General features: G+C 39.0%; 176 protein-coding genes, 3 tRNA genes, 1 other RNA gene and 2 pseudogenes (2 of these 182 cut by a window edge). 74 read left to right on the top strand and 108 right to left on the bottom strand.

Annotation, left to right across the window (positions count from 1 at the left end):
* Positions 1–739, top strand: partial view of an aldehyde dehydrogenase family protein gene (locus AC0L7T_RS09820; protein WP_473342386.1) — the 3' portion only. Its footprint begins 278 nt before the window's first position; the window shows 739 of its 1,017 coding nt (coding positions 279–1,017); its start codon lies off the left edge, out of view; the stop codon is at positions 737–739.
* Positions 740–901: 162 nt separating this feature from the next.
* Entirely contained in the window at positions 902–3,166 is a 2,265-nt protein-coding gene (locus AC0L7T_RS09815; RefSeq protein WP_473342384.1) for an aconitate hydratase, read from the top strand.
* Positions 3,167–3,409: 243 nt separating this feature from the next.
* Here the strand turns inward: AC0L7T_RS09815 and AC0L7T_RS09810 are convergent, their stop codons facing one another.
* Positions 3,410–4,360 carry a tetratricopeptide repeat protein gene (locus AC0L7T_RS09810; protein WP_473342383.1) on the bottom strand — a complete coding sequence of 317 codons (951 nt, stop codon included), beginning with the start codon at positions 4,358–4,360 and terminating at the stop codon, positions 3,410–3,412.
* A 513-nt stretch (positions 4,361–4,873) separates the two neighbouring features.
* Between AC0L7T_RS09810 and AC0L7T_RS09805 the strand changes: the two genes are divergently transcribed.
* The 10 genes from AC0L7T_RS09805 (at position 4,874) to AC0L7T_RS09760 (ending at position 17,649) form a co-directional block, all read left to right on the top strand.
* A complete protein-coding gene (locus AC0L7T_RS09805; RefSeq protein WP_473342381.1) occupies positions 4,874–5,062 on the top strand; it encodes a CsbD family protein in 189 nt (62 codons plus the stop codon).
* Between the two features lie 611 nt (positions 5,063–5,673).
* Complete coding sequence (locus tag AC0L7T_RS09800) at positions 5,674–6,639, top strand: 3-hydroxyacyl-CoA dehydrogenase family protein (RefSeq protein ID WP_473342380.1); 966 nt, start codon at positions 5,674–5,676, stop codon at positions 6,637–6,639.
* A 4-nt stretch (positions 6,640–6,643) separates the two neighbouring features.
* On the top strand, positions 6,644–7,957 hold the full coding sequence (locus tag AC0L7T_RS09795) for an aspartate aminotransferase family protein (RefSeq protein WP_473342379.1): 1,314 nt from the start codon (positions 6,644–6,646) through the stop codon (positions 7,955–7,957).
* Between the two features lies 1 nt (position 7,958).
* Complete coding sequence (locus tag AC0L7T_RS09790; RefSeq protein WP_473342378.1) at positions 7,959–8,864, top strand: 3-hydroxyacyl-CoA dehydrogenase family protein; 906 nt, start codon at positions 7,959–7,961, stop codon at positions 8,862–8,864.
* A gap of 28 nt (positions 8,865–8,892) precedes the next feature.
* On the top strand, positions 8,893–9,624 hold the full coding sequence (locus tag AC0L7T_RS09785) for a phytanoyl-CoA dioxygenase family protein (protein ID WP_473342377.1): 732 nt from the start codon (positions 8,893–8,895) through the stop codon (positions 9,622–9,624).
* Positions 9,625–9,629: 5 nt separating this feature from the next.
* Positions 9,630–12,128, top strand: coding sequence for a sodium:solute symporter (locus AC0L7T_RS09780; protein ID WP_473342376.1), 2,499 nt, complete (start codon positions 9,630–9,632; stop codon positions 12,126–12,128).
* Positions 12,125–13,240, top strand: coding sequence for a sialidase family protein (locus AC0L7T_RS09775; protein ID WP_473342375.1), 1,116 nt, complete (start codon positions 12,125–12,127; stop codon positions 13,238–13,240). The genes AC0L7T_RS09780 and AC0L7T_RS09775 overlap by 4 nt, the downstream gene beginning before the upstream one ends.
* Positions 13,237–15,552 carry an aminotransferase class III-fold pyridoxal phosphate-dependent enzyme gene (locus AC0L7T_RS09770; protein WP_473342374.1) on the top strand — a complete coding sequence of 772 codons (2,316 nt, stop codon included), beginning with the start codon at positions 13,237–13,239 and terminating at the stop codon, positions 15,550–15,552. The genes AC0L7T_RS09775 and AC0L7T_RS09770 overlap by 4 nt, the downstream gene beginning before the upstream one ends.
* Before the next feature lie 435 nt (positions 15,553–15,987).
* The gene (locus AC0L7T_RS09765; RefSeq protein ID WP_473342373.1) at positions 15,988–16,506 is read left to right on the top strand and encodes a DinB family protein; all 519 of its coding nucleotides are present in this window, start codon (positions 15,988–15,990) and stop codon (positions 16,504–16,506) included.
* A gap of 624 nt (positions 16,507–17,130) precedes the next feature.
* The gene (locus AC0L7T_RS09760) at positions 17,131–17,649 is read left to right on the top strand and encodes a DinB family protein (protein WP_473342372.1); all 519 of its coding nucleotides are present in this window, start codon (positions 17,131–17,133) and stop codon (positions 17,647–17,649) included.
* A 996-nt stretch (positions 17,650–18,645) separates the two neighbouring features.
* On the opposite strand, the gene AC0L7T_RS09755 is transcribed toward AC0L7T_RS09760, so the two are convergent.
* From AC0L7T_RS09755 to AC0L7T_RS09745, 3 genes are read right to left on the bottom strand one after another with little or no spacing between them, the layout of a single operon-like run.
* A complete protein-coding gene (locus AC0L7T_RS09755; RefSeq protein WP_473342371.1) occupies positions 18,646–21,015 on the bottom strand; it encodes a prolyl oligopeptidase family serine peptidase in 2,370 nt (789 codons plus the stop codon).
* Between the two features lie 31 nt (positions 21,016–21,046).
* Positions 21,047–22,456 (bottom strand): right-handed parallel beta-helix repeat-containing protein, encoded by a 1,410-nt coding sequence (locus AC0L7T_RS09750; protein WP_473342370.1) that lies wholly within the window; start codon positions 22,454–22,456, stop codon positions 21,047–21,049.
* A 24-nt stretch (positions 22,457–22,480) separates the two neighbouring features.
* Positions 22,481–25,552 carry a DUF7133 domain-containing protein gene (locus AC0L7T_RS09745; protein WP_473342369.1) on the bottom strand — a complete coding sequence of 1,024 codons (3,072 nt, stop codon included), beginning with the start codon at positions 25,550–25,552 and terminating at the stop codon, positions 22,481–22,483.
* Positions 25,553–26,272: 720 nt separating this feature from the next.
* Here AC0L7T_RS09745 and AC0L7T_RS09740 point away from each other — a divergent pair.
* Positions 26,273–26,896 (top strand): Lcl C-terminal domain-containing protein, encoded by a 624-nt coding sequence (locus AC0L7T_RS09740; protein WP_473342368.1) that lies wholly within the window; start codon positions 26,273–26,275, stop codon positions 26,894–26,896.
* 824 nt (positions 26,897–27,720) lie between these two features.
* On the opposite strand, the gene AC0L7T_RS09735 is transcribed toward AC0L7T_RS09740, so the two are convergent.
* The 15 genes from AC0L7T_RS09735 to AC0L7T_RS09665 all read right to left on the bottom strand — a co-directional run bounded on the left by AC0L7T_RS09735 (position 27,721) and on the right by AC0L7T_RS09665 (position 47,867).
* A complete protein-coding gene (locus tag AC0L7T_RS09735; RefSeq protein ID WP_014018225.1) occupies positions 27,721–28,164 on the bottom strand; it encodes a hypothetical protein in 444 nt (147 codons plus the stop codon).
* 5 nt (positions 28,165–28,169) lie between these two features.
* A complete protein-coding gene (locus AC0L7T_RS09730) occupies positions 28,170–30,566 on the bottom strand; it encodes a TonB-dependent receptor (RefSeq protein WP_473342367.1) in 2,397 nt (798 codons plus the stop codon).
* A complete protein-coding gene (locus AC0L7T_RS09725; RefSeq protein ID WP_473342366.1) occupies positions 30,553–31,488 on the bottom strand; it encodes a DUF4249 domain-containing protein in 936 nt (311 codons plus the stop codon). The genes AC0L7T_RS09730 and AC0L7T_RS09725 overlap by 14 nt, the downstream gene beginning before the upstream one ends.
* A 359-nt stretch (positions 31,489–31,847) precedes the next feature.
* Complete coding sequence (locus AC0L7T_RS09720; RefSeq protein WP_048640127.1) at positions 31,848–32,177, bottom strand: type II toxin-antitoxin system RelE/ParE family toxin; 330 nt, start codon at positions 32,175–32,177, stop codon at positions 31,848–31,850.
* Positions 32,167–32,367 carry a hypothetical protein gene (locus AC0L7T_RS09715; RefSeq protein WP_014018228.1) on the bottom strand — a complete coding sequence of 67 codons (201 nt, stop codon included), beginning with the start codon at positions 32,365–32,367 and terminating at the stop codon, positions 32,167–32,169. The genes AC0L7T_RS09720 and AC0L7T_RS09715 overlap by 11 nt, the downstream gene beginning before the upstream one ends.
* Positions 32,368–33,777: 1,410 nt before the next feature.
* Positions 33,778–35,295 carry a PQQ-dependent sugar dehydrogenase gene (locus tag AC0L7T_RS09710; protein WP_473342365.1) on the bottom strand — a complete coding sequence of 506 codons (1,518 nt, stop codon included), beginning with the start codon at positions 35,293–35,295 and terminating at the stop codon, positions 33,778–33,780.
* Complete coding sequence (locus AC0L7T_RS09705; protein ID WP_473342364.1) at positions 35,295–36,434, bottom strand: plastocyanin/azurin family copper-binding protein; 1,140 nt, start codon at positions 36,432–36,434, stop codon at positions 35,295–35,297. Before AC0L7T_RS09705 ends, AC0L7T_RS09710 begins: the two co-directional genes overlap by 1 nt.
* Positions 36,435–37,823, bottom strand: coding sequence for a sulfatase family protein (locus AC0L7T_RS09700; RefSeq protein WP_473342363.1), 1,389 nt, complete (start codon positions 37,821–37,823; stop codon positions 36,435–36,437). It abuts the gene before it with no gap.
* Between the two features lie 31 nt (positions 37,824–37,854).
* The gene (locus AC0L7T_RS09695; RefSeq protein WP_473342362.1) at positions 37,855–38,736 is read right to left on the bottom strand and encodes an amidohydrolase family protein; all 882 of its coding nucleotides are present in this window, start codon (positions 38,734–38,736) and stop codon (positions 37,855–37,857) included.
* Positions 38,737–38,772: 36 nt separating this feature from the next.
* The gene (locus AC0L7T_RS09690) at positions 38,773–39,714 is read right to left on the bottom strand and encodes an amidohydrolase family protein (protein ID WP_473342361.1); all 942 of its coding nucleotides are present in this window, start codon (positions 39,712–39,714) and stop codon (positions 38,773–38,775) included.
* A gap of 39 nt (positions 39,715–39,753) precedes the next feature.
* Positions 39,754–41,124, bottom strand: coding sequence for a DegT/DnrJ/EryC1/StrS family aminotransferase (locus tag AC0L7T_RS09685; RefSeq protein WP_473342360.1), 1,371 nt, complete (start codon positions 41,122–41,124; stop codon positions 39,754–39,756).
* 82 nt (positions 41,125–41,206) lie between these two features.
* Positions 41,207–42,010 (bottom strand): amidohydrolase family protein, encoded by an 804-nt coding sequence (locus AC0L7T_RS09680; RefSeq protein WP_473342359.1) that lies wholly within the window; start codon positions 42,008–42,010, stop codon positions 41,207–41,209.
* A complete protein-coding gene (locus tag AC0L7T_RS09675; RefSeq protein WP_473342358.1) occupies positions 42,000–42,914 on the bottom strand; it encodes an amidohydrolase family protein in 915 nt (304 codons plus the stop codon). Before AC0L7T_RS09675 ends, AC0L7T_RS09680 begins: the two co-directional genes overlap by 11 nt.
* A 318-nt stretch (positions 42,915–43,232) precedes the next feature.
* A complete protein-coding gene (locus tag AC0L7T_RS09670; RefSeq protein WP_473342357.1) occupies positions 43,233–44,708 on the bottom strand; it encodes a RagB/SusD family nutrient uptake outer membrane protein in 1,476 nt (491 codons plus the stop codon).
* Between the two features lie 27 nt (positions 44,709–44,735).
* On the bottom strand, positions 44,736–47,867 hold the full coding sequence (locus AC0L7T_RS09665) for a SusC/RagA family TonB-linked outer membrane protein (RefSeq protein WP_473342356.1): 3,132 nt from the start codon (positions 47,865–47,867) through the stop codon (positions 44,736–44,738).
* Between the two features lie 536 nt (positions 47,868–48,403).
* On the opposite strand from AC0L7T_RS09665, the gene AC0L7T_RS09660 reads away from it, so the two are divergent.
* From AC0L7T_RS09660 to AC0L7T_RS09620, 9 genes are all read left to right on the top strand, one after another.
* Positions 48,404–48,934 carry an RNA polymerase sigma factor gene (locus tag AC0L7T_RS09660; RefSeq protein ID WP_473342355.1) on the top strand — a complete coding sequence of 177 codons (531 nt, stop codon included), beginning with the start codon at positions 48,404–48,406 and terminating at the stop codon, positions 48,932–48,934.
* A complete protein-coding gene (locus AC0L7T_RS09655) occupies positions 48,931–49,599 on the top strand; it encodes a hypothetical protein (protein WP_473342354.1) in 669 nt (222 codons plus the stop codon). The genes AC0L7T_RS09660 and AC0L7T_RS09655 overlap by 4 nt, the downstream gene beginning before the upstream one ends.
* A 19-nt stretch (positions 49,600–49,618) precedes the next feature.
* Positions 49,619–50,383 (top strand): hypothetical protein, encoded by a 765-nt coding sequence (locus tag AC0L7T_RS09650; RefSeq protein ID WP_473342353.1) that lies wholly within the window; start codon positions 49,619–49,621, stop codon positions 50,381–50,383.
* Positions 50,384–51,180: 797 nt separating this feature from the next.
* Positions 51,181–54,441 (top strand): SusC/RagA family TonB-linked outer membrane protein, encoded by a 3,261-nt coding sequence (locus AC0L7T_RS09645; RefSeq protein ID WP_473342352.1) that lies wholly within the window; start codon positions 51,181–51,183, stop codon positions 54,439–54,441.
* A gap of 49 nt (positions 54,442–54,490) precedes the next feature.
* Positions 54,491–56,524, top strand: a complete 2,034-nt coding sequence (locus tag AC0L7T_RS09640; RefSeq protein WP_473342351.1) for a RagB/SusD family nutrient uptake outer membrane protein — start codon at positions 54,491–54,493, stop codon at positions 56,522–56,524.
* Between the two features lie 120 nt (positions 56,525–56,644).
* Positions 56,645–57,988 (top strand): Gfo/Idh/MocA family protein, encoded by a 1,344-nt coding sequence (locus AC0L7T_RS09635; protein ID WP_473342350.1) that lies wholly within the window; start codon positions 56,645–56,647, stop codon positions 57,986–57,988.
* A gap of 122 nt (positions 57,989–58,110) precedes the next feature.
* On the top strand, positions 58,111–59,151 hold the full coding sequence (locus AC0L7T_RS09630; protein WP_473342349.1) for a DUF6807 domain-containing protein: 1,041 nt from the start codon (positions 58,111–58,113) through the stop codon (positions 59,149–59,151).
* Positions 59,152–59,183: 32 nt separating this feature from the next.
* On the top strand, positions 59,184–60,068 hold the full coding sequence (locus tag AC0L7T_RS09625; protein WP_473342348.1) for a sugar phosphate isomerase/epimerase family protein: 885 nt from the start codon (positions 59,184–59,186) through the stop codon (positions 60,066–60,068).
* A 108-nt stretch (positions 60,069–60,176) separates the two neighbouring features.
* Positions 60,177–61,496, top strand: a complete 1,320-nt coding sequence (locus AC0L7T_RS09620) for a hypothetical protein (protein ID WP_473342347.1) — start codon at positions 60,177–60,179, stop codon at positions 61,494–61,496.
* A gap of 1,195 nt (positions 61,497–62,691) precedes the next feature.
* Here AC0L7T_RS09620 and AC0L7T_RS09615 read toward each other — a convergent pair.
* From AC0L7T_RS09615 to AC0L7T_RS09575, 9 genes are all read right to left on the bottom strand, one after another.
* Positions 62,692–64,152, bottom strand: a complete 1,461-nt coding sequence (locus AC0L7T_RS09615; protein WP_473342346.1) for a neutral/alkaline non-lysosomal ceramidase N-terminal domain-containing protein — start codon at positions 64,150–64,152, stop codon at positions 62,692–62,694.
* Positions 64,153–64,191: 39 nt separating this feature from the next.
* Positions 64,192–65,679 carry a neutral/alkaline non-lysosomal ceramidase N-terminal domain-containing protein gene (locus AC0L7T_RS09610; protein WP_473342345.1) on the bottom strand — a complete coding sequence of 496 codons (1,488 nt, stop codon included), beginning with the start codon at positions 65,677–65,679 and terminating at the stop codon, positions 64,192–64,194.
* Between the two features lie 66 nt (positions 65,680–65,745).
* A complete protein-coding gene (locus tag AC0L7T_RS09605) occupies positions 65,746–67,281 on the bottom strand; it encodes a N,N-dimethylformamidase beta subunit family domain-containing protein (RefSeq protein ID WP_473342344.1) in 1,536 nt (511 codons plus the stop codon).
* A gap of 76 nt (positions 67,282–67,357) precedes the next feature.
* On the bottom strand, positions 67,358–68,860 hold the full coding sequence (locus AC0L7T_RS09600) for a hypothetical protein (protein WP_473342343.1): 1,503 nt from the start codon (positions 68,858–68,860) through the stop codon (positions 67,358–67,360).
* 340 nt (positions 68,861–69,200) lie between these two features.
* Positions 69,201–70,577, bottom strand: a complete 1,377-nt coding sequence (locus AC0L7T_RS09595; protein WP_473342342.1) for a hypothetical protein — start codon at positions 70,575–70,577, stop codon at positions 69,201–69,203.
* 212 nt (positions 70,578–70,789) lie between these two features.
* Positions 70,790–72,289 (bottom strand): hypothetical protein, encoded by a 1,500-nt coding sequence (locus AC0L7T_RS09590; RefSeq protein WP_473342341.1) that lies wholly within the window; start codon positions 72,287–72,289, stop codon positions 70,790–70,792.
* Positions 72,290–72,983: 694 nt separating this feature from the next.
* Positions 72,984–76,151 (bottom strand): CheR family methyltransferase, encoded by a 3,168-nt coding sequence (locus tag AC0L7T_RS09585; protein WP_473342340.1) that lies wholly within the window; start codon positions 76,149–76,151, stop codon positions 72,984–72,986.
* A gap of 284 nt (positions 76,152–76,435) precedes the next feature.
* Complete coding sequence (locus tag AC0L7T_RS09580) at positions 76,436–76,834, bottom strand: response regulator (protein WP_473342339.1); 399 nt, start codon at positions 76,832–76,834, stop codon at positions 76,436–76,438.
* Positions 76,831–81,348 (bottom strand): PAS domain S-box protein, encoded by a 4,518-nt coding sequence (locus AC0L7T_RS09575; RefSeq protein ID WP_473342338.1) that lies wholly within the window; start codon positions 81,346–81,348, stop codon positions 76,831–76,833. The genes AC0L7T_RS09580 and AC0L7T_RS09575 overlap by 4 nt, the downstream gene beginning before the upstream one ends.
* 308 nt (positions 81,349–81,656) lie before the next feature.
* On the opposite strand from AC0L7T_RS09575, the gene AC0L7T_RS09570 reads away from it, so the two are divergent.
* Positions 81,657–81,851, top strand: coding sequence for a hypothetical protein (locus tag AC0L7T_RS09570; protein ID WP_473342337.1), 195 nt, complete (start codon positions 81,657–81,659; stop codon positions 81,849–81,851).
* 306 nt (positions 81,852–82,157) lie between these two features.
* Here the strand turns inward: AC0L7T_RS09570 and AC0L7T_RS09565 are convergent, their stop codons facing one another.
* A complete protein-coding gene (locus AC0L7T_RS09565; protein ID WP_473342336.1) occupies positions 82,158–83,477 on the bottom strand; it encodes an amidohydrolase in 1,320 nt (439 codons plus the stop codon).
* A 99-nt stretch (positions 83,478–83,576) separates the two neighbouring features.
* Here AC0L7T_RS09565 and AC0L7T_RS09560 point away from each other — a divergent pair, with 99 nt between their 5' ends.
* Entirely contained in the window at positions 83,577–84,017 is a 441-nt protein-coding gene (locus AC0L7T_RS09560; protein WP_473342335.1) for a c-type cytochrome, read from the top strand.
* Between the two features lie 90 nt (positions 84,018–84,107).
* Positions 84,108–84,983 carry an AraC family transcriptional regulator gene (locus tag AC0L7T_RS09555; protein ID WP_473342334.1) on the top strand — a complete coding sequence of 292 codons (876 nt, stop codon included), beginning with the start codon at positions 84,108–84,110 and terminating at the stop codon, positions 84,981–84,983.
* 72 nt (positions 84,984–85,055) lie between these two features.
* Here AC0L7T_RS09555 and AC0L7T_RS09550 read toward each other — a convergent pair whose 3' ends face one another.
* The 11 genes from AC0L7T_RS09550 to AC0L7T_RS09500 all read right to left on the bottom strand — a co-directional run bounded on the left by AC0L7T_RS09550 (position 85,056) and on the right by AC0L7T_RS09500 (position 102,984).
* On the bottom strand, positions 85,056–86,243 hold the full coding sequence (locus tag AC0L7T_RS09550; RefSeq protein WP_473342333.1) for a sialidase family protein: 1,188 nt from the start codon (positions 86,241–86,243) through the stop codon (positions 85,056–85,058).
* A 45-nt stretch (positions 86,244–86,288) separates the two neighbouring features.
* Positions 86,289–87,299 (bottom strand): hypothetical protein, encoded by a 1,011-nt coding sequence (locus AC0L7T_RS09545; RefSeq protein ID WP_473342332.1) that lies wholly within the window; start codon positions 87,297–87,299, stop codon positions 86,289–86,291.
* Between the two features lie 25 nt (positions 87,300–87,324).
* A complete protein-coding gene (locus tag AC0L7T_RS09540; protein WP_473342331.1) occupies positions 87,325–88,263 on the bottom strand; it encodes a dihydrodipicolinate synthase family protein in 939 nt (312 codons plus the stop codon).
* The gene (locus tag AC0L7T_RS09535) at positions 88,260–89,399 is read right to left on the bottom strand and encodes a sialidase family protein (protein ID WP_473342330.1); all 1,140 of its coding nucleotides are present in this window, start codon (positions 89,397–89,399) and stop codon (positions 88,260–88,262) included. Before AC0L7T_RS09535 ends, AC0L7T_RS09540 begins: the two co-directional genes overlap by 4 nt.
* Before the next feature lie 12 nt (positions 89,400–89,411).
* On the bottom strand, positions 89,412–90,914 hold the full coding sequence (locus tag AC0L7T_RS09530; RefSeq protein WP_473342329.1) for a sulfatase family protein: 1,503 nt from the start codon (positions 90,912–90,914) through the stop codon (positions 89,412–89,414).
* 32 nt (positions 90,915–90,946) lie between these two features.
* Positions 90,947–92,425 carry a RagB/SusD family nutrient uptake outer membrane protein gene (locus AC0L7T_RS09525; protein ID WP_473342328.1) on the bottom strand — a complete coding sequence of 493 codons (1,479 nt, stop codon included), beginning with the start codon at positions 92,423–92,425 and terminating at the stop codon, positions 90,947–90,949.
* 17 nt (positions 92,426–92,442) lie between these two features.
* Positions 92,443–95,637 carry a SusC/RagA family TonB-linked outer membrane protein gene (locus AC0L7T_RS09520; RefSeq protein WP_473342327.1) on the bottom strand — a complete coding sequence of 1,065 codons (3,195 nt, stop codon included), beginning with the start codon at positions 95,635–95,637 and terminating at the stop codon, positions 92,443–92,445.
* A 279-nt stretch (positions 95,638–95,916) separates the two neighbouring features.
* Positions 95,917–97,359, bottom strand: coding sequence for a hypothetical protein (locus AC0L7T_RS09515; protein WP_473342326.1), 1,443 nt, complete (start codon positions 97,357–97,359; stop codon positions 95,917–95,919).
* 1 nt (position 97,360) lies between these two features.
* Entirely contained in the window at positions 97,361–98,800 is a 1,440-nt protein-coding gene (locus tag AC0L7T_RS09510) for a hypothetical protein (RefSeq protein WP_473342325.1), read from the bottom strand.
* A gap of 588 nt (positions 98,801–99,388) precedes the next feature.
* Complete coding sequence (locus tag AC0L7T_RS09505) at positions 99,389–99,916, bottom strand: RNA polymerase sigma factor (RefSeq protein ID WP_473342324.1); 528 nt, start codon at positions 99,914–99,916, stop codon at positions 99,389–99,391.
* 455 nt (positions 99,917–100,371) lie between these two features.
* Complete coding sequence (locus AC0L7T_RS09500) at positions 100,372–102,984, bottom strand: family 20 glycosylhydrolase (RefSeq protein ID WP_473342323.1); 2,613 nt, start codon at positions 102,982–102,984, stop codon at positions 100,372–100,374.
* A gap of 75 nt (positions 102,985–103,059) precedes the next feature.
* Here AC0L7T_RS09500 and AC0L7T_RS09495 point away from each other — a divergent pair, with 75 nt between their 5' ends.
* On the top strand, positions 103,060–104,157 hold the full coding sequence (locus AC0L7T_RS09495; RefSeq protein WP_473342322.1) for an acyltransferase family protein: 1,098 nt from the start codon (positions 103,060–103,062) through the stop codon (positions 104,155–104,157).
* Positions 104,158–104,161: 4 nt separating this feature from the next.
* Positions 104,162–106,027 carry a hypothetical protein gene (locus AC0L7T_RS09490; RefSeq protein WP_473342321.1) on the top strand — a complete coding sequence of 622 codons (1,866 nt, stop codon included), beginning with the start codon at positions 104,162–104,164 and terminating at the stop codon, positions 106,025–106,027.
* A 24-nt stretch (positions 106,028–106,051) separates the two neighbouring features.
* Here the strand turns inward: AC0L7T_RS09490 and AC0L7T_RS09485 are convergent, their stop codons facing one another.
* A complete protein-coding gene (locus AC0L7T_RS09485) occupies positions 106,052–106,741 on the bottom strand; it encodes a 2'-5' RNA ligase family protein (protein WP_473342320.1) in 690 nt (229 codons plus the stop codon).
* Positions 106,741–107,838: a hypothetical protein gene (locus AC0L7T_RS09480; protein WP_473342319.1), complete on the bottom strand. Its 1,098-nt coding sequence runs from the start codon at positions 107,836–107,838 to the stop codon at positions 106,741–106,743. The genes AC0L7T_RS09485 and AC0L7T_RS09480 overlap by 1 nt, the downstream gene beginning before the upstream one ends.
* A 575-nt stretch (positions 107,839–108,413) precedes the next feature.
* Between AC0L7T_RS09480 and AC0L7T_RS09475 the strand changes: the two genes are divergently transcribed.
* On the top strand, positions 108,414–108,992 hold the full coding sequence (locus AC0L7T_RS09475) for a thymidine kinase (RefSeq protein ID WP_473342318.1): 579 nt from the start codon (positions 108,414–108,416) through the stop codon (positions 108,990–108,992).
* Positions 108,993–109,003: 11 nt separating this feature from the next.
* Positions 109,004–109,690 (top strand): DNA repair protein RecO, encoded by a 687-nt coding sequence (gene recO, locus AC0L7T_RS09470; protein ID WP_473342317.1) that lies wholly within the window; start codon positions 109,004–109,006, stop codon positions 109,688–109,690.
* Between the two features lie 16 nt (positions 109,691–109,706).
* Here the strand turns inward: recO and AC0L7T_RS09465 are convergent, their stop codons facing one another.
* The gene (locus AC0L7T_RS09465; protein ID WP_473342316.1) at positions 109,707–110,474 is read right to left on the bottom strand and encodes a hypothetical protein; all 768 of its coding nucleotides are present in this window, start codon (positions 110,472–110,474) and stop codon (positions 109,707–109,709) included.
* A 237-nt stretch (positions 110,475–110,711) separates the two neighbouring features.
* Here AC0L7T_RS09465 and AC0L7T_RS09460 point away from each other — a divergent pair, with 237 nt between their 5' ends.
* Together AC0L7T_RS09460 and chrA are read left to right on the top strand one after the other, a co-directional pair.
* Positions 110,712–111,692, top strand: coding sequence for an isopenicillin N synthase family dioxygenase (locus AC0L7T_RS09460; protein WP_473342315.1), 981 nt, complete (start codon positions 110,712–110,714; stop codon positions 111,690–111,692).
* A gap of 9 nt (positions 111,693–111,701) precedes the next feature.
* Positions 111,702–112,916 carry a chromate efflux transporter gene (chrA, locus tag AC0L7T_RS09455; RefSeq protein WP_473342314.1) on the top strand — a complete coding sequence of 405 codons (1,215 nt, stop codon included), beginning with the start codon at positions 111,702–111,704 and terminating at the stop codon, positions 112,914–112,916.
* A gap of 86 nt (positions 112,917–113,002) precedes the next feature.
* On the opposite strand, the gene AC0L7T_RS09450 is transcribed toward chrA, so the two are convergent.
* Complete coding sequence (locus tag AC0L7T_RS09450) at positions 113,003–114,229, bottom strand: hypothetical protein (RefSeq protein WP_473342313.1); 1,227 nt, start codon at positions 114,227–114,229, stop codon at positions 113,003–113,005.
* A 305-nt stretch (positions 114,230–114,534) separates the two neighbouring features.
* Here AC0L7T_RS09450 and AC0L7T_RS09445 point away from each other — a divergent pair, with 305 nt between their 5' ends.
* From AC0L7T_RS09445 to AC0L7T_RS09425, 5 genes are all read left to right on the top strand, one after another.
* The gene (locus AC0L7T_RS09445) at positions 114,535–114,906 is read left to right on the top strand and encodes a BlaI/MecI/CopY family transcriptional regulator (RefSeq protein WP_473342312.1); all 372 of its coding nucleotides are present in this window, start codon (positions 114,535–114,537) and stop codon (positions 114,904–114,906) included.
* The gene (locus AC0L7T_RS09440; protein ID WP_473342311.1) at positions 114,903–116,294 is read left to right on the top strand and encodes a M56 family metallopeptidase; all 1,392 of its coding nucleotides are present in this window, start codon (positions 114,903–114,905) and stop codon (positions 116,292–116,294) included. The genes AC0L7T_RS09445 and AC0L7T_RS09440 overlap by 4 nt, the downstream gene beginning before the upstream one ends.
* 472 nt (positions 116,295–116,766) lie before the next feature.
* Positions 116,767–118,242 (top strand): copper-containing nitrite reductase, encoded by a 1,476-nt coding sequence (nirK, locus tag AC0L7T_RS09435; protein ID WP_473342310.1) that lies wholly within the window; start codon positions 116,767–116,769, stop codon positions 118,240–118,242.
* The gene (locus tag AC0L7T_RS09430) at positions 118,239–119,000 is read left to right on the top strand and encodes a formylglycine-generating enzyme family protein (RefSeq protein WP_473342309.1); all 762 of its coding nucleotides are present in this window, start codon (positions 118,239–118,241) and stop codon (positions 118,998–119,000) included. Before nirK ends, AC0L7T_RS09430 begins: the two co-directional genes overlap by 4 nt.
* Before the next feature lie 41 nt (positions 119,001–119,041).
* The gene (locus AC0L7T_RS09425; RefSeq protein WP_473342308.1) at positions 119,042–119,641 is read left to right on the top strand and encodes an SCO family protein; all 600 of its coding nucleotides are present in this window, start codon (positions 119,042–119,044) and stop codon (positions 119,639–119,641) included.
* 143 nt (positions 119,642–119,784) lie between these two features.
* On the opposite strand, the gene AC0L7T_RS09420 is transcribed toward AC0L7T_RS09425, so the two are convergent.
* The 12 genes from AC0L7T_RS09420 to AC0L7T_RS09365 form a co-directional block, all read right to left on the bottom strand.
* Positions 119,785–120,183, bottom strand: coding sequence for a group III truncated hemoglobin (locus AC0L7T_RS09420; protein ID WP_473342307.1), 399 nt, complete (start codon positions 120,181–120,183; stop codon positions 119,785–119,787).
* Between the two features lie 19 nt (positions 120,184–120,202).
* The gene (locus tag AC0L7T_RS09415) at positions 120,203–120,643 is read right to left on the bottom strand and encodes an RrF2 family transcriptional regulator (protein ID WP_473342306.1); all 441 of its coding nucleotides are present in this window, start codon (positions 120,641–120,643) and stop codon (positions 120,203–120,205) included.
* Between the two features lie 10 nt (positions 120,644–120,653).
* Complete coding sequence (locus AC0L7T_RS09410) at positions 120,654–121,136, bottom strand: hemerythrin domain-containing protein (RefSeq protein ID WP_473342305.1); 483 nt, start codon at positions 121,134–121,136, stop codon at positions 120,654–120,656.
* Positions 121,137–121,736: 600 nt separating this feature from the next.
* Positions 121,737–122,738 carry an alpha/beta fold hydrolase gene (locus AC0L7T_RS09405; RefSeq protein ID WP_473342304.1) on the bottom strand — a complete coding sequence of 334 codons (1,002 nt, stop codon included), beginning with the start codon at positions 122,736–122,738 and terminating at the stop codon, positions 121,737–121,739.
* 440 nt (positions 122,739–123,178) lie between these two features.
* Positions 123,179–123,820 (bottom strand): hexitol phosphatase HxpB, encoded by a 642-nt coding sequence (hxpB, locus tag AC0L7T_RS09400; protein WP_473342303.1) that lies wholly within the window; start codon positions 123,818–123,820, stop codon positions 123,179–123,181.
* Between the two features lie 113 nt (positions 123,821–123,933).
* Positions 123,934–124,113 (bottom strand): hypothetical protein, encoded by a 180-nt coding sequence (locus tag AC0L7T_RS09395; protein WP_473342302.1) that lies wholly within the window; start codon positions 124,111–124,113, stop codon positions 123,934–123,936.
* Positions 124,114–124,326: 213 nt separating this feature from the next.
* The gene (locus tag AC0L7T_RS09390; RefSeq protein WP_473342301.1) at positions 124,327–124,725 is read right to left on the bottom strand and encodes an outer membrane beta-barrel protein; all 399 of its coding nucleotides are present in this window, start codon (positions 124,723–124,725) and stop codon (positions 124,327–124,329) included.
* Between the two features lie 257 nt (positions 124,726–124,982).
* Positions 124,983–126,746, bottom strand: a complete 1,764-nt coding sequence (locus tag AC0L7T_RS09385; RefSeq protein WP_473342300.1) for a hypothetical protein — start codon at positions 126,744–126,746, stop codon at positions 124,983–124,985.
* 154 nt (positions 126,747–126,900) lie between these two features.
* A complete protein-coding gene (locus AC0L7T_RS09380) occupies positions 126,901–128,268 on the bottom strand; it encodes a Gfo/Idh/MocA family protein (RefSeq protein ID WP_473342299.1) in 1,368 nt (455 codons plus the stop codon).
* Between the two features lie 136 nt (positions 128,269–128,404).
* Complete coding sequence (locus tag AC0L7T_RS09375) at positions 128,405–128,974, bottom strand: uracil-DNA glycosylase family protein (RefSeq protein WP_473342298.1); 570 nt, start codon at positions 128,972–128,974, stop codon at positions 128,405–128,407.
* Between the two features lie 165 nt (positions 128,975–129,139).
* Positions 129,140–129,607 (bottom strand): cytochrome c oxidase subunit 3, encoded by a 468-nt coding sequence (locus tag AC0L7T_RS09370; RefSeq protein ID WP_473342297.1) that lies wholly within the window; start codon positions 129,605–129,607, stop codon positions 129,140–129,142.
* 35 nt (positions 129,608–129,642) lie between these two features.
* Positions 129,643–129,963 carry a hypothetical protein gene (locus tag AC0L7T_RS09365; RefSeq protein WP_473342296.1) on the bottom strand — a complete coding sequence of 107 codons (321 nt, stop codon included), beginning with the start codon at positions 129,961–129,963 and terminating at the stop codon, positions 129,643–129,645.
* Positions 129,964–130,144: 181 nt separating this feature from the next.
* Here AC0L7T_RS09365 and AC0L7T_RS09360 point away from each other — a divergent pair, with 181 nt between their 5' ends.
* Positions 130,145–131,320: a hypothetical protein gene (locus AC0L7T_RS09360; RefSeq protein ID WP_473342295.1), complete on the top strand. Its 1,176-nt coding sequence runs from the start codon at positions 130,145–130,147 to the stop codon at positions 131,318–131,320.
* A 61-nt stretch (positions 131,321–131,381) separates the two neighbouring features.
* On the opposite strand, the gene AC0L7T_RS09355 is transcribed toward AC0L7T_RS09360, so the two are convergent.
* The gene (locus AC0L7T_RS09355) at positions 131,382–134,132 is read right to left on the bottom strand and encodes a TonB-dependent receptor (protein WP_473342294.1); all 2,751 of its coding nucleotides are present in this window, start codon (positions 134,130–134,132) and stop codon (positions 131,382–131,384) included.
* 365 nt (positions 134,133–134,497) lie between these two features.
* Here AC0L7T_RS09355 and AC0L7T_RS09350 point away from each other — a divergent pair.
* Positions 134,498–134,570: transfer RNA gene (locus AC0L7T_RS09350), tRNA-Gln, on the top strand.
* Positions 134,571–135,052: 482 nt separating this feature from the next.
* Entirely contained in the window at positions 135,053–136,651 is a 1,599-nt protein-coding gene (locus AC0L7T_RS09345) for a calcineurin-like phosphoesterase C-terminal domain-containing protein (RefSeq protein ID WP_473342293.1), read from the top strand.
* A 776-nt stretch (positions 136,652–137,427) separates the two neighbouring features.
* Here the strand turns inward: AC0L7T_RS09345 and AC0L7T_RS09340 are convergent.
* The gene (locus AC0L7T_RS09340; protein WP_473342292.1) at positions 137,428–139,596 is read right to left on the bottom strand and encodes a TonB-dependent receptor; all 2,169 of its coding nucleotides are present in this window, start codon (positions 139,594–139,596) and stop codon (positions 137,428–137,430) included.
* Between the two features lie 123 nt (positions 139,597–139,719).
* Between AC0L7T_RS09340 and AC0L7T_RS09335 the strand changes: the two genes are divergently transcribed.
* The gene (locus tag AC0L7T_RS09335) at positions 139,720–139,890 is read left to right on the top strand and encodes a hypothetical protein (protein ID WP_473342291.1); all 171 of its coding nucleotides are present in this window, start codon (positions 139,720–139,722) and stop codon (positions 139,888–139,890) included.
* 5 nt (positions 139,891–139,895) lie between these two features.
* Here AC0L7T_RS09335 and AC0L7T_RS09330 read toward each other — a convergent pair whose 3' ends face one another.
* The 4 genes from AC0L7T_RS09330 to AC0L7T_RS09315 all read right to left on the bottom strand — a co-directional run bounded on the left by AC0L7T_RS09330 (position 139,896) and on the right by AC0L7T_RS09315 (position 143,360).
* The gene (locus tag AC0L7T_RS09330; protein ID WP_473342290.1) at positions 139,896–140,207 is read right to left on the bottom strand and encodes a hypothetical protein; all 312 of its coding nucleotides are present in this window, start codon (positions 140,205–140,207) and stop codon (positions 139,896–139,898) included.
* A 318-nt stretch (positions 140,208–140,525) separates the two neighbouring features.
* Complete coding sequence (locus AC0L7T_RS09325) at positions 140,526–141,530, bottom strand: ABC transporter permease (protein ID WP_473342289.1); 1,005 nt, start codon at positions 141,528–141,530, stop codon at positions 140,526–140,528.
* Between the two features lie 11 nt (positions 141,531–141,541).
* The gene (locus AC0L7T_RS09320) at positions 141,542–142,495 is read right to left on the bottom strand and encodes an ABC transporter ATP-binding protein (protein ID WP_473342288.1); all 954 of its coding nucleotides are present in this window, start codon (positions 142,493–142,495) and stop codon (positions 141,542–141,544) included.
* A 7-nt stretch (positions 142,496–142,502) separates the two neighbouring features.
* Positions 142,503–143,360 (bottom strand): COG1470 family protein, encoded by an 858-nt coding sequence (locus AC0L7T_RS09315; RefSeq protein WP_473342287.1) that lies wholly within the window; start codon positions 143,358–143,360, stop codon positions 142,503–142,505.
* A 702-nt stretch (positions 143,361–144,062) separates the two neighbouring features.
* Here AC0L7T_RS09315 and AC0L7T_RS09310 point away from each other — a divergent pair.
* The 6 genes from AC0L7T_RS09310 (at position 144,063) to AC0L7T_RS09285 (ending at position 149,221) form a co-directional block, all read left to right on the top strand.
* Positions 144,063–144,665 carry a Uma2 family endonuclease gene (locus tag AC0L7T_RS09310; RefSeq protein WP_473342286.1) on the top strand — a complete coding sequence of 201 codons (603 nt, stop codon included), beginning with the start codon at positions 144,063–144,065 and terminating at the stop codon, positions 144,663–144,665.
* Between the two features lie 158 nt (positions 144,666–144,823).
* Positions 144,824–145,426 (top strand): Uma2 family endonuclease, encoded by a 603-nt coding sequence (locus tag AC0L7T_RS09305; protein ID WP_473342285.1) that lies wholly within the window; start codon positions 144,824–144,826, stop codon positions 145,424–145,426.
* A gap of 158 nt (positions 145,427–145,584) precedes the next feature.
* Positions 145,585–146,187, top strand: coding sequence for a Uma2 family endonuclease (locus AC0L7T_RS09300; protein WP_473342284.1), 603 nt, complete (start codon positions 145,585–145,587; stop codon positions 146,185–146,187).
* A gap of 158 nt (positions 146,188–146,345) precedes the next feature.
* Positions 146,346–146,945, top strand: coding sequence for a Uma2 family endonuclease (locus AC0L7T_RS09295; protein WP_473342283.1), 600 nt, complete (start codon positions 146,346–146,348; stop codon positions 146,943–146,945).
* Positions 146,946–147,483: 538 nt separating this feature from the next.
* Positions 147,484–147,819 carry a hypothetical protein gene (locus tag AC0L7T_RS09290; protein WP_473342282.1) on the top strand — a complete coding sequence of 112 codons (336 nt, stop codon included), beginning with the start codon at positions 147,484–147,486 and terminating at the stop codon, positions 147,817–147,819.
* A 163-nt stretch (positions 147,820–147,982) separates the two neighbouring features.
* Positions 147,983–149,221, top strand: coding sequence for a DUF6786 family protein (locus AC0L7T_RS09285; RefSeq protein ID WP_473342281.1), 1,239 nt, complete (start codon positions 147,983–147,985; stop codon positions 149,219–149,221).
* A gap of 514 nt (positions 149,222–149,735) precedes the next feature.
* Here AC0L7T_RS09285 and AC0L7T_RS09280 read toward each other — a convergent pair.
* The 11 genes and pseudogenes from AC0L7T_RS09280 to AC0L7T_RS09230 all read right to left on the bottom strand — a co-directional run bounded on the left by AC0L7T_RS09280 (position 149,736) and on the right by AC0L7T_RS09230 (position 159,318).
* Positions 149,736–149,918: a PIN domain-containing protein gene (locus tag AC0L7T_RS09280; protein WP_473342280.1), complete on the bottom strand. Its 183-nt coding sequence runs from the start codon at positions 149,916–149,918 to the stop codon at positions 149,736–149,738.
* Positions 149,881–150,111, bottom strand: coding sequence for a PIN domain-containing protein (locus AC0L7T_RS09275; protein ID WP_473342279.1), 231 nt, complete (start codon positions 150,109–150,111; stop codon positions 149,881–149,883). Before AC0L7T_RS09275 ends, AC0L7T_RS09280 begins: the two co-directional genes overlap by 38 nt.
* 359 nt (positions 150,112–150,470) lie before the next feature.
* A complete protein-coding gene (locus AC0L7T_RS09270) occupies positions 150,471–150,812 on the bottom strand; it encodes a T9SS type A sorting domain-containing protein (RefSeq protein ID WP_473342278.1) in 342 nt (113 codons plus the stop codon).
* A gap of 500 nt (positions 150,813–151,312) precedes the next feature.
* Entirely contained in the window at positions 151,313–152,719 is a 1,407-nt protein-coding gene (locus tag AC0L7T_RS09265) for a T9SS type A sorting domain-containing protein (RefSeq protein ID WP_473342277.1), read from the bottom strand.
* 2 nt (positions 152,720–152,721) lie between these two features.
* Positions 152,722–153,072: a hypothetical protein gene (locus tag AC0L7T_RS09260; protein ID WP_473342276.1), complete on the bottom strand. Its 351-nt coding sequence runs from the start codon at positions 153,070–153,072 to the stop codon at positions 152,722–152,724.
* Between the two features lie 8 nt (positions 153,073–153,080).
* On the bottom strand, positions 153,081–153,821 hold the full coding sequence (locus AC0L7T_RS09255) for a hypothetical protein (RefSeq protein WP_473342275.1): 741 nt from the start codon (positions 153,819–153,821) through the stop codon (positions 153,081–153,083).
* Positions 153,809–154,117, bottom strand: a complete 309-nt coding sequence (locus AC0L7T_RS09250) for a hypothetical protein (protein WP_473342274.1) — start codon at positions 154,115–154,117, stop codon at positions 153,809–153,811. Before AC0L7T_RS09250 ends, AC0L7T_RS09255 begins: the two co-directional genes overlap by 13 nt.
* 325 nt (positions 154,118–154,442) lie before the next feature.
* Positions 154,443–154,784: a helix-turn-helix domain-containing protein gene (locus tag AC0L7T_RS09245; RefSeq protein WP_473342272.1), complete on the bottom strand. Its 342-nt coding sequence runs from the start codon at positions 154,782–154,784 to the stop codon at positions 154,443–154,445.
* A 63-nt stretch (positions 154,785–154,847) separates the two neighbouring features.
* Positions 154,848–155,288 (bottom strand): annotated as a pseudogene (locus tag AC0L7T_RS09240) (PIN domain-containing protein).
* A gap of 391 nt (positions 155,289–155,679) precedes the next feature.
* Complete coding sequence (locus tag AC0L7T_RS09235; protein WP_473342270.1) at positions 155,680–156,294, bottom strand: S8 family serine peptidase; 615 nt, start codon at positions 156,292–156,294, stop codon at positions 155,680–155,682.
* A 177-nt stretch (positions 156,295–156,471) separates the two neighbouring features.
* A complete protein-coding gene (locus AC0L7T_RS09230) occupies positions 156,472–159,318 on the bottom strand; it encodes a hypothetical protein (RefSeq protein WP_473342269.1) in 2,847 nt (948 codons plus the stop codon).
* Positions 159,319–159,493: 175 nt separating this feature from the next.
* Here AC0L7T_RS09230 and AC0L7T_RS09225 point away from each other — a divergent pair, with 175 nt between their 5' ends.
* From AC0L7T_RS09225 to AC0L7T_RS09205, 5 genes are all read left to right on the top strand, one after another.
* Positions 159,494–159,754, top strand: a complete 261-nt coding sequence (locus tag AC0L7T_RS09225; protein ID WP_473342268.1) for a hypothetical protein — start codon at positions 159,494–159,496, stop codon at positions 159,752–159,754.
* 2,007 nt (positions 159,755–161,761) lie between these two features.
* A complete protein-coding gene (locus AC0L7T_RS09220; protein WP_473342267.1) occupies positions 161,762–162,682 on the top strand; it encodes an alkaline phosphatase family protein in 921 nt (306 codons plus the stop codon).
* 234 nt (positions 162,683–162,916) lie between these two features.
* Positions 162,917–164,068, top strand: a complete 1,152-nt coding sequence (locus AC0L7T_RS09215; RefSeq protein ID WP_473342266.1) for a TIGR03364 family FAD-dependent oxidoreductase — start codon at positions 162,917–162,919, stop codon at positions 164,066–164,068.
* 2 nt (positions 164,069–164,070) lie between these two features.
* Positions 164,071–164,760, top strand: a complete 690-nt coding sequence (locus tag AC0L7T_RS09210) for a phosphonatase-like hydrolase (RefSeq protein ID WP_473342265.1) — start codon at positions 164,071–164,073, stop codon at positions 164,758–164,760.
* Between the two features lie 486 nt (positions 164,761–165,246).
* Positions 165,247–165,990 (top strand): hypothetical protein, encoded by a 744-nt coding sequence (locus AC0L7T_RS09205; protein WP_473342264.1) that lies wholly within the window; start codon positions 165,247–165,249, stop codon positions 165,988–165,990.
* Between the two features lie 133 nt (positions 165,991–166,123).
* On the opposite strand, the gene AC0L7T_RS09200 is transcribed toward AC0L7T_RS09205, so the two are convergent.
* The 4 genes from AC0L7T_RS09200 to AC0L7T_RS09185 all read right to left on the bottom strand — a co-directional run bounded on the left by AC0L7T_RS09200 (position 166,124) and on the right by AC0L7T_RS09185 (position 169,999).
* A complete protein-coding gene (locus AC0L7T_RS09200) occupies positions 166,124–167,263 on the bottom strand; it encodes a 1-acyl-sn-glycerol-3-phosphate acyltransferase (protein WP_473342263.1) in 1,140 nt (379 codons plus the stop codon).
* A 158-nt stretch (positions 167,264–167,421) separates the two neighbouring features.
* Positions 167,422–168,024, bottom strand: a complete 603-nt coding sequence (locus tag AC0L7T_RS09195) for a 3-keto-disaccharide hydrolase (RefSeq protein WP_473343361.1) — start codon at positions 168,022–168,024, stop codon at positions 167,422–167,424.
* 25 nt (positions 168,025–168,049) lie between these two features.
* A complete protein-coding gene (locus AC0L7T_RS09190; RefSeq protein WP_473342262.1) occupies positions 168,050–169,396 on the bottom strand; it encodes a Gfo/Idh/MocA family protein in 1,347 nt (448 codons plus the stop codon).
* A gap of 240 nt (positions 169,397–169,636) precedes the next feature.
* Complete coding sequence (locus AC0L7T_RS09185) at positions 169,637–169,999, bottom strand: hypothetical protein (protein ID WP_473342261.1); 363 nt, start codon at positions 169,997–169,999, stop codon at positions 169,637–169,639.
* Positions 170,000–170,159: 160 nt separating this feature from the next.
* On the opposite strand from AC0L7T_RS09185, the gene ffs reads away from it, so the two are divergent.
* The 6 genes from ffs to AC0L7T_RS09155 all read left to right on the top strand — a co-directional run bounded on the left by ffs (position 170,160) and on the right by AC0L7T_RS09155 (position 173,130).
* Positions 170,160–170,250, top strand: an RNA gene (gene ffs / locus AC0L7T_RS09180) — signal recognition particle sRNA small type.
* An 84-nt stretch (positions 170,251–170,334) separates the two neighbouring features.
* Positions 170,335–170,991, top strand: a complete 657-nt coding sequence (gene fsa / locus AC0L7T_RS09175) for a fructose-6-phosphate aldolase (protein WP_473342260.1) — start codon at positions 170,335–170,337, stop codon at positions 170,989–170,991.
* 83 nt (positions 170,992–171,074) lie between these two features.
* A complete protein-coding gene (locus AC0L7T_RS09170) occupies positions 171,075–171,278 on the top strand; it encodes a fructose-6-phosphate aldolase (protein WP_473342259.1) in 204 nt (67 codons plus the stop codon).
* 1 nt (position 171,279) lies between these two features.
* Entirely contained in the window at positions 171,280–171,993 is a 714-nt protein-coding gene (locus AC0L7T_RS09165) for a cell division ATP-binding protein FtsE (RefSeq protein WP_473342258.1), read from the top strand.
* A gap of 359 nt (positions 171,994–172,352) precedes the next feature.
* Positions 172,353–172,538 (top strand): CPXCG motif-containing cysteine-rich protein, encoded by a 186-nt coding sequence (locus AC0L7T_RS09160; protein ID WP_473342257.1) that lies wholly within the window; start codon positions 172,353–172,355, stop codon positions 172,536–172,538.
* A 67-nt stretch (positions 172,539–172,605) separates the two neighbouring features.
* Positions 172,606–173,130 carry a hypothetical protein gene (locus tag AC0L7T_RS09155; protein ID WP_473342256.1) on the top strand — a complete coding sequence of 175 codons (525 nt, stop codon included), beginning with the start codon at positions 172,606–172,608 and terminating at the stop codon, positions 173,128–173,130.
* A gap of 179 nt (positions 173,131–173,309) precedes the next feature.
* On the opposite strand, the gene AC0L7T_RS09150 is transcribed toward AC0L7T_RS09155, so the two are convergent.
* Positions 173,310–174,179 (bottom strand): SDR family oxidoreductase, encoded by an 870-nt coding sequence (locus tag AC0L7T_RS09150; protein ID WP_473342255.1) that lies wholly within the window; start codon positions 174,177–174,179, stop codon positions 173,310–173,312.
* Positions 174,180–174,303: 124 nt separating this feature from the next.
* On the opposite strand from AC0L7T_RS09150, the gene AC0L7T_RS09145 reads away from it, so the two are divergent.
* Positions 174,304–175,107 (top strand): hypothetical protein, encoded by an 804-nt coding sequence (locus tag AC0L7T_RS09145; protein ID WP_473342254.1) that lies wholly within the window; start codon positions 174,304–174,306, stop codon positions 175,105–175,107.
* A 64-nt stretch (positions 175,108–175,171) separates the two neighbouring features.
* Here AC0L7T_RS09145 and AC0L7T_RS09140 read toward each other — a convergent pair whose 3' ends face one another.
* On the bottom strand, positions 175,172–176,134 hold the full coding sequence (locus AC0L7T_RS09140; protein WP_473342253.1) for a succinylglutamate desuccinylase/aspartoacylase family protein: 963 nt from the start codon (positions 176,132–176,134) through the stop codon (positions 175,172–175,174).
* A 159-nt stretch (positions 176,135–176,293) separates the two neighbouring features.
* Between AC0L7T_RS09140 and murB the strand changes: the two genes are divergently transcribed.
* A complete protein-coding gene (gene murB, locus AC0L7T_RS09135; protein WP_473342252.1) occupies positions 176,294–177,331 on the top strand; it encodes a UDP-N-acetylmuramate dehydrogenase in 1,038 nt (345 codons plus the stop codon).
* Here the strand turns inward: murB and AC0L7T_RS09130 are convergent.
* Positions 177,328–177,810, bottom strand: a complete 483-nt coding sequence (locus AC0L7T_RS09130) for a deoxycytidylate deaminase (RefSeq protein ID WP_473342251.1) — start codon at positions 177,808–177,810, stop codon at positions 177,328–177,330. The genes murB and AC0L7T_RS09130 overlap by 4 nt on opposite strands.
* 589 nt (positions 177,811–178,399) lie before the next feature.
* Between AC0L7T_RS09130 and AC0L7T_RS09125 the strand changes: the two genes are divergently transcribed.
* The 3 genes from AC0L7T_RS09125 to AC0L7T_RS09115 all read left to right on the top strand — a co-directional run bounded on the left by AC0L7T_RS09125 (position 178,400) and on the right by AC0L7T_RS09115 (position 179,850).
* Complete coding sequence (locus AC0L7T_RS09125; protein ID WP_473342250.1) at positions 178,400–178,789, top strand: response regulator; 390 nt, start codon at positions 178,400–178,402, stop codon at positions 178,787–178,789.
* Positions 178,790–179,078: 289 nt separating this feature from the next.
* Positions 179,079–179,252, top strand: a complete 174-nt coding sequence (locus AC0L7T_RS09120; protein ID WP_473342249.1) for a hypothetical protein — start codon at positions 179,079–179,081, stop codon at positions 179,250–179,252.
* Positions 179,253–179,703: 451 nt separating this feature from the next.
* Positions 179,704–179,850 (top strand): hypothetical protein, encoded by a 147-nt coding sequence (locus AC0L7T_RS09115; RefSeq protein ID WP_473342248.1) that lies wholly within the window; start codon positions 179,704–179,706, stop codon positions 179,848–179,850.
* A 143-nt stretch (positions 179,851–179,993) separates the two neighbouring features.
* Here AC0L7T_RS09115 and AC0L7T_RS09110 read toward each other — a convergent pair whose 3' ends face one another.
* Entirely contained in the window at positions 179,994–181,493 is a 1,500-nt protein-coding gene (locus tag AC0L7T_RS09110) for a peptide MFS transporter (RefSeq protein ID WP_473343360.1), read from the bottom strand.
* Between the two features lie 211 nt (positions 181,494–181,704).
* Here AC0L7T_RS09110 and AC0L7T_RS09105 point away from each other — a divergent pair, with 211 nt between their 5' ends.
* On the top strand, positions 181,705–182,139 hold the full coding sequence (locus tag AC0L7T_RS09105) for a peptidylprolyl isomerase (RefSeq protein ID WP_473342247.1): 435 nt from the start codon (positions 181,705–181,707) through the stop codon (positions 182,137–182,139).
* A gap of 36 nt (positions 182,140–182,175) precedes the next feature.
* Here the strand turns inward: AC0L7T_RS09105 and AC0L7T_RS09100 are convergent, their stop codons facing one another.
* The 4 genes from AC0L7T_RS09100 to AC0L7T_RS09085 form a co-directional block, all read right to left on the bottom strand.
* Positions 182,176–183,459 carry a NupC/NupG family nucleoside CNT transporter gene (locus AC0L7T_RS09100; protein WP_473342246.1) on the bottom strand — a complete coding sequence of 428 codons (1,284 nt, stop codon included), beginning with the start codon at positions 183,457–183,459 and terminating at the stop codon, positions 182,176–182,178.
* A gap of 200 nt (positions 183,460–183,659) precedes the next feature.
* Entirely contained in the window at positions 183,660–184,274 is a 615-nt protein-coding gene (locus tag AC0L7T_RS09095; RefSeq protein ID WP_473342245.1) for a bifunctional nuclease family protein, read from the bottom strand.
* Between the two features lie 6 nt (positions 184,275–184,280).
* A complete protein-coding gene (locus AC0L7T_RS09090) occupies positions 184,281–185,246 on the bottom strand; it encodes an electron transfer flavoprotein subunit alpha/FixB family protein (protein WP_473342244.1) in 966 nt (321 codons plus the stop codon).
* Between the two features lie 11 nt (positions 185,247–185,257).
* The gene (locus AC0L7T_RS09085) at positions 185,258–185,989 is read right to left on the bottom strand and encodes an electron transfer flavoprotein subunit beta/FixA family protein (RefSeq protein ID WP_473342243.1); all 732 of its coding nucleotides are present in this window, start codon (positions 185,987–185,989) and stop codon (positions 185,258–185,260) included.
* Between the two features lie 59 nt (positions 185,990–186,048).
* On the opposite strand from AC0L7T_RS09085, the gene AC0L7T_RS09080 reads away from it, so the two are divergent.
* Complete coding sequence (locus tag AC0L7T_RS09080; protein WP_473342242.1) at positions 186,049–186,375, top strand: tetratricopeptide repeat protein; 327 nt, start codon at positions 186,049–186,051, stop codon at positions 186,373–186,375.
* A 62-nt stretch (positions 186,376–186,437) separates the two neighbouring features.
* Here AC0L7T_RS09080 and dnaB read toward each other — a convergent pair whose 3' ends face one another.
* Positions 186,438–188,018 carry a replicative DNA helicase gene (gene dnaB / locus AC0L7T_RS09075; protein ID WP_473342241.1) on the bottom strand — a complete coding sequence of 527 codons (1,581 nt, stop codon included), beginning with the start codon at positions 188,016–188,018 and terminating at the stop codon, positions 186,438–186,440.
* A 762-nt stretch (positions 188,019–188,780) separates the two neighbouring features.
* On the opposite strand from dnaB, the gene AC0L7T_RS09070 reads away from it, so the two are divergent.
* Both AC0L7T_RS09070 and AC0L7T_RS09065 read left to right on the top strand, forming a co-directional pair.
* Positions 188,781–189,584 carry an exonuclease domain-containing protein gene (locus AC0L7T_RS09070; protein ID WP_473342240.1) on the top strand — a complete coding sequence of 268 codons (804 nt, stop codon included), beginning with the start codon at positions 188,781–188,783 and terminating at the stop codon, positions 189,582–189,584.
* A gap of 224 nt (positions 189,585–189,808) precedes the next feature.
* The gene (locus AC0L7T_RS09065; protein WP_473342239.1) at positions 189,809–190,309 is read left to right on the top strand and encodes a GNAT family N-acetyltransferase; all 501 of its coding nucleotides are present in this window, start codon (positions 189,809–189,811) and stop codon (positions 190,307–190,309) included.
* An 8-nt stretch (positions 190,310–190,317) separates the two neighbouring features.
* Here AC0L7T_RS09065 and AC0L7T_RS09060 read toward each other — a convergent pair whose 3' ends face one another.
* The 3 genes from AC0L7T_RS09060 to AC0L7T_RS09050 all read right to left on the bottom strand — a co-directional run bounded on the left by AC0L7T_RS09060 (position 190,318) and on the right by AC0L7T_RS09050 (position 193,172).
* The gene (locus AC0L7T_RS09060) at positions 190,318–191,328 is read right to left on the bottom strand and encodes a response regulator (protein ID WP_473342238.1); all 1,011 of its coding nucleotides are present in this window, start codon (positions 191,326–191,328) and stop codon (positions 190,318–190,320) included.
* A 4-nt stretch (positions 191,329–191,332) separates the two neighbouring features.
* Positions 191,333–191,764: a response regulator gene (locus AC0L7T_RS09055; RefSeq protein WP_473342237.1), complete on the bottom strand. Its 432-nt coding sequence runs from the start codon at positions 191,762–191,764 to the stop codon at positions 191,333–191,335.
* Between the two features lie 463 nt (positions 191,765–192,227).
* Entirely contained in the window at positions 192,228–193,172 is a 945-nt protein-coding gene (locus tag AC0L7T_RS09050) for a sensor histidine kinase (protein WP_473342236.1), read from the bottom strand.
* A 374-nt stretch (positions 193,173–193,546) separates the two neighbouring features.
* On the opposite strand from AC0L7T_RS09050, the gene AC0L7T_RS09045 reads away from it, so the two are divergent.
* A complete protein-coding gene (locus AC0L7T_RS09045) occupies positions 193,547–194,482 on the top strand; it encodes an endonuclease/exonuclease/phosphatase family protein (RefSeq protein ID WP_473342235.1) in 936 nt (311 codons plus the stop codon).
* Positions 194,483–194,484: 2 nt separating this feature from the next.
* On the opposite strand, the gene AC0L7T_RS09040 is transcribed toward AC0L7T_RS09045, so the two are convergent.
* Entirely contained in the window at positions 194,485–195,816 is a 1,332-nt protein-coding gene (locus AC0L7T_RS09040) for an MATE family efflux transporter (protein ID WP_473342234.1), read from the bottom strand.
* A gap of 315 nt (positions 195,817–196,131) precedes the next feature.
* A complete protein-coding gene (locus AC0L7T_RS09035; protein WP_473342233.1) occupies positions 196,132–197,586 on the bottom strand; it encodes a DUF294 nucleotidyltransferase-like domain-containing protein in 1,455 nt (484 codons plus the stop codon).
* 161 nt (positions 197,587–197,747) lie between these two features.
* Here AC0L7T_RS09035 and AC0L7T_RS09030 point away from each other — a divergent pair.
* Positions 197,748–197,821, top strand: a tRNA-Arg gene (locus tag AC0L7T_RS09030).
* 57 nt (positions 197,822–197,878) lie between these two features.
* Positions 197,879–197,954, top strand: a tRNA-Lys gene (locus tag AC0L7T_RS09025).
* Between the two features lie 510 nt (positions 197,955–198,464).
* Here the strand turns inward: AC0L7T_RS09025 and AC0L7T_RS09020 are convergent.
* From AC0L7T_RS09020 to AC0L7T_RS08960, 13 genes and pseudogenes are all read right to left on the bottom strand, one after another.
* The gene (locus tag AC0L7T_RS09020; protein ID WP_473342231.1) at positions 198,465–199,649 is read right to left on the bottom strand and encodes an acetate/propionate family kinase; all 1,185 of its coding nucleotides are present in this window, start codon (positions 199,647–199,649) and stop codon (positions 198,465–198,467) included.
* A gap of 12 nt (positions 199,650–199,661) precedes the next feature.
* The gene (gene pta / locus AC0L7T_RS09015; protein ID WP_473342230.1) at positions 199,662–201,755 is read right to left on the bottom strand and encodes a phosphate acetyltransferase; all 2,094 of its coding nucleotides are present in this window, start codon (positions 201,753–201,755) and stop codon (positions 199,662–199,664) included.
* Positions 201,756–202,128: 373 nt separating this feature from the next.
* A complete protein-coding gene (locus AC0L7T_RS09010; RefSeq protein ID WP_473342229.1) occupies positions 202,129–203,343 on the bottom strand; it encodes an ABC transporter permease in 1,215 nt (404 codons plus the stop codon).
* A gap of 188 nt (positions 203,344–203,531) precedes the next feature.
* Positions 203,532–203,963: pseudogene (locus tag AC0L7T_RS09005) on the bottom strand (ABC transporter ATP-binding protein); the annotation flags it as partial.
* A 124-nt stretch (positions 203,964–204,087) separates the two neighbouring features.
* Positions 204,088–205,305: an efflux RND transporter periplasmic adaptor subunit gene (locus AC0L7T_RS09000; RefSeq protein WP_473342227.1), complete on the bottom strand. Its 1,218-nt coding sequence runs from the start codon at positions 205,303–205,305 to the stop codon at positions 204,088–204,090.
* A 10-nt stretch (positions 205,306–205,315) separates the two neighbouring features.
* A complete protein-coding gene (locus AC0L7T_RS08995; protein WP_473342226.1) occupies positions 205,316–206,641 on the bottom strand; it encodes a TolC family protein in 1,326 nt (441 codons plus the stop codon).
* Between the two features lie 590 nt (positions 206,642–207,231).
* Complete coding sequence (gene acnA / locus AC0L7T_RS08990) at positions 207,232–210,012, bottom strand: aconitate hydratase AcnA (RefSeq protein WP_473342224.1); 2,781 nt, start codon at positions 210,010–210,012, stop codon at positions 207,232–207,234.
* A 132-nt stretch (positions 210,013–210,144) separates the two neighbouring features.
* Entirely contained in the window at positions 210,145–211,125 is a 981-nt protein-coding gene (locus AC0L7T_RS08985; protein WP_473342223.1) for an MlaD family protein, read from the bottom strand.
* Positions 211,122–211,874 (bottom strand): ABC transporter ATP-binding protein, encoded by a 753-nt coding sequence (locus AC0L7T_RS08980; RefSeq protein WP_473342222.1) that lies wholly within the window; start codon positions 211,872–211,874, stop codon positions 211,122–211,124. The genes AC0L7T_RS08985 and AC0L7T_RS08980 overlap by 4 nt, the downstream gene beginning before the upstream one ends.
* A gap of 1 nt (position 211,875) precedes the next feature.
* Entirely contained in the window at positions 211,876–212,673 is a 798-nt protein-coding gene (locus AC0L7T_RS08975) for an MlaE family ABC transporter permease (protein WP_473342221.1), read from the bottom strand.
* A 57-nt stretch (positions 212,674–212,730) separates the two neighbouring features.
* Positions 212,731–213,099 carry a response regulator gene (locus AC0L7T_RS08970; protein WP_473342220.1) on the bottom strand — a complete coding sequence of 123 codons (369 nt, stop codon included), beginning with the start codon at positions 213,097–213,099 and terminating at the stop codon, positions 212,731–212,733.
* Between the two features lie 951 nt (positions 213,100–214,050).
* Positions 214,051–216,927, bottom strand: coding sequence for a PD-(D/E)XK nuclease family protein (locus tag AC0L7T_RS08965; RefSeq protein ID WP_473342219.1), 2,877 nt, complete (start codon positions 216,925–216,927; stop codon positions 214,051–214,053).
* A complete protein-coding gene (locus tag AC0L7T_RS08960; RefSeq protein ID WP_473342218.1) occupies positions 216,928–220,143 on the bottom strand; it encodes a UvrD-helicase domain-containing protein in 3,216 nt (1,071 codons plus the stop codon).
* A 163-nt stretch (positions 220,144–220,306) separates the two neighbouring features.
* On the opposite strand from AC0L7T_RS08960, the gene AC0L7T_RS08955 reads away from it, so the two are divergent.
* Complete coding sequence (locus AC0L7T_RS08955) at positions 220,307–221,083, top strand: YdcF family protein (protein WP_473342217.1); 777 nt, start codon at positions 220,307–220,309, stop codon at positions 221,081–221,083.
* Positions 221,084–221,216: 133 nt separating this feature from the next.
* Here AC0L7T_RS08955 and AC0L7T_RS08950 read toward each other — a convergent pair whose 3' ends face one another.
* The 3 genes from AC0L7T_RS08950 to AC0L7T_RS08940 all read right to left on the bottom strand — a co-directional run bounded on the left by AC0L7T_RS08950 (position 221,217) and on the right by AC0L7T_RS08940 (position 223,870).
* Positions 221,217–221,675 (bottom strand): CBS domain-containing protein, encoded by a 459-nt coding sequence (locus tag AC0L7T_RS08950; protein ID WP_473342216.1) that lies wholly within the window; start codon positions 221,673–221,675, stop codon positions 221,217–221,219.
* 438 nt (positions 221,676–222,113) lie between these two features.
* Positions 222,114–222,866 (bottom strand): copper homeostasis protein CutC, encoded by a 753-nt coding sequence (locus AC0L7T_RS08945; protein WP_473342215.1) that lies wholly within the window; start codon positions 222,864–222,866, stop codon positions 222,114–222,116.
* Between the two features lie 11 nt (positions 222,867–222,877).
* Positions 222,878–223,870: an isoaspartyl peptidase/L-asparaginase family protein gene (locus AC0L7T_RS08940; protein ID WP_473343359.1), complete on the bottom strand. Its 993-nt coding sequence runs from the start codon at positions 223,868–223,870 to the stop codon at positions 222,878–222,880.
* 381 nt (positions 223,871–224,251) lie between these two features.
* Between AC0L7T_RS08940 and AC0L7T_RS08935 the strand changes: the two genes are divergently transcribed.
* The 4 genes from AC0L7T_RS08935 to AC0L7T_RS08920 all read left to right on the top strand — a co-directional run bounded on the left by AC0L7T_RS08935 (position 224,252) and on the right by AC0L7T_RS08920 (position 230,662).
* Positions 224,252–225,496, top strand: coding sequence for an ROK family protein (locus AC0L7T_RS08935; RefSeq protein ID WP_473342214.1), 1,245 nt, complete (start codon positions 224,252–224,254; stop codon positions 225,494–225,496).
* A 24-nt stretch (positions 225,497–225,520) separates the two neighbouring features.
* Complete coding sequence (locus tag AC0L7T_RS08930) at positions 225,521–227,848, top strand: glucosamine-6-phosphate isomerase (protein WP_473342213.1); 2,328 nt, start codon at positions 225,521–225,523, stop codon at positions 227,846–227,848.
* Positions 227,849–228,003: 155 nt separating this feature from the next.
* A complete protein-coding gene (locus AC0L7T_RS08925; protein WP_473342212.1) occupies positions 228,004–228,903 on the top strand; it encodes an ROK family protein in 900 nt (299 codons plus the stop codon).
* Positions 228,904–229,276: 373 nt separating this feature from the next.
* Entirely contained in the window at positions 229,277–230,662 is a 1,386-nt protein-coding gene (locus tag AC0L7T_RS08920; protein ID WP_473342211.1) for a vanadium-dependent haloperoxidase, read from the top strand.
* A gap of 1 nt (position 230,663) precedes the next feature.
* Here the strand turns inward: AC0L7T_RS08920 and AC0L7T_RS08915 are convergent, their stop codons facing one another.
* On the bottom strand, positions 230,664–230,686 hold the end of the coding sequence (locus tag AC0L7T_RS08915) for a DUF1349 domain-containing protein (RefSeq protein ID WP_473342210.1). 547 nt of this gene lie beyond the right edge of the window; the window shows 23 of its 570 coding nt (coding positions 548–570); its start codon lies beyond the right edge, outside the window — the gene reads right to left on this strand; its stop codon occupies positions 230,664–230,666.

Below are 230,686 nucleotides of genomic sequence, written 5' to 3'. Positions count from 1 at the left end.
TTTGCTTTGTACCCTAGTGGCTGGTCACAATGCAAGAATAAAATTGGGATCTTCCGACAATATATTGATCCCTTGGTTAGTGGAACAATTGAAGGAATTGTCTCCAGAATTGGCTGAAACCATTTCATTCGAAGAGCGACTAAGAGATATGGATGCTTATATTGCTACAGGAAGTGACAATTCAGCCAGGTACTTTGACTATTACTTTGGTAAATATCCCCATATAATACGTAAAAACAGAACCTCCATCGCCGTATTAAACGGGGAAGAATCAGAAGCAGACTGGGAATTGCTTTCCACAGATATCTTTACTTATTACGGCCTGGGCTGTAGAAATGTATCAAAAGTTTTTTTTAGCCATATTTCCCAGGTCCAGGACTTCATGAAGGCCATGGAGAAAGTAAGTGATGTGCTGAACCACCACAAATATTTTAATAATTACGAGTACAACAAGTCCAAGTATCTTATTAATAGGGTGGAACATTTTGACAATGGGCATTTATTATTGGTAGAAGCTAAGGATTTGGTTTCACCGATTTCTGTCATCTATTACGAGGTCTATGAATCGGCTGACATCCTTAAGAAGAATTTATCCACTTTGGAAGATAAGGTCCAATGTATTGTTTCTAAAGATGGCTGGTTTGATGGAAGCATTCCTTTGGGCACGGCCCAGAGCCCTGAAGTTTATGAGTATGCAGACAAAATTGACACCTTAAAATTCCTTTTGGCACTGGAATAGCATCGGTAAAACTACTTATACCTTCAATTTTAAATAAATTCTGTTTTTAAATCCTTTATAAATAAGCATATAATAACAAGCATCATGGCCGATTAATTATTGAATTTTGTATCTTTGCGCCCTATTGAATTTTCATCAAACAACAATATAAATTCATTATTAATGGTTTTTGATATAGATATGATTAAGTCGTTGTATGCTGAGTTTCCTCAGCGTATAGCTGCCGCCAGAAAAGTTGTGGGAAAGCCACTTACCCTAACAGAAAAAATCCTTTATGCCCATCTCTCTGAAGGTGAGCCTACCAAAGGGCATGAAAGAGGCGTATCTTATGTTGATTTTAAACCCGACAGGGTTGCCATGCAGGATGCGACAGCCCAAATGGCTTTGTTGCAGTTTATGCAGGCTGGCAAATCTAAAGTTGCAGTACCTTCTACTGTACACTGTGATCACCTTATTCAGGCTGAAATTGGTGCTTCCATTGATTTAGCAAAAGCAAAAGATAAAAACAAAGAGGTATATGATTTCCTTTCTTCTGTTTCCAACAAGTATGGTCTTGGATTTTGGAAACCAGGAGCTGGAATCATCCATCAGGTAGTTTTAGAAAATTACGCTTTCCCAGGAGGAATGATGATCGGAACAGATTCTCACACGCCTAATGCAGGTGGTTTGGGAATGGTAGCCATCGGTGTAGGTGGAGCAGATGCTTGTGACGTAATGGCTGGTCTTCCTTGGGAGCTAAAATTCCCTAAATTGATTGGTGTTAAGTTAACCGGTAAATTATCTGGCTGGACTTCCGCAAAAGATGTAATCCTTAAAGTAGCAGGAATCCTAACAGTAAAAGGTGGTACAGGATGTATTGTTGAATATTTTGGAGAAGGAGCACGCTCTTTATCAGCCACAGGAAAAGGCACCATTTGTAACATGGGTGCTGAAATTGGAGCTACCACTTCCATCTTTGGGTATGATGAAAAATCTGAAGCTTATTTGAGAGGTACTTCAAGAGCTGAAATTGCAGATTTAGCAAATGGCATCAAAGAATATTTAACAGGTGATGATGAAGTTTATGCTTCTCCTGAAAAATACTTTGACGAGGTCATTGAACTCAATCTTTCTGAATTAGAGCCACACATCAATGGTCCTTTTACTCCAGATCTAGCTTGGCCGCTATCTAAATTTGCAGCAGCAGTAAAAGAAAACAATTGGCCAGAAAAACTGGAAGTTGGACTGATCGGTTCTTGTACCAATTCTTCCTATGAAGACATTTCAAGAGCTGCTTCTCTTGCCCAACAAGCAGTAGATAAAAAACTTAAAGCCAAATCAGAATATACCATTACTCCAGGTTCTGAACAAGTGCGATTCACTGTAGACAGAGATGGATTCCTACAAATATTCGAAAATATGGGTGGCGTGGTTTTGGCCAACGCATGTGGCCCATGTATTGGCCAATGGGCAAGACATGGAGCTGAAAAACAGGAAAGAAACTCTATCATCACCTCCTTTAATAGAAACTTTGCAAAAAGAGCAGATGGTAATCCAAATACCCACTCCTTTGTAGCATCACCTGAAGTAGTTACTGCTTTGGCCATTGCTGGTAACCTTACCTTCAATCCAATGACAGACACCCTTACCAATGAGGATGGAGAGCAGGTTAAATTGGACGAACCAATGGGACTTGAACTTCCTGCAAAAGGTTTTGCTGTTGAAGATGCGGGCTATCTTGCTCCAGCGGAAGATGGATCTATGGTAGAAGTAAAAGTAGCTTCTGATTCAGAGCGACTACAATTATTAGAGCCTTTTAAACCATGGGAAGGAACGGACTTGAAAGGGCTTAAACTCTTAATAAAGGCCAAAGGCAAGTGTACAACTGATCATATTTCTATGGCAGGCCCATGGTTGAGGTTCCGAGGACACCTTGACAATATTTCAAACAACCTTTTAATCGGTGCTATCAACTTCTTCAACGACACTTCCAATAAGGTGAAAAACCAGTTGGATGGCAGTTATGGAGAGGTTCCAGCAGTACAACGTCAATATAAGTTACATAATATCGGTACTGTAGTAGTAGGTGACGAAAACTATGGTGAAGGTTCTTCTAGAGAGCATGCTGCTATGGAGCCAAGGTTCTTGGGAGTACGTGCTATTATAGTAAAATCTTTTGCTAGAATCCATGAAACCAACCTAAAAAAGCAAGGCATGCTAGGCTTGACTTTCGCTAATCCTCAGGATTACGATTTGGTTCAGGAAGATGATTCTATTGACATTGTTGGGTTGAATAGTTTTGCCCCAGGCAAACCATTGACAGTGATACTTCACCACAACGATGGTAGTGAGGACAAAATAACTGTGAACCATACCTACAATGAAGGTCAAATCAAATGGTTCAAAGCAGGCTCAGCGTTGAACCTTGTAAAGGAAGGTCTTATTTAGTAGGAAAAGGACAATAACTATTGCATAACGCGAGTTAAAATCACTTTTTCTGGCTTTATTAGCCAGCTTGTTTATAATAAAGGGAAGGCTACAATTAATTTTGTAGCCTTCCCCTTTTTATAGAATTTTGTCTCAATAACATTAATCCAGATTTACAAAAGGATTCCTTGGAGCACTTCCATAAGTGATCGCATTACCATTTAGAGGAACAATTGCCAAATTGGTGTGTAAGTATTTTGTTATTTATTTCTGGCTAACATCGGAATCCAATTGAGACAGGTATTCTGAAACTAAGGGCATTTCAGGATCCGCTTTGTACGCATCATTTAAAAATTTACTTGCCAAGGACATGTCGCCTTTCTTAAAGTAATAGATCCCTTTATTTCTTACGGCATAATTATTTTTCGAGTTTTGCTTTAAGCTATAATTGATGTCTTCCAAAGCCCCTTCAAATTGGTCGAGATACAATCTGTAAAGACCTCTATTGTTGTAATAGTAAGATTGATCTTTGTCAAGCCTAATGGCTTCTTCTACCGATTCAAGTGCTTTTTGGTAGGCTCCATTTTCAAAATGGATCAAGGAATAAAGATTGTACAGCTTACTCTCCCCTGGATCTAATTTCATGGCCTTTTCAAGATCTGAAATGGCGGCATCAAGGTCTTTCAAATAATAATGGACAGTAGCACTGTTGATATACAACTCGGCATTATCAGGGGAAAATTGAATCGCCTTGCCAAAAGAACCCAATGCATCCTTATAGGACTTCATTTCTGCTTGCACCAAGCCACGTATAAAATAAGCCTGTCCATCCTGATCATTTATTTGAAGCAGCGTTTCTGTATCTTCCAACGCTTTATAATTTTCACCAAAATCAAGATGTGCTATAGCTCTTTGACGTAAGGCGGGAACATAACCATTGTCAATATTGATGGCCTCAGAAAAATCTGCTATGGCTTCCACTAATTTAGCTTGTTGGTATTTGGCCATCCCCCGGTTAAAAAATGCATCTTTAAATTGTGGATCTATGGCTAAAGCTTCATCGTAATAAGTAATGGCACCTTTCAGGTTCCCCTCCTTTAGTTCATTATTACCTTTTAATAAAAACCTCCCTTTTTTGTCTTCATTTGAAGTGCAAGACAGGGCAATTGAAAGTAAAAGGCCAAAGCTTAACCAAATTATGTTATTTTTCTTCATCAGCTATTTAATTAACTTTTATCACTTCCCTAAGAAACGAAGGCATATAAGGCTTAATGCGTTAACCCGAAACAAGCAACAAACATCACCTGATTAATTCACTTTAAATCAAAAGCTTAGAAATATTGATGCCAATCCTATTTTAACACATCAAACTATGATTGACTATTTTTAATAATAACCAACAAGACTCAAGCCCATTAGAATACTTTATCAATTGGTAATTTCAAGTGAAAAACTTCCTCCCTCCTTCAAAGGTAATAACAAACTACTTCGCACAATAATTAAACCCCAAATATGCCTCCTACATTTTTTAATACCAGTTGAAATTGACCCATAGAGAAGAATGGAATGGGTTCTTACTGACCATTTTGCTATACCAGGATATAAAAGCACACATTAACGCTGTTTTTGTTAAATTATCTGGTGGGCTCAGCACATTTGGTATAGATATTGCGATTAGTTATATAATTATCATAAGTTTTAATAATTTTTCACTAAAACCAACATATTATGTCAACCAATTTAAAATTGAAAGGAAACTGGAACGAGTTAAAAGGTAAACTTAAAGCGAAATACGGTGAACTCACCGATGATGATTTAGCTTATGCCGAAGGACAGGAAGACCAATTACTAGGTAAACTTCAGAAAAGAACCGGTGAAACTAAGGAAAACCTCAAAAAGTTTTTATTTTCTGAATAAATAGAGGAAATTTTATTAAGCCCGATAACCAAGTTATCGGGCTTTTTTCATTTAGGGATAAAAAGGATGATGTACAATTCATTCCTCTTAAAAAAAGCCTCATCCTTTCTTACATTTTTCTCACTAGTTTGGCAATTATAACACCATTGACTATGGGTTGAGGTCCATAGTAGCTTTAAGCAAAGTAGAGGATAGTAAAATAAACATCAGGCACCAATTCAACTCGGTGAAAAACCATACAAACAGCATTTTCTGGGAAACTGAACACAATTATTTTTTATTAAGAGGCCCTTCCAACAATTGTTTATTTTTTAAACAAACAGGGCCAACGACAGAGATTTAAGGAAACAATAGCAATCTTATTTTCTGCAAAAATTGATTTTTTCAACAATAATTTTACAAAGGAATCAATTTATCTGTAGCCTAGGGTGAATATTTTATTAAGGAAACCCCAAATAATCCACCGTATAAAAAATAGTATCACTTTTACACATAATAATAATAGCAAGTTTTACAGATCAATAATAAATTTGAGCAATAAGGCTGTTTTTAACCAAGTAAAATAAATACTCCCTTTATTTCAATAATTCTAAAACAATCGACAAAGACCATTGGAAGTAAAAAACAATTCTTCAGCCATAGAAATAGGTGTAGTAGGGCTTGGATTAATGGGAACAAGTATCATCGTTTCACTTTTAGTTAGTGGCCATACGGTTGTCGGCATTGCACCACTTCCAGCGGATATGGATGGGGCATTGAACAGGATACAAAGTCAATTGAATCATGCTGCAGAAGCAGGGCTATTAAAAGAGCGTGTAGGCAATTACTTGAAAAGGCTACAGCTTACAGAGAATTACGAAAAACTAAGGAATTGCCGTTTGGTTCAGGAATGTGTCACAGAGGTAATTGCCATAAAAACAGAAGTATACAAGAAAATAACACAAAACACCGAGACCACCACTGTCATCGCTACCAATACTTCAGCGATCCCCATCAGCACTCTCCAGGAAAACATTAGCCATCCTTCAAGATTTATTGGCATACATTGGGCAGAACCAGCCTATATGACGCGCTTTTTAGAAGTTACTAAAGGAGAGCATACTGATGAAGAAATAGCCAAATGGGTGCTCGCATTGGCCCACACCTGGAGCAAGGAACCAACCTACCTTAAAAAAGACCTTCGAGGCTTCGTTACAAACCGAATGCTATATGCAGTTTACCGTGAAATGTTTGCTATTTTAGAGAATGGAGAAGCATCAATGGATGACATAGACAAGGCCTTCAGGTATGACCCAGGCTCTTGGATGACCTATATGGGACTGTTTAAAAGAATGGATCAAATGGGCCTAACTGATTATAAGGAAATTTTTGAGAATTTATTCCCTCAGTTGAACAATTCTCAAACTGTTCCTCCTACAATGCAAAGAATCGTAAAAGAACAAGGAAAGGGAGTAAACAACGGTAAAGGATTATATTGCTACACTAAAGAAGAAGCGGCCAAATGGGAAGAGGCATTTAAAAACTTTAATCACGAAATCTTCCAGTTGGCTGCACAATACCCGGAAATTAATAATTAGAAAAATGAGTAACGAAAAGTACCAAAAATCAGCAGATCTATTGGCCAGAGCAAAAAAAGTTTTGGCAGGAGGCGTTTCCTCTGAATTTAGAAAATACAATCATCCCCATGCCTTATTTTATAGCCATGGAAGTGGTAGTCGTATTTATGATGTGGATGGAAATGAATACAGAGACTTTACCTTAAGTCAGGGACCATTGATTTTAGGACACTCGCACCCTGAAGTGTTAAAAGCTGTTCATGATTACTCAGCCAAAGGGCAGTTATTCGCCGGTCAGCACATCATGGAACTAGAATTGGCAGAAAAGCTACAGGAACTTATCCCTTCAGCTGAGATGATGCGTTTTTGTCTGGATGGCTCAGAAGCGGTTCAAACCGCATTTAGGGTAGCAAGGTCAAAAACGGGTAAAAGCAAATTTTTAAGATTTGAAGGACACTACCATGGCTGGTTAGACAATGTTTGTTATGGTATCTCTACGCCTTCTCCAGAGGCTTTAGGCCCTAGAAAAGCGCCAAGTCCTAATCCTTGGAGCCAAGGTTTACCACCTGACTCAATTAATGAATTCCATTTACTTCCTTGGAATGACCTGGAATTGGTAAAAGCTAAATTGGCCGAAAGCCACCATGAAATCGCAGCTATTATTACTGAGCCAATCATGTGTAATAATGGATGTATCCTTCCCAATGAAGGTTACCTACAAGGACTAAGGGATCTTTGCGATGAATATAATATTGCGCTAATATTTGACGAAGTAATTACAGGCTTTAGAATTGGTCTTGGTGGTGCTCAGACTTTTTTCGGCATTACACCTGACATGTCCATATTTGCAAAAGCAATAGGAAGCGGTTATCCTATCAGTGCCATTGTAGGAAAGAAAGAGTGGATAGAAGAAATCTCTTCCGCGAGAGTAATCCATGCAGGAACCATGAACACCGCTAACCCAACGGTAGCAGCAGCCATGGCAACAGTCTCTTATCTAGAAAGGGAAAATCCTTATGCCAAGATGTTTGAATTGGGTGATCAATTGCGTGCTGGCCTTAGGGATCTTGCCAAAAAAACAGGACACAATATGGTTGTCTCTGGAATTGGCCCTATCATCCATACTGGATTCTCAGATGGAGATGGACTAAATGAATTTAGAGATGTCCTGAAACTGGATAAAGCCAAGCTGGGTCAATTTATTTCTGGCTTGCACAATGATGGCATCCGCGTAATTGGCAGGGGCTTATGGTACCTTTCTGCCATACATACTGAAGAAGATATTCAACATGCTTTAAAAAGTGTAGAAAAAGTACTGATGCAGATGAATGAAAAATAAAATGACCCCATCAGAAAAAACAATTTGTTTAGTGGGGGAAGGAAAAGACCTTTCCGGAATTGCCTTGTGTTTGGGCAATTCCGGACATAAGGTCTCCTTTATAGGAAATAAACTACCAAGGACAGCATTATCAGAAGAACTCAAAGCCCATCCTTTGGTTAGTCTTGACACAAACTGGTCAAACCTAAAAACAGCAAACCTAATAATCGCCAATACCTCCGAAAATATCGGGCTAAAAAAAGAATTACTGGGCAAAATAGCTCAAAACACTTCTCCGGAAGCCCTTATTGGAATAAATTCCGAAAGCTATTCCTTGGAAGGTTTACAGGAAACATTTCCAAACCCAGAGCGCTTAATAGGACTCAACTGGGTGTATCCGGCTCACCAAACCTTTTTCCTTGAAGTGATCACCAATAATCAAACGAAGCTTGCGCCGGTAACCGCGCTTATAAATTTGGCGAAGGATAAATGGGGGAAAGATCCCTATTTGCTAAGCAATGGTAAGGGAATACGAAGCAGGTTGATGGCGGCGATGGCTAGAGAGTCTTTTTATTTAATAGACAACGGCTATGCGGAACCAATCGATATAGACAGAGCTTGTAGAAATGATCCTGGTTATTATTTCCCTTTTGCAGGGAATTTCAGGTACATGGATTTAATGGGAACATTTATTTATGGACTGGTCATGAAAGACCTCAACCCAGAACTTTCACAAGAAAAGGCCCCCTCCAAGCTTCTCACTTCGAAAATAGATGCCGGCAAATCAGGCGTGAAAGATGGTGAGGGATTCTATTCCTATTCAGAAAATGAAGTTGAAACTTTTGAAAAAGACTTTTTGAAATTTAATAAAAAAATAAAAACGCTTATGGATAGGTATCCATTTGAGGGTGAAAATAACACCCAATAAACCAAGCCATAAGGAAACAAACAAACTTATGAAAGGACTAAACAGTAAAGAGAAATTTGATCAAGAGGGCTACCTGTATCTTCCTGAATTTTTAAGCACCTCTGAAATAGAACATATTCAGTCCAAGTTGGATGAGATTATAGAGGGAAGATTGCAGGATATTCCTTCGGAACATATAAAATATGAGGACCCTGCAAATAAAAAGGAGATCAAAATGATTCAGGACCTTCAAATTTATGATTCCCTGTTCAAAAAAATTCTCATCGAGAGTAAATTTTCGGCTTTAGCTGCTGAACTACTTGAAGAACCAGTTGTGGGAAAAACAGTCGAATTCTTCAATAAACCCGCCAAAATAGGCAAAGGGACTCCCCCACACCAGGATGGGTACTATTTTATGTTGACCCCGATGGCAGCAGTCACCTTTTGGATCTCCCTTGAAAAAGTAGACAAAGACAATGGTTGGGTTAGCTATGTTAAAAGGTCTCATTTGAATGGTGTGAGAGCACATGGGAAATCCGGGACCATAGGCTTTTCTCAGGAAATCGTCGATTTTGGAACACCTTCGGATCTGGAAAATGAGGAGTTTATAGCAACAAATCCTGGAGATGTATTGGTTCACCATGCACTTACCATCCATAGAGCAGCACCAAACACCAGTATAAATAGAAGTAGAAAAGCCTTAGGGTTGATTTATTTTGGAGAATCCGCCAAAGAAGACCTAGTTGCCAAAAAAGCTTACATAGCCGCCTTAAACAAATAAAATCAATGCATTACTCCTTTAGAAAAATTGCTTCTTTAAGCTTCCTTTTAATCACTTCGATTGTCCTCTTTTCTTGTGGAGAAAAAAACAATATGCTCTCAGAAGAGGATAAAAATCTTTCTTATGAGGTGCTGGACAAGGTGATGCATGAGGAAGAACAATGGGTAAAAGTCCATGCTGCCGAATACAAGTTACAAGTAGGCTTTTCTGAGGGAGTATATGAGACATTTTTAGAACAACTTGCCCTTTATGAGAATCAGCCACCATATAGAATTGGCATCTGGAGAGTACTGGCTAAATCTGCTCCAACAGAAGTTGAAAGAAAGCAATTCATTGACAAAATTTTAGCAGTTTATAACGATACAGAAGCCACCGATAGGATACATGCGGCAGAAACCTTAGCCAAGCTGGGCGTTCCTGTCAGTACTTTGGCAAAAGCTACTACAGATGAAATCCTTAAAGGCGAAAAAGGTAGTTTATGGGTGTATACCCTATGGGCAAGTATGCAGGGTCAAGAGAAATCTAACAACCCAATGTTAGAAGTCTTGATGGCTGGCATCGAGGAGGAAATCCCAAGACTCCAAGCGGCCTATGCCCTAAAAATGGAAGGAAATATTCCGGAAGAAAAATGGGAATCCCTGGCAACAATGGCACTCAATGAACCTTCCACTTCTATTGCTAAAGTCCACCTGCTTACTGCTGCCTATTATTGGGCAGGTACTGAACATCAAAAGACTGATTCCTATAAAAAAATTGAAGATTTAATACTTTCCTTGCAGCAGTCCGATAATAAAGGGGATAGAATGTCCCTTACACTGGCTGTCGCACATAAAGGCGATTGGTCGCATCAGTCTATATTGCTGGGGTTTCTGCACAATAACAATCCCTTAGGAACTGAGGTCAATGCTGAAACCTCAGCTTCAAATGCCGATGTTATGGCTACCGCAGCTTTTGCCTTGCTACAAATGGAGCAAACAACCCACCATTTATCCACGATTGATTGGATAATCGTTCTGATTTATATGCTGGGAATGATGGTAATAGGCTATGTCTTTTCAAAGAAAAACAAAAATGAAAAGGATTTTTTATTGGGCGGTGGCAAGATGAACCCCATAGCCGTAGGCTTATCCCTTTTCGCTACTTTACTGAGTTCTTTAAGTTACCTCTCCTATCCTGGTGAAATGATCAAATATGGTCCTGTGGTTTTTTCAGGGGTTTTGGCCTTCCCTCTAATCTACTATATCGTGGGTTGGTTTCTGATTCCGCGATTTATGAAACTAAAGGTAACCTCTGCTTATGAAATTCTAGAGATCAATCTTGGCGTAAGTATACGCTTATTGGCTACGTTTTTCTTTTTATCTCTGCGCTTCCTCTGGATGGGAACCATTATTTTCATCACGGTAAACACCGCAATTATTTCAATTTTCGGTTTCGAAGACAGTACTTCTAACATCCTTTGGATAAGTATAATTTTAATTGGGGTAACCATTATTTATACTACCATGGGTGGTTTAAAGGCTGTCGTATTTACAGACGTGGTACAATCCTGCGTTTTGCTAGGAGGCGCCTTGCTTACCATTATTTTGATCAGCATCTATTTCGGATCAGCCACTTCATGGATACCTACGCATTGGCTGGATCATTGGGGAGAATACAAATGGGGCATTGATGCCAGGGAGCGTTTGAGTATAGGGAATGCCATCCTAATGACGGTCATTTGGTATGTGGCTTCATCAGGTTCTGATCAAATGTCTATCCAGCGATTTTTGGCTACTGAAAACATTCAAACGGCCAGAAAAACCTTCGCTGTTTCTTTAATCACCTCTTTTGTGGCTCAATTTCTTTTGGGACTTGTAGGTCTAGCAGTGTTGGCCTACTTCCTGGACAATCCTCAATTTTTAGCCGCTGATGAAACTGTATCAACCCAAGCAGACATTTTATTTCCAAAATTCATATTGGTAGGTCTACCAATAGGGGTTTCAGGGCTGGTCGCTGCTGGAATTCTTGCTGCTGCTATGTCTAGCTTGTCATCAGGGCTAAGTGCAACTTCCTCTGTTATCTCAGAAGACCTTATCAAAAGATTATCAAAAAAACCAAAACCAAAAAATGTAGATCAATTAAAAAGAATAAGGATACTTTCTTTAATTGTCGGCATCTTCACCCTCGCTTTAAGCCTCTTGATCAGTCGGGTGGAAGGCAATCTTTATGATGTGGTTGTCAAAGTGGTAAATCTTTTCGTTTCTCCGCTTTTCGTATTGTTTTTTATGGCCTTATTTATTCCTTTTGCAACTGCCAGGGGAGTATTTCTTGGAGGTATCGTTAGTATAGGAATAGCCATAGCTGTAGCCTTTTATAAATTTATGGACATAGAAGTACTCTTTATAACCCCTGCTTCCCTTTTTTCAGGTATAGCAGCAGGTATAGTATTCAGTTATGTTGACCATAAATTTTTAGGGAATCAAGATACCATGAAGAAAAGGAGTGAAAAAATAATGGGAAAATGAAAGTAATAAGGCAAGGAATACTTCCAAGGACAGGGGAATTTAGTTACTTAATGAGTAATACCTTCCCCAATATAGCAATGCTTACTTCTGGAAGGATATTGGCCGGATACAGGGCAGGGGAAATCAAAACAGACCCTATACATCAAAGGGCTTTATTGACCTGGTCTGATGATGGAGGAATGACCTGGAGAGAAGCATTTGAACCTTTCCAACTCAAGCCCATAGAAAGAAAACCAGGCAGGGCCCATTCTTTGTATTTATTACCATTAGGTGGAGAAAACGTACTTTTAGTGGCCAATTGGGTGGATCACTCAGAACCAAATCAACCCTTTTACGAGCCATCCAATCAACACCTGAAGGATACAAGAATTTTTTACTGTCTATCACAGGATAATGGTGCCTCTTGGAGTGAACCAGAATTTATTGACACTTCCAAAGCCAATGGACCTACTCCCCTTACCGGAGCGCCCCTTATGCTAGCAGACAATGTCATTGCCTGCCAATTTGAGATCAATAAATATGCACAAGATCCTAAACCTTGGATCCATAGGTCCGCACTTATTATTTCCCGAGACCTTGGAAAGACATGGGGAGAAATGATTGAAGTATCCAACTTTCCTCAGAAATTCTTTTGGGACCAACGCCCTGCAGTGATGAAGGAGTCGGGCAAACTGATCAACTTCTTCTGGACTTTTGATGGTGCTAGCCAGTCCTATAAAAATATTCATGCTTCCCTATCCACAGACTATGGTAAAAGCTGGTCCACACCCTATGACACTGGCATCTATGGACAACCCGGTAGCCCGGTGGACATGGGGGAAAAAGGTTTATTCACCATTGATATTGATCGAAGAAAAGCGCCAGTCATCACTATCAGGAACAGCCATGATGATGGAAAATCTTACACAAAATCCTTTCCATTGTACAAGCAACCTGGAAAAGGGCAAGACAGTGAAAACATGGAATTAAATCAGGCTTGGGATGAAATGTATCGTTTTACTACAGGTCATCCCCATCTGCTAAAAATTAGTGCGGATAAATTATGGGCCTATTTTTATACAGGAAGTAGTACGGACAACACCTCTATTCATTGGATGGAAATTCAAATATGATCCTAGCCCAAAATAACAAACCCTGGCATTTACGCTCTGAAGACCTGTCTGCAATAGAAGCACTGGACTCTTTTATTCCTGAGAAGTTCTTTGATATTCATGCCCATTGGTATAGAAAAGCAGACTTAAATGCTCCTGAGAATAGTTTTTGGAACAGTGACCCGGAGATCGCTGGTCATGAACAGTGGGAAGATTATACCCAGCAATTGCTGCCAAAAACCTCACTTCTGGGCGGCTTGTTTTTCCCTGCGCCATTGCCTAAGGTTAATTTATCTTCTGCCAATCAATTCCTGTTTGATGAACTGGAAAAGTCAACCTTATCCAAAGGATTGATGCTGGTGAAACCAGAAACCTCCCAAAAGGAATTGGAGATGGGGCTTTCACATGCCAAAGTGGTCGGATTCAAACCCTATCATGTGTATAGCACAGAAACCCCAACTTCTCAATCGGGCATAACAGGTTTTTTACCAGAACCTATCTGGGCTACGGCCCGTGAACACGCAGCAGTAATCATGTTGCATATCATGAAGGACAAGGCTTTACTTGATCCTCAAAACTGTGAAGACATTAGAAGGCTCTGCTTGAAATATCCCAATGTAAAATTGATTCTGGCGCATTGTGGGAGGAGTTTTCATGCCTTGCATGCAGAAGGAGCAAAATTCCTGAACAGCATTCCTAATATATGGTTTGACATGTCAGGGATCTGCGAAATGCAGGCAATATTGCCCATATTGAAATACTTCGGTCCGGAAAAATTAATGTTCGGGACAGACTTCCCCGTCTCACAAATCCGAGGAAAATGTGTTAGCATAGGCAATGGCTTTATCTGGCTGGATGAAAACAATTGCAATTGGGACCAGGCATGGGGCAAGCCTATCTTGGTAGGTTTAGAGTCCCTCAAGGCCTTGAAGGAAGCTGCGAGTAATTTTGGCCTCGATAAATCGGATTTGAATTTGATTTTTTGGAGAAATGCCATGCATTTACTCGAATTAAATGAGCATTCGGCATCAACGAACCAAAGCTATTACAAACATGCAAAAACCAGAATCCCTGGGGGCACCCAGCTACTAAGCAAAAGACCTGAAAACATGGCGCCCAATCATTGGCCACCCTATTTCAAAAAAGCTTCAGGATGTGAAATTTGGGATTTGGATGGGAAACACTTTTATGACTTCTCCACCAATGCCGTGGGTTCTTGCATTCTGGGTTATGCCCATCCCGAAATAAATAAGGCCATAATTAAAAAAGTACAGCTTGGCAATATGTGTTCGCTCAACCCACCTGAGGAGGTAGCATTGGCGGACAAACTCTGTGAAATTCATCCCTGGGCAGAACAAGCCAGGTTTGTCAGAGGCGGTGGAGAAGCTTGCGCAGTGGCAGTAAGAATCGCAAGGGCAACTACAGGCAGGGATAAAATCGCCCTTTGTGGCTACCATGGCTGGCAAGATTGGTACCTGGCCGCTAATCTGGGAGAAAATGATGCCCTCAAAGGCCATTTATTGCCCGGATTAAGTCCAGAAGGTGTTCCTGATGCACTAAGGAACACTACCTTCCCGTTCAAATACAATGACCTGGAGGCCTTTCAGGAAATTATTGATCAACAACCGGATCTGGCAGCAGTGATTATGGAGCCTTGCAGGTATGAAAATCCTGCACCCGGCTTTTTGGAAGCCATCAGGGACATCACCAAGAAACATGGAATCTTGCTGATCATAGACGAGATTACAGTGGGTTGGCGTTTGCATTTTGGAGGAATGCATTTGAAGTATGGCATTGAACCTGACATGGCTGTTTTTGCCAAAGCTTTAGGAAATGGTTATCCCATCGGGGCAGTTATAGGAAGCAAGGCTGCCATGGAAGGTGCTCAGCGATCCTTTATCAGTAGCACTTATTGGACAGAGAGTTTGGGTTCAGTAGCCGCACTGGTTACTATTGCAGAAATGGAAAAGCAGGACGTTCAAAAGGCCATTGAGCATTCTGGCCAACAAGTTCAGGGTATCTTACAAACAACCGCTGCTAGTGAAAACCTTCCCCTACAAGTCAAAGGCTTCCCTGCTTTGACAAGCTTTAGTTTCGACCATCCTGAAAGTGAAATGTTAAGGACTATTTTTACCCAACAGATGCTTTCCAAAGGCTTTCTTGCAGGCACTTCCTTTTACCCTACGCTTGCGCACAATGAAAAAATCATTGATGTCTACAAACAGGCCTTGGCTGAAACCTTTGGATGTTTAAGTCAAGTCATAAAAGAAAACAGCTTTGAAAAATGGCCCAAAGAAGAAAAGGCCCATAGTGGCTTTTCGCGGTTGTTGTAGGTGGGAGTTGCGGAAAACTGACATTGAAAGGGATTGAGAAAATTCAAAATCAGCGACGAAATCGTCAGTCTGAAAAGCACAAAATCCCCCTTCTGTAAAGGGGGACAAAGGGGGATTTTTTACGTAAACCTTCTAAAAAATTCATTGGCATTATATTGTTCATTCCAAAAGAAATCCCCCTACCTCCTTGTCAAGGGGGAGTTGCGGAAATGAGAATTTATGGCTGAATGGATGAAGTTGAAATGGGCTGACTCAATTGAAAGTTAGTAACGAAACCACCAATCCTGAAAGTACAAAATCCCCCTTTCTCCTAAAGGGGGACCAAGGGGGATTTTTTATGTGAACATTCTGAAGTATAAGCTTGGGATAGTTTGACAGCTCATAGAAATACAAAAATAATTCCCGAACTTTAGCTTTAATCCAAACCCAAAAACAATGAAAAAAACAAACATTCTACTGACCGCTCTTTTTCTTCTTATTGGAATGGCGAGTAGCCATGCCCAAACTACCATGGAAGAGTTTCTAGCCAAATGGGAAAACAGCAAAGCTTTTACCCTGGAAGCCATTGATAAAATGCCTGATGACAAGTTAGACGATAAATTCCATGAATCTGCCATGTCCTTTAGAGAGCAAATCACACACATAGGTGCTGCTGCAGCCAATATCTCAAAAGGATTTTTGCTCGGTGGTGAAATGGATTTCGATCCTTCAGCAAAGCCTCAAACCAAAGCAGAGATGAAAGAATTCATCAACAAGGCTTATGATTATGGTAAAAAGACCATTTCTTCTCTCTCTGAGGCGCAATTGTCCGAAAAAATAGATTCTTTTGCTGGAAAAATCACTCGTAGACAAATGGTAGGATTGCTGGATGACCATACTACTCACCATAGAGGAGCAGCCATAGCTTATTTAAGGGCCCAAGGCATTGACCCTCCGGGCTATAGAGGCGTATAATTATATTAATGAACCGGGATTTGCGGAAATGGGATTTTTTGGCTGAATTGGTAGTTATAAACGGGCTGACTCAATGTAAAGTTAGTAACGAACCCACCAATTCTGAAAGTACAAAATCCCCCTTCTGTAAAGGGGGAGAAAGGGGGATTTATTCGTAAACTGTAAATCTGATGTAGTTTTTAAATCAAAATACATAAACACGGCAGATGAGCAGAATCGATACCCGTCGGCTGAGCAGAGCCGATGCCTTAGAGTTAAATGCTCCGCTCAGGTTCCGGTAACGAAATTAACCTTTTGAAAAAAATTAACATACTGATTAACAGAGATATACACGTATAAATCCCTCCCGAATTTGATCGGGACAGGCTCTACCCCCTTGTCAAGGGGGAGTTGCGAAAATGAGAATTTATGGCTGAATGGATGAAGTTGAAATGGGCTGACTCAATTGAAAGTTATTAACGAAACCACCAATCCTGAAAGCACAAAATCCCCCTTTCTCCTAAAGGGGGACCAAGGGGGATTTTTTATGTGAACATTCTCAAGTATAAGCTTGAGATAGTATGACAGCTTATAGAAATACAAAAATAATTCCCGAACTTTAGCTTTAATCCAAACCCAAAAACAATGAAAAAAACAAACAATCTACTGACCGCTCTTTTTCTTCTTATTGGAATGGCGAGTAGCCATGCCCAAACTACCATGGAAGAGTTTCTAGCCAAATGGGAAAACAGCAAAGCTTTTACCCTGGAAGCCATTGATAAAATGCCTGATGACAAGTTAGACGATAAATTCCATGAATCTGCCATGTCCTTTAGAGAGCAAATCACACACATAGGTGCTGCTGCAGCCAATATCTCAAAAGGATTTTTGCTAGGTGGTGAAATGGATTTCGATCCTTCTGCAAAGCCTCAAACCAAAGCAGAGATGAAAGAATTCATCAACAAGGCTTATGATTATGGTAAAAAGACCATTTCTTCTCTCTCTGAGGCGCAATTGTCCGAAAAAATAGATTCTTTTGCTGGAAAAATCACTCGTAGACAAATGGTAGGATTGCTGGATGACCATACTACTCACCATAGAGGAGCAGCCATAGCTTATTTAAGGGCCCAAGGCATTGACCCTCCGGGCTATAGAGGCGTATAATTATATTAATGAACCGGGATTTGCGGAAATGAGAATTTTAGACTGAATTGGTAGTTATAAACGGGCTGACTCAATGTAAAGTTAGTAACGAACCCACCAATTCTGAAAGCACAAAATCCCCCTTTCTAAAGGGGGAACAAGGGGGATTTATTACGCAAATTGTAAACCTATTGTAGTTCCCCGGTGGCCAAGAGGAGCCAACACCCGTCGGCTGAGCGGAGCCGAAGCCTTAGGGGTACATACTCAAATTCCTATTCCCTCGGCTCCGCTCAGGATCCGGTAACGGGGATTGACTTTTGAAAAAATTACATCCTAATTTTCAATAATATTTCTGTTAAAATCCCCCTACCCCTTTGTCAAGGGGGACTTGCGGAAATGGGATTTTTTGGCTGAATGGCTGATTTGAAACGGGCTGACTCAATGTAAAGTTAGTAACGAACCCACCAATCCTGAAAGCACAAAATCCCCCTTTCTAAAGGGGGAACAAGGGGGATTTATTACGCAAATTGTAAACCTATTGTAGTTCCCCGGTGGCCAAGAGGAGCCAACACCCGTCGGCTGAGCGGAGCCGAAGCCTTAGGGGTACATACTCAAATTCCTATTCCTTCGGCTCCGCTCAGGGTCCAGTTGTATAATCGACCTTTTGCAAAAATCAACATACTGATAAACAGTGATATATCCGTATAAATCCCCCTACCCCCTTGTCAAGGGGGAGTCGCGGAAATAGGAATTTTTGGCTGAATGGCTGATTTGAAACGGGCTGACTTAATGTAAAATTAGTAACGACACTGTCATTCCTGAAAGTACAGAATCCCCCTTCGTTAAGGAGGATTTGCGGAAATGAGAATTTATGGCTGAATGGCTGAAGTTGAAATGAGCTGACTCAATTGAAAGTTATTAACAAAACCACCAATCCTGAAAGCACAAAATCCCCCTTTCTAAAGGGGGAGAAAGGGGGATTCTTTTCCGTGATATTTTAATCCTTGAGATTCAAACTCATTTAGCATTCTTTAAAAACTTATCCAAAAAGGCAAAACTCTCGATTCCGTTTATGGTATGTCCATCATTAAAATAAGCAATGGTGGTGGAACCTTCCTTCTGAATATTTGCGTAATGCCTTCTGACTTTGGCATATTCATAGGCTACCCATTTGTCTGTACCGACGGCATCCTTATGGCCTCTTTCCACCATAAATGGTCTGGGAGCAATTAAGGCAGCCATTTCAGCATAATTGAATGTATTGGCCAGGTTCCACTCAGGAATTTCATACTCTCCGGTAAAAGGATAACTGTTGAAAGCCTCATAATCTGTGCTTGCTACTTTTCGCACCCATTCATTAAAGTCGCCTGAACAAATAGACAATGCATAACCTTCAACCAAGGCTGGAACCCGCATGGCTGTTTTACCGCCATAGGACAGGCCATAAAACCCAATTTTCTCTGCATCCACAAAATCCTGCTGACCCAACCAGTCTACAATGCGTTGGTGCTGGCCTGTAATGATAGAATAAAGGGACAATCCCAATGGATTGGCTTTTCTTTGTAAAACCCTGAAATTATCCTTTCCCCAATACAAATTGTGTGGGGCAAATACCACATAGCCCCTATCTGCCAAGTCTGAAGCAAATCCTTTATAGGGTTTATAAGCCCTTTCACTTTTATCTTTGGTCAAAACATCTTTGGGTAAGCCTTCTAAACCATGCTGGGTAACCACAGCCGGCAAAGGCACTGATAGGTCTACTCCTTTAGGTACCAATAAAATTCCCCAAGCAAAAACACCTTCCCAAACATCCAGTTTCACTTCATAGGCTGTCCAACCTTCTGTTTCCGCATAAAATCTCGCTTCTGTATTGTTTGGCACATCTGGGTCGGGCAATCTCCCTAATTCTTCCCATAATCTTGCTCTATGGGCTGATTTTATGGCTTTCAAATCTCCCGAATTGCTATCAAGGGTCTGCCAAAAAGTATTGTCCCGGATAGTTTCAGAAGCAGGAATAAGTTGCTGCATATGGTTTTCCATAGCTCTTACAGCCCTTTCTTGCCTGTGTTCAACATTAAGCCAATGACTCGGTAAGCCACTGCTTAATAAAGAAATATTCTTTTCATTTAATTCAGCTTCTATCCCCAGGTCTTTCAGGAATGTTACCAAGGCTTTATCGGATTGCAGGCCATTTGCTGAATTACTTCCCTCATAAAAACGAAGGTTGCTCTTGCCTATGGGAAGCATTGCTTCTGCCCTTTGCCATTCTGCCTTCACCGAAGAAAGTTCAGGGATTTGTAATACTCCCGGCGCAGCACCATTCCTTCCTGCTGATGGTGCCGGTGGTCCTGAAGCTTTAGGGTACAAAGAATAATCGAGGTTTAATTTTTGCGGCCAGCTCATAACCGCCAGCTCGCCATCACCAAATTTCTCCAATAAGCCAAAGACATTTCTATAAATAGGTTCATTCCATATATCTTCTCTTTGGTCAAAATAACCACTTACCAAGGATGCGGAAATCCTAGGATCCAAAGCCGCCGCATAAAGGGACAGCATCCCTCCTTCTCCATGGCCAGCCACACCAATTTTCAGTGGTTTTCCCGTCTGTTCATTTTTTGCTTGGAACCAATCTACTGCTGCCAGAACTTTTTGCAATTCATAGCCTATCACATGTCTGCCTAGAATAAAGCCTTGTCTGTAAATGTACTCTCTGTGGGTTTGGTTGGTGAATTTCCCTTGGATAAGACTACCTGAAAAAGTGTCTTTTCGGTTAAGTAAAACAGGAACCAGCACCTCAGCCCCATTAATAGCCATATGTGCAGCCCTGCCAAAACCTGGTTCACCTTCCCCTGTCATACCCGCGACAACCTCTGGCGATGTGGCTGCATCCGGAACATAGACAACCCTGGCTTTGATCTCCCCTTTGGGGCTGATCAACAAACCTTCGGCAGAAAAATCGCCAAATACTCCGTCAAATACTCGCCACTTTACCGCAGAGATGGTGTATTTTTCATTCTCGAAAGTATAGGGTTCAAGTGCTCCACTTTCCTGGTAGCTTATAAAAGGAGCCGATCTCTTGTCTATAAGCCCTAAAATCTCCTGCAACTCCTGTCTTTGGGAGGCAATTGATTGATTGAAAGCTGCAGAACTTGTAAAATCCCTTTGCCAAAAATCATTTCTTGTTGCCTTGCTTTTCTGAAGGGCCTGATCCAAAAACTCTCCTACTCCCTTCATCATGGTATTGGGCAAGTCAAATTTCTCGTCCAACAAACGCGCCTGAAAAGGGAATTCATGTTCAGTTTGGCCCAAACTTTCCCCAAGGACTCCTGTCATCATCAATAAAACAACAAGCCAAATCCTACTCCTTGAAAAGCAAATTACATGCATTTTTTATTCGATTTTGTTTAAACCTCTGAGGCTAATCCGTTATTTTATTTCCATGTCCACCAATAGATTGAATGGGTTCAAAGGAACTGTCATCTGGGTTTAGGGCAGTTATCAAGCATCCCGAAACTTTACTATCTGTAACATTGTCCAACAAGAGTCCCACCTTTTCACAACTCAGTAGGCTACAATTCCCAATATTTATACGCTTTGAATCACGCACAACAAGACCTGGGCTGTCCTTGGAACCATAAACCTGCACCCCCGTGAAGATACAATCCTCACTATTGGTGACCAGTAATTTATTGGATGGAAGCGTACCGGAGGGATAATTGGCATTGGCATCAAATAGATTTGACCCAAACACTACATTGCTACAACCCTCCATCAATAAGCCGTAATCATAGCCTTGCCAAATGGTATTTCCAGTGACTACCACTCCCCTGCAATATTGCAAGTCAATATTTACCATCACATCACTCAACACATTTCCGGTGATGGTTACATTTCCCCAGCGCTCTTTTTCACTTCCAATTCCCGATTGATCTTTTCCAATAATTCGAATATTTGCTGAATTGGGCGCATTGCGGTTATGCTGAATGGTACAACCCGTAATGGCAACTTCTGCTGTTCCAACTGCACTACCTGAGCAATCAATCAGCACATTCGCAGTTGGGGCTTTGTCAGAACCCATATTGCTTTCTATGTCACAGCCTGTGATGTGTATATTCCTGATATTGCCCCCTTTGGTGACAATTCCACCCTCCTTGTTATAACTGATATGACTTCCCGTAATATTTGATTGGTGCAAATTGACCCCATCATAAAAGACGCCAATGCCATGGTTTTCGTAAAGGTGACAATCAGCAATGATTAAATTCCTATTGTTTTCCCTCAGGTGAATGGCATGAAGCGTATGCCTGACTTGTACCCTTGTGATGGTCAACTGCATGGTACCTATGGCTTCAATGCCTACAGCCGCTTTATGCTGTCCTTCTATAGACAAACCTTCCACTGTTGGCATTCGCTCTGAAGACCAAACCTTTTTATCAAATCCCTCAGGATCAGCTGAGCCAAAATGGGTCCCTGCAATTTTAAATGCCGGACCGGCACCAGCCATAATCACCTGTGCATCACCACTTCCCCTAATGCTGGCATACCCCATTTTTGCCAGATCAATTAAAATGGTTTTGGAAATCTTATAATGGCCTTTTGGGAAAAACAAACGATTCCCTGTTGTGGCAACTGCTTTTTGGATCGCTGCTGTGTCATCTGTTTTGCCATCTCCTTTGGCACCAAAATGCTTTACGTTAATTTCCTCACCCTTTAAGTTAGAAGGAGAGGCAACTGTGGACTTTCCAAACAACTGCTGTGTCCCGGCAAATGAAGCCAATGTTGCAGCTGCTACCGTCAAAAACTTTCTCCTTTTACCGGAATTTATCATTTTAAAATAGTATTGGGTTTACAATTATTTAACCTGCATCAAATAAGCAAAAAGATCACTAACTTCTTCATCTGAAAGGGGTTCCAATATCCGCTCGGGCATATAGGTTGTTTGCTGTACTTCCATGGCTGCAATTCTTTCCTGAGACAAAACGGTAGATTTACCCCCTAGTGGTGGTTCAATGGTAATCGTTCCTCCACTCTGTGATTTAAGCCTTCCTTCGAGAATACGGCCATCCGTCGTCACAATTCTTTGCACTTCATATCCTTCTCTGATGTCTGCATTTGGATCAACTATATGCAATAGCAGGTAATCAGGGTTGGATCGATCATAACCGGTAAGCTCCGGACCGGATACTCCACCCTCTCCATTCAGTTGGTGACAGGAACCACAATTGCTCAAAAAGAGTGTTCGCCCTTTCTTTACATTCTGCTCACCTGTACCAATTAACTTTCCGTAGGCATTGATTCTTTTGGTCTTTTCTTCCGAAGTCAACAACTTACTGCTCGGCCATATTCTGTCAGCTCTTGCATTGATTTCCTCATCCTGAAGCAACCTGAATCGTCTGGCAAGGTAATACTCTACGTCATCGGGGCTTATGGTTTTAGGCTGTTCGATTTCATTGAAAAAGTCAATCGCCCATTCCTTTCTGCTGGCAAACAAGGAAATGGCAGCTTCCCTCACATAGACATTGTCCCTGAATCCTGGATAAGCCTTTGACAATTGTTCACCAATTTCCTTTTGGTTATAGGATTGCAATGCATGTAGCGCAGTTTGCTTGATGACAGGAGAGGATTGGCCATTTTTTACCAGGTTCAAAAGGTCAGGAACTACTTCATCCTGATTGATTTCTCCCAATACCTGAATATAGGACAACCTTAATCCGATTTCCGCATTAGGATCTTTGATGATCTTCAATGCTTCTGTCAAGGCTTTTTCTTCCCTGCGCCTTAAGGCCAGGGTAAGCGGAGAGTCCCCCAACTCCTTATTGTTTTTCTCTAATATTTCCAACAAATTATCTGGAAGGGTAACCATCTCTCTTCCTAACAAACCTTCTTGTAGTCCTTCAATCAATATTTTGACATGTTTGGATGAAGGTGCTTCTTCCAATAATTGAGTAGCCATGGCAAAGTTTTCCGCACCACCTTCCATAATGTACCGCTGCATTAATCGACCCAGCAGTACCTTTTCCATAATTGGATGATTCCATATTTTATCATCCGCCATCATGGCCAAAACACCTTCTCTATCCGAGGTTGCTTTTTCTTCCAATGCCCACCAGGTCAACAATGGTATATCAGGGTCCTCGCTATCCTCATGGTTATTCAGCAAGTTTTCTATAAGTGAAAAAGTTTGGTTTGAAGGCAATCGTTTGGCTGAAGCCATCAGTTGTGACCTCACCTCTGGATGTGACTCTTTCGCTGCAAGTTTTTGAAGTTCCTGGAACATGGCCGGGCTAAGGGATTGCTTGTCGCCAAGCAGCCTTACCGTCCACATCCTTACAAAAGGGTCCTTGTGATTCAATCCCATTTTGCCGATTTCATCGTTTATGCCCGCAGTAAGGTTAATTGCCCAAAGGGCTTCCAATACTTCTTGTTCATTTCCTGTCTGTAGCAATTTGACCAATAGCGGAAGACTACTTGGATCTTTCCGGTCGCCAAACTGTCTCAAGGCTTCCTGACGGAACCATTTGTTTTCATGGGAAAGCAATTGCACCAATTCCTCATTAGAATAGCTGCTAATATCAAAGGATTCAATTGGCTTGTCTCCGGTCTTGGGCCCTAGCCTGTAGATTCTTCCACTTGTTTTGTGCCAGGTATCTCTGGGATCCACATGGGACAACCTGCTATCGTACCAGTCAGCAATGTAAATACCTCCATCAGGACCCAATTTGATATCCACAGGTCTAAACCATTTGTCCGTGGTGGACAAAACGATTTCCTTGTCAACATTCCCAAAAGAGGAACCTTTCTCGGTAAATGCAGTCAGTTGGATGAAATTATGCAAAGGATTGATCGCAAACATCAGGTCATTGTAATGCGCTGGCAAAGCAGCTCCCTCATATTTGATCAATGAATGGGTAAACCTTTTCTTCTCTCCATCCAAAGGCATATTGGGCAGGTAGCCAAAGGCATAAGGATTCGTTAAGGGTCCATGTTTGCCCCAGCTTTTGATATAGTAGGCGCCTTGTTTGTAATAAGGGCCTCTGTCATAGCCATTGGTTCCTGAAAACACCCTACCTTTCCGATCAAATTCCACATTAAAGGCATTGTTGCCTCCACCTTCGGAGAAAAGCTCAAAAACATTGGTCTCTGGGTGGTAACGCCAGATCGCCTGACCAAGGAAGGCCACGTTTTTGGAAACTTTTGAGTTAATATTGGCGGTAGTCGTACTTCCCTGAGCGCCGTATAGCCATCCATCAGGCCCCCATCTTAAGCTATTGGCAACTGCATGGGTGTCTTCCAAACCGAACCCTTCCAAATGTACTTCGGGATCGCCTTCAGGTAATCCATCTTCATTCTCATCCGCGTAGGCCAATAAAAAAGGAGGGCTTAAAACCCAGATTTTCTTCCTTCCCAGGGCTACACCTGTGGTAATATTCAAACCAGAAATGGCATCTGTGCTTTTATCGTATTTGCCATCCCCATCAGTATCTTCAAAAAAGGTAATCCTATCTGCTCCTTTTGCTCCTGCTGGTGGTGGATCCAATTTTTTATCAAACTTCACCCGGGTATGGTTGTCAATGGCCGTAATTTTCAAACCTTTGGGGTAAGGGTATTGTTGGTATTGCACCACCCACATTCTACCTTTATGGTCAAAACTTACCTGTATGGGCTGGGCAATTTCAGGTTCTGAAAGCACCAATTCCAAAGACAAATCCTCTGGAATTGTGAAATCCTTTAGCACATCTTCAGGAGCCGTAGGGGTTGCCAGGCTGTCGGTCAATACACCTCTACCCTTGTAATTTTCCATAAAATTGGCCACGTCCTCATTGGCCGCAAGGTCCTTGATTCCTAATTCTGACTCCTTCTTACAACCGAAAATGAGCAGGGGCAACAAAAACCAAATGGATACCCTTAATTGTTTTATAAACATAGTAGATTAAAATTGTGCCACATGGGTCAATGGACCTGCATGTGCTATTGTTATATTTTAAAATTGTATTGAACCCGAAATTTGTAATTGCTTTTCTATTACTTAATGCAATCACTTCCCTAGCGGAATCACCAAATTCTTTTGCCTAATCTGGGCTGAATTAAACAGCATTTAAATTAATCATATTTAAACAAAAGACCTACGTTAGAAGATTTTAGATCATTCTAATAGATGAAAAATTTGATAAGTGGTTGAGACAAAACCCTAGCTAGCTTAACGAATTTTTTAAAACGATTTAATTGCCTCAAAGGAACCCCTAAACAATGATTCAATTTAATTGAATCATTCCACTAATGACTACTATTCTGGCACCATTGATACTCATAAGTGGGCCTAGTTGAGGTCTATTTTTAGCAGTCGTGCATGGAAATCCTCCGATTAGACGTCACTTGGGTAGCTGGTTGAAAATGGATTAATGATACCTGAAAATCTAGCATCATCCAGAGCTGTGTATTGTGTTTTTTTCTGAAAGGATCAATTTCCCAAGCTTATATTTTAAGCTGGCCTAGTATTTGCGTTTTAGCCAATCACCTTTAATAATAAAGTATTTAATTTCCATGATAATTTTAGGTAACTAGTTAAATCATTTAGAATTTAACTTATTTGTTAAGCCCACATGAATTTATCCTATTATAAATTACCATAAAAACCAACACAAAAATGAAGTTTGCAAATGCGCTATTAAAAAATTGCCATTACCTTGGATTACTGGGGTTAATTTTGGTTATGTCAAGCTGTACGGAAATAGAGGAAAAGGATCCACCGAAAATTGGGGAGTTTTACGAGGGAGGGGTTGTCACCCATCTTTTTACATCCTCTCAACCAGGATATGTCCAAGGTGAAACTCATGGTATAATTGTATCGAAGGCAGATTTGGCTTTGGAATCTCAATGGGGTTGTAGGGGAACAGAGATTGGTGGTACTTCTCCTGCGATAGGTAGGGGTAGGTCCAATACAGAAACGGTTCTTGCTTTTCATGACAATCTTCCGGATTATTATAATGATCCTACACAATGCCATGCTTTAAATGACGGTACTGTAGCGGTGAATTTTGCTCGGGAATTCAGGTTAAATGGCTATGACGACTGGTTCATGCCTAGTCAAAAAGAAATGGAGATATTGTTTCAACGAAGAGAAGAAATCGGAGGGTTTGTAGAGGAAGAATACTGGAGTTCTTGTGAATCAAATGCGGCCAATGCCTGTGTGGTGTCATTTGTAACCGGGGAAATTTTATCCGCAGAAAAAAGTAAAACCAAAAAGGTTAGGGTGATCCGGTATTTTTAAAGCAAAAAATATATAATAAGAAGCCGTCAAAAAAAACAAACAAGCAATTCCCCACTAGGAGTAGATTGCCTCTACTCCTAGCTATTAAAGGGAATTTAAACTCGATTATTATCAGCTACTTTATAAAAATTGAAAGTCTCCTGTTCAACCCACGTCGGGGTTGAGGAATTGATGGAGTATCCCGTCCACGGGTTTTCACCCGTGGTTATTGTTATTGAAGCCCTACAGGCTTCTTTGGTTTCATGATAATGGACCATTCGAAAGAACTAAATTGTTAACTTCAATTACTCCAAATACCCACTAGGAGTAGATTGCATCTACTCCTACCTATTAAAGGGAATTTAAACTCGATTTTAATCAGCTACTTTATAAAAATTGAAAGAACCCTGTTCAACCCACGTCGGGATTGAGGAATTGATGGTTATTCCCCGTCCACGGATTTTCACCCGTGGTTAATATTATTGAAACCCTACAGGCTTCTTTGGTTTCGTAATAATAGACCATTTGAAAGAACTAAATCGTTAGCATCAATCACTACAAAAAAACCAGGTCTGAAGGACCTGAACAATAATAACCGTGAGTGGAAACTCACGGAAAAGCACTTACCTACCTTTCCCTCAACCCCGGATGGGGTTGAACAGTGATACGAAAAACAAGTTCACTTTCGCTATAAGCCTAGTCGTAGATTGATCCTACTTCTAGGATTGGTTTAATAATTAATGTGGTAAAAGTTTTTAACAAATACCATTTTCTAAGCCTGGTCGCAGTTTAACCTAAATGCTTAGCCAAGGGAATCATGTCTTCATCTAACATCAATACCTTGCCTATTCCTCAACAAGTACATTGATAGTTTTACTCTTTTCGGAGAATACCTCACCACCTGAATTGGTTGTTAATGCTATCATATAGCTAAATTGTAAGGTAACCGGCTTTCCAACCATCTCCTGAGTGGGCTGAAAGGAAAACTTTTCACTGAAGGGAGTTTCGATAAAATCATCGATTTCATTGTCTACCAGTTTGTACTCCTCTGTTGCGTCACCATAAGACAATTTTACAGTAAGCGATGTGAACTTGGTATCCTCTCCTGTTAGCAATATGTCATAAACTATTTCCTGGCCAATTAATACTTGCTGTGTTTCCTCTCCGGGAAGAATCGTTAAATCTGGTTTTTCTAGAAAGTTAGGTTCAAAATCCTCTCCACAGCCAATCATTAAAATTAATAGGGAATAGGTAAGGTACTTGAAAAAAAGATTAGGTAGTTTTTTCATGGAAATTAAAATTTTAATTTATAACTAATGGAAGGCAAAATAGGCATCAGGGTAAATTGTTCAAAACCATTGCTATTGGCATTCAAATAAATAAAATAGGGGTTTTTTCTGTTCATTACATTGTATACAGAAACATTCCATTCACGTAAGAACCCATTTTTCCACCTTTTTTTATTTGAATAAGCCAGATCTATTCGGTGGTAGATTGGCATTCTTAGCGCATTAATATTTTCTGTAACCAACGTTTCCTGAAAAAATACAGGAAAGGGAGTATTCAAGTCATAATTGTTAGCAATATCAGCTCCAGCTACATTGCTGAAATAGGCATTTGTTATGAGAAAATTGCTTTTATTGGTTAGGGTAAAAGGTTGACCAGATTGAATGATCCCAATCAACGATAGGGATGATCGGGATGATATTTTGTAGCTGCCTTCCAAATTAAAGGCATGTGGCCGGTCAAAGATAAATGGAAATTTTTCACCATTATTGATCAGGTCAAATTTACGGAATGACCTGCTAAAGGTATAATTGGCTGAAACCAGCAACCGCTCAAAACGCCTGTCCCCTCCAATCTCCAGGCCATATGCACTTCCCTCTCCCCCACCCAATATTGACTCTTCCCATTCGGTGGTTGCTATGGACAAACCATTGTTTCTGTTGACCTCAATTAAATTCTCTAGCCTTCTATAGTACAAACCGCCACTTGCTGACCAGTTTTTATGGTTCTTTGTCACTGAAAAAGAAACAGTATGGCTTTCTACCGGAGCCAATTTCCTGGTGGCAGGAATCCAAATATCTGGTTCCAGAGAGGTGCCGGAAGAATTAAGCGAGTGCACAGGCTGAAAAGATTTGCTGTAGTCCAATTCGATTCCTATATCCTCTCGGACTTGATAGGTTATCATTAAACGAGGCTGAAGTGAAAAAAAATTGTTGTCATCAATAGCGTAAACCCCAAATCTCAATCCAGGCCTAAAATGAAGGTTTCTTTTTTTATTGTGAATGGAGGCCTGCGCATAACCAAAGGCCTCAAAGGCATTTAAATTTACATTTTCTTGCCTTTCTGTTGCTCCAAATCCGGATTGATCCAGTTGATACCTGTAAGTATCTACTGGCGTAAAGTCATGGAAAATCAATTGTCCACCCACATCCACTTGGACATTCTTCTTTAGGTAATATTCCAGTTCTGATTTGAAAAGGTAATCTTTTACAGCCACCCCATAATTATTGATATTTCTCATATCGGTACTCCCTTCTCTTGTAGAATGGTCCTCTTGGGAATAATCATAATTATAACTTGAAAGCGCTACCGAGGTGTTCAAATGAAGTTTATTTCCAATAACCTTCCCCCATCTTAGATTGGCAAATAAATTACCCCAGGAGTTAGTTCGGTTGAAAGAAAAATTTGCAGGTTGGTCTCCTGAAAAATAGTCTCTGTCCAGCTTTTCCCAAATCCTATCCCTTCCCTGATAAAAGGAAAAATAAAGGTTGCTTTTTTCACTAAATTGATGATTTAATTTTACAGTCAAATCATGAAACTTCAAGCCATATCTTTCCTCAGGTTTGTTGAATAAATATAAAGAACCAAGAACTAGATCAATATTAGACTTACGAAAAGACACCAAAAAGGAGGATTTCCCCTTTTTAATAGGCCCTTCCAGAGAAAACTTACTGAACAATGGCCCGATCAGAAATTCTCCATGATAGGCGTTCAAATCGCCTTGCTTGAGATGGACATCCAGTACCGAAGAGGCCCTTCCTCCAAACCTGGAAGGAAAACCACCTTTATAAAAAGTGAGTTTACTTATTGCAAAGGGATCAAAAATAGATACAAAACCACCAAAATGTCCTCCATTATAGACCGGGATGCCATCCATTACCACGAGGTTCTGGTCAGGATTTCCACCACGCACCGAAAACCCAGTAGAACCTTCCAGCGTTTGCTGAACCCCCGGTTGATTTTTTATTATATCTAAAATATCTATCTCAGGTTTTAATGTTGGTAAGGAAAGTTCAGAGGGATGATTTATCGTGATCTCAGAACCAGATTTTATTGCTACCAAACGTTCTGCCTGCACCACAACTTCATTTAGGTTTAGAGGAATTAATTCCACCGAAAGCATTTTTTTTGTGTCGGCTGTAGCGTATTCCAGAACAAACATTTCATAACCTAAATGACTTATTCGGAGAACTCCTGCGGAATCGTCAGGCAAAGACAACTGAAAATAACCGAAATCATTGGTAAAGGTTCCGGTTTCGGATTCAGTATCATATATAGTTGCTCCTATCAATACCTCTCCACTTTCGGCATCTTTGACTTTTCCCTTTAGCGTAGTGGTTTGCGCCAATAAACTGATACTCATTAGGCAAAGAAAACCTGTAATAGCAGTTTTAAATACACTCATAGCCGGACAGATTGCAGGTTACAGAAAGATCGGTAGGGTTGTAGCCGGCAAAAACGCCTTCAGCCCCCTCAATATTGGAATAAACAGGTTGCAGCTCTTTAAAAATATCAGGGAAAAATAGCATGGGGGCGTCAAATTCAGAAGTATTAGACAAGACATCCAGGTGTTGAAGTAGAGATTTTTTATACCTAAAATACTGTTCAGACACGGAGGATAGTCGAAAAATAAATCTATTAGAAAAAGGATTAGCTTTAACGCTATCAAAATTTAAGATCATGGGAAGCTTGTCTCCTTTCTTGTTTTGGAAAAGGAAATAAGGCAGGTAATTTGAGGGTAGATTTTCGATTAATGTCGCCGTATCATCGTTTCGACAGTACTGTATTATAAATTTTGACGCATCATTCTCCTCTACCTCCAAAAGCATGGATTCATAATACTTTGCCTCAGCCAATGAATTAGGCATCGTCAATACAAACCTGGAAAATGGACCGGTTATATTATCCAACTGAACAAAGCCGGCCGGAAACTTCAAATAAACATCATAAGAAGGAGCGGATGAAGGAATGTTAGTTGTGGCCTTTATCAATTTACCATCAGGAAGAAGTACATTTAGGTGATACGTAGTATTGGACTTAAGTTCGGCATCACCTACAAAGTAATCTACCGAAAACTGTAAAGAATCAATTTTTTCCTCACCTTCCCAATTCCAAGTAATCCAAACCCTAAGTTTGGACGGATCAGATATTGTTTCCATTTTTCCCAAATCCCCAACTTTATGAATATAAATTGATGCTGGAACACCTGGCCTGATCAGCCCATTGACACTGTATTGCTCCTCAAAACCCTCTGATCCATCCAAAGTATATTCTGTAATGCAACTGGAAAATAAAAGGCAGCATACTGTATAAAAAATAATCCTCATTCAATAACAAATCATCTTAAATAAATAAATTCACGGAGAGTTAGGGTAAAAAACCAATAAACATAAATTAAGATCATTTCCCCTTGCTTAGGTTGTAACTATTAATTTAATAAAAATAACTAAATTTTTATTGATATAAAAATTTAGTTATTCGAATGATTTCCGCCTTTTTTTTGCCACTAGGAGAAGATTGCTTCTATTCCTTATTATCAAAAGAAAAGTACATCCGGAAGACCATCTGTTGCTTTAAAAAATTGAATGAACCCTGTTCAACCCTCTAAGGGGATGAATTTTAAGGTGCAAAATATTTGAAAAAATCAATGCGCCACTTTGTATTTAACCTAAAGTTTTCTGCTCATTTACAAACCAGCATTATTGATCAATTCGATGATCTGTTCCTTGGTCAAATTTTCGAGCTGGCTCTTATCGTAGATGTGCAACAAATAAACTTCCCTGTCATCGGTTACAATAAAGGTGATCACTCTGGCCCCTCCAGACTTTCCTCTATTTTTTGAAGATATCTTCATCCGAATCTTATAAAGATTATGTCCAAGACGGATTCCGGATGCAGGATTTTCGACCAGGGTCTCAATCAGTTGTTGTAAGTCGGTTTTTAGGGAAGGATACTTTTTGGCCAGTTTTTTAACCAGCTTTTTAAATTCAGGCGTAGGGATGACCTTATAACTCATTGAGGAAGTCTTCGGTCGATTGCTTGGGTAGTTTTCCTTCCTTCATTAGTTTTACTTGTATCAGGCTATTTTGCAGTTCTTCCAATGCCTTTTCTTCGCCATCTTCCACCTTCACATAATCCAGGGTTTTGATGAACTCCAGGAAAACTTCGAATTTATTGTCTGCGATATTGATCGTTAGCTGCTTCATGTTATAATAATCCTTTGGCTTTATAGCTTCCCTTAACTAGTATTGATAAACGAGCATATAAACAATAATGTTATACAACGAAAATAGTTAAAAAACACTAGAATCGAAAATAGAAATTCAATAGTCATCCATCTAAGAACATCCCTAATGTTAATTCCACCCAATAAGTGGGTGGTACAGAACTTAATTACAACATGATTGAACCATTAACCGAAATAATTATTTGATATCAAGCCCTGACTCTATGCTAGGAGTAGATTGCATCTACCTCTGGACTTGATTCAAACTTTAACCAGGAAAACCTGGTACCAGCTTAACCCAAATGCAAACCATGGAGAAATGTTACATTTTGGCGGTAACTTGAATGATTTTGTCAGCATTGTTGCAGAAAAAAAAGCAACAATACCGCCAAAATAAAGGGTATTCTGTTGCATTAACCACGGGCGATACCCGTGGCTACAAAGGTTTCGCCCTTCTAGGGCTCTCGCCAAAAATCAAACCAAAAATATATGCATCTACTCCTTATTGTCAATAGAAAAGAACATCCGGAAGACCATCTGTTGCTTTAAATGATTAAACGAACCCTGTTCAACCCAACTTGGGGTTGAGGAATTGATGGTTATTCCCCGTCCACGAGTTTTCACCCGTAATTAATATTATTGAAGCCCTACAGGCTTCTTTGGTTTTCGTGATAATGGACCATTCGAAAGAACTAAATCGTTAACTTCAATTACTCCAAATACCCACTAGGAGCAGATTGCATCTACTTTTCCAATTTCACATAGTGTCGAATAGTTGAGTGTAGTTGCAAACTACACTCAGTCCAGGTCAATAAATTGTACACCACTAGAAGTAGATTGCATCTACTCCTACCTATTAAAGGAAATTTAAACTCGATTTTAATCAGCTACTTTATAAAAATTGAAAGAACCCTGTTCAACCCACGTCGGGGTTGAGGAATTGATGGTTATTCGCCGTCCACGAGTTTTCACCCGTAATTAATATTATTGAAGCCCTACAGGCTTCTTTGGTTTCGTTTTAATGGACCATTCGAAAGAACTAAATCGATTACATCAATTACCTCACAAATCCCAGGTCTGAAGGACCTGAACAATAATAACCGTGAGTGGCAACTCACGGAAAAGCTGTTACTTACCTTTCTCACAACCCCGGATGGGGTTGAACAGTGTTGCGATAAACAAGTTCACTTTCGCTAACACGCTAGGAATAATGCATCTACCTTTCACGTAGTGCCGAATAGTTGAGTGTAGTTGCAAACTACACTCAGTCCACCAGGTCAATAAATTGTACACCACTAGGAGTAGATTGCATCCACTCCTTCCTATCAATGTGCTTGAGATCCTTTCAGAAATAGTAGATTAGGTGTTGATCAAACTTCCTATTTCATTTTCACGAAGGCAATAAGTTATTGAGGGTATAGGCTATCAGTTGATTGTCCAGTGGCTTTCCGGCCTGATTGAAAATGCTATCTAATTTTAGCTCATAAACATAGCCCGGTTTTAGTTCTTCCAATACCAATGCCACTGTCTTTTGATCAGCAGATATGGTGATGTCTTTTATGGCCACGGATTGTAAATCTCTTTGCGTAGACTTATCCACCGGTTCATCAAACGGCTTTTTCTGATACGCATAGTAATACCGACGCAACTGGTAATTTTTAATGGCCAATGCACCTTCCGGATTTACCGCTTGGGTAAAGGTTAAGGCAAAACCATTTTTAGTCAGGGACATTTTGGCGATATCCATGGGTGGGTTTCCGGTGGAAGAAATCTTTTGAATGCCCTGATCACCTCTCCAGCCATGTTCAATTTGCCCTACCCATAAACTTCCATCCGGCCCAAAAGCCAGGCGGTTGTTGCCAACTCTCAAACCTTGTCCGTCAACAAATGGAATACAAGCCCCTTGAAATTCCCCTGCGACTTCCTCAAGCATCACCCGGAAAATACGGTCCCTATTCATTTCTCCAATCAAAAATTGCCCCTCAAAATCTTTGAACTGCTCGTTATCCTTAATAAATAAGGGTTGGGTGGGAGAATTGGCCATTATTCCATGTGGAAACAATACCGCCGCCTTGGTTCGAAGGCTGTCCAATGTTGAAATTGGGAGTGAAAATGGGTCTGCATTTTTCCATTCTTCTTGCCACACGAGGCTTGCAGGATGTCCAAAGAACCGGTCTTTTTTCACATGGTACAGGGTACTGGTTTCTACCCAATCACTTTGGTTATCGGTAACAAACAAGTTACCCGAATCATCAAAGCCCAGACCATTCGGTGACCTGAAACCCGAAGCAAAAGGGATAACCTTGCCATCCGGCTGAATTTTCAAAACCCAACCTCGGTAGGGAACAACTGAATACATTTGTCTCTTTCCATCTTCCCCATCTCTGCCATTCAAGCGCAACTCACCCCGAACATTCTCCCTTATCCCTCCACCAGAGGAAGCAGTATTCAAGGCGATGTAAAAGTTTCCTTCACTGTCCCTGACAGGTCCGTAATTGAATTCATGGTAATTGCCTGATATCCCAAAATCATCTGTTATTTTTTCATATACATCGGCTTTTCCATCCTTGTCCGTATCCGTAATCCGGGTCAACTCAGGTCTTTGCAAAACCACAATTTCACTGTCATTAATCACCACCAACCCCAATGGTTCGTGCAGCCCTTCAGCAAACAAGGACCATTCATTGGTTTTAGGATCATAAATCATGACCTCTCCTCGGGTAAAACAAGCGATCAACCTGCCGTCTGATAAAAATTCAAGCCCACCCGTTTCTGCCAATAAGCCATCGGGGACAGGGATAGTAGTTACCTGATAAGAGGCCCCGGCTCCTTGTGGTTTGGGCTTACAGGCTGTAACAATACAAAGACCAGTTAATAGTACAATTAATATATGCCTTGTTTTTGTCATCACTTGTTGCTTTTAGTCATCCTAATGGTAAATTCTTTTGCTTCATCTGGACTTAGTTTCAAGGCACCATTTTCTGTTTCACCCTTACTAAATCCATACTCCACTTGCCCATCAGCATTGAATAGAAACCAGACAGGTTCTTTTGCATTATTAACCTTTATTGTTCTGATCAATCCTGTACCTTCTTTGTTCGGATGAATAATTTCATGAACCTCCACTCCTGAAAGCAAATAGTGAAACTCAGGGTAGCCATCGATCAATTTGTACCTCAAAAATTCAGGGCTTGGAATGCGTTCTCTACTGCCAATCCGTATAGGGAATTCCATTTTCTCCCGATAAAATATTTCGCCGAGCACTTTTGCATAGGCATTTTTATGTCCGTGCCATAGATCGGTATTGTCCAGGAATTCTCCTTGCCAGGCAAACTGCAACTGACACAATGCTGCATCCCAGCAATACGACAATTGATTGGGAAGGTGGACGGCTATACTGGCAAGGCTGGATCCTTCGATAAAAACTCGGTAAAGGTAAGGAGGCAAATTATCGTATGGATGCAATTTGGGATGATGGTGCAAGGCAGCACTTTCTGTATCCTGGACTTTCTTGTCTCCGGTTCTTCGCAAAGGGGGGATGTTTTCATCGTTTTCTAGTGCTGGCATTATACCGTTTTCAGTCACATACATGTAGCCATACATGATAAAACCATGACCAGGATAGGTACATACATAAGGATAAATGCCAGGCTCCTCCGGAGCTTTAAACTGTATGATCTTGCTCTCGCCCGAATAGATTACAGGAATGGACCATAGTACCAAAGGACTCTTTGGAATAAAATTCATTTCCGGGCCTTTTTCTGCCAATTGCTGGGCTGCAAGGACTACATAGGCTCTTGATCCGGGTTTAGTAATGACCATATTGTGGGGCATGTCATCATCACTATTCGTGACAGTGAGCTTGACTTCAGCCCCCGGAGCTACAGAAAACCTGACCTTGTCAAATTGAAGACCGGGAATAGCCTTTATTTCAATGGATGTAATTTTCTTATCTTCATCCTGTGCCAGAAGTGCTGAATGCAGCAGGAGCGAAAAACAGAAAATTAATAGTGTACTGTATTTCAAAACCATAGCTAATTGTATCAATTAAAAATCCTTAAAAGGACCTCTTGGTGCTGCATTTTCCATCTCCTCTTTCCATTTTGAAAATTTCCGGGTAAGCTCTTCCAGAATTTCGGGCTTCTCCAAAGACAAATCATTTTGTTCTCCAATGTCCTGTTTCAAATCAAACAATCCATTTCCTTTTGCGGACTGCACCCATTTCCAATCCCCTACTCTTGCTGCCTGATCACCTCTAAATTCCCAGAACATTTCTGTTCTTTCAGCATCGGTTTTACCCTGAAGTACCGGTAACATGTCAAAGCCATCATAAATGATGGCTTCAGGTAGTTCTAAACCTGCCGCTACAACCATCATGGGAAACAATTCCAAAGAAGTCAAAAAGGCATCATTTGTTTGCCCGGGATCAATTTTACCCGGCCATTTGACCAAACAAGGAACTCTTATACCGCCTTCAAAAAACTGGGCCTTCCCTCCTCTTAAAGGATAATTGTCGGCCAAGGACATCCCACCATTGTCAGAAAGAAAGATTACCAGGGTATTTTCCTCTAGCCCCATTTCCTTTATCCTTTCCAATATAGTACCAATGGACTGATCCATTTGGGTAACGGCAGCTTTGTATGCCCTTTGTTTTTCACCTCTTTTTGTATTTGACTTGGGGTACATTTTCAAGTACTTTTCAGTGGCCTGAACAGTGCCCTTAATCTCTGGATCTAAATTTGAAGCACTGTGAGGAGCATTGAAGGCCAAGGTCAGAAAAAAGGGTTTTCCTTGGCTTCCATTGATAAATTCCAGTGCTTCCCTTTCAAAAAGGTCTGTGGTATACCTTCCTTTGTCTTCCAGGCTTAACTGATTGCCATCGATCATGGATGGACTCCCATAGCGCTCATGGGTAAAATAATCAATCCCTGTATTGGCAAAACCATAGTACTTGTCATAGCCCTGCTGCATTGGCAAATACCGCTTTAATTGGCCTAAATCCCACTTCCCTATATAGCCATTGGTATAGCCTCCTTCTTTTAATACTTCGGAAATAAAGATCTCTCTAAGGTCTGTCCCTAAGATCCGTTCCGGGGAAACGCTGTATTCATAATCAGTATACCGGTGTCCATAATTGACCATATTGTTACGAAAGAGCTCAAAAGTGCCATTTCTTTGCGGATACCTTCCTGTTAGCAATCCACTTCTGGAAGGGGTACAAGCAGAACCAGTGACATAAAAATTAGTCAACCGCACTCCTTCTGCTGCCAATTGGTCCAGGTAAGGGGTAAGAATATCCTTATTACCAAATGAACCAAGGTCGTGATAGCCTTGATCGTCTGAAATAATCAATAGGACATTGGGTTTTTGCTGTTGGCCAAACCCATGCGTTCCAACTATACACAAAAAAGAAAAAAGCAAGCATTTAAGTCTCATAATCATGTCAATTTGTTCACAGATAGGCTACTTACACCGTAATGTTAATGCCTTTTGATGCAAAAATTGGTTTTGCAATTTTCCGGTAGTTTTCACCGAATACCTTCATGCGTTCTTTCTGGGAAAGGGAGGCATCTAGGACTTTAGCCATTTCTGTAGAAAAAGAGCGACTTGGTCCATGTCCACCCCAAACGATTCGGTCAACACCTACTATATCTACCGCATAATCCACAGAACCTGAATGCGGATCTGCACCGCTAAATTCAAACAATACATTTTCGTAAGGTCTGATAGCTCTCGCCGCCAACTCCCAATCACCACCCGCATGTCCACAAATCAATGGCACATTCGGGAATCGTTTGGCAAGTGTCGCTACATCCATTGGGGTGGATTCTCCATCCAGGTTTCCTCCTCCTGGCCACCTAGGCTCTCCCCCTACTTTAATCCAGGTATGGATATAAATCACAGCTCCTAATTCGGCGGCATAGCGAATAATCTTATCGTTTTGATCTGCATCACAGGTCACTCCCAGTTTATTTCCCCCTACATACTTTATCCCCACACAAGGTCCGTTAGCAATCCACTTTTTCATTTTTGCTAAACTCTCATCCGGAAAACCAGGGTCTATGGGGATAATTCCAGAAATCCAGTCTGGATCATTGTTCAAGATTTCTAGTTGGGCCGCATCATGTGGTTTAGGATCCAGAGGGTCGCTTAGGGTTCCCCCTATATCCACAGAAATGATACGCTCCAGCCCCATTCTTTTTACATAAAACAGCATTTCCTGGTGTTGCTTTATGGGCTCAGTTCCTGTCAAAAACCCATGGTAATGGGTGTCCCAAATTCTAAATGCTTTTAATTCTTCTATATCTGGAAGTCCGTATAAATGGGGATCTATGGCGAAATTGTTCATAATGGATTGATTAAGGTAATTGGCATTTTAAATTAACTATAAAGAAGAATTCATGAAATTATTGGCATTCCCCTGCAAAATCCCATTGGCCTGTTCTACCGATAATGGTGATTCCATCAGTTTCAGAAAGCTTGCCTCTACAGGGAAATAAGGAGCGTGAGAGCCAAACAAAACCCGCTCTGCTGCCAACGGAATACCCTTCTTCCCATTCCATGGATTGCCTTCAATCAACCTTCCTACTGCTCCACTACCTTCTATCCTGGAGGTGTCAAAAACCACATTGGTCTCCTTAATGAATCGTTCCAAAAGGTTACCGGTAATTTTATGTGTCCAGTAAAGCATTTGAATTTTTACCTTAGGGTATTTTTTAATAATGTCCACCAAAGGATTCATGTCTGCTCCTCTCGTGAGGACGATCGGGTGGTGATTTCTACTGTCATCCATGTCTCCTACAATTTGCAGAATCATTTTCCTTTTTTCTACCTGAGCTACCAATTTTTCAAAATCCGGATGGCTTGGATCAAAGGTTTGGTAAATGGGGTAAATCCTAACGCCCGGCATCTTGTATACCTCATGGCAACGCCTCAGGTCTTCTTCCCAATCCGGCCAAGCCAGATTTACTGTACCGAATGGGAGCAGCATTCCCTTGCCTTTTTGCTTGCATTCCTTGGCCAATCGTTCATTGACGCCATTGATGTCTTTGTGAAAAAGTGCTTCAAAACTGCCTGCCCAGGCTTTTTCCACCCTGTGTTTGTTTAGCTTGGCTAGCAAAGCATCGGTCTCACCATATTTCAGTTTTCTAAATGGCCAGTCAAACAAATTGACATTGGTATCGATGACCCCAGGTTTTCCGGCAAACAAATTAGGTTTACTTTTTACATCCTCCGGTAGGTTGGTCGAAAAGCTAAGTGGCAATGAGGCAGCGGCAGTGGCTTTAAGTGTGGTACTAAAAAAGCTGCGGCGGTTTACTTTTTTCATAATGTTGTTATTCAGGCTTTCAATGGTGGTTAAAGTTTCTCAGCTGTTTTTGATTTTATTCAAACTGTCTCTGTTTTCGTATACTTTCGTAATCCCGGCAACTATCTCGTCCATTTCCTGACGAGAGCCTAAAAGCATTCCAGAGCCCCAGAAGGAGATAAGCGTTTCGTTACAAATTTTATCGCAATTTGGGAGATCCAGCGAATTAGCGTACGCTTCCCTTCTTTCTTTTGTATACATGGTCTGGTATTCATCCAAGCCCAAAACATGTTGGATCCAAGGTTCTTTGTGCAGTCCGTTTTTAATATAGGAGCCCATAGGAATCCCTTCCGCATTCAGCGCTTTTAAGAAAAGGCTCCTGTCAGCACCATTAAAATGTTCTTTGTTAAAGGACATCGCAAAGTGATAATAGGAACTGCTTTCGGTTCCTGGGTACTTTTTCTGTGGAGTCAATCCCGGAATACCTGCCAACTGAGCTATAAGGTACTCTGCATTTTCATTTCGCTTCAAAAACCTATCCTTGGCCCCCGGCAACTGTGCCATAAGGATGGCCCCTTCAAACTCATTCATTCGGTATTTTGGGCCAATGGTCTCATTCCTCCCTTTTCTGGAAGCCCCTCTGTTCTGAACGGTATAACATTGTTCCATCAAAACCTGATCATTTCCGACCACAGCTCCTCCTTCTCCGCAGGCAATGGCTTTACTTGCCTGAAAACTAAAGCAGCCCAAATCTCCTATGGTACCTATGGCTTTTCCCTGATAGCGGGCAAAAGGTGCCTGACAGGAATCTTCTATTACTTTCAAACCATGTTTTTTCGCCAATTCCATGATACGCTCCATGTTCGCAGGTACGCCCATAATATGGACCGGCATTATGGCCTTTGTATTTGTATTGATTTTTTTGGCTACTTCCTCTGGGTCCAACTGGAATGAAGTAAGGTCAAGGTCTACCATCACCGGTAGCGCCCTGCTGGTCAAAATAGAAGAAATAGTCCCCATATCTGTGTAAGGAGAAGTTATCACCTCATCACCTGGACCAATACCAAGTGCTTCTATACAAGTACTTAAGGCCTGGGTGCCAGATCCTGTTCCTACACTGTACCCAACCCCAATCTGCCTGGCAAATTCCTTTTCAAAAGTGGGCACATTGCCTGTAGCAGATTGTATTCTGCTCCATATGCCACTTCGGGTTGTTTTGACGATGGCATTCACCATTTGATCATCCACATAAGGCCAAGCTGGTCCTATCCTGCCTTTTTCTCTTATAGCTGTGCCTCCTAAAATAGCCAGCTTTTCATTGTTTTGGATCAATACATTGCCCAGTCCAGGCAAAACAGGTGTGGCGGCTATGGCCAAAGAGCTGGTAGAAAGACCAGCCATGAATTTTCTCCTACTGTATGCTTTGTTCATTGCTTATGTGGCATTAATTGTTTTAAGGATAATTTCCTGATTCGTCATTCGGTCATGAAAAGTATAGGCCAATTGATCCTAATTATAAGTTCAACATGCTTTGGGCATTTCTCCACCTCAGCAAATCTTTGGTACTTTGGCTTGCTTCTTCCTCGAGTAATGATTCAATGCGCAACATTCCTGTTAGGTAATCCAGTATCGGGGCATGTGTCCCAAAAGCAAATTTATCTGCCCCATAGAATTCCAGTGCTTGCGCCATATTGGCTAGGGATCGACCGGAAGTATCCATGAGCAGCTTACTTTTCATAATTAACTCAAAGTCGTCATTTTTAAGCTGATAACCATTTGCAAGGTTTAAAATAAAGTATTTGGCCGCTGGCACTTCCTTTATTATGGGCAATAAATCCACTAATCCTTGCTCGGGTTTATCTGTCCCTGCTAATTGATCCAAGTCCATCCACGATTTCTGTCGGCTATCGACCATTCTCATGGTCAGCCCAACAACCAAGTCATGGTCTCGGGCCATTTTCACCAATTCAACGCATACGGAATCCTTCAATTGATAATCATGGTATTGGGGATAAATACGTATGCCTTTAATTCCGGCTTTTACACACTTTTCAAAATCACTTTTCCACCCTGGGTAGACGGGATTAATAATGGCAAATGGTACAATTCTTTCTTTATAGGTGGCAGAGGATTTAATTTCAGCAAACAACGCCTCATTGGCTGCCTGACAATTTTTATAGAAAATCCCGCTCATATTGGCGACTACAGCCTTGTCAACTCCAAACTGATTCATTTTTTTCAGCAGTGCTTCACAGGTAGAATACGCCATCTGCTTGTATGGCCAGTTGCCCACATAGGCATTGATATCAATTAACACCAAAGCCTCCTTTCTTCAGCAAGCCATTGTAATTATCGAAAAACAGCTTCTTTTTCTGTCGCTCATTGAGATTAGAAGCCAGTACTTTTCCTACGCTTTGGTAGTAACTGTTGTCCGTTCCGAAAAAAAGCCTGTCCTCACCCAAATACTTGAGGGCGAAGTCTATCATGTTTTCTTCGTTATTGCTACCTCCTGTGTCCACATATATATTGGGCGTATTTTCAAAGGTTTTACACATGCATTCCCAATCACCTCCGCCTCCTATATGTGCAAATTGGAAATTGGCATCTGGGAATTTCTTTGCAGTAGCTACAAAATCTTCTGGTGTAGAAGTGCTAGTCAATTTTCCAGCATCATATTTCATTCGGTACCCTCCTACTCCTAGCTGACACTCTCCATGCATAAAAACAATCATTTTTAATGCAGAGAGCTTTTCAATAATGGGCTCATACAAAGGATCACTGATCTTTACCTGATTGTACAAGCGAGTCCCTACCAGCCCATTGTCTACACAGCGGTTGATTTCATCAATCGCCTCCTTTTTATAAGTAGGGTTAATAGTAAATTCCCCAACCAATCGATCAGGATAAGCTTTTACTCCTTTGATCACCCTATCATTGATACTCCTAAACTCTTCCTGAGTAGCTTTTATAGGCAACATGGGCATGCCAACAAACATCTTTTCTATAGATAGCCTGTCTGCAAAATCAATTTGGTCTTTGAGCTGATCCAGAGTCATATTAGAAGTAGCATAGGCATCTATTTTCCTGTACTTATTCACTTCTTTCATCAAATCAAAGTCATTTTCTCCGGATGCTCTCGTTCTGAAATCAACAGATGGAACACCCGTCATTAAACCAAAAATGGAAACAGTTCCACTAAGTGAAAATTCTCTTCTTGTCATGCCCATGACCTATTGTTTTTTGTTCAAGAAGTTAACTTATTTTAGGATATAAATCCTATCCCAAAGTCCATTGTATAATTAAATTCAACTCATTCTACACTCACGGGAATTGTGAAATAACCGTCTTATATAATGTCATTTCACAAGCCCCGACGGGGCGTAATATCATAGCCACGGGTGTTAGCCCGTGGCATGAAAATAGAGTTGTACTGATTTTGGCGGTATTGTTGCCTATTTTTTAGCAACAATACTGACAAAATCTCGATGGAATTAAGCAAAGGAATGTCCTTTAGCTAAATCCATGTTTAATCGATCTAATCAATAACCTTCATTTTGTTCCATTACCCCTGGAGCTGCCAATTGAATTTGCTCATAAGGTATTGGGAAATATTTCATGTATGCTTGTGCATTCAGATTTTGAATCACCGCCTGTTCAGTTGAAGGATTGTACTCACTTTCAAGTTGAGTCAAAGCTGTGGTAAATCTACCAGTACGTACCAGGTCAAACCACCTGTTGTTTTCAACTGCCAATTCAAGTCTTCTTTCCAATAACAGTTTGTCCATGAACAATTCCGGAGTGGCAATGTCTACCAAGGTATAATTATGGTCCGAATCTCCAAAAGCTCTTTCTCTGATGCTATTCAACTGTGCCAAAGCAGTTTCCTGATCACCTAATTGGTAAAGTGCTTCGGAATAAAGCAATACCATGTCGGCCAATCTCAAAACAGGCAAATCCAGTCCTGAACTACTGATATTGTCGATTGGAATGATGAATTTATTGAAGTAAGGAAACCAAAAAGGTTCATCATCAGGTGCAGAAGAGAAAGTTCGTTGCCATTCTGTGATGGTAACACTAAACCTGGAATCCTCAGGATCATAAGCCTTATGCAGATTCCATGTTGGTCTTCCAACCCTGCTACCATTGTTGATAATCCCGTAAACGCCTGCAGTAGGTGCCAAGGCATAAGTTAGGCTATGACCATTGGTACCTTCCAAATAGGGTAAGGAGAAAATGGATTCAGCGTTTACCTCAGTTTCTATGCGAAAAAGGTCCTTAAAATCGGGCAATAATTCATAATCGTAATCTGCAAACAACCTTTCCAATAAGGTTTTGGCATCCTCCCATTTTTCCTCATAAACTTTCACCTTAGCCAAAAGTGCTATGGCTGCTGCTTTGGACACCCTTCCTTGTTCGGAAGTAGTAGGGAGTTTGGCAATGGCATCATTCAGGTCACTGGAAATCAATGCATAAACCTCTGCTTCAGTGGCTCTTGGAACCTGTCTGGACTCGGCCACCTCTATGATACTGGTCACTGCTGGCACACCTCCAAAAATCCTTACCAGATCAAAGTAGAAGTAAGCTCTCAAAAACTTGGCTTCACCTGTATGTTTGTCTTTTAATTCAGCACTGTAATCTGTGGGCACATCAATATTTGCCAAAACAGTATTTGCTCTAAAAATGCCATTGTAGGTATCCTTCCAAAAGACATTCAATCTTGGATTTTCAGGGCTAACATCAAGCAAGCCTATTTCTGCCATACCTGGAGAGGTCGCAAAATAATAACCATACATATTGTCTGAAGGAATTTCCATCAACTCATAATCCGTTGGAAACCTTGATTGCAATCGATTGTAAATCCCTAAAACTGCCAAGTCCAGGTCATTCGAATTTTCAAAAGCGTTGACATTGGTCAATAATGATTCTGGGATCGGATTGAGCAGATCATCGTGACAGGAAGTAAAGCTTAGCAAAATCGCTAATGTGCTTAGTATATTTAATTTGTAAGTTTTCATTTTTCTGTTTTTTCGTGCCTATACCAATCAAAAGCCAATGTTAAGTCCCAAGACAAATGTTCTATTCAAGGGTTCTGAACCGAGGTTTACCCCAGGGGTACTGCTAATGCCTGAAACTTCTCCTCTTGTCGTTCCTTCGGGATTGTAGGCATGATTTCCTTTGTTTTTAATAACCAATGCGTTATTAACAGATGCATAGAGTCTTAAACTTTTAATTCCTTTTCCTTCTGAGAAATCAGGAAAGGTATAACCTAAGTTTATGCTCCTAACATTTAGGTAGGAAGCATCCTCTAAGTAAAAGTCATTGTTGGTATTGTATCCAAACAATTGACTTAAAGCAGCAGCAGGATTTACGCCATCACCCGGCTCTTCTTCAGACCACCACTGGTTTTCTACCAATGACCTTCTCATGGCGCCCAAAGTGTTGCCCTCGTAATATTGATTTTCTGCATTGAACATTTTGGCTCCTAAAGAAGCCTGCATGAAAATACTTAGGTCAAATTGTTTCCAGTAAAATTCATTGGAAAAACCCAATTGCATTTTAGGTTGAAAACTTCCTAAGATCACCTTGTCTTCGGGATCAATTTCACCATCATTGTTCGTGTCCTGAAATATTGGGTTACCGGGTTTGGTTCCGGCTAGGCTAGGGCTTTGAGAAATCTGTTCCTCATTCTGAAAAACACCTATAGACTTGTAGCCATAATAAGAAAACATTGGTTCTCCTTCTCTCAATAGAAAGTCCATTGACCAATAAGTATTGATTCGCTCATCCACTTCTCCCAGATCGGTCACTTCATTTTTATTCATGGAAAGGTTAAATGAAGAATTCCATTTGAACTCTCCTACCAGATTTCTGGTATCGATCTCCACATCCAGGCCACTGTTTCTTACTTCACCTACATTGTTTATGATACTACTAAAACCAGTAATGGCCGGAGTGTTTACATTGTACAACATGCCCGTGGTTAGGTTGTCATAATAATCTACATTCAGGCTAAACCTATTTTGAAGAAAGCTTATCTCAAATCCGAAATCGTAGCCTTTGGTTTTTTCCCATGATAGCCTTGGGTTCGCCATGGAATTCTGAACAATCCCATTCACCAATAAATTATTGGGTGAATAACTTACTGAACCCACTGAACCTAAATACTGAAAATTACCGATGTTAAAATTCCCAGTAACACCATAACTGGCTCTTAATTTAAAATCTGAAATATTAGGAATGTTTTTTATAAACTCTTCCTCAGAAAGTCTCCATGCAGCTGAAAGGGAAGGGAAATTTCCCCATTTATTTTCAGGACCAAATCTGGAACTACCATCACGTCGGAAAGAACCTTCCAAGAGGTATTTGTCTTTATAAGCGTAGTTTACCCTAGCAAAATAAGAAACCAAGCCCCATTCAGATTTAGACTGTGTAGTATTGGCTGGGTTGATGATGGCATTGTTAAGCGTCTTTACCTTATCGTTGTTAAACGAATTGGAAACGGCATACATCGCAAGAGATCTGGAGGTTGAATTTTGGTAAGAAGCACCAAGTAAACCACCTACATTATGCACCTCATTAAACGTTTTGGTATAATTCAGTACATTCTCATTGACTAGATTGATACTTCTTGCGTCCGAGACATTTCCGTTTGTATTTACGCGAGTATCTCCAATTCCACCGCTCCAATAATCATTGTTAGTGAAGGCAATATTGGTTCCTACAGAGGTTTTGAAACTTAATCCATCCATGAGGTTCAAATTGATAAAGGCCCTACCTATATTGGTAAAAACATTGGAATAATTCTCCGTTCCATAAAGGTAAACATATGGACTAGCCTGTCCGGAGTGTCCAGTTGGGATATAATCATAGGTACGAGAGTATTTTCCATCAATGTAATCAGGGCTGACAAAGGGTGGGTATTTTACCAGGGAAACCATATTGGATCCTGCATACCTTGTTTTGGAATAGGATGGGCTCAATTCCATTCCTAAACTTATCATTTCATTGATTTTCACATCCACATTGGCCCTGAAACTGTATTTTTTATAGCCAGAAGTTTTTAACACTCCTTCTTCATCCATATAAGTACCTGACAAGTAATACTTGGTATTTTCTGTACCTCCAGAAAGGGATATGTTGTGATTTTGAATGGTAGCTGTCTGAAGCACTTCATCCTGCCAAATGGTTTGAGGAAGTTCTTTGGTAAGTGGATTGACCTGGTAGGTCAAAGGTCTTCTTGGATCTCCCCAAATAGGAATGGAAGTGTCTCCCCCAGCCCATGCAAATTCCCTGTTCTGATATTTGGTCAAATAGCTGTGCCATTCGTCTCCTGTCAACCAATCGTCATGAACAAGGGCATTGGACATTCCAAAATAAGAGTTGATTTTTAACTCAGGTTTTTTACTCGAACCTCTTTTGGTTGTCACCAAAATTACTCCACCTGCACCTCTTGAACCATAAATAGCAGTAGAAGAAGCATCTTTCAACACCTCAATGGATTCCACATCATTCATGTTCAATTGACCTAAGCTTCCTCCTGGAAAGCCATCGATGACTACCAAAGGGTCATTCCCTGCACTTATGGAACCGAGTCCACGAACCCTAATGTCAGGCGCGTCACCTGGTCGGTTACGGGTATTGGAAATATTAACCCCAGCCATTCTTCCAGCAAGGACATTTTCTAACCTTCCAACCGGCAATTGATCCAGGTTTTGGTTTTCTAATTTAGAAATAGAGGAGGTAACAGAAGTTTTCTTCCGTGTACCGTAGCCTATGACGACTACTTCATCTAAATCAGATTGCTCTGGGCTAAGATTGATCGAAAGAATTTGTCGATTAGCGACAGGCAGCTCCTGGGTTACAAACCCTACAAAGGAAAAAACCAAAACAGCATCCTCTGCAGGTATATTTAAACTAAAGGCGCCATCTATATCAGTGACTGTTCCAATATTCGTATTCTTGATTAAGATATTAACACCAGGAAGTGTTTCACCGCTCTCCACATCAGTGACGGTACCAGAGACGGTTCGTTGTTGCGCAAGGGTCATTGAGGCAAGCCCTGAACCCAGAAATAAGATCATTGTGAAAACCCCTAAATAAAAAAGGCGGTTGATCTTGCTACGGACGGGAAGGAATTCTTCCTTTCCCATTTTTCCATTGTATTTTTTTTTCAAAACTGATTGATTTAAGTGGTTAAATTATACTTATATAAAGATTAATTTGGTTTTGTAACTCAAATAATAATCATAGTAAAAATTCCAAAATTGGAATTAAATATGCCTAATCAGAGAATTATAATACTAATCATCTTATCGGTTACGTTACCTTAAACCTATTAAATTTTATTCAAGTAACAAACAATTTTTCCTTATTTAACTTAATTAAAGATTAAATAAAACTTAACCAGTTATAGGGTATAAAAAATAACTTTTCAAAGTATAAAAGTGATGAATGGAGTATTTTTAACACTAACCCTTCCAATACAGCTGTAAATAAAACTGAAGACCATTAAGTGTTAACCGGCTTTTATTATCAGCATTCCAATATTCACTTTAAAGCCAATTCTTTTCCTGGGCTCAACCTACCCCTTTGGTCCATCAGGTAAAAAGATTAACTTGGGTAAAAGCCAGGATTCACATTTACAAAAGTTTTTTATTCGCTTTCCAACCTTTTGCCTTTAGAACGACTCTTTTATATACACAGCCAAAAAATGAGTATACCTAAACCAGATGCAACACTTATTAAAAGGATCAATCAAAATGACCGAAATGCACAATTTCAGCTTTTTGAAATGACCAAAGGAATGTTGTATTCCACTTGTTATAGAATACTCAGCGATGAAGAGGAAGCCCACGACATCCTACAAGAGGTTTATGTAGAAGTTTTTCAGAACATAAGAAAACTAAAAAACCCTGAGGCACTAATATCATGGATGAAAACCATTGCCGTTAGAAAGGCTATTAACCATAGCAGAAAGAAAATCTATTTCGAACCAGTAGAAAATCATGAAGTGGACACCACTGAAGCATTCGACTCCTGGTTTGATGCAGAACTTCTGGATCAGGCAATTTTGAGTCTTCCCAATGGGGCCAAGGCTGTTTTTCTACTCACCGCTGTGGAAGGCTATTCGCATAAGGAAGCTGCAAAACTTCTTAATATTTCAGTGAGCACTTCAAAATCTCAGTTGCATTATGCTAAATCCTTGTTAAAAAGTCGAATCACTAAGCTCCTAAAGGCATGAAAACACACAACCCAAACCCAGAGCTATGGAATAAAATTTTAGAAAGGAAAACCTTTGACCAGCAACTTGGTGAAAACATTAAAAAGCTTCCTGTCAGGGAGCCCGATACCGAGATTTGGGAGCAAATTGAACATAGGCTTGATGATCAACCAAAAAAGGTACTTATCTGGTACTATTTAGGCGCTGCGGCTGTAGCCATGTTTCTGTTATTTTCAGGAATTGGTTTCTTCCTATCCTTTCAGGGTGACGAAAAAACACCTTTACTCACAGAAAAACCAAAGTTAAATGCTCCTGACAATTATTTAGCACCTGAAGTATTAAATCCACAGGAAAGAACACCTGATAAAATAGCAATAAATAAACTACCTTCTTCTGAGGTGAACATTTCCCCACCTATTAACCGTAAGAAAATAGAACCGATTACAGCTGATGGAATGCCATTGCCCCCTGTCCAAATCAAAAAAACATTCACTATAAATAAAATAACTATTCAGCCTCCAATGGTAGCCAATAAAAACACTTACCATGAAGTGAAAATCAGCTGGACAGCAGAAAAACCAGCCGCGACCGGCTCTCTGTTTGGCAAAAAAGAAAAAGTACAAGTGGCGAACTCCAATTATTCCACGGCCGCCATTCAGTTAAAATTTAATAAGTCAAAAAACTAATATTTCAAATTCTCTCGTTATGAAAAGATTAATCCAATTGTCTTTAATGGTATTGCTATGTGCAATTCAAAATGAAATTCTTGCCCAGGAAGTTGAAAACCAATTGCCTAAAAATACCCAGGAATGGATGGACGAAGATTGGCCAGTAACCGACTCTTTGGCATTTGAACTTCCAAATCAAGGAAAAATCTTGTTATTGTTCAATTCTGATGAGCACAGCCCGGAGGACTTAAAATTAAAATTTAAGCCCATTCTTAAAAAAGCAACTGAATTTCCAGAGTTTAAAACCATTACCTATAGAATAGCCGAAGCATTTCCACAGACAAGTGTAGACAGAGTCATTCTCAACATTGAAAAAAAATATGTCCCTTATTCAGATCGAATTGAATTGACCTTTCCAGTTGGACTCGATTATACGGGAGGCTATTTCACACCTGAGATTGGGTTTAGGAGTAAGCTATCATGTAGAAAATTTGATATTGGGGCTTCGATTACGAACTCAGTATTTTTCCCGGAAAAGATTGAAAACAAGGTAGCGGTCAATCACAATTGGTTTTTAAATGCGGAATTCAGCTGGGAACTTTTCAATCCTAAATCCAATAATAAAAACATGATAGGCATTGGTTACCTTTTGAATGATGAAAAAAGCCAACTTTTCAACCAAACCACGATCAAAGCCTTCTACCGAAGACAAGTCAGCCAGGTCATTTCTATTCAGGTGGGGGTAGTCGGCACCAATAAGCTCAACACCCTTTATCCTACAATAGGGGTTAGGTTTTGGTGAAAAACCTAATCAAATAGATACAAACACAAGTCTATAAAATAGCTATAGTAATTCTATTTCAAGATATATTTTTGATAATTCTTTTAAAAAAGAGCACAGCCAAGCTGTGCTCTTTTTTAAAAGAATTATCAAAAAAAAGAATTTGTTTTTATACTTCAAACCTTGCTTTTATAGCATACTCAGAATTAACCAGTTTAAGAAAAGATAAAATGCTCATTTCAAAATCCGCTTAATTTATTAACTGTCAAATGAAGGAAAAGAACGGTACATCTACAATAAAAGAATAAACAGGAATCCCACATCACTCTTAAAAATAATCAGGCAATTCTTCTTGAAAAATAACCAATAAAAGCACAAAAAGTGATATCAGTAACATCATTTCTATTATTCTAAATGAATAATAATTAAATGACACCAAATTTTCATTAATGTAAATTATTATGGCTTTGCAAGCAGAGAATTTGGGATTGTGGATGCTTGTTGATAAAATCAGTCTTATATTTTTTTTAGGAAGAAAAAATTTTTAATATGCAATACTGAAATAATAAAAAATAAGTTAATTTCAATAAAAATCACTTGCATTAAAAATCAAATTCATTATTTACAATATAAAATTTCGCAATACTAAATATTCACCCTATAAAACGAAATATTTATTTGTTACTTTAAATAAATAATTGACCGTTCATCAATTTTTCACTAAACAACATGCCAATGAAGTAAAGACGAAAAACCTAAAACCTAGAATCTAAGAAGGAATTCCTTTCAGATCAAAAAACAATTAACAACAACCCATTATGAAAAGAAAATTACTCAATCGACTAGTGATGAAACCGATATCATCACTAGCGACTTTAGTGTTATGCTTGTTTTCAGGGAGTCTATTGGCTCAGCAGACAAGTTTAGACAAGAACCTAAAAAATATCGACCGAAATTCACTGACGACCGCCTCCAAATTAAATTCAGGCAAATCGAAGGTAGCAGATTTCTTTGACGTCACGATTTCAGGAACAGTTACTGATAACAATGGCCAACCTATTCCAGGAGCCACTGTTTCAGTACCAGGAACATCCATAGGAACGGCAACCGACCTGGATGGAAAATACACCCTTACGGTACCTGACAATTCTTCTGTCGTTATTTCTTTTATTGGCTTTGAGAGCCAAACAATAGAAGTGGGCAATCAATCTACAATCGATGTATCTCTTACCATGAGCACTCAGGCGTTGGATGAAGTGGTTGTCATTGGTTATGGTACCCAAAAGAAGAAAGACCTTACAGGAGCTGTGATTAATGTTCAGGCAGAGGAAGTAATGAAATACAAGCCTACCTCTGTTTCTGAAATATTAAGAACAACCGTACCAGGTTTGAGTGTGGGTTATTCCACAAATGCTAGAAATGTACCTGGCTTCAATGTAAGGGGAGATGCCTCTATAAAAGCAGATTTAGATGACGATGTAGACGAGGAAGCAGAAGCCAATCGTCCACTAATCGTATTGGATGGGGTTATCTTCCGTGGAGATCTTGCGGAAATTAATCCTAACACGATTGCAAGTGTGGATGTATTAAAGGATGCAAGTGCTGCAGCCGTATATGGTTCTCAAGCAACCAATGGTGTTGTGATTTTCACTACCAAAAGAGGTGAATATGGCAAACCACAAATTACCTTTAGCTCCAGAGTAGGATTGGTAACTGGAGCAAGAAGGCAGCAAACCCACCAAGGTGGTGAAGATGTTTTGAATTGGCTGACGGATATGAATGAAACCATTACCAACTCCATCACAGAGCCTTGGACCAGGTTTAGAGATTACAACAGCATAGATCCACAATACCAAGACGATTGGTTGGCAGCCAATGGTATCCCAGGTGAAACAGATCCTGCTGCCATTGATCTTGCGCGAGTAAACAATTTTGGTTTTTTGAACAATGAGATTGAAAATTACCAAAATGGCATTTCTTATGATTGGCAGGACTTCTTATTCCACACAGGGGTAAGGCAAGATTATGACGTAAGTGTTTCCGGAAGAAGTGAAAGGGTATCTTATTATTATTCTTTAGGATACAGTAACCGGGAGTCTGTTCAAATAGGTGATACTTTTGAAACCATAACTTCCCGTTTAAATTTGGATGTTAATTTGGCTGAGTTTTTCACTATTGGCGCCAATACTCAATTCACCTATCAGAATGAAGGCAATGAAGCTATAGACAATGGTAGTTTTAGGGTATATTCTCCATATGATCAACCTTGGAAGAATGGCATGCCACAAACCAGAGAAAACCTAAACGATCAAGCAGCAGGTTCCAACATAAGCAACCCTTACCAGGATCCATCTTGGAATACAAGAAGCTATACCCGATTTATGATAAATCCAACACTGTATGCTTCCGTAAACCTACCAGGTGGATTTACTGTGAGAACGGATTATACACCTCGTTTTGATGTGTACAAAAGATTTGACTTGGATGAAAAAGGTAATCCTCAAAGAGCTGTAGATGAAGCCCAGAGAAGATACAATGATTATTTCTCCTGGCAATCCAACACTACGCTTAACTGGGATAAATCATTTGGAGAGCATAGATTAAATTTCACAGGATTGTACAATGCGGAGAGAAATCAAAGCTGGCAAACCCAAGCCTTTACAAACAGTTTCTCTCCAACATCTGCTCTAGGATACCATGCAATGCAACTTGGTTTAAATCCTACGATGTCTTCCTATGATGAGACAAACTCAAGAACAGGTTTAATGGGAAGGGTAAACTACGCCTACAGTGACAAGTACAACTTCTCAGCCTCCATAAGAAGAGATGGGTTTTCTAGATTCGGAATAGATAATATTTACGGTAATTTCCCTTCCGTTTCTGCCGCATGGACCATTAGCAATGAAGATTTTATGCAAAATATGTCCACACTCAATTATTTGAAAATGAGATTGAGTTATGGTGTAAATGGCAACAGTAGCGGATTACAAGATTATAATGCTTACGCCAGATTAAGTAATGATGTGTTTTTGAATTATGACGGTGGCTATATTCCAACTCCCTACACTGAAATAGACAGAATAGCCAACCGTTTGCTTTCGTGGGAAAGAACAGGCTCCTTTAACGTAGGCATAGATTTTGGTCTTTTCGGTGACAAACTAAGTGGATCATTTGATGCTTACCAGTCTGAAACCAGGTCCTTACTATTGGATCAGAAATTACCTGATATTACAGGATTTGAATCAATTAAAACAAATATTGGCAATTTGCAAAACAGAGGTTTTGACCTGGGATTAAATTCAATCAATGTATCCACCGCTGATTTTGTTTGGACTTCTGCTTTTAATGTTACCTACAGGGTGAATAAAATCACCACCCTAGGAAATGATCCTATCGCCATGACCGATGGTGATGGAAACACAGAAATGAGAGAACCTGATGACTTGCAAAACGGGTGGTTTATTGGTGAAAACAAGGATATTATTTGGGATTGGGAATTAGACGGCGTATACCAATTAGGAGAAGAGGCTGAAGCTGCAGAATATGGTCTTTTTCCTGGTGATTTCAGGTTTGTAGATCAGGATGGTGATGGTGACATTGACATTGATGACAAGGTATTCCTGGGATTGACCAATAACCCTTGGTACCTTACTTTTAGGAACGATTTTGAATACAAAGGTTTTGACGCTGGGCTGATTTTCCTTGCCAGATTGGGATATAAAGGAGGTACTTCTGAGCCTTTTAACAACTCCCAACAATACATCAAAAACCACAATTGGTACGACATCCCTTACTGGACACCTCTTAACGGACAAAATGAATTTGCCAGAATCAACTCCATCAATTTGGGTGGTGGCAATGCCTGGTTAAGCCAGTCTTATGTAAGGCTTCAAAATATTTCAGTAGGTTATAGTTTACCTCAAAATATTTTGGAAAAAGTCAGTGCAAACAGAGTGAGGTTGGCCGTAAACATTGAAAATGTTGCTGTCTTCACGCCTTGGATCAAAGAATTGGGTGACCCTGAATCTTCAAGACAAATGCCAAGAACTTATTCTTTTAGTTTGGATGTAACTTTCTAAAACATAGAACACTTACAGTTTTAGAAACACAAAATTAAAATAAAAAGAAATGAAAAAGATAAATTTATTAAAAGGAATTATACTCCCTGTATTCCTTATATTCTCTGTCTCGTGTAACGAGGAGTTTCTGGATGAAAAGCCATTGTCTTTTCTTAGTCCAGAAAACACATTTGGGGATGCCGCAGGGCTCCAAACAGCTTTGGATGGGGCTTATAAAGGGGTTTTTAACCAATGGAATGGGGATACCCGGGAATTGATGTTCAATAGCAATATGAGTGATGCCTCTGTTGTTTCTGCTACAGATAAACCGGATGCATGGGTAGATTTACGTGTCTACGCAACTCCTACGAATAGTAGAAACAATGATGCTGGCCGTACTTTGTCTTTTTATGCAGACAATTACAAGCACATCAAAAAAGCCAATACCGTAATCGATTATATTGACTTCCCTGAATGGGCAGATGGCGCCAATGATGTAGAAAGAAACCATCTATTAGGATCCGCTTATTTTCTTAGGGCCTTTTTCTACATGCAATTGACCATGGATTTTGGAAATGTAGGTTTTCCACTGAATGTAGTTACTGACGCCAGAAGGGATTTTAAAGCCTTCAATATGCAAGGTATTTGGGATCAAATGATCGCGGATCTTGAGTATGCTGTTCAACATGTGAAACCAAAAAGTCAATTGGCATCAGGTCAGGCACCAAAGGATGCTGTACGTGTTTTATTGGCTAAATTTTACATGCTAAACCTTCGTTTTGCTGATGCTGAAAAATTAATGGACGATGTTATCAATGGTGGAGAGTCGCAACTTTTCACTGACGACATGATCCCATCAGATGTTAGTGAAGTAGAAGTAGCCAATACCAATAATCCTAATACAGGCAACCCTCTTCCAGGAAGAAGTGGTTATGCATCTGCTGATGCCATTAACTATATGCACATGGACAAAGGCAATCAGAAAACCAGCAATCCAGAAGGGATTTGGCTGGTTGTCAATGAGCCATTTGTTTTGGGTACACAAGGCAGATCTGCAAGAATCAGAGCTTGGGGACCAAATTTTGTAAGTACAAACCTTGGTGTTTGGGAGCCTGGCACCAATAGAACAGGGACTGATACCCAACAAGCCACCAATGACGACAGAGGTAGAATGATGAAAAAATGGGGTAGAGGTCAGGGATTTGCCAGACCTACCAACTATTCACAATATGACATCTGGAATTTTAAAGGCAAAATTGACGAACAGGATTACCGTCACAAAGACCTTAACTGGTTTGAAATGGAGGATGTTTTATACGACAATCCTTCTTTAGCACCAACTGCTACCGACCCTGGAAGTCCTTATTACCTAAAACCCCTTCAACTATTTGATGACAATGGAAACTTAACCTGCCAGGATACTATCCGTTGCTGGTATGGCTACCCACGTTACAAGTTCTATTCTGTTAATCAGCAGGATAGACCTGACAGACAAGATGGTGGTAAAATGGACATGTACATCATGCGTATTGCAGAAGCTTACCTGGTTAGGGCAGAAGCCCGATTCTGGCAAGACAACTTTGCAGGCGTAGCTGATGACATCAATACCATTCGCCAAAGAGCAAATGCAATCGATATGTATACGATCGCAGACGTTCAAACTGACGGAATAGGTGCTGTTCTTGACGAACGAAACAGAGAGTTGTTTGGTGAAGAGTACCGTCATGATGAGTTGGTTCGTATTTCTGTAATTTTCGCTAAAACAGGCAAAACCGCCTATAATGGCAAAACTTATTCCATATCAGGAGATGATATAGAAAAGTCACTTTCAGCGAGTAGCTTCTATTACGACAGAATGATGGAGAAAAACACCTTCTTTAGAGACGAGGTGCCTTGGGCTACTTATAATACGACCAAGTATACCATGGATCCAAAGCACATATTTTGGCCAGTATATCAGCCTTACCTTGTTGGTAATGTTGAGGCAGTTTTGAACCAAACTACTGGTTATAATGGTGCCGAGAACAATATTGAGCTATTGAATCATGTAGTTCAAACTCCAGGTGTCCCCAATGAAGACCCTATGAGAGCCATTGGTGAATAAGAATTTGCCATTGGTGAATAAAAAGTAAATTAATTCCCCTGATGTTATCATTTCGTCAGGGGAATTTCTTAATTTAATGGGTCGAATAATTATAACTTCAATAATAAACCAAATTTCAATATGGATAAGGAATCATCAAGAAGATCCTTTATAAAGAAATCAGCCATAGCCAGTTCAGCTGCCCTCATTGTGCCCACCATTGTTCCTTCCAGTGTATTTGGAGCCAATGACAGGATCAATGCGGCAGTTTTAGGTCTAAATGGTAGAGGAAAAAGTCATATCCAAGGCTTTATGTCACAAAAAAATGTTCAAATCAAGACATTTTGTGACCCTGACATGAATATTCTTAAAGATCGTCAAAAAAGCTTTAAAGAAAAATACAATGCTGACGTAGTCTTGGAACAAGATTTACGCAGGGTAATGGACGACAAAGATATTGATGTTATCAGTATTGCTTCTCCTAACCACTGGCATGCATTGACTACCATCTGGGCTTGCCAGGCTGGCAAGGACGTCTATGTTGAGAAACCAGGTTCCCACAACATTTCCGAAGGAAGGAAAATGGTAGAAGCTGCTCATAAATACGACCGTATCGTACAGCATGGTGTTCAGCTTAGAAGTTCTCCTGCGGTTCAAGAAGCCATCCAACTAATACGTGATGGTTATATCGGCAATGTTTACATGGCCAGAGGTCTAGTTTTTAGGTGGAGACCAAGCATCGGTGACAAAGGATTTTCTCCTGTACCAGAAGGATTGGATTATGATTTATGGACAGGACCGGCTCCAAAAACTCCATTTACTGAAAACCTTGTGCATTATAACTGGCACTGGAATTTTGACTATGGCAATGGTGATGTTGGTAACCAAGGTATCCACGAAACAGATCTGTGTATGTGGGGATTGGATGTAGGGCTACCTACTAAAATCACTTCCATGGGAGGGAAATTCTTATGGGATGATGCCAAAACGGTACCAGAAGTATTGACATCTGTATACAAATATCCTGATGAGAACAAAATCATTCAGTTTGAAGTAAGGCCATGGTGCACCAATGCTGAAGATGGAGCTACCGTAGGTAATATCTTCTATGGGGACAAAGGTTATTTGGTAGTTGATGGATACGATAAATACCAAACATTCCTTGGCAAAGATAGAACCCCTGGTAAATCAGGACAAGACGGTGGACCTTCTGGATCTGAAATGGATCGTGGAGCCGGTGGAACTGACGGTCACTTTGCTAATTTTATCGAGGCAGTTCGTAAGCATGATGCTTCCATTCTTAATGGCCCAGTAGAGACAGCGCACCTGTCTTCAGGATTGGCTCACTTAGGAAATATAGCTTATCAATTAGACCGTGTATTAACATTCAATCCTAAATCTGAAAAATTTGTTAATGATGATGAGGCAGATGCAATGCTAACACGTAATTACAGACCAGGTTTCGAAGTTCCAGACCAGGTTTAAACAATCAATAATTATAATATTGATAACCAATTTGAGAAAAACCTGCCAGGAAAATTCGTCCTGACAGGTTTTTCTTGTAAAGGGAATTTAAATTATATTTCAGGTATAAACAAAGTGTTCAAATGAAATACATAGCATTAGTAGTAATAATGGCAATGAGCAGCAATTTTCTCCTCTTTGGTCAAAAAGACAAAGAACCCATAAAAATCGAAGTTAAAGACTCCGAGAATAAAGTGGATGTAATGGTAGATGGTAAACTTTTTACTTCCTATATCTATCCAGACAACGTAATGAAACCAGTACTGTGGCCAGTAATTTCCCCAGACGGAAACATGCTGACCAGGAGTTATCCAATGATCAATAAAGCAGGAGACAGAACCGACCACCCACATCACGTAGGTATATGGTTAAATTATGGAGATGTCAACGGACTTGATTTCTGGAACAATTCTGAAGCTATTCCAGCTTCAAAAAAGGATGGTTATGGCTCCATCTTTCACCAATCTATCGAAAAAACGAAGAGTGGTAAAGGAAAAGCCCTATTGGTTACTAAGTCTCTTTGGAAAGCACCTGACAACACAAGCATGTTGGAAGAGAAAACTTCTTTTGCTTTTAAAGCAGGAAAAGACATTCGCATTATTGACCGTACCACCGAATTAACGGCTTTGATTGACGAAGTGAAATTTACAGACAACAAAGAAGGAATGTTTGCCATCCGTGTTGCCCGTGAAATGGAGTTGCCTTCAGAGAAACCAACTACCTTAATGGATTCACATGGTGTTGAAACCAAAGTGGATAAAATGGACAATACCTATGTAAAAGGGGATTACAAAAGTTCAGAAGGAATTACAGGAGGGGATGTATGGGGTACCAGAGCCCGTTGGATGGAGTTGGCCAGTGAAATTAAGGGAGAGCAAGTTTCTTTGATAATCATTGATCATCCAGAAAACCCAGGCTACCCAACTTATTGGCATGCTAGGGATTATGGTTTATTTGCTGCGAATACATTAGGACAAAAAGCGCTTTCTGGTGGCAAAGACGAATTGAATTACAGCTTAAAAAAGGGTGAAACCGCTACTTTCAAATACAGAGTTGTGGTTGCGTCTGAGCACCTTAGCGAGGATGAAATCAATGCCTTAGCTGACGAATACGCTAAAAAGTAACGCAATAAATCCTTTTAAACACAAGTATTTCAATGGATAACAATCAATCAAGGCGAAATTTTCTCCAAAAGAGTATCGCTGCAGGAATAGGGCTTTCACTATTGGACCCAGCTACTTCGGCAGCTTTCGCTAAAAAACCCAAAATCAATCTTGGTCTGGTCACCTATCAATGGGGAAAAGACTGGGACCTTCCAACCCTTCTAAAAAACTGTGAAGCTTCAGGGCTTCTTGGCGTAGAATTGCGTACAGAGCATGCACACGGAGTAGAATCCAGCCTGTCTGCCAATGAACGCAAAGAAGTAAAAAAACGCTTTAAGGACAGTCCCGTTACCTGCTTGGGCTATGGCTCAAACTATGCTTATCACTATACTGATCAAGCGGAAGTACGTCAAAACATAGAAGGCACAAAGGAATACCTAAAGTTGTGCAAAGACATTGGCGCCACTGGCATTAAGGTTAAACCAAATGGGTTACCTGCTGAAGTTTCCAAGGAGCAAACCATCGCACAGATCGCTAAATCGTTTAACGAGGTAGGTAAGTATGCCAGTGATTTGGGACAGTTGGTTCGTGTGGAAGTTCATGGAAAACTGACCCAACAATTGCCAAATATGAAAGCCATATTTGATCAGGTGACTGAGAAAAGCGTTAAGGTCTGCTGGAATTCAAACGACCAGGATTTGATGGCTCCCGGATTGGAAGCCAACTTCAATTCTGTTAAAAAATGGTTGGGTGATACCGTTCATATTCGTGAGCTAAACGAAGGCAAATACCCCTATCAGGAGTTGATGAATTTATTCGTAGAAATGAATTATAAAGGCTGGATTTTATTGGAAGCACGTACAAGCCCTGCTGACAGGGTGGCTGCCATGAAAGAACAACTTGATATCTTCAATACCATGTTGACCAATGCCAAATAAATTAAGGTAAAATAAAATGTGTCTGGGCCTGGGCAAAAGAATCTGCTATAATTGTTTATATTTATCAAGCGTAGCTAATTGCCTTTTAATAACAAACCCATCCAGATCATGACTTATTTTGCCCGAATTCCAAAGAATATAAAAGGAATCTTTTTTTCAGAAAAAGGCCTTTTATATTCTTTTTTTATTTTTTTCTACCTGGCAAGTTTTCTTTCAGGTGTTTCCCAACCAAACCCTTTTGATTTAGACATTACCCAATTAACCTCTGGTAATAAGCACCATTTCTTTGGCTACATTGGCCAATGTCAAACCATCCCCTGGAATGCTTCAGGAAGGTATATTTTAGGACTTGAGATTGATGCCATAGACCGCATGCCAAGACCTGAAGAATCGGCAACGGTTTTCCTAATCGATACCCAAAATAAAAATAAGCTCATACGATTAGACAAATCCAATGCATGGAACCCACAGCAGGGCACCATGTTCTATTGGAATCCCTTGGCTCCCGAAACCCAGTTTTTCTTTAATGACCGAGACCTTAAGACTGGCAAGGTATTTACTGTACTGTATGATATCGAACAGAGAAAAAGGATCAAAGAATACCGGTATGAGGACAGTCCTATCGGGAATGGTGGCGTCGCTGCAGATGGTTCAGCTTGGCTAGGCTTGAATTATGGACGACTGGCAAGACTTAGACTAGTTACCGGATATCCTGGCGCATTGGACTGGTCCAAGGATCAATTGGCTCCTGAGAACGACGGTATTTTTTTGGTTGATATAAAAACGGGTAATAAAAGATTATTGGTTTCCTATAGAAAATTGGAAGACAAATTAAAAGAAACCAAACCCAAACTTAATCACAGCGGCTTGTTTATCAACCACACGCTCTGGAATCGTGATGCCAATCGCATCTACTTTTTTATCAGGGCCGGATGGAGTGGCCAAGACGAGGAAAGAATCAATGTACCTGCCTCCATTCATACGGATGGTACCGGACTTCAACTCCATGAAACACATATAGGGGGCCATCCGGAATGGGATCTTGGCAATGTATTGATAGGTATCAAATACAATGATGGGAAAAGCCCCGATGAGCAAATCCGGTACAATGTAGACAGCAAGGAAATTATCGGAAGATTGGGAACTCCAGAAATGTTTCCAAAACCAGAAGGTGACATATCGCTTTCACCCAATGGGGACCTATTCGTCAATGGATACAGTGAAGACAATAAAAACTATTATGCTGTATACCGCCGAAGTGATGGTGCCTTTGCCCGAAGTGAAGGCATAGACAAAGGCCTTTACAGTGGTGATATCCGCATTGACCCTGCTCCACGCTGGAACCGTACCAATGATGCTATTCTAGTGCCTGGAATTGACAAGAATGGAACACGGCAAATGTTTGTGATTCGCTTGAAGAAGGAGTGATTTTTATGGAAATACTTTCACTATAGCAAAATCCAATGTTTTCAAAAACAGTTAGAATCCGCTACAACGTGAGATTGCCACACCCTCCCCCCGCTCAGCCAACCCCAAAAAGGGTTCGCAATGACGGTCTTGCTTTAACGATCAAATCTTACTCAAGTCCTGAAAACCAGATCCTGAGCGGAGCCCAAGTAGTAGGTGTTACAGATACCTTTATTGTAACCCCAGACCTGAAGGGTCTGAACAATAATAGCCGTGGGTGGCAACCCACGGAAAGAAGAAACTACCCTACTTTCAACGCTGAAGGTGTTGAACAGCGCCACATAGCGACACTTGTTCAACCCGCTACGGGGTTGGAGAGTTGTTGGAATATGCGCTGTCCACGGGCTCCACCCGTGGCTATTGTTGTTGAAGCCATCCAGGCTTCCTTCGGTTTCATAACAATTGGGAGGACTTTACAACTTTGCCAGGTTTGCTATGCATTAATAGGAATTAAAAGTTTATCAAGCTTATGATTTTTCTGGAAATAACATCACTTTAGCAAAATTCAATGTCTTCAAAAACAGTTAGAATCCGATACAACGTGAGATTGCCACACCCTCCCCCCCGCTCAGCCAACCCCAAAAAGGGTTCGCAATGACGGTCTTGCTTTAACGATTTAAATTTTACTCAAGTCCTGAAAACCGGATCAAAACCGGATCCTGAGCGGAAGGAGTAGGTATGACAGATACGTTTATTGTAACCCCAGACCTGAAAGGGCTGAACAATAATAGCCGTGGGTGGCAACCCACGGGAAGGAAAAACCCTCCTACTCTCAACACTGGAGGTGTTGAACAGCGCCACCTAGCGAAACTTGTTCAACCCGCTACGGGGTTGAGGAGTAATTGGAATATTCGCTGTCCACGGGTTCCACCCGTGGCTATTGTTGTTGAAGCCTGTCAGGCTTCCTTGAGTTTCTTAGAAATTTCGATGACCTTACAACTTTGCCAGGTTTGCTATTCATTAATAGGAATTAAAAGTTTATCAAGCTTATGATTTTTCTGGAAATACTTTCACTTTAGCAAAATCCGATGTCTTTAAAAACCGTGAGAATCTGCTATAACGAGAGATTGCCACACCCTTTCCCCCTCTCAGCCCAACCCAAAAGGGTTCGTAATGACGGTCTTGCTGGAATGACAAAATAAAAAACCCAACCTCTTTACGAATCCACAGACCTCGTATCCTTTACCACCTTATGCACACTTTCAGCAATGCGGTCTTCTACATCTCCTCGCCATCTCCAGGCAGGGTGACCATATTCATCCAAATGTGATCCTCCTTCATAGCCTCCTTCTTCCCAAACACGCCGAGAAGGAATATAGGCTGCCATATAATTGGCATAGCCACAAACCCAGGTTTTCTGAGGAAACTCTTTTTTAAATCTGAGGGAATAATCTACTACTGCCTCACCTCCAATCCCTATAACCAGAAGTTCATCTCCCATTTGCCAGGCTTGGGTGGGATAAGGATAGCTTTTAGCAAAAGTTTCTCCATTTTCAATCTTTGCAATCATCCGCTTTGCCCATCTGGCTTGAAGCGGACTTCTTCCATTGGCTATGGGCTCTAATTTTTCCAAAGTCACCATCTCCTCAAAGGCCAGGTCTACAAAATTAAAAGCAGTATTTAGCCGTGAAGAAATCTTTTCCAATGGTTTATTTAATGCTACCTCAACAGCAGTGGAAAGCATGTCACCGTATTTCTCACACAGTGCCAATTCTCTTCTAGGCAAAGGATTTTGATCTCCACCACAGGCATTGAAAAACATGGCTGCGGTGCCTGGGTATTTATTTTCTAAAGCTATCTGCGCAAATCCTGGGTAATCCCCACACCAGGTATTGAAATCCAATGTGGTAGGATGACAGGCATAGCCGAAAAGCAAGGCCAAATAATGCCCTCCAGGACCTTTAGCTGCCAGAACAGGCACCTCATGATCCACTGCACCTTGTAGCGGTATACCTTTGGCCAATAAGTCCGGAACTTCAGCTTCCTTATTGTCCCTCCTATTGACAGCAAAAGAACAATTGCCTCCGCTAGAAAACAACTCACAGTCCTGCCAGTTATTAAGTGCTTCATCAATGGCGGCAATCAACTGATCCTCCATCCATAATGTATATTCTTTTACCGCTTTTTTCTGTTGTGCATCGCTGGGATAATAGTCCACCAAGTCATCTTCTAAACATGGCGCACAATGATTGTGCGAAAAGGTCAACATAAATTGAGAGCGTTCCAATTGAAATTGTTCCGCGATTTTGTTAAAAATCCGTTCATAGATGGTCTTAGACATGCCCATATGATCGGTGGTAACCATCACCACTCTTTTGCCTGCCGCATCCTTTAGGGCAATTACTTTGGCCCATAAATCATGGATTTTGCCATAGGCCACTCGTTTCCTACCATAACCCGCGAGCCAAACGTCATTTTGAGGGGTTATCAGTGCTTTGGCTATTCCTATTTGCCATTTGTATTCAGGTACCTTGGACATGCCATTGTAAGCTTTCTGTTCAAGCAATGCTCCTCCATTCATTGACAAAACAGGTGAGGACAGCAAACCCAATGTCCCTATAGCCACCGTTCCAATAAACTTTCGTCTGTCGAATGTTAATTTGCTTTTATCGTACATAGAAAATGCCTTTAATATGGTCTTTCAGCATGCTGAATTTTATTGTTTCTGGTGAATTTCCTGCAGCAATGCTATAGCAGTATCTGCCAGCATTTCTCCTCCTCCGGGAGCCAGCCTCGAATTAATGGTTTCATATCCTCCACGGGTAAATGCCTCTTTGGTGGGAACATAAGCAATATGGCTATGGGTCAATTCAACCACAATGGTATTATTATAGGGGGAATTTTCTTTGATTGCCAAGCCTAAATCTACAAACACTTCCCCCGGAAGGCCAACAATGGCCAGGTCCTCGCTAATTTGAAACACCTGCACCTCTAATGGAATTCTCCATGGTTGGTCTCCTATTGCTGGAGGCACCGCTTCTGTTCTCCTTATTCTCTCAAGTGACCTGATTTTTAACCGTCTTCTTCTTTCCAAAAAAGCAGTTTCTTCATAAAGTGGTGGCGCACCAGTTTCCTTAATGGCCCATTCTAATTCCTCTGGAGTGAAATGTTGGATGGGGACATAAATGACTTTAGCTATTGCCTTTAGGTCTGTCCCATTGATTTTTTGAAATTTATTTGGTTTTTGTAAGATTGTAGAGGAGAGAATTTCACCTATTTCAGAAGAACTTTTTACTTCTTCCTTGGTACCAGTAACATCTATGTGGTTGATATTGCCACAAGCTCCAGCTGCAAAGAGCGATACAAAATCTTTGTGAAAATGCCTTCGCAAATTATTGGCCAAAAAGCCCGGGTAATCGGCGCTGAAAGCCGTTCCACCAAAAGTATCGGCATGTAAAGAAAAATTAGAGACCGTCCCTATTGGGTGTTTGTCTTTCCTCCTTTGGATCATCACAACAGCCAATTCTGGATCTGTAGGTCCTTCCGTTTCCCTAATGGATGGATTGCGTCTACCGGGATTGGTAATCAACTTTCCATTTTTCATGATAAAGCGCCTGTTAAATGCCAAATCATTTACTTCTTCTCCAAACACTTCCAGGACTACTTCTTCCCTTTTCTCATATGCTTTAATCACCGCATTTACGATACCATCCTCCAGTTCCTTAGGATAAGCATCGGCTTTGCCTGTATCTAGTCTTTCATCAAATGGCGGTCTTAAAGTCCCTGTTAACTCTCTAATATTGGGATGATAAGCCGGGCTGGTATGGGAATGGGTTCCCGCAATAATGATATTTTGAAATGGTATGCCTGTTTCTTTTTCAATGCGCATTCTGGCTTTAAGGGACAAGTCCCTTTCAACCCACAAAAGATCTCCAACCACTAAAGCCACTTTCTCGTCCTGCTGCTCAAAAACCACTGCTTTTGCAAACAAAGGATCGTGAGCCCCAGTACTCGGTCCTCTATAATGCGGGTATCCGGCTTCTGATGGTGTGATTTCAATTTGCACCATTCCAGATTTGAGATTAGACTGCTGTGCATTTACCCCATGTCCTATTGTTAATATAGAAAGTGCAACTACAAGAAAAAGAAATGAAAAACTATGTACGCGGCCCTTCTTATAATTGCTTGCATTTAATGTCATCATATAGGAGCTAAATTATTATCCAATTGATTAAAGTTTATTTATCTGCCAGTAATTACCTGTCAAAAATTATGACTCTATGGCTTTTTCTAACAGGTTATGGGTCATCTTTTGGACCCTGACATCAGGTCCGTGTGGTCTGCTATAATGAGACCAGGGCAAGGTATGTCCAGGAGGGCTACTCAATCCCATTCCCCAGAAAATAGTTGCGGCACTGAAAATAAAATTATCTTTTGGACCTGGATAAATTACCGCCTGGTAGGGACATGGGTTATCTCCACCCTGCCATGCGGTGCCTTCTGCTACAATTTCCAAACCTTCAATGTCAGCGGCATCCGCCATGTATTCCCAGCCAATAAGCCCAGGAATACTGTCCCCTTGCTTCATCCCTGTACCTTTAAAGATCCAATGGTCAGGTTTTTTCACTGTCCAGTCACCTCCACCGTTAATCGGTTCTGTATTTCTCACACCCATCAGCAATCCCTCATCGGGGCCCCTTTCGGGAAACGGTCCATTTAATTTTTCTCTCAAAACTGCATAATCATTATTGGCGCCATAAGGCCCTCCTCTAAAGATCCTACGGTTAGGTTGGCCGGCTTCGCTTGACGTATAGGGCGCTACCCAACAAATAGAATTCCCAGAAAAAAACAACAAATTCACTCCTTTTGCCTTAAGGGTCTCTACACTTCTAAACTGTCGAATGTCCCAATATTCATCATGCCCGATGCTTAAGAAAGCCTTTGCCTTTAATCCTCTATCTGGAGTTAACAAATCGACATTGGAACAATAACTCACATCATATCCATGCTTTTCCAGAAAATAGGCAAAAGGCATTTCAAAGGAAATGAACTCTCCCGAACCAAAAGAAAGCGGGTCGTTTACAATGCCTTCGTATTGCCCCTGACGAGCATAAGGCCTATCAAAGCTTACCTTCGCCCAGGGGCCTTGGTTTCCTTTTGGATGGGTATAAATGGAATAGTTATTAGGCCATTTGTTATATGCCTGCCAGGTATTGTCTGAACATTGAAACAATAGGTCTGTCTCGCGCTCATCTTTAACAATAAAAATTATATAGCTCTCCCAATAGGGCTCTCTCGGACTATTGGGCAAAGTGCGCAATTTGCCCAAGTATACCCCACTCAGCCAATCCTCAGGAATAGTCAAACTGTTGGAAACCTCCCATTTGCATTCATGGATATTCATGTCACCTGGTACAGGAGTTCTTTGCCGTTTGCCTTTTAACGGGCACGTTTTTCTCATCCATCTTCCACCTGTTCCATTGTAATAGCCAGTCCGGTAAAAATCAATCTGGTAATCCACTTCTGGATCTACAGAAACCATGATGTCCAGTGTTTCTCCAGCCTTTAAACTTTGCCTGGAACAATACCCTTCTATCAGAGCAGATCGGTAATTTTTATCGTCAGGCCTTACTCTGGTCAACTGCCAGGAAGTGGTCCCTTCCTTTTTGTTTTCCTCTTGTACTAGATTCTTTCGTTTCGTCCCAGTTTCAGAAAAACCCTTGGTAGTCCCTAGTGCCAAAGCGATTCCACTTCCAGCACTTAACTTAATTGCATCTCTTCGGGTGAGTTTATTATTCTTAGACATTGTTGGTGTTTAATGGTGTTTTATTCCCTGTAATTTTAAGAATTTCTATTTTGTTCGATGATATTTCCCTTGCTATTTATCTTGAAGTCATGGCCGAAGATTTCAATTGATCTAAAAGCCCAAGTAAATTGGAGGTAATCACATCTGAAGCATTTATTTCCAGGTAACTGGATCTTGCCCGCCAGGTTTCATAGCCACCCCAAGCATGGTGTTTTGGAGTGGGTAAATAGCCATTGTATCCATTTGCGAGCGAAATGCAAAAAGTTTGTTCAAAAGGGCTTTTCGCTTTAATCTCTAAGCCAATTTCTACGAAAACTTCGCATGGAACAGCTGTTATTGCTAAATCCCCTATTTGTATAGCTTGAAGGATCAGTTGCTTTTGGTCCGGATAGTCATTAAGAAATATGGCTTCCCGCGCATACAATTCATCTCTTGTAAAAAATTCATTCTCATTGACGTCGGCTAATATTTTATGGGCTCTTTTTAATTCTGAGGCATCAGCTTTCCTGACACCCAGGAATATTTCCTTTTGAGCCATTGCCAAAGGCACCCAATCCTGATAGGTAATGTCCTGGTAAACCTTGAAAACCTCTGCCGCTACTGTATTGGCAACTATACCCATTTTCTCATACGGCTGCATGGGCTTTGGAGCAGTTCCACCATAATTAATATTGTTGATGTCTCCACTGGTACCATTGGTCATGATCCCAACAAAATCAGGGATTTGACGATCTGCTCCTACCATTTCTCCAATGCGGTTGGCAAACACCGCAAAATAATCCGCAGAAACATCTCCACTCTTAGCCCCTCCTACATAATGTAAGGAATAGTTGGCTAAAATGGCTATAGGCCTACCCTCAAGTGACTGAACGGAGATGATTGGCAACTCTGGGTCAATTGGCCCAGCCGGACCAGCCAGGTCTGGATTGTCAAATCCTGGGTTCATTCTTACTTTATCCTCACCGCCAAAAGGATTGGTAAATGTTATTCCTTCTTTCAGTTTCCATCGTCGGTTAAATACTTCGCTGGGTTCTTGGCCTAGGCCCCAGCCAATTCTTGCCGGCTCCAGGTTATTATTGGCTCTTATTATAGCATCTGCTACTCTTTCCTCCAAAAAAACCAAATAACCTGGGTCTGGCATACTTTCCCAAACGGCACTTGCCGTCCCCGCCGAATGGGTATGTATAGCTGAAATCAACATGTTTTCAACTGGAATTCCCGTAAACTTATTGGCCCTTTTTTTGGCCTTATCTAAAGTTTCTCTAGAAACCATGGCAAGGTCTAAAGTGACAATGGCAATTTTCGTTTTTCCATCATCTAATACCAATCCTCTGGCATGCGTCTCATCATGAACATGCCGTACAGTATCATCTCTAAAATTACCAACTATTGAGGTACCTACTTTAGGCGTAATTACACTCAAAGCCGCACCTGCTCTAAATTCCTTTTCGGTCTTCTTTTCCTGTGCTGATAGCCTCCCCATTCCCAATGTTAAAAACAACAATAAAATACAGGGGATTGAAAATCCATTGACAAGCTTTTGCTTTAATTTCAATTGGTTATCCTTTTTCTCAATCATAATGATTTAGTTGTTATTGGTGTTGGGCTAAAAGAAATGTCTGGCCTTTGTATAAAACTTTGTGCCAAAATAGTGCTTGAAGTAATTCTACTTCCATCAAATACTTAAATGCAGCTCTTGGGTTAGTTTTAAAATTCTTCGCCATGATTAATGGCATTTTTTACCCTATGATATTAAGAATACCTTTTTCATTCTGTGTAATTTCCATACTTTTTTATCTGGAAGTTATGGCCGAAGATTTCAATTGATCTAAAAGCCCTAACAAATTGGAGGTTACTACATTCGAAGCATTTACTTCCAGGTAACTGGACCTTGCTCTCCAGGTTTCGTAACCACCCCATTAATGATGTTTTGGGGTTGGTAAATAGCCATTGTATCCATTGGCCAGAGAAACACTAAACGTTTGTTCAAATGGACTTTTGGCTTTTATTTCCAAACCTATTTCTACAAAAACCTCACAGGGAACGGCTGTTATTGCCAAATCACCTATTTGAAAGGCTTGGAGGATCAGCTCCTTTCTATCAGGAAAGTCATTAATCAAAACGGTTTCTCTTGCATACAGCTCGTCTCTTTTAAGCAATTTCTCGCCTTTTACCTCGGCTAAAATCTTTTTGGCCCTTTTTAATTCTGCTGCATCAGGTTTCCTTACAGCAAGGGATATTTCCTTTTGTGCACTTGCCAATGGCACCCAATCGTGATAAGTAATGTCCTGGTAAACTTTATAAGCTTCTGCTGCTACAGTGTTGGCAACGATCTCCATTTTTTCATATGGTTGCATTTTCCTAGGAGCAGTTCCGCCAAAATTAATATTATTGATGTCTCCGCTGGTACCATTTGTCATGATTCCAACAAAGCCAGGGTTCTTTTGGTCTGCACCTATCATTTGACCAATGCGATTGGCAAACATTCCGAAATAATCGGCAGAAATATCTCCACTTTTTGTACCTCCTACATAATGCAGGGAGTAGTTGGCTAAAACCGCAATCGGTGTACCCTCTAGGGATTGGACAGCGATAATGGGCACCTCAGGGTCAATAGGACCGGCAGGCCCTTCCAGGTCTTGGTTATTGAATCCTGGGTTCATTCTTACTTTATCCTCACCACCAAAAGGATTGGTAAAAGTAATTCCTTCTTTCATTTTCCATCGTCGGTTGAATACTTCACTCGGTTCGTGACCTACTCCCCAGCCGATTCTTGCTGGCTCAAGGTTATTATTGGCTCTGATGATTGCATCAGCAGCTCTCTCTTCCAAAAAGACCAAATAATCAGGATCTGGGGTGCTTCCGAATACAGCACAAGCTGTACCTCCAGAATGCGTATGAACAGAAGAAATCAACATGTTTTCTACTGGAATTCCAGTATAACCCGCCGCTCTCTTTTTGGCATTGTCTAAGGTTTCCCTATAAGCCATGCAAAGGTCCAAAGTGACAATGGCAATTTTCGTTTTTCCATCATCCAAAACCAAGCCTCTGGCGTGCGTTTCGTCATGAATATTTTTTGTAAACCCCTCCTGAAAATTACCGTTTATTGAGGTGCCGATTTTGGGCGTGATTACACTCATGGCTGCTCCTGCTCTAAACTCCTTATCGGAATTTGTTCCTTGGGCAGAGATCTTCCCTATCCCTACTAGTAGAAACATCAATAAAAAACAAGATACTGGAAGTCCAGTGACAAAATTTTGCGTTAATTTCAGTTTGTTAACCTTTTTCTCAATCATAATTAATGTGGTCGTTATTGATGTTTTTCTAAATAAAATGTCTGGATTTTGTGTAAAGCTTTGTGCCAAAATAGCTACAGTAGTTATTCAACTACCAGCACTAACTTAATTTCACCTTTTCGGGTGGGTTTATAATGCTTAACGATTAATAGTATTTCATTCCCCCAAATTTTTAGACAGCCTATTTATTCGGTATAATTTCGAATAATTTTTTATCTGGAAGTTATGGCCGAAGATTTCAATTGATCTAAAAGCCCCAATAAATTGGAAGTTATCACATTTGAGGCATTCACTTCCAGGTAACTGGACCGTGCTCTCCAGGTTTCATAACCACCCCATTCGTAATGCTTTGGGGTGGGTAAATACCCATTGTAACCATTGGCAAGCGAGACACTAAACGTTTGTTTAAATGGACTTTTCGCTTTTATTTCCAGGCCTATTTCCACAAATATTTCGCAAGGAACAGCTGTAATCGCCAAGTCACCAATTTGAATCGCTTGAAGGATCAATTGCTTTTGGTCAGGAAAGTCATTAAGAAAAATGGCTTCCCGAGCATACAACTCATCTCTTGTATAGGAACCATCTGTTTTGGCTGCCGCTAAAATATCCTTGGCCCTTTTTAATTCTTTGGCATCCGCCTTCCTGACTCCCAGGGATATTTCCTTTTGAACAATTGCCAATGGCACCCAACCCTGATAGGTAATGTTTTGGTATACCTTGAAAGCCTCAGCTGCTACCGTATTGGCAACAATGGCCATTTTCTCATATGGCCTCATGGGCTTAGGAGCAGTTCCGCCAAAATTTATATTGTTGATGTCTCCACTGGTACCATTGGTCATGATCCCCACAAATTCAGGAGTTTGACGATCTGCTCCTACCAATTCTCCAATACGGTTGGCAAACATTGCAAAATAATCAGCAGATATTTCCCCACTTTTTGTGCCCCCTACATAATGCAAAGAATAGTTGGCTAATATAGCAATAGGTCTACCTTCAAGTGACTGAACGGAGATGATGGGCACTTCAGGATCTATAGGGCCCGCTGGCCCTAAAAGATCAGGATTACCAATACCTGGATTCATTCGGACTTTATCCTCTCCACCAAAAGGATTGGTAAAGGTTTTGCCCTCTTTCAATTTCCATCGACGGTTAAATACTTCGCTGGGCTCGTGTCCTACACCCCAGCCGATTCTTGCCGGCTCCAGGTTATTATTGGCTCTGACGATGGCATCTGCGGTGCGTTCCTCCAAAAAGATCAAATAGTCCGGATCTGGCTCACTTTGCCATACGGAGCAAGCCGTACCTCCTGAATGGGTGTGTATCGCTGAGATCAACATGTTTTCAACTGGAATACCTGTAAACGCCATTGCTCTCTTTTTGGCATTGTCCAAGGTTTCTCTATAAACCACGCAGAGATCTAAGGTGACCATAGCAATTTTAGTTTTTCCATCATCTAATACCAAACCTCTGGCGTGGGTATCATCATGAATATGCCGAACAGTATCGTCCTTAAAATTACCATTTATTGAGGTGCCGATTTTGGGAGTAATTACACTCATGGCTGCACCTGCCTGAAACACTTTATCGGTATTATTATCCTGTGCGGACAATCTCCCTGATCCTAAAACAATAAAAAGTAAAAAGCAAAATGAAGCTACTCTATTAATTGAGCTTCGTTTTAAACACAGATCTGCAAGGCTATTTTTAATCATAATCAATGTGGTCGTTATTGGTGGTTTTCTAAATGAAATGTCTGGATTTTGTATAAAGCTTTGTACCAAAATAACTACAGTAGTAATCCAACTATGGTTGGAACAAATAATTCTGAAGAATCAAATTGTCACTAGCTTCTTTATTACCCAAAATAACCAGAATATGGTTAAAAAGTGAATCCTTTTATTTTGTTGGACTCAAAATTATTTTAATGCGATGTTTATGGGATAACCAGTATTTTTAAATTGCAGTTGGTAACTTATGCCTAATTTTGTTTGACAGGTATATGAAGAAATGGATAAATTACATTGCAAAGCTTACAGTGCCTTAACCATTATCGAAATTAACCTTTCATATGAATAAAACAATAACCGTCAATGGATTGAAAAATTAACCCGGATTATGTAATAGGATTTCCCGTGATTACGAGAAGTGTTGTAATCGCAAGAAAATCAGTCTGTTTGGATATTTTAGCATAGCACCGCTATGGTGAACCTGTCTACCGTCAGTTAGAATTGAAAACAGCAACGAAGTGGCTGATTTTGAAGCGGTTTCAGCATGTAATAGATTTTCTATTGCATATTTCGGGTTTAATGATCGATAGTCACATGCTTTTTTGATAGCATTATTTATTAACATGAGTTCGAGATTAAATCATCTTAAAAAAGCGGACTAAATCGTTTCAGGTACGAATCACTGTTGGAAAAACACCCTAAAAACCGTCCCTTCTCCCAACTCACTTTCCACTTCGATTTTCCCTCCAGAATTTGCAATTATTCTTTCCACCAAATACAGCCCTATGCCACTTCCTTCCACATGATTGTGTTTACGATTGAACTTCAAAAAGATATCATTTATATTTTTTGGATCAAGACCCAAACCATTGTCCTGAACAGATAAAATTATAAACTGGTCTGATTGCTCGGTCTTAATAGTCAATTCAAGCTCACGGTCAGGAGACCTGTATTTCAGTGAATTACATAATAAATTGAAAATAATGCTTCTCAAATTCTTTTTAGAAAATGTAATTTCAGGCACCTGGAAATCAATATTAATTCTCCCCTTTGCTTCAACAAGTTTGTCCTTAATACTTAACTTAACTTCTTCAAATAGCTTATTTACATTTATTAACTCAACTTCATTGATTTCATTTTCAATTCTTACGATCACAGAGAGCTCATTAATTGTTTCTTTGAGTTTGGATATTGCTACTCCAATCAAATCAGCTATCTCATTTACACTTATACCTTCAGGGTCGCGGGCTTCTTTCAAAAAATCAATCAGGCCACTGATATTGGCAAGGGGGCTTTTGAGATCATGAGAAGCGGAATAAATAAAATTGCCCTGGTCTTCATTGATCTTGTAAAGTTTTTCCTGTACCGTTTTTAATTCAGTAATGTCATTAAAGGTGATGACAACCCCGTCATTTTGATTGTCCTGTTGTCGGACATACGGCATGATAATCATTTGATACCACCTATCGTCTACAGTTTGAATTTCCTTATCGCATACTTTGGAGGTGGCAATCACCCCATTAATGTCTTCAACGAGATTAGCAAACTTTATATTCGTCGAAATGTCACTAAGTGACCTTCCCACATCACTTTCTTTCAGGTTTACCTGTTTTACAGAGGAAGGGGTAAATTTTCTAACGACAAGCTTGCTATCCACAAAGAGTTGCCCGATTGTCGTACTCTTAAAATAATTGTTTAAATCATCATTCAATTCGGCCAGTTCCTTTATTTTAAACTGGTACTCATTATTTACTGTTTGCAATTCTTCATTTACAGATTGAAGTTCCTCATTGGTACTTTGCATCTCCTCATTGCTTGATATTAGTTCTTCGCCATAGGCGGAGATATTGTCTTGGGAAACTTCCAGGGAATCATTTGCTAATTTAAGTTGGCTTTTGGTCTCTGCAAGTTCACTTCTCAGATCTTCCAAGTAATTTTGGGTATGGGATTCAATTTGGAAGTGTTCTACATCTATATCAGCATCCGTATTTTCTTCTCCCTCACTAAATAGGACGAGAATAAACGGATTAATTGAGGTGGGCTCAGCCGAAATGGGTACTACATAAACATTTACTGATTGTATTGCTTTGTCTTTTCTAAATTTAACCTCCTTTAATAGCACCTTTTTATTTATTTTGAGGGATTTATGTAAGGATGTGGAAGTAGCTATGGAAAGTTCTTCCGGTAGCATTTCAAGCAAATTAAAATTAAAAAGTTTGGGGAGTAGGTATTTTTCGTAATTTCCTAAAGATTGTACAATCATAAAATCACTGTCAACACAAATAGCAGCCTCATATCCAGACACCTCCATAAATGTTTGATTGATGCTTTCTGATAGGTTGTTTGCAAACACCGCTTTTGGCGGCCTTGAATCAAGTACAGGATTCACCCTTTGGGGATTCAATGCAGGGGTATTATAAGTGGTGTCTCGTAAATTGAGGGCTGGCGCCATACTTTTGTAAATTTTCCATTTCTTATCTATCTCTTGGAATGATTTTTTCAATTCTCCCAGGCTTTCGCTGGGACCAATAAATAAATATCCTCCCAGATTTAAGCAGAAATGAATGGAAGCCAGTATCCTCTTTTGCAATATCGGATTCATATAGATTAGCAAATTCCGACAGCTAATCAAATCTATTTTTCCATAGGGAGGCTGTTTCACAATATCATGGTCTGCAAAAATGACCATTTTCCTTATATTGCCCCGAACGGTATAGGTATTCTCGTTTTTAATAAAAAACTTCTCTAAGCGCTCTTCCGATATATCAGAGGCTATAGATGCTGCATATACCCCCTTAGACGCATGACGCAGCGCTGTCTTGTCAATGTCACTTGCGAAAATTTTAACCTCAAGGTCTTTTTTGAATAAGGTCAGTTGTTCCCTTATCAATATGGCCAAAGAATAGGCCTCTTCACCAGTTGCACATCCTACCACCCAAACCTTGAGCGAATCTACAACCAATTTTCCTTTAATAATTTCTGGAATAACCTTCTCACATAATATTTTAAAAGCTTCCTTATCTCTGAAGAATTTTGTGACACTAATTAGAAATTGTTGTGCCAGTAATGTTATTTCGGGGGGATTCGCTTTTAAAAATTTTGAATAAGCATCCAGGCTTGTTACTTTATGGTAAGCCATTTGTATGGCTATCCTTCTGATTATGGTAGGACGCTTATAATCAGTAAAGTCAAGTGGTGTTTGTTGCTCGATGAGGCGAAGAATCTCCTCCAGAGCTAAAACATCATTTTCGGTCAATTCCGTAAATTTGTTGACCAACTGATCCCGCTTTAAATAAGCAATGATTTCATCAGGAATAAACTCTGGTGCAAGAATAACATCCGCATTGCCTGAATGAATTGCGCTTGTAGGCATACCGCTAAATTTAGCGCTTACTGGGTCTTGTACAATCACAATCCCTCCGAATTTTTTTATGGCAGCTATTCCTTTTGTGCCATCGGAACCTGCACCGGAAAGGATAACAGCAATACTTTTATCCCGTTGATCTTCTGCCAAAGAATTTAAGAATATATCTATGGCCATATTGGGTTGAATGGCATGGCTATCTGTCAACATCAACTTTCTATGCTGAATGGTCATATTATTACCCTTGGGCATCAAATAGACACAATTTGGCTTAATGTCCATGCCATTTTCAGCCACAAAAATTTTTAATCTGCTATGTTTGGCAAGCAATTCTGCCATAAAGCTTTTGTGATCAGGGGATAGGTGTTGGATGATCACATAAGAAACACCATCTTCAGGTGTATGGTCAAAAAGCAAATGAATCGCCTCCATGCCTCCGGCTGAGGCTCCTATGCCAATTATGTACATTTCATTATTGGCCATAGGTTGTTTAGTCTTTTGATATAAAAATGGGGACAAGCTTTAATCTAAAGTATAACAATATTAGAAAATATCAGGTCAAAATAAAATTTTAACATGGTAATCTATAAAACAATTTACCTTTCTAATAATTTTATTGGCTTAAACAAGCTATTAGGCCAAAATAGATAAAGTATACCAGAAGCGCATCAAATTTAGAAGGGAAATGTTTTTCTGATTTATTGCTAAAATTAAGTCATAAAAATTTTTATTTATACCGATTTAGAATGCCTTCAGCCTTAGCTACCCTAATTATTCTCCTCGTATATTATTTCAATTTCCTTAAGGGTGATGGGTTTTTCGATGTATCGCTTTACATACTTATTATTGGCTGAAAAATCTAAATCCCTTTTATCAACTGATGAAGAAAGAATATAGACCGTAATTTGGTCCTTTATTTTATTGTCAAGCAAACTGTAAGTTTCAAGAAACTCCCATCCGCTCATAATTGGCATAATAATATCCAGCAGTATAATCGATGGTATGGGCTGGTCAATAGTATATGCTGTTTCCAAATAGTGAATACATTCCTTAGGCAATGTAAAATCTACTATTTCTATTTCTGGCGACACCCGCTTGATATAAATCTTGCAAAGGAAGTTATTCCAATTATCATTATCAATTAGAATAAAGCGTGTTGGTTTCATATTGGGAATTGGATAATGAACGATGTACCTTTATTTACTTCACTTTCTATATTGATTTTCCCACCCAATGTTTCAACTTGTGTTTTTGTCATAAATAGCCCAATACCTTTACCTTCAGTGTTTTCATGAAAGCTTTTGTATAAGCCAAATACATGGCGTCCTTCCTTCTTCATATTTATTCCAAGGCCATTGTCTGAAAAGTGAATTTCAATTTTATTTTTAAATTTATAACTTTTAATTATGATGACAGGTGAGAGACTAGGTTGTCGGAATTTGATGCTATTCGATATAAGATTATAAAAGATGCTGTGGAGATAGCTTTTTAAAGTCAACATGGTCTCTACGGCATTGAAATCTGTTTGAATCCGTACCTGTTGCATTTTTATTTGGTCATTGATACTTATCTGGATATTTTCAATCAGGTTTAAAAAAGAAACACATTCTTTTTTTTCTGTCAGATTGTTTTTTAGCTGTAAAATATTATTGAGGTCAAATATAACCCCATTGAGTTTGACTACCGATACAGAAAGACCATCCATCAGTTCTTCCTTTTCAAGTTCTTCCAAATCTATTGTCCGCAAAGCCTCTGAAAGGCCCATAATATTGGCAACTGGAGCACGAAGATTGTGTGAGACAATATAAGTAAACTGTTCGAGATCTTTGTTTCTTTGCATAAGGTCTGAGGTAATTGCCGCCATTCCTTTTTCATTCTCTTTTCTCAGGCTAATGTCAGCAAAATTGGCTATTAAAAGTGGACCATTAACGTTTGATAAGGAGGCGAGACGTACTTCACTTATAAATTCCTTTCCATTACCATCAATCAGTACCCATTCAAAAACGGTTTTCTTTCCCTTCACTGCTTTCGATATCAATTCCCTCCCTTTTTCTTTAGTTGACTTACCATCTGGCTGGAACAGAGGGCTTACATCCGCAGGTCCTTTTTTTATTAGTTCCTTAGCAGAATATTTAAGTAACTTAAGTGCATTCTCATTGTATTTGGCAAAGTTCATGGTTGTTGTATCAATTACAACTATGCTTTCGGGTGCGGATTTAAAAAATTCACGAAAACGTCTTTCACTATGTTTCAGTTTTTCTGCTGATTTAAAGCTTTTGGTCACATCCTGCATGGTGCCATTGATCCCACTGGGCTTACCATCGATATCAAACCGGAATTTACTTTCTGAATGAATATGTTTAACAGAACCATCTTTAAGCACGATGCGGTGGTCAAAGGATGTAGGAGATAGGCTCAGAAGGGATTTTTCTATTTTATTTTGTATCATTTTCCTATCATCAGGATGGGCAAAATCCACCCAATCCTCTGACGACAATTCATGCTGGTTAGCGGGGAGTCCAAATAGCCGGGCTCCTTCATCAGATAAGAAAAGGACCTTGGATTCAAAATCCAATTCCCAACTACCGAGATGGGCTATTTCCTGGGCAATCTTTAGTTTAACTTCACTTTCTTTTAATTTATCCCCACTTAGTTTATGTTCCGTTATATCTTGAAAAATCCCATAAAATCGAAGAGGAATACCATTTTTATCAAATTCAAAATCCCATTCACTGTAAATGTATTTTGTAAGGCCATCTTTTGTGATTATCCTGGAATAAAAATGTGATGCTTCAAATGTTTCTAAAGTTTTTTGGATTGCTAGTTTTACCTCGGCAACGTCTTCAGGATGAATAAAGGATAAATAAGCTTCGACAGAAGGTTCCATATCTTCTGGTTTGATGCCACAAATAGTATAAAACTCGTCTGACCAACTGTGAATCCCTGTAGCTAAATTAATTTCCCAATTACTTATATGTGAAAGCGCTTGTGCTTCATTTAACCTGGCTTCACTTTCCTCTATGGTTTTTCTTGAAAGTACCAATTCTGAAACATCCACCAAAAAGAAAAATATACCATCAATTTCCCCATCCTCTTTTCTGTGTGGTTGGAACAAAAAATTCAAGTATCGATCAACAAGTTTTCCGTCATTCTTAACGTCAAGTTTAAAAAGATATTCATTGGCAGAAAAAGCTTTTCCTGTTCGAAATACTTCATCTAACTTTTCAATAAACCCTTGTTCTATAATCTCAGGCAATACCTCTTTTACAGATTTACCAATAATCTCCCTTTTACCAATTAATTGTAAATAGGGCGGATTGGCCATGACAAAGAGGTGGTTTGGACCATTTAAAACCCCCATGCTGGATGGAGCTTCATAGAACAAATTGAAAAATTGAAGCCGCTCAATTTCAAAAGCTTTTTCTAATCTCTTTTTCTCGGTAACATCTCTTGCAATCCCATACCTAATTTGGTCTTTTATGTCCCAGCGGGCAGACCATTCTATGGGAACCAGTGAACCATCTTTTCGTACATAACGGTTTTCAAAATAACCAAGATTATTGCCCTCCATCACTTTAGCTGCCGTTAGTTCGGTTTTCTCAATGTCTTCGCCATAAACGAAATTGATAAGCGGTTTGCCAATAAGTTCCTCCGGCTTGTATCCCCAAACGGTTTCGCTTGCCGCACTTACCTTTAAAAATTTACCATTTGCATCCACAGCACAAATTACATCAAGCGATGAATCCATTATTTTAAACAGGTCCCTAAGGGCGCGTTTTCGTTCATTGTTGGTGACGATCAGCTTGTTTTCTGCAAGTTTACGGTCGGTAATTTCCTGGTGGGCAATCACTACCAATACTTCATCCATTTCAAATCTTTTTATATGCATCCCAAACCAATGTTGCGCATTAGGCGCATGGCAAGGGTATTCAAGATAAAAATCTTTTCCTTTTTCGTTTAAAACTTCCCGAAGCCCCATTAAGGAATTTCCTGCAATTGTGTACCCAGATTCTACAGCTTTCAAGCAATCTGTAAAGAAATTACCTCCTATTTCGGGGTGTAAAAAATCAAATTCCGCATTTTCTATTGAAAACTTTTTCCACGATTCATTTACAGAAATTATTAATCCTTTAGCATCCATAACCGCAATATGGGCACTTAAAGCATTGATTACACCGCTATTAAATTCCTTACTTTTGCGTAGTTCATTCTCTGCTATTTTAATGTTTGTGATGTCTCGGGAGTAACAGGCTGTACCGATTATTTCATTTCCTTTCTTTATAGGGTAATAGGAAATTTCAGACCAGATTTCATCTGGAAAAGAGAGGTGCTCTATTTCTACAAAATTTTCTCCAGTAAAGGCTCTTTTATATTGCTTATTTAAATGACGAACGTTTTCAGTAGTGTATGCTGCTAAAAATATGCTGTCTCCTTTGGAAATTACTTCTCCAAATTTACGCATAATCATTTTATCAAAGGATATGTTGGAGGTGATCAGTTTAAAATCACGGTCAACACTCCACATCAAATCAACTGTGCTATTGTTTAATGCAGTTAGGTTATTTTTATCGAATTCATGCAGTTTTTCAGCAATCCTTTTTTCGGTAATGTCCCTGAAATTTGACACCAATGCCTTGATGGCATCTTGCTCAAGCATATTTGTAATACTTCCTTCACACCAAACCCAATTACCGTTTCTATGGAGTCTCCTCTGTCGAAAAGAAAAAGATTGGCCAGGAAATTTCAATAAGTTGTCCCAATTTTTCAAATACTCAAGAAGATCATCCGGATGAATTAAATCCTGATGATTGCGTTCCAGGAATTCATCGAATGAATAACCAAGTGATTTTTTTACAGAAGGGCTACAATACGAGAACTTACCTTCTTTTGTTATTAGCGTTTTCATATCAGTGCTGTTTTCTATCAGCGCAAGAAACCGCAATTCATTTTCAGCTAAACTTTTTAAGGTCTTTTTATGTATTCCCTCTTTTTCAAAAAGATCAATTCCAAAGGAGATATCTTCTACAACCTCCTTGAGCATTTTAATTTCCTTGTCGGAAAACAAATTGGTATCAGCCGTATACAAATTAAAGGTACCAATAACCTTTTCTGATTTTTTTATCCGAAGAGAAACGGCAGACATAAACCCACGTGAAGCAGCATAATCTTTCCACCAGATATGTTCTTCCTCTTGAATATTTGGGATGGTACAATATTCCGATTCCTGTAAATTGGTTTCGGTCAAATCATCAATATGAAAAGTCCCATCTGAAAATAATTGTATATCCTCTTCCGTTGCTCCACTGCTTGCGATAAGTTTAATCTTATTGTTTGAAAGGTTTGTAATCCCGATCCAGGCCATTTTGAAATTGCCGATTTCAATAGCTATCCTACAGGCCTCGTTAAATAAAGTATGCTCATCATTTACCCTTGAAATGGTTTTATTAATATGGCTGATAAAAGAAAAAAGACGGTTGGCTTTATTTAAATTCAAATCAGATTTAACAAGTTTGTCATTTAAATCGATTAGTTCCGAAGCCCTGTTTTCTATTTCTCTGTGTTGTAAAGCAAGCTTTTTATTGGCTATGATCAGTTTTGACTCTCTTTTTTCATTCTCTTTTATTTGGAAAACAAGTTCTTTATTGGAATTGCGCAACTCCTCTGCTAGATATTTTTCCATATTAAAGCGTTTTATGTTGACAATGAGGTGAAAGCAATAACAAAAGTATAATGCGCTTTCACAGGGGAGCAAATAAAACGATATGAGGCCTTCTATCCCCAGTAAAACAAAGGTACCTACCTATTACACCTGTATAAGGTATACATAAATTAACAACTCTTACCTATTTCTTACATTTTGAACCTCAAGTATTTAGACTTCCCGCTGAGGTTTATAAAAGCACCAATGAAGATCGCCACTTATAAAGTTTACGGGGCATTTTGTATAAACGGTTGCAATAATCGATCCAGACTTTTTCATCAGGAGTGATGGATTCAATTGAAAATCAGTCGATCATTGCGCATACGGTCAATGCGTTCCTGGCATATTGTCAATCTTTTAGAGCAGATCAATTGGAGGGAGGTGGTTTTACCTTAGGGCTGATTACAAATCCTATTGCTTATCCTGGGTTAAATCCCGGATGTGCAATAGACCTTCTATGTGATCAAATCAATACCCGGTGAAGTAGGGATAGGCCCTATGACCCCATTGCGAAATTCAAGGTCGTTTTTACGAATTCCTTCTCATTTACTTGCGATATTTCTTGTTCCTCTATCTATTAACCGAATCAATAATTCATAATATGCGACTTAATAAACACATTAAAAGATAGACCAAAGCTCTTAACTAAAACAAAGTGCCTATTTGCGTAAAAAAACATTTTCGTTGGTCCCCATTTTGCTAAAAAAAATGGGGAATAGCTCCTCTATTCCCCAATAAAAATAATTGCTTCTTATTAAGTCTTATTGCTTTAATAAACCCTTTTCAACTTATTTCTTTTTCATCTCCATATAGTCAATTGTCAATAGGGACAATGCCCTAACACCCAACACAAATCCACTTTCATCCAGGTAAAAATCTGGCGTATGGTGAGAAGGGGCTTCCTCAGGGTCACCATCAACAGGCATTGCGCCTAAGAAAAAAAACAGCCCCGGTTTTTCAAGCTGAAAAAAGCTAAAATCTTCTGCACCCGTTACCGGATCATGCACCCACAGGTTTTCTTTTCCTGCAACTCTTTCTAAGGTAGGTTGCATTTTGGCCGTCAATTCAACATCATTAAAAGTAACAGGGTACATTTTTTTAATGCTAACATCTGCCTCGGCCCCAGCACTTTTAGCGATATTTTCCCCAATCTCCCTGATTCGACGGTGAATAAGTTCCTGCTGCGGCTGACTATAGGTACGGATTGTACCGATCATTTCTACCTTCTCGGGTATTATATTGTGTCTAACCCCACCATGAATGGCTCCAATGGTAACAATCGCCGGAATCTCAATAATTTTCACATTTCTACTCACCACTGTTTGCAATCCCATAACAATCTGAGAAGCAGTGACGATCGGATCTATGGAAGACCATGGATATGCACCATGCGCCTGCTTCCCATTAACGGTAATCTCAAGCTCATCTACTGCTGCCATGGCTGGTCCAGGCTTGTATTTGATAACTCCAGCAGGTGTTTGAGAATTGATATGAAGGCCAAAAATTACATCAACATCTGTCATCACTCCTTCTTCCACCATTTGCTTGGCACCCCAGGTATCAATAGACTTGTCCTCTAAACCCTCTTCAGAAGGTTGGAAAATAAATTTAACCGTTCCTTTCAAGTCCTTTTGCATTCCAGAAAGCACTTCTGCTACCCCCATTAGAATGGCCATATGAGAATCATGGCCACAGGCATGCATGACACCACTTTCTTGCCCATTATAGGTGGTCATTACCTGAGATTTAAAAGGTACATCTGTACGCTCTGTAACGGGTAATGCATCCATATCCGCTCTTAAAGCTACTGTAGGACCAGGTTTCCCTCCTTTTAAAATACCTACCACACCTGTTACAGCAACTCCTTCAGTCACTTCCATACCCAATGACTTTAGGTGAGCTGCCACTTTTCCTGACGTTTTTATTTCTTCATTGCCCAACTCAGGGTGCTCATGAAAATCTCTTCTCCACTCGATAACCTGTCCCTCTATTTCCTTGGCACTTTCGTTAACCTGTTTTTCCAATTTGCTCTGAGCCATTGCGGTACCCGCAAGTCCGAGACTGGCAATGCTTGCCAAACTAAACGTAAACCTAAATAATCTCCTCATATCCAAATTTATAAATAAACAGGCAGTAGATTGTCATGGCTTGTAAATTTTTGATAAAAAATATAAGGACAAGTTTATCTTTTTATATTAAATTTGGTGATGGTTCAAGTTTTTCTTTATAGATGGGTGTCTTTATGGCTTATTTTAGCAAGCCTGATATCGGTTTCATGTGATTCCAATGAGAAGGAGGAACATCTTCTCTCTGAAGGAGAGCTACGACAAAAGAATTATATTAGAAAGATCCCGGGAAAAGATGAGGAAGTACCTGAGGCTGTCTTGTCAAGAGGAGAAGTACTTATCGCCTATGCGGGATGTTATGATTGTCATAGAATAGACAAGAAGTCTAAAGGACCAGCATTCACAGACATTGCCGAACGCTACCCGATTCAACCTGCTTACAGAGATTTACTGGCAAGAAAAATTATTACAGGAGGTTTTGGCTCCTGGGGAAACCCGGTGATGGCTGCCCATCCCGACATAAGTTTTGAAGATGCCCAAACCATGGTCTATTATATCCTGTCGTTGGACGCACCCACCTGATCCCCTAATACTTTTATTTCACCTTTTGGCACACTGTAGTTTCGATTTGCTTCAATTTTTTCTAAATTAATAGGGTTAAACAAAAGAGCTATGAAAACCATAGAAGTAAGACTACCGCAAGAATTTGACAAATCGTTTATAGTCTTTAAGGAAAAAGGAACCCATTTCCCTTGCCCTTGGCACTATCATCCTGAATACGAATTGGTATTGGTTTTAAAAAGTACAGGCAGAAGAATGGTGGGAGACCATATAGGCCATTTTGAACCTGGGGATTTGGTTTGCATGGGCCCCTATCTTCCTCATGTTTGGGTCAATGACCCCATTTATACCAATGGAGAGGCTGATCATGAAGCGGAGGCCATAGTTATTCATTTTCAAGCAGATTTTTTAGGCACTGATTTTTTACAAATCCCAGAAATGGAAAACATCAAAAATATACTGGGGCTTGCTAGCAGAGGAATGGCATTTACTGGAAAAACGAAGGAAAAAATAACTGCTTTAATGACAGAAATGGTTGATATGAATGGAATCCAAAGGCTTTCAAGTCTGCTTTCTATTTTTGACATTCTTTCGCGAAACAAAGAATATCAATTGCTGGCAAGTCCTGGCTATATAGATAGCGAGCCTGAGGGATCTGACCGGCTTACTAAAATAAAAAACCATATTTTGACTAATTTTGACCAGGAAATTACCCTTTCAGAAATAGCTTCTATGGCCAATATGGGTGTGACAACCTTTTGCAATTTTTTCAAAGAACAATACCGGATCACTTTTGTAGAATACCTTAACACTGTCAGAATTGGGCATGCTTGTAGGTTGTTGTCCAATGAGGACATTAATATTGTAGAGGTGGCCTTTGCTTGTGGATTTAATAATTTGGCTAATTTCAACCGTCAATTTAAAAAGCTTAAAAAAATGACCCCTTCAGATTATAGAAAAGTGGTCAATATTCAAGAAGTGGCTTGACATAAAAATAAAAGCCAATTTGCAATTAACGTCTCTTCTTGGTGACATTAACTGCAAATTGGCCAGTAACAATTAGTTTATTTTCAAAATAGAACCGGCAATGTGTCTGTTCTTATTGTCTGTATTGAAGTAATAAGTAACCAAGACTTTGTCATCTCCCATGTTCACTGCCCATGGATAGCCAATATCTGTGCTTCCTCCATCTTCTCTAATTATAATCTCCTCAGCAGTAGCAAAATCGGTACATTCAGGATTTAAAATTCTCGCCCTAATACCGTATGGCTTGTGGCGGTAACCATAAATCAAAAAGACACGATCGTCTGGAAGTCTTAATGCTTGAAGAGGATGCCCCTGGAAGCCCATAGACTCCCACTGATCAAATGTTTTGCCTCCATCTTTGGACCTTGCGATGACTGCCTGGTCCTCAAACTTAGCTGTACGAATAAAAGCGATGATATCACCTTTGGGTGTTTCATAAGCTGAAGCTTCATTAAAGACCACCTCATCATCTTTAGCCACAGTACTTAAGTGTTCCCAAGTATTTCCTTTGTCATCTGAAACCAAAAGATAGTTGGAGGTTTTCCGTCTTTCTTCATTATCACTTGCTGCAACAATCCAAAATATCCTTCCACTTTTCCCTTCATACAAGGCCCCTCTATTATAGGCAGGAACCTTATTGCCCATTGGGGTATAGTTTACCTCAGGGGCAATAGATGGTGGGTAAATCGGACCTTTCCAGGTTTCTCCTCCATCTAGAGATTTAACCAGGTAGCCTCCAAGAAATACAGTGCCTTTGGCATTGGCAAAATGAGGCTTTTTTATGTTTTCCAAGCCATCATCTTCCAGAAATGCCCAACCATAACTGGAACATAAAAGCGTTCCATCTTTTAGTTGTAAAAGACAGGGATCCTGAGAACCACCAAAAGCATGGGAATAAATCAGTTCAGGCTCTTTGCTCCAGTTCTCACCATCTTTTGAGGTCACACTTACCAAATAACTGTTTGGGTCTACATGGCTATTTCCCTTCTCTTTAAAGTTTACAATTCTGTCAGGAGCCCTTCTAAACGCCACGAGGTATTCTCCATTGCTTTTCTTAACCACTGAAGGGAAGGTAGCATAATAGCTATTGTCCTGGTAAATGATAAAATCTTTGATCTTGGTGGCCGGTTCGGCCGCTCTGGTGCTGTCCGATGCGTTGCTAGCATTAACTGCAAAACTGTTTAAAATTAAGACAGCAATTATTAACAAGTGTTTTTTCATAAGTATTATAAATTTGTTGTAATCTTTTTCTTAGTTAGTCAGGTATTATTTGTAAAGCGCTTTGATCGGGATTTTAGTCAGGTAAATACTGGTTTTTTCCTCATGGCTGGAATAATAGACAAACCATAGCTTCTTTTTGTAAATGACCATCCCAGGATAGCTGGTATCTCCCCCACTTGGCAATTCTATTGTTTTACTAATATTGCCTTCAAGGTCAGTCACATGAATAACTGTTTTCGCTCCAGTTTTTCTATAATCTCTGGTTCCCATAACAAGGGTATTGTTATCCAAAAACAGAAAATTGGGTCCCCCTAATTGTTTGGTTAATTTATTCGTAGTCCAGTTTTTATAAGGGAAATCACTTTTGGCCAGGACTCCCATCTTGTCTCCTGCCTCTCTCCTGATCAAAACGAACATTTTCCCATCCTTATCAAATCTAACGGTGGATTCATTTGGATTACCATCAACGGGTATTTGTGAAACGTGTTTGAAATTAATCCCATCAGTAGTTTTCAACAAGTGCACTTCCCATCCTCCCACTTTATTCTGGTATACTACGCCGTAGCCCACACCTTTGTGCCAGGTCAGACTCCATATCCAATCGAGAGAAGGTTTCATGTCCATGGTCGCTTTTTGTAAGGAAGAAAAATTCCCTCCCTTTGTGTCAGAAAATGAAACCATGGGATACAAAATTTTGTATCCCCCTTCATATACGCCAACAGCAGTCAACACCATTATACGCCCTTCAGGGGTTATGGACAATCGAGCTTCCCTTACATCCCTGTCATCTTCTTCCAATAAGGTTACGCTTTGCCAATCTTCTCCATCTTTCGACTTTAAGATTCGGATGGCGCCACTTTTATCGGGCATATGGTTATTTCCTTCTCTAAGGGCAATGTAAAACTCACCCTTGAACCTGATCATATCAGGGAAGGCATTGTGGGGCGCCTTGTCCCAGATTTTTTCCACCTCCAAAGAATCTTTTAAGGATTCATTGGAAAACCCAGGAATGATCCCAATGAATATTACTATCAAAAATAAAAAGCTAGTTTTCATAATAGGTACGTGTAATAGGTTTTAATTAATTTAAATCCCTGAATAATTCAGGAACTGATTTATTCAACTGTATTCGTTTATCCAAACTTCTATCCGGATCAATACCTAAATAAGGCCATCGCAATCGGGTTCCTGTCCTTGACCAAGCTCCAATATTGGCTAAAAACTTATCTATGGCCACATCACAATATCCTTCTTCCAGTATCAATGGCATGATTTCTTTTTCAAAAAACAGCAAAAGCTGCTTTTCAATCTCCGCGGCTTGCTCAGGTTTATGAAACATCATCTGGTACCATTTTACTACAGCTTTAGGATGCAAACAGGCTATGTTGGAATAAGATCCTTTTGCTCCTTGTTTGATGCCTGTAACCATGTAATGACCTGGGATAAAATAGGAAAATGGCTTAGGTAAGTTATTCATTTTTGAATACCATTCTTTGTCTCCTCCTCCTGTTTTGCATCCGATAACAGGTAACCCTTCCATTAAAATATTGGCATAGTCCTCCGGAAGAAGTTTTTGTTTGGCATGTGGTGGGTTATAGATAACCAGTCCTATAGGGGCCGCAGCGCTAGCCATCTTTTCCAGAAATTTGAGCGTCTCCTGAGTGTTGGTTTTGATCCAATCAGGCAAAATCACCTGAAAAGCACAGGGTGAGAGTGATTTCGCTCTTTTTATTCGGGCCAGCGAAATTGATGGGCTGGAATGTCCACAACCCATTTGGAAGGGTAAGCCAGCCTCTTCTGCGGCAATAGCCACTGTTTCACTCAATTGATCAAATTCATTTTCAGTTTGATTATAAAACTCCCCTGCTGATCCATTTGTGTAAATACCATTTAATCCCGCATCAATTGTATATTTCAGCGCATCCTCTAACACTTCCCAATCGATGGATTGATCCTTTAATATAGGGAGCTGGACGGTGCCCCAAACCCCATGTATTTCTTCTGCCGAAAAAGGTTTCATGGTTGGTAAGGGTTTTTCCAAATAATTGTCCCCATATGGTACCTTTGATGTGATTCATTTCCATTAGAATAAAAGGCTGTTAAAATACTTCCATCTTCCAATTGAACACTTGAGGGATACCCACAATCCCTGCTTAGTAAATCATCAATAAGAATAAATTCCTCGGACCATGTTTTACCTTTATCTTTACTGAATTTTGCAGCCACACCGAATTCACCTTCTTTTCTATTTCCATAAGTAAGCAATAAGTCCCCATTTGCTAAGGAGGTGATATGGCCAGGATGTTGTTTTTCTTCCGTCAGCTGACGCTCCAATGCCCAGCTTTTGCCATCATCTTCACTCACAAACAAATCCATAGCTGCTCCAGCTTTCCATCTTCTGGCAACAGCTATCCATTTTTTTGGATCAGTTTGAAAAAATGCAGTTTCATTATGTCCACCGGCAAAAGCAGTGGACCCCTTGGCATCACTTATATGGGATACCCAATGCCAGGATTTTCCCTGGTCATCACTTCTAAAAAAAGATACTTTGTTGATTTTTTTATCTAAAGATTGTGCATAGGCAAGTACCCTCAGGCTTCCATCGGCGGCTTCTAATACATCCCCAAAAGGGATAAATTGTGTCATCCCAGTTTCGGCCAAAGGAAAACCATTTTTAAAAACTTCCCACGTTTCTCCCCCATCTTCAGATAAGGATACCCAGGCACGGAGGACACCAACAAGTTCCTTGGTACCGTCAGAAGATTCTCCATCTTTTAATTCCCACCCGGAGGCCAATACTACCAAATCACCTGATTGGTTTCTTCCAGCAGCCACATTCATGCGGTTGGTTCCTGGCACATTTGGTGCAGCAACACCTGATTTATTCCAAAATCTACCCCCATCCACTGTAGACCAGACTTCTACACTTCCTTCTCTTCTGGCATGACTGGGTTGGTTAAAAATACTTGCATGAATACTTCCGTCTCCAAGCATTGTGAGATTTGGCCAGGCACATACATTGTCAATAGAAACATAGCGATGCAAAATTTCCACCTTTTCACCTTTGATTTTTTTTAAAGGAGCATTAGGAGGAAATAAAATTAGCCAAAAGGCTGGCATAAGTAAAAAAACGGGAATAGACCAAAAGATTTTCATAGTAACTAACGGTTAATTGTTAAGGTATTCCAAGTACTCCCATTTAAAACCCTCCACCTTTCGGTAACTATGATCAGGGTAAAGAGTATTTATGGAATCCATTTCAAAGGTGTATTTTCTTAGTTTCTCGGCTGATAAAAAAGGGTCCCCGGTGTCTTTTCTCCATGCTGCAAGTGCTTCTTTCATGGAGTCCAACACATTCGTCATCTCTGGTTTTTCAGCTAAATTCTCAAACTCCCAGGGATCTTCCTGTAAATCATACAATTCCCAGTCTGGAGGTTTTCTCCAGATTTCATAAGCCTGGCGCACCTTTTCGGCTGAGGCTGCGATCTCTTCAATAGTAGCACCAGAACCAAAATCAGGATTGGCATAGGCCTTAAAAGCAGGGAATTCCCCTCTGCCAACGTCAATATTTTGGATCAGTTTGTATCGCTCGCCCCTTATACTCCTTCTAGGGTAATAAAATACAGGTGAGGCTCCTTCTCCATCTGCCCCCAGATAGGTCCTCCAACTTGTCTCCTCTCCATTCTTTGTAAATAAATCCATCAAGGATCTTCCTGGTAAATTAAAATCACCTGATGTCCCTGTTAGATCTAACACTGTAGGCAAAATATCAATCACAGAAATCAATTCTTCTCTACTTGAACCAATTTCTTTAATTTTTTCAGGATAGGAAATGATAAACGGAACTTTCAGACCACCTTCATAATTGGTAAGTTTTCCCCGACTAAATTGAGCTCCATGATCACTTAGGTAAATAATACAGGTGTTGGATAAATCACCTAAACTATCCAACAACATCCCTATAGATTCATCCAACCTATTCATGCAATTGTAATAAGCTTCAGTTTGGTCCAGCAATCTTTCATTATTTACCCCGACAAAAGGAAGTGTTTCCTTAATCTTATTCCGATCTACTTTCTGGCTAGGTAAACCTTCCACTTCGTTCTGAAATGGCAAGTGGGCATCTGGGAAATTCACCATCAAAAAGTAGGGGTCTTCTGATTGACTGACAAATTTCTTTGCCTGCGAAGCATAATCCTTTAAGCTTTCTTTTTTGAAATTGGACCCAGGCAATGCTTCAAAATCAAAGTCGAATCTTTCAGCAGGGTTAACGTGAACCTTACCAAGGATTCCTGTCCTATAACCTGTTTCCTTAAGGTAGTTGGGCAAAACTTTTATCCCGGAATATAATGCATAATAGTGTGTAGCCCATCCGAGCTGCCCGTTTTGATGTGGGTATAAGCCGGTGAAAATACTACTTCGGGAAGGACTACATACTGCATAGCTGGTATAGGCATTAAGAAATTTAACGCCATTTTCAGAAAGCTTGTCCAGGTTTGGGGTGTGTACGTGTGTATTCCCGTAACACCCCAAATCTGAACTATTGTCCTCAGAAACAATCAGCAAAATATTTGGTCTGGGACTTGCTGCTTCTTTTGAATTACACCCAGAGGTAACTCCACACAAAAGTGCAAGCAATACCAAACCTATTTTCATTTGGTTAACAATCATTTCCTCTGAGTAATCAAGCTTTCATGAATTTATTAATACCCTGGATTCTGAGTGATTTTATTTTCCAAACTCAAAATGCTAGTAGAGATAGGCCATAGGATTTTTTGTTCTGGATTATCTTTTTCACTTAAAGTAGGAAGCATTTCGATGGCTTTGTCAAAACGCACAAGATCCCACCATCTTTTACCTTCAAAGGCCAATTCTCTTAGCCTTTCCTCCAGGATGATCTCATCGTTTTCTTCTACAGAACCTGCTGTAAAGGCATAATCACTGTATTGATCACCGTAGGCACGCATTCTGACTTGATTAATCTCCAATGAAGGATCTTCTCCCAGGGCATTTTTGGCTTCAGCGATCATCAATAAAACATCAGCATACCGGTATAAAATAATGTCATCAATAAAATTTCTACTACCCCCTATTACTGTACCACTTCCCTTTGTTACTATTGTTGTGTAATAAGTCAAAGCTTCATTCTCCCCGATAGTATATATTTCATAAAAGGAGGCATCCTTCCTTTGATCATCATTGGTGAACAAGGATTTAACATATGCTGTAGGAACTGTAATATTATTGCTCCCTCCACCTATTGCTCCTATTGTTTCCCTTGCTTCTGCAGAAATATTGGCAGGGATAGCACTTCCGATGAGATACATGGCGTTGAAATAATTATTACCAGCAGATTCGAGTTCGGCAAATCTTACAGCCATAATAACTTCTTTGTTGCCCTTATTGTCATAATCAAAGACATCAGCAAAATTATCCAATAAATCCACATCTGTGTTTTGAATGTCCTCTAATGCGTCCAATGCAGTTTGAAGATCCGCGTTGCCACCTCCCATTTGTTTGGCGGTCCAAAGGTAAACCTCCCCTTTAAGTGCGCTAGTGGCTGGCTTAGACCAGAACATCTTATTTTCTGCGTAGCTATTGTCAGGAAACAGCTGTAAAGCTTTATCAATATCTCCTTTTATGAATTGAAAAATCTCACTTTGTGCGGTTCTTTCAATTTGCGTCAACTCAGGATTTTCACTTTCCGTTGGATCCATACGCAAGGGTAAATCACCCCAGGTTCTCGTCATTACAAAATAGGTAAATGCTCTCATGGTATATGCCTCCGCCAAGATGGTGTTTTTCCTGTCTTCAGATGCAAAGTCAATTCCTGGCACATATTTGAGAATTAGGTTGGCACTATTTACCAGTGTATACAAACTCTGCCAACTTGGCCCTGCATCATCAGGTTGCAAGCGGTTTGTGTAATACTTAGCCCATCCGCCATCGCCCACAGTCCCAAGGGCTACAACATCGGCTCTTGCTTCTCCAAGATAATACAAGGTAGAGGTAGAAATACTTCTGAGGTTGACATACATTCCAATCAAGGCACCTTCTGCATCCCCTTCTGTCTTCCAGAAAGACTCCGTGGTAATCACACTCGTAGGTGAAACATCCAGCAGATCGGAACAGGAGCCGAATAGAAATAGGCTTATAATTAAAGCTATATTTAAGTTTTTCATGATTCCTTTATTATAAATTAAAAGGTAATATTTAGACCAAAAATAAAGTTTCTCGGAATAGGGTAACGTCCATAATCCCGTCCGCCAAATTCCGGGTTTAGTCCCTTGTATTTGGTGAAATAATACAGGTTATTACCCGTCAGGCTAAGCCTTACATTTTCCAAATTAATAGGCGTTAATACGCTTTTTGGCAAGTTATAGCTTAAGCTTAGTTCTCTTATGGCTAGGTAATCACCAGGTTCATAGTACCCCTGGCCTGTGCGGTTTGGATGAACGTTGACTTGGGCCCTGGTACTTTCCCAATCGTATCTCGGCAATGTTGCCACATCGCCTTGTTCCTGCCAGCCATTGTCAACTAAATTTTGGGTAAGGTTCATGTTCAACTTCCATTGACCTTCCATAAATGCCCGGGCATAATTGTAAATAGTGTGTCCAACTGTATAATCCATACGAAGGGAAAGCATCAAATTTTTATAGGAAAAAGTATTGGTAAGCCCGCCAGTTAAGGTTGGGAATTCGGTACCAACATATTTTTTATCCTTTTCGTCTATTACCCCATTGTTATCTAAATCATTCCAGATAAAATCTCCTCCAAATGAGACATCTGGATATCTTTTGTAGGTATCACTTGGCGCATTTTCTGCATCCTGATCCGTAGCATAAACGCCCAATTCTTCATGAGAATAATATTCGCCCAGACTTCCGCCTTCCTGAAGGCCTCCTTGCCAGGAATAGTCTCCCAGTCCAGCATCCCAAACATAATATCCACCTACACGATTTCTTTCCGCTCCATTTTCAGGGAGTTTTAATATTTTGTTTTGAAGGGTAGCAAAATTGGCTGCCAGGTTCCATTGAAAATCGGAAGCAGAAGGCAAAACATTGTAATTCACTTCCAACTCTACTCCTTTGTTCTCTAAGCTACCCAAATTGGTAAGGGTACTACCAAAACCAGTAGATGGTGGCAAAGCCAAATTAGTGATCAGGTTATCCGTAACCCTTCTATACACGTCTAGAACAAGCCCTAAGCGGTCAAAAAGAGTTAGGTCTGCACCAAAATTCAAAGTCTTTGACCTTTCCCACTTCAACTCAGGATTGGGTATCAGGGTGTTTTGAATAGCGGCATATCCACCATACCTTGCCCCTACGCCATAGGCTCCTTGAGCGGAAAAATCCCCTAAATTCCCAATATTACCGTTGATACCATAACTGGATCTAATTTTAAGTTTGCTGAATATATTTTGTGGCAATGCTTCCCAAAAATCTTCATTGTGCATGTTCCAACCCAAAGCTACCCCTGGGAAAAAGCCCCACTGGTAATTCGCTCCCAGATTAGATGCCCCATCATACCTTGCATTTATTGAAACTAAATATTTATAGTTGTAGTCATAATTTACTCTACCAAAATAACCATGGATAACCTGATCTGAAATAGCACTGCTAACACTTGTAGCTTCAGCAGAAGCATTTAGTGTTGGGATAAGATCTGTAGAAGCACCCTGGCCTGAAGCGCTCAGAGAAGAAATATTTCTTCCAAAGTAGGCATAACCTGCAGTTGCGTTCACATTATGCGCTTCACCTAAAGTTTTGGAATAGTGAAAAACCGCATCCACCTGAGTTTGTCTCCATTTAGAAATCGAAGCACTCGCTGATCTGTTATCTACCAGATTGGTAGGCCCATTCAAAACAGCAGGCTGAAAATTATAGGAATCATCAGTTGTATTATAAATGGATAATTGCGGGTCAAAGCTTAACTCCGGCGTTATTTGCCATCTGGAACCAACGGAAAAAGTCAGGTTTTCTGACCTGTTTTCTGCCACCCTGTTCCTCAATACATATTCAGGATTTCCTTCACTCAATGCCTGTCCTGGTGCAAGGGTACCATCCTCAAATCGGTATTTTGTTGTTGGAGGTAAAGTGATTGCCCTGGCAAAAATATTAGTAATACTATTGACCTGATTGTCTTTTGAATTCGCATAGTTGACTATTCCATAAAAGCTGAATTTATCACTTACTTTAAAATCTCCATTGACATTCATGGTGTACCGCTTGTACCCAGTAGTAATGGCTATTCCTTCATTGTCCAAGAAACCCAGACTGGCAGTCACTTTCGCTTTTTCTGTACCTCCAGAAACTGACACGTGATGATTTTGAATTGTAGCTGTTCTAAACAATACATCCTGCCAATCGGTATCCTTAAAAATTAACGTTTTAGAAGGATCAAGAGGGTCTGGCATGCTTTCCCATCCTTCATTAAGCTTGTATTCGTTATCCGATGTTAAATACTGTGTGGTATAAGCAGTATTATTGGTCAGGTCATTTCCTGTCCCGAATCCTACTGGGTTAGTATTTCTAAATGAAGCATCAGGGAAATTATCCTGAACGATCATTGCTCTTCTAGCGAAGGTCAAATAATCCCGTGAAGAGGCCAAATCATACAAACTCCCAGGTTGGGACAAAGAATAACTTCCTGAATAGGTAGCAGAAACAAAACCAGCTTTAGCCGATTTGGTAGTGATAACCACCACCCCATTTGATCCTCTGGCGCCGTATATTGAGGTAGATGCGGCATCCTTTAACACTTGAAAGGTCTCAATATCACCTGGTGCTATATTGTTAATGTCAGGCCTAATAACTCCATCCACCACATATAAAGGGGCTGCTCCATTAGGGTTATTAATCGATGTTCCTCCCCTTACAATTACTCTGGGTGCTGCTCCTGGTTGCCCTGAAGTCGTTTGTACCCTGACTCCTGCCAATGTTCCCTGCATGGCTGATGCGGCATTCGCAAAAGGAATGTTTTCTAAAACCCGCTCATCCATTTTGGATACGGAGGTAGTTAATAGTTCTCGGGATTGCTCACCGAAACCAATGACCACAACTTCATCCATGTCAGAAAGAGCAGAGGAAAGTTGTACATTAATGGAACTGTTGTTACCAATACTAATCTCTTTACTGGTGAACCCAATAAATGAAAATACCAGTATATCCCGCCCTTGGGGCAGGGATATCCGGTAATCCCCATCAATATCCGAAACGGTACCTACGGAGGTACCTTTAACCAGAATATTCACTCCCGGAAGAGACTCCCCTGAAGCATCCGTGATGGTCCCGGAGACTTCTCTGGACCCTTGTGAATAACCCTCCGATCCGGCCATGATCATAAAAAGGATCATTAGCCCAAATAGTCGCAATTCTTGTATAAATTTTTTCATATAATAATGATTTAAATATTGCACAAACATGCACATACCAAAGATATTATATGAATTAACCGTTTACTTATACTTTCTTTTACATTATTAATACAATATTACAAAGACCCAGTCTTGGTGTTAAATAGTATTTTAAAAAATATTAAAGCTAGTTTAGTTATTTTAATTTGACCAAATTGTATCAACCATAAACCAAAATTAGATAAAGAAATAAAATAGGGCACAAATATGAATCGATAGTATACCAACTGTATAATTAATTATTGAGAAATTGGCATTCTAGTCAAATTTAAAAGAGAATACATCTGCATCTTTTAAATAAATCCTCATTTTAACAGGCTTTCCGGCCAATTTGGACAAATTGTTGGATTTATTCCAATAAACAGTTCTTGAGATTTCATTTCCTATAATGGGCTGACATTCCTCCATGGAATAACCTGGCAACTTGTTCCCTTTTTCATCCAGTAATTCAACTAAAATCTCACCTGCTGCTGAGGTAGCGTAATTCAATTCCAGAACGTCTCCTTCAAATACAAAAGGTTTTGTGGTCATTTCGCCCCCATCATAGCCCCCATATAAAGAAGCAAATCCATCCAATCGCATAGAATACCTTCTCAAATGGGCTGTTGGCTGGGCGTAATCTTGATTGACATAGATCGACATTTCCGTATCTCCAGTTTGGACAATATTTAATGCCGGATAATTGGATCTGGAAACCCAATTTTGTAAACCTATGCCTGGCTTGATAAAGGACTCCATAAATTGCCTTTGATAAGATCCTCCCCCTCTGGAAGACATCAATACAGCATCAGAGCAATCGTTATAGTATTTTGGATTCACACCTAATTTTTTCGCTTCTTCGTCATTGACCACTTTCCTGTTGGGCATAAACCTCGCACCTATAGCTAAATAAATTTGTGGAGCACGATAGTAGGGACTTGTTTGCTGTGTATACAGGTGTTCAAATGGGGTGTTTCCAAAGCTCATTTGAACAGGTTCGGACCAATTGACAAAATCCTTGGAGGTAGTTCTTCCTACCGAACGAAAGCCACTGTAACCATCCCCAGTCCAGGTACGGAAGTAACACACATATTGCCCCTCGCTTATGGACCAAAAAACCACGTTCTGTGAGTCGAACACCCCTTTGGTAAATACTGCTTGTTCTTGTAATTTTCGCCATTCTATGCCATCACTGGAAACATAGGCTACCAACCCACTATTTTTTGTTCCTCCAAGGGCTTTGAATCTTTCGGAATTTTTTGCCTGTGGATTACTATCCAGAAAGGGACTGAAATTATGGGTGACAGGAGCGGCATTTGCCAATATCACATTGTTCTTTTTAGTGCCTTTAACGGTATACTGATTTAGATCTGGCTTGGTCCAATTAATGCCATCTCTGGACTCAGCATAGCAGGTAACCTCTCCGTCGTTTCCATCACTTCCTGCCTCGGGTACACCTCTGTAATATGCCCTATAAGTATCCCCGTCCTTGATAACAGTGAAGTAAGCGGAAAATGCACCTTCCCAGGGTTTTTCAAATTTAATGACTGCTCCCTGATCTACAGGTTCATGCATTTTGAGCTTGGCACCATTTAGATCGGCTATTAGGTACTCATCCACAAAAAGTTCTCTATTGCTCCCAATATTAGGGAATTGGGCAAAGACTACTCCTTGAATTAAAAGCAATAGAATGAGTAATGTGTATTTTTTGAATCCTTGCATTTTAGTGAAATCTAAATGAGTAAATATTTGCATCTTTTAAATATATTTTCATCCTGACAGCTTTTCCCGAAAGCTTGGACACATCAGTATTTTTATTCCAATAAACGTTTCTTGCCAGTTCATTTCCAATTATAGGCTGACATTCTTCTTTGGAAAAACCTGGGATTCTAAGACCATTATCATCCAGTAATTCTACGAATATTTCTCCAGCAGCAGATGTGGAAAAATTCAGCTCCAAAGCTTTACCATCGAAAACAAATGGCCTTGTGATCATTTCACCGCCATCATATCCGGCAGATAAAGAAGAGAAGCCATCCAATCTCATCGAATACCTCCTCAGGTGAGCCGTAGTTTGAGCATAATCCTGGTTAACATAAATGGACATTTCATGAGCGCCGGTCTGGACCATATTTAAAGCAGGATAATTGGTGCGAGAAACCCAATTGTTTAAACCTATCCCTGGCCGGATAAAGGATTCCATGAAATACCTATTGTAAACATCTCCTCCTCTGGAAGACATAAAAAAAGCATCCGAACAAGCTTTGTAGTAATTTGGGTCAATACCCATTGTAGCTGCTTGTTCATCTGTGACAACCTGTTTGTTGGGCATAAACCTACCCCCTATCGCAAGATAAATTTGAGGAGCCCGGAAATAGGGACTTGTCTGCTGGGTATACAAGTGCTCTAAGGGTGCTGCCCCATATTTCATTGTAACCCCTTCATCCCAGGTATCAAAGTCAATAGATGAAGCCCTGCTTACGGATCTAAACCCAGCATCCGTGGTTCTGAAATAAACCAAATATTTTTTTTCACTTGGCGACCAAAAGCTAACATTCTGGGAATCCAGGTTTCCTTCATTTAAAACAGGTTCATCCTTGGTTTTTGCCCAATGTATCCCGTCATCTGAGGTAAGTGCATACAATCCAGTCGCCTTTTTACCAGCAAGCGCTTTGTATCTTTCTTTGACTTTTGCATTTGGATTGGTGTCCAAAAAAGGGCTGAAATTATGGGTCAATGCTTTTTCAACCAAAATCACATTGTTATCTTTCGATCCATTGATTTTATGAATCCCAAGCTTAGGCTTGTACCAATTTATGCCATCTTTTGATTCTGCATAACAAGTCACTTCCCTATTGTTTCCTTCTACCACATCGGGCAATCCACGGTAATAGGCCCTGTAAATGTTATCATCTTTAATGATGGTAGAATACAACGAAAATTTTCCTTCCCAGGGATTGTCTAAAGTAAACGCTATTCCTTCATCCTTTGGAGCATGCATCTCTAACCTGGCTCCATCTAGTTGATCAATCAAAAAATCATCTACAAAAAGCTCTCTATTGTTTCCTATGTATTCGTTTTGAGAATACCCTTCCAATCCAACCACTACCATAAAAAAGAATAGCAACCCAGACAGCGGTAATATTTGCTTAAAATGTTTCATACTATGAAGGACGTAAATATTGCATAAACAGGAAATACTAAAGATATTACCTGTAGCGATCGATTTCTTATACTTTTATATACAATGTCAATACAATTTTACAAAGTATATTCTTCTTGAACTTAAAGAGTCGTTACTAAGGGAGAAATCCAAGTTCGAAATCATATAAAAAGTATTGATTTGTGTTCGAAGGAAGTATTTCTTCAGCGATTTTGCTTAAAATGCTAAACCACCGCTCAAATTGCATGTTTACAATTAATTCCCGCCCTGCAGACCCAATAGGTAGGCGAATTCCTCAATTGATAGAAAATATTGAAGTATCGAATAAATCTATAGATTTTGAGGAGGGCAACAGAGTTTAGCCAATAGAGCACAACTTTCCCTTCAATTCTCCGAAAAAGACAATAAACATGCTATTGCGAGAAGAAATCTCGTAAAAATTAGTCAATGTTGATTATTTACAAAGTCGAACTGAAAATTTCACAAAACCCCAAGACGACTCACCTTTAAATTGCACAAGGATAAAAAATAAATGAAGAAAAATGACAATGAAATTCGCCATCAAATTAAAAAAAAAATTCAGTCCTTTTACTCCATCTCTCTACGAAGGATGAACTTTGCCTTAACCAACTGATTTTTTACTGTGTTTTTAGAAATCATCAATAAATCTGCAATTTCATTATAAGATTTTTTCTCGAAATAATTCATTTCAAGAATCTGTCTCCTTTTGGGTGAAAGGTTGCCAATAATGCCTTCCATTTTGGTGAGTTGTTCCTCTTTTATCTGACCACATTCATCTTCCTGTTGATGAATCCTTTCCCAAAACTGTTCTTTCAAAGTCTTATTTTTATTCAAGGCTTTTAAGTAGTCGAAAATCTCATTTTTCACAGAAGTAAAAACATAAGAATTGAAGTTCAATTCAGGTTTTATATTTTTTCTTCTTTTAAGAATTTTCATGAATACTTCATGATAAATATTCTCCGCTTCCTGTTCATCCTTAATAATGGAAACACTAAAGCGAATTACAGGAATTCTGTAATATTGGTAAATTTTTTCAAAAGCTTTTTTGTCGCCATTTCGAAAACCATCCATTACTTTTTTGTCAGGTTGTTCCATAATCCAAGTATTTATCGTTTTGGTAAATCATTTGGTTGCCAAATAGAATATTTAATTCTTTATTGCCACCTAATTATTTATGAATATCAAGGAATAAATTGGAAAATTCTGCGCAAATCACGTATTTTAATCTTCATTTTGCGAAAACAATTAAATCACTAATAATTGTAAATGAATGTCTTATGGAATATTTCACGAAAAAACAATGAATAGTTTATTAAAATCATTGAAATATTACCAATAAATTAAAATTGTGTTAAATTTTAATACATTAACTTTTCATTTTAAATTCTAACCTTTTCACCAAACTAATTATATGAGGATACATTTTATTGGTCTAGTGAGCACTATTGAAAAATGTGTTAAACACAGAATATTATCCTGTGTTTAACACTTAACATAACTTAGCCTTTAAAATCCATACATTAATTTTTGAAATCTGTTATTTTTAAATCTTACCTAGTCTCTCTGAGCTCCCAATTCTTGGGTGAAACTTTGATTGTTCTGCTTCCTTTGCCTGTTTCGTCAAACACCTTTAGGTTGACCTCTCCACTGATCTGTACCGGCCCAGTATATTCTTCGGCTGCTAATGTAGGTTCACTACCATCAGTAGTATACCTTATTTGTAAGCCAGGAAAATTCACATTGGCATACAATTTACCATCCAGTACCTTAGCTCCAGGAGGAGCTATTCTGTAATTATAACCGCCATTCCACCACTTTAGCCTTGGAAACGCAGTTTGTCCAACCCTATTGGCAAATTGGTTCCAGCCTTTAGCAATGCTTTGATCCATTTTAACCAAATCGGTTTCCTTCTCCCAATCGCGTTCCGCCGCCCATGCACTTTCTGCAAACCCAAGCATTTTAGGAAACATATAGTATTCTGCCATATCCCTACCCTTCACTGTTTCAGTCCATAGCTGTGCTTCAAGTCCTATGATGTTTTCTTTGGCATCTGGATTAATCCTTACCATGTCTTTAAATTCTTTGTCCCGATCTATTGTCTCGCCCATACTGGTCTTATATGTAGTCTTGAACCAATCATATGGAGCAAAGGCCCATGCATTCTTGGTATTGACAAATCCAGCCCAATACAAGCCTGGTTCTTCCGGGTCGTTGCTATAGGCCAGGTCAAAGTAAAAGTTGGACACATTACAAAGTACCACATCATAGCCCATGTTTGCCAACTGGTATCCCAAATCAGGATAATCAAACATATTGTTCCATATATAAGGAACTACTTTTTTTCCGACAAATTCTGGATTTGGGGAATACACACCAGATTCATCTTTTAACAGCACCATTTCTTCCCAAACATGCATTTCTAAATCCCTATCTGCCAATTTCTCCAATAATGTCCTGAAAAAATAAGTCTGAAGGTTTTTAGGATCTTTGATTTCAGGTAGCTTCTCCAAAAGTTTTTTCGCCTGAGGAGAGGCAGTCCAAGCCCCTTCCGCTACCTCGTCTCCTCCAGAATGCATTTTTTTAAGTTCCAGCCCAGCATCTGCATACATTTTTGTCAATTCGTCCACTACTTTGAGGTAAAAGTCATACGTTGACGCACTTGCTACATTTACTACATTGTCTTTAAACGATTGGGCAGACATGTATTTCGACTCGTCCTCCGGATCTATAAGGCGATAAGCTTCTGCATCCTCTGTTTTCCCTTCTTCCATTAATCTCAGGTACCTTTTCTCCATAGACTTGATGGCCGCTCGGGCATGTCCCGGGAAATTCAATACTGGAATCACCGTAATATGTCTTTCTTTTGCATATTCCAGGATATCAACAAACTCCTCTCTAGTATAGAACCCACTCCCATATTTACCTTCCATATAAGCAAAGGGACCAGAACCATACCCTGGATGTACGGAAGGGTCATGCATGCTTTTGGCATGTTGTCTTTGTCCACCTACTTCAGTAAGTTCAGGTAATCCAGGGATTTCCAATCTCCATCCTTCATCTTCAGTTGTATAAAACAGAAAATGATTCAGCTTGTAATGCGCCATGATGTCAAGGGTCCTTTTAATGGTCTCCTTGGTTTGAAAATTTCTTACCACGTCCATATGCAAACTCCTGAAACCGAATCTTGGAGAATCGGCGATAGCAATATATGGTAAGGTAAGGGGCATTTGTGGATTCAAATAGGCATCATTTCCCAAAAGGGCCAGTAAACTTTGTACACCGTAAAAAACACCTGCAGGATCAGCTCCCGATATTGTCACGCCATTCTGATCGATATCCAATTGATAGGCTTCTTCTTTTTTTCCATTCACTTCAATATCTGCAAGCTTTAAAACTATCCCCGGATTGCTGGTAACACCGGCTTCACTAGAAAATGTAACGCCAGTAAGGGAACTGAGCTTCTCTCCAAGGTATTCTGCTTCATTGGAAAGTCCTTCTTCAAATCCAATAGAAGTTTTTTCATCGATTGTGAAATTCCCATTCCCTTTTTTCACTTGATAAGGAGTAGGTATAATTGGGAATAAATCCTCTTTATCCAATTTCACTAAATTCTCATTGGTCTCATATTGGCTTTCTGTTGAATAAGGGACCTCATTGTCCATGGTCCCTCTCAAGCGCTGTTGGTCTTCTGTAAAAGGCTTAACTTCTAAATTATTGACGGCAATAATCTCTTCCGATGCTCCATCTTCACTGTAAAAAACAAAATATAAACCCATGGGAGCATCTGACTCTTTGATGACCCCTTCGATCCCCACATATGGAACCTCTATGCGTTCACCAGGAGTCAATGAGAAACCCTCTATAGGGCTCAATTTATACCAATCACCATTAAGATGGGTAATGTTTGCGTTTTCGGTGGACAATATGGCTCTTGGAGACATACTAAAAAACAAGGCCCAATCCTTTTCCCCGAGCGTCAATTGGCTCCGATTTTCTATTCCAAAACTAGCTTCAAATTGACCTTCTTCGTCCGTAAAGTTACTTTTCAATTCCCAATCAATATAAATATTCTCAACAGCCTCATTTCGATCTGGCGAGGATTGACAGGCAAAAAAGCAGCTTATTAAAAGTAAAAAGGGAACTATCCGAGTGATTTTATTCATAATTAAAATGTTTAAGTAGCCTTATTATTACACCTCATGGTATTAAATTGACTATTAAATAAAAAAATATATTGTATGAAGCCTACAATTACTAGATTAATATCTCTGGATGCGCTCCGGGGTTTTACGATTGCCGCCATGATTCTGGTGAATTATCCAGGTTCTTGGAGTCATGTATACCCTCCCTTATTGCATGCAGAATGGAATGGAATGACCATGACAGATTTCATTTTCCCATTTTTCATTTTTATGGTAGGCGTCTCGGTAGCCTTTGCCTATTCTAAAAGGCTGGAGGAAGGGATTCCAAAAAGTGGAATGTACAAGAAAATTATCACTCGGGCACTGAAGCTTTTTGTCTTGGGAATTTTTCTAAACCTTATTCCCGACTTTGATTTTTCAAACATGCGGATTGCTGGGGTTTTACAAAGAATATCAATTGTCTTTCTAGCAAGTTCATTTTTGTTTTTAAATGTCGGCTGGAAAAAGCAAGCCTACCTTGGTGGGGGAATACTTGTTTTTTATTGGTTATGTATGACCTTGATCCCTACTCCGGATGAAGGAGTGGTAATGTTAGAGCCAGGACGAAACCTTGCGGCTTGGATTGACAGAATGTTTTTGCCAGGAAGAATGTGGGAAGGCACTTGGGACCCTGAAGGATTCTTTACAACTCTTCCAGCAATTGTTACAGGTATTCTTGGCCTTCTTGCAGGGAGAATTTTATTATCGGATAAAAGTGAAAATTTAAAATCAAATTACCTGATGTCCATAGGCTTGGTAATTGTACTGACTGGCTTACTTTGGGCACAGGTTTTCCCTATCAACAAACACCTTTGGACCAGTTCTTTTACACTGATCACAGGAGGAGCAGGATTTATTGCTTTGGGCGCATGCTATTTTGTGGTAGATATTCTCGGCAAAAAGAAAGGAACCTCTGTCGGAATCATCTTTGGAGCCAATGCCATTACAGTATACGTTTTGGCTGATGTATTGTCATTGATTTTTTATACCCTTGAAATAGGTGGTCAATCGCTTAACATGTATTTTATAGATGTATTTACTGGCATAGGACTTCCGGTCAATTTTGTGAGTATGCTGTATGCCATTTTGTTTGTAATGATCAATTTTATTCCGGCTTATATCCTGTTTAAGAATAAGATCTTCATTAAACTCTAAGCCAATGATTTCCCGTAACCTTTGTTTCTATATTCGTTTATTGTTACTGTTTGGCTTACCTCTTGCAGGGCTTAGCCAAACAGGCAGTATTCATGAGCCGGTACGCTATATTGGTGGCAACAGTGTTGATCCAGACAGGCATGAGGGCAGACTGAGGTATGCCATCGGCGTAGATAGCAGGCAAACGTTACGGGTAAATCGAACAAATCCTCAATTGGCTGATGATTATGGTTGGACTTACAATCACGCCTCCAACCTTGCCTACTGGGAAGGTAAGTTTTATCAGCAGTACCTAAGCAATCCTGTAGATGAACACATTGCTCCCGGACAGACTTTAATGACGACCTCCTCCGATGGTAGAAATTGGTCCAAGCCAGAAGTGATTTTCCCTCCTTACCAGCCTCCTACTGGAGTTCGTATACCGGAAGGATATGATGGTTATATGATGCACCAGAGAATGGGTTTTTATGTAAGTAAAAATGGAAAACTTCTCACTATAGCTTTTTATGGACATACAGAAGACCCATTTGAGAAAGGCGGCATTGGTAGGGTGGTAAGAGAAGTGAATAAGGATGGCAGTTATGGGCCTATTTATTTTATCAGGTACAATAGCCATACGGATTGGGATGCTTCCAACACCTCTTTTCCCTTTTACAAAACAGCTACTGACAAGGCATTTATAGCTGCTTGCGAGGAATTACTTGCGAATACACTCGTCACCTTACAATGGAGGGATGAAGACATTGGTCTGGATGGATTTTATTCAGGAGAACGGGGAGGAGAAGCATTTTCTTATTATTCCCGAAAAGATGGGAAAATAGTAGGCTTTTGGAAGCGATCTGTAACCGCTATATCCGAAGATGGTGGCAAGCACTTTTCTAAGTTCGTAAAGGCATCGACACTTACCATGGCCGGCGGAAAGGTATGGGGGCAGCAAACTGAAGACGATCGTTACGCACTGACCTATAACCCCATAGATATTGACGAATACCGGTACCCGCTAATTGTAATCAGTTCAGATGACGGAGTAATTTTTGATGACATGGTTTTGGTTCAAGGCGAAGTCCCAGCCAGAAGATTTTATGGAAGATGGAAGGATTTTGGGCCTTGTTATGTCAGAGGCATCGTAAAAGGCAATGGAAATCCTCCTGGTGATGACATGTGGCTAACCTATAGCATGAATAAGGAAGACATGTGGGTAAGCAAGGTACCAACTCCAATCCGATACACTGTCAATGGCCCAATTAATGATACCTTTGACCAACTTGTAGAGAATGGGGAAATTCCGAACTGGAACATTTATTCGCCCAAATGGGCTCCTGTCAATATAGTGAATTCATCTAGAGTACATGGGCTGGCATTGCAACTCTCGGATGAAGACCCTTACGATTATGCGAGAGCGATCCGAGTATTCGAGACAAGCCAAGATGTAGAAATCGGATGGGATTTTATGGTACCAGATACCAATAAGGGTACAATGGAAATGGACATTACAGACCAGTTTGGTAACCGACCTATACGGTTAAAATTGACCCCATCTGGAAATCTAATCTATTTCTCAGGAAATAAGGAAATTAATTTGGGAGAAGTCACCCTCAATAAATGGAACAGCATAAAATTGGACATTCATGCCAGTATATATGGACAATATGACCTGTATTGGAATGGTCAACTAGTCGCCAAAAGTCTACCCCTTATAGAGGCAGTAAAATCAGTTGAACGGATTTCCTTTAGAACCGGGGAATACAGAGACCTTCCCAATAGAAAAACACCCAATGAGGACATTGAACCTCCATTGCCTGGCGCTGACAAAAAAGTAGCATTGGGAATATTTTATGTGGACAATGTGTTGGTCCATCCTAAAAGGTAGGCGCTATCGAACTTCCTATCCAATTTACTGAGAGGCAAGCAAATAGGTATTCAAAGTCTTTACAATAGATTTTCGCTGGTACCAATCATTGTAAACAAATTCAACTTGTTCAAAAAGCTGGTATCCGAATTTATGATTGCTAAAGGTATCCACTAATGACAGCACCAAATCTACATTTTCAATAGGTTTACGGAACCTTATAACTGTACTGTGTGCTGTGACCAGTTTGTAGCGCTTGTCCAATGACTGTTCCACATTCGAAGTAGCGAAAGTATCCCTAAGATTTTGCCTAAAATGCGCTAGCGAATCATTTAGAGGAAAACCTTTGATAATTAAACATGAAGGAGAGGCGAACACTCCCTCAAAGTTTAGCTCTATTTTACTTATTCCTTTTAAGGCATTTTGAATAAGGCTATCGTATTTATTCAGATCAATTTTTTCCAAAGAGAATCCCTCGTAACAAGAAACAATGGGCATAATAGTGACATGCATGTCCGCTGCTTGATAGAAATATTGATCAGGAATAATTTGTTGAGCTTTAAAAATAAACTTTTTAAATGCTTCTTTCAGCTGTGTATCAGGCCTAAGAAGTAGGGTCATTCCCCTCCTTAGATCCCTTGGGTTGTCCAAATCAAGGTCTTGAGAAAAGCCCTCCTTGTATATTGTGGTTAAGGCTGACTTATGCAGATTTGCATAATGATTCCTCAGTTCCATTAGACTGCGTCATATTTTCTAAAAATCAACTGAAGCAATTCCAGCACTTCCTCAGAATGGATGTCCCAATTCAGACTCAAAACAAAACTCTGATTAAGTAAATCAATTGCTTCAAAGAAACTATCCGTTGCATCCAACTCGAAAATGGCCTGATCCATCAAATCCGGATTGCCCTGAAAAAGCCTTTTGGTAAACATAATCCGCTGATTGATCCCCATACCTTCTTTCAAATGGGAAATACTTCCTTTCATATATGGATTTTCCTCAGCATCAAACTTGGCCCAGACAATTGACGGATCTATCGTTTCAATCCGCTTTTCATTGGAAGATTTATCTTCCTGGATTTCATTTGAGGATTCCACTTCCTGTTTTTCAATAGCTATTTCTGTTGATTCAACAATATAATGCTTCGGGGCCTCTTCCAACTCTTTGGCCACTTCAGTTACCATTTCATCTGTTGCCACCTCAGGTATATCTTGGATTAGCTTATCAAAGTTCAAGGCCAATATTTTTTGCAAAGGCTCGAGCAATACTATTGGTTGTGAGGAATCACTGATTTCCTTCTCAAAACCTTCATATAGTTTTTGTTTCCAAAAGAAGTTCCCTGAGTCGACAGCCCAGTTCTCCGCTGCAGTAACCCAGGACTCCCGGTACCATTTAATGTATTTTTTCAATTCCTTTACATAGGAAACAGGTTCTTTATGCCCTTCATCCAAAATTTGTTCAATAAAAGCAACTGGATCCACTGCCAGGTATATGGTTTTGGCCACCGCTTTACTTAATAACGGTTCGAAGTCTATCCGCTCAATTTTAATGGCTCTGGAAAGCACATTCATAAAAGTGGACAATGCTTCTTTTACAACCTTGTCCTGAAAGTCAAAATAAGGGTTTTGAGCGAAGGAATCGGTCTGTTTTTGCCAATCCTCAAAAAGCTCTCTGATAACCATTAAATTAAGTTGAGAAGAATGGGTTAGCTCAATAATTTCTTGTCCACCAATGTATCTCTGGTGGGTAAAATGATTGTCGCAGATTATTTGAGAAAAATCTCTGGAATAACTGTCAATATAATCCTGATCTAAAATCATTTGTTTCGTCATATTACTTGAATTTTTCCATATTGTACAGAGGTAAAGTTATGTAATTTATTCTTTAAATAAAGAAGCCAATAGAATTGTAAACGCCAAATTCACTTCTGACTTTCTAAAACCTTTAAACACCACACCTCATTCAGGATAAACCAATTCAATGTCAAATACTTACCTCTTCCCCAGTATCATCCTCAAGGTAGTACCTCCAAGTTAAATTTTAAATAAAATTCACGCTGGCAAAAGATTTTGCACTTAGCCGTGTTAGAATCTTTTAGGTAAAATCTTCATTTCTCGCCTTTTTTGGCATAAAGAACAAAAGGCAGTGGATTCGGAAACATCTGTAGCTTAAAACCGTCCTGCACAACTAAAAACCAGCCAGTTCTCTTGCCATTTCATCAGTTCTTGAAAGGCGCATGGACAGGCCATTTCATATTCTATTGCTTAATCTGCATTTAATCTTTATTAATAAATATAAATCAATTAATTTTGGCTGTTTAATCATTCCACAAATTTATGTTGGTCTTGATTCAATCGCTCTGTTTGATCAAATCAATTATAGAGATTTTTTACCATATCCAGAATTTATGTTTATTGAACCATCTTTAGGAAAAACCGGAAAACATGGCCCAAAGGGGCAATTAGAGGTAATATGCGGTTCAATGTTTTCTGGCAAAACAGAGGAATTGATCAGAAGGCTTAAAAGGGCATTAATCGCCAAACAAAAAGTGGAGATTTTTAAACCTGCCATAGACAAAAGGTATGATGAAAACAATGTCGTATCGCATGATGAAAATATAATCCGATCTACCCCCGTACAGTTCGCAGAAGATATTTTGCTACTCGCGGGAAATTGTGATGTTGTGGGGATCGATGAAGTTCAGTTTTTTGATGCTCAGATTGTACCGGTTGTAGAAAAACTTGCAAAGGCTGGTACAAGGGTGATCATTGCCGGTTTGGACATGGACTTTGAAGGCAAGCCATTTGAGCCTATGCCTCAATTATTGGCCATTGCAGAGTATGTCACTAAAGTGCATGCTATCTGCATGAAATGTGGTGATCTTGCCTCTTTTAGTTACAGGTTGTCAGCGGATAAAAACAAAGTAATGTTGGGAGAAAAAGAAAGCTATGAGGCCCGCTGTCGCAAGTGTTTTTATGACCTTTAGGTAATGGGCCAATGCTGAGAAAAACGATTGGTATTGTAATTGGATATACGAAATACAGAGAAACTTCGATAATCACCAAAATATTTACCCGGGAACTAGGGCTCAAATCTTACGTGGTAAACGGGGTAAGGAGTACTAAGTCTTCGTCTAAAATCGCCCTTTTCCAACCACTATCACTGGTTGACCTTGTCGTTTACGATAAAGAAAATGCCAACATCAATAGAATTTCTGAAATAAAATCAGATGCCAGTTTTCAGCGGATCCCTTTTGATTTTATTCGCTCGGGAATAAGTATGTTTGTGGCTGAAATATTAGGTAAAGTAGTTTATGACAACTATCAAAATGAATTGCTTTTTGACCATCTGAAAAAGCAAATTTTAGCATTAGATGCTGAACATTACCAACCGGGATTATTTGCACTTAACTTTTTGATAGGTACCTCTCGCTACCTGGGATTTGAGCCTGAAGATGCAGCAGATTTTTTCCTACAGCTCCCCGTAGATCAATCAGGAAGGATATACCAAAATAAAGTCCAATTTTTAGACCAAATTCTAGAAAGTACCGACCATACTCCACCAGTGATCCCGGGAAATGTGAAAAGGCAATTATTGGACGATTGGATATTGTTCTATAAAATCCATATGGACGGATTTGGGGAAATAAAATCGTTAACAGTACTACGCACCTTGCTTTCCTAAAGCAAATAACTACTACTTACTCTACTATAATATTCCGTGTTTCGCTAGCAAAGACTCCGCTTACTTCTTGGCCATTGGCTGCGCCGACTATACTAATCTTCAGGCTATGAGGCCCTTTTGAGAGTTTTGACAACTGCACAGGCGCTATCTCTTGCGTGAAATACTCCTGCCCATCTATCTCAATTCTTACTTTCACACCATCACTATCTGGCCCACCACCCAAATAAAGAAAGTCCACAATCACTGACTCATCCCTTGCATATGATTGCTGTTCACCGGGAAGGTGCAAAATTAAATACGGAGCATCGTCTTCAGGAAAAGGCCTGGACCCGCCTACTGTAAAATCTCTCGCAGAAAAATTACCATACTCCTTTAATGCAAGACCTTCCTTATTGAGCAGAAAAGCAACCGCTCTATAAGTTCCTTTGTTTAATTCCAATTGGAAATTAGGCATACTATACGCTTTTGGCGTAGCACCATTTAAGGATAGCATTAATGGGTTTTCTTTGCCCAAACCATGGTTACGAATATTGAAAGAAAAGGCCACTTTCCCCTCCTTGAAGTTTTCATTTCCTAAGGGGTTATAAATATCCAGCATTGCATCTGGATTCATTTCAGCTTGAAGATGTTCAAAGGTGATTTTTTCAGCCATTTCTTCTCCTGAAGCAATGGAATCTGTGATTTGCTGGTTACTCAAATTTTCTGATTTATTGCTTGAGGAATCACAAGAAATCATGGCTACCACTACAAATGCCAATCCGAAAAAATTTTGGTAATATTTCATATTTGGTTGTTCATAAGAATCTAACGACAAAGGTACATCAGCTATTTTAATACCTGGAGAAAACACTATCAAAAAGGCTATTTCCCATTTACTGACTTCACCCTACAGTTCTGTCCACTCCGCATTATCATTTTTTCCAATTTCAGTCACCAATTGAAAATCTATTGTGTAATCCGGCTTCAAAGGTATTTATTTTTAACAATAAAAAAATTACCTTGCATTAAACTTAAAAATCAAATGGGCGAAATTTTATTTGAAGAAGTTCCATGTCTTGACTTGGCAGATTTTGTTTCTGGTGACAGAAGAAAAAAAGCAGCCTTCGTAAAGGACCTAGGAGAAGCTTACGAAAACATTGGTTTTGTGGCTATAAAAAATCATGGCCTCGACCAAGACTTGCAAGACGACTTGTATGCGGCCATTAGAAATTTTTTCTTGCAACCTGATGAGGTAAAATCCAAATATGAAAAGCCTGAAATAGGTTTTCAAAGGGGTTATGCTGGTAAAGGAAAAGAACATGCAAAAGGCAGAAATACCGGGGATCTGAAAGAATTCTATCATGTAGGTCAGCCACTTGACTTGATTTCAAATGATGATCCAGTAAAAGAAGAGTACCTTCCAAATATCTGGCCTACGGAAGTCCCGGGATTTAAAGAAACTTCCTTGAAGGCATTTCAGACTTTAGAAGCTGCTGGAAAAATAATGCTTCAGGCCATTGCCTTAAATTTGGGACTTAAGGAAACTTATTTTGACAGCAAAATTGAACATGGGAATTCCATCTTACGCTCTATTCACTACTTCCCTATAAAAGAGACCGAATCGGTTCCAGAAGATGCCGTACGAGCTGCAGAACACGGAGACATCAACTTTATCACCTTACTGATGGGAGCCAGTGCGGACGGGCTTCAGGTTTTGCGAAGAGATGGAAAATGGATTCCTATCACAGCCCTACCCGATCAATTGATCGTAAATGTAGGAGACATGTTGGAAAGGTTGACAAATAAAAAGCTCAAATCAACCATTCACCGAGTGGTAAATCCACCGCGGGAACTTATGCATACGAGTAGGTATTCCATTCCATTTTTCCTGCATCCCCGAACTGAAATGGACTTAAGTTGCCTTGACTCATGTGTAGATGAAAACCATCCAAAGACCTTTGAAGACTGCACAGCTGGTGAATTCTTAGAGGAAAGATTAAAAGAGTTAGGGCTGAAAAAATAAAAATCTCCAATGACGGACATCAGAAAGGTACGGTATTATATATATCTTAAAGATGTGCTCGTACTTTCTCTGACAGCTTTTGGAGGACCGCAAGTATTTTTGGCCATGGTTCTGGACATCATGGTCAAAAAAAGAGGCTTTATCACAGAAAAGGATTTGCTAGAATTAAATGCCCTCTGTTTGGTATTGCCAGGGCCTACTTCTACACAGACCATATCTGCAATAGGCTTTAGAGTTGGTGGGCCACTTTTGGCCTATCTTTCTTTATTGGTATGGGTACTCCCAGCTACTATTCTAATGATAGCCACAGCCTTTTTGATAGAGTACCTACAATCCAACACCAAAGGAGAGCTGGGATTTGCAAAATTCATCCAGCCCATGGCCATCGGATACATTATCTACGCTTCCCAGATCACAATAAAAAAAATGATCCATACGGTGGAAGCAGCCATTCTTATGATGATTGCAGCATTTATTGCCTTCTTTTACAACTCCCCCTTTATTTTCCCTATCATGCTGCTTGTAGGTGGGTTGATCACCACACATAACTACAACAAACAACCAATAATAGAAGAGAAATCGGAAATAAACATCTCCTGGTCTAATTTTATTTTGTGGGCGGGGGTATTAATTGTTGCGGCTATTTTAGGACATTACACTAGATTTTTACCGGTAAGATTATTTGAGAATTTTTACAGAAATGGGTCTCTTATTTTTGGAGGTGGACAGGTGCTCGTACCTTACCTCTACACAGAATTTGTGGAGTTTAAGCACTACCTCAGCTCGGAAGAATTTTTGACGGGTTATGCCATTTCTCAGAGTATTCCAGGACCAACTTTCAGTATTAGCTCCTATATAGGAGCATTGTCTATGCGCGAATGGGGAGCCACAGGAATGATTACCGGAGGTCTGGTAGCCGCAGCTGGCATCTTTTTGCCTGGTACTTTTCTGATATTTTTTGTCATTCGGTTTTGGGATGCCTTAAAAAAATACCGCCCTGTAAGAGCAGCTCTGGAAGGCATCAATGCCGTCAGTTGCGGAATGTTAATAGCGGCCGCCTACCTATTATTTGAACCAATGGAAAACAATTTCATCAATATAATTATTATCATAGGCACCTATGTTTTATTAAGGTATAGTAAAATTCCTTCTCCCATGATCATTGTATTAGGAGCAGGTATAGGACTGGTATATCAATGGACCATAAATAATCTATTTGTTTAAAACTTAATGTGGAGAAGTTATCCATTTACCTGATGCATTTCAATCAAATTCAGTCCATTGTTTCGATTCCCAAGAATTCATAAATATTAAACATTTATGGGTAGCATCCCGGATCTATTGTCACTGTAGCGTTGAAATAAATAGATATAAACACCAATCCCAAGAGGTAAAAAACAACTGAGCAAAAACATGCCTTCGTGAAAATAGGCCAAGGAACCCCATTTCTGCCAAATGTAAAGGCCTTGAACAAACAAGAGCATCTCAGAACCTATAAACCCCAGATAAAACGGCCAAATCGCTGGTTTTAGCACACCTTTAGTAGCTCCTAAAGCATACGCATTGAAAAAGGAAAACATCAAGTAGGCAGAGAATAAACCTAGCATATTGAGGTGAATAAAACCTATAATAAATATACGAAGGAAAACAGCCATTTCGGTAAGCGCTGGCCCTACGAGCAGGGATTGAAAACCCACCCGAATAAGTCCTACAATTAAAGCCAGAATTAAAAATGGTTTGGCTGGAGAGGAAAACAATATTATTGACGCAGTTTTTCTTTTGAAAACAAAAATAGCTCCTAATCCAAAAAGCTGAATAACAACACCGACAGCATTGGTATAATAACTCCAGCTCCACTGGTAGGCCCAGAACAATACCAATGCAAATGTCAAAATCTGACTACTTACCATTAACCAGTAAATAACACGAAACCCTTGCCATGAAATGCCCAGGTTGAAGTCTTTTAAAACAAGGGTCAAAAGGGCAAATAAAAGCCAACCATTGAACTGAAAATGAAGGTAAAACTGAATGGCGACCTGGTACAACATCCCTCCACCACCTCCATTTCCCATGATTACAGCTACCGCCCAAACACCAAATGTGGATAGAAAGAGGAAACTTAAGGCGGTTTTTATTAAGAGGGTTATTTGTGCATCTTCCTTATTATGGTCTTTCCATACCCTAAAAGCAAACAGATAGCTCAAAACAATATGTAGGGATGAAAAGAATATGGAAAATCCGGCATAGCCTTGCAAGGGAAAAGCTATCATCATACCTGTTACCGAGAATTGAGTCAACCAAAACAACCAGGTATAAATGGATTTGGAGGCCAATTCTTTGGGTAAAAATCTACCGTGAATCATAATAAAAAACCCAATGTACAACCAGCCTAGCAAAGCCACATGGGAATGTCCATGCAACATGTTTTTGTAATCCATCCAATTGATATCCCATACAAAAGCTGCCCTTAGCAACAAGCCCATAACAGAAGCAATTAAAAAATTAAGCATTGAAATTAAAATCCAGGATTTCTTCATTATTCGACTGTATTTGTATTGGACATTCGTGCAATCAACGCCCTTACCAATAACCTCACTAAATCATATAAAACAAAACTACATATAATTTAAGATAGTTTTATCTTTTTATATGGCACTATGCTAAATACCTGGCTATCGTCTTATTTTGGTAAGAAAAAGAAAAGCTGATCATGTCTATATTGTTGTAGGCCACTTATTCTATTGAATCATTTGGTAAGTAAGCATTTAGGAAAAAAAGTCAACTTAAATTTTGAGTTTTAAAATATTTATCTACATTTGTAGAGTACAATATCAAATGTAGAATGAAATTATCCAAATCCGAAGAAAAATTGATGGAGTTGATCTGGTCGAACCAGCCCATATTTATGAAAGAATTATTGGAGGTCCTTCCAGAACCCAAACCTGCACCTAGCACGGTGGCGACACTACTGAAACGCATGCAGCAAAAAGGATATGTGGGATTCAAGTTGTTTGGAAATTCAAGGCAATACCATGCTCTCGTAGAAAAGCCTGACTATTTTTCCGGACAGGTGAAAACCATCATAAAAGATTTTTTCTCTGATTCACCGCTGCAGTTTGCCTCTTTCTTTACCAAAAAAGCTGACCTAAGTACGAAAGAATTGGAAGAAATTAAAAAACTTGTTGAGACGGAAATTGAACTAAGAAAAAAATGATGCTAGACCTGATCAAATTTATCGCCTGCTCGGCAATCCTTATGCTGCTCTTCCGCCTTTTTCTGGCCAAAGAGAAAACTTTCCAGTTAAACCGAAGGGTACTTATATTTTTGATTCCTGTCGCCATGCTTGTTCCTCTATCTAGTATACCAGTGTTTCTGCCACAGACAAGCTCTGTCCAGGAAAGTCCGATCCAACAAAGCTATCTTCAGCTAGTCCAATACCAAGGCAATCAGATTATTCCTCCATCCTCTTCCTCAGAAGCCCTCCCTCCACTATTTTGGTTTCTGATGGTCTATTTGGCAGTTTTATTTATTCTACTCACAATAAAAATAAGTGCATTGAAAAGGTTAATCAACTGGACAAAAAAGGACTCCTTGCAGCCTCTGAAGGGGGCCATGCTTGTGCTATCAGAAAAAGTTCTATCTCCTTTTAGTTTTGGTAAATTCATTTTTATGCATCCTTCAACTTATAGAGAAGGCAACGATAAAACCGAAATGATCCTAAAACATGAGCTCGTTCACATCAGACAAAGACATTATATTGACTTGGCAATAATGGAATTCCTGACAGTGGTTTTCTGGTTCAATCCAATCGTATTTATGGTAAAGAAAGCCATAGTGCTTAACCATGAATACCTTGCCGACCAAGATGTGCAAAATATCGTCCATCCAATAAAATACAAAAAACTTCTGCTAAAACTTACTGTTCAAAACACTTCTATGGCATTGACAAGCGCCATAACTTCTTCAACGCTTAAACACCGTTTAATCATGTTAAATAAACCCTTAAAGAAAACGACTATGCGCCTTCGAATCGCCTATTTTAGCTTATCGACATTATTGATAGTTACTGGATTTTCATTAAAGATCAATGCCCATCAGCCCGATCGGATTTCCCCAACCATCCAAACACAATCATTTGGATACCTATACAACACATTGGATAAGCAACCCGAATTCAAAGGGGGAATGGCTGCCTTTTCAAGTTATGTCCAAAATGAAACGAAATACCCCTTAAATACTCAAAAAAATGGACTTCTAGCTAATATAAAAACGACAATTCCTGTTTACTTTAATTTGAGCGAAACTATTTCTGCTTCTGACAATCTACCTAAAGGAGAAATAACCCTTGGAGAGACCATTTTACAAAAGGATGAGTTAAAAGTTAATGCTAAATATGCCAATGGAGTGTGGAAAGGTTCTGTCCGGGACCCAAAAGGAAATCTACTTCCGGGTGCCATTATAGTAATAGAGAAACCTAAAACAGCAACGGTAGTAGGAACGGTAACAAATGTTGATGGAAATTTCGCTTTAAAAGCAAGTTCAACCGCAACCCTTAGTATCAGCTATGAAAATTATAAAAGCGTTAAGTTAAAACAAAATTGAAGCTTAGCATCCAATTAAAATAGACCTTGGTAAAGAAAGGATCATTAAAAATCAGTGAAGAAGTCAGTCTGAATAGGTTATATGGAAATACTCATGTAACCTATTTTTTTTATAATATAGAGGGTTTTAAACCCAATCTGATTAACAGTCCTTTAAATCAGTGTAACAAAAGACCAAAGCATAAAACACCACTAGTAATCACCCATTTTATTTATTCTGCAAATTTCATTTTTATCAATATATTATTATTAATTATATTAATTTATTAGCACTAAAAAAACATACAATTGTTTTATTACAAAATTTAATGTACTTTAAGAAGAATAATATTGTATTATATTACATGACAAATATCATGATTTCACCTAATTTTTGTTTTATCCTGTGCACCTGTCCCTCACTACCTTTACCCAAATAAACAGCACCAAAACAAGCTTTCAAAAATCACAATCTATATAAATAATAATTTATCATGGAAATAAAAAAAGTAAGGTCAATTAGAGGATATTTTTATCTTTTTATCCTTTTAATTCCGGTAATAATAGTTGGCTGTCAAAGCCATGAATCTGAGAAAAAATACACCCCAAAAAGTGTTACTGATTATTCTAAAATAAAGGTGTTTGGAGAAGAGAAAGCCACCCTTACTTCTCCACCAAACGTACCACCACCAGTTGGAAACAGGCCTGCAAAGAAGCTATTTGTGGAAATGGAAATCATCGAAAAGGAGGGTGAAATGGCAGACGGAGTTACTTATATGTATTGGACATTCGGTGGCACAGTACCTGGATCCTTTATCAGGACGAGAGTAGGTGACGTGGTGGAATTCACCATCAGCAATCATCCTGACAATAAACTCCCACACAATATAGACATGCATGCCGTAACCGGACAAGGAGGTGGAGCAGAAGCTTCATTTGTAGCTCCAGGGCAGCAAAAGGTCTTCTCTTTCAAAGTAATCAATCCAGGCTTGTTTGTGTATCACTGCGCTACAGCACCTGTTGGTATGCACATTGCCAATGGCATGTATGGTTTGATATTGGTAGAACCAGAAGGTGGTTTACCCCCTGTGGACAGGGAATTCTATGTAATGCAAGGCGATTTTTATACTGAGGGCAAATTTGGTCAACAAGGATTGCAACCTTTCAGTATGCAAAAAGCAATTGATGAAAATCCAGATTATGTGGTTTTTAATGGAAATGTTAATGGACTTTCAGGTGACAATAGCATCACTGCCAAGGTGGGTGAAAACATCAGGATATTCTTCGGAAATGGCGGACCAAATCTTGTTTCTTCCTTCCATGTTATCGGTGAAATTTTCGACAAGGTATATCTTGAAGGTGGTGAACAATTCAATTATAATGTACAAACAACCCTAGTACCAGCAGGTGGATCTGCCATAGTAGAATTTGTGGCCGATGTCCCCTCCAATCTGGTAATTGTAGACCATAGTATTTTCAGGGCATTCAATAAGGGGGCTTTAGGTATTCTATCCGTTTCTGGAGAAGAAAACAAGGAAATTTTCGCCGGAGCAATTATGGAAGGAATTTATCAACCTGAGGGAAGTGTCATTCAGAACATGCCTAAAAATGAACTTGAAATCGAAGCTCCGATAATTTTAAGCAAAGAAGAACAACTTATTGCCGGTAAAAACCTGTACATGCAGGCATGCTTTGCTTGTCACCAGCCTAACGGTGAAGGAATACCAAATGCTTTCCCTCCACTCGCTAATTCAGATTACCTCAATGCAGATTCAGACCGTGCCATCGACATATTGCTACATGGACTTTCTGGTGAGCTGGTTGTTAATGGCAAGTCCTACAACAGTATAATGCCTGCTCAACAAATGAACAATAGTGAAATAGCCAATGTATTGACCTACGTATATAACAGCTGGGGCAATAGTGGTAAAGTAATATCCCCCCAAATGGTACAAGCCAGAAGAAAATGAAACGCTGGATTATAATAGGGTTACTCATCCTGGTTCATTTCAATGCCATGAGCCAGGAACAAACAATGAGAAAAATTGATGGGGGAGCCTATATCCCGCTTTATGGAAATTCAAATGAAGAGGTGGAAGTAAAAGGCTTTTATATTGACCCAAAACCTGTAACCCATAAGGACTACCTTGAATTCGTAAAAGGGAACCCAAAATGGCGTAAATCTCAGGTAACTAGCCTATTTGCAGATAAAAGATACCTGGAAATTTGGGAAAATGACCTCTCCTATCCTTCAGCGTTGAAGGATAGTCCAGTCATCCAGGTATCTTGGTTTGCAGCAAAAGCATATTGTGCATGTCAAGGCAAGCGACTTCCTACAGTTGATGAGTGGGAATATGTAGCCATGGCCGACGAAGTGAAAGAAGATGCCAGAGGGGACAGTCTCTATAATTTGGCGATTCTAAGAAGCTATGAAACACCAAAAACCTATTTACTAAAAGTAGGCAGTAAACCAAGTAATGTCTATGGGGTCTATGATTTACATGGTTTGGTTTGGGAGTGGACGCTGGATTTTAATTCCATCATCATTACAGGCGAGTCCCGAAGCAATGGAAACACTGACCAAGGTTTGTTTTGTGCAAGTGGTGCATTAGGGGCCAACGATTTGATGAACTATGCAGCCTTTATGCGCTATGCCATGCGTTCAAGTTTAAAAGCCCGTTACAGCATGACCAACCTTGGCTTTAGGTGTGCTAAAGACATCAATTAATAAATTTCACCAAGGCCTAATCCGCCAAAAACACTATTAAAATGAAGAATTTCATCACCATATTGTTTACACTTGGTATCCTTCTTTCAGGATGCAAAGAAAAAACAGCTTCTACAAAATTAACACAAGAAGAAGTCAAGGAATTGAATGAAATGTCCATTTATAATTTACCAAGCCATTGGAATACGCAGGATGGAAATCAAATTTCGTTCATTGACCTTAAGGGACAGCCACTAGTGGTTGTCATGATCTATACGACTTGCCAAGCTTCTTGCCCGAGATTGGTTGCAGACATGCGATTTATTGAGAAAAAAGTAGCTGGAAAAACAGAAAATCAACCGCGCTATGTTTTGGTAAGTATTGACCCATTAAACGATACTCCTGCAAGACTTAAAGAATTTGCTGCGGAAAACGAAATGGTTGGGGATCAATGGCTATTTTTGCAAGGCACCGAAGACAGTATAAGGGATTTTGCCAACATCTTGTCGGTAAAATACAAACAAATAAACCCTATGGATTTTTCCCATTCAAATATCATTAGTGTATTTGACAAGGAAGGAGTATTGCAATACCAGAAAGAAGGGTTGGGCTTAGAAAATGATGAAATTGTGGACCAAATTATTGACATAAGCGAAATTTAGATTGGATCCCAATATGGGGTTTAATAAGTCATTAGGACGCAATTATTAGAGATGCAAAACCCTGTTTTGGTAGTATCATATACTATTTCAGGACAGCATTCAATCAATTTTCATCCTGCACAATTACTCCCTACTCTAATGTCTTAACTTAAAAGGCCTATGTCCTTATCCTTATAATAAGCTATTTTTAACTGGAACATTTCAGCCATCTTGGCTGCTCTCCAAAGTGCTTCTGTTGCCTTTTCACCAAAAAAATTTTCCCTGAGTGTTTCCTGAAACAATAATAACCAGCGCTCAAAATGTGTTTTATCTATGGGCAATTTTGCGTGCGGAGGAAAGGGACTCCCATAATAGGTATGCTCCTTCAATAAAACCGTCTGCCAGAAAGTGTACATTTTTTCAAGGTGTCTCTCCCAGTTGCCTTTGATTTTCTGCTCAAAAATTGGCCCTATCAACGCATCTTCCTTAACTTTTTCGTAAAAAAGATCAACTAATTTCTTGATTTTATCTATTGAATCTAAATCTCCCTTTTCATTCTCCACTTTACAATTAAATTAAAGATTATACCAGAATAGTTGACAAAGTAGCATTTCCTGAAGTCACTTCCACGGCAAGTTCCTTTATCGTCTTCTCTGAAAGCAATTTAGCCAAATTTTCTCTTATTATTTTGTATTCATTATGAATTGGACACGGGTGGGATTCTGAGCATTGTTTTAAACCTAGACCACATCCTTTGAAAAGCTTGTCCCCATCAATGGCTTCTACTAGATCCAGCAACCTCATGTTTTCCTGGTCTTCACTGATATAAAAACCCCCATTCGGCCCTTTAGTAGAACTTACTAAATTTTGTTTGGCAAGAGATTGTAGAATTTTAGCAGTAAAAAATTCAGGAGCATCTATTTCCTTACAAATGTCTTTGACACCTAATTTCACCCCTTTTGAATTCTGGGACCAAATGTAGATAACTGCTCTGATGCCATATTCACATGCTTTTGAAAACATATACTTTTAATTATTTAACCCAAAATTTATCCTCCCATTCTTCATTAGTAGGCTCATGGATAGCCGCTACTTTCCCCTCCATTTCATCCAATTCCTGGCTTTGCAATTCAACTTGCAAATATTGGAAAAGCTTCCTTTCTTCAAAACGAATATGGGCTTCTACCAGCAAACAGAACTCTGTTAATTGAACAGACAATTCGTCTTCTTTAAGTAGGTCAAGTTTCTTAAATAACTTTCTGATCTCCTTGTGTTGCCCTTCAACTTCTTTTCTAAGTAAATCATTTTTTGCCATGTACGAAAATATCACCTTTTCCTCCAGAGAGAAATGAGGTTCAAGATGCGTAGAGAAAAAATATTTCACATAATTGTACAATCTTTCAGGTTCAATTCCTTTACCCAGCCCCTGCCGTACCTTCCATACTAACAACAAGCCAAAATGATGATCTCTAGAAACGGGCACAAATGCCGGATGTCTCTTTAGCGGTTTTCCCATAACAGGCTTACTTTTTTATGGACTTATGTCAGCCCAATTTTCATGAAACTATTCAAAGGTAATGAGTATAAAAGTAAATTAAAAGACTATTTTATCTTTAATTTCCATTAATACCTTTTGGGCATTGCTTTCGCATAATCCTATCTCCATGCATTGTCAGGAATAGGTGTAATCAAAACAAAATCAGGCCATTTCGAGTCTGATATAGCAATGCTTTGCTGATATTGAAGTGACCACATCACAGAAAAATTATCTCCTATCTCAGGTCAAACGTATTCCCTTTACCTTGTCCTTCCTAAAACTTATTTAAACCGACCCTAAAACAAAATCTGTACAATAACTCACTGACTAAATTAAAGTGGGTCTCAAGCTTCAATAAGTCAGAATAGACAGTAAAATAACCGCTTTGGTTTGCTTTTAAGTTCCGGTCTTTGCAAAATAACCCAATAATTATCAGCCCCAGCATTTCAAGAATTACCCAACCAAAAGCAATCCCCTGATTTACTATCCAATAACCCCAATATATAAAAAGAATGCGGCCAAAGAGATTTAGCACAATTCTTTTGAACACTAAGTATCTTCAGTGGACCTATTGGGAAATCATTTTTTCAAAAAATCGACCAAAGGATTTATAAATCCATTATAATCTTCAATATGAGGCAAATGACCAATCCCTGGAAGTTCAACTAATTGGGCATTGGGAATTCTTTTTTGTGTTATTTCCCCCAATTCACTGTATAAGCCCATGGTTTCCCTCACTTCTTCAGTTACCAAAGGTTTACCAAGTGCTGTTCGATCTCTTGTGCCAATGATCAATAAGGTAGGTGATGAGATATTTTCAAACTCATAAACTACAGGCTGAGTAAAAATCATATCATAAGTAAGTGCCGAGTTCCAGGCAATGGTTTCGTAAGATGAATTAAGTGTCCATCCTGCTAAGAGATTTACCCATTGGTCGTATTCTGGTTTCCACTGATTGTCATAATAACTTTCAAGCTGGTACTTTTTGATGCCTTCATAATTCTTTTTCAATTCATTTTGATACCACCACTCAACAGGTTTATAGGGAACCTTAAGCTTCCAATCTTCAAGGCCAATGGGATTTTCTAAAATAAGTTTTTCAGTTGTCTCAGGGTACATTAATGCAAATCGGGAGGCCAACATGCCTCCCATAGAATGTCCTAAAATAGCCGTTTCCTTTATGTTTAATGAATCAAGTAATGCTTTGGTATTTAGTGCAAGTTGTTGGAAAGTATAATGAAAATGAGCTGGCTTTGAGGATTTCCCAAACCCTACCTGATCAGGAACAATCACCCGATACCCTTCTTTTGTCAATGCTTCGATGGTGGTTTTCCAATAAGCGCCATTGAAATTTTTACCATGGAATAAAACAATATTTTTCCCATTATAATGATCTGGCTTTACATCCATATAAGCCATCTTCAAATTTTGTTCTTGGATGTTCAAGGGCAAATAGGAAACAGCATAGGGGTATTGGTAATTTGAAAGCTCAATATCTAACCATTGCAAATTGTTGTCCTGAGCGGATGTGAAATGGTAACTACTTAAAAACAAGATTATAATTAATATTCTTTTTGTCATTTTATGTACTTTTTAAATTTTAAAATGCTGGATTTCGATCTATAGGCACTAGCAATGCAACCACACCCTTCCCTCTTTAAACTGCCTATTATTTTGGGTTTTTGCCATTAAACCATGTCCAAGCCATTGGCTGTTTTTCTGAAACACATTTTACGGGCATGCATTAGAATAGTTGTTAACTTAATTCTCCTAAGATCCCCGCAAATTTCCTTCCAAGCTTGATTACTACACCTTCTTGTTCCTCAAATATTGATTCCTGATGATGCCATTGGACACAAAATAGCTTGTGACTCTCCCTTTCAGTTAGGGAGGCATCGTATAAAATTAGATTATTTAAAAAGGGTTTATTGAGATTAGGTTGCTATTTATTGAAGCCTGAGGGAATCTATAGGCACCAATAGCAATATTAAATTATTCATTTAAAGTTAGTCATTATCTCTTTAAAATTCCATATCACCACTTTCAAAGCTGTCCATTTGAAAGTCTGCTATTTCGAAACCTTTTCCCTGGTTTCCATTCGTAAAAGCAATGACCTTCATACCTGCATTTTTTGCAGCCAGCATCCCTGAATAGGAATCTTCAATTACAATGCATTCTGTTGGATTGGCACCCAACTTTTCAGCAGCGCTGAAATAAATAGCAGGATCAGGCTTGCCTTTTACTTCTGACTCGGCAGATAAGGTTGCATCAAATAAATGTAAAACGTCTAATTTCTTTAAAACGACAGGGATTATTCTACTTGGGGAGTTTGTTGCCAAGCCAATTTTATACCTTTTGTCTTTTAACTTTTCGATAAAGGGTTTTACACCTTCAATCAAGCAGTCTTCAGCCTCAATTAAAGCAATAACTCTTGACACGACCAACTGTTCTACAACTTCTAAATCAACATTTTTCCATGGAAATTTTTTATACCAAAACTGCGTAACTTCAAAAGTGGTCATGGGTTTGGTCAGGTTAGCCTGTTCCTCCGTTACCTCAACACCTAAAGAGGTGAAAACTTCAAATTCTGCCTGCTTCCAATATCCTTCTGAATCGACTAAAACGCCATCCATATCGAATATAAAGGCTTTGCTATTGCTCATGTTCATCTAATTTTCCGCTTTTCAATAATTCTTTCCACCGAAGTTAAAATTGCATTTTAATTATACGTAGTCAAGCATCAGGCCTATATAAATTTCATTTGGCAATATCAATACTAATGTATTCCACGCCAATTAAACATATTGAATGTTCTGGCAGTAGAAGTCCCAAGATTTCCATTGGAATCAATCACTATAAACAGTACGGCGTATACACCTGGATCCTCAGCCGTTAAATTTTCCGATAGCATAAATTCCAGTTCATTATCAGACAGGTTTTCAAAGACCTTATTCAATACAACATCTTTTTTGCTATGTCCTTAGAAATTGAACCAGTTTCACAGCCAACATCCAAAACTAACATCCCTTTTTTAAGAATGGGCTCAGGTGTTCGATAGTCAGTTTTTAGACTTCGGTCATCAAATATTTTTGTGCTAGCATTTGCGTCCCTTTCAATGGGTTTGTTCCCTTTCATTTGCTTGTAATTCTCCTTCCATTAACGTTAATGGTTACATCCGGTTTCGTTCTTCCTGAGATCCTGTTTCTCGGTTTCTTTTCACCTTCACTTTTTGATTGCCAAAAGGTATGGAAAAAGTCAATTGAAAAACCCTTTCGGAGAAATCATTGTCCCCAAAAGTTCTAATACCCAACTCGGGTTGATTGTATTCCCATTCATGAACACCACTGGTTGCAGTGATGTCTTGAACACTAAAAGTAAGTAAATGCTCATTCTTGAATTTTTTACTAACCCCAATATTTATATAATGGTGAAGGTATTTTACCTGGTCTCCATCAATATACGGGCTCATGTACCGTCCATCAATATTAGCTGTCCATGAATTGCCCAGGTCAAAAACATTGGCAAGCTGAGCAGTAATGGTGAAAACACCTTTTTTTAGTCGATACAAATGTACTTATGCTAAAGAAATATCACGAAATAGCTTGTAATTAACCATAGTATCAGAAACGGTGAAGTCTGTGTATTCACGGGTGATACCCTTTAGTCAGCATATGAAATCACCAAAACATCAACCTAGGTTGGCTTCAAAACGTATTGTTTTGCTATGTCTTCAAATCCGGATTAAAACCAAAAAAGCCCCTTTTAGATTAATTAAAACCTGTAAAGGGGCTAAAGTGTAAAAAATTGAGAATAGTCTAAAAAGTTTTATGCCATCTGAAAATTTAATTTCATCTCAGCCAATTGGGCTTTCACTCTTTCCAATATCAACTCATTTTCATTGGACCAGGAAAATTTAAAATCCTGATAATAAGCAATCCCTTCAGATAAATTCTTCTTGAATTTATTGATATAAACCTCCATTTTCTTTCCATTTTCAGGCAAAGCATTTTCTATGTCTCTTCTAAGGTGCTGCAAATAGAGTTGTAATTCTTTTACAAAAACATGTGGACGCTCAGGGTCTAAGGTCAAGTTTGCCTTTCCGTAAATGTGGTCTACCATTTCCTTTAAGCTAAAGGAGCCTTTGAAATAGGCCAAATTAGGACCTGGACAGATGGTTACTGCTTTGAGGTTCCTTCGGGGTGTTTCCCCAGCGCTCAATAATGCAGGAGCACCTAACCCCTCGCAAAGGCAATCCTTTTCTAAAACTTCTGTTAAAGCAGCTTCGGAAATTTCACCCGCTTCCCATTGTTTGACTTTTAGGTTTTGGTATTGTCGGGATGCGGTACAAATTGGTTTGTCTGTAAACTCAACATTTGAGGAAAGGAGCTTTTTATAGCAAGGACTCCCAGGCTTCCCTTTGGCAATTCTTTCCTTCCGCTGAGATTCAGCAGTACTTGTTCTCAGGTTATTGAATGGCACTCCCAGTGGAGAGGCTCTGCTCAGGTAGAAATCAGATTTTTTGGCTTTCAGCAGTTTATCAAAAGTCTCTTCATCCACACTTGTGGCTTCAGGAACCAGTAAAAAAGGACTTCCCCAACCAGTGCCATCCAATTCGTATTTTTCCAACAACATACGGTTTTCATCCGCATTACCTATGCCTCCCTGATAAGTGATTTTAGGTTTGATATTATTCGGTAATAAGGGTTGATTCTTTTTACTCAAAGCATCCTGGCAGATCGCCAAAATTTCTTCTTTAAGGCTCTCCCTATTTAATTTAAAACTATCTAAAATCGGTCCTGCAAGAAAGCCATCCGTAGCAAAGGCATGACCACCACAGTTCAACCCAGATTCAATACGGTATTCATCCACCCATAATCCTTTTTTGGCAAGGAACTTGCCTTGAATCAAGGCAGATCGGTAATCCGAAACTTTTAAAATAATTGGTTTTTTAATGAGGCCATTTTTATCAGGAAAAAAGTCTTCAAATTTCTCAGCATAGCCATAAAGAGCAGGATTCATTCCAGCAGAAAATACCACACCACCTCTTACTTCACTTTCAGCAAAACCTCTTAATGCGGCCAATGCATCTGAAAACTCTCTAGGCAATAAAGTACCATCCTTGGCATAATTGAGCTTGTCTATCTTCGTCATAATATTGACATCGATATTACCCGGGACAATTGCCTCCCTTAACGCTTGTTGGAGTTCAAGTTTTTCCTTACCTGTAGCAAGTTTCATCTTAGAATAAAGGCCGCTAAGGGCATGATCGAAGGGCAATAAATCGAAATATTTGTCTATTTCCAGCCCTTCTCCAAAATTTTGTTTTTTTAATTCTTCAATTTGACCATCAACAGTACTTTGTAAAAAATTAAGGTAAGCCTTTATCCGTTTTGCTCTCGAATCATCAACTTTTTCATTTATAGGTTCAAATTGGGTTGCGGTGGAATAATGACTACGCATGTCTTCCAACAACTGATCATCCATGATGGATACTACAGATGAGATGCCAAAACGAACAACTTTTATAGGGGTATCTACGGTAAAACCCAGACCCATTACAGGAATGTGAAAATTATGAATTACAGCCATTTTGTTAACTTTAAATTGAATGCTAAGCACCTTTGAAAGTGCTTAGATTGAAAACAAAATTACCTGTATAAGACTTCAAAAAAGATTAGCTTTCTCAGCTTATAAACTGACTTTTGTCAGGAAATAAGCTGAGAAAGCAATAGTCAATAAAAAACTAAACTTTCAAACTTCTGTATAGAGCTCCCCATGGCTCTCTCATTTTCCTGATAAGCAACTGGTTGGCTGCAAAGTTATCTTTAAACTGCTCCTTTTTTGGGTCCCAAACCAGATCCTGCTCCAACATCATTGCTATATTTCCTAAATGTGCAAGTGAAATGGATCGGTGACCGACCTCTGCAGGAGCTACTGTTTCCTCACCGGAATAAATGCAATCTATAAAGTTCTTAAAGTGGTTATCGCTGACATAAAGTTGTGTCTCATCAGGTCCAATTACCGTGTCTTTCAAATTTTCAGGATTGATTTTATGTTCTCCACGTGTGGCCCAGGCAGAACCTTCGGTTCCCTGAAAGGTTACCCCAAAGTCTTTGTCACTCTGAATGATTAGCTTAACATCATTTTCATAAATGCACTCAAAATAAAACCGGGTCGCCGTATTCCATACCGGATGATCCGACCAGACCGCCTGGGCATTTTGGATTTTCACTGGGCCTGTAAGCTCAGTACCCATACCCCACTGGGCAATGTCAGGATGATGTCCTCCCCAGTCTGTTACATTCCCTCCTGAATAGTCCAAATTCCAACGAAAGTTCACGTGGGTTCGACAAGGACTGTAGGGTGCTTCAGGAGCAGGCCCTAGCCACATATCATAGTCGAAATCCTTAGGCACTGGAATGGTTTCTGTCAAGTGCCCTGTCTTTCCAAAATCAGGCGTTCCTCCTGGTAATCCGCAAGTGACGGTATGAAGATCTCCCAACCTCCCATTTCTCGCGAGCTCACAAACCCTCCTGAAATGGTGACTGGATCTTTGCTGACTGCCCGTTTGAAAGGTGACACCGTATTTTTTAACAGCATCACTCATGGCCCTGCCTTCGTCTATTGTTAGTGAGAGTGGTTTTTGGCAATAAATATGTTTTCCCGCCGCTGCCGCCATCATCACGGGTATAGAATGCCAATGATCAGGTGTGACCACCTCCACGGCATCGATGTCTTTGCTTTCTAATAATTCTCTAAAATCAGTAAATCCAATAGCCGATTGGTAACTTGTTTTGTTTTTATCCGAATAGTAGTCATCCACTACCTGCATGATATAATCCCTCCCCGCTACTTTACCATTCCAATATCCTGAACTTTTTTTATTGACATCACAAACCGCCGTCACTTGAACACGCTTGTCTGCTAAAAAGTCTTTTACATCATTCCCAGCCTGATTCCCGGCACCAATAAAACCCAGGTTAATCCTATCTGAGGGTGCCACAAAACCATTTTTTCCTAGTGCAGATCCGGGTATGATCGTTGGTATTGTAAGCAGGCTGCCAGCCGCCAATACCGATTTTTTTAAAAAATCTCTTCTCAAGTTTTTCATGCCTCAAAATAACGTTAATTCAGTAAACTGACAAACGAAATTTCAAAAATACACTATAAAACAATACTATGTAAACATTGAATACAGACCTCAATGAACAATAAAGGGATAGAATACATTCTTCAACCAAAACATATTATAGCAGCGCATGCACTTCGTTTTGCAAGGCGGGCACCACTTCATCTTCAAACCAAGGGTTTTTCATTTGCCAGATTCTATTCCTAGGCGAAGGGTGCACCAAAGGAAAAAACTTTGGAAGGTAATTTTGGTAATTCCTTACCGTTTCGGTTAAGGTTTTCTTCTTCTCCTTTCCCAGGTAATAATTTTGTGCATACTGCCCTATCAACAATACCAATTGAATGGCTGGCATCTCACGAAACAAATCCGCATGCCATTCGGGTGCACATTCGGGTCTAGGAGGCAAATCCCCACCCTTGCCCCTTCCAGGATAGCAAAAACCCATCGGCACAATTCCGAAAACTTCGGGGTCATAAAAAAGAGCCGCATCCACTCCCAACCAAGACCTTAGATTCCTCCCACTCGCATCGTCCCAGGGCACTCCACTGGCATGCACTTTGGTTCCCGGAGCTTGTCCTATTATTAAAATTTTACTTTTGGAATGTGCAGATAAAACCGGCCTCGGTCCTAAGGGAAGGTGTTTCTCACAAATCCTACAAGCTCTGATTTCTTTAAGAAGCTTTTCCATAAAAGTCATTCATTCACATAGAGTGCCAATATAAATAGGTATGTCTTTTTGACATCCTTAATTTAAGATATGCATATCCTTTTTCATTCTGTTATATACTCACTATTTAACCTTTCCTTTCAATAAGGTTTAATTTTGGATAATCTGGCTATACTAGGAAAGAATTTAAGCCATAAACGACATATAGCCTAAAATAACCATCCCTACCACTACATGTATCAGGTGAAACCCGGTAAGCAACCAATAAAAAGTGTAAAACATATTGTCCCACATCTCCAGTCCGGAACTAAGCTTCTCGTAGTACTCGTAACACTTCAATGCTAAAAACAATCCGCCACCTATGAGGGTGATTTTCATCAACTGTTTGGCTTTGTCTTTCCTTCCGCTTCTGAATGCCTCCACTGCCCTGGCCATCGTATATCCACTAATCAATAAAACCAGGGTGTTGATAGTGCCTATAAATGAGTTCAAATGCAATCTGGCATCATGAAAAAGCTCTGGCGTCAAGTTACCATAATAGGCCAAACCCAGCAGTCCTAGCCCAAAGGTACCCAGCTCTAGAAAAATTATGATCCAGAGCATAATTCCTCCGGGAGGATAATAAATGTTTTTATAGGATATTTTTCCCTGCATTTGCTCCATTGTTTTGTGTTCTAGCTCTATCAGTATTATTGATACTTGATCTTCTCATATAGTTTTACAAGGGATTTCATGAGCTCGACTGGGGAGGTTAATGTCTGGTAGTGATTCTGCCCAAACATCTGAGGTAAATAATATTTTGCCTGTGCCTCTATGGCCAAGGCATAAGAATTAATTTTCCTTTCATTCAATTCCCGCAAGGCTTGTTTGACATCCTGTATTCCATACTTTCCTTCGTACTTGTCAAAATCGTTTGGCTTGCCATCCGAAATCAAGATGACCCATTTATTTTTACTAACATTCTGAAAGTTATAGGATAAAAAACCAAACAGATTGACAATTAACTTCATAATACCGGTTAAAAAACACCTTACATCCCAATATCTAGACAATTTTAGTCCATTCCAGGAACATTCAAAAACCACCAACCGATCTATCTTACTTACTTACAGAAGGTTGAAATCCGAAAATATTCAATAAAACTTGACAATTAGGCTTACAATTACTATGTTAGTTCATAAGAATAAATCCATGAAATCTCCCAAGCATTTAATCTTCCTGTATAGTATCTTCTTTTCACAAATTCTTATTTCTTGCCAAAAAGAGAAAACAGAAACGGCTACCGAAATATCACTTGAAATAAGGGATAGCATTCGCATCGACTATATTGGATTGCTTGACTTAATGGACATTCAACCCAATAGGGAGCGTCTGCTGTTTCACGATCCGCAAAGAGGCATCATTTTGATGACTGATTTCAAGGGGAATCATTTGCTAACCATGGACAAACGAGGAGATCAAAAAGACAATTACGGCAGGTTTTTATGGAGCACTGCCAAAATCAAAAAAGAGGACCATGTCTCACTCGTTTCCCACAAAGGATTTTTTGAATTCGATGCGGAAGGAAACCTGGCCAGGCACGAACCATTTGAGGAAGAGGTTCCTTTCTTTGCTGGACGTGCTGCTGCCGACTCAGAATTATTGGAGCACAATGGAATATTGTTTCAAAAAGGGCTTGTGGCCCGGGGCGAATACAACAAAACGCAAGACGAGTATTATGATCAATTTCAACTACTAGTGAAGTTTGATCCGGATAAAGGTTCTGCCGAACGGATTATCAATCTTGAAGAAAGCAGTCCTTTCCGAAGCTCAGGACGGTCCTATGAAATTTCAGAAATGAATCCATGCTTTACCATTCTGGATGACAAATTGCTGGTCATTGCCGGGACAGATCCCCATCTCAATGTTTATGATATTAAATCACCTCACCAATTGCTGGATAGGAAACGCATCGATTATCCCAATTATCAGATGGGTGAAGGGGAAGATAGAGCAAAGGCCGACCCTAAATCCATTGCTTATGATGAATCTGCCGGCCGCACTTATTCCCTAAAAGTTTATAAAGATTACCTAATCAGTTCCTACAGCTCTGGCTACGATCTGGCAGATAAAGAAAATTACAAAACCATCAAGGCAAGGGAGGATTATAAGGTTTTCAAAGAAAAAATTGAAGGAAAATATCATCCTGCACTACTTGTTATGGATCATCAAGGGGAAACTATTCAAAGCATAAGCCTACCTGATAATTTGGATCACCGTCAATTTTTGGTGCGCGACGGGGAGCTCTGGTGGCTTTCCAAATTCAACACCGAAAAGGAAGAAGATTTTGTACAAATCTATAAAGTAGAACTAGTCAACAAAAAATAGGCGACACATTATTGGGTCGCCTATTAGATAATATTCATATTAAATCCTTTGCTATCCCCAATTACAGGGCCATGTCATAGCCACCAAATCTTCTGAGGTTGTATGTCACTGTAAGCATGAAGAACTGCCTTAAAACCTGAGTTCTGACATCCTCTATATAGACATCTGTTACATTTCTATTGATACTTGCATTCTGATTGAACAAATCAAAAACGGTAAGCTTTATCTCTGTTTTATTGCTTGGAGGAATTCTATACCCAATATCCATATTCGTTAAAAGGATGCTCCTATCAAATTCATCGCCTAGACCAGTGTAAAGCTGGTGGTTAACACTTGTGCCTACGAAAACACCTCCAACAAAATTCCAAAACAGGTCGGCTTTGGTATTGTGGGTATAATAATTATTCTCCAAACTTTCCTGTAAACTACTTCTTACCCAATTAAAAGTGCCTCGTGAAGAAAGGTTAAAATCAATGCTTTCACTGATATTACTACTCAGGTTTATCCCCTGTCTGTAAGAAGTATTTTTATTGTTATTCAACTGTCCATTGATAATACCGGGACGGTTACGCGTACTAAAACTAGAATTAACACTCAGGTTACTTTTCATGAATTTTAGTGGAAACCCATAACTTCCATATAGCCTATACACGTAATAATTATCAAGATTTACAGGCTTTGTAAATTGACCCCCTTGCGCCAGGGCTACATCATTTTGAATAAGGGTATCCTGGGTAGCAATAAATGTTTCATTACCGATGTAATCATTCCTGATGTTTCCATAAAGGAAAAACATCCAGGAGCGATTGGTTTCAGGATTAATAATTCTATACCTGGTGAAAAGCCTATGGCTGTATTCCTGATTTAGTTCAGGATTACCGGTAGAAAGCTGCAAAGGGTTGGCATTACTGATAACATCCTGCAATTGCCCGATGGAAGGTGCATCTGTATCGGTATTGTAATCAATTCTAATATTACTGAATTCCCCTGTTTTATAATTGATTACCGCTCTTGGTAGAAAATTGGAAAAAGACCGCTGTGTATTTTCAAAACCTGGGAATAACCTGTCACTGTCAATATAAGCAGCCTCATAATTTAGGTTAGTGAAAAAGGAAAGCTTTTCTGTTTTATAACTATAACCAGCTCCTCCTCTATGGGTAATATAACTGTTTTCGAATCTATTGGTCAAAGTACTATCAATCTCAATTAAACCGGTTTCTGCTTCCTGAATTTCCACATCTTGGTTGGTATCAGAATTGTTATTTGAAACCCGGTATCCAAAACGAAGTCTGGATTTTTCACTTATAGGCTCATAAAAATTCAAGCCAGCATTGTAATAAAAGCTATTGTACTTGTTTTGCTTGAATTGTATAAGTGAATCGATATTGGCATCCTGAAAATTCGTCGTGACAGCCACCAAATCTGAATTGCTGTCACTTTTGTATTTACTTGTATAAATATAGGTAGAGAATGCCCTCCCTTTTTTATCAAATTTATACCTGTAATTCAAAGAATTGGCAAAACTCATGGATTCTCGAGAAGAAGTGGTCTCATTTTGATTCCGATTAATCAAGGTATTCTCATCATAAAGATTGTAGGCATCCCTAAGGTTGACAGAATTCCTAAAATCCAAACCTATTCTGGGCTTCAAAACCAAAGCATGTTTTTCATTGATTTCATAGTCTATTCTCGCACTAAACCTGTGGCTTTGCGTTTTTGTATGGTAGTTTCTGTCCTCATTGTACAACTGAAGACTATCATCGGGTAGAATATATTCTCTGGAAGAAGTCCTGTTCAATACATTGTCTCTGTCATTGAAAAGGTAGTTCCCAGTAACCTTTAATTTCGCATCCAGGTACTCATCAGAGAAGTTTGTCCCCAAGGCATTGGTATTTGTAATTCCCGGAAGTTCACCTACAGTTAAACCATCATTTGACCCTCCACTACTACTTTCTAAACTTCCCAACTCATCTCCTCCAAAATTTTGTTGGTTGATATTATTACTCAAACCCAATACAGAAAACCTTCTTGCCCCATTGAAGAAATTCATATTTCCTCCAGCAATATAATTGTTGTCCGTGCCGACACCTCCATAAAACTTTCCGAATCTACCCGCACGCATGTCCGGTTTTGTAATGATGTTTATCGTTTTTATGGTTTCACCATCATCAAAGCCTGTTAACTTTGATTCTTCACTTCCTTGGTCCAAAAATTCAATCTTTAATACTACTTGAGCTGGAAGGTTTTTCAATGCAGCAGCTGGATTGTCGCCAAAGAAAGGCCTTCCATCTACCAATACTTCCTTTACTTCCTCGCCTTGGACCTCAATGACACCATTTTGGATTACCACACCCGGCATCTTTCGAACCAATTCATCGGCATCAGCCTCTGGTCTGGTTTTAAAAGCATTCGCATTGAATGCCACTGTATCTCCTCTAACTTCTCCGGTAAGCGCATCGGCTGACAATTCAAAGGCCTCTAGTTCCTGACCATCACTTACAATCTCAAAAACACCCAAATCGCTTCCCTCAGGGGATGTTATCTGCTTTTGAAACACTTGATAACCGATGAAAGAAAGCTCTATTAGAAAGTCTTTAACTATTGGCCTATCAATTTTAAACTTTCCGTCAAAATCTGTGTAAGTTGATTTTAAGGTTTCACCGTCTTGGTTTTTTAAAAAAACATAAGCGCCAAACAGAGGTTCCTTGGTTTGGCTATCAATGATGGTTCCGGTAAATTGCTGCTGGGCAAAAATACTGGAAGTAGTAAAGAAAAAAAGGAATACAATAAATATGGGTGATTTGATAGACATGAAGTAATAAATTATAGAAATAACAATTGGCTTGATTAAAATCGAAAGCAAATTGAGCATGAATCAATAACTTTCAAATGACAATTATGCCAAAGTGAACATGACAGGTTTGTAAGGCAAATTACCCAGATAATTAAAGAGGTCGTTTTCCAGAGAAAATCAAAATTCACGATTAAAAAACCTCAAAATCTTCCAATTGAAAATAAAACCAATGTTTATTTCAATAAATAGGGAAAATTTGTTTCTGACAATTAGGGCTTTAAAGCTTTGGAGAGAAAATTCTTTTAAATGGGATTTGCATTAAAAAAAAAGTCCTGTTACATTTGTGACACTAAAAAAGAGCAAGTCTTTTTTAATCTTATGATTGGCCGATGGTGTAACTGGCAACACGTCTGGTTTTGGTCCAGAAGAGTCCAGGTTCGAGCCCTGGTCGGCCAACAGTCCAAGTCCCAAGTTGATTCATTCAACTTGGGACTTTTTTTTGTCAAAAAAACCAAAAAACATCCCAACATTTTTCTCAGGAATATTAATACTTTTCAATCAGGGGGCGGGGAACCATCACTTTCCCAGGGCTTAAAATACAAAGCTATTGATTTTATTGCTATGTCTTGGAAGAGTTTGCTTGGATTAGGCAACAGGAAAATTAATGCTTAATAAAAAAGCTGTTATTTCCCAGATCTATCAATAAAGTAGTACTAAAAAAGAAATAGACCATTTTTTCATTGCCAAATCTATAGCACCTTCAACATTCACAATTTCATAATGTCAATAAATTTAAAAAAAACAATAGATTTGTAATTACTGTAATCGGCTATCCAATACCGCTTAATTTACACTTATTGATTCCAGAATTAAGCCTTCAATAGCAACCTATTTTTCAATTGTACTTTATTCCCACAATATAAATCCATTTCAAAACCATGTTTTCTATAAAAACTGTACTACGTTCAGGCATTTTGTCTGCCCTAATTTTGATACAACTCTCCAGTTATTCCTCAGCACTTGCCCAGGAAACTGTTACTGGCTATGTATACGAAGACCGCAATACCAATGCGATCAAAGACAGAAATGAAAAAGGAATCAAAGGCGTAGCAGTCACCAATGGCAAAGAAGTTAGTCTGAGCAATGAAGACGGAAGCTATAGCCTACCCGCCAGTGAGGACATGATCGTTTCAGTTATTAAACCTGTAGGCTATGCGGTACCGGTAGACGCCAACAACCAACCCCAATTTTTTTACATCCACAAGCCCAATGGATCACCAGAAACTGGTGAAAAAAGGATTCTTCCCACGGGAAAACTACCCAAATCAGTGGATTTCCCATTGATTGCGCAGGAAGAAGACCCTAATTTCTCGGTACTCTTATTTGGAGATCCTCAGGCAGATGACCTCACCAATGCTGGCTACTTTGAAAAAGCCATAATTTCTGAGCTTATTGGGGGCAAAGGAGCTGCCTTTGGAATAAGCTTAGGTGACCTTGGTGCTAGAAATTTATTTGACAACTATATCCAATCACTTGGGAAAATAGGAATTCCATGGTACAATTTGCTGGGAAACCATGACACCAACAGCTATAAGGAAGACAAACTCTCAGATGAAACCTATGAAGCCAGCTTTGGTCCAACCAATTATGCGCTGAATTATGCCAATGCTCACTTTATCGTATTGGATGATGTAATCACACCCAACCCAACCGGACAAGGCAGCTATATAGGCGGTTTTAGAAATGACATACTGGAATTTGTGAAAAACGATCTTAAACATGTTTCAAAAGACAAGCTTATCGTATTGGCATTTCATATCCCCATTTATGAGTTTGAAAAAGGACCGGATCAATTCAGGGAAGGAGATCGACAAAAACTCTTCAATTTGCTAAAGGGCTATCAATACACCCTCTCCCTTTCGGGGCACACCCATTCCCAAAACCACCATTTCTTCACCACCGAAGAAGGTTGGCCCAACGCAGGTATTCATCACCATTACAACCCTGGAGCCACTTCAGGCGGTATTTATATTGGACCCAAAGACAGCTATGGAACACCTTCGGGCATTATGCGTGATGGTACCCCAAAAGGCTATGCCTTCCTCAATATAACTGACAATACCTACAGCTATGAATACGTTCCTTCCGGAGAAAACGACTGGAAAATGAGTATTCATATGCCCAAAATTGTACCCCAGGCAAAAAAATACAGAGGGGAAATTACCGTAAACTTTTTTCAGGGAAGCCCTAGAGACAGTGTAAAATACAGGGTGGACAAAGGCGAATGGAAAGCTTTGAACCTTGTACCCGAATACGATAAATTTTTGTTGGACATCCTCCATGAATGGGACCATGCTGAAGAACTTCCATGGGGAATAAGACCATCCACTGCTTTAATCTCTTCGCATATATGGAGTGGCAGAATTCCTTCCGATCTCCCTTTAGGAGAACATACCGTGGAAGTGCTGGCCAAGGACTGGCTAGGAAGAACCTATACGGCAAAAAAATCATTTAAAATCGTTTCTGATAATCAGTAGGTAATGGTTAATTATTAATTATTAATTGTTAATTAGGAAGATAGACTACCGGTGCCTGAGCTTGTCGAAGGCAAAGGTGTTTTTACGCAGGAGAAGTAGTGATGGAGTGGGTGGGGTAATATGGTAATTGTTAATTATTAATTTTAAGGAATGGTTTTTTGGGCAGGTTGGTGTGGTGGAGTGAGTTTGTGAACGGGTGATCCAGTGAGCGGTCGAGCGTGGTTGGTTTCAATTCCAGATGGGTGCGATTAAAGGCTTAGTGATCAGTGATCGGGTGATGGGGTGAGCGAGGTGGGCTACCGGCGCCTGAGCTTGTCGAAGGCAAAGGTATTTTGAGCGAGAGGTAGTGAGATACCCGGCTCTTCCTCAGCAATGGATTAGTTTAGGAATGTCATTAAAGGGAAAAGAATTACCATTAGGGTAAAGAATCACGTTGCAATTCCAGATGGGTGCGATTAAAGGCTTAGTGATCAGTGATGGGGTGATGGGGTGAGCGAGGTGGGCTACCGGTGCCTGAGCTTGTCGAAGGCAAAGGTGTTTTTACGAGGGAGAGGTGGTGATGGAGTGAGTGGGGTAATATGGTAATTGTTAATTATTTAATTGTTAAATGTTAATTAGGAAGATAGACTACCGGTGTCTGAGCTTGTCGAATATCCGGTGCCTGAGCTTGTCGAAGGCAAAGTGGTTTTATCGATATTGTTGCCAATAAAGTGCATCAATACTGATAAAACCATTATTTGCTTTCCAATTTCCTATTCGACTTCAATAGGTAAAGTTTATAAACTTAGCTTAAACCCTCCATTAATCACAAAACCATCCACAGGGGCATAAATATCCCTGAACTGAGGATCGCTAATGTTACCTGTGTAAATCGTATCAAACCTGGTCTGCCGGGTATCCAGCATGTTTTCAAAATTCAGGAAAAGGGAAAAATACTTTCCAATTTTCTTTTCGGACATGATTCCCGTGATCCAATAGGATTTCCCGGTACTGCCATCTGAAAGCTTTTGGGGACTGAAATAGTAAGCTTCCAGTCCGATCCAGAAATTCCCATGTTTTTCATACATCAATACATTGTTCAGTCTGTGTTTGGCCACCAATGGGTATTCGCTTTCTTCATTGTTATAATGTTCATTAACATCAGCAAAGGTATAGCCCACGAAAAGTTTAAAATCATGGTAACTCCACTTCATATTGGCTTCCAAACCTTGGGTATTGATATACCCATTGGGCTGTGTGAATGCATACATGCCGTTATTGTTTGACTGCAAAAGCATCGGATCATTGATCTGTGTATAAAACAGTAAGGCATTTGTACTTAGGCTTAAATCACCTGTTACAGGCCATTTGTAATTGACATCCAAATTAATCCCTGTAGAACGTTCTACACTGGTTTCTGAAAAGTCTATAGGGAGAATATTCCGGAAGTGCAGTCTTTCAGTATCTTCGGTAAACTGGGTAGGTGTTTTATAACCCAGTCCCCCTCCTGTCCTGAAGGTAAGTTGCTCACTCGGCTCGAACAGCAATGAAAAGCGGGGAAGCAGATAGGATCCATATTGACTTTGGTAATCGCCTCTCAATCCAGTTTCCAGGGTCCATTGTGCAGCCATGTTCCAGGTATTTTGAACGAAAGCTCCGGTAGTCGTATTGGAAAATCCCAGGTCATTGTCCGGATCGCCTTGTCTTTGATCAAAGTTTTCGGTCCATAGGTTAGCCCCTACAATCCATTCCATCTTTTCGCCGAAAGTGACATAATTCAGTTCTGAAAAGGAGGACACCTGCTTCCCACTAAAGACATAACTGGGTATAGCTATGGATCTATCGAAAAAACTGATACTGTTTTTCAGCTGAATGCGGGAATGGTCGGAAAAGCGATGGGTAGCGTCAAACTGTGTAGACAAGCGATCCGTTTCATTGGATTCAAAATATCCGGACTCCGTTTTGCCGACTACATAATCCATATTGCCTCCCAGCCTATCCTCAGTAGTAAAGTTAAAGCCAAGGTTAATTTCTGTTGCTTCATCCAGGTACCAAAACACCCGAGGGTTGATGGTATACCGTTCAAATTGAGGAATCGCTGTCAGGCCAATATCTGCCGGATCATAGGCTGTTCCTTTATTATAGGAGGCAAATACGGTGGTTCCAATCTTACCGTACCTTTCCGAATAGAAACCACTAAGATCCAAGCCTAGAGCCGAGGTCCCATTCAGCATAAAATTCAGCTCCCGGTCTTCACCAGGGGTTTTAGAAATTAGGTTTACCAAGCCTGCAATGGCTCCTCCACCATAGAGTGTAGAAGAAGCGCCTTTGATTACTTCTACTTGCTTTAGGTCAAGGGGAGCAATCTGCATCAAGCTTAAGCCCCCTGAATAACCGGAATACAATGGAAGGCCATCTCTAAGTAATTGGGTGTACTTCCCATCAAGTCCCTGAATTCTTATGCTTGAGTTATAACTGGTTGCTGAAGTCTGCTGGGTCTGAATTCCGGTGCTTTCGTTCAGTAGCATGCGGATATCACCGGGTTTCATGTTCCCTTTTTCCGCAAGTTCCTCTCCCGCGATAACCTCTACTCTTGTAGGAATATCTTCTATGGTCCTGCTGCTCCTTGTGGATGAGATGACCACCTCTTCCATTTCCTCATGCCCATGTTCCATAAATAGCGTCAGCTCTTTTTGCTGATTGATGGGAAAGGATTTCTCCAATTTTATGGATTCATAACCCAAGTGCGTTATTTGGACTGTGTAAGTACCATTCGGGATTTTATCTATGGAAACTTTTCCTTGAATATCACTGGATGCCCCTTTCTCCAATTGTGGAAAGTAAACGTACACGCCAAATAGGGCTTCGTTCGATTCCTCATCCTTGATCGTAGCGGTAAATGTATTTTGTGCCAAAGTAGTGCCATAAAGGCAAAGCAATAACAGTATGGTGACAATGTGTTTCACGGTAATTAATTAATAGTTAATTGATTGAAAAATTATGGTTCGTAATTAAACCCGAAATATGCAATAGACATTCCTTTTATAGCTTGACATTACTTTCTATGCTGCTCTTAATCGTGAAATTTCATGAATTCCAAAAACCCTGTAAAAGTTTTTTTTTATAGCCAAGGGTGTAAGCCCTTGGGAAAACCACAAGAACAACCTGATTTTGACGGTATTGTTGCTCTTTTTTCTGCAAGAATACCGCCAAAATATTTACTAGTAGATGTCTGGTTTAAATTACCTTTAGGTAGATAGGGTGGTTAAGCCTTTGGCGGCTTGAAAAAGGATTTTACGAGAATAAAAGGCTTGAATTCTGGTCTATTTCCAGAAATGGTGTCATTTACCTCCTGAAAAGATAAAGGAGGAAATTCCACTTCCTGAAGTACAACGCCCGGACAATGGCCACAGGTAAAAAAAGGGGAACATAATCCCGAGCTGGGAAAAGCCCCTTGAACTGGGTCATCCGCACAAGCATGACGAACATCATCCGCGCAGCTTTCCGATGGTGGGCAACAAGGAAGAATGGATAGGCACAGCACTATAGGTGTCATGATGGCTATGAATAACCTCATGATAAAAAAGTGCCTTTTGTTCTTTTGTTCCATTTTTGTAACTCCCAATCGATCGGAAATAAAATTTCCGCATTTGTTAATTTGCTAGGCAAAGTTATGGAATTCTCATACTATTAAAAACCAATCTGGAAACGAATGTTTAGATAAGCACCTAATTGGGTTTTTACTCGTGATAAGACAAAATGAATCAGCTAATCTTAGCCCAGTTCAGGGTTTCAAAATCATCCACTTGGTTGCTGTTTGAAGATTTCATCTTTGCGACACAAAGCTAAAACCTCCAAACAGCATTATTTATATAAAACAGGGAAAAAGAGATGCTTAGGTTCGTATTTCTCTTCTCATAAACAGATAATAAGAAAAGGCAAAGCAAAGTAAGGTGGCTGCTATCAGCCCTGTTAACTGTGGCCAAACAATCAGCAGACTATCTCTGATTGAAAGTGGTGAAGGAATGGCCCCAGCCATTTGTTCCATGGTAACAGGTCCCAAACTCCTAACAGATGGCATTAACAAGGTAGTGGTAGCATCTGCATAGAGTTGACTTGGTGCCAATCGAAGAAAATTCAATATCATTTCATTGAGGTGCATTACTTGCATTTGTGACAATTCACCCGAACCAGAGGTTAGCATGGTAACCACCATATTGACAACAATCTGATAGAATACCGTGAAAAACAACCAGATACCAATTGCTGTAAGTGCAGAAGTTGATGCCTGTTTAAAGACAATGGAAAGTAAAATAGAAAGTCCTAGCCAAAAGCCTACATAAACAGTACAGAGCAGCATAAAACATAGAATTCTTACCAGCTCTTCAACTTCTATCATAACCCCAGTAATGAGCATTCCTCCTCCTATCATCAGTAAAGAAAGTGAGAGCAACAAGGTTCCAACCAGAATAAGGGAGCTGACAAATTTGGACAAAAGCAAATTGTCACGGTAAACGGGCTGAGCCATAATCCGTGTCAATGTACCGTTTTGTTGTTCCGAATTAATGGCATCAAAGCCAAGGCTGATTCCCAATAAGGGGCCTAAAAAATTAAGAAAAACATGAAACGGTGGCAATGTCCCTTCTGTAGTTGTCAGTATTTTAAGGTACAAGAAAAGGCTTTCCATATCTTTGACCTTTGCCACGGTGTCTTTTATATTGTTCATGGCCACGGCAGTGGCCGCCCAAAAGGTAAGCACGATAAGTACCAATAAAATAATAAACCTCCAACTGCGTATATGATCAGCTATCTCCTTTCTCACCAATATCCAAAAGGGGTTTCGCTTATTATCATCGCGCATAGAAGCATTCTTATCCAACGCATTTATGATTCCTTTCATTGATTTATAGTCTACTTTATATTGTTTTCAAAATACTTTTGATAAATATCCTCTAGTCCATATTCTTTCTTTTGGACCCCTGTGATAGGATATCCTTTTTCCACCAAAAACCGGACAATATCAGGTGTAACATCCTCATCCCCTGAGATCCATGCATCATGAGTCTTTACTGAAATTTCCTTAATTGAGGGAAACTGTAGTAATTCCGGTTCATGTTTCCATGGCAGGTCAATTGGATTTTTAAAAGTTACATTTAACTCAAATGACTTTCCAGAAAAAAGGCGGTTAGAAAGCGAAGCGATATCCCCTTCGATCAGGAGTTCACCTTTCACAAAAATCCCAACCCTATCACAAACCTGCTGCACTTGATGAAGGTGATGGGATGAAAGCAATACTGTAAGTCCTTTTTCCCTACTTAACCGTAAAATAAGAGACAAAAACTCCTTAACCCCACTCGGGTCAATACCTAAAGTAGGTTCGTCCAATACCACAACCTGAGGTTTTTTGATAAGCACTTCTGCCAAACCTAAGCGTTGCTTCATTCCTCTTGAATAGGCTGCTGTTTTTTTATGAATGGCCTCTTCTGGCAAGCCGACCAGATCCATTACGGCTATGGCGTCTTTTTCGACTTCACTGCGTGGAATCCCATTCAATTCCCCGATATACATCAGGTTTTCCAAGGCAGACATATTATCGTAAAACCCAACATTGTCTGGCATATAGCCCACGACTTTTTTTACAGCTATGGGATCATTGGTGGAATTAACCCCACAAACATGAGCCGTTCCAGCACTGGGCTCAGTAAGCCCCATCATCATCAGAATAGTGGTCGTCTTTCCTGCCCCATTTGGGCCCAACAGGCCAAATATTTCGCCTTTATTTATGGTGAGATCCAATTCATTAACCGCAGTGAAAGTGCCATATTTTTTAGTAAGGCCTTTCAACGCTATTACCTGCTTATCCATGACCTTTTTATCTTCTTCCGAACTTTCGAATCAGTACATAAACAAATCCTACGGCGATCAATATTATCAAAATACCGATACCTCCAGACAATAGGGATGTTTTTACTGTCACCCGATAGGTTGCCGTACTTGTGCTTTCTGAATTTTTGGCAGTGAACTTACTTACATAATCTCCTGCCAAAGTTTTATTAGGAACTGATAAAGTAGCAATCACATCTGCACTTTTTCCAGGCTCAAGCTCTTCCAATTCGGAGGGAGAAAAGCTTACCTCCCATTTTGATGGAGTATTTGCAGTAAGTGATATTTCATTTAAAGGAAGTGAACCTCTATTGATAACTTTTAAGTGGATTTCAGTATTTTTTCCTTCCGTAATTTCACCACTTAAACGGCCTGAAGGGGTAGTAAGCTCTAAATCATAGGCGCCTTCTACAACTGCCTCAAGCTCCAGTTCCATCGAATCTTTTCCGGATTTTGCGAATACAGGGAAGCTATACTTTTTGGGAGCTGCATCATGGGCAGGCTTCACCTCAACATTGAGACTTTCCGATTTACCAGGTTCCAAATTAATAGAGGTGACTTGGCTTCCTCTGGCCTTAAATACCAGCCTCCAGCCTTTCGGTGCTTCTGCGTTGAGTTCATAAACCTGTACCTTGTCAGAGTTGTTTTGTAGGGTTGTCTGAAAACGAAAGGTCTCATTAACCGGGGCTTCTATATTGAATAGGCGTGCAGTAAACGAGGATTCAGAATTTAATTCTTGTGCTGAAACCGCAATTGGAATAAGGTGGAACAAAAGGACTAATAACAATGGGAAAAACCAATCCTTGCCCCTTCTGAGGCCTTTTTTTTGTAAATAATCGGCTGACATAATAATAAATAAGTGAAGTTTATAAATTAAATTAATAAAGTAAAATCTCTGTCTATTTATCGTATGATAGCTATCCTGATAGCGGTTTCAATTATAAAAATGAAGAAAAAAAAATACAAGTAATTAACTTTTTTTAACAAATAGCTACTGGGACTGGTGGGGAGGATAATTGTTAATTGTTAATTGTTAATTGTTAATTGTTAATTGTTAATTGTTAATTGTTAATTGTTAATTGTTAATTGTTAATTGTTAATTGTTAATTGTTAATTGTTAATTGTTAATTGTTTTTTTAGGTATATACTTCAAGAATCTATTACCGGCGTCTGAGACTTTTGGACTTCCGTATCAGTGCCTGAGCCTGTCGATACCCGGTGCCTGAGCCTGTCGATACCCGGTGCCTGAGCCTGTCGATACCCGGTGCCTGAGCCTGTCGATACCCGGTGCCTGAGCCTGTCGAAGGCAAAGGGATATTTGAGCGAGAATCCCCTTGTTTATTCGCTTTGATACTAGGGCCAGGCCTGCCAGGAAACAATAATAATTACGCGGCAAAAACCTATAGACGCCTGGAAATAAACATCTGTTTTATAGATGGTTACAAGATTTCATTTTTTAAAATTACTTGCAATTTTCAACTTTATCTACTAGCAGAATTGACCAAATCTTTTTATCTTTAAAGGTAACTCCTGATTCCTAGCGCAAAAGATGGAAAAACCAAAAGATAAAGTCAAAGAACCCTTTTCTCCATATGGAAGCTATTCCTATGCAGACTACCTGTCTTGGCAATTGGATGAGATGGTGGAATTGATTCGGGGAAAAGTATTCAGGCAGGCGGCAGCAGCTCCTCGTAGAATCCATGAAGAGCTTACGGTAGCCTTGGTAACGAGAATTCATGGATTTTTAAAAGGAGGAAGCTGTAAGGTATATACCGCCCCATTTGATGTGCGCCTTCCGGTATCTTCCAGAAAGCACAAGGATATCGATACCGTAGTGCAGCCAGACCTATGTGTAGTCTGCGATCGGGAAAAACTGGATGAACTGGGCTGTGTGGGTGCCCCCGACTTGGTCATAGAAATTCTCTCGCCAGGAAATAATAAAAAAGAACTGCAACTGAAATACGAGGTATACGAGTCCTCTGGAGTCAAAGAGTATTGGGTGATCCACCCTGATGAGCGTACCTTGTTGATCTATACCTTGGAAGGAGGGAAATACCGCTCCTCCCGGTTGTACACCATGGGAGACCGTGTGAATTCTCAGGCACTTACTGGATTAGAGTTGGATTTGGATGAGGTATTTGAGGAATTGTAAGTTCAAACGATAACAATTAGATCTCTTTATAACTGAGGAATATAAATAAGAACTATATAATTGTTATTTGAGGATTACATACAATTCCCAACTTTATCTACCGGCGAATTCGTTCAATTATTGTTATGTTTATTAAGCAACTTCGATTTGTGTGAAAGATGGAAAAGTCAAAAGATAAAGTCAAAGAGCCCTTTTCTGCATATGGAAGCTATTCCTATGCAGACTACCTCTCTTGGCAATTGGATGAGATGGTGGAATTGATTCGGGGAAAAGTATTCAGGCAGGCGGCAGCAGCTCCTCGTAGAATCCATGAAGAGCTTACGGTAGCCTTGGTAACGAGAATTCATGGATTTTTAAAAGGAGGAAGCTGTAAGGTATATACCGCCCCATTTGATGTGCGCCTTCCGGTATCTTCCAGAAAGCACAAGGATATCGATACCGTAGTGCAGCCAGACCTATGTGTAGTCTGCGATCGGGAAAAACTGGATGAACTGGGCTGTGTGGGTGCCCCCGACTTGGTCATAGAAATTCTCTCGCCAGGAAATAATAAAAAAGAACTGCAATTGAAATACGAGGTATACGAGTCCTCTGGAGTCAAAGAGTATTGGGTGATCCACCCTGATGAGCGTACCTTGTTGATCTATACCTTGGAAGGAGGGAAATACCGCTCCTCCCGGTTGTACACCATGGGAGACCGTGTGAATTCTCAGGCACTTACTGGATTAGAGTTGGATTTGGATGAGGTATTTGAGGAATTGTAAGTTCAAACGATAACAATTAGATCTCTTTATAACTGAGGAATATAAATAAGAACTATATAATTGTTATTTGAGGATTACATACAATTCCCAACTTTATCTACCGGCGAATTCGTTCAATTATTGTTATGTTTATTAAGCAACTTCGATTTGTGTGAAAGATGGAAAAGTCAAAAGATAAAGTCAAAGAGCCCTTTTCTGCATATGGAAGCTATTCCTATGCAGATTATCTTTCTTGGCAACTGGATGAGATGGTGGAGCTGATCCGCGGAAAAGTATTCAGGCAGGCGGCTGCAGCGCCTAGAAGGATACACCAAGAGGTTTCTATGGCGCTTTCAAATACGCTTTATCAATTTTTAAAAGGGAAAACCTGCAAAGTATATGTAGCCCCATTTGACGTGCGGCTTCCGGTTTCTTCCAGAAAACATAAGGACATCGACACCGTGGTTCAACCAGATCTCTGCGTGGTCTGCGATCCGGAAAAACTGGACGAACTGGGCTGTATAGGTGCCCCGGACTTGGTTGTAGAAATTCTATCTCCCGGAAACAATAAAAAAGAACTGCAACTGAAATATGAAGTGTACGAGTCCTCCGGAGTCAAGGAGTATTGGATCATTCATCCAGACGAGCGCACCTTGTTAATCTATACCCTGGAAGGAGCAAAATACCGCCCCTCTCGACTATTTACTTTGGGAGATCGAGTAATGTCTAAGGCTCTCTCTGGTTTTGAGCTGGATTTGGATGAGGTGTTTCGGGAATTGTAAGTTCAAACGATAACAATAAGATCTCTTTATCTGAAGAATAAGAACTATATAATCGTTAATTTGTTAATTGACAATTACAAACATTTCCCAAGATTTTCTATTGGCGAATTCGGTCAAATAATGTTATCTTTATTAGGCCTCTAGGATTTGCGTGAAAGATGGAAAAGTCAAAAGATAAAGTCAAAGAACCCTTTACCGCATATGGGAGTTATACCTATGAAGACTACCTCTCCTGGCAGCTGGATGAGATGGTGGAATTGATTAATGGAAGAGTGTTTCGACAGGCAGCGGCACCCAGGCTTATTCACCAACGAATCTCAGGGAAAATTTTTCACCTTTTCTATAATTTTCTCCAAGGAAAAAAATGCGAAATATTTTCTGCCCCATTTGATGTTCGTTTACCAGTTTCCTCAAAAGACCTTGACAAAATAGATACCGTAGTGCAACCGGACCTCTGTGTGGTCTGCGATCCGGAAAAACTGGACGAGTTGGGTTGTATAGGTGCCCCTGACCTGGTTGTAGAAATACTCTCGCCAGGAAATAATAAAAAAGAACTGCAACTGAAATACGAGGTATACGAGGCCTCCGGAGTGAAGGAATATTGGGTGATCCACCCTGACGAGCGTACCTTGTTGATCTATACCTTGGAAGGAGGTAAATACCGCTCCTCCCGGTTGTACACCATGGGAGACCGTGTGAATTCTCAGGCTCTCTCTGGTTTTGAGCTGGATTTGGATGAGGGGTTTGGAGAATTGTAAGTATACGTTATTCACTTAATTTACCTGATTATTACTTATCCTGAAAGAATTAAAAGGGAGGCTTGCTACCACCTTTTTATTTACTTTTCTGTATTTACCCAATTAGGATTCCCAATGCTTATTTGGGTTGGTTTAGCTTGTTATTTTTTAGCTACAGGCTTGCCCTGAATTTTGTCAGTGGTAAAAAAAGTAACCAACCTATCCTAATACTTCAGGGAAAATCCCGCCACTGAACATCTTTTGGCTAAAACCCGGATGCCTCCCGCGCATAGGCAAACTCCTCAGGATCTAATGTGATTTCGTAAGGATAAGAATTCAATTGAGACCCTTCGTCAATCATGCCTCTGCTTTTGCCACCGCATTGCTAGGATTTCTTAGCGCCAGAAGCTGAAAGGCGGGTAGTAACTAATTTACATAATCTGCATTATACTATGGAAAAATATTAAACATCAAACTTCTAATTTATTTATAGCCAAAACTTTACAATTTGAAATGTATCACCTAGATTTGTATTAGTTACCAACTAAACGAAATAAAAATGCTGAAAAAATTAACTTTGGATAGGTTGAATTTACAAGTATGGGCATTAGGAACATCTCTTTTAGATATTTCTAACAAGTGTGGTGTAGAAGAGAAGAAACTAACTGCTTTTTTTAATTGTGAAAATTCGCTGAACAAATCAGAAGAAGAATCCGTTAGAGCTGAATTAGTGCGAAAAGGATGGATGGTCTTTATGGATGCAGCTCAATTAAAAACATCTGAAGATCTTATAATAGATCTTCCTATGATGCCTTCGGATATTGTTAGACTAAAAAACACTGAACCAAGTGGGTATTTCCAATGGGGAAATAAAACCTTTATAAGGTTATATTGATGGGTATTTTTAAAACATACTGAGTTATTCAGTAAAGTCTGGATTGATTTTAATGGTTCTACACCTCTTCCAAAAAAAGTCAACACAGGCTATGCGGAACTCTATTGGATAATCCCAGTTTAATGCTATTATTGTGGTTAAAACACTCAAGAATTAACCCAAAATGAACAAATACATCCTTATTTTTGTCCTTCTCAGCAATTTATCCTTTACTATTTCCTGCTCAGAGCGCCAAAAAGACAATCAGGTCACGGAGCACAGTCCAAATAATTTTTTGCAGGACAAAAAATTTTTAGAAATATTTGATCCTAATCTTGTAGAGCTAAGCACCGAAGACAACCAAGCAAAAATCCTGGTATCCCCTAAGTACCAGGGTAAAGTTTTCACCTCTACCGCAGCAGGTGAAAATGGAGAAAGCTTTGGCTGGATAAACTATAAAGCATTTGAAGGCCCTTTAGACAAACACATGAATGCCTATGGAGGAGAAAGTCGCCTATGGCTTGGACCAGAAGGAAACAAGTACTCCCTATATTTTGAACCGGGAAAAAATATGGTGTTTGAAAACTGGCACACCCCAGCAGCCATTGACCATGAACCTTGGGAAAAAGTCAAGGCTAGCCCGAGGGAAATAGCCATGACCAAATCAACATCCATTACCAACTATCAAGGAACTGAGTTTAAGTTACAGCTTCAACGTACCGTTGCACTTCTGGAAAAGGAGGAAATCTTAAAAAACACGGCTTTGACAGCCGATGTTTCTGCCATCAAAATGATAGGCTATACCACCATCAATTCCATTCAAAACACCGGCGATTTCCCATGGACCCCAGAAACCGGAGCCCCCTGCCTTTGGGTTTTGGACATGTTTAGGCCTAGCGCAGAAACCACCATTGTATTACCTCTCAAGCCAAATGACAGCAAAGAAGGACTTACCACCAACTATTTCGGTGAAATTCCTGAGGAAAGAATTGCCATCACAGATAAATACCTATTCCTAAAGGCCGATGGCTTAAGCAGAGGCAAAGTGGGCGTATCTCCTGAAAGAGGCCTTCCTATGGCCGCCAGCTATGACCATCTCAACAAATTATTGACCATCACTACCTTCAATATTTCGTCTGAAATGCCCTACCTTAATCAGGAGTGGAACACCGAAGCTGATCCTTTTAAAGGGGATGCTGTCAATGCTTATAATGATGGCCCCTTGGAAGATGGTAGCCAAATGGGTCCCTTTTACGAATTAGAGAGTGTATCTCCCGGAGCATTTCTTTCTCCCGGCCAAACCATGGAGCATTTCCACAATGTATACCACTTTACCGGAAAGGAAGAAGCTTTAAATGAAATTACCCGCCAATTATTGGGGATTACTATTGGAGAGATAAATGAGGTTTTTTATAATGATTAATTGTTAATTGTTAATTGTTTTTTTAAGGTACAGACTTCAATAATCCATTATCGGTGTTTGAAATGGTTGGACTTCCCTACCGGTACCTGAGCTTGTCGAAGGCAAAGGTGTTTTTAAGTAGGATGAAATGAAAAATCTTATCGCTTTTTCATTGCAAATGGAATAGAAAATGAAAATGTCCTGAAATTCATAATGAGAACTGAAGAAGCCTAGAGGGCTTCACCAACAATAACCACGGGTAAAAACCCGTGGACAGTGGAAACTAAGCAACTGATTTTGGTGGTATTGTTGCTTTTTATCTGCAACAATACTGACAAAATCTGAAGTTATGTTAGCTATCGAATGACACTTTTTGCCAATGCCTTAGAATCCGAGTTAAATCTATTATGTTTCCCTTTATAAAGCGAAGGTTTACTATTCACTGTGGAAAATGGAGGTTAATGTAAATTTCAGCTTCTATCCCTGATTACCTTCAGGTTGACCGTATTCACAACCCAATCTGCATCTTGAAGCCTCAACCCCTTGACGAGTTTTTTGTCACCGCCCAAATAGAGGCTCCCAAAGCCAGGCTCAAAGCAACAAACGGCGTATCAAACTCATCTATTGGAGTGGTCATTTTGATTGCCGCCTTCCAGAAGGGATCGCTTACCAATTCCAGTTCAATAAACTGATTTTTTTTTAAGACCACTCTTTTCATAAAAGAAAGTTCTTATTCCGAAAAGTCTGATAATTTTCAAAAGTTTCTGATGGTGGTGCCCTAGTTCTTTCAGTAGAAAGGTTGGCGTGTAAAAATCAAAAATTCCAGTGGAATTTAGCAAAATATCACTGATTGCCCCGTTGGGGGTCAACAGCGCACTAAAGACAATATTGGTGTCGACAACAACATTCACTTGATGACCCTGTCTTTATTTTTGTCCCACCAAGCTGATTTTGATCGAGTTGCTAGCGAATCGATTTGTTTTTGGCTGGCTTTACTTTTTGAAGCGATCTCCCGAAATTTGATGTAATCTAGGATGCGTTGAAGTCCCACTAGATCAGTTTCTGACGGAACCCTGAAAACAATCTCGCTATTTGTTATTTCTATTCGCATAGTCAAATATACTCAAAAAGATGCGATTAGGTTAACCTATTGCATCGAAAACCGGAAAAGACCGTGCTCGTGTGTTGGATATCCATCAAACAAACAAAAAAATCTCCCCAACCATCGGCTGGGGAGCAATTCTTTATCCGTTACCTAGTCGACCCTAAGCTATCGGGTTACGGTGCCATTGCGGTGGTCAAGGTGGACGACGTATACGCCCGGGCTGAGGTGGCTGATGTCCACTTCATGGCGGTTGCCCTCCGGCACATTCTCCACGCAAAGTCGTTCGGCTCCCACGATATCAAATACCCTGATGCGGTGGGGCGGGCTGTTAAAACTGTACTCCTGGTAATCCCTGGCCCCCTCGTTCTCAGCGGCCAACACAGCTTTGGCTTCCGTATCAAGAGGTGTTTCGGTCAGTTCGATAGTGACCCGGTTGCTTGCGGGGTTTGGATTGATGCCTACTGAGTAGTAGAAACAATCGGATACGCTAAAATTGGCGTAACTCATTGCTCCCTGACCGCAGAAGTTGACTGCTCTTACGGCTACCGTCTGATTCATCCCAAACCCAGCCCCAGTCTGGAACCAGCAGGCAAGCACTTCGTTTTTGTTTCCAGCCGTAAAGCACGAGGCACCGGAAGGCGGAGTCCAGACATAGTTGGTAATATCAGCTTCCCCGTTGCCAGGTTGATTGTTTTACTTTAATATATACAACTTGTCACAAAAGCTAAATGGTAACCAAATTCATCATCAGAATAGATTAAGTCTTGGAAATATCAAATCCTTTAAAATGTAGTCTTCAAATTATCACTTTTAAGGTCTTAAACTCAATTAGCAGACACAGATCGATCTGTTTTAAGCAGAACGTTGGTTTTGATTAGCTTTCTAAGATAGGGCGAGTAGAAGGCCATTACAAATGGCCTTTTTAAGATTAATTTTAAAGTTCTATTCGGATGATAGAGAGGTGTAATTGCAAATATTCCTAGACAGGGTCATCAATATTCTCCATACTACTCAATAATCAAGTGCTTTTTATATGTTTTATCACCTTCAATAGAGACATGAATAAAATAAGATCCTGGTTGAATACTTGAAATGTCTAGTTCCATATTATACGCTGTATTTCCTTGTCTATACAATACTCTTTTTTGATCCTTATTATAAATGGCAATTTCGACAGATTTACCATCCACTTTTGTGGTTTCTTGGTTTGGTGTTTTTAGACTTTCTGTGCTTGTTTTTGTTTTCTCTGCTTTAGAATAAAAGCTTACAGTAAGTATTTCATCTGCAGGGTTAGGATTATATGCAAATGAATAATACCCTCCCGCACAATCGTCAACATCAACCCAGAACTCTTTCCATAAGCTCCAACCACAGCCGTTACGCGCTCTAACATGGATAGCTTCCTGACTTGGCGGATTATGATCGAAATAGTCAATTTCAACGTATTGCCAACCTGCTGGGCTTCCATATTCTTCGTCTATATACCAATCGGAAGAATTAGGGATATCCCAATCATATTCCAAAATACCCATGTTAGTTCCTGAATAATCAGCATCAGCATAGGTGTGGTCACAATTGCTCAATTCATCATCATCAACTGAAAGTATCAAATTGTTATAATTCGGTTTGCCCACCCAAATGTCTTTATTTACAGTCCATGAAAATCCAGATGGTGTAGAAATTTGATAGGTAACTTGCCCAGAACCGCTCCCAGATGTCCCTTTGACCTTGTAGTCTGTTGTCCCAGCTCCACTCACATAAGTCAGATAGCTGTTTTTTGTCCAACTGTGTGTTGCAGAAGGCATATGCGTAATAGTAGAGTTCACAGTCCTTTGAACATTATTGCATAGAGCACCTGAATTTGTGGTGAGAATTGGATTTAGCCTGTAATACTTCAAATTTGTACTTGTATAAGGACAGTCATCATACGCGTGACGCATTAATACTTTGTCTCCCCATTTTGACACAAACCACCCTGAGCCATATGTACTCGGATCTGCAACAACAGCAGAATGATCATCTGATGCATAGGATACTTTTCCTCCTGGATAATGTTGACTGCTAATTTGAGTGTAACTACCCCCAGTCCAATAAACATGTTCATCAGTGTTACCGTAATTATACCCAATCCATCTATTTGCACCTCCTTCTGAAACATGCCATGCATATCCATGGCAATTAAATTCCTTAGTGGTGCTATATCCTCCATAAGTATTTATTTTAGTGGCGTTTGGGTAGCTCACAGTAAAAACACTATCATAATAGTTTCGCCAATAATTTGTGAAATCAGGACTACGAGTCCAAGCCACCACATTATCACCATCAGGTGCATTAACATCATTTTGCTGGTCTTGACAATATATTTGAGATACAGCAATTATCAGACATATAATGGTTATTGCTAACTTTTTCATCGCTAATTATTTAAATGTGAATAAACCTTATGATCATCGTTGAGGCTATTGAAAAATGCTATGTCTGTAATATCAATTTTTTCTCCTTGACAATCAAAACAATAATAAGCAACGCTTGATACCACATATTTTATGACAATGATATCCTGTTGACCGTACTTTTTAATCCAAACAGTTTCAATAAAATTTGGATCATTTTTAACATCGCTTATATGTTTATTTAGCCATTGTAATTCATTAACAACATTCTCAGTGTTACATACATTATTTGGAGATACAATACTATCCTCGTTCTCGTTGGTGCATAAATTTGCAGCGATCAATATTGTCAAAATAAAGAAAATATTTTTCATGGTAGGTTCTATTTGGATAGATATTCTTGAGTTGCGATCTTAATTTTTTCCTTCGAAGAGGAATCCGTTAAGATACCACTAGTGACATAAGGTAAAAGACCTTCAATTGCTTTTATATCCTCGGGTTTTGATGATTCGAACTCTAGCAATTTGTAATTGGCCAAGTAGGTGGTTTGAATACCAAAATCCTTATAAAACTCCTCCATACTTTCTTTTTTTTCTCTCTTAACCACATACTGATTTGCCAATTCTTTCTTCTCCTCGTTATCAAGTTTTGATAATAAATTCTTATGAGACAACAAAATTTCCATTATAGATATCTTTATTGCATGATTACCGTTTTTAAAATTTGACCAATCCATATTCAATTCAAGTGGATCAATATCCGTGTATTTCTTTTTCAATATTAAGGCGGCATCCATCCTTCGGGTTAACTCTTGAAATCCATTAAAATCTTTTTCGTACTTCTCAAATCCGGTTAAAACATTATTAAACGCAGTAATATCTAATACTAAAGGATAAGCTATACATAAATCGATTAATTGTTCAGTTGGGATTACTGATAAAATTTCAACAGGTATTTGACAGGCTTCAATTTTCTCATCGCTATTTTTTAAATTCTTCCATTCTACTGTTCCAGGCTTAATCGGATAATCCCAACTGAACCCAACTTGTTGTGCATACAACTCAATGGGAAACGTTATAGCGACTAGTGCAATTGTGAAGGTTATGAAAACTAATTTTCGCATAATTTTAAAGATTTAGTAAGAAAAGATAAGTTTGTGAAAAATGTGATTCTATAACTGTTTTCGTTGGTGGGCTCTGCTAATCTTAACCTATCCCGTCTTCCAACCACAAACCCGATAAGTTTCCACTGAGTACCTTCAAGGGAAAGAGATTTATAGTCAAGGATATCTTGGATATCACTTAATCGGATTTCCCCCTCCGGTAAGTCATCATCCTCGCATCCGCCAAGAATCGGTAAAAGAAAAACCGTGCCTACCAAAACCATCCATCTACTTTTAAAAACTACTATTTTCTTCATTTTATTCGAATTATAATTGCTACCTCATTCGGGTAAAAAGAAAGGATTAAAAACACTACTAAACATACAGGTCTTATTTTTAATTTCCTAATCCTTTCGCCTTTTTCTAATAAGACGTAAGCAACTGTGTAAACGCTACAATAAGCTGTGGGAAAGCACCTTAACTTAATTGAATAATGGTTAATTGAATATTTAACAATCCAGGAACCAGACAAAGACGGTGAGGAAGAAGATAAAATTTAAGACTTTCCTTTTAAGTCGGCTTTTTATTAAAGGGAGGAGATTGCCCAAAATATGGTTGTGGTGCCCCAGCTTTCCAGAAAGACTAATTAACCACTTCCTTTTTACCATGCAGTTCGTAAGCCTGTAACAGCACCTCAACCGGCAGTCTCAGTAACTCGCTGAGATTTCTGATCATATTTACTGTCAATGCTCTTTTTCGGTTGAGCAATAAGCTTACAATGGTCTTACTGCCTACAGCCGGAATTAGGTCTTTGTCTTTTAAACCTTTTATTTCCATCGCTTCTCTAATGGCATTGACAGGATCCGGCAAAGCTATGGGATAATGTTCCCTCTCATATTTCTCTATTAATGTAACCAATAATTCCGCCTCCATACCCTTAGTACCATCGGCAGGTGCATCGAAGACTTCAGAACGTCTATTCAATGTTTGGTAATATTCTTCCTCAGTGTGGAATCATTTGGGAAGCATTCTTCCCATAATAAAACTTCATTGTTTATCCCTAATTTGCTTTAAGTCTGAAGTATTCTTGATCCAATCCAGGTCAAGTAGCGCTAACCCTCTTGCAAGTTTCCTATCTCCCGTCCATAGAACGGCATCCATAGCCAAGCATAAAGCAACAAAAGGAGCATCAAATTCAACAATAGGACTGGTCATTTTAACGGCTTCCTACCAAATGGGCTTACCCAGCAACACAATGTCTATAAGTTCAATCTTCTTAAAAACTATTCTCTTCAAGAAAGATACATCTTGCTCCGAGTAACCCGAAATTTTCAAAAGTTTCTGATGGTGATGGTCGAGCTCATCCAACAAAAAGGTAGGCGAAAAGAAATTAAATAATCCAGATAAATTTAGCAGAATGTCCCTGATTGTCCCTTTAGGGCTAAGAAGCGCACTAAAGACGATATTTGTGTCGACAACAACATTCACTTGATGACGCTGTCTTTATTTTTGTCCCACTAAGCTGATTTTGATCGAGTTGCTAGCGAATCGATTTGTTTTTGGTTGGCTTTACTTTTTGAAGCAATTTCCCTGAACTTGATATAGTCCAAAATACGTTGCAAACCCACCAGATCAGTTTCTGAGGGAACTTGGATTAAGATCTCGTTATTTATCCTTTCGATTTGCATATTTTAATATACTCAAAATTTAACTTCTACTTTCATTTAAGAAGTAACAAACCGTGAAAAAATTACAACTTGATTTTGGATAAATCTCATTATGGGAATAATGGAATTAAAATTAAGACTACATCAGACAATTGATACCATCAATGACTGAGCTAAACTTGAAGCCCTGTATGCTTTATTAAAGGGACACCTTAAAAAGGTTCTGCAAATATAAGGAAATTGGGATACGCGAAATCCACCAATCCGCTTTCCTGGTACTGGTTAGCAATCTTTAGAGCATCAGCTCCTTTAGGTACCCTCAAATGCTGGGAAACACTATTGGTTTTTAATATTGTCACCTCTAAATGTATGTGTAAATTTCTGACCTCTGCCTCATTGGTTTGTGAGAATCCTATCACCAATTCATCCGTAACAGGCATTTCCAAACCTTCTTTAAGCCTAAACAATGGTTGGATTGTATACAAGTTTTCAAAATCCATAAGATAGTCCATTATTTCAATTGACGCTCCTTTATTGCCTAAATCCACGATAGCAGTCTTGTCATCCCTCCAAGAAATGGAAATTTCAGGAAACATTCCCTTCAGTTTTATTGATTCCGCATTTTTTACCGGTATTGTATCATACCTGAGTACATAACGGTTTTCAACGGTGTAAAGAGGGATTTTCTCTTCAAAGGAATAGTAATAATTTTGTTCTTTAAAGATAGGTTCTCCATCGTTATCCTGGCAAGCCACAAGGATCGATAAAAGAATAACCATCCCTACTAAAATCATCCTTGTACCTTTGAAAACCTCAAATATCTTCATATTGATCAATACTGATTAAAACCATAAACGAGTAAAAAAGACAAGGGCTGAAAACCTATCTAAACCTATAGTTTAAAGAATAATTCTCTAATTTTTACAGCTGCTTTTAATCAGGACGTATCCGACCTTGAATACGCTACAAAAGATTATGGGGAACCCCTTTCCTAACATTTAAAATTACTTGATTACAAACCACTGCTGAGACCTGGGCGGAATATTGACAGGCAGCTCAATCGTGTAATCTCTATTCAATTCCAGGCTTATTTTATTCCCCTTATTATCCTCTAGCCTGGCCTCTTTGTCAAGGCCTGTATAATACAGGTTCACTGAAATATCCTTTTGAACGGGTATGTCCAAAGGATTGTAAAGCATAATTAGTCCCTTTTCCACTCCGAAGGGATTGACATGAAGTAGGCCGTCGTAATCCCTGCCATCAGGTCTTCGAAGGTGCACAATATCTCCATCCAAAACTTCCCTGTGTTGCTTGTAAAAATTCACCCATTTAAGGATTAACTCCTTGGTTTGTGGGCTGTCATAAAGCTGTAGCCCTCTAAAACAGGCCTGTACACCGGCACCAAAAAGATTGGCCAAGCGCTGTTCATAATGAGGCAAATGTTCCTTCAAGGGCTCTATGGTAGCGGCTTTCCCTCCCCCATGGTATTCTACAAGCGGCACAAACATCCAGCCCATTGAAGGGGTTTTCTGCCAGGTACCGTCGTAGATGTTTTGTCTTTCGATGATTTCCTGCTGGGCCCTGGGCAAAGACCAATTGGTTTCCCGATAGCCCATACCCGTTTTATTGCTTCCTGCCATAAAATAATGATCGGGCACATTGAGAAAAACACCTCTGCCCCTGGCCCATTCATAGAAGGTTTTGATCCTTTGGTATTGGTTCCACTGCGAATCCTCAAGTCCTTCGTGTCCGGGGTGCTCATGACTGGCACATACATCTCCGGGGTAACTCCCATCATGTTCCAGTATATCCTGTCCGGTATTTTTATAAAAATTATACAGCTTTTCAAAATAGTTGATGCCCCATTCACTTTCCAAACAAGGAGAATTACCAAAACGAGGTTGTAAGCCTTCCGGCATGATGACATCATCCTCCTTGCTGATACTTCTACTGGCCAGCAAAGAATAACCGCCAAGGGCAATTCCTTTGGCATGTGCATAATCCGCCAATTCTTTCATTCTATTGATGTTTTCCGGGCTGTCATTTTCTATCTGAAAACCACTTCCAAAAGTCATAATCACCATCTCAAAGCCCACCTCAGCGCTTTGATCGATGGCTTTTTTGACAGCGGCATTGTCGGCATTGCGAACATGCATCATCATAGGATTCTCTGTCGCCCAAGGCGCCTGAGACCGGTACATTCTTCTTTCCGCCAATCCTATTCTCTCCCTGTCCCAACTGTCATGAAACAATTCCCAGGTTCTGAAACTTTCAAAAGTTTCCTCAGGAGCAAGGCTTTTCATGGGACCAAGCTTGGGATAAGCTTCCAGAAGCACTGGTGTTTGTAAACCATAATTTACTTGGGTTTTGTACATAGGATCAACATTCCAAGCAATACTACTGGAATACAGGTTGTCATTGGACATGCCTCCAAAGCGGAAATCGGTCTCTATGGATACATTGGGTTTCCTCCACTCTGTCTTGGCATCTACAGCACTTTCCGGTTCTACCAGAGCCAAAATCTCGCTTTTAAAAGCATTAATTTTAATTTTCTGGTCGCTTCCATTTTCTACGGTTATCCATTTTGAGAGTAGCGGAATGCCGTCAAAAAGCTCATAATGCACCAGTACTTTGACTGCTTTCAGGTAATTGTATCGGGCTTTCAGAGCGGCTTTATCGGTTTCTTTTTGGTCGCCTAGAAGCCTGACCTGCATGACATGACTTCTGCCCTGATTTCCTTGTGTGGCAAAATCCTCAAAACCTCCCTTGGGATCCATTTTACCAAGCCTTAGCTTAATTATTGGGCTGAAATCTATTTTGATGTCGGCAAGGTGTTCGTAATTTTCTCCGGCATAACTATAGGAAAAAGACAGTTCTGAAGCTTTTCTTTCCGCCCGAAGAAAAACAGGTTTTCCCTCCTCATATTTACCTAGACTGCTTTCCTTTTGGCCATCAAAAACACCAAAAGTCCGATCCTGGGTTCTCAGGTTTATTTTATATACATCACCATTACCATTAACCAGGGCCATTCCCGGCCCCCAGCTTGCAGACTGATCTGTTCCCGGGTCTAATTGTACTATCCATACCTTCGTTCCCTCCGGACTATCCCTCTCAGCCACCACGGCATGATTGGCCATTGCCATGATTTCCCCTGCCTTGCCTTCATTGATAAAGGAATTTCTTTCATCTCCTTTGGAAGCAGTAAGCATCCAGGAATCTTTAAGCTGGGCGAAATTATCATTAAACAATACCGCTCTACCAAGATCTGTTGACGCTTTTGGTGCCAGGTAATTGAGCAAAGCATCATCGGCAGCATAAGTAAAAGTCAATCGCTTACCAGGTGCTGGCCAGGGAATGTCCTTTGGCATCCATTCCAACCTTTTCAGCCAGGCAAAACGTGGCTTGGTTTCTCCAAATTCATATTTCTCCAGCTTTAAAGCTCCAGGATTTACCTCCATTTGATCTATCCATTCGTCCAGTAGGTAATTGTGAATGGGTTGCCCGATTAATCCTCCCACAGGCAGTTCCATCCCATCTATTGTGATCATTGCCTCCGGCCGAATAGACCTTAGCATTTGCTCCCCGGTCATCTCATTTTCAAGGCCTACTGTAGCGCCACCTTTTTCCACATTAAAAACGCGACTAATCAAGCCATTGCTGAGAATTAATTCTCCTTTCACATTGGTAAATACCTCCGTTTTGGCATCATTGGGTCCAAGCAGCCAATCTTGTGTTATCTTGGCCTTTTTATACATTGGAAGCTCTTCTGTTTGTTGGGCCCATCCAAGAAAAGAGGGGAGCAATAGTAGCGTTAATAAATAAAGTCTAGGCCACATTTTCTGTATTCTCATAGCGGTATTCCTTTTGTTTCGGAAAAGACATTTCCTTCTGATATCGTATTGCTTTAATTGACTAGGGGCTAATATAATTATTAATGGTTTATGGTTTATGGTGAATTGTTAATTGTTAATTGTTAATTGTTAATTGTTAATTGTTAATTGTTAATTGTTAATTGTTTTTTAAGGTTTGTACTTCAAGAATCTATTACCGGCGTTTGAGCTTGTTAAAGGGCCAGTACCTGACCCTGTCGAAGATCCGATGCCTAAGCTTGTCGAAATTCCGGTGGCTGAGCTTGTCGAAGTTCCGGTGGCTGAGCTTGTCGAAATTCCGGTGGCTGAGCTTGTCGAAATTCCGGTGGCTGAGCTTGTCGAAGTCATCGGAATTTTTGAGCGAGAATCCCTTTGTTTATACACTTCGGTGTTCAGGCTGCGCCTGACACGAAATTGAACTGAAAAAGTCAGGATTCTAAAGTAACCTTCTATATAGGAATGTGTATTTCTCCATTTTTAAATCAATGCATTTGGTCAATGCAATAGTTTAATTCAAACTGTCAAAAGTAGTCTGGAGGGCTTCAACAACAATAACCACGGGTGAAACCCGTGGACTATAAGAATGCTTCTATTTGATTTTGGCGGTATTGTTGCTTTTTTTTCTGCAACAATACTGACAAAATCATATCGCAATCAGCTAAAGGTTGAAATATTTTTCATGTTTCGAAATTATCTCACCCCATTAAGATTTTGAAGGTTGTATTACAAATTTAAACATTAAGGCATAGTTTAAAGGACATTTTGTCATTCCACCAAGCCGAGCTAGCAGAAGAATGGCATTCGAGCAAATTAGAGATTACCTGTATTAGTGAACGGAACTGAAGAAGCCTGGAGGGCTTCATCAACAATAACCATGGGTGAAACCCGTGGACTACAGGAATGCTTCTACTTGATTTTGGCGGTATTGTTGCTTTTTTTTCTGCAACAATGCTGACAAAATCATATCGCATTCAGCTAAAGCTTGACACATTTCTCATGTTTCGAAATTATCGCAACCTATTAAGATTTTGAAGGTTGTATTACAAATTTAAACATTAAGGCATAAATTAAAGGCCATTTTAATCATTCCACCAAGCCGAGCTAGCAGAAGAATGGCATTCGAGCAAATTAGAGATTTACGGTATTAGTGAAGGGAACTGAAGAAGCCTGGAGGGCTTCAACAACAATAACCACGGGTGAAACCCGTGGACTACAGGAATGCTTCTACTTGATTTTGGCGGTATTGTTGCTTTTTTTCTGCAACAATGCTGACAAAATCATATCGCAATCAGCTAAAGCTTGACACATTTCTCATGTTTCGAAATTATCGCAACCTATTAAGATTTTGAAGGTTGTATTACAAATTTAAACATTAAGGCATAAATTAAAGGCCATTTTAATCATTCCACCAAGCCGAGCTAGCAGAAGAATGGCATTCGAGCAAATTAGAGATTTACGGTATTAGTGAAGGGAACTGAAGAAGCCTGGAGGGCTTCAACAACAATAACCACGGGTGAAACCCGTGGACTACAGGAATGCTTCTACTTGATTTTGGCGGTATTGTTGCTTTTTTTCTGCAACAATGCTGACAAAATCATATCGCAATCAGCTAAACCTTGACACATTTCTCATGTTTCGAAATTATCGCAACCTATTAAGATTTTGAAGGTTGTGTTACAAATTTAAACATTAAGGCATAGTTTAAAGGACATTTTAGTCATTCCACCAAGCCGAGCTAGAATAAGATTGGCATTCGAGGAAATTAGATATTTATAATATTAGTAAACGGAACTGAAGAAGCCTGAAAGGGCTTCAACAATAATAACCACGGGTGCGAACCCGTGGACTGTAAGAATGCTAGTATTTGATTTTGGCGGTATTGTTGCTTTTTTTCTGCAACAATGCTGACAAAATCATATCGCAACCTGCTAAAGCTTGACACATTTCTCATGTTTCGAAATTATCGCAACCTATTAAGATTTTGAAGGTTGTATTACAAATTTAAACATTAAGGCATAAATTAAAGGCCATTTTAATCATTCCACCAAGCCGAGCTAGCACATAAATAGCATTCGAGCAAATTAGAGATTTACTGTATTCGCAAAGGGAACTAAAGAAGCCTGGAGGGCTTCAACAATAATAACCATGGGTGAAACCCGTGGACTACAGGAATGCTTCTACTTGATTTTGGCGGTATTGTTGCTTTTTTTCTGCAACAATGCTGACAAAATCATATCGCAATCAGCTAACAGCTATCTCTTTTGAATGTCTACAAGTCTGTTTAAACAATAATTTTTAACCATTTAACAAAAAGACAAGATTTAATAAAAGGTCAACATCCTTCTGCTCACTGGTTTTTTATATATTTATCAAACGGGAATTCCTCCTTCAAAAAAACAATTCTTAACAAAAACCTTATCCACAGATGATAAAAGCCAAGTCAACCCTGCTCCTACTTTTATTTACGTTACTGTTTACTATAGGATGTCAGGAAAAAGCGCCGGTGGCAAAACGAGTAATCATGCTGGGCATTGATGGCTTTTCTCTAGAAGGTTACCAAAAAGCAAAGACGCCAAATATTGATGCTCTATTTGCTGATGGGGTGATTTCCACGAGTACCAGGACAGTGATGCCCTCTGTTACCATGCCCAACTGGACCAGTCACCTCACCGGCGGTGGACCAGAGCAACATGGGGTATTTGGCAACGACTGGGAGAAAGAAGACCATACAATTGCTCCCCAAGAGATGGATGAAGACGGCTATTACCCCTCTATTTTTAAAATTGTAAAGGACAATGTCCCCAATATAAAGACCGCTTTCTATTTTAATTGGAAAAGTCTTATCAAACCGTTCAATAAGAAATACCTCGACGAGCAGAAGTTTGAAGAAGACGATCGCTACGATCAAAATTACCAGGCAGCCTTGGATTTTCTCGTCAGTAATCAGGATGTACCCTCCCTGATTTTCCTTTATTCTGTGCATGTAGATCATGCAGGGCATGGACACGAGTGGATGTCACCGGAATTTATTACGGCGATTGAGGAAATTGATGTGAAAATCGGGGAGTTTGTAAAGCAGCTGAAGGCTAAAGGAATATATGAAGACAGCAACTTTTTACTCTTCACTGATCATGGTGGAATTGGCACAAGTCATGGCGGTACATCGGTTCAGGAAATGATTGTCCCATGGATGATCAAAGGTCCCGGAATTAATAAAGGTGTAGCCTTAAATTCTCCCAATTCAAATGCCAACACTTCTGCTATAGTGGCCAGGTTATTTGGGATTAGGGATACTCCTGAATCCTGGATTGGAAAGGTTCCTTCAGGAATATTTGAGGAGGACTGATTCTTTTTCCTATCAGAATTATGAAGTATCATTAAACCCGAAATATGCAAAAGACAATCTATTACGTGCTGAAATCGCTTCAAAATCAGCCACTTCGTTGCTGTTTTCAATTTCACCATAGCGGTGCTATGCTAAAATCCCCAAACAGCCTGATTTTCTTGCGATTGCAACACTCATCACGAATCCTATTACATAATCCGGGTTAAAAGTCGACAATAGAAACACAATCAAGGAATGTTTGATCTTATTGTAGTTGGAGGAGGTGTTTTGGGTGCTTTTCATGCCTATCATGCCCTAAAGAAGGGATTAAAGGTAGCCCTCATAGAAAAGGATAAGGCTCCACAAGGCGCAACTGTACGCAATTTTGGGCAGGTAATTCCTTCAGGAATGAATGAAAAGTGGCAAGCTTATGGAAGAGAAAGCCTGGCTATCTATAAAGAAATTCACAGCACAATTGACTTAACTGTCAGAAGCCAAGGAACAGTCTATCTTGCTTCTGATGCAGAAGAAATGCAGTTGATTGAAGAGCTTGATTTGATCAATAATTCTAGAAGTTATCCCTCCAGCTTGCTTTCCAAGCAAACTTGTTTGGAAAAATACCCAGGGCTTAGGAGTGATTATGTCAAAGGTGGTTTGTTTTTCCCGGAAGAAATAACTGTAGAGCCGCGCCTTATGATTCACCGGCTTCTGAAATTTATGCTTGCAAAAATGGGGCTCACTTATCTCCCTTCCACAACCGTGATCGCTTGCGAAAACAATGGGCCATTTGTAAGGTGTACAACCACTTGTGGTCAAAAGCTAAAGTCTTCAAAAGCGCTCATCTGCAGTGGTAGCGAATTTAAGACATTGTATCCAGCTATTTTTGCAGGAAGCAATATGGAAATTTCTAAATTGCAGATGATGCAGACCAAACCACAGGCAAAGTACTATCAACTGCCAGGCTCCCTATTGACCGGAGGATCTATCCGAAGGTATGAGGCCTTTCAGGAATGTCCTTCCTATGCTTCTATAAAAAAGAAGGAAGCCAATGATACGCTTGAGAAAAAATGGGGCATCCATATTCTTTTCAAACAGGCAATGGATGGTTCTGTTATTCTGGGAGACTCTCATCAGTATGCGGACGCTAACAATAGTGATGAACTGGGATTTGATCTGGACATGGATATTGATCATTATATGCTTCGAAAAGCCAAAATCATAATAGACCTGCCTACCTTTGACATTGCCTTTCGCTGGTATGGAACCTACGCTCAATGTAAAAATGGGGAGTTATTTGAAAAAACAATCGATGAAAATATTCATATTGTCACCGGAATAGGTGGAAAAGGAATGACAGGAAGTCCTGCATTTGCTAAAGAAAACATTGAAAAACTATTTAATTTATAAAAATGAAAAACATTAAGCTAGTGGTACTTGACATGGCGGGAACTACCGTGGATGAGGACAATGTAGTTTACAAAACCGTTCAAAAAGTAATCAATGACAAAGGATTTAACGTTTCATTGGAGGAAGTTTTGGCACATGGAGCAGGCAAGGAAAAGCATCAGGCCATAACTGATGTATTGAAAGCATGTACTACTTCCACTGATATTACCAGCATTGCCTCTGAAGCATTTGCCAATTTTAAACCAACCCTAAAACTCACTTATGAGCAGTTGGAGGTAAAAACTTTTCCTGGGGTAAAAGAAATGATGGAAGGTTTAAGGAGTAAAGGTGTGTTTGTGGTGCTTAATACAGGTTATGACCGTAAAACAGCCTTATCGCTACTTTTGAAACTAGGCTGGGAAACAGGAAAGGACATTGATGGACTGGTAACTGCCGATGATGTAACGAATGGACGACCTCAACCAGACATGATCTTCAAAGCCATGGAGCTATGTGGCATTACAGAGCCTCAAGAGGTACTGAAAGCCGGAGATTCTACCATTGACATTGAAGAAGGGAAAAATGCAGATTGTGGTTTGACAATTGGTGTATTGACTGGAGCGCAAAATGAGAGGCAACTAAAAACGGCTCATCCAGACTATATCTTGCCAAGTTTGGCATCGCTTCCAGAAGTTTTAGCCGCTAAGGGCTAATACGTTATTTTATACCTTTATGCAATTACCGCTAAAGGAAAGCCAGGGAATTCAATCGTGAAATCTCTGGCTTTTTTGATAAAACAAAAACAAGCCACAATTCCGCCAAAATCGTTTCTTATCTATTTTTGAAATACATGGATATCGATTATATCGTTGTTTTCAGAAAGAGTTAGATGGAATTCTATGACCTCGGAAAAAGTTAGGTAGGATAACTAACTCCGGTGTAAAATCCTCAAATTCAACGTTTAATTAAGTGGGGTATTTAAAACCTAATGACCTAATCGTTTCTTAAAAGGAGTCAAATAGAATTATGCAATAGGATTTCCTGAATCAATAGGGAAATGTTGCAATTGCAATTGACTGTCCATTGCCTATTTCAGGTTTTATAAAAGAAAAAGATGCTTCAACAGGACATACACGTATTTTGTTACGTATAGTGTTTGATTCAGTTATTGAAACCTCTTTAAACCAACATGCTATATTATGAAAAAAATTACCTATGACTCATTTTTAAGTAAAATGACTGCAAACAAGAAAGCGCCATCAACTACTGTTGGCTGGGCATTTTTCCTTTTGCCTCTATTATTGGTAGGTTGCCTTAACACAGTTGAAACGGTACCGGAAATCATTACTGAACCACCCATTTCTTCACTCATTTCAACCGACACCATTAAGTCTGGAGAGTATAAAACCTTTACCATTGGTACCAATTCTGAATCAGTATACGAGTCGGTCAATCAATTGAAAAGTGATATAGGACTTGAATACATAAACGTTGTCTCCAACATATATGAAGGAGTAGCTGAATTGGAAGACAAATTGCCGCTGTATCACTATATTTTTATGGATGAAAAAATAGGCACCTCTTCCGGTGTTCAGCTAGGGATTAAAAACAACCGGATCGAAACCCTTTATTTAAGCAGTGGTCAGGCACTTGAAAAATGGCCTCAAGAACTGTCACAGTCCGCCATCAGAAAAGGAGATGACATAGCGGTATTGTATGACAAGCTCAAAACAATTAGCGAAAATGAGAAGTATAAAAGTAAATTTGAAGCCATTAATTTACTAACCAAAGACCTCTCGAAAACCTATGATACCCAAATGGAGAAATCACCTCAATGGTACTTTGGTTACACATTGGAAAAAAATAAAATGGATGTGGTAAAACTAAATTTCGAGGAAGGCATTCTGGAAAGTATAATAGTCAATCACTACCAGTCCTTATAAGGATAATTTAAATTGATTGAAATAAGTAATAAATTACCTGTATCAGGACCAAATTCAATATAAAATAACCTCGGTTATAAAGCTTGTAGAAGCTTTATAACCGAGGTTATTTTTATTTTAAATGAATGGGTAATCAGGAAGTTGGTTGAGCAATATTTTGCTTGTGAATAACTGGGTTGGCATACATTGCCAAAAAATTATGTACCGCTACTTCATTGTCCATATCTATTCCTTTGTGCATTCTTTCTTTAAAAGCTTCCATTTCCTCATTGGTATAATGCGCTGTATATTTACTGGTATTGTGCATTATGTCCAGTGCAATATAATTGGTAGGCCACAACTGGTAATTGTGCACAATTACCCGATCCAACTCCTCAGCAAGTAATTGCAATTGTTTATTTATGGGACCTTCAGCACCAAGCACTTCTCCTATTTCTTCGTCCAGCACTTTTCCTACGGAAATATGAATGCGTTTCTTTTGCCCCATAATTCCGCTTACCAGTGTTTTGAAATCTTCATTTTTCTGCTTCACATAAATCTCTTCCCTGGCCTTAGCAAGTAATTCAGGCATTTTAAGAACGTCCGTGGGGTCATTTTCGTAAGAAATGGAAACAGGAACTATTTTCAATTGCCGAAAATAGTCTTTCAAAGGAGTATCTTCACTGGCCAATGCCAGCATTTTTAGCATCCCTTTTTGGGTAAGGTCCATACCATCCTTGGTCCGGCCCTCTCTTTGGGCGATCCATACCGACCTGTTTTTTGTTAGCAAAGCTTCCTTTATATATTCAGAATTCAGCTTGGAATTTTCAAACATGGCCTTTGGACTTAGCCCTCTAAATACAACAAAATTACGAGTGAGCCTGGAAAGCGCTTTTAAAAATGGCTTTTTCACTAAATTATCACCTATTGCTGAGGTGGTCATCACCAGACCATGTTCGTACAAAGTGGCATTTAACAAAGAGGTATCCAGAATAATATCCCTGTGGTTCGAAATAAATAAATAGGCCGTATTTGGTTTCAAGTTTTCAAACCCGGAAGTAGACAAACCATCGGAACTTAATTCCAACACCTTAAGGACCGCATCATATATAATTTTTGTTTGAAAGTCTCTGATGGAATGAATATCTAAAAACATTTCCTCCCATTCAGCCTCTGATCTGTCAGGAAAAGTGAAATTCATTATGGCCTTCATCATGGGATGCTGGGCATATTCTTTCAGTGCCTGATTGACTTCATTATCATAAAAAGGTCTTATCGGATCAAATTTAGACATATATCATTATTTTCTAGGGCGCAAATTACTAAAAATGACTCAAAGGTTAGTTCCTTTTGTCAAACAATAGTAACCGAACACAAAAAAGCCCCATAGAAGGGGCTTTTTTCATATATTATTTTACGAATTTTAATGCAGGATGTTTTAAAACAGCCAGCTTATAATTCTTTAACTTTAATATCTTTCCATGAAATCTTAAGGCCTCCACCACTATGGATCTGTAGTGCTAGCTGCCCTTCACTTTCACCAATTTTTTCGTCGGTATAATCTATCATTTCTACGCCATTGAGCCAGGTAGTAACATGGTCATCAACAACTCGGATTTTAATATCATTCCACTCACCAAATTTTAGATTTTTATCTTTCTCAGGATCTGGTTTGATCAACCATCCACGACCATAAGATTCGTATACCCCTCCTGTGTCATTGCCTGGAGGAGCTACTTCTACTTGCCATCCTGATACTTTGGTACCTTCGAAGTTTGAACGAAAGAAAATACCACTATTTCCATCCTCGTCTTGCTTGAATTTAGCAGTTAATTCAAAGTTTTTATAGTTTTTCTCGGTACCTAAATAGCCATATTCTGCATCAGGGCCACTTTCAGAGACAAGAATCCCATCTTCAACATACCATTTTTCAGTACCATAAACTGTCCAGCCCGTAAGGTCTTTACCATTGAACAAGTCTGTGCCATCAGAAGCACATGACATTACAAGTACTGCGGCCAACATTAAGGCGCTTGTTTTAATAAGTGTTTTCATCATTGGTTTTAAATATTAGATTTAATTATACTAGTTTCATATTTACAGGATCCCATTTAATAAATTTATCCTGAAAATAACTGTCATTACATAATAAGGCTGGCGCAGCAGCACGGAAGGCAAACACCGGGTTTTCTACTACTTGACCATTCTCTCTAATGGCCTTGAAAAAATTTCCAAAATGATCATAATGAGCTCCTTTATATCCGGATTCCACTTTATAAACCATTTCATTTGGTGGTAAAATTTTCTTGCGATCAGGGGCATCTCCCCTCATTTTGGCCTGAGCTTCCATAAATGGATCATCGCTGGACACCTGCTGGTTGGTCTTCACGACTACTTCATCCCACTTTACATCCATAGATCCTTTGCTGCCTACAATTTTCAGGTAGGTAGAACCACTGGTACCGTCCACAAAATTACAACGCAAGGACAAATTAAAACCTGGATGTTGTTGACTGTCTGGATATTGAAACATTCCCAATAAAACATCGGGAACTTCTCTGCCGTCTTTCCAATACCTCAATCCACCCATGGCTGAGACTTTGTCCGGCCCCAATGAATTGGTGATAAAATGAAGACTGGTAAATAAATGTACAAAAAGATCTCCTGACATCCCTGTACCATAATCAAGGTAATTTCTCCATCTGAAAAACCTTAGTGGATCAAATGGGCGATCAGTGGTATTGGAAATATACCTTGCCCAGTCCACCGTCTTCAATGTACCATCTTCCGGCACATTGTATTGCCAGGCCCCTTCAGGAGAATGCCTTGCCCAGAAACCCTCAGCGTAGTTGATGTCTCCAATGGCACCTGCTGCCAACAGTTCCTTGGCTTTTTCATTTCCAAGGCTGGAAATCCCTTGACTTCCTACCATCATTATTTTCCCTGAACTCTCCCAGGCATTAATGACCGCTTTGCCTTCTTCGACACTGTGCACCATAGGCTTTTCACAGTAAACGTGTTTGCCTGCATTCAGTGCATCTATACTTATTTGCTTGTGCCAATGATCGGGCGTACCGATCAAGACAGCATCAATGTCTTTTCTTTTTAATATCTCTTTATAATCTTTGGTCAAAAACAGGTGTTCTCCCCATTTTTCCTTCGCGGAATCCAATCTGCCATCGTACAAGTCACAAACACCAACGATAACCACATTGTCATGTTGAAGTGCTGTATTCATGTCCTGGGAACCCATAATCCCAGCGCCAATCAACGCTATTTTCAATTCCTTCTCTGCAGGGATCTCGGTATTTCTTCTCATCTGAGAAAATGACCTTTGCTCGGCTCCTGCAAATGCTGCGGGAACGATAGCCGAAGCAGCTCCAGCCATCCCCATTTTCTTTAAAAATTTCCGCCTGTTATTGTTCATGATATTGTGAATTGTTATGCTAAATAAGGATTAAATATAAGAAAATATTAAATCATAATTTTAAGCAATCCAATAAACTTAATACATTTTTTTATTTAATGCCAAAACACACACGGCCTTATAACCAAAAATAAGGGCCTTCCTTAAAAAAAGAAGGCCCATTGACTTATTCCAAAACAAAACATGGCATATAAAAAACCTGTTGGCGGCAATTTTTTTTCACATCCACATTTCAAACGATCAATTAGGGTTATTCTGCCGTGGATAGTTATTGGGGTTTCCGTTAGAGTTGTTATAATTTGGATTGTTATAATTCGGGTTATTTTCCTCCATGTAACGTTGTGCTGGCCATTGTGGTGTCAATTCCATTTCCTCCAGGTTTGTCAGGGCATCGTTTTCAAAAGTGACCAATAGGTAAAACCTGTCTCCGTTATTGACTCTATACACTTTTTTGTCTTCGCTTATTTGACTGATAACTGCATCCTTATTCTGTCTAAGAAACTTACTTTCAGACATGCCCAATTGATAAGGAATCCTTGGTTGGATAAGTGCACACGAACTCATTATAAATACCAAACTTAAAATACTTAATGTCTTTTTCATAGCTAATAACTGTTATGCCTACAAAGCACCGAAAATATAAGGTAATTTCTAAAGAAATGATATCAATAATATTGCCAGATTTTTTTTTCTTTGATTATAAAGGGGTTAGAGAAGTGTGGTAAAAATATTTTGTACATGAACCGAAATTAGTTACCTTTGTTGCAAGCGGCACGACCAGCTCCCGCTCAATCCCCCAGGTCCGGAAGGAAGCAAGGGTAGGCGGTCGTAGCGGTGCGATGCCGCTTATTTTTTTGTCCTTTTCGTACACAAGCCCCTACTTTTTGTTAATTTTGGCTTAAATTTACCGGTACATATCAACAAACCTAAAAACAAGCATGAAATTCTTTATTGATACTGCGAATCTCAACGAAATAAAAGAGGCCTATGATCTAGGTGTATTAGATGGGGTTACTACCAATCCTTCCTTGATGGCTAAAGAAGGAATCAGCGGTGACGAAAATGTCATCAACCATTATAAGGCTATCTGCAACATAGTAGATGCCAATGTAAGTGCAGAAGTGATTGCTACTGATTTTGAGGGAATCATTAAAGAAGGTAAAGAACTGGCGAAACTTGACGACAAAATCGTTGTAAAAGTACCAATGATCAAAGATGGCATCAAAGCCATCAAATATTTCTCAAGTGAAGGTATCCGTACCAATTGCACTTTGGTCTTTTCTGCCGGACAAGCGATTTTAGCTGCCAAAGCAGGTGCATCTTACCTTTCCCCTTTTATTGGAAGACTGGATGACATCGGTTTCGACGGATTGGATTTGATCGGTCAAATCGTTCATATTTATCAAAATTACGGTTATGAAACTGAAGTCCTTGCGGCCTCTGTTCGCCACACCATGCACTTGATAAAATGTGCTGAACTAGGTGCTGACGTGGTAACTTGCCCCCTTAAAGTGATTACAAGTTTATTGAATCACCCACTTACAGACAAAGGATTGGCTCAATTCCTGGCAGACCATGCCAAGGCAAACAATTAAATATCAATGGGGCAGGCTGAATTCCTGCCCCATTTTGAAAACTATTGCCCAGCTATAAGGTTACAATAAAAAAACAACCGGATATGTACATTATCAAGGTAAAGGGAAAAGCAAAAATCCCTGATTATATACAGATCAGGGATGAAAATTTTGTACTTGTGGCTTACTTCAGGGCAGATAGGCCACTTAAAAAAATTGAAAAATTCGGGCTTGGAGGAAAAGAAGAGGAGCTTGAAAAGCTCATCAAAGAACTTCCTTTCGGTAAACTAAAAAAATTAGATCTCTGATATGGTTTTCTCCAATGAGCCAGTGGTCAAGGTAGAAGATGCTTGTATTTTTCAAGGCATAAATACCATTTTAAAAAATGTAAACTTCGACATTGAAAAAGGGGAGTTTGTTTTTTTAATCGGGCGAACAGGAAGTGGAAAAAGCTCTTTGTTAAAGACCCTTTATGCAGATTTACCATTGATCATGGGTAAGGCTTCGGTTGCCGGCTATCCCATTCAAGACATCAATAAAAAAGACATCCCATTCCTTCGAAGGAAATTGGGCATTGTATTTCAGGATTTTCAACTTTTCCCTGATAGAACGGTGGCCGAAAATCTTTATTTTGTATTGCGTGCTACCGGCTGGAAAGACAAGCTCAAGATGAAAAATCGAATGATCGAAGTTTTGATGGGTGTAGGTCTTGGAGGTGCAGCTACTAAAATGCCCCACCAACTTTCAGGAGGTGAACAACAACGTGTGGTTATCGCAAGAGCATTACTAAATGAACCCTCTATACTTCTGGCAGATGAACCCACTGGAAATCTTGATCCAGATGTCTCGGACGGTATTTTTAAACTTTTTCAGGAGATTAATAAAAGAGGCACTGCCATATTGATGGCTACCCATAATTACGAATTGCTAAAAAAATACCCTTACCGTATTTTGAAGTGTGAAAACACTGAAGTTCTGGACAGCAAAAACGCACCCATATCTTTATCGGGAAGCGGATTGTAATTGAAAAAATAAAACTTTATCCTTTCCTGCTTTTGTGACTTTAATCCAATGTGGTTTTAAACCCGAATTCTAAGACATTGGTAAGTAGCGTTATTTATCTAACTTTAGTAAAGATTTTGGCAGCATTGTTGTAGAATTAAAGGCAACAATATTTCCAAAATCCGGTGTTTGCATTTCACTTTCCTATGGGCTAAAATCCATGGCTTTTGATTTAATCGGTGTATTTTGAAAGAGTTAGATGGTATTCATAGAAATCATCAAAAATAACATAGGGCTCCCAACTAGGATGAATGCCAATTTCTATTTTGTTCCAGCTCTATGAAAATTAGTAAAATGGTATGAACTAAGATTAAGCCATTATGGAATTAGAACATTTTTTTCAATGTCCGTATTGTCTGGCAGAAATATCCATGCTTTTGGATCCGAGTATACCAGATCAAAATTACATCGAAGACTGCGAAGTCTGCTGCAACCCTATACAAGTTAGCTATCAAATTCGAGAAGGTGAATTGGAAAGCTTTGACGCTTTAGATATTGAACAGTAAAATTTCCGGCCATATAACTTGAATTTTCTTTACTTAAACCTAATTTAGCTGATAAATTGAAACGGTTATGGTTAAGAATTTTTTATGCTATCTTTTTGTATGTGTTTGTCAATTTACCTTAACGGCAGAAGCACAGGTCATCGAAGAAATAAAAACGGCAGGGCAAATTTATGCTTACGCTCAAATTCATGGTGATTATGAAATCCTTTTAGATTTCACCTATCCTAAGTTAATTGAAAGGGCTGGAGGCAGGCCTGCTATGAAGAATATCCTCAAGCAAATACAGGACACCAAAACCAATAAAGGGCAAAAACTAACCACATTGGAGTTTGGCGACGACATTAAATTCAGCACCAATGCTACAGAAGTTCACGCTGTAGTGCCTTTCATTACAATTACGAAGGTTCCTGGGGGAACGATTACCTCTGAGAGCAACTTAATAGCTGTGGGTACCGAAAGCAGGGGCAATTGGTACTTTATAGAAACCACCTCAATTAATGAGCAAAACATAAGCAAAGTTCTTCCTTCTTGGGACCATAGTCTGGAATTGCCATTTAAAAAACCTCCGGTTTTTAAGGAAGACCAACTATAATAGGTTATTCCTAATTTACCCTATTGCTAAGGCTGAGAATCGTTATGGTACTGAATTCATAAATTAACCAGATACTACAAAGAAAGCAGTTAGAAAAATGCTACTTTAACCCAGAATTTACAGATGCTAGGGTTTCAAAACCTTACTTTCTTTTCTAGAAATAATTCGTATTCCGAAATTTATTTTTTCTTTCTTTTTGCTTCCATCGCATCCCACCATTCAGGTTTAATGGCCCTGAGCCCATTAAACTGTCCGGCTCCCTGAAGCCATTCACCTCCATCAATGGTGATTATTTCCCCGTTGATATAGGAAGAAAAGGGAGAAACAAGATACGCTGCCAGATTGGCCAATTCCTGGTGCTCTCCTACCCTACCAAGCGGAACTCTTAGGGAAGGATCAAACTTCTCCGCCAATTCCCCAGGAAGCAAGCGCTCCCAGGCTCCCGCCGTAGGGAAAGGTCCTGGAGCTATGGCATTCGATCGGATATTGTGAGGGGCCCACTCTACCGCCAAGGAACGGGTCATCGCCAAAACACCTGCTTTGGCGGCAGCACTTGGTACTACATAAGCGGAGCCAGTAAAGGCATAAGTTGTTACAATGTTTAAAAATGTCCCAGCGGTCTTTTCTTTGATCCAGTTTTTTCCTGCTATAAGTGTTAGGTTGGCTGTCCCTTTCAATACAATATCTATTATAGTATGAAAAGCATTAGGAGATAATCTGTCTGTGGGGCTGATAAAATTTGCAGCGGCATTGTTGACCACACTGTCAATCCTACCGTAATGAGCCAAAGCCTGTTCATACATTTTTTCCACCTGATCATAGTCCCTCAGATCACAGGCTATGGGAAAAACCTCTCCTCCAGTTTCACTTTCCATTTCATGAGCAGCCTTTTGTAAAATATCATAATTCCTGCTGCATATTACCAATTTAGCACCTAGCGTTAAAAAATACCTGCCCATGGCAGCTCCTAAACCAGTACCACCTCCGGATATCATTATGACATGACCTTTTAAAGCATTATGAACGAGCATACCTTCCTGATATTTCATTTTTTTTAATTATTGATATCTAATATATCTCAAAGTACATAAATTTCAAAGGATTGAAATGTTTGGGTGAAAGTTTATTTATCTTTGATTAATTTAACGGGAACAATGTAAATAACGCATAAAAATGAAGCAATTTATCCCACTGGTTTTTTTAACCTTTCTTTTCTCCTGTAACCTTGACACCAACAAGGATTTGCAGATTGATCAGTCTTTTGAAGGAGAGGAAGCCTACTGGGCTTCAAAGTCTTTGGATGATCATTTTTACCTGGCATTTTATGATGTATCGGTCTTTTCAAACACTATTTTTACAGATAGCCTCCCGGGATGCCCAATGATAACTATTGGCGAGGACAATTTGACCGTGACGCTCGATTATGACAGCCCACAATGCGAGGGAGGATCAACGGATCGTCAGGGAAAATTATTGCTGAAATACAGTAGAATTTCCAGCAATACCAATGATTCCATTAAAATTACTTATGAAGATTATCAGTACGATAACAGTAAATTTGAAGGACACCGGTTATTCCATATCGCGCAAAAAACTAGCTCCGGAATAATCCTGGAGGAGTCTTCAGACACGCTTCTATTAAAAGACGGGAATGGATCTAGTACTAGACTTATTTTGGACCTGGAACATCAGGGCAAAATGCAGTCACAAAAGCTTACGGAAATAAGTAGTAGCGGAATGATGAAAGGAAGAAATTGGGGTGGAAACCAATTAGAGGCAGTAATTACAAGCCCGAAAGTCATAACCCACCAATGCCTTTCCTTACTGAAATTCAGACCTATTTCTGGTGAGGAAAGTTGGACGATCCAACGAACTGGAGAATCCGCAGTAACTCACTTGTTAACCTACTCCAATGCTGAAGGATGCGACACTAAAACGACCATAAAGTTGAGCGAAGGAGTAATCATGATCAAATAGATAAGTGCCAACCAGCCTTTTCATCAATATAGGTGAGCCCAATGGTATAAAGCTAATCTTCCTATTAAGTCGGAATAGATCCTTCCATTTGAGACTTACCAATATGAACAAGTGCGTCACCTGCATTCACTACGGGCAGGTTGTTAATTCCTATTATATATCCTGAAGCTGATGCTTTAACCGGGACTTTTACTTGGCCGTATGGATCAGAAATTTTGGCAAGCATTTGCCCCTTTTTCACTTCCTCACCAAGCGAGACAGAAGCGTTAAAAATGCCAGAAACCTTTGCGCGAACCCAACTACTTTCCTCAATTTTATGCGTTAAGGTCTTTGGATAATCACCTTCGATCATTTCAAGGTATTTCAATAATCTACCGGTTCCTGCAATCCCTTCTTGAATTACCTTATCATCCAAACGCATGGACTCTCCTCCTTCAAAAACCAAAATGTGCTTGTTGTTTTTAAAAGCTTCCTTACGAAATGATTTATCGATATGAGCTGAGTTCACTGTAAAATTTGCTCCAAATACCTCTGCGAGCTTTAGTCCTTTTTCATCTTTGAAATCGACCCTTATCTGTGGATGATTGGAAAGCATTCTGCCTCCTGTATGAAAATCTATACCATAATCTATTTGGGGAATAATTTCTCTGGTAAGAATTTGGGCTATCTGGGAAGCCAAAGAGCCTTTATTATTCCCCGGAAAACTCCTATTGAGGTCTCTACCATCTGGAAATGTGCGGGAATTACTTAAAAAACCATAAACATTTACCAATGGAATAAAAATTAGGGTACCTTTTATTGGTTCAAAAATATTTTCCTCCAACATCCTTTTAACAGTAACAATACCATTAATCTCATCCCCATGAACTCCGCCACTGATCAACACAGTAGGACCAGGTATATTTGAACTTCTGATAAATACAGGCAAATCAATCAATGTATGTGTCGGAAGTCTGGCAATAGCAATTTCTATATTCAGGGATTGTCCTGGCCTTACCCTGATCCCGTTGATAACCATTTCTTTCATAATTAACTCTTCTATGTCCAATTTCGCCTGACTCTCAGTAGCAATGGTCTTTTGGTCTCCCTATTTAAACCATTATACTTAATAATTATAAAGCGCTTATTTGATGTAATCTTTCCAAATTGATTAAATAATCTTTTAATTCGTGATTTGAATAAGACAATGAAGATACAGGAAAATATTTCTTTAAAGGCCTACAATACATTTGGAATTGATGTAAACGCAAGTTTTTTCGCTGAGGTGAAAAATAAAGAAGATATTCTTGAAGCCCTTGCCTTTGCAAGAAAAACAAAGAAACCGATTCTTATTTTAGGTGGCGGAAGCAATGTGCTTTTCACTGAAGACCTTGATGCACTGGTATTGAAAATTAATATCACTGGCATTAAAGAAATAAAAACGAATGATAAAACGGTTTTGATCGAGGCTGGGTCTGGGGTCATTTGGCATGAATTTGTCCTTTACAGTCTTGAAAAAGGCTTTAGTGGAATTGAAAACCTATCCTTAATCCCAGGGACAGTAGGCGCAGCCCCCATGCAAAATATTGGTGCCTACGGTGTTGAAATAAAAGCTATTTTCCATAGTCTTGAAGCCATAGAAATCAGTACTGGACTTTCTAAAACTTTTCTTCCTTCGGAAGTGAAATTTGGCTACCGAGAGAGCATTTTTAAAACCCTATTGAAAGGGAAATACATCATTTGCAAGGTTTCTTTCAACTTATCCAAAATCCACGAGCCAAATATTAGCTATGGTGACATAAAAACAGTTTTGGATCAGATGAACCAAGCCACAGCTACAGCCAAAAATATAAGCGAAGCAATAATTCGTATTCGACAATCCAAACTTCCCGATCCCAAAGAAATTGGTAATGCTGGAAGTTTTTTCAAAAATCCAGTGATCCCTGTAGATGTCTTCGATGCTTTAAGGCAAAAATTTCCTAGTCTACCGGGCTATCCTAGTGCTTCCCATGTTAAGGTACCTGCAGCATGGTTGATTGAAAATACTGGCTGGAAAGGGGTCAGGAACGGAGAAGTAGGCGTGCATAAAAAACAGCCCCTGGTTTTGGTAAATTACGGAAATGGCAAAGGAGCAGATATTCTGGAATTAAGCCAAAAAATCCAAACGGAAGTAAAAGAGAAATTTGGCATTTCCCTGGAAAGAGAAGTGAATGTAGTTAATTCCGAAAATTTAATTCAGGTTTAGATTAAATCATCTCCATTACTTATTGATTTGGTGTATTTTGATACTGTAACGCCAAATTTCTTCAAAAATTCGAGACCTTCATCAATTCCTATACCTTTGTATTCTGCATAAGAATTAAGAAAAATTACTTTTGTAATGCCCATAGAATAGATAATTCTGGCACACGGGAGACATGGTGCTAAAGTAACAAACAAAGTAGAGCCTTCTACAGTAGCTTTATTTTTCACAGCATATAAAATGGCATTTTGTTCTGCATGCAAAGCAAGAGAACAACTCCCTTTGCTGTCTCTTCTACAGCCTTCCACTGGGAATTCTTCATCACAATTGTGCGTGCCAGGTGGTGGTCCATTATAACCAATAGAAATTATTCGAGTGTCTTTGGTCAGTACAGCACCTACATGTTTTTTTATGCAATGGGAACGCTGTGCTAAGTTTACCGCCAACTCCATAAAAATGTCCTCAAAATCTGGCTTGTTCATTTTTTAATCAATCATTTAATGCTTTATCAAATACTGCCTTTTAACTTAAGGTAGACTTTTGCAATTCTATTACGTCTCTGATACTGTTAAACATCAGGCAAACCTTGAAATTTTCGTAACCAATTGATATTATACTCGTTAAAATTTAAACATACATATCCCTTTGAAATTACAGCAGGGATCAGAACAACTGGGAGAGACAATATCAAATCCTCATCCTAAATAGGGGTTCAAGTTATGAACTATATTCCATAGACAAATGCCACTTGGCCAAAATTTTAATATAATTTACTGGGGGTTAAAGAGCTAGGGCAATATTTTTATTTGAAATTCCCTATTTATCAATTCAGCAAAATGATAAAACAAAAACAACCATTCTAATTATTAGAAGAATTAATAAATGCACTTCTTAAATGCTTCAAAACATTCTTTCGATAATTTTCTAATAAAAGAACTACAATATTAGCCTAAAAAATTAATTAATTTAAAAAATGGCCATTAAAAAACTACATTTATTCTATTAATGAGATTATTTTTACTATTTTTATAATATAATAAATGCGTTTTACCATCTGTTTTTTGTAATTAAATGATAAAAATAGTTTTAATAGATGATGATCCTATCAGTATATTCGTAACTGAAAAACTGATCTCAAGGAATGTTTTGGAACCATTTAAGGTGTTTTCATTTAGCAGCGCTACGGCCGCATTAAAAGACATATATAAAATTCGGCCTGATTATTTGTTTCTAGACATCAACATGCCAGATATGAATGGATGGGATTTTTTAGAAACATTTAAGCCCGAAAAAAAAGATCCTGAAATTTACATATTAAGTAGTTCCATTGATGAAATGGACATCACAAAGGCCGGGCAATATGCAAAGGTTAAAAACTATTTAACCAAACCTTTGATAAAACAATATATCAAACTGATTTTTAGTGGCAAATCCTCCAAAGGAAATACTAAGCCAAGTTGATCTTTCAAGGCACATTTCATCAGGTTATTTTCTAACTTTTCTGTCAGCATACACAATACTACCAATCTGCTATCATTACCCCTAAATAATTAAGTGCCAACTGCACTTAAAGTTTGATAGCCAACAAGCCCACTTCAATTGTTAACTTTCCTTCTCTATTGAGTTTCTTTCATCCTTGAAATTTAACACAATAGTAATCGAAAAATTTATTTTTTTAGGAGTGTTGAAAATTGCTATTTTTTCCATTATTTAGCAGCAATTATTTCTGTTTAATATCAATTTTATATTTATGAATGAAGATTTTGAAGATGAATTCGAAGACGAATTTAATGACGAAAAATACGATATGGAAGAGGATGTATTTTTAGATGAGGATGAGGATGATTTTGACATGAATTTTACCGAACTGGAGGAAGATGACATTATTGATGACCTCTTTGATGAATATGATGATTTTGATTGACTCTTTTTCCATGATTCGATGCAAAACTTATCTGCGATGAGAATGTATCTCAAAATGTGCAATAGTTCTTCTATTGCATGTTGAAATCACACCGTAATATTTGGTGAAGGACCAACTTATCGTAAAATCCCATCTTCTTCTTTTATATTTACCTATTTACAGTGGCAATTGTCGACCATTTAATTGTTCTGAAATGAGAGGCATTCAAGGTGGGCTGATTTTGTAGCCACCAATGAAAAGCCATGAACCTGCCTATATAAATTTAAGCTAACTTTTAAAAGTTCCGCATGATTATGTCAAGAAGCCTATCCAAATAATCATTTTTTTCAAAGGTCAAAAGTCATATTTTCACAAATCCCTCCAGGGATTAAGGCTTTTTAAAAATATGCTTTGTAATCCCCTTTTTGAGTGTTAAATTGCAAGCAAATTTGACATTTAAAACCATTTCATCATGTTATTAGAAATATTTACTGCCCCTATAGCATCAGGAGCTCAGACTTTCTGGTTAATCGTTGCCATTTTGGTAGGTTTAGGAGCAGGGATTTCTGCTGTTGACTTCAGGAGCTCTGTTTTTAAGAAAGATAGCAAAGAAGACTAAGAAAAGGCTGGCAATAAATTGCCAGCCTTTTTTTTCTTTATACAAACGAAATCATTTTTTTCGATTTCAAAGCCAAAAGATTTAACCTCTCCCCCATTTACACAAGGTTTTGGCTTCCTTAGTCCTATATGGAATTTACAAGGTCAATGTACTTTCCCCATTAATTTCCGTATAGGTTTGGCTACGGTCATCAACACAATACCCGCCCCTACCACAATATAAACAATCAGCAAATACTGATTAGGCATTTGGGATAAAGCTTCAGTAGTGCCTCCACTAACACCTCCTGCAACCCTCCCTGCAATAAGGCTGCCCATGGCAATGGACAAAAACCACATCCCCATCATTTGCCCAACAAATTTCTTAGGCGCCAACTTGGTGGTTAAACTTAATCCAACAGGACTCAGACTAAGCTCTCCGAAGGTATGGAAAAGATAAGTGATTACCAGCCAGGATGGAGCCGCCAAATCACCAGAGGCAGCGATTTTAGCAGCAAAATACATGACCAAAAATCCTACACCTAGTAAGACTAATCCAAAAGCAAATTTAAGCGGTGAGCTTGGTTCTAGGTTTCTTTTTGCGAGTGCAACCCACATGGCACCGAAAAAAGGTGCAAACAAGATTATGAAAATGCTATTGATGGATTGAAAGTACCCTGCTGGAATCTCCCACCCCAAAACTTTCCTATCGGTGAATCTATCAGCGAATAAATTTAATGAGGATCCAGCTTGTTCAAATCCCGACCAAAAAATTGATGAGAAAACAAATAAAATCATCACCACAACCACTTTTTTCTTTTCGTCCTGGGTTAGACCGCCTAAAAACAAAACGTACAAAAAGAAAAGCAATGCTACAATGGCAATAAGTGTATTGGATATAGCTGCTATTGCCACGGGGTCAATGGAGAAAATCCCTAGAAAAAAGAGAGAAATAATAATACCTATTACCACCAATGTCACCCATACCCCTCTAATTAAGTTAATTCGGTACTGGCTTTCTCTTTCATTTGCAGGCAAAACCGGATCTCCTACCCCGTTTAGATATTTACCTGTCAGCTTATATTGAATCAGCCCCATAAGCATACCAAATCCAGCCAATCCAAATCCCAGGTGCCAATCATAGATGGCCAATGTACTGCATGCAATTGGAGCCAAGAAGGCGCCTACATTAATCCCCATATAAAAGATGGAAAATCCTGCATCTCTTTTTGAGCTATTTTCAGGATACAACTGTCCTACAATAGAACTTATATTGGGCTTAAGGAGGCCTGTCCCTAAAACAATTAAAATTAGCCCCAGAAAAAAAGAATAAAGATCTACACCTGAGAGTTCTTCCTTGGGACCATGATTGCCTGAAATCAAAGCCAATAACCCAGGTAAGGCCATGGTAAAATGTCCTAGGGTGATGATAATCCCTCCATACCAAACAGACTTTTTAAGACCTATAATTCGATCTGCAATCCAACCCCCAGGCAATGCCAGGAGGTAAACAAACATGGAATATAGCCCATAAATTGCACCTGAAGTCTGGTCGTCAAAACCAAGACCTCCAGTGGCTAAAGGGGCCGTCATAAACAATATAAGCAAGGCCCGCATTCCATAATAACTGAATCTTTCCCACATTTCAGTAAAGAAAAGCGTCATTAAACCTTTAGGGTGTCCAAATAATTGTGGACCTGTAATCTCCAAATTTGCCTTAGGAGCATTGTGCTTACCTAAAAATTGGTCATCTTTTTTCAAAAGCGAATCATTTAAAAACGTAATAAAATTTTATTCCTTTAAGGCTTATGGGCCGAAAGATTGCATGATACTACCATAATTTCTGTATTATTGCAAAAAAACAAACTATAGCTTTATGAAAACAGGAGAAATTCATACAGATAAGGGCATTCTGAAAGTTGAATTTTACGATCAGGACGCACCTAAGGCAGTGGCAAATTTTATTGATTTGGCTAACAAAGGATTTTACGATGGGCTTAGCTTTCACCGTGTTATTCCAAACTTTATGATTCAAGGTGGATGTCCTAAAGGCAATGGTACTGGAGGCCCTGGTTACACTATTGATTGTGAGTTGGACGGTGAACTACAATATCATGACAAAGGAGTTCTTTCTATGGCCCATGCAGGTAGAAATACGGGTGGTTCTCAGTTTTTCATCTGTCACAACAGAGAAAACACACAACACTTAGATAGAAATCATACCTGTTTTGGAAAAGTGACTGAAGGATTAGATCTTATTGATCAGATCAAACAAGGGGATAAAATCATCAAAATTGTGATCAACGAATAATTCTCACAAGCCTCAAGTCTGATTTAAGCAGAACGTTTAAAAAAGTGCCCCGGCAATGGTGGCTGTCATTAAGCAGGCTATTGTAGCAGCTAACAATGCACGCATGCCTAATTTTGATAAATCCCCCTGTTGCCCGGGTGCTATACTACCTATCCCTCCTACTTGAATGGCGATTGAGCTAAAGTTAGAAAAACCGCAAAGGGCGTAAGTAGCGATAACGATTGATTTTGGGGAAAGCGTGCCGGCATCTTTCATGTCCGCCAAACCCAAATAAGCTACAAACTCATTAATTACCGTTTTTTGGCCTAACAACGATCCCACAGCAAGCGTATCTTTCCACTCAACCCCTATTACCCAGGCAAAAATCCGAAAAACCTGCCCCAATAGGTACTCTAATGAAAAGCCTGAAAATGTACCCTTGGTGCTACTTATCACAAGTGAATTTAAACCAAGAAATTCACCGATAATCCCCGACAATAAAAAATTTACTGCTGCTATTACAGCGATAAAAGCCAATAACATTGCCCCCACATTTAAGGCAAGTTTAAGCCCTTCAGAAGCTCCTCTGGACATCGCATCTATTAAGTTTACATCTGGCACCTCGCCACTTATATCCAAATGCTCATCTATTTTTCGATTCTTTTCTTCAGGAATAATGATCTTCGAAATTACTATTGCTGCAGGTGCGTTCATTATGCTTGCCCCCAATAGGTAAGTGGCAAATCGTGTTTTTTCAACCGGGTCATCCCCTCCTAAAAAGGCTACATATCCTGCCAAAACTCCCCCAGCTATAGTCGCCATTCCCCCAGTCATCAAGCACATTAGTTCAGACCTTGACATCCTGGGAATAAATGGTTTTACCAGCAATGGTGCTTCAGTCTGTCCCAAAAAAATATTTCCGGCAGCCGACAAGCTTTCAGGGCCTGAAAGCCTCATGGTTCTTGACATTATCCATGCAATACCAAATACTACCTTTTGTAAAACCCCTAAATAATATAAACCTGCGGAAACGGTGGAAAAAAAGATAATTGTCGGCAACACTTGAAAGGCGAAAATAAAGCCAAAGGAATTGGTTGCCAGATCTCCGAATATAAATTGGGCTCCAGCTTCAGAAAAACTCAGAAATTTAACAAATCCAGCACTAATTTGCTCAAAAACACCTGCAACAAAACCAACTTTAGTAATTAAAACACCAAAAATGGCCTGTAGCAGGATGCCTATCCCTACCAGTCTCCAGTCAATCTGTTTCCTATTTGACGAAAAAATAGTGGCAAAAATCACCAGTACCAAGATCCCAAAAAATCCTCTTAAATAGTCCATTTATGCATGTATATTTTATATCCTAGATTTTATAATAGGAACCATTTTGAATGTTATCACCATGCAATAAACTAGTTACTCTAAATAATTAACGTTTAAATTTCCCGTATGGATTTAAAGTATACTTATTCAATAATCCTTCTTTTATAAATTGAAAAGCCCAAATCAAAATGATATTGTTTAGACAGAAAAAGGCCTTTTCAATTTCTCCGATTGATTTCATCCCTTAACCTGGCAGCCTTTTCATAATCTTCATTTCCAATGGCCTTGTCTAGCATTTGATTGAGTTTGTCCAGACTAAAATCCTTGAGTGAGGCTTCCGGAGACTTACTACGCCCGGAAGATTTCCCTTTCCCCGATTTAGCTATATCTGAAGCCTCCTGTTCTCTTTTCTCATCCTCCTCTGTAAACTCAATGGCGGCTTCCGACATTACTGAATTGGCACAATAGATCGGCGCATCAAATCTAACTGCGATGGCTATAGCATCTGATGGCCTGGCATCGATTTCTACCTTCTTGAAGGAATTTTGGCACATGATTTTGGCATAAAAAACTCCTTCTCTCATATCTGAAATCAGTATATGATCTATTGAAAACTCAAAATTAGAAGAAAATGATTTAAACAGGTCATGTGTCATTGGCCTGTTTGGAATAATTTTCTCTATTTCAATAGCTATGGCCTGAGCTTCAAACATTCCAATAACTATTGGCAACTTACGTTTACCTTCCGATTCACCCAAAACCAGGGTAAAGGAACCAGATTGTGTGCTATTGGAAGATAGCCCCAAAATTTCTAACTCAACTGTATTGTCCACGATTAATTATTTTAATGCTTTAATTGCTTGTGTCAATTTAGGAACCACATCAAAAGCATCACCTACGATCCCGTAATCTGCTGCTTTAAAAAAGGGTGCATCCGGATCATTATTTATGACTACAATATACTTCGAAGCATTTACTCCTGCAAGGTGTTGAATGGCTCCTGATATCGCTATGGCAATATACAAGGTAGGCGCCACTTTTACACCGGTTTGTCCTACATGTTCATGATGCGGACGCCAGCCTAAATCAGAAACTGGTTTAGAACAACCTTTTGCAGCATGTAAACTATCTGCTAGTTCTTCAATCATACCCCAGTTTTCAGGTCCTTTGAGCCCTCTTCCTCCTGATACAACTATATCTGCTTCCGGTAGTAATATTTCTCCTTCAGCCTTTTCTGCTCCAGTTATTTTGGCTACAAATTTTTCATCTGCAATGGTCAAATCCAAGGATTCTACCTTTATCGCTTCGCCATCTGTCTTGATTGGATAGACATTCTTTTTAACAGCCAGAATTTTCTTGTCTGCAGTTATAGCTGTTTCTGCAAAAGCCTTTCCAGTAAAAATGCTTCGCCTTACCACAAACCCATTGCTCAAGTCAGGTAAACCAACCACATTGGACACAAGTCCTGCTTCCAATTTAATGGCCAACCTTGCAGCAACTGCATCTCCCAGTGAAGATTTGGCCAACACAAGTGTAGAAGCGCCAACTTTATCAAATACCTGCGCAATGGCATCGGCATGCGCCAGTATTACGCCTTGATCCAAACGCTTGTCTTCAAAATGAAAGATGGCATTGGCTCCGGCAAGTCCAACCTGATCCCAGGCTTCGCTTCCAATAGATCCCAGGCCTAATACACTGACCTTTGCTCCTTGCATTCCGGCAAGTCCTGCGGCATAGGATACAGCCTCTAGTGAAGAACTTTTGATTTTGCCTTGATCTTGTTCTATATATACTAATATTGACATGCTAATTTTGTTTAAAGAATTTTGGCATCATTTTTCAATAAATCTACCAGTTGATCTACATTTTCAACAAGTTTAACTGCTCCTTTTGCTGGTGGTAGCTCGTAGGATTTAACATCAGTTTGAGCCAAAACATCCACAGGTTCTTTCACTGTAAGAGGCTTTGTTCTGGCAGACATTATTCCACGCATATTAGGGATTTTCCATTCCGCAATGGGCTCTTGACAACCAGCAACAAAGGGAAGATCTACCTCGATAAATTCTTTACCGCCTTCTATTTCCCTCGATAATTTGCCTTTATTTCCTTCAATTTCCAATTTCATCACAGGTGATAAGGAAGGTATACCAAGTAATTCGCCTACCATTCCGTGAACCATCCCGCCATTAAAATCAATGGATTCTCTTCCCATAAGGATTAAATCATAACCACTGTCCTTTGAGAAATCCGCGATTTGCCTGGCCACAAAATTGGCATCTTTAGGAAATGCATTTATTCTCACGGCTTCATCTGCACCAATTGCCAACGCCTTTCGAAGGGTAGGCTCTGTTTCTGCTTCACCTACATTAAGTACCGTGATGCTCCCATTACTTTCAGCTTTTAACTCCACAGCCCGTGCCAACGCATAATCGTCATATGGGCCTATAATGAATTGAACTCCATTTTTGTCTAACTGGGTATTGTTATCTGTAAATTGAATCTTTGAAGTGGTATCAGGTACATGTGTGATACAAACCAATATTTTCATGAATTTTTATTTAAATTTGTCATTAAAATAAAACGATTAAGCAACTTAATTCCACGAGCATGAAACATCTTGACAGGGTAAAAGAACTCCTGAATTATATAGAAAAAGAACCCAACGACCCTTTTAACCTTTATGCTTTGGCTTTGGAATACCAAAATCTAGACAAAGAAAAGGCTTCTTTTTATTTTAACAAACTATTAATAGAACATAAAGACTATCTACCTACTTATTATCATGCTGCATTGTTTTTTGCAAATGAGGAACATTTGCAAAAAACGGATAAAATCTTTACTGAAGGCATAGAATTGGCCAAAACTCAAAACAATTTACATGCTAAAAAGGAATTGGAAAATGCTTATCTAAATTTTCAATTTGAAAATGATTAAACCTTATACTTTACAAAAACCCTTAAAATAACTTCTTTAAGAATTTTACTTACCCCATTCGGTTAAAATGGTGCCGGTTCATTTCCACCTGGAAAAGGATTTTCTCCTCCTTGATCGCCATTTGCTTTACTGCCCATTCTTACCATACCTTCATCATCGAAACCTTTCCCAGTGGCATTACTGGGAAAGCGACTCCCATAAAGTGCTTCCTGCGGCTGTTGGTAAGGCACATTCATTTCCAAATCAGTAAATTTGGTGTATTTACCAATAAACCTCAGTTTCACATTTTCAAGTGATCCATTCCTATGTTTGGCAATAATTACTTCTCCTACACCTGCAGTATTATTCCCGTCTTCATCTTCAGTAATACCATAATACTCTGGACGATACAGGAACATTACAATATCTGCATCTTGCTCTATGGCTCCAGACTCCCTAAGATCCGACAGTTGAGGTCTTTTGTCGCCTCCCCTTGTTTCTACTGCTCTAGACAATTGTGAAAGTGCTATTACCGGCACGCTCAACTCTTTGGCTATTTGTTTCAAGGCCCTGGAGATACTTGAAATTTCCTGTTCACGGTTACCCCCGCCCCCTTTACTGTCACCAGACATCAATTGGAGATAATCTATAACTATCATTTGAATGTCATTCTGAGCCTTTAGCCTACGACATTTGGCCCTTAATTCCAGAATGGATAAAGCGGGTGTATCATCCACAAAAAATGGTGCGGATGTAAGCTTACCTGTTTTGTGTATTAATTGTTGCCATTCATAATCGGCAAGATTTCCTTTTTTTATTTTTTCCGAATCCAATTCAGCCTCCGAGCTAATCAATCGATTGACCAACTGAATAGCGGACATTTCAAGGGAGAAAATGGCTACTGGTCTGTCATGGTCTACAGCAGCATTTCGGAGTACTGAAAGCACAAATGCTGTTTTCCCCATTGCAGGCCGGGCAGCAATAATTACAAGGTCGGATTTTTGCCAACCGGAAGTTACTCTATCCAGTGCCGTAAACCCTGATGGTACACCAGTAAGCCCATCTTTTTGTCCTTTTTTACCTTCAAGTTCAGTTATGGCCTCCCGCATAATTGAACGCATGTCTACATAATTTTTCTTGATATTGTTTTCAGAGATCTCGAATAGGGACTGTTCCATCTTGTCCAGTAATTCAAAGACATCTGTTGTATCTTCATATGCTTCTTTTTGAATTTCCGAAGAAATTTTAATCATATCACGCTTCATCGCTTGTTCAGTGATGATTCTCGCATGATATTCAATATTGGAGGCAGAGGATACCTTGGAAGTGAGCTCAGTTATGAACATGACTCCTCCAGCCAGGTCTAAGCTCCCATTTTTCCTGAGTTGATTAACAACCGTAAGTAAATCAATCGGCTCACCAGCGTTAAATAGATCAAGAACTGCCTCATAGATCAAGCTATGTGCATCCTTATAAAAGCTGTTAGGAGACAATATGTCCACAACAGTAGTCAGGGCATCCTTTTCTAGCATCAAGGCGCCTAATACAGCCTCTTCTACATCAATGGCTTGAGGAGGCAATTTCCCCAAAGCAGAAAACGATTCATTTGGCCGCCTTCTATTATTTACTTTGCGTTCTGGTCTATTGCTGTTATTGTCTGACATATTAACAAAAGTACCCTATTAAAATCAAAGGTTTTAAACATTTTATGCACTATCTTATCCACATTTCTCTAACCTCTACTTAAACAACCAATTAAGCATAATGGTATTCCTTTCTCGTGAAAATTTTCAGAAAATAATTCTTACTACTTTCGACATTGCTCTATCTGAAAACAGCAATATTTATTCCATAATTATATAAGTGCGTTTTTTGAAATGTAGTTCAACTAAGCTTTATTCACACCCTCAATATTTAGGTGTGACACAAGCCTTCCTTAAAAGTGGAAAGCCCATAGAAAATAAGATGCTTTCAGCTTTGGTGAAAGGTTCTGCGCACCACGCAAAGTAAAACATATAGCGATCTTTCACAATTGTACCGCCTACTAGCGCATCAAGCTGGCCAGTCTGCGTTTTCTCATACGAGAAGTAAACCGGATTAAAAATCCAAAAAAATCCATGATGAGCTGTTAAAACAATTTTATTTTGTTTTCTACCCAACTCACCTAGATGATTTGAAGGTCAAAGCTTTAGATAAGGTAATAATAATTTTCTGTAAATTATAAGAAGGCATAAAAACAGAAGTTTTAATAGCCACCGATAAAAAAAACAGAAACCTAAATTCTTAAAAAATCACTATCTTTGTGCCGATAATTACCCAGGGAAGATTTACCAATACAATATATGTGATCTACTGCATAGAACAGTGGTTTTCCCTTACATTTTTATTTTAAATAATTTTTCTCAATACTAAATATAATAATTAAAATGGATTTGAATATCAAAACTCCCATTGCATTTTTTGATCTTGAAGCAACAGGAATTAACATTTCTACGGATAGGATTGTTGAAATTTCAATTTTAAAAATACTCCCTGATTCAACACAGGAAATAAAAACAATGAAAATCAATCCAACCGTCCCTATCCCGTTGGAGACTTCACTTATACATGGGATATATGACAAGGATGTGGTTGATTCGCCTACTTTTAAGGATGTCGCCAGGGAATTGTTCCGCTTTTTTGAAGGTACAGATTTGGCTGGTTTCAATGTCTTAAAATATGACATCCCTTTATTGGTTGAAGAATTTTTGAGAGCCGGAATAGATTTTGACATTGAAAAAAGAAACCTTTTGGATGCACAAAAAATCTTTTTTATGATGGAGAAAAGAAATCTTTCTTCTGCCTACAAATTTTATTGTGGTAAGACATTAGAGAATGCACATAGTGCAGAGGCGGACACCATTGCAACCTACGAGGTTTTCAAATCTCAAATCGAAAGATACATGGGCGAAGAACTTGAGGACCTGCAGGGCAATAAAATTGGTGTTATGGAAAATGACATGAAGAAAATTCATAACCTGATCAATGAGAAAATGGTAGATCTTGCTGGTAGGTTTGTATTTAATGATAAAGGCGAAGAATGCTTTAACTTTGGTAAACAGAAAGGAAAACCTATAGCTCAAGTATTAAAAGAAGAGCCTGGTTATTATGACTGGATGATGAAAGGAGACTTCCCTCTTGACACCAAAAGAAAGCTAACTCAGGTGAAATTAAGAGGCTTTAATTTATAGCGACACTAAAAGTGATACCAATATTTAATGGTTACAATCCCTCCTAAATAACTTTTTAAGGAGGGATTTTTTAATTTCAGATTGTCCAAAAACTTTCCTATTCCAAAATAGGATCTCTTCAAAATGAATCAATCTTTGCTATATTTGCTTCAAGTGTCTGGACAATAAGCAATACCGAGTTGGTCTTCAAATTATTTTAAATATCCGTATAAACTAAATCAAAAATGTCCATAATTCACCAAGCGACGGTACAGCATATCCCACACATTCAAAGAATAGCCAATGCCACCTGGCCAGTGGCCTTTGAAGGCATATTGAATCAACCTCAATTGGATTACATGATGAGATTGATGTACAATACCCAAGAACTCACCTCTCAAATAGAAAGTGGTAAAATTATTTTCTGGATCGCTGAAATAGAGCAACTATTTCTAGGCTTCATGGCCTATGAGCCCCGACTGCCAACTGAATCGCAAATTAAAATTCATAAACTATATATTCTTCCTACTGCACAGGGAAAAGGTGTAGGTAAAGATTTACTAAATAATTTGGAAGCGTACGGGAGATCCAAGGGGTTTGAAAAGCTGACTTTGAATGTAAATAAATACAATTCATCTGCAATAAATTTCTATAAAAGGCGGGGGTTTGAAAAGGTAAAAGCCGAAACCATTCCAATAGGCCAGGGCTATATTATGGACGACTTTGTGTTTGCTAAAAAATTATAGACAATGCCCTAAGAGTCAATATTTTCAACTTTCTTAGCCTTGTTATTAATGTCTCTAATCACTTCGTCCAGTTCTTCAGCAGAATCGTTAATATGGATTAAAATCTTTTTTTGCTCATCAGTCAGATTACCTACCAATATTTGAAGCAGGTGAACAAGTCCCATAAGTCTTGCAAGAGGGGCGCGAATCACATGGGATTGTACCCAGGAAATTTCTTTTAACTTTTTGTTTTGCTTCTCTATAGTCTTTAGATAGGCATATTTATGTGTCACATCAGTGGACAAGACAAGCTTCACCTTTTCCCCATCATAATTAATGGTAGTTACACTTGTCTCGACAGTAATAATCTCTCCATTCTTCTTTTTATGTAGAAATTTATCCGCTATTTTTTCACTTTGTAAATCTCCCTTCTCTACTTTAGATAAACCCGTAATTAAATCTACATTACCAATCTGAATATCAGCGATCTTCATCTCCAGAAATTCCTCCTGCGAAAAACCATAGCTTTTAACTGCCGCATCATTAACCTTTAAAAATCTATTGGTACTTTGATCCATCACCCACATTGGCATGGGATTTAATTGGAAAAGTTCCTTGTACCTACGTTCTGATTCCTCTAGTTTGTTGAATACCTTTTTCCTTTCAATACTGTAAGTAATGCTTTTGAATAAAATTTCAGGTTGTAATTCATCCTTTATCAGGTAGTCTGACACACCCAGACCAATCGTTTTCACAGCAAATTCTTTATTGGGATATCCTGTCAATACCACAATAGGGGTTTTGGAAGCTTTCTTTCTAATATCTTTAATTAGTTCTTCACCTCCAATACCATCTAAACTTAAATCAAGTAAAATGATATCGTAACCATTGGGAATGGTTTCCACGGCTGATTTATAGTTCTTTGCCCACTCGATTTTCGCAAATGGGAATTTTTCTTCTATCGATTCGGAAACCAAAACATAGTCTCCCGCATTGTCTTCAATAATTAAAAAATTCAATGCTTCATTTTCTGAACTCATTTAGCTATATTTTCGAAGGCAATTCAACAAGTGACAACCAAAATAGTTGGACCTTATGCAGGATTTCATGATACCCTCCAGACCCAAAAGGCTTAACAATATAACTATTGGCGTGATTGGTGTAGGATTCATTAATGTCTTTTTGATTGGAGGAGGTAGTTAACATTATAACTGGTAATCGCCGTAAACTATCCGACTCTTTGATAAATTTCAAAACTTCTAGTCCATTTTTGAAAGGAAGATTTATGTCCAGTAATACCAAATCTGGTGTTGGATTGCTACCATATTCGTGACAGGTATTTAAAAACTCTATTGCCTCTCTACCATCTTTTGCAAAGCTAATCTGTAAAGGTAAGTTTAATTCCTCCAGTGCCTCTGAAATTAAGAAGACATCTCCTTCATTGTCTTCAACTAAAAGTATATTTAACCTATCCATATATAAAATTAATTGGTCTCCCTAGAAAAACAAATAAGGTAAATCTGAAGCAATATCCCTGATTTTAAAAAAAACCTTTCCAGAACCAAAATCAAAAGTACATTATTTTTATCTCATGACACAGTACAATCGGATGTTTGTAAATTTTTTCAATTTATTTATGAGAAAACAAAAGGATTTTTATTCCTAGGAAATCCAATATCCTAAAGACCTATTTTAAATTGTGATAGGAAAACTACCTACCTAAGATAGTTAAAATTAAGCACCTCCACGGCTATAAAGGTGGTTTTTGTTAGAAAAAATTAAAAATCTATTTTGGACAGTTCACAGGTTAAGTCATTAAAAATCAGGTGGCCCATAACCTCAAGCCAAAAATCCCATACTGCATCTTCCGGAGTCATTTATTACGGTGCCTAAATTTATTCGCTTTCTCCTTAAGCTTCAATAAGAAAAAGAAAAAAAATTATTTTTTTAGTTTTACATAAAACACACTTCCCATTCCCAATGTAGATTCAACCCAAATCTTGCCTCCTGAACTTTCTACAATCCTTCTACATATTGCCAACCCCATGCCCGATCCACGTTTTATAAATCCATAATCATATCGTTTTAAAATATAAAAAACACTCTCCAGATTTTCAGCAGGTATCCCCCTTCCATTATCCCTAACTTCCACGGTACAATAATCATCCGATACTGAAGAAGAAATTTCGATACTCAATGGTCTGCTTGCATCTTGAAATTTGATGGCATTGGCTATCAACTGGTCAAATAATTGTATGAGCTGCTTGTATTCCCCCTTCACTTCAAGCATAGGTTCAATTTTTAATTTTATACTACCCTCCTTTAGCTTTTTTGAATTTAAATGAACAACTTTTTCAAAAACTTCTTCCAATTTTACTAATTCCTGCTTATTTAGGTTTTCCGACAGTTGCGAAAATGTGACAAGATCACTTATTACCGCCTTAATTTTCAAGAAATTATCCAAAGTAAGTTGCAGAAAATCTATAGAGTTTTGGGGTAATTTTTCTTTGTTTTTTCGGATAAAAAGTTCTAAAAACCCATGACTTTGCCTGACAGGGTCTGCCAGGTCAAATGCAGCAACGAGAATAAACTGATCCAATTGTTTTTTGGCATGGTCGGAATTGATACGCTCTTCTTCAAGGATTTGGTTTACTTTCTCAAGTTCCTTTACCTTATCTCCCAGAAATCTGTATTGTTTTAGAATTAGGAAATACAAAAGAACCCCTGTTAGCAGTACATATAACACACCGTCCAAAGATTTAACCAAGTCAATGGTTTCCTTAGAATAATTGGCAAAAAAGAATTCAGCAAATTCATTACTCCAGATAATCCAGATGGTTCCTGCTAAAATATATATAAGTGAAATTTTAAAGCTTGCTCTCATACGAATGCTTTAAATAAAAACCATTTTCTGTCATTAACCTATTGCTGCTATCTATGAAAGACCACAAATTACTAAACTTTAATAACTACTTTATGAATCAAAAAGAGAAATATTCTACTAAATGTAATGATATACTTTAAACTAATGAACCAAACCTTTGTTTTTACTTTGAATATAGATTGTATTATTAAAAAAACACATAAAAAAAACAAGGCATTTAAATCCTGAAGTTTTAAAACAATAACTTTAAAGAGTGTAGAAGGAAATCCCCTATTTTTATTCTTAAAATATAAATAACTATTAAATTGTAGGTGACAAAACAAAGTTTGAATTTTTCTCTCAAAAAATAAGTCCCCTCATTAATCTCCAATACAATGCGCTACAATTCAATTACGCTATTTTCCTTCTTCCTCTTTTTCTGCCTTTCATCTCATTCACTTATTGCTCAAAATGACACGCTCAAAGTACTTACTTACAATATCTGGAATGGTTTTGACTGGGGTAAAGATATTGAAAGGAAGAAAAAAATGACTGCATGGCTGAAAGAAGTAGATGCAGATGTCATTGGTTTTCAAGAACTCAACGATTTCACCGCCGAAGATTTAAAGTCGTGGGCTAATGAAATCGGCCATGGATATTCGGTATTGCTAAAAGAAAACGGCTACCCAATAGGCATCACCTCAAAGGAACCCATCCATTTAAAAACAAAAATGCTGGGTGGGCTTTGGCATGGAATGCTACATGCGGAAACCTATGGAATTGATTTTATAGTTCTCCATTTAAGTCCACACGATTGGAAATTTAGAAGAAGAGAGGCTGAAACAATCTGCAATTACACTGAAAATAGCCTCTTCAATAATCCAGACAATCAGTTAATGGTACTTGGAGATTTAAATTCCCATTCCCCTTTTGATGCAAAATTTGATTCTGACAATCCATTTTCATTAAAAAGAAGTCAGCTTTCAGACAGCTTAAGGATTGTTCAAAATGGCCCTAATGCTTATCAAACGTTACGGGATGGCACAGTAGATTACAGCGTAATTTCAAGATTTCTTTCCCTTCCATTGATAGACATAGTACAGAAACGCTTATCTAATGAGGAGAAAAAAACATTCCCAACACCAATGGTGGGAAAAGACATATCCAAGCCAGATTTTGAAAACTATAAGAATAGAATAGATTATATTCTAGTAAGCACCAACCTGGAACCCTCACTGCTGGAAGCAAAAATATTCAATAAGGGGATTCCAGATATCCTATCTGATCACTACCCTGTTCTTGCTTCCTTCCTCTATCACAAAACCAAATAAAGCTAAAGGGCTTTGGTTTCTTTCTTAAGGAAATAATAAGAAATGATGGCCGCACCTGTATCCGCTAAGGGAAAGGAATACCAAATACCTTCCAACCCAAAGAAGGCTGGCATTATTATCACCAAAGGAATAAGAAATATCCCTTGTTTACTAAGGGCTAGTAATAAGGCTGGTTTGGCTTTTCCAACGGATTGAAAATAGGCACTCCCAATTAGGCTGAATGCAAGCAGTGGGGTGGCCAAGAAGGATTTTCTCATGGCCGGAATACTTTCGTTAATTAAATTTTGATCTGCTGTAAATACAGCTACTAAGGGACCTGTAAAAATAAAAATTAGAATGAAAATAAAAAAAGCTACCATGGTAGAAGACCTAAGGGCCAGTCTAATGACAGAATGAACACGGTTTTGCAATTTTGCTCCGTGGTTATAGCCTGCGATAGGAACAAACCCTTGTGTAATCCCTAAAACGGGGAAATTGGCAAACATCATTACCCTGCTTATTACCCCATACATGGACAGCCCCATCTCACCTCCATATTTGAAAAGCTCATTGTTTAAAACAATGGCCAAAATACTAACAGTTCCTTGTCGGGCTAATGTTACCGCACCCAGGGAAGCAATCTCAGTGGATATTTTCAAGTTTGGTTTGATCCACTTAAAGCTCATCTTCATGGTGGACTTCCCAAATACAAAAAACCATAGCGAATAAGCTGCACTAGCGACATACGATATTGAAGTAGCCCAGGCGGCACCTTTTAGTCCCATATCAAACCACACGATAAAAATTGGGTCCAGGATAATATTAAAAACCGCCGGAACGATTAAAATATACATGGCTACTTTGGGATATCCTTCTGCTCGTATCACATTATTACACATCATGGCCCAAGCCATAAATGGTATTCCTATTAGAATGATACTAAAATAATCTTTTGCCGGCTCTAGTACATCTCCTTTCCCTCCAAATAACATTAAAACTTCTTCAGAAAAAATATAACCCAAGACGACAAACAATAGCGCCAGTGTTAAGGTAAGCCCTATTTGATTGCCAAAAGTATTGAAGGCCTTTTCATTGTCTGAATCTCCAAAAGCCCGCGAAATAATCGAAGCCCCTCCTACCCCTATAGACATGCCAATGCTTGCAATTAAAAAAGAAATTGGCAAAACTACTGTCACAGTGGCTATCCCCAATGAACCTACGTATCTCCCTACAAAAATGGTGTCAACGATTCCGTAAATAGACAATACCAAGATCCCTACAGCTGCGGGGAGTGCTTGTTGAAGCAATAGTTTACCGATTGGGGCTTTACCGAATGAATGGTTTTTGTTTTCCATAAAAATGTGATACCCCTAGGAACGACCCTATTGATAAAATGTTTAAATAAGTATGCTTTCTTAACCTAAATTCATTAATTATTGCCCCTTTCCTGTAGCCATTCAATTGCTATTAAAAACACATCCTACCAGTAGCAGTATCAACTTTTCCTTCACTCCTAAACCTGCAAAAGCTATTAATACAGGGGGCTGAAACAACTTCAATTTCAGCGCAATAATCACTGTTTAGACAATAGGTAGTAGGCAAAAAGACACCTATTCGATTGTGAAATTACTTCTCAAGAAGGGCCAGTAAATGCTTTCGCAAAATCCTTATTAAAATGATTTAGTGAATTTTATTTTGAGTTTTAGTTGAAGGTCCCTGATTACTTTAAATATTTCTTTGATAGTAACCATCTGAACCTGGGTAAGTTGGCTTATTTTTATATAATTTAATGGTGGATTTCCTTCATTGATAATCGCTCCTGCCTGTTTTTCCAAGCGAAGCCCCATTAGGTAATAGTATCCCTGATACAACTCTTTGGATTCTCTGGGACTAAAAACTTTAAGCTCAGTCAAAATCTTTAACCTTTTCCCCGTATTGGTTTCAAAAACGCTGTTGGCTAAGGCATAAAGTCTCATGGCGTTTACCATAGGTGTCATTGCACGCTTTATATCGAAAACCTCCTCCTGCTCTACTTTAAAAGTTTTTATATTCTTCAACCAGGTCAACTGGGTATCATATTGAAGTGCATTTTGTGCCATATTAAAGAAAAACCGCTCAAGAGGAAAATTTAACTGCTCATCCATAAATGATTTCAAGCTTTCCAACAGCGAAAAATCTCCATAAATGGGTCTACAATCAAAGAAAGTACCATAACTCAATACTGTTTCCATGGAGGACTCCTGAAACCAGGCTGCATAATTTTTCTTCCAGTGAGACAAAGAATGCGTCCATTTAGGATTACTTGCCATAAATCCTCCCTTACAATAATCAAAACCTATCTCATTTAAGTGGTCTGAAACAGTCTTGGCAAAATCCAGAAAGTAATCGCGTACAAATTCCCTATGTTCATTGGCTTTGTCTTCATAAATGATTGCATTGTCCTGGTCTGTTTTAAGTGTTTGTTCCTTTCTGCCTTCGCTACCCAAAACAAAGAAAACAAAATTAGCGGGAGGCTGCCCCTTTTTCTTTATGACTTGCTCAATTACCCTCAAGGTAATGATATCAGCTATCGCTGAGATAACCTGGTTTATTATCTCTGCCCTTACACCCCTTTGAATCATCTGTTCTACCATTCCTGGTACCTGCTCCCATTTTGATTTCAGTTCCGCTTCATCAAGTGCTTGTTTCACTGACTGAATAAACACAAAGGGCGAAAGTGACTGAACAGTTAAAATTTTATTTCGACTAGTAACACCTATGAAATGTCCCGCATCTTCCACCAATAAATAGCGGGTTTTGGTCCTAAACATAAGCAACAGCGCCTCATATACCAATGAATCTTTAGAGATCGACACCAATCTGGTATCCATGATCTCTTTTATTGGACTATGTAGCGACCCTTCAATTGCCATCACATTGTCACGTAAAGTGATGTCAGTGATCACTCCTTGAATCTCGTCTAAATTGTTCCCCACAAACAAACAGCTGGACTTTTCGTCCCTCATGATTTGAGCCGCCTTGAAGACTGGAGTGTCAGGCTTGCAGAAAAGTACCTTTTTAAGCGTGATCTCGCTTAAGGTTTTAATATAAAAATCATCAATAGATGTCAAATGCTCCGGAACCATGGGTGGTTTTTTTTTTACAAAGATCACCAATCATTTTGAGGAAATGAAAAGTATTTTTGAATAACTGTTTGCATTTAGAAAAAACTACCTTACATTTGCACAAGCTTTTGAAAAAGCACAGAGAAACAGGCTGAAAAGCCTGTTTCTTTTTAACAAAAAAAGGTCCTGTAGCTCAACTGGATAGAGCAACTGCCTTCTAAGCAGTAGGTTTCAGGTTCGAGTCCTGACAGGATCACAATGTTAAATTTTCCAAAAGTGTCAAGGGTAAAAAATTGCTTTTGAATTTATTGCCGATTCTGTAGCTCAGCTGGTAGAGCATAACACTTTTAATGTTAGGGTCCTGGGTTCGAACCCCAGCGGGATCACCAAAATGGAATACTATTCCATTTGAGAACCCTGTTAATTTTATAATTAGCAGGGTTTTTTTCATTTTCGAGCTACCATGTTATTTGTTCAAAAAATTTTTAAACATAGAACAAAGTAAAAATTTGGCTCAAATTTTATACTTCAAATCAGTACAAAGGAATCGGCTTTCCTTTCCATATATTTTACTACAATGGGTAGGGTAACTTTGCGCCCAAGCATTCTAAATATTATTAAGCTTTTTTTTCCTTAGAGCCATTAAGGACTAAACGAATAGGCCGTAAAACCACAATTTCAACGCCTATAATTGCAACCCTTTGATTATTCTCTCTTACGATACAACATCATGAAAATTAAAATCAATTTGCTGGTAAAGTTTTTAAAAAAAATCGCACAGGAAAAAATAAGTTAGTGTGAAATGCCAAGAAAGTGAGAATAGCAAAAATTACTACACTGAAACCAATGTGAAAAAGGACAAATCCACGACCTACAGTAGCAGCTAGAGATTACAGGAATTAATGTAATAATTGAAAAGCTTGTTTGGCAATCTCTAGTTCTTCATTTGTAGGGATAACCAATATTTTTACTTGGGAAGAAGGGCTGTTAATTTCCATTAAATTTTTAGCCTTTGATTCATTTTTAGCTTCATCCAAATTAATTCCGAAGAAATCCATGCCCGTACACACAAGTTTTCTTAACCTACTAGAATTTTCTCCAATTCCAGCAGTGAAAACAATGGCATCCAACCCGTTCATAGCAGCAACATAAGCACCAATATATTTTTTAATGCGATAGGCATTCATTTCTAAAGCGAGCTTACAGTTGCTATTGCCTTTTTCAGCTTCAGCTTCAACATCCCTTAAATCAAGGTACCCTGTTAGACCCAACATTCCACTTTTATTTGTCAGCAAATCTTTGACCTCATCCAAGCTGTAGCCCAAATCATTGACCAAATAGAAAACAATTGCGTGATCTATATCTCCACTCCTGGATCCCATTATTAAACCATTGGAAGGTGTAAACCCCAGGCTATGGTCTATACTCTTGCCATCCATAATCGCGGTCATGCTGCAACCATTGCCCAAATGAATAGATATGATTTTAGATTTTTTGAGACCTAAATATTCAATGGCTTTTTGAGAAACAAATTGGTGGCTCGTGCCATGGAAACCATACACCTGAATACCATGTTTTTCGTAAAATTTTTTAGGAATTGCATACTTTTTGGCCTTTTCCGGGATAGTTTGATGAAAAGCAGTATCGAAAACGGCAACTTGTTTGGCCAAAGGAAAAAGCTGTTCTGCTATAAGAATCCCTTCAAGATTATTGGGGTTATGCAGTGGTGCCAATGTAGCCACCGATAAGATTTCTTGCTTTACTTTGGCAGTGATCAAAGTAGGGTTTGAAAAAAAATTTCCTCCGTGCACAATGCGGTGCCCAACTACTTCAATTTCGTTTGTATTTTCAATTACTCCATTATTAGAATCAAGCAATAATGTTAAAATTTTATGCAATCCCTGGTTGTGTGTCTCAATGTGATCTTTCTGCTGAAGGTTAACCGTATTTGTATTATAAATTAGAACAGCATCTTGATGACCAAGACGCTCTACCATACCACTACAAATCAATGTTTCTGAAGGCATTTCTATTAATTGAAATTTTATAGAAGAACTTCCAGAATTGATTATCAATATATTCATAGGTCTTTTGGTTTAAATATCTTGCGCTTGAATTGCAGTAACTATCACCGTATTAAAGATATCGTCAATGGTACAGCCTCGGCTTAAATCGTTTATTGGTTTATTTAACCCTTGGATTATCGGCCCAATTGCCATTGCTTTGGTTTCTCGCTGCACTGCTTTATAAGTATTATTCCCTGTATTAAGATCTGGGAAAATAAATACATTGGCTTGTCCTGCAACTTCAGAGTTTGGCATTTTGCTTTTGCCTACGGCAATGTCCACTGCAGCATCGTATTGGATCGGGCCCTCTACTTTTAGATCAGGTCTTTTACCCCTTACAATTTCGGTTGCTTTTCGCACTCTTTCCACATCTGCCCCTACCCCTGAAGTTCCCGAAGAATATGACAACATTGCAATTTTAGGTTCAATTTCAAAGGCTAAACTCGTAGCTGCAGAGGAAATAGCGATATCAGCCAATTGTTCTGAGGTAGGATTGGGATTAATAGCACAATCACCATACACAGAAACGCGATCTTCCAGAAGCATAAAAAATACGGAAGAAACGATGGAAGTTTCAGGCTTAGTCTTTATAAATTGAAGTGCTGGAAGAATCGTATGCTGTGTGGTATTTATGGCCCCGGAAACCATGCCATCAGCATCCCCTTTATAAACCATCATTGTCCCAAAATAGGAAACATCTTCCATTAAATGTTTGGCCATTTCAAGGTCAATATTTTTATGTTTTCGAAGTTTATAAAGGGATTCTGAATAGGCTTCAAAATGAACAGAATGAATGGGATTTATCACGTTAATCTTATTGACATCAAGTACAATCCCGAGTATAGCCAATTTATCCTCGATTTGTTTTTTATCTCCAAGTAATGTAATGCTTACCACGTCCAGGTCAACCAAGCGTTTTGTAGCCCTTAAAATGCGTTCATCCAATCCCTCAGGCAGCACAATATGCTTTTTATCCGATTTTGCTTTTTGAAATAAGTTATAGAGGAACATTCTAGGGGTAATTCCTTTTGTTTTGAACGTAATAAGACGTTCGACCAATTCTTCTACATTTACATTGTTTTCAAAATCCTTAATGGAGGTAGTTATCTTTTCGGTGTTCTCGGCATAAATCTGTGATTTTATATTTCCAAGTTTATTGGTAACAGAAAATGTCCCTCCTTTTACTGAAATTATCGGAACAATGTTTGAAAGCCCTTCAATGAGTTTAATAATTGAATCTTCAGGCACAAGACCAGCTGTAAGTACTATACCTGATATAGAAGGATAATTATTTGAAATGTTTGCCTGCAAAGCCCCTAAAATAATATCGGCTCTATCTCCTGGTGTAATAACCAAGGCATTTTCTTTCAGGTAAAGGAGGTAGTTGTGCAGTTGCATGGCGCCCACGCTAAAACTCCCCGCCTGGTTGTTAATATAAGCTTCTCCAAAGAGCACCTTCGCATCTAAAGTATCCACGATTTCTTTCATGGACGGATAGGCCAGATCCGGGTTGAGTGGAATAGCATTTACAATTATTTCAGGAGGCAAGTATTTCTCCAATTCAGAAACTACTAAATCTTGATTTTTTGGCTCTACTTTATTGGCGATAACACATAAAACCTCAACACCTTTATCTCTGTATGAATCAAAGGCCATTTGCAAGTTCCCAACAAGTTCATTCAATGATTTACCAATGCCACTGCCCAGAATAATCGCAGGAACGCCCAGATTTTTGGCCAAAAGCACATTAATATCAAATTCCATGATGGATCCTTCCCCTGAAAAGCTGGTACCTTCAATCAAAATAAAATCAAAACGGTCTTCAAGGGCTTTGTACTTTTTAATAATTTGACTGATGATTTCGTCATCTTTGTTTTCATTTTTTTTCCGAATCACCTCGCTTCGGCTAAAAGCATATGCGTCTTCAAATTTTATATCTAAATTGAAATAGGTTGAGATTGTGTTAATATGGTTGTCTATTTTCCCAGGCTTGAAGTCATCAATAATAGGCCGATAATAGCCTACTTTTGCTGCCTTTCCCAATAGCGATTGCATCAATCCCAGAGAGACAATAGACTTGCCACTGTTGGGCTCTGTAGTGGCGATGTAGATGGCTTTGTTCATTTTTTTAATTTTATCAAAACTAAGAAATATTATGACTCCAATTTGAGCAGGCTTGCACTAAATGGATGATAAAAATTCTATTCCCTCAAAATTTGTTTTAAACCTACTGGAAGGCCATTGAATCAATCAAAATCAGCTTCTCATTTACAATTCCCGTATAGCCATAGCACTGCTATGCCTGATTCACCAAACAGTATGATTTTCTTTCGATTAACGTATGGCCCTAGAAACACGGGGCAGGCATGACGAATACTATTACATAACCAGGGTTTAAACGCATTTTTTTCTTAGTAGATCCAACCCGTTTCTTTTGAAAGTCTTATTTTGCGGCTCCCAGACATATAGAATAGACTTTCAATCCCAAACCAAGGGTCTACTCATATCGAATAGCATCTATGGGGTTCAATTTCGCAGCTTTTCTGGCAGGAAAAAAACCAAAGGCCACACCAACAAAAACAGAAAAACCAAATCCAATTAAAATTGCAGACACAGATGTAGGAATAGCAAAACCTGTTAATTTATAGATCAATTGGTTACCTATAATTCCTAAAACCACCCCAATAGCACCCCCTACTAAACTTAGAGCAATGGCCTCTATTAAAAATTGAGTTAATATATCACTTTCCCTTGCCCCTATGGCCAGTCGTGTTCCAATTTCACGTGTACGTTCTGTTACAGACACCAGCATAATGTTCATTATGCCTACACCACCTACTATGAGAGAAATACTACCAATAGCCCCAAGCAAAATAGTTAAGATATTCATTACACTGCCTGTAATTTCCTGAATTTCTATTTGAGTAGTAATTTCAAAATCATCTTCCTGATCTGGCAAAAGTCTGTGCGCTTCTCTTAATAGCAATGTGGCCTCAAGTTTGGCATCGTCAATGGCATTTTCACTGGAAGCACTTGCCATAATCATATTGTATTCAGAACTGCCATACAACCGGTTTTGAATTGTGGTATAGGGTGCAATAATTATATCATCCTGATCTTGTCCCATAGCACCTTGTCCTTGTTCTGTTAAAAGACCAACAACGGTAAAAGGCACTTTATTAATCCTAATTTGACTTCCAATAGGATCACGACCTGAAAAAAGTTCTTCTCGAATAGTTTCGCCTATTACACAAACTTTATTGGCTGTCTTTACATCTTCTCCTGTAAAAACTTCGCCAAGAGCAATGTCCCTGCTCAAAATATTGAAATATTCTTCCGAAACTCCGTAAACGGTGCTTGATCGATTTCCATCTGGACCAATAACCTGACCACCAATACCCACCAAAGGAGATAATTCCGGCATCCAAACAGAGCTGTTTTTCAAAATATCATAATCCCTTTTGTCTAAAGGTCTTCCCATTCTTACATTTATTCCAGCTCGTCGTTCAGATTTTGTACTAATCATTATTAAATTAGAGCCCAAACCAGATATTTGATCACTTACCTGTTTTGCAGCACCCTCTCCCGCAGAAATCGTCATAATCACAGCCGCAACACCAATAATAATCCCAATCATGGTGAGAAAGCTCCTGCTCCGGTTTTTATTGATGGCCTGAAAAGCTACTTTGAATATTCTTAAAAGCTGTTTCATTATGCGTGCTCGGTTAGTTCCTTTAGTGCACTTGCTTTTGTACTTCGGTTGTTAATAATTTCATCCGTAAGAATGCGACCATCTCTTAAATAGAGCATCCGTTTAGCAAACTTTGCAATTTCCTCCTCATGAGTAATCATTACTATGGTTTTACCTTGATCATTTAGTTTAACGAAAAGGTCTGCAATTTCAATGCTGTTTTTGGTGTCAAGATTTCCTGTGGGTTCATCTGCAAGAATAAGCGCTGGATTGTTCACCAAAGCTCTGGCAATGGTTACGCGCTGTTGTTGTCCTCCAGAAAGTTCGTTGGTTTTATGGTAAATACGATCAGCCAATCCTACATTCTCCAATGCCTTTTTTGCAAGTTCAGTAATATTTGAAAAGCGTCCAGTTCTATCATACACCAAGGGCAATTCCACATTTTCAAGAGCAGTTGTTCTAGACAACAGGTTGTAACTTTGAAAAATGAAGCCTATTTTTTGATTTCTAATGTCTGCCAATTGATTTTTATTTAGTCCATTTACTTTAACACCATCCAGATCATATTCCCCAGATGTTGGCCTATCTAAACATCCTATAATATGTAATAAAGTCGATTTTCCAGAACCAGACGAACCCATAATAGCTACAAATTCTCCTTCTTTTATCAATAAATCAACATCCGTTAAGGCATGAACTTCTATGTCTCCATTTTTGAAAACACGACTTAATTTTTTAATTTCTATTACTTTTTTTGCTTCCATTCTATTCCTTCGACTTAATACTATTGATGGCTTTATCTCCATCTTTTAACGCTGTGCCCCCAAGAAATCTTTTAATTTCAGATTCTAAACCAGACTTTATGCCTGTTTCTATAAATTGAAATTTTAAATTTTCATTTTCATCTTTATAAAAGAATCCATCGAATCCTGATGGTAATTCCTTTTTAAAGTTGGCTGGGCTGTACAATTCTTCATTATTAATAGCCTCATTGAATTTTTGGTGCAATGAATCAGGTAAAAATTCCCTGGCTTTTTCAATAAGCATTGGCTTTATCTCTTTCAACATGGCTTCATTAGGCCTTAATCGTAAGGCTGAATTGTTGATTATCAACACATCTTTAGCCGTATTTACAACAAATTCCAAGCTTGTTGTCATTCCGGGCATTAAAAATCCTTTATCATTGTCAACATCTACAACTACTTGATAATTTACCACATTATTAATTTTAATGGGCTGCAAACGAATTTGACTTACACTACCGTAAAATTCTTTTTCAGGAAAAGTTTGTACCGAAAAACGAACATGCATACTATCTTTAATATAGCCAATATCACTTTCATCTACATCTGCCAAAATTTGCATTTTTGAAAGATCTTCAGCAATGAGGAACATTTTGGGAGTGGCGAAACTGGCAGCCACCGTCTGTCCTTCCTCTACGGATCTTTCGGTAATTGTCCCATTTATGGGTGATGTAATTCGCGCATAGCTCATACTCACTTCAATGTTTTTCACAGTTGCTTCCGATGCTTTTTTACTACTCAAGGCTTGTTCATATGCGAATTTAGAATTGGTGTATTGTTGCTCTGAAATAACCTTTTCTTCAAACAACTTTTCACTCCTTTCAAAATCTACCTCGGCCTGATTAAAACGTGCCTCATTGACTGCCAAATTAGCTTGGGCTGTAAGTAAATTGGTTTGAAGTAGCCTTAAATCCATTTCGGCTAAAAGTTGACCTGCAAAAACCTCATCGTTATAATCCACATAAATCTTTGAGATGGTGCCAGAAAGTTGTGTACCGACTTCAACCGTATTAATAGCTTCCAGCGTTCCTGTGCTGGACACTATGTTTTCCAATTCTCCAGTTTTTATAGTGGTATAGGTATACTCAAGTTGTTTGTTCTTAAGCATGGGCTTTGCAATAAAATAACCTGCTACAAGCAATGCTATAATCCCAAGAATAATAATGGTTGATTTTTTCATGGATTTATATTTAATCCTGACCTAATAATAATTGATAATCGTAAAATGCTGTTCTATAATCTGAAATGGATTGTAGCCAATTAAGATGCGCCTGTGTATAGGATAATTCGGCATTATTGACTTCTAAAAATGTCCCAACCCCAAACTGATATCGTTTTTTCGCAAGTTTTAAAGCATCAGCTGTAAGATCCTTATTCTCTTTCTGAACTTCAATTTTTTGTCTTGTGAAATCGAGATGGGACAACAGTTCATTTAATTGCATTTTGGTTGCTTCCTCCGTGTATTGCAATTGTTTTTTGGCCATGTTCTTCGCTATTCTGGCCTGTTGCACCTTATTTTTAGTGATGAGCCCATTAAAAATACTGAATTGCAATTGAAATCCAACGAGACTTGTGTTTACCCATTGGAAATCTGCCAATTTAAAATTATCTTCTTGAGCCTGGTAGTTATAATTCCCAATGGCATCCAGTGTAGGATAATAAGAAGATTTTGCAAGTTTTATTTGTATATCTTTTGCTGCAACATCAATCTCCAGTTGCTTTAAGGTGCTATTTTGTGTTAGTTTTTCTATTGGATTCTCATCCAGAAAAAGCTCGTTACTCACAAGGGCAATTGGTTCGGTTAATTTTAAAACAACCTCTTCTTTTAGACCCAATAGCAATTTTAAATTGTTAGCCAATGGAAGTATGGAATTCTGCGATTCTAGTAAACTATTTTTGGCTTGTGCAACTTGTACTTTCGCCGTGGCGTAATCGTAATCCGTTAATGTCCCCAGATTCTTCCTTATTTCCACATCTATTAAAGTTTCTTGAGCACTCTTTAATTGTTTTTGTTGCACTTTTACAATTTCTTGGGCTATTAAATAATTGAAATAGGTCTTTTTAATTTCATTCATTATATTTTGCCTTGTATTTCTAGCAACTTCATTTTGATAGTTTAGGCTTGTTTCAATATTAATTTTATTGATCCGATTATAATTAGAATACACAGGAATAGACAGGTTTAGCGAAGCGCTATAATCATTATCAGCACCAAGTTCAGTGGCCGTTCCTCCTTCACTTCCGAAACCATCTGGTAAAAAAATAACTTGTCGATTTATATTTCTATAATAATTGGTATTTGCTGACAGTTTGGGAAAAAAATTACCTTTGGCTTCTTTTAAGGCAAATTCGGCGGTCTCAACCTGATATTTTGAAATAGCAATATCTGTATTTTTATGAAGCCCCAATTCAATTGCAGACTCTAAATTTAGAGGGATACTGTCTTGAGCATAGCTTGTATTGATTATAGAAATGGCAACCAGTAAAAACAACATTTCAGATTTATAGAATTTCATGTTTTAACCTTATTTTATTAACAAGATTAATTTAAAAGATAAAGGGAAACAATGATGTAGATCATGGTGATGCACCAGATAAAAAAAATAGGTGATGGATATTGTCCCATTTAAGAAAAAAATTGTTTTATTAATACCTAAAAAGTATCCTTTTCAATTATTGAATTGAGCATTTATTAATTGAATTCTTTATCTGGATAAGACGGCTGGTATACCATCCTTTGGATTTAGTGCTATTATTGATTATCTGAGATTACCAATTTACACAAGACCTTAATGAAACTGCTTGCTCAAATCTGGAGGGAATACTATTTACAAACAATTCGCAATAGCTAATCTGTTACGTGTTGGAATCACTCCAAAATTAACCACAAAAAAACCCATTGCCTATTTTTGGTATAAACTCAAAATAGACAATGGGCAAATTACTATGCGATGAAATCGCTTTAAAATGAGTAAATAGCTTATGGTAAAAGGCCTGAAAAGCCCCTAGGCCATGCAAAGGGGGCCAAAAGCTTTATAAAATGATCTAGGGAATGAAACATCATTGTACAATCACATTCTAATCAATTTATAGTTTACCTCAAGTTTTAGGCTTTCAAAAACTGCCTAAGCACATAATGAAGAATTCCCCCATTTTTATAATATTCTATTTCAATTAAAGAATCAAGACGGGCGATTACTTCAAAGGTTACTTCACTTCCATTTTCATTTTTAGCTTTGGCTTTTAAAACTTTCAAAGGAGATAATCCCTCTTTTATCCCCTCAATAGAAATCTGCTCTTTACCTGTAAGCCCTAGCGAAGCGGCGGATTGGCCTTCTGAGTATTGCATTGGCAAGACACCCATACCTACAAGATTAGACCTGTGTATCCTTTCATAGCTTTCAGCAATTACCCCTTTAATACCCAACAGAGTGGTTCCTTTAGCAGCCCAATCCCGTGAAGATCCACTACCATATTCTTTCCCTGCCAAGACCAATAAAGGGACACCGTCGCTGATGTATTTACGTGAGGCATCAAATACTGTCATTTCTTCTCCAGAAGGCATATGGGTGGTGTACCCACCCTCCTGGGTAGCCAATTGATTCTTTATCCTAACATTGGCAAATGTCCCTCTTACCATCACTTCGTCATTACCTCTTCTCGAACCGTAGGAGTTGAACATTACCTGTTCCACTCCTTTATCAAGTAGGTATTTACCCGCTGGTGATTTGGAGGAAAAAGAACCGGCAGGCGAAATATGATCAGTAGTGATGGAATCTCCTAGCTTCAACAAAACACGGGCGTTAAGTATTTCATCAGGATTATCTACTTGTTCGGAAATCCCATTAAAAAATGGTGCTTCTTTAATATAACTAGATTCCTGAGACCATTGATACACTTTATCTTCAGGAGCTTTCAACGCACGCCACTGATCATTGCCTTCAAATATTTCTCCATAACTCTTTTTGTAATCTCCCGGTGAAAGCACACGGTTAGCGACTTCAAAAATTTCCTCATTGGTAGGCCATAAATCTTTTAAATAAACCGGCTCAAGGTTCGGGTCATATCCTAAAGGCTCATTATTTAGATCTACATCCACTCTGCCTGCTAGCGCAAAAGCAACCACAAGCATTGGTGACATAAGGTAATTCATCTTCACTTGAGGATGTACTCTTGCCTCAAAATTTCTATTACCTGATAAAACAGAAGCTACTATCAGGTCATTCTCCTCAACTGCTTTGGCAATATGAACAGGTAAGGGTCCTGAATTACCAATACAACTGGTACAGCCATAACCGACCACGTGGAAGCGCAAGGCTTCTAAATCCTCTAGTAATCCAGCATGATGGAGATAATCCGTTACAACCTTGGATCCAGGAGCCAAGGAGGTTTTTACCCATGGTTTTACATCGATACCCCTTTCTCTCGCTTTTCGAGCAATAAGCCCCGCCCCGATCATAACACTTGGATTTGAAGTATTGGTACAAGAAGTAATGGCTGCAATTACTATGGATCCATCATAAAGTGCGAATTCCTCATTATTCAATTTGACACCAACGGTTTTTAATCCATTTTTAACCTTTGTCTCGATTTCCAAATCACGATCTAGCTGCTGTTTCCCGCTTTGCACTGGCTGATTTCCTCCACCTTCATCAAGCCATCTACCCACTTCTCTTTTTTCAATGGGTATGTATTCTCTTCCGTGTACTTCCTTAAGTAAGGAGCCAAATTTCTTTTTAAATTCCCTTAAAAGGATTTTATCCTGTGGCCTTTTTGGTCCTGAAACTGTAGGCTCCACAGTGCCAAGGTCTAATTCTACTACTGAGGAATAATTGATTTCGTCCTCATTTTCCCTCCAAAGCATATTCGCTTTGGCGTAGTTTTCTACAAGTTTAATATGTTCCGAAGCCCTATTGGTCCTGCCCATATAATCCAGGGTGCGATCATCTATGGGGAAATAAGTAACCGTACACCCAAACTCTGGAGACATATTTGAAATGGTAGCCCTGTCTGGAACAGACAACCCGTCCAGCCCGGGACCAAAAACTTCAACAAATTTCCCTACTACACTTTGTCTCCTTAGAAGCTCAGTGATGGTCAAAACCATATCTGTAGAAGTTGTACCCATTGGCAATGCCCCAGTAAGCCTCAGACCGACCACCTCAGGCATGATGAAATAGATAGGCTGCCCCAATATGGCAGCCTCTGCTTCTATACCTCCAACACCCCAACCAACTACTCCAATTCCATTGACCATGGGCGTATGGGAATCTGTACCTACCAAAGTATCAGGAAAAACATTTCCGTCTCTGGCAATTACACCTTGGGCAAGGTATTCCAGATTCACCTGGTGGCAAATACCCATCCCAGGAGGAACTACTGAAAAGTTGTTAAACGATTTTTGCGCCCACTTTAAAAACTCGTATCGCTCCCCATTTCTTTGATACTCCACATCTACATTTTTTTTGTAGGAGTAATCCGTACCAAAATAATCTACCTGAACGGAATGATCCACTACCAAATCAACGGGGATTAAAGGATTTATTTTTTCTGGATTTTTGCCTTTTCTAACTGCTTCAGAGCGGAGAGATGCGATATCAACCACCGCGGGCACACCTGTGAAATCTTGCATCAAAACCCTTGCAGGTTTGTAGGGGATATCTTTTTCTGAAGGTGCTGGTTTCCAGTTAAGCAAAGTTTCAATATTCTCCTTTGTAATAGCAAAATCATCGAAATTTCTCAGCGTATTCTCTAAAAGAACCCTGATTGAAAAGGGGAGTTTATTAATTTGATATCCTTGCTTTTGTAATTCTTCCAAACTCCAGTAATTAAGATCACCTTGAGCTGATGGAAGTTTCTTTATGATTTTATATGGATCTTTTGTCATAAAATAAGAAGGTTTATAATTAAAAAGGATATTAATTACGAATTTTAAATATAATCTAATATACTAATATAAGGTATTCCTATCAATTATGGGGCCATAAAAAAAGCGGAAACAAGTTCCGCTTTTAAAATTCTATTGGTTTTCTGATTCAGCATCTGCCTTGTCTCTTTTTCTAAAAGATTTTCTAAAAAACCAGTGATAACGCAAGGCTTCCAATGTTTCGTTCATCCTTACTGTTCCGGTATCTAAACTACTCATCGAGCTTTTCAAAGCGGCTGCAAATTTTTCATCATTAAGCAGCATTCCAACAGCATTGTCTGTTTCATTGAGGTTCTCACTTACTTTACTGAAATTTTTAGCAGCAGTACTTGCTTCTGCAGAAGTATTTTCGAGACTTTCAGCAGTAGTTTTTAAGCTTGAGAAAAGGGTAGTGTCATTTAACATTTGATCTACAAGTCCTCCCTTTTGATTAAGTTCGTTGGAAAATTTAGCCAGGTCAGCAGTCATTCTATTACTATTAACGGCTGTTCTTTCGAGGTTTTGCATAACTGCCTTAAAATTTTTCACCAACATACTGTCGGTCAATACAGCGCCAACTATACCTTCTCCACTGGATATTTTATGAGTTAGTACTTTCAAGTCTTCTGTGATCGACACAAGGTTATTATTGTTTACCTGCAATGTTTCCATCATCTTGTCTGTATCCAATGGCATCTCAGCGGTTAGCTTATCACCATCTTCAATAGAAGGTCCTTGACCTGTACCTCCATAGATTACAATAATCTTATTTCCTATTAGTCCATCTGAACTAATGGTAGCTTTAGAGTTCTTTTTTATGTAATCCTTTGAAGAAGATTCAATATTCATTTCAATTTCTACCTGAGAATCACCGTAAAAATTGATTTTCTTCACTGTTCCAATTTTCACACCCGAGAACCAAACATTGTTACCAGTTTGTAAACCTCCTACATCATCGAAGACGGAAGTTACCCGAATACTCTTAACAAAGGCTTTTTGTTGTGCTCCAAGAGTAAGAATGCCAACAACCAGTATTGCGATCCCAACTAACACAAATATGCCAACCGTTACAGATCTTTTATTTTCATTTCTCATTGTTCGATGAAATTATAGTCATAAAATGATTTTACTCTGCCATCTACGGCATGTTCAAATACCTCTTCAAATTTTCCAGTATTCCCAAAGTGCCCATCCAGAAGCACGGCCATCCTGTCTCCTGTCACCTTAGCACATGTTAAATCATGCGTGATAATGATAGAGGTGGTTTTGTACTCCTCATTTACTTGATTGATCAGGTTGTTTATATCCATGCAGGTTATGGGATCCAAACCAGCGGTGGGTTCGTCATAGAGCATAATGGCTGGCTTTAGAATAAGTGTTCTGGCTATACCAATCCTTTTCCTTTGCCCTCCTGATAATTCCGACGGCATTTGATTTATGGTTTGAATGAGGCCAACACCTTCCAAAACTTCCTCCACCAATTTATCTTTATCCACTTTGCTAAGGTTTTTTACATTTCTTACCAAAGGAAATTCCAAATTTTCTCTTACAGTCATGCTGTCATACAATGCACTTGCCTGAAAGGAAAACCCGATTTTAAGTCTTAATTCATTGAGACTTTTTGACTTTAATTGACTCACTTCTTGTCCCAAAACAATGGCTGAACCACTATCCTGAGTAAGTAAACCAACCATGATTTTAATCAAGACTGATTTTCCGCTTCCTGACTTACCTAATACCACCAGATTTTCTCCACGGTATAGGTCCAAATTGACATTCTTTAGAACGTGCATATCCCCAAAAGACTTTGAGAGCTCTCTAATTTCGATTACTGTATCTTTCATATTATAACTGCCTAAAGAAATTGGTGATCTGTAAGGATAACAATTCTTCAATAAATATTAAAAACATGGCCATAACTACAGCCGAATTCGCTGCTTTACCCACTCCCTCTGTGCCTTTGGTTGAATTATATCCTTTATAACAACCAACGATACCAATGGTAAAGCCGAACACCAGTGATTTAACCATTGAAGAGGAGATGTCTAGAAATGAGATGGAATCAAACACTTGAACAAAGAAAGTGTTGATACTTACCTTCTCATTTACATTAACATTTAAAAAAGCTCCCATAAGGGCCAAAAAATCGGTATAGAGGACCAAAATTGGGATCATAAATGTACTCGCCAAAACCCTGGTTACAACAAGAAATTTAAAAGGGTTGGTAGCAGACACTTCCATTGCATCAATTTGTTCCGTAACCTTCATTGATCCGATTTCTGCCCCAATACTAGACCCCACCTTTCCTGCAGCAATAAGTGCGGTAACCAAAGGCCCCATCGCTCTGACAACGGCAATCGAAATCAAGGCTGGCAACCAGGATGTGGCACCAAACTCTGAAAGTGAAGGCCTTGACTGATTGGTAAAAACTATTCCTACTATAAACCCTGTAAGGGATATTAAAGGCAGGGAATTATAACCGATGCGATAACATTGCCGAATTACCTCCTTAAACTCATATGGAGGAATCCAAACCTCAACAAAAAATTTCTTAAGAAACTTAAACGCCCTTTCTAGTCCAACGAAAAACTTATCAATTCTTGTACTAAATACTTTATCATTGCCTTTGAGGTTTTCAGCCATATTATTGATATATTTAATTCAAATGATTAAACGGAATTCTAAAATCAACCAATAATTTTAATCGGCCAAAAGTTCCCTGAAATTTTGTTCTTTTATTGGTTTAATCAAGAATCCACTTATCTGCTTAAATTCCTTGCTTTTATTCAAATCACCTGGATCAATTGATGCGGTAAGCATTTTAACGTTTACTTTAATACCTTTGGCTTCCATCCGCTTCAGAAAGTCCCATCCATCCATTTTAGGCATGTTTATGTCCAATAAAATTACATCCGTGTAATTATTACTTAACCATTCTAAAGCATCAAAAGGATCTTCAAAAAAAAACATTTTTAATCCCCGGTTCATTTTTTCTAAAATTCGCTTGTTGATCATGTGTTGAACCTTGTCATCATCAACAAATACAATTGTCTTCTTATCCTGCTCCACCTATAACTAATTTTCTAACATTTGTGTTTTCTTTCTTTCGATTTCCTCTTTAATTCTCATTAGCTCCACTTCTCAAAACACCCTAACAAAGGCAATTTAAACTAACTTAAAACCCTAATGATAGTCTATAAAAATAATAAAAATTAGAAAATCACTCTAATATTAACCCAAAATTAACATTAACCGTTCTATTAATTGGCCTAATCACTTCCCGAAAAAAGTTTGGGGCAGATTACTGCGAATTCATTTAAAGTCAGTTTTAATTATGAGTTCCTATTTCACCTACTGAAACAATTGATTTTCAAATTCATTTTAGTTTACTCCTACCATTTAACCGCTATTTAGGTTTGGATGTTCCTTAATTTTCAGAAAGATAACCCAAGTATATTTTTTATGCGGCTGTTTCCAATAAAAAAAACCAACAACATGATTTATTTTGTTGTTATACAGAAAAAATCCTGCCAATATCTGGTATGAATCTGAAAAATAAATTTTTCTTCTTTTTTTTAGAAATTAACCTTCCTCTGTAAGATTCTTTTAATAACAGAATATCCAACTTATTTTGATCCTTACCCCACTTAAAATCAATCAATTGTTTCAATTCTATCTTCACCAAAATAGGTTGATTATCAAATCGTACTAATAATAGATAGGCTATAACATTATGAAACCAGTTCAAAATCAGTCTATCATTGCTGTTTCTTGTGATTGCAACATTTTCAGTCAGAAGACAGGAAATCCTATAGCATAATCTAAGTGAAACCAAAAAAGGAAAAAGTCATAAAACCCCAATCCTATTGGGGTATATATGCTCAATTATAATTCCTTGTCGCAAAAATACAGATTTTATGCCCTAACACGCAAACTATTATCCTTCTTTAAACAAATCAATTGATACCTTTGCATTAGACTTCTCGAATTGTCAACAAAATTTTCCACTGATAAAGCAAATCATCTTGAACAGATATTTGCATATGGACAATATTGACATTTTTTAATGTCCGTTGTTTGATCAAATGCCTGGTCTTTATCAAATATTTCTTCCAAGGTTTTTTTAAGCTGGCTAACGTAATTCTCTCTATATACCGAGTAATCTGTTACTTCCGCTTTTTCTCTAGGTCCAATAACTTCTTGAAGGTAAGGGTTAAAATCCTCTTTAAATATTTCACGTAAATTAAACAAAGCTGGCTTTAGCTTGTGCTTATTGTCAGGGAAGTTGGCTTCGTACAATAAACCGTAGAAGAAAGTTTGCATCGCAGCTTTATTCCTATTGGAATCATCCCTATCAAACAAACTTTCAATGCCTTTAAAAGTTTTATTGTCCTGTCCAGATTTATAATCAATCAACCTCACTGTTTCACCTATGCGGTCTACCCTATCAATAATACCTCCTAGAGCCACATCAATTTTTCCCTTATCGGTATTTATAGGTACAAAGGCTTTGTATTTTCTCCCTGCTTCCAGGGAAATAATTTCAAAGGGAGCTGACTCTTCGTCTTTTATCAAAACTCCCTGTAAATATTTTTGCAAAACATCTCTTGCGATCACCAATTGCCCTGTTAGTTTTTGGATACCTTTATCCTCCAAAAAATATTGCTTTTTAATCGCATTCATAACCGCTGGATACACAAAATCCTTTAGCCCCTGAATATCCGTTTTCTCTACAATTTTACGTTTTTTCCTTTCTATATAACCCATGTATAGGTTTTCCAGAGACATGTGAACGAGATTTCCAAAAATCGCTGGATCCACTTCCTCCTGAACCTCCTCCGGAACTTCTATCCCTGCTATATAATTAAGGTAAAACTTAAGTCTACAATCCAGCCAGACATTAATTGCCGACGGCGAAAAAGATATTGGCTCCCTCTCACCACTTGTAGGTTTAGCGTATCTCATTAAATGAGACAATATGGCTTCCTCTTTTTGTATGGAGATCGGCCTTGTTGCTGTCAAATTTACCGGGATATGGGTAATGCTGTCCTCCTTTTGAATACCTTCCTGATTCATTTCTATTTGAAGCTGATGGATATACCGACTCTTTTCGCTTACCTGCCCTTGGGTACCAGCTGTAGTATAAAGTAAATGAACATCTTCTGCCTCATGCAAAAGCCGATAAAAAGTATAGGCATAAATCGCATCGTTTTGCTCTTGAATAGGCATACCAAAGGCCTTCCGAAGATTAAAAGGAATCATTGAGTTCATAGAACCTGAAGGTGGAAAACTTCCTTCATTCATATTGCAAATAATGACCCTTTTAAAATCAAGGTTCCTGGATTCCAATACACCCATTAATTGAAGCCCCTCTAAAGGTTCTCCTTTAAAAGGAAGTTTTATCTCTCCAAAAACCTGCCTAAAAATTCTTAGAAGAAAAGCAATATTGACTTCTTCCTTAATCTCTTTTTCAACAATAGCTTTAAGCCTGTTCATTTGCTTGAAACATTGATAAAGATAGGTCCGCTCCATACTATTTTCCTCTAATGGCTCTGCCAGCATTTGGATTAGCCCTAGCATGTTATCCATTAAGTTATCGGTAGTCATTTGCTGAAAAACTTTTGCAAATAAGGGGCCGCCAACTGCTAAGGCTGATGTAGAAATGTACAAAGTATTGGTGCGTGCAAAATCCTCTATTAGATTTTTTGAAAACTCAGGGGCAGCGTCATATAAATAGACAGTGGATAAGAGTTCTTTAACAGGCTTATGATAAAACATTGGCTCCTCGTTCACAACCCTTGTGTATTTCTGCAAGTCCACAACTGCCTCCAAAAAGGTAAATACAGGTGTATGCTTGACTGGATACCCCATGGTAACGTTTACCTTATTGACCTTGTCTGGCAAAAGATTTAAAACAGGAAAAAGAAGTTGCTCATCAGGTAAAATAACTACCGTCTCCTCCCAATTTTGTTCTATATCAGGAATGGCCTCTAAAATTGCTCCTACCATATTGGCCTGGTTAATTTTTAAGGGTACAGCATAGGTCTGAACTTTTCTTTTGTTTTCTTCAATGCGTCCAGGTGTAATTTCAGGAAATGTTGGGCCTAGTACCTTGTCTTTTTTGTAATCTCTAAAAAACATACCAGCCTCCTGGTTTAGCGCATTCAAATAATACCGATCAATGTCCCAAAAAATGGTAGCACCAAAATTTTCAACATAATGTTTTATAAGCTTTTCTTCTGCCCCAGTAAATGCATTAAAGCCAACGAAAACAGTCTCCAATTCCGAAGACTCCACTTTACCCAAACCTTCGGCCACTTCTCGGTATATGCTGCCGCCATAAGCCAGTCCTAATGTTTTGAGAGAAGAATTAAACTGATTGTACAATGGGAATAAAACATCCCAAAACCTTAAAAATTTCTCTTGATGAAACCTGTCCCTGCTTTCGAAAGATGCCCAAAATGCCTGGATCAGTTCGATTTGAGTGGACGAAAGAAAACTCCAATCGCTTTCAAGAATTTTTTGTTCTTTTAGGTTGATGAACAATTTCTCAGGGTTAACCATAAATTGATCAAGATCATTAAAGTCTTTAAGGATCATTTCTCCCCAAAAATAAAACCTGTCAAAACTCTCGTTACTACCAGAAAGTGATTTAAACACCTTATACAGCTCATAAATTAGCGTCAGCTTATCTGCAGGTCGCTTCCCAGCGATATCATAGAAAAAATCCTCAATGGTTATTACCCTGGGCATATAAGTCGGCTGAGTAATCAATTGTCCCAGGTACTTTGTAAAAAATAATCCGGCCCTCCTATTGGGCAATATTACTTGAATATTTTTTAGGTCGTTTCCCTTCTGCAATAAATCAGCCGCAGTGCGCTTTAAAAATCCATCCATTTATACAACCTTTACTATTGAACCACTTTCTATATAACAGATAAACCCTCTAATGACTTTCTCCTTTTCAATACTTTTCACTAAGGCCACATAATCCAATACCTGAGTCTTATGTGAGGCTCTTTCTTCACCTGTTTTAAAATCTACTACCTCAATACCATTCGGATAGTAAATAATCCTATCGGGTCTCTTGAACTCTCCTCCCGGAAGATATATTCCCTGCTCAGTAAGGACTTTTCCTGAACCGTCAAACCAGGAATTAAATATGGGGTGTTGGCAGAGCTTATCAAACTGAATTTCTAGGGATTTCTTTTCCTCATCGGTAACAGCTCCATCAAAATACATGGATTGGAGTTCAAGCAAGAAATCTGACTTAGTTTGGGATTTTTCAATTATCCGATGTACCAATACACCAAACTCCCTCTTAGAAACAATTTCAGAGGCTTCAAATTCGCCAAACACCTGCTTTACTTTCAAGGATTTTTCCCATGGCCTATATTTCCACACCATGGCCTGTGCAGGGGTATCGACAGCTTCCTTTGCTTCATTTTGGTGCCAATCTCCTAAATCAAACGTTAATTTTTCACTATTATAATACCTCTCAAAGTCCAATAATTCATCTCCCTGAACTTTGAAATCCATGATTTCTCGCAATAAATCGGCCACCGTTGTCAATTTCTTGGTCTTGCTAGGTTTACTGTAAGGGACCATTCCCAGGAGAACCTCCTCCGCCCTAGTGAATGCCACATATAGCATATTAAGAGAATCAAGATGATGCAAAAGGTTTTCTTCCAGGTAAGCGGCTGAAAAGGCGGAATCAAGAAGTTGGGGCCTTAGGGTTAGTGGGATAATAGCAGGTGGTAACCTTTCATCCCAATCGTATTTTGTCCAAATGATATTTTCTTTCCCTGTATCAAATAACTTCCAATCCAGATAAGGCAAAAGAACTACTTTATATTGTAAGCCTTTGGATTTGTGAATGGTTTGGATGCGAATAGCATCAAATTCTTCTGGGATTTTCACAGTTCTTTTGTAACCCTGCTGCTCCCACCAGTTGAGGAAACCGCCAAGATCCGCTCTATTTTTTGAAATAAAGTCAAATACCGCCTCCTTAAACCCCGACAAATAGGCAAGTTCACCTGTCCCTTCTTCATTCAACCCAATAAGATCAATCAAAGCTTCAAGCAAATCCATTAGAGGCAATTTGCGGAAGGTTGGAAGTTGGCTAAAAAGCTTTTCTTTCAATTCTTGAAAAGTTTCCGGAAGGCTATCTTGCTTGAATAAAACATGATCAAAAGGTATGTTTCTGATCCTTGCCAATTGGATCCAAAAGGTTTTTTCAGCAAGTGAATCTTCCGCATCATTTATAATTTGAAGAGCCGCCAAAAGACATTTCACCACGGTGGCTCTGGTAAGAAATAATGCCTCATCAGACAGCACATCATACTTGTAATTATTGCCCTTATTATCTTCAGCATAGGCCATAAATGCATCAGCAATCTGCGCAGCCTGTCCATTCTTTCTAACGAGAATAGCGATGTCTTTCAATTGATAGCCCTGATCCAGCAGGCCCTCCACCTGGCCTGGCAGCAACCTTAGAATTTCATCCTCATATTTGGTTTCTTTATCTGTTTCTATAAAAGCCAACTTTACCTTCCCATTGATCCCTTTCGCTTTTTGTTTGGGAGCTACCTTCTGTAAAATATCAGCATAAGCCTCTTCGATCATTTCCATTGAAGGATCGCCCAACGTTGCCTTTAAATGTTCACTTAAAAATTTAGACATTTTTAGAAAAAGCGTATTGTTAAAAGCAACAATATTGGGTAAACTCCTGAAATTGGTGTCCAATTTTTTAACATTCAAACCAAAATGCCCTAGATCAATTTCTACCTGTTCCATCAGCAGGCGCATTTCTCCTCCCCGCCAGCGATAGATAGATTGTTTCACATCTCCTACGACTAGATTGGTTTTACCCATGGAAAGGGTATTGAGCAAAAGTGGACGGAAACTTGCCCATTGAAATCCGGAGGTATCCTGAAATTCATCCAGTAAGAAATGTTGATAGCGATTGCCCACTTTTTCATAGATAAAGGGGGCATCATTGTCACTGGTGATTGATTTAAGAAAGTCATTGGTTTCAGAAATCAACAGCATATTTTCTTCTTCCTTCAATTCCTTCAGTTCCCTAAGAAGATAACCAAATAGGCCAAAACTATAAAGATTCTTAGAGATCGCATCCAAGGTGTTCCAATGCTTTTTCATCGGTGCAAATTGCTGCATGATCTCCCCCAGACCTTCATAATAGGCTGCCTCAATTGCGGCTTTCGACTTGCTGGTTTTGGTATACCAACCCTCTGGACCAAGCAACAGTTTTTCCTGAAGACCAGTAAGTATTGGTACAGGCTCGGTTTTATCTCCTAATTGATCAAATTTCCTACTAAATGACCTTGTACCACCAGAAAAATCCTCCCAAACCAGACCGTTTTTATCTCTAATTTCTTGAGCCGATGACCTTAGTTCTAAGGCTTTATCAATGATCACTTGCTTTTGTTCAAATATAAAGTTCTTGAATTTTTGAAATGTTTCAGGATTCTTCAAAAAGGCATTTACTTCCTTTTGGACCATTTTAAAATCCTCCAGAAAGATTTTCTTCCCAAGATCTTCTACTGAGGCTCTTACATCCCAGGACTTGCCTTCGGTAATTTTGCTTATGGAAAATTCAACCATCCACTTGTGTAACTCAGGATCATCTGCTACGCGTAGCATTAACCTATCCACCATCCTGCCCATTACACCATCAAGATCCATTTCTACATCAAATTTGGCTTGTAAATCAATTTCTCTTGCAAAAGCCCTGATTACTTTCTGGAAAAAACTATCAATGGTGCTCACTGAAAAAAAGCCGAAATCATGAAGAATTGCCGAAAGAACTTCACCAGCCCTCTTAGACAATTCTGCAGGTTTTAGCTGCCATTTTTCCAAAAGCTCTTTGTCCATTGTCTCAGATTCATCTACACCTTGTTTAAGTCTTTTTAACTCATTGATGATTCTGTCCTTCATCTCCTGGGTCGCCTTATTGGTAAAAGTAACTGCCAGAATTCGCCTAAATGCAATAGGAGATTCAAGAGCTAATTTGAGGTAGGCTGTGGTAAGGGTATAGGTTTTACCTGATCCAGCAGATGATTTATAGATTTGTAAGGGCGTTTCTGTGATCATTTAATTCAATCGGTTAAGGAATCGATAACACAAAGTTGACACTTTACCATTTCATGCAAAGTGAAGTTATGAAGAAAAGTTTCAGACAATAGCTAAATAATGAATATTTTTGAAAATGAAATCAAGGTAAAGTTTCCTACGTCTTACTCAAATCAATAATAAAATGTTTTTTTATATTTCTCAGTTATTTAGTTTTTTAATAATGCCTTTTAATATCTGCATGGTACTTATCATTTTGGGCTATGTCTTTTTAAAAAGATCTTGGGGGAAAAAAGTATTACTGGCTGGAATTGTACTGCTACTGTTTTTTTCAAATTCCTATATAGCCAATCTGGTCATTTATAATTGGGAGCCTGAACCGAAGAATTTTTCCTCTATGCCTACTTACGAATTAGGGGTGGTTTTAACAGGAGTAACCCATATCGACAAACTTCCTAAGGACCGAACTTATTTTGCAAGAGGAGCAGATAGGGTCACCCACACTATACAATTGTACAAAATGGGGAAAATAAAGAAAATTCTGATTTCTGGAGGGCTTGGTTTTAATCCGGTTCATCCACTTTCTGAAGCAGAATCTTTGAGGGATTTTATGGTTTGGGCAGGTGTGAACAAAGCGGATATTATCGTAGAAACCAAGGCGGTCAATACTCATGAAAATGCGTTGTTTAGCGAAAAAATAATTACGTCTGATGAAATAGGGTTAGATCAGCCAAAACAGTTGTTATTGATCACCTCAGCTTTTCATATGAAAAGAGCTGAGGCATGTTTTATAAAAGTTGGTCTACACCCCGATACTTTTCCAGTAGATTTTTATGGAAAAAATCCGAAAGCTGATTTTAAATCAATTTTTCAACCAAGTCTTCAGGCCATTATGGTATGGCACAAATTGATAAAAGAATGGGTGGGAATTGTAGTTTATTCTCTAGTTGGATATATTTAACCCAAAATATGCAATAGTTTTCTATTTTTACTAGGTAATCACATTCTTAAAAGAGTCAGAACAGCCTACTAGGAATCCTATTGCATAATCCGGATTTAATTTAGATTTTCAGCTCCACGGGAGCCAATTATTTTCACCATGTAGAAGCCTTCAGTTTAGGCATCGCCCTTACAATATCACTTACACTAATCTGACCTATTAATTTCTCATCTTTGACTACAGGAAATCTTCTAATTTTCATCGTCAAAAATCTATCTGCAGCATCAAATATTGAAATGTCCGGCGGTAAAGTAAATACTTGAGTTGTCATGTGTTCGGATACCGAAGCTGGGAATTTTGGAGTATTGGTATACTGTCCTTTAATTATTTCTTTAAGGCAGTCTCCTTCTGAAATCATCCCAACCAGCTTCCCATAATCATCCACTATAGGGGCACCTGAAATTCTCTTTCTTGTAAGAACCGTGATCACATGATCAATTGTGTCTCCGGGCTTAAAAGTAATCAAATTTGTTGTCATGAAATCTTGGACCAGAAATGGTTGGTCACTAATTTTTGGTGGGGCCATTCTTACCCCCTGAAAACTTTTCACCATCTTTTTATAGGGTTTATTGAGGGTATAATATATCATTTAAATCCCAAAAAAACAAATTATTAAACCATATAATGGCGTTGTATTAAAATAAAATTAAACTTAAATGGAAATATTAACACAGTATAATTGGAAAGCCTTTGACATTATCTGGCACTATACCTTGAATTGAAAGTACCCATTTATTCTAACAATAGCAGTTATAAAGGGGCAAAACCCCTTATTTCAAATTCTCCGCTGCAATGGCTCAAATGCTTTTTCTAGGTAGAGCGCTTATTTTTAAATTTCTATTCTCAGGATTTAATCTATAGTACATGCCCTGATATAAGATTTAGGAAGATTTGAGAATAGCAGCCAATGCTACTCCCTACCAGGTAAGTAGCTATTTAAAAAATCAACAACACCCGAAAGAGAATGCTTTCAATTCTTCTCAAATATTGGTTAAACCTCTTTAAGGAAGCGAACAACTTCGCGCATTAACTCAGGATCAATTGTCAATACCATCCCTTCCGTTTCTTCTGCCTGAGAAAGCTTTAAATGCTCATTGGAGCCATGCATTGAGGAGGATCTAAACTTCTTGCAGGAAACATGAATTTCTTTGAGTTTCCCTTCCTTGTTCAAGTGGGAAATATCCTGCAACATCAACCCACCTCCAGGCAGAATAATTACCCGTTCCTTTGCCATTTCAAGCAACTCAAGCAACAATGGTACCCCTTCCTTAACCCTATTTTCACCGCCTGAGGTCAGTATTCTTTTAAAGCCCAGTGCAATAATCTCCTCCAAGGCGGTGTGTTTATCCTTAACAAGATCAAAAGCCCTGTGAAAAGTGCAGGGCTTACCAGCAGCAACTTGAATCAATTCATTGCAATCGGACGAATTTACTTTAGCCTGCTTATTTAAAACTCCAAAAACGAATCCATCTGCTCCATGCTCTATAAAAGCTTTAATATCTTCTTTCATGACCAAGAGTTCTGATTCGCTATAGACAAAATCCCCACCTCGGGGTCTGATCATTACAAACACAGGCACCTTGACCTTATTTTTTATTACTTTTAATAAACCCAAACTTGGCGTGGTACCACCTTCCCCAAAATCAGCACAGAGTTCCAGTCTATCTGCACCATTTCCAACAGCAAGCATTGCTGCCTCAAGGGTGTAGACTGGGGATTCTATTAAAATACTTTTTTTCTTCATTGCATTAATTATTATTTAAACCAGCTATTTGAATCAACAAGTGCCTGATTATTCTTTTGGTGATGGGCAAAGTTAAATCCAGGTTGGATGGAAAATGCGCCAAACTCCCCCTCCTTATTTAATGCCAAAAACCCTATCTGTGTATTCTTCAAATCCTTACTTTTTGCTACCGCACGCTTCACAGCTTCCTCACATGCCTCTTGCGGTGTTCTTCCTTGCCGCATTAATTCCACAATAAGAAATGCACCGCATATGCGAATCACCTCTTCTCCCAAACCGGTAGCAGTAGCGGCACCAACGTCTCCATCAACGAAAAGCCCCGCCCCTATTATAGGGCTATCGCCTACCCTTCCATGCATTTTGTAGCCCAGCCCACTTGTGGTACAAGACCCCGCCATTTCACCACTAGCATCAATTCCAATCATACCGATTGTATCATGGTTTTCCACATTTATTATCGGTTTATATTTAGCCTTTCTTTTCCAATCCTCATAAGCTTTGGATGCATAGGGACTTAGCACCTCTTCTTCCAGTTGCATTCCTTCCTGAACAGCAAATTGCCTTGCACCTTCTCCCACCAACAATACGTGGGGTGTTTTTTCCATTACCATCCTTGCAAGCGCAATAGGATGTTTTATTTGCCTTACAAAAGCCACAGCACCACAAGATCCATCCCCTTTCATAATAGAGGCATCGAGTGTTACAATTCCCTCTCTATCTGGAATCCCATTTAGCCCTACTGAAAATACTCTTTTGTCGATTTCTGTCACTTTCACTCCTTCCTCAACCGCATCCAGGATGCTCCCATCGGCTGATAAAATTTCCCATGCCTTGTCATTGGCTGCCATGCCATGGTTCCAGGTTGAAATTACTTGTGGTTTAGCAATCAGCTGACCGTTGTTTGTAATTCCTCTAAAGGCTTTTCCAGCCACCTGATTTGAAATTGGGGCTAACGCCAAAGAGGTGAGTAATGATTTTTGAAGAAATTTCCTTCTACTTTTCATACATTTATTTTGTTTCTTGCTATAACTTAAACTAAACGCTAAATAGCCAATAGCAATTCTATTGACTGATGTAATCACATCCTGAAAAGGATCAGGACAATCAATTTTAAACCTTAATGCATAATCCGAATTTATAAGCAAGGAAACAAACATGATTATTTTTTTTCAAAGAAAAGCTTGACTTTAGTGATTTTATAAATAATTTGAAATCCCAATAACCTCCCACAAAGAGATAAAGAGCTATTAGTCACACTATCTTGAAAAATAAAGAGAAAAAGTGGTCTTCAACTTTATCACGAACTTATTTGAAAATGTAAATTTTTTTAAATAAGTTGCCTTAATTAAATAAAATTTTTATTATTTTGCATCAAAGTTTATCCCATGAATTTAATAGACCCGAAGATAGTACTGGATAAGAAAGAAGGTGTAGTTGAGATCAAAAACTATATCAATAAACTTAAAATTGTAAAAGAGTTATATACTCTTGGAAACAATACTGCCAGCAATATTTGTCAATTGGTAGGCATTAGTTTGCCAACAGTCAATCTATTATTGACCGACTTATTGGAAGAGCAGATAATAATAAAAGAAGGAAGAGGTCAATCACAAGGAGGAAGAAAACCTGATTTATACGGCCTTGCACCTGATTCTTTCTATATTTTAGGCATTGATTTGAATAGGTTTGGAGCAAAGGCTGCAATATACAATACTAAAAATGAAAAGGTAAGTAAAATAAGTTCCATCAAATTATCCTTGAATAATGAATTGGAGACTTTGGATGCCATTTATGATTTCTCAATGAAAATCATAAATTCATCTGGAATTCCAGAAGAAAAAGTAATCGCAGTTGGAATAAGTATGCCAGGGTTGGTAGACAGTGTTTCTGGGATAAATCATACCTACTTGAAGTCTGGTAAAAAAACTTTAAGGGAACAGTTGGAAGATAAGTTTGGTAGAAAAGTATTTATAGAAAACGATGCAAGGGCAAAAACGCTTGCTGAGTTTAAATTTGCCAACAAAGGCACCAACAAAAATGTGATGGGCATTTTTGTAGATTGGGGCATAGGGCTTGGAATCATTATAGATGAAAAACTATACAGGGGTTATTCAGGATTTGCTGGTGAGTTTAGCCACTCGCCTTTATTTGATGCAAAGGAAATAAGTTGCACTTGTGGCAAAAGAGGCTGTTTGGAAGCCGTGGCTTCAGGCGGAGCAGTAGTTAGGTTGGCCAAAGAAGCGATATTACTGGACAAAGATTCCATTCTCTCCAAGCTGGCTGACGGTAAGGGGGAGAACCTTGAACCTTCCACAGTGGTGGAAGCTGCGATTGCTGGAGACCAAAGGGCCATCAGTATTTTGTCAGATGTTGGTTTAGATTTAGGTAGGGGAATTGCCATTTTAATTCAGCTGTTAAATCCCGAATTGATTATTTTAGGTGGAGCCATTGCAGAGGCCAAGCAATACATCACTACACCTATTCAACAGGCTTTGAATATCTACAGCATGGCCAAATTAAGAGAAAAAACCTCAATAGAACTTTCTCAATTGGGTATGGAAGTTGGGCTTAAAGGCGCCATTGCCATAGTTAATGAGCATATTTTTGAGGACACAATAAATTCACAATAGAATAAACAAATTAGATACAAGCATATGTTAGCGAATTATCCACTTTCGAAGACTGAAGAGGCTTTCTTTAGAGATTCTGATATTGAAAAAATCACCACCAAAATTCCTTATTTAGCGGTTGATAATTTCCCTAAGCTAGGTTTACTTACAGCCTGCCGCTTCTTAGAATGGGTTTCTACGAATCCTGAAGGAGTAATTAGTTTACCTACAGGTAAAACACCTGAGTATTTTATCAAATGGACAAAATTTCTTCTTGAGAACTGGGAGGAAAAGAAAGGGCTTGATATTAGAAAAAAATATGGGTTAATTGACTGCAATAAGCCTGTATTAAAAGATCTCCATTTTGTTCAAATTGATGAATTCTATCCGATTTCTTCCGCGCAAAACAACAGTTTTCATCATTATGTAAATAAATTTTATATTGAGGGTTTTGGCTTGGATCCAAAAAAAGCCCTGCTTATAAATTGTGATGAAATAATACTTGCTGAAGGTAAAAGCTATAAAGAAGTTTTTCCAGATTCTAAAGTGGACTTGACTTTGAGGTTTAGAGAATATAAAACTCCTCAAGAAAAATTACAACAGGATTCCATCTATCTGATCGACCAATGGTGTGGACAGTACGAAGCGAAAATTCGTGAAAAAGGAGGAATAGGCTTCTTTGTAGGGGGCATAGGTCCTGATGGTCATATTGCCTTCAACACACGTGGTTCAGACATTTTTTCTACCACCAGGCTTACAGAAACAAACTTTGAAACGCAAGCTGTAGCTGCAGGTGATTTAGGTGGTATAGAAATATCTGCCAACCGTCTTGTCATTACAATTGGCTTGGATACAATTGTCCATAACCCTGATGCTGTTGCTATCATTATCGCTGCAGGAGAAGCCAAGGCAGGAATAGTGAAACAATCATTGGAATTGTCAATGACCAATGTGTACCCTGCCACTGTATTGCAGAAATTAAAGAACGGAAGGTTCTTTATCACAAAAGGGGCTGCCTCAAAATTAACGGACAGTACAGACCAATACTACTTCAAAGGAGAATGGAATGACACAAAAACAGAACGATCCGTTTTAGATCTTTGTAAGAAACTTCAAAGGTATGGTCATAGAATCACTCTTGAAGATCTTAAAGAAGACAAATACACCAGTCAGATTCCTGGATTGAATGAGCATACTGTAAAAAATGTAATCAAAAGTATCAGTGAGAAGATAGACAGGGGAATGAGTGAGGAGAAAAATGAAGTTTTCCTTCATACAGGACCTCACCATGATGATATTTCACTAGGAATATTGCCTCAAATCACCAAGCAATTACATGAAAACAGCAATGAAGCTCACTTTGCTGTCCTAACATCTGGATTCACGGCTGTAACGAACACCTTTGTTATAGAGACCCTTAGGAGTGCTAAGAGATTCTTGGACAATGGAAGAATTCAAATGGTTAAATTTGAAGATTTCTATTCATCTGGCTACAAGTTAAAGATGGACAAGGATGTTTACCATTATTTGACAAATGTGGCCTCTGACAATGCCGAAGAAAGGCTTAGAGGACTTTGTCATAGATTGGTTAGGGCCATCGTCTTTACCTTCGGAATCAAGTCTACCTTACAGCTTAGGGAACAGATAAATGAAATCATCACCGTTCTTAAGAATTCTTATGATGGTGAAAAGAACCCTAAGAACATTCAAACCTTGAAAGGAATGATCAGGGAGTTTGAAGAAGAACTTGTATGGGCTCATTTCGGTGTTCAGGTAAAAAATGTTCACCACCTAAGATTAGGATTCTACACAGGCGATATTTTCACCGAACAACCGGACAAGAAAAGGGATGTAGAACCTATCCTTAATATGCTTAGAGAAATTAAGCCTACAAAACTTAGTTTGACATTAGACCCTGAAGGCAGTGGCCCTGATACGCATTATAAAGTATTACAAGCAACGGCAGAAGCTATAAGGCAGTGGAGCTTGGAAGAAGACCTGAGTAATTTCAAAATAATAGGCTATAGAAATGTATGGTTTAAATTTGATGCAGCTGAATCCAATGTAATCGTTCCTGTTTCCTTAGGAGACATGTCAGTTATGGAAGATTCATTCTCAAACTGTTATATGAGCCAGGTAAATGCTTCATTCCCTAGTTATGCCCATAATGGGAAATTTAGTACCCTGGCCAAAAACACTTGGGTTGACCAACTTAGTGATGTTCAGTTGCTACTTGGTAAAAACTATTTCTACCAGCATCAATCTGCTAAGGTTAGGTCAAGCCATGGTCTGATCTTTTTTAGAGAAATGGAAGTGGAGGATTTCTTGGTTGAGGCAAGAGAGTTAGAGAAGTCTACAGAAGGCATGCTCTAACTAAATAATAAATCAAGTTCGCCTGTAAATTCATCACAGGTGAACTTGATATTTCACTACGCCTCAGGTAGTCTAATTGCCTGGATATTAATACTCAGGCGATTTGTTTGGATACATTAAAATTAATCAGGGATAACCTGAAATTAAGGAGTAAAATGAAAGGTAACAATATGGTTCTGGGATTGGATATAGGGGGTACAAAAATTAGTTCAGGATTATTTAGCGATGGAGGCTTAATAGAGAGCATGGAAATAAAAACGCCTGCAAATGCCCCTAAAGAAGAAATCCTAGAAACCATTTCTCAACAAATTGCTGCTTATAAACATTTCAATTTAAAAGCAATTGGGATAGGTATCCCCGGATTAGTTGATCCCATTCATGGGATCATTTATAATCTGGCCAATATCCCTTCCTTCCATAATGTTAACCTTAAGGAATATTTAGAAGAAAGATTCGGTATTCCTGTTGCTATCAATAACGATGCAAATTGCTTCGCTTTGGGGGAGTATAAATTTGGTGCAGCCAGTATTCATAAACATGTCATAGGTATAACCTTAGGTACCGGTATAGGCACCGGTATAATTGCCAATGGGCATCTGTATACTGGTAGGCTATGTGGTGCCGGTGAATGGGGAGCAATCCCTTATCTGGAGGGTACCTTTGAAGACTATTGTGGAAGTAAATTTTTTAAAGAAAGGTACAAAACAAGTGCTAAGAAGCTCTCCGTAAGAGCAAATGATGGGGATGAAGAAGCCATTGCTATTTTTTATGAATTCGGAAAGCATATAGGAGCCCTGATTTACAGGTTATTGTTGACTTTTGCACCCGAAGCCATTGTGATTGGAGGTTCTATAAGAAAAGCCTTTCCCTATTTTGAAAAAGGGGTTCAGGAAGTAATTGACGCATTCCCTTATCTACCAATTTCTGGAGACTTAAAGGTCTACGTTTCTTCATCAAATGATTCAGCCATTTTGGGTGCCATATCTCTTGTAGAAGAAAATCAGTACCTGATCAATGGTGACAAAAGCATTAATGTTCCAAATCCTCTGGTTTAAGGCTAAGCCTAGGGGAAACAAAAAAAATGGCTAATGTTAAATAACCGTTAGTTAGTTTATACCCAAGATTCGACCAGGATAAATTAAATTCAATCCTTCTTTTCTTAAGAGAGAAGTAAACTAAGCAAATTCTTCCCAGTTTTTTATCTCCCCTACTTGACGAAGTCAAATCTTGGTTTGAACCGAATGCAATTTCCAATTGCTTGGCTACTCATCCTTATTTAATATTCTAAAAACCAAATCGCAAATTCGGCTGAATATTCTACCGTAGATGCCATCATTAGTCAGGGATGGTTTTTCTATCCAAATTAGGGCTCTACTATTGAGCTTTAGCCTATTTTTGAATATATTTAACGACACATCTATACTCAATATGTCAAGAGGCAAAAACCCATTTATCCTAACCATCTTTTTCGTAGTACTCACAAGTAGCCTTTTTGCTCAAATCCCCCCTTCTGAAAAGGAATTTTTTGTTCGAGACAAGATGATTGAGCATCTTTTTTCCATTACAGATATAATGGTAACAGATGTTACAAGTCCACCAGGAGCCGCAAGGTTTTATGGCTATTCCCTCATGGCGGCCTACCTTGTGTACAATGATACTAAAGATTTAAACGAAGTCCCTCTACTTCAGCAGCTACAAAGCCCAATTGCTGAGCTAGACCCAGACTTGGCATTAGAAAAAGAAGGCATCAACCTGCCATTTGCAAGTACTTACGCAATGCTAGAGGTAGGTAAAAACATAATGCCTTCCGGTAAAAAATTAACGAGTGCCCAAGAAATCCTAACACATCAATATTCGAAAAAAAAGCTAATTAGGAAAAAAGCGTTAAAACGAAGTATCAATTATGCAGAAAAAATTGCAGCGGTAGTATTGAATTATGCCAAGGAGGATGGCTATCGACAACTTAGCACGCTTAAACGCTACAGCCCAACCAATGGACAGGGAAAATGGTACCCTACGCCTCCAGCCTACATGGCGGCAATAGATCCAGAGTGGCGAACGATCCGTCCCTTCTTTTTGGAAAACCTGCCTTCTTTTAGCCCACCTGCTCCTGCTGAATATTCAGAAGAAGAAGACAGTTCTTTTTTCACCCAATTGACTGAGATTTACGAAGTCACTACACAATTGACCGAAGAACAAAAGCTTATCGCTAATTTTTGGGACTGTAACCCTTTTAATGTCTCCTATAGTGGACACATGGCCATTGGCCTTAAGAAAATTTCTCCAGGTGGACATTGGATGGGGATTACTGGGATTGCCAGTCAGAAAGCAGAATTGAGCTATGAGGAAAGCCTATACATTCACACCCTTGTAGCCATGGGGCTTCATGATGCTTTTATTAGTTGCTGGGACGAGAAGTACAGAAGTGACAGGATTAGACCCATTACAGCTATTAACAAGCTTATAGATGAAGCATGGCGTCCTATACTACAAACCCCTCCCTTTCCTGAATATACCAGTGGGCATAGTGTGATCTCAAAAGCTTCTGCTGTTTTGCTAACTTCCTATTTTGGGGAAGATTTTAATTTTATAGATACTTCAGAGGTCTTCTTTGGCCTTCCAGAGCGGGCATTCGATTCCTTTCTAAAGGCATCAAATGAAGCCGCAATTTCAAGGTTATATGGCGGCATTCATTTCAGAGATGCCATAGAGGTAGGAATGCAACAAGGGGAAAAAATCGCCAATTATATTTTGGAAAGAACAAATTCACACCCAAACCGCTTAATTGGGGCAACCCAAAACCCTGTAAAATAGCCTATTCCTGATTCATTGCTGTTA

It is taken from the genome of Cyclobacterium sp. 10D3-21 (genome assembly GCF_055809755.1).
The sequence above is the reverse complement of the archived record's forward strand: the minus strand, read 5'-3'. Positions and strand labels throughout refer to the sequence as shown.

Bases quoted from the DNA above. Each gene is read 5' to 3' on its own strand.
- AC0L7T_RS09815 (WP_473342384.1), top strand. From the start codon at position 902: ATGGTTTTTGATATAGATATGATTAAGTCGTTGTATGCTGAGTTTCCT.
- AC0L7T_RS09810 (WP_473342383.1), bottom strand. From the start codon at position 4,360: ATGAAGAAAAATAACATAATTTGGTTAAGCTTTGGCCTTTTACTTTCA.
- AC0L7T_RS09805 (WP_473342381.1), top strand. From the start codon at position 4,874: ATGTCAACCAATTTAAAATTGAAAGGAAACTGGAACGAGTTAAAAGGT.
- AC0L7T_RS09795 (WP_473342379.1), top strand. From the start codon at position 6,644: ATGAGTAACGAAAAGTACCAAAAATCAGCAGATCTATTGGCCAGAGCA.
- AC0L7T_RS09790 (WP_473342378.1), top strand. From the start codon at position 7,959: ATGACCCCATCAGAAAAAACAATTTGTTTAGTGGGGGAAGGAAAAGAC.
- AC0L7T_RS09785 (WP_473342377.1), top strand. From the start codon at position 8,893: ATGAAAGGACTAAACAGTAAAGAGAAATTTGATCAAGAGGGCTACCTG.
- AC0L7T_RS09780 (WP_473342376.1), top strand. From the start codon at position 9,630: ATGCATTACTCCTTTAGAAAAATTGCTTCTTTAAGCTTCCTTTTAATC.
- AC0L7T_RS09775 (WP_473342375.1), top strand. From the start codon at position 12,125: ATGAAAGTAATAAGGCAAGGAATACTTCCAAGGACAGGGGAATTTAGT.
- AC0L7T_RS09770 (WP_473342374.1), top strand. From the start codon at position 13,237: ATGATCCTAGCCCAAAATAACAAACCCTGGCATTTACGCTCTGAAGAC.
- AC0L7T_RS09765 (WP_473342373.1), top strand. From the start codon at position 15,988: ATGAAAAAAACAAACATTCTACTGACCGCTCTTTTTCTTCTTATTGGA.
- AC0L7T_RS09760 (WP_473342372.1), top strand. From the start codon at position 17,131: ATGAAAAAAACAAACAATCTACTGACCGCTCTTTTTCTTCTTATTGGA.
- AC0L7T_RS09755 (WP_473342371.1), bottom strand. From the start codon at position 21,015: ATGCATGTAATTTGCTTTTCAAGGAGTAGGATTTGGCTTGTTGTTTTA.
- AC0L7T_RS09750 (WP_473342370.1), bottom strand. From the start codon at position 22,456: ATGATAAATTCCGGTAAAAGGAGAAAGTTTTTGACGGTAGCAGCTGCA.
- AC0L7T_RS09745 (WP_473342369.1), bottom strand. From the start codon at position 25,552: ATGTTTATAAAACAATTAAGGGTATCCATTTGGTTTTTGTTGCCCCTG.
- AC0L7T_RS09740 (WP_473342368.1), top strand. From the start codon at position 26,273: ATGAAGTTTGCAAATGCGCTATTAAAAAATTGCCATTACCTTGGATTA.
- AC0L7T_RS09735 (WP_014018225.1), bottom strand. From the start codon at position 28,164: ATGAAAAAACTACCTAATCTTTTTTTCAAGTACCTTACCTATTCCCTA.
- AC0L7T_RS09730 (WP_473342367.1), bottom strand. From the start codon at position 30,566: ATGAGTGTATTTAAAACTGCTATTACAGGTTTTCTTTGCCTAATGAGT.
- AC0L7T_RS09725 (WP_473342366.1), bottom strand. From the start codon at position 31,488: ATGAGGATTATTTTTTATACAGTATGCTGCCTTTTATTTTCCAGTTGC.
- AC0L7T_RS09720 (WP_048640127.1), bottom strand. From the start codon at position 32,177: ATGAGTTATAAGGTCATCCCTACGCCTGAATTTAAAAAGCTGGTTAAA.
- AC0L7T_RS09715 (WP_014018228.1), bottom strand. From the start codon at position 32,367: ATGAAGCAGCTAACGATCAATATCGCAGACAATAAATTCGAAGTTTTC.
- AC0L7T_RS09710 (WP_473342365.1), bottom strand. From the start codon at position 35,295: ATGACAAAAACAAGGCATATATTAATTGTACTATTAACTGGTCTTTGT.
- AC0L7T_RS09700 (WP_473342363.1), bottom strand. From the start codon at position 37,823: ATGAGACTTAAATGCTTGCTTTTTTCTTTTTTGTGTATAGTTGGAACG.
- AC0L7T_RS09695 (WP_473342362.1), bottom strand. From the start codon at position 38,736: ATGAACAATTTCGCCATAGATCCCCATTTATACGGACTTCCAGATATA.
- AC0L7T_RS09690 (WP_473342361.1), bottom strand. From the start codon at position 39,714: ATGAAAAAAGTAAACCGCCGCAGCTTTTTTAGTACCACACTTAAAGCC.
- AC0L7T_RS09685 (WP_473342360.1), bottom strand. From the start codon at position 41,124: ATGAACAAAGCATACAGTAGGAGAAAATTCATGGCTGGTCTTTCTACC.
- AC0L7T_RS09675 (WP_473342358.1), bottom strand. From the start codon at position 42,914: ATGACAAGAAGAGAATTTTCACTTAGTGGAACTGTTTCCATTTTTGGT.
- AC0L7T_RS09670 (WP_473342357.1), bottom strand. From the start codon at position 44,708: ATGAAAACTTACAAATTAAATATACTAAGCACATTAGCGATTTTGCTA.
- AC0L7T_RS09660 (WP_473342355.1), top strand. From the start codon at position 48,404: ATGAGTATACCTAAACCAGATGCAACACTTATTAAAAGGATCAATCAA.
- AC0L7T_RS09655 (WP_473342354.1), top strand. From the start codon at position 48,931: ATGAAAACACACAACCCAAACCCAGAGCTATGGAATAAAATTTTAGAA.
- AC0L7T_RS09650 (WP_473342353.1), top strand. From the start codon at position 49,619: ATGAAAAGATTAATCCAATTGTCTTTAATGGTATTGCTATGTGCAATT.
- AC0L7T_RS09645 (WP_473342352.1), top strand. From the start codon at position 51,181: ATGAAAAGAAAATTACTCAATCGACTAGTGATGAAACCGATATCATCA.
- AC0L7T_RS09640 (WP_473342351.1), top strand. From the start codon at position 54,491: ATGAAAAAGATAAATTTATTAAAAGGAATTATACTCCCTGTATTCCTT.
- AC0L7T_RS09635 (WP_473342350.1), top strand. From the start codon at position 56,645: ATGGATAAGGAATCATCAAGAAGATCCTTTATAAAGAAATCAGCCATA.
- AC0L7T_RS09630 (WP_473342349.1), top strand. From the start codon at position 58,111: ATGAAATACATAGCATTAGTAGTAATAATGGCAATGAGCAGCAATTTT.
- AC0L7T_RS09625 (WP_473342348.1), top strand. From the start codon at position 59,184: ATGGATAACAATCAATCAAGGCGAAATTTTCTCCAAAAGAGTATCGCT.
- AC0L7T_RS09620 (WP_473342347.1), top strand. From the start codon at position 60,177: ATGACTTATTTTGCCCGAATTCCAAAGAATATAAAAGGAATCTTTTTT.
- AC0L7T_RS09615 (WP_473342346.1), bottom strand. From the start codon at position 64,152: ATGTACGATAAAAGCAAATTAACATTCGACAGACGAAAGTTTATTGGA.
- AC0L7T_RS09610 (WP_473342345.1), bottom strand. From the start codon at position 65,679: ATGATGACATTAAATGCAAGCAATTATAAGAAGGGCCGCGTACATAGT.
- AC0L7T_RS09605 (WP_473342344.1), bottom strand. From the start codon at position 67,281: ATGTCTAAGAATAATAAACTCACCCGAAGAGATGCAATTAAGTTAAGT.
- AC0L7T_RS09600 (WP_473342343.1), bottom strand. From the start codon at position 68,860: ATGATTGAGAAAAAGGATAACCAATTGAAATTAAAGCAAAAGCTTGTC.
- AC0L7T_RS09595 (WP_473342342.1), bottom strand. From the start codon at position 70,577: ATGATTGAGAAAAAGGTTAACAAACTGAAATTAACGCAAAATTTTGTC.
- AC0L7T_RS09590 (WP_473342341.1), bottom strand. From the start codon at position 72,289: ATGATTAAAAATAGCCTTGCAGATCTGTGTTTAAAACGAAGCTCAATT.
- AC0L7T_RS09585 (WP_473342340.1), bottom strand. From the start codon at position 76,151: ATGGCCAATAATGAAATGTACATAATTGGCATAGGAGCCTCAGCCGGA.
- AC0L7T_RS09580 (WP_473342339.1), bottom strand. From the start codon at position 76,834: ATGAAACCAACACGCTTTATTCTAATTGATAATGATAATTGGAATAAC.
- AC0L7T_RS09575 (WP_473342338.1), bottom strand. From the start codon at position 81,348: ATGGAAAAATATCTAGCAGAGGAGTTGCGCAATTCCAATAAAGAACTT.
- AC0L7T_RS09570 (WP_473342337.1), top strand. From the start codon at position 81,657: ATGGATTCAATTGAAAATCAGTCGATCATTGCGCATACGGTCAATGCG.
- AC0L7T_RS09565 (WP_473342336.1), bottom strand. From the start codon at position 83,477: ATGAGGAGATTATTTAGGTTTACGTTTAGTTTGGCAAGCATTGCCAGT.
- AC0L7T_RS09560 (WP_473342335.1), top strand. From the start codon at position 83,577: ATGGTTCAAGTTTTTCTTTATAGATGGGTGTCTTTATGGCTTATTTTA.
- AC0L7T_RS09555 (WP_473342334.1), top strand. From the start codon at position 84,108: ATGAAAACCATAGAAGTAAGACTACCGCAAGAATTTGACAAATCGTTT.
- AC0L7T_RS09550 (WP_473342333.1), bottom strand. From the start codon at position 86,243: ATGAAAAAACACTTGTTAATAATTGCTGTCTTAATTTTAAACAGTTTT.
- AC0L7T_RS09545 (WP_473342332.1), bottom strand. From the start codon at position 87,299: ATGAAAACTAGCTTTTTATTTTTGATAGTAATATTCATTGGGATCATT.
- AC0L7T_RS09540 (WP_473342331.1), bottom strand. From the start codon at position 88,263: ATGAAACCTTTTTCGGCAGAAGAAATACATGGGGTTTGGGGCACCGTC.
- AC0L7T_RS09535 (WP_473342330.1), bottom strand. From the start codon at position 89,399: ATGAAAATCTTTTGGTCTATTCCCGTTTTTTTACTTATGCCAGCCTTT.
- AC0L7T_RS09530 (WP_473342329.1), bottom strand. From the start codon at position 90,914: ATGATTGTTAACCAAATGAAAATAGGTTTGGTATTGCTTGCACTTTTG.
- AC0L7T_RS09525 (WP_473342328.1), bottom strand. From the start codon at position 92,425: ATGAAAAACTTAAATATAGCTTTAATTATAAGCCTATTTCTATTCGGC.
- AC0L7T_RS09520 (WP_473342327.1), bottom strand. From the start codon at position 95,637: ATGAAAAAATTTATACAAGAATTGCGACTATTTGGGCTAATGATCCTT.
- AC0L7T_RS09515 (WP_473342326.1), bottom strand. From the start codon at position 97,359: ATGCAAGGATTCAAAAAATACACATTACTCATTCTATTGCTTTTAATT.
- AC0L7T_RS09510 (WP_473342325.1), bottom strand. From the start codon at position 98,800: ATGAAACATTTTAAGCAAATATTACCGCTGTCTGGGTTGCTATTCTTT.
- AC0L7T_RS09505 (WP_473342324.1), bottom strand. From the start codon at position 99,916: ATGGAACAACCTGACAAAAAAGTAATGGATGGTTTTCGAAATGGCGAC.
- AC0L7T_RS09500 (WP_473342323.1), bottom strand. From the start codon at position 102,984: ATGAATAAAATCACTCGGATAGTTCCCTTTTTACTTTTAATAAGCTGC.
- AC0L7T_RS09495 (WP_473342322.1), top strand. From the start codon at position 103,060: ATGAAGCCTACAATTACTAGATTAATATCTCTGGATGCGCTCCGGGGT.
- AC0L7T_RS09490 (WP_473342321.1), top strand. From the start codon at position 104,162: ATGATTTCCCGTAACCTTTGTTTCTATATTCGTTTATTGTTACTGTTT.
- AC0L7T_RS09485 (WP_473342320.1), bottom strand. From the start codon at position 106,741: ATGGAACTGAGGAATCATTATGCAAATCTGCATAAGTCAGCCTTAACC.
- AC0L7T_RS09480 (WP_473342319.1), bottom strand. From the start codon at position 107,838: ATGACGAAACAAATGATTTTAGATCAGGATTATATTGACAGTTATTCC.
- AC0L7T_RS09475 (WP_473342318.1), top strand. From the start codon at position 108,414: ATGTTTATTGAACCATCTTTAGGAAAAACCGGAAAACATGGCCCAAAG.
- recO (WP_473342317.1), top strand. From the start codon at position 109,004: ATGCTGAGAAAAACGATTGGTATTGTAATTGGATATACGAAATACAGA.
- AC0L7T_RS09465 (WP_473342316.1), bottom strand. From the start codon at position 110,474: ATGAAATATTACCAAAATTTTTTCGGATTGGCATTTGTAGTGGTAGCC.
- AC0L7T_RS09460 (WP_473342315.1), top strand. From the start codon at position 110,712: ATGGGCGAAATTTTATTTGAAGAAGTTCCATGTCTTGACTTGGCAGAT.
- chrA (WP_473342314.1), top strand. From the start codon at position 111,702: ATGACGGACATCAGAAAGGTACGGTATTATATATATCTTAAAGATGTG.
- AC0L7T_RS09450 (WP_473342313.1), bottom strand. From the start codon at position 114,229: ATGAAGAAATCCTGGATTTTAATTTCAATGCTTAATTTTTTAATTGCT.
- AC0L7T_RS09445 (WP_473342312.1), top strand. From the start codon at position 114,535: ATGAAATTATCCAAATCCGAAGAAAAATTGATGGAGTTGATCTGGTCG.
- AC0L7T_RS09440 (WP_473342311.1), top strand. From the start codon at position 114,903: ATGATGCTAGACCTGATCAAATTTATCGCCTGCTCGGCAATCCTTATG.
- nirK (WP_473342310.1), top strand. From the start codon at position 116,767: ATGGAAATAAAAAAAGTAAGGTCAATTAGAGGATATTTTTATCTTTTT.
- AC0L7T_RS09430 (WP_473342309.1), top strand. From the start codon at position 118,239: ATGAAACGCTGGATTATAATAGGGTTACTCATCCTGGTTCATTTCAAT.
- AC0L7T_RS09425 (WP_473342308.1), top strand. From the start codon at position 119,042: ATGAAGAATTTCATCACCATATTGTTTACACTTGGTATCCTTCTTTCA.
- AC0L7T_RS09415 (WP_473342306.1), bottom strand. From the start codon at position 120,643: ATGTTTTCAAAAGCATGTGAATATGGCATCAGAGCAGTTATCTACATT.
- AC0L7T_RS09410 (WP_473342305.1), bottom strand. From the start codon at position 121,136: ATGGGAAAACCGCTAAAGAGACATCCGGCATTTGTGCCCGTTTCTAGA.
- AC0L7T_RS09405 (WP_473342304.1), bottom strand. From the start codon at position 122,738: ATGACAAAAAGAATATTAATTATAATCTTGTTTTTAAGTAGTTACCAT.
- hxpB (WP_473342303.1), bottom strand. From the start codon at position 123,820: ATGAGCAATAGCAAAGCCTTTATATTCGATATGGATGGCGTTTTAGTC.
- AC0L7T_RS09385 (WP_473342300.1), bottom strand. From the start codon at position 126,746: ATGGCTGTAATTCATAATTTTCACATTCCTGTAATGGGTCTGGGTTTT.
- AC0L7T_RS09380 (WP_473342299.1), bottom strand. From the start codon at position 128,268: ATGAAAAACTTGAGAAGAGATTTTTTAAAAAAATCGGTATTGGCGGCT.
- AC0L7T_RS09375 (WP_473342298.1), bottom strand. From the start codon at position 128,974: ATGGAAAAGCTTCTTAAAGAAATCAGAGCTTGTAGGATTTGTGAGAAA.
- AC0L7T_RS09370 (WP_473342297.1), bottom strand. From the start codon at position 129,607: ATGCAGGGAAAAATATCCTATAAAAACATTTATTATCCTCCCGGAGGA.
- AC0L7T_RS09365 (WP_473342296.1), bottom strand. From the start codon at position 129,963: ATGAAGTTAATTGTCAATCTGTTTGGTTTTTTATCCTATAACTTTCAG.
- AC0L7T_RS09360 (WP_473342295.1), top strand. From the start codon at position 130,145: ATGAAATCTCCCAAGCATTTAATCTTCCTGTATAGTATCTTCTTTTCA.
- AC0L7T_RS09355 (WP_473342294.1), bottom strand. From the start codon at position 134,132: ATGTCTATCAAATCACCCATATTTATTGTATTCCTTTTTTTCTTTACT.
- AC0L7T_RS09345 (WP_473342293.1), top strand. From the start codon at position 135,053: ATGTTTTCTATAAAAACTGTACTACGTTCAGGCATTTTGTCTGCCCTA.
- AC0L7T_RS09335 (WP_473342291.1), top strand. From the start codon at position 139,720: ATGAATTCCAAAAACCCTGTAAAAGTTTTTTTTTATAGCCAAGGGTGT.
- AC0L7T_RS09330 (WP_473342290.1), bottom strand. From the start codon at position 140,207: ATGAGGTTATTCATAGCCATCATGACACCTATAGTGCTGTGCCTATCC.
- AC0L7T_RS09325 (WP_473342289.1), bottom strand. From the start codon at position 141,530: ATGAAAGGAATCATAAATGCGTTGGATAAGAATGCTTCTATGCGCGAT.
- AC0L7T_RS09320 (WP_473342288.1), bottom strand. From the start codon at position 142,495: ATGGATAAGCAGGTAATAGCGTTGAAAGGCCTTACTAAAAAATATGGC.
- AC0L7T_RS09315 (WP_473342287.1), bottom strand. From the start codon at position 143,360: ATGTCAGCCGATTATTTACAAAAAAAAGGCCTCAGAAGGGGCAAGGAT.
- AC0L7T_RS09310 (WP_473342286.1), top strand. From the start codon at position 144,063: ATGGAAAAACCAAAAGATAAAGTCAAAGAACCCTTTTCTCCATATGGA.
- AC0L7T_RS09305 (WP_473342285.1), top strand. From the start codon at position 144,824: ATGGAAAAGTCAAAAGATAAAGTCAAAGAGCCCTTTTCTGCATATGGA.
- AC0L7T_RS09300 (WP_473342284.1), top strand. From the start codon at position 145,585: ATGGAAAAGTCAAAAGATAAAGTCAAAGAGCCCTTTTCTGCATATGGA.
- AC0L7T_RS09295 (WP_473342283.1), top strand. From the start codon at position 146,346: ATGGAAAAGTCAAAAGATAAAGTCAAAGAACCCTTTACCGCATATGGG.
- AC0L7T_RS09290 (WP_473342282.1), top strand. From the start codon at position 147,484: ATGCTGAAAAAATTAACTTTGGATAGGTTGAATTTACAAGTATGGGCA.
- AC0L7T_RS09285 (WP_473342281.1), top strand. From the start codon at position 147,983: ATGAACAAATACATCCTTATTTTTGTCCTTCTCAGCAATTTATCCTTT.
- AC0L7T_RS09280 (WP_473342280.1), bottom strand. From the start codon at position 149,918: ATGAAAAGAGTGGTCTTAAAAAAAAATCAGTTTATTGAACTGGAATTG.
- AC0L7T_RS09270 (WP_473342278.1), bottom strand. From the start codon at position 150,812: ATGAGTTACGCCAATTTTAGCGTATCCGATTGTTTCTACTACTCAGTA.
- AC0L7T_RS09265 (WP_473342277.1), bottom strand. From the start codon at position 152,719: ATGAAAAAGTTAGCAATAACCATTATATGTCTGATAATTGCTGTATCT.
- AC0L7T_RS09260 (WP_473342276.1), bottom strand. From the start codon at position 153,072: ATGAAAAATATTTTCTTTATTTTGACAATATTGATCGCTGCAAATTTA.
- AC0L7T_RS09255 (WP_473342275.1), bottom strand. From the start codon at position 153,821: ATGCGAAAATTAGTTTTCATAACCTTCACAATTGCACTAGTCGCTATA.
- AC0L7T_RS09250 (WP_473342274.1), bottom strand. From the start codon at position 154,117: ATGAAGAAAATAGTAGTTTTTAAAAGTAGATGGATGGTTTTGGTAGGC.
- AC0L7T_RS09235 (WP_473342270.1), bottom strand. From the start codon at position 156,294: ATGAAGATATTTGAGGTTTTCAAAGGTACAAGGATGATTTTAGTAGGG.
- AC0L7T_RS09230 (WP_473342269.1), bottom strand. From the start codon at position 159,318: ATGAGAATACAGAAAATGTGGCCTAGACTTTATTTATTAACGCTACTA.
- AC0L7T_RS09220 (WP_473342267.1), top strand. From the start codon at position 161,762: ATGATAAAAGCCAAGTCAACCCTGCTCCTACTTTTATTTACGTTACTG.
- AC0L7T_RS09215 (WP_473342266.1), top strand. From the start codon at position 162,917: ATGTTTGATCTTATTGTAGTTGGAGGAGGTGTTTTGGGTGCTTTTCAT.
- AC0L7T_RS09210 (WP_473342265.1), top strand. From the start codon at position 164,071: ATGAAAAACATTAAGCTAGTGGTACTTGACATGGCGGGAACTACCGTG.
- AC0L7T_RS09205 (WP_473342264.1), top strand. From the start codon at position 165,247: ATGAAAAAAATTACCTATGACTCATTTTTAAGTAAAATGACTGCAAAC.
- AC0L7T_RS09200 (WP_473342263.1), bottom strand. From the start codon at position 167,263: ATGTCTAAATTTGATCCGATAAGACCTTTTTATGATAATGAAGTCAAT.
- AC0L7T_RS09195 (WP_473343361.1), bottom strand. From the start codon at position 168,024: ATGAAAACACTTATTAAAACAAGCGCCTTAATGTTGGCCGCAGTACTT.
- AC0L7T_RS09190 (WP_473342262.1), bottom strand. From the start codon at position 169,396: ATGAACAATAACAGGCGGAAATTTTTAAAGAAAATGGGGATGGCTGGA.
- AC0L7T_RS09185 (WP_473342261.1), bottom strand. From the start codon at position 169,999: ATGAAAAAGACATTAAGTATTTTAAGTTTGGTATTTATAATGAGTTCG.
- fsa (WP_473342260.1), top strand. From the start codon at position 170,335: ATGAAATTCTTTATTGATACTGCGAATCTCAACGAAATAAAAGAGGCC.
- AC0L7T_RS09170 (WP_473342259.1), top strand. From the start codon at position 171,075: ATGTACATTATCAAGGTAAAGGGAAAAGCAAAAATCCCTGATTATATA.
- AC0L7T_RS09165 (WP_473342258.1), top strand. From the start codon at position 171,280: ATGGTTTTCTCCAATGAGCCAGTGGTCAAGGTAGAAGATGCTTGTATT.
- AC0L7T_RS09160 (WP_473342257.1), top strand. From the start codon at position 172,353: ATGGAATTAGAACATTTTTTTCAATGTCCGTATTGTCTGGCAGAAATA.
- AC0L7T_RS09155 (WP_473342256.1), top strand. From the start codon at position 172,606: ATGGTTAAGAATTTTTTATGCTATCTTTTTGTATGTGTTTGTCAATTT.
- AC0L7T_RS09150 (WP_473342255.1), bottom strand. From the start codon at position 174,179: ATGAAATATCAGGAAGGTATGCTCGTTCATAATGCTTTAAAAGGTCAT.
- AC0L7T_RS09145 (WP_473342254.1), top strand. From the start codon at position 174,304: ATGAAGCAATTTATCCCACTGGTTTTTTTAACCTTTCTTTTCTCCTGT.
- AC0L7T_RS09140 (WP_473342253.1), bottom strand. From the start codon at position 176,134: ATGAAAGAAATGGTTATCAACGGGATCAGGGTAAGGCCAGGACAATCC.
- murB (WP_473342252.1), top strand. From the start codon at position 176,294: ATGAAGATACAGGAAAATATTTCTTTAAAGGCCTACAATACATTTGGA.
- AC0L7T_RS09130 (WP_473342251.1), bottom strand. From the start codon at position 177,810: ATGAACAAGCCAGATTTTGAGGACATTTTTATGGAGTTGGCGGTAAAC.
- AC0L7T_RS09125 (WP_473342250.1), top strand. From the start codon at position 178,400: ATGATAAAAATAGTTTTAATAGATGATGATCCTATCAGTATATTCGTA.
- AC0L7T_RS09120 (WP_473342249.1), top strand. From the start codon at position 179,079: ATGAATGAAGATTTTGAAGATGAATTCGAAGACGAATTTAATGACGAA.
- AC0L7T_RS09115 (WP_473342248.1), top strand. From the start codon at position 179,704: ATGTTATTAGAAATATTTACTGCCCCTATAGCATCAGGAGCTCAGACT.
- AC0L7T_RS09110 (WP_473343360.1), bottom strand. From the start codon at position 181,493: ATGACGCTTTTCTTTACTGAAATGTGGGAAAGATTCAGTTATTATGGA.
- AC0L7T_RS09105 (WP_473342247.1), top strand. From the start codon at position 181,705: ATGAAAACAGGAGAAATTCATACAGATAAGGGCATTCTGAAAGTTGAA.
- AC0L7T_RS09100 (WP_473342246.1), bottom strand. From the start codon at position 183,459: ATGGACTATTTAAGAGGATTTTTTGGGATCTTGGTACTGGTGATTTTT.
- AC0L7T_RS09090 (WP_473342244.1), bottom strand. From the start codon at position 185,246: ATGTCAATATTAGTATATATAGAACAAGATCAAGGCAAAATCAAAAGT.
- AC0L7T_RS09085 (WP_473342243.1), bottom strand. From the start codon at position 185,989: ATGAAAATATTGGTTTGTATCACACATGTACCTGATACCACTTCAAAG.
- AC0L7T_RS09080 (WP_473342242.1), top strand. From the start codon at position 186,049: ATGAAACATCTTGACAGGGTAAAAGAACTCCTGAATTATATAGAAAAA.
- dnaB (WP_473342241.1), bottom strand. From the start codon at position 188,018: ATGTCAGACAATAACAGCAATAGACCAGAACGCAAAGTAAATAATAGA.
- AC0L7T_RS09070 (WP_473342240.1), top strand. From the start codon at position 188,781: ATGGATTTGAATATCAAAACTCCCATTGCATTTTTTGATCTTGAAGCA.
- AC0L7T_RS09065 (WP_473342239.1), top strand. From the start codon at position 189,809: ATGTCCATAATTCACCAAGCGACGGTACAGCATATCCCACACATTCAA.
- AC0L7T_RS09060 (WP_473342238.1), bottom strand. From the start codon at position 191,328: ATGAGTTCAGAAAATGAAGCATTGAATTTTTTAATTATTGAAGACAAT.
- AC0L7T_RS09055 (WP_473342237.1), bottom strand. From the start codon at position 191,764: ATGGATAGGTTAAATATACTTTTAGTTGAAGACAATGAAGGAGATGTC.
- AC0L7T_RS09050 (WP_473342236.1), bottom strand. From the start codon at position 193,172: ATGAGAGCAAGCTTTAAAATTTCACTTATATATATTTTAGCAGGAACC.
- AC0L7T_RS09045 (WP_473342235.1), top strand. From the start codon at position 193,547: ATGCGCTACAATTCAATTACGCTATTTTCCTTCTTCCTCTTTTTCTGC.
- AC0L7T_RS09040 (WP_473342234.1), bottom strand. From the start codon at position 195,816: ATGGAAAACAAAAACCATTCATTCGGTAAAGCCCCAATCGGTAAACTA.
- AC0L7T_RS09035 (WP_473342233.1), bottom strand. From the start codon at position 197,586: ATGGTTCCGGAGCATTTGACATCTATTGATGATTTTTATATTAAAACC.
- AC0L7T_RS09020 (WP_473342231.1), bottom strand. From the start codon at position 199,649: ATGAATATATTGATAATCAATTCTGGAAGTTCTTCTATAAAATTTCAA.
- pta (WP_473342230.1), bottom strand. From the start codon at position 201,755: ATGAACAAAGCCATCTACATCGCCACTACAGAGCCCAACAGTGGCAAG.
- AC0L7T_RS09010 (WP_473342229.1), bottom strand. From the start codon at position 203,343: ATGAAACAGCTTTTAAGAATATTCAAAGTAGCTTTTCAGGCCATCAAT.
- AC0L7T_RS09000 (WP_473342227.1), bottom strand. From the start codon at position 205,305: ATGAAAAAATCAACCATTATTATTCTTGGGATTATAGCATTGCTTGTA.
- AC0L7T_RS08995 (WP_473342226.1), bottom strand. From the start codon at position 206,641: ATGAAATTCTATAAATCTGAAATGTTGTTTTTACTGGTTGCCATTTCT.
- acnA (WP_473342224.1), bottom strand. From the start codon at position 210,012: ATGACAAAAGATCCATATAAAATCATAAAGAAACTTCCATCAGCTCAA.
- AC0L7T_RS08985 (WP_473342223.1), bottom strand. From the start codon at position 211,125: ATGAGAAATGAAAATAAAAGATCTGTAACGGTTGGCATATTTGTGTTA.
- AC0L7T_RS08980 (WP_473342222.1), bottom strand. From the start codon at position 211,874: ATGAAAGATACAGTAATCGAAATTAGAGAGCTCTCAAAGTCTTTTGGG.
- AC0L7T_RS08975 (WP_473342221.1), bottom strand. From the start codon at position 212,673: ATGGCTGAAAACCTCAAAGGCAATGATAAAGTATTTAGTACAAGAATT.
- AC0L7T_RS08965 (WP_473342219.1), bottom strand. From the start codon at position 216,927: ATGGATGGATTTTTAAAGCGCACTGCGGCTGATTTATTGCAGAAGGGA.
- AC0L7T_RS08960 (WP_473342218.1), bottom strand. From the start codon at position 220,143: ATGATCACAGAAACGCCCTTACAAATCTATAAATCATCTGCTGGATCA.
- AC0L7T_RS08955 (WP_473342217.1), top strand. From the start codon at position 220,307: ATGTTTTTTTATATTTCTCAGTTATTTAGTTTTTTAATAATGCCTTTT.
- AC0L7T_RS08950 (WP_473342216.1), bottom strand. From the start codon at position 221,675: ATGGTGAAAAGTTTTCAGGGGGTAAGAATGGCCCCACCAAAAATTAGT.
- AC0L7T_RS08945 (WP_473342215.1), bottom strand. From the start codon at position 222,866: ATGAAGAAAAAAAGTATTTTAATAGAATCCCCAGTCTACACCCTTGAG.
- AC0L7T_RS08940 (WP_473343359.1), bottom strand. From the start codon at position 223,870: ATGAAAAGTAGAAGGAAATTTCTTCAAAAATCATTACTCACCTCTTTG.
- AC0L7T_RS08935 (WP_473342214.1), top strand. From the start codon at position 224,252: ATGAATTTAATAGACCCGAAGATAGTACTGGATAAGAAAGAAGGTGTA.
- AC0L7T_RS08930 (WP_473342213.1), top strand. From the start codon at position 225,521: ATGTTAGCGAATTATCCACTTTCGAAGACTGAAGAGGCTTTCTTTAGA.
- AC0L7T_RS08925 (WP_473342212.1), top strand. From the start codon at position 228,004: ATGAAAGGTAACAATATGGTTCTGGGATTGGATATAGGGGGTACAAAA.
- AC0L7T_RS08920 (WP_473342211.1), top strand. From the start codon at position 229,277: ATGTCAAGAGGCAAAAACCCATTTATCCTAACCATCTTTTTCGTAGTA.